The organism is Leptospira fluminis (genome assembly GCF_004771275.1).
GTDB classification, from domain to species: domain Bacteria; phylum Spirochaetota; class Leptospiria; order Leptospirales; family Leptospiraceae; genus Leptospira_B; species Leptospira_B fluminis.
Genome location: NZ_RQEV01000003.1, coordinates 1 through 230,686, shown reverse-complemented (window position 1 = coordinate 230,686; position 230,686 = coordinate 1). Strand labels below are relative to the sequence as shown.

Below are 230,686 nucleotides of genomic sequence, written 5' to 3'. Positions count from 1 at the left end.
GGGATCCGTTCACGACTTGACGAATCTCCAACTAGTTCCTTTGTCCGTTTTCCGAAAAAGGAAGAATGCGGATAAGCCGAACCAAAAAGCCGCGTTTACCGCTAGGCTGGAATAGAGAAAGCGTGTCTCCAGTTTCAAGGGGGCGGTGCTATCGTGGGATTGCGCCGGAATTCCTAGGAAGAAAGGAAAAGAGGCGATCAAAATTCCCGCTGCGAATGCGGGAAGTCGTTTCCAAAAAACGGTTCCGACTTTGGAAACTAGAAAGGAAGTTACGAAAATTCCGAGAAGAGAACAAAGAACGGACCCGGACCACCAAAAACGCCGTGCAGAAAACGTCTCTTCCGCGCCTGCGTTGCCGGGCAATTCCGGAGGAGTTCCGAGTGCGGGAATTCCGTGAAAAACGGCAAAGCCGAGAAAACCGAAAAGAAGAACGGATTTAAAAGAAAAGTCGGGGCGGATGTCGCCGGAATCTCCGCGTACGAGACTTAGGATTCCCAAAAAAAGAGCGCTTAAAATTCCGAAGCCCGATCCCAGCAACGCGCAACCTAGCACGGTCGGTACGAATTGGTGTATGAAATTTTTATTTATATCGGTTTCCGAAGCGCTTCGACTATGGATAGTCACGGCTCCGTGTGAATGACTATGCCCGTCCTCGTAAAGTTCCGCTTCCCAAATGAGCGGGCTAGTGATGAAAAGAAATAAAATTCCCCAAAGGACACCGGCTCCGATCCCCGCCCAAAACCCTCTTTTGCAAAGGGCTAGTAGGGACATTGAGTCGTTTAATGGCACGGAAATCCTGCTGCGTGACGGAGATCGTGGAAAGTATCGTGCACCGCCTGCATCGGTTCCAAAGCCACGATATAAATCGCTCCGAACGCAAAAAGAGAAATGCCGAGAAGCAGAAACAAAGAGTTCCAACGGGTTGCTATTCTTTGGAGTGAATTTTGAAGAAGGCTTATTGTGCGCATTTAAGTTCTCCCGAAGAGTGTTAAAATCGTTTTTTGCGAATTTATGATTCGTAAAAAGAATCGTTCAATGTCGTTTTTATTCTGAGTAATTTTTTCACGGAAAACAGCCTTAAAGCCGAAGCTGATTCTCGTTCAGGGTTTTTTTAGGGCGTCTTCTGACTCGAGTTCATCCTACTCGGAGCGTCTTCCCAGATTTCTCCAGTGACATATTGCTCCTTTTGTCCCTCTTACAGCGGCGGTACCGTGACGGAATTTCACCATCTTCCACAAACGCGAAGCATTTGCGTGCCTAAAACAAACTATCCAAGACTCTAGACTAATCCGAATCTTTGGATTTTGCATACAACTTTTTTTGCCTTCCTGCCAAAAAAGAAACGCTTTTCTCTTTGAATGGGCTCCGTGGTTAATATTTGATACTCAATGAAAATCTAATATTCCTAGGCATAACCGGATGGGTTAGAACGTCGTTATAACCCCCGTTGTCCGGGCCGGGAGCTTCGTTTTTCAATAATGTCGGATAATAATACTGGACCTGACTGGCGGGAGCATTCGTCAGGTTGAAGACATCCAGCTGGATCGAACAGAAATCGCCTATATGCTTTCCGATTTGCAGGTTCCAAAGAGTACTCGGAGTGGATCGTACCCAGTCGCTTTCGATCAGAGCCCTGGGCCCGAAATACCGTACACGAATTGATCCGAAATATTCCCACCGATCAAAGCTGATTCCGGCAGCGAATACCTTGCCTATGGCTTGAGGAACGTAATTTCCGATCGGATCGTATTTTCTGTATTTTGCTTTCGAGATTGAAATATCTACGTCCACCGTCAACCAAGAGGAGAGGGAATAGAGATTGGACCATTCGACACCTCTTCGCGTGCTCGGACGACTGGGGCTAGTAGTACCGTCATCTCCCGAATACACTAATTCTGAGTCCAAATCCAATCTCCAGAAAACCAAAGAGGATTGTAGTCCCGAAAGAATCATTGCCTTCATCCCGACTTCGCTTCCTCCCGTTTTTGCAATAGGACTTACTGTGGAATACGGAATTAAGAGACCTTTCGCATCGTTGCTGTGAAAGCCGTAGCCGCCGTTGAGATAAAAATCGAATCCTTTCCAAGGGCCGAGGTTCAAACCCGCTTTCGGATTGGTCGTTTGTGCCCGCCTGATAGTGCTTATATTCGTTAAATCGTCCGCGACGTTGAAAAAGAACGTATCGTTTCGTACTCCCGCAAAGGCCTTGATTTTTTCCGTAAAGGAAATCCTATTTTCATAATATACGGATGCAGTACTTTCGATGACTCGATCCAGTTTTAATCTTTCGAGTCTGGATCTTGCCTGAGTATGATAAAGTCCAGTGTGGATATAATCCCTTCTGAACTGCACTCCGAACGTGTTTTCGGACTTGAGAGTTCCTAGAAAGAGAGTCCGGCTGTAGGAAGCTTTTCCCCCTCCTATGGTTCTCCGATCTTTTTGTTCGACCTGGTCCCCGTTTACGGGATCGTTTAGAAAAAAAGTGAAATCGGAAAACAGGTCGAGGTCGTAATACGTGCTGTATAAAAGCGCTTTCACCTCGGAATTCGCGGTTTTTTTGTGGGCTTCGACGGTAATGCTCGCGCGCCGGGAATGTCCTCCATCGTTCGGATCTTCCGCATCGTACCGGTTCAATCCCCCGGCATCCGCGTTCAACCAGGATCTTCCTATTTTCAGGGCTCTTTGCGGAATCTGATTCGTAGCGTGCCAAGAACCTCTATATCCGAGAAATTGGACGGACATCCCTTCCGAAGCGTCCCCACGACTATAACCCAAAAAGGAGTTTAGTTTATTATAATGATCCGGAATGGTCCAAGGGCCGTCGTAATGGGAATATTCCGCCGCATACAGGAGATTTCCGGATCCGATCCTTTTGGATTCGGCAAAGACCGTACGCCGGAAGCCGAGACTCCCTCCCTCTATCTTGATCAGACTTTTGGGAAGAGACTTGAAATAATTCATCCGCATCGCGCCTGCCGAAGAAAAATCCCCTTCGTCGACGTGATAGACTCCTTTCTTGTACTCGATTTCCCGAATTAGCTCCGGGATAATGAAATTCAAATCCGTATAACCTTGTCCGTGTGCGTGGCTCGGATTATTGATCGGAACCCCGTCTATGCTCGACGCGAAATCAGTTCCGTGATCCAGATTGAAACCTCTTAAAAAAAACTGGTTGGCCTTTCCTCCTCCGCTGTGTTGTGTTACGATTACTCCGGGAATGGCTTCGGCCAATTCTCCCACATTTTGGATGGGTCTGGCCTTCAATCTTTGCGAGTCGATCTTTCCTTCGCTGGTTGATCTGGAGTCCGCTCTGCCTCGAACCGTAATTCCTTCGTTCTGTACGTTTATTTTTCGGGAGGAATCCCTTTTGGCTGGAGGTTTGGATTTTTCCTCCAGTCCCGATTCTGAAAAAGCGATTTGCAGAGGTAAGAAGAACGCCAGAGCGGCGGTAAACCGTTTGAAATGAACTTGCACCGATCGTATCCCCCTCGAAACGGGGATTCACAAGTTCATCATAATAATATGAACTATGTCTTCGATTTCGGAAAGGAAATTTCCTGCGGAACCGGCGACACGATAGAAACCCCGGAATCGCTTTTCGGGGGCCCTTCATAAAACGGATAGGAATGCGTTTACGAAATACGATTTACCCAGACCACGGAGCTATAAAAATCGCGGGGAAGATCTGGCTTACGCAATCCCGGACTTGGGCGGAACGAAGATTGCGATCACAGTTGCGGGTCAGCGAGGGAATTTCACCCTGCTTCCTCCCAGAAAGCTATAAGCATGGAACTCGTCTGTCCGTTTCGTCGCAAGCAAAAATCACGTATAAAGATAAGCCCAATAGATCAAAAGCAATTGTACGGGTAATCGTACCAGTAGTAAAACAGTAGGAGGATCCCGTTTTGTTCTCGATTGGAAATGATATACGTTTGCCGGAAATACGGCGATCAGCAAAAACACGATCCCCCACGCGCATAGGGATCTTGTAGGGGGGTAAAATAATCCTAAACCGAGTAGAATTTCCGCAACTCCACTAACTTGTACCATGAACTTATGATACGGGATCCAGGGCGGCATGATTCTCAGATAGAACTTAGGAATGACGAAATGTAGGATTCCGGCGATCGTATAAAGGACGGCCATGATCCAGAGGCTGATCGTTTTGACTTCCAATGTTTCCATGGGAAGCCATGTTACGATCTCTAGGGATTACCGGTCTGCCTTTTTTCTCTGTCTCTCCGCCTGAAGCGCTTTTGTCGGGCGCGGTTGTTTTTGATGTGGAATTTAGAGGAAGACGGGAATTTTTCCCGTTTCGGGAAGGAAAAATAAGTGGAAGGCTTGTATCCGGGGAACTTCAGCATTATGCTTCTGACTCCTTACCGTTCGGTTGCCCGTCATTATAGGAATCGGAAAGGAAGTACAAGCAAAAAAGGAAATTTTATATTCCTTTTTCGTGAAATTTCGATTAAGCCCTGCTTACGACAACCTTAAAGGAACTCGATTTGCGGCTCTTGGCTTTTTTCGTGAGTCGTTTTCCGAATTCCGCATATACGGTTTCGAGAGTATCTGCAACGTCTTCCCAAGAGCAGCCTTCTGCGGTCTTTCTGGCTTGGGTACCCAGTTTTTTGGCTAACTTTTTGTTTTCCGCAAGAAGGCAGGCAAGTTCCGCGAATTCCTCTTCCTTATCCAACGCGGGTAGGAGAGCCGATTTTCCGTGTCTTAGATATTCTTTTGCAGCTGCGTAATCGTACGCTACGATCGGAAGACCGGAAGCCATCGCTTCCAGCACCACGTTTCCGAACGTTTCCGTCACGCTCGGAAATAAGAATAAATCCCCGGTCGCGTAATGTTTGGCTAGCTCTTGGCCTTTTTGCATTCCCGCGAATATGAAATCCGGATGCTCGCTTTTCAACTTTTCTTTTGCAGGACCGTCCCCGACCAAAATCAGTTTCGCTTCCGGGACTTTCGCTTGGAGGCTACGAAACGCCCGAACTAAAAGGCCCAGGTTCTTTTCCGGAGCAATTCGTCCGACGTACAATACGGCGAAGTCGGAAGGCGTTAAACCCCAGCTTTTTCTCAATTTCGAATCCTTTTGCGCCGGATGGAATAGCGTAGTATCGATTCCTCTCGAAACCACTTTAAGGTTTTTATATCCGGAGGCCGCCAACTGATCCACGATCTGTGCGGTGGGGGCGAGCGTCGCGTGAGTGAGGTTGTGCAAGTTGCGAAGATAGGAATGGACCAGTTTACCGATAAAGCCCACCTTATAGTATCTAGCGTAAGAATGAAAATTCGTTCTAAAATCGCTGACTACGGGCAGCTTTAGGTGTCTCGCAGCGCGGACAGCCGATAAGCCGAGCGGGCCTTCGGTGACCACATGCACCAGGTCCGGCTTTTCGAATTGCATCAATCTTCTCAAGAGTCGCTTTTCCGGAAAGCCGAAGCGAAGGTCCTCGTAAAACGGAATTTTGGCGCCCCGTACCAATACTTCCCTGTAATTCCCGTTGGCCGTAGCCATATCGTTCGAGGATTGGCGAGGGCGGACTAGTATGATTTCGTGTCCCCTTTGTAGAAGGTCGCTTAACATGCGATAGAGCGTTTTGGAAACCCCGTTGATTTCCGGAGGGAAGGTCTCCGTCACGACCATGACGCGCAACGGGTTGGGGTTCGGATAAATTTTCGTATTTGCCTCGGAAAACATCTCTCCGATCGTACGGAAATCCTGTATCTATTCGGTGAATAGGCGATTACTTTTTGGTTACAATGGTTCTAAGGGTGTTGTTTCTCTCCGCTTCGCCGGTCCTGATTCTTCTTTTTTTTGATTTTCTCCTCCTGTGTCCTCAGCCATTTTTCGGATTCGATCTCTTTTCCGTCCGGAAAACGGATTTTGTAAGGGATGCCCGTGATCGAGGATTTGCTGGCCAGCCCTTTTATGAATTCGTCTATGGTTCCGATCCTTCCCTTGGTAGCTTCATATTTTCGTAATAAATGGGATTTTGCCTCTTTTACGGAATGCTCCGAGCCATTACGGATGAAAACGCATCCGTTGCAGGAATCGAGAGTCGAAAGTAGCGCATTGATTTCCGATTCGAGTTCCGATTCTGCGGAGACAGGACGTAACGTTAAGAACAGAAGAGGAATCAGGACGTAAAAGAGGGCTCGAAATAAAAAAGGGGGCATTTGATTTTATCTCCGTGAACTATCGATCGTTTCGACTAAGGATTTTTCGCACTTGGTCGGGCGCAGTGTTCCGGTGGAACTGGAACTGCTCCTTCCGGGTCGCTCAAGAGAGGATCGGTCAAAAAGCAATCGTCCGTTAAGGAACGCAGGAACTCCAGTAAGTCGGATTTTTGCGATTCCGTCAAACCGAGCGGGCGAATCCTAGGGTCTTTGTTCGGATTTTTTCTCCCATCCCCGAAAAAGACCCCGTGCCGGATATTTCTTCCTCCCGAGTCGAATAAATCCACGACTTCTCTTAACGTCGCAACGCTCCCGTCGTGCATATACGGAGCGGAAACGGCAACGTTTCGAAGAGAAGGGGTCTTGAATTTTCCTCGATCGGACGACTTGGTGGTGATCGTATAAATTCCTTGGGTTTGGAGCGCCGCAGTCGCCCCGTGCAGATTGCGGTCCGGATAATCTCCCTTGTTCCCCACATTATAAAGTCCGATATTCGCAAACGGAATATCTCCTTTCTCGTCCGAATTGAAGTAGGGACCTCCGTGACAATGATAGCAGCCCGCCGTATCGGACTCGAAAATTTTCTTTCCTCTTTCCGCGGCTGCTGATAGGACCTTTCTATCAAAAGGCGAACGGAGGGAGATCATGGTAATCTCGAAGGCGGCGATGGCTCTCGCGATATGAATGACGTCTATCGCTTCTTCCCCGAAAGCCGCTCGGAACATTCCGGGATATTTCGGATTTTCTCGTAAGCGGGCCGCGACCACATGTTCCCTTCCGGTAATCGCAAGTTCTTCGATGGTAGTCAGAGTATTCTCCGAAAAGAACGGGATTAGAGTTTGGTTGTCCAATCGATTCAGAGCCGGATTTGCCCAAGTATAAGGAGAAAAATATCCGGGGTTCGCGATCGAAAGGGAATTTCTAGGATGCACTTTTCCCGTAGAACCGATCGAGCGGGGAAGCCCGTCGGAAAATCCTAAACTTTGTTTGTGGCAGGAAGCGCAGGATTGATTCCTATTTCTGGAAAGATCTTTCTCGTAAAATAGGTGCCTTCCCAAGGTAACCGTTTCTTTCGTCACACAAACGTCGGGAGGATGTTTCGGAGCGGCAACTGTTTCCGCAAAGCCGTAATCGTAGTTTCCGCAAAAGCCTCCGGCTTCCGCGAGATACTTCAATTTAGAACAGAAGCCCAGGACGGTTGCGAGCAGGACTAGACCCGCAAGCGAAAGTCCTCGGAAAGTTTCCGGCATCAGATACGTGTCAGAACGGAACGGATTCGCCGGAGGGATGGAGGCTGATGGAACTTCCCATTCCGGTATCGATCGTAGTCTTTTGAGTATCGTCGTACGAGCCTGTTCCGTTCGGAGCCGTTCCTAATTTATTAAAGAGTGCTTGAACTCCGGGATATCCTCCTCCGCTGGCAGGTTCCGGAAAACCGGCGGGTATGGCAGTAGAAGTGAAGTTATCCGAGATGAATCCTCCACCGTTAAAAATACCGAACTTCAAAATGTCGAAGCCGCAGATGGTGCCGCTCGTACTCATGCTAGTGGTGGAGACTCCGGAAAGAGCCGTGGTTTCGAAATTACTTACCGTTTTTTGACCGTAGGCGAGTGCGTAATAATGGTTTACCGCGGTCCCGCTACAAGCACTGGTCATCGCTACGGTTCTCGCCGCGATCCGAACGCAAATCCCGGTGGCCATTCCTCCGCCTTGTAGGCCCAAGGTCATTTCTTCCAGGATTACCCTTCCTCTATCGGAAGTAGTGGAAGCGTTCGCGCCCGAGAGCCAGAATGCGCCTACCCAAGAGTAGGTCTGTCTGCGGCTCGGAGCCGCTCCGTAGATATAACTTTCCACCAACAAATTCGGGTTATCCGAAAGTGTGGAACTTAAGACTCCGATCCTATAAGTAAGAAGCACTCCGTTTGTGGTGTTGGGAGTATTTACATCATCGAACAACAATTCTAAAGCGTCGAGTCCGTCGCTAGCTCTCCATACCTTGAAACGATTCGTAAAATTCTTCGTCCCGGTATAAGCGGAAGAGGAGATGCTTTGGCAAGAGGTGCCGCAAGCGGCGCCCGTCGTTAATTTGATCTTGTATGGGACGCCGTTCAAGTTCGTGGTGGTTTGGAAACTTCCGGTATTGTTGAGAAGCCTCGAATTTTTCAAGCCCATGATGATCTGATCGGCCAAAGAGGAATTGTTGTTTGCCCAAGTCGCGGATTGACGTACCGCCCCCCAATCGGCTGCAGTAGTCGCGTCCAGTTTTTGGGGTCCGTCCAGAACGATCTTCCATGGAGAAGAACCCGAGGAAAAATAGGTCTGGCCTGTGGCCATCGTTTTCAATACGGCCTCTATGGATTTCAACTCGGGAAGAGTGACCGTCACTGCCGCCGTTGGATGATCGCTTTGCCTAGTCATACGCACGGAAAATCCAAGAACAAGGAAGAAAACGGTCAGAAGGAGCGCTAGTTTCGTTTTCATCGGGAGCCCCAAGGCTAAAGTCTCACTCCGGGTGGGATGCAGATCACCAATCCGGACTGGTTTTGACAGGGATTGCTGCTCAACCATGCCGCTACAAGAAGCAGCATCGAATCCTGATTATTATTGTGTTTGTGCATCAGGTTACATGCCGAAAGAAATAAGAAAATTCCGATAGATAAATAAAGCAGTCTGCGGCGCATCACGTTTAACCTCTGGGAAAACTGTATGATTTAAAATTCGCCTAAATGAAATTCCGGAAACTTAGGCAAACAATCCAAATTCCCGAATATTTCTACGGATTGTCAAACCGATCTTTCGGTTTTTGTTTTTGAAGAACGTTCCGTTCGAAAAACGAATCTGTCTTCCTGCTAGCAAAACAAAATAGAGATCCGTTTTTCCGGAGAATTCCTTTTTTTAGAAAAAAATTTCCAAGGATTGCTTCCTGGCATTTTTTGGGGCCTTATTTTGCCGAATTTTTTCCCTTTAGGAAAACCCATTTCGTTATATTGGAATTATTTTTATTAAGACGGAAGAATTTCTCCCAGTGTTTTGCGGAAAAATCCGGTACATAACTCCTTGCAGAATTCTACCTTTCACCCCAAGTTAGATCGCGTGATCCTACATATCGATACTGAAACCGGTTGGCGGGGAGGAGAAAGGCAACTTTTTCTCCTAGTGGAAGGACTGAAAAAGCGGAAGATTTCCCAATTGATCCTTTGCCGTCCCGGCTCCGCTCTGGAGACAAGGGCAAAAGAAGCCGGGTTTCCTACTGCCACCCTTCCGTTGAAAGGGGAATGGGACTTCGCGTCCGTTGCCGCTCTTCGAGAATTGATTCGTGCCAAAGGAGTACGGATCGTTCATGCACATACGGCCAAAGCGCATTCCATCGCCTGGATGGCCAAGGCGAAACTCCCGCAAGTTCGTCTCATCGTATCTCGCCGGGTGGACTTTCGGATCCGAAGGAATTGGTTCAGTAAGAGAAAATACGTATCTCCTCGTGTGGATCTTTTTTTGGCCGTCTCGAATACCATCAGAGAAGTTCTGGTTCGCGGCGGCGTCGATCCGGCCAAGGTGGTCACGGTATATAGCGGGATAGATCTCACTCCTCCGAAAAAAACACCGAATCCGAATCATCTGAAAAAGGAATTCGAATTACAAAAAGATGAATTAGTGATCGGTAATGTGGCGGCATTAGTGGATCATAAGGACCAAAAGACTCTTTTAAACGCGCTTTCCTTGGTTCGATCGGACCAAAAATTCAAAACCTTCATCGTAGGGGAAGGGCCGCTTCGAAAGGAATTAGAGGAGTTGGCTCGGCAAAAGGGGTTACTGAATAAGGTGATCTTTACGGGGTTTCGAGAGGACATACGGGAATTTCTCTCGCTTTTCGACATATTCACATTGACCTCCAAGGAGGAAGGACTGGGGACTTCCGTATTGGATGCGATGTCGGCGGGATTGCCGATCGTAGCGACGAACGGAGGGGGAATCGCCGAAATGTTGGTTCAGGAAAAGGGAGCCTTTATCTCTTCCGTAGGTGACGCGGACTCTCTCGCTAAGTCGTTTAAAATTCTTTTAGAAGACGCCAAATTGCGGAAGACGTTCGGCGGCATGAACAAAGAATTCGTCAGAAAATTCTCCATTAAGAATACGTTAAAGAAAACGGAGCTGGCATATTACAGCCTTATCGGAGAGGACCTATATATCGTTTCGAAAAAAGGGAAATCGGGGGAAGCCGCGTGAAAAGATTACTGATCATAGACGGACATGCGTTTGCCTTTCGCGCCTATTATGCGTTTGCCGCGGCTCATTTGACGAATTCGAAAACCGGAAAGCCGAGCGGAGCCGTCTTCGGCTTTTTTCGGATGTTGTTCAAACTTTTCGAGGATTATACTCCGACTCATGTCGCAATGACCTTCGATCCCGGCGGTCCTCTGGAAAGGGGAACTACGTTTGCGGATTATAAGGCCAATCGAAAGCCCATGCCGGAAGATCTGCGCCCTCAATTGCATGAAATCATGGAAACCCTCGAAAAACTGGGTTTTCGGGTTTTAAGAGTGACCGGTCACGAGGCGGATGACGTTATCGGAACCTTAACGGAGACGTATAAGGGAAAAGCGAAAGAGATTTTGATTTTTTCGGGCGATAAGGACCTTTATCAATTATTAGAAAAAAAGAATATTAAAATGCTCCGCGGAAAGAAAGGAGTCACGGAATTCGTGGAGATAGATTCTTCCTGGGTCAAGGAGGAATTGGGGGTGGACGTCAAGCAGATCACGGATTATATGGGGATTGTAGGCGACACATCCGACAATATTCCCGGAGTAAAAGGGATCGGAGACAAAGGCGCATCCAAACTTCTCCAAGAATACAAAAACCTGGAAGGAATCTATAAGAACATAGAGGAGATCCGGAACGCTTCCGTAAAGAATAAGCTTCTGGAACATAAGGAAAACGCGTTTCTTTCCCGCAATCTCGCGACGATCAAGAGAGATTTGGATCTGGGGATCGGCGAAAGCGAACTCAAGATTCCGGAATACAATTCGGATGATGCTATCCGTTATCTGAAATCCCAAGGTTATAACGTGTTGTCCCGGGATTTGGCTAAGTCGGCGGGAAAGGAGCCTCCGCCCGACGAACCGGAGGTCGAAGAAAAAGGGAAACCTTCCGTCGCGGCCAAAGGAATCTACAAAAGAATCGAAAGCCTGGAAGAATTATCCAAGCTTGCCCGCGCTTGGAAAAAATCCCCCATCTTGGCGGTGGATACGGAGACCACTTCCCAAAACCCCGTAGATGCGGAATTGTTGGGAATTTCCCTATCAAACCAGGAAGGAACGGGGTCCTACATCCCGGTAACGCATTCCCAAGGACTCTTTAACGACCAACTTCTGCCTCTGGACAAGGTGCGGGAAATTTTGGATCCGGTGCTTTCCGATCCGTTCATTCCCAAAGTCGGGCAGAATATCAAATACGATCTGATCGTACTGGAAAACCACGGCTTTAAGTTGGAGAATATCGTCTTCGACACCATGTTGGCCTCTTACATTCTGCAACCCGAGTCCCGTCGCCACAATATGGACGACCTGGCCAAGGAACTTCTCAACTATCAGACAATACATTATTCGGATCTAGTGGGAACAGGGAGAAATAAAAAGAATCTCTGGGAAGTGGAGCTGGATAAGGTTTCGGAGTACGCATCGGAAGACGCGGACGTCACTCTTCGCTTATACAATTCCCTGAGAAAACCTTTAAAGGATTCCGGATTGGATCCGGTTTTGAAGGAGATCGATCTTCCTTTGATCCGAGTCTTAGCGGATATGGAAAAAGCCGGGATCGCCGTAAATGCGGAATATTTCGCGGAACTTTCCAAGGATTTTCAAAGAGAAGTAAAGGATCTAGTACGGCAAATCCATAAGTATGCCGGAAAGGAATTCAATATAGCCAGTACTAAAGAGCTTCAGAAAATACTTTTCGAAGATCTGAAATTGAAGGTCGTAAAAAAGACCCAGACAGGCTATTCTACCGATCACGAGGTTCTGGAGGAACTCTTAGGGGAACATCCGATCGTGGAAAAGCTGTTGGATTACAGAAAATATACGAAACTACTCTCCACATACGTGGATACTCTACCCTCGATGGCTTCTGCTAAAGACGGAAGGATCCATACCAGCTATAATATGACCATCGCGGCCACGGGTCGCTTGTCTTCTACGGATCCGAACCTCCAAAACATACCGATTCGGGAAAAGGAAGGTCGCCTGATCCGAAAAGGATTCATTAGCGGGCACAAGGACTTCGAACTTTTGAGTCTGGATTATTCCCAAATAGAATTGAGGATAATGGCTCATATCTCGGGGGATCCTGCAATGGTCGAGGCCTACGAAAAAGGAATAGATATACACAAACGGACCGCTTCCGCTTTGTACGGGGTGCCGGAATCCGACGTGACTCCGGAGATGCGCGATAAAGCCAAGGTGGTTAATTTTTCCGTAATATACGGAGTCACTCCGTACGGATTGAGCAGGAATCTTCGCATTTCCAGGGAGGAAGCGAAAGAATTTATAGAAAGATACCTTGCCCAATATCCGGGAGTGAAGAAATATATGGACGATACCATTGCTTTCTGCGAGGAAAAGGGCTATGTCGAAACGCTGAAGGGAAGGCGCCGTCCCGTTCCGGACATCAATTCGAGTCATAGAATGCACAAGGAAGCTGCCCGGCGCGTGGCGATCAATACGCCGATACAGGGAACCTGCGCGGATATGATTAAGATCGCGATGCTTCATATCCACGAAAAGATCACGAAGCACAAGTGGAAGTCACAACTTCTCCTGCAAGTGCACGACGAATTGGTCTTCGAAGTTCACAAAAGTGAAAAGGACGAGTTTCTAAAAGTCGCCAAAGACCTTATGGAGAAAGCGATGCCTCTAAAGGTTCCCGTCAAGGTAGCCGGAAAATTCGGGGCCAACTGGGACGAAGCCCACTGAGGTTTCCTTTAGGCGTTTGCACAAAGTTTCGGATCCGGTCCCTCATTCCGAGAGGAGTGAATATGAATTTCCTCTTTGGAACGCAATTGCAGATGCGAAGGTTTGGGACCTATCGCGCTCGCCTTCAGATATTTTCCTTTTTCCAAAATTAGGAAGCTCGGAAGGTCCCGGAAAATCCGATTCTTGGGACCGGAAGCCTGTAAAAGACAACCGCCTTCCGGAATCAGATTTTTCAATCGTAAGGGACCTCCAGTAACGAAGTAGTTTTGCGAACCCGGACGAAGTCTGATTTCATTTGCGGACAAAAAGTGTTCGGAAGAAAGACGAAAGCGACCTTCCCCGCCCGCCAGAGTCAAGGTTCCCGTGACGGAAGTCAGAAGATGGTCACCGGAAAGTTCTCCGGCAATGATATCTCCTCCGGCTGTGGAAGCGGAGACGGAACCTTGGACGTTGGAAAGAACGATGTCTCCTTTTGCGGATGCTAGCCGGAAATTACCGCTGGCGGTTTCCAGACGGATGTCGCCCTCCGAGCAAGCCGCGTCCACATCTCTGAATTTTCCTCTGAGACGGATCGGAGTCGAGTTTCCGGCGATCTTCACGCTTTGGTTTTCGGGAAGACTCAGTTGAAATCGAATTTCTCCCGACGAAACGAAATGGGGAGCTACCGCCGTGATTTTCAGTTTTTCCCCTTTCTTTTCGATACGGTACTTTATGTTTCCGATTTTTTCCACCATACATTCGGGAGAGGCATTCCCGCTGGATACGAAGACTTCTCCTCCGTGGCCGAAAATTTCCACGCAGGTAACCCCGCTCATATCCAAGGGATGGATTTGTAAGGTTTTCTCTTTCATACTTTTTTCTCCTAGGAAAAAAACGGGTTTCTTTCGTTCCGACTCTGTTTTTACCCTGTGCTGTCCCCTTAGGGATTATAAATCTTACTTGAAAAAAATCTTAGCATCTAAGAGTTTTATTGTCTAAAGTATATGTCCGATCCAGCAAGTAAAAAAAAGTCCCGGAAGGAAATTTTAAATTTGGTCATGACGGCGATCCGCGAAATGAGCGCGCTCTCCGTTATTATTAGTCAGATTGTAGCGGAAAAAGTTGGTATGAATCCTTCCGATATGGAATGCGGCGATTTTTTGCAGCTCTATGGGCCGATGACTGCGGGGAGACTGGCGGAATTGAGCGGATTGACCTCGGGTGCCGTTACGGGAGTGATCGATCGGTTGGAAAAAGCCAAAGTGGCACGGCGAGAGCCGGATCCGAGTGACCGGCGAAAAGTTCTCGTAGTCCCGTGTACGGAAAGGGCAGAGGAATTCGGATCCTATTACGCGTCCTTGGCCAAGGCCGCCGGAGAGGCGTTGGAGAGATATAACACGGAGGAATTGGGGACATTTTTGGCAATTAGCCGAGATATGATTGCCGTTACCCAGCAGGAAGTCCAAAAATTGAAGGAAATAAAATAGCCCTGGCCTGTCGGAGTTTTTCGAGTTTTTTTGAAAAAAGTAGTTCAATGTTAAAGTTATTGGGTCTAACCAATAATTATGAGCACACATCCACTGTTTACACCGTACCTCTTAAGCAGGATCGAATTGAAAAATAGGGTCGTCATGAGCCCGATGACCCGGTCCCGCGCGATCGGAAACGTACCGAACGATCTAATGGCCGAATACTATGCGCAAAGAGCAGGAGCCGGATTGATTGTCACCGAAGGAACTTCTCCCTCCCCAAATGGTTTAGGATATTCCCGGATTCCGGGGATTTTTTCCGAAGAGCAAACCCAGGGTTGGGGAAAAGTCGCTGACGCCGTTCATCACAAAGGGGGCAGAATCTTTGTCCAGATCATGCACACCGGTAGAGTAGGTCATCCGATCAATCTACCGGCGGGCGCGGAGGTAATCGCTCCTTCCGCCGTAGGACTGAGCGGGAACATTTGGACGGATTCGGAAGGCAACCAGAAATATCCGGTTCCAAGAGAGATGAATTCCGAGGACATCCAAAAGACGATCCGAGAATTCGTTCACAGTGCCGAGAATGCGATTCGCGCCGGCTTGGATGGAGTGGAATTGCACGGGGCAAACGGTTATCTTATCGACCAATTTCTGAATCCCGCCGCCAACCAAAGAACGGACCAGTACGGCGGAAGTCCTGCAAATCGGAATCGTTTCGCGATCGAAGTGGCGGCCGCCGTTTCCAAAGCGATCGGGCCGGAACGGGTAGGGATCCGAATTTCTCCGTACGGAGTCTTTAACGATCTGGGAAGTTTCGAAGGACTGGAAGAACAATATGAGGAATTGGCCAAAGAGTTGGGGAAATTGAAATTGGCCTACGTTCATATCGTGGATCACTCTTCCATGGGAGCTCCGAAGCCGAACGCATCCACCGTCCAAAAGATCCGGACGGCGTACAAATCCGGTAATCCAGCAGGAGCGTATATTTTATCCGGCGGGTACGATGTGACTCGGGCGGATGCGGACTTGGAAGCGCACGCCGGAGATTTGATCGGATTCGGAAGACACTTTATCGCGAATCCCGACCTAGTCGATCGATTGAAAAACGGTCTGCCTCTAACTTCTCCGGACGAAGGTACGTTCTATACACCTGGAGAAAAAGGATACACCGACTACGCGTACGCGGCTCGCTAGGAAAATATTTCGGGGGCGCCTGCAAATCTTCTAGCAGGCGTCTCCTCCTCCTCGTAAAAGTAAGCGTAATGTTCCGTTCCGCAATTCGTACAAACTTCGAATAGAGGAATCGTAACCTATGTCGGTAAAGATCAGAATGGGAGCAGGATCATCCTCGCGGTATACGGATCCGATCAAGTGGAAAGAACCTCCGTAGACTCCGATTTCCGGTGAAAGGGTATCCGATTTTTCGAATGCGATCAAAGCACGATCCGTTCCGGATTTTCTAGCGAGTAGATAGAAATACCTTCTTTCCGCATTTCCTTCCGAGAATGCGATCCTACCTGAAATGAAGGTTTCTTTTTTCGGAGTCTTGAACTCGTACACTTCCTGGAGCTTGGATCTCAACCATTCGGTTTCTTTAAATCCTCTCGCCTTCCAAGTAGTCTCCGCCAAGGATTTGAAAAGTTCGTACTCGGACTCGGAGGGAGCCAATTCCCTTAAGGTAAGGGAATGTAATCCGAGTTCGGGAGAATGCACTAGATAAGAAAATTTAGAATCCAATTCGGCGCTCGGTTTTACTTTCAACGCGGGAAATTCCTGGCAGCCGTACGTACCGGAGGAAACTGCGGAAAACATCGGCCCCTTGTTTCCTTGCAACAAGGTGACCGAAGGAAGTCCTTTTTCCACACCGCTTCTGAATTTGTAATCGAATTCGAATTCGTCCTTGGCTTCCTGCCATCCGTTTTTACCGAAAAACGCGAGAGGAACCATAACGGGGAGTTCCTTAGGATCGTACCCCGACCATACTAAACCGATCAATTTATAAGCGTCCAAGGTTTCCGGCGGTGTCGATCCGAGATATCGTCTGGACACGAAACCGTTCCGTCCGTCTTCCAATTTGATTTTTACCCAGTCTCCTCCGTCATCCTTTGCCAAACGTACTCTGGCACCTTTGTTTAACGTAAAAAGAACTTTGCCGGTATCGGGGGTTTCTCGAACGTTTAGGACTCCGGAAGTGATCAGGACATAACGGATTCCGTCGGTTCCTTGGCTCCATAGAGGGGGAAAGATACAGATGAAAAAAAACAAACCGAGCCGCTGGAAAACCGACTTCATACGATACAAAGAATCGATTTCGGAAGCATCGACCGCAAATCTTTTTCTGAAAAGAAGTCAGTCTTTGCGGAGAAAAGGGAAAATAATAGGATTCGTTAGGCGACGAAACGTTCTTCCCTCTTTAGGGAAAAGAAATTCTGCCCGGCTAGGCCGGGCGTAATCGATCGGTTCGGCTGGCCGCCGATCCCTATTGGATCAGTCGTTCGATCGTTTTTTCGGAAAGTTGTCTCATCGGAACATCTTTCGCGGAAAGTTCCTCGATCGATTTCCGGAAATTTTCGGGGCTTTTCAGCATGCCCACAGAAAGCACGTTCTCGGATTCCACCTCGAACTTGCGGATCATATCCGTAAGCTCGTCCTTGTTTGTCTGGACTTTATCCTTCAACTCTTTCAGATCGAGCTCGGGGTTTTCCGAGAGCTCTCTAAAAAGAGGGGTTTCTCCGAACAGAATGTGAATCAAATCCTCTTTCGGAGTGGTTCCTTCGTTTAGGATTCCGAGTTTCATCTGTTCCTTTGAAAGTTCTTGCTGGAGTCCGGTCAAGGTCTCCTGAACTTTCAAATAACGGGAAGTCAGGTTACTGGAAAACTCGGTCTTATCCGTGGTATTTTGGGCATCCGAGGGCGGTTCGGTCTTTCCGGAAACGGCGGATCTCTTGTCTCGGAGAAGTTTTTCGGCCGAAGAGACCAGTTTCGTCAGTTGAACGTCCATGTTCTTTACCCTCCTTTAGGTTCCGCCGGAATGCAAGCGAGGGAGAGGGGAATTATCTTTGAATTCTTCTCTCCTGCAGGCTTTTATGTCTCATCAATCCGGTTTCCCCACAGGTTTATCTGTACTCAGTATCGGTAAAACCTTTTCCCACCAATGAATTTTTTTTCCAAGTTCCGACTTTTTAGAAAAAAAATTCCGAAAAAGAAAGATTTCCGATCGGGGAGGGAAAGGAATCGTTTGCGAGTTAAATCCTCATTCTTCTATAGATTCCGTACAGCACGCCCAAAAAAATCGCGGGAGTGATCCATACCGCAAACCAAGCGGGAATGACTCCGTTTTCCCCTACGGAAGTAAACGCCGAACTCATCACGAAATAGACCAGGATGACGACCAGTGTCACTCCTAGGGAGGCCACTCCCGCCACTCTTTTGGTAAAGAATCCGGCCACGCAACCGACCAGCGTTACGATTACCGCGAGAAAAGGACCTGCGAATAGGGAATGTTCCTCTATGTTCACGTCTCCGAATCCGATTCCCTTCTTGAGACGATTGTCTTTTTCTTCGGCCAGTTCGAAGATATTCATCTCTTTCACGGAGCCCTTAGGAACTTTGAAATACTCGGGCTTCTCCGGTAGGTAATATTCCTTTTCCGGGAATTTTTGGAAGGACGAGACTTTTAGGTCGTCGTCGAATCTTGTTTCTTCCACTTCCGTCAGTTTCCAGATATCCCCCTTGGAGTCGTACTTGGCTTTCAGAGAAGAAAGCACGTATTCCGGAGTTTGGTCGTGGGTGAGTTTGACATAGTTGAATCCACCCTTGATTTCGTCCTTCACCGGATCGTAAAAATAAATATAGTAGAACCCTTCCTTTCCTTTGAAATGGAACTGGTAAACCATATTGGTCATGGTTCCCGTCCCTTCCGTGATCATTTTCTGTTCCTCTTTGGCCAACTTATTCATGGGTCTGACCAGAAATTGGGTTCCGAGAAAGACCACGAACCAGAGTAAAAAGCCGAAAGCGACGATCGGAGCTACGATTCTATGAAAGGAAATCCCCGCGGACATCATGGCCACGATTTCCTTATTCGCGGAAAATTGCCCGATGGTAAAGGAGACGGCAAAAAGCACGGACATGTTGATGGAATAGCTAGCGATGATTTCCGGAAGGCTGTACAGAAGATAGAGCCAGATATGGAATTTTGGAGCCTTGGTTCCGGAAAAATCCTTTAGATTGGTGTTGATCATATTCAAAAAGATCAACGCGGTGATCATGATACAAGTGCCCGCAAAGGTCTTAAAAAATTCGGAAAATACGTATTTGTCCAGAATACGCGGAGGAAAGAATTCTTCCTTCCATTTGGATAGAAATTCTTTCGGTCGAATTTTCGGAATTCCGAGTTCCATGCTTTGGTTCCATCTTTCGGTAAGGGAGAGATTCCTTCGACCCTTTTGCGAAATTCCTAAAGAGGGAAAAGGGGCGGGAAGAGAGAGCGGCGCGGATTAATTTCGGTTGACGAACGACCGGAGCGCAGAAAGATTTTCGGGAGCCAGGAGGAATCCATGAAAATCCGTGTTCTTGCCCTTACCGCCGTTTTTAGTTTCGCTTTTGCATCCTCTCTTTTTGCCGAAAAATCGACCGAAGAACATATCAAAACCTTATCTACGGGATCCGATCAGGAAAAAATCGAATCCGCCCTGTATCTGGGAAGTAAAAAGGAAAAATCCGCGGTTTCCGAACTGATCAATCTTCTAAATCGTACCAACGACGCTAAAGTGGCCGTTCCTGCCGCCATCGCTCTGGGAGAAATTGCGGAACCGGGTGATAGCACGATCGCCTTGAAAAACAAGATCATTAGTTCCGAAAACGGCGACATCGTTTATACCGCTCTGGCCGGCTTGCTGAATATCACTGCAAAAAACGAAAAGGCCGAAGACGCCACGAAAGAGGCTTTGGAATTTGCGGACAAGAACCGTAGATCGGACGAATTCGTAGCGGACATACTGAACGTTATCAATAAGAAGTTAAAGAAATAAGAATTCTTTCCGAGTGTTGAGCCCGGAAGAACTTAGCCGCTATTCCCGCAATATCCTGCTCGACGAGGTCCGCCGGGCGGGACAAGAAAAACTTAAGTCTTCCAAAATTTGCATCATAGGTGCCGGCGGTTTAGGATCTCCGGCGTTGTTTTATTTGTCCGCAGCCGGGGTCGGAAATATTACCATCATCGATTCCGACGAAGTCGATACGACCAATCTTCAAAGACAGATCTTGTTCCGTCATTCGGACATAGGGGCAAAAAAAGCGGAGATTGCCTCCCGCAATTCCCGCGAATTGAATCCTTTCGTTCAAATCACTAGCCATGCCGTTCGCCTCTCGTCCGGAAATGCGGACTCCTTACTCCAAGACTTCGATCTGGTCTTGGAAGGATCCGACAACTTCGGGACCAAATTTTTGGTGAACGATTCCTGCGTTCGGTCGAAGATTCCTTTCCTTACTGCGGGAGTCTTACGGTTCGAAGGAATGGTCATGGGCGTAAGGCCGGGAGTGGACGCGTGTTTTCGCTGCGTATACGAATCCGAACCTCCTCCCGAATCTGTTCCTTCCTGTTCCGAAGCCGGAGTGATCGGAAGCGTCGCGGGATTGATAGGATGCGTCCAAGCTACGGAAGCGATAAAATTTCTATTAGAATTTCCGAATGGTCCGGATTCCGGATTATTCGGAAATATGATCCAAGTGGAAACCAAGAGTATGGATTTTAGAAAGATCCGTCTGGAACGCCGCTCGGACTGTCCGTGTTGCAGCTGAAAGATTGCGGATCATTTTTTAAAGTCGAAGGCGGTTCCTACTCCAAGGAAAATAGCGGACGTGGATGTGGCGCCGGCATAGGATTGGGCTATGGAATTGATGACGATTTGCTGAAGGAGCAATTGGTCCGGCGGATCTGGATTCGCCGTTCCGATTTCCGCTCGAGTGCTCTGCAAAGTGTATTGGATTTTTGTGGATTGGAATCCGACCCAGAACCGGAGTCCGTACTTCCATTGGTAGATCAGTTTTGCCGATAGAAAGGAACCTTTTGCGTTCCAGTGGTTCAGAATCCTAGTAGTCTCGTTTCCTCCCGGATTTCCGCCGATGCCCATGGCATACGTGTCCAAATTCGCCTGAGAATCTCCTTTTAGAGAATACGATTGCACTTCGAACCTGGCTTCTAACTTTTCGTTGATCTTCATATCAAAAGCCGCTCCGAAGGACGGCCCGTGCAAATAATCTGCGACCGCTCTGTCTTCTTTGCGAACGACGCTGAAACCTCCGGGAACGGCGGGAGACAAGTCCAGAAGAAAGGAGTTATCCGCTTTCTGCCAGATGCGCTGGTATCCTAAAATGGGACGGACATCGTATTTCGGGTGGGGGTATACGCTGAAAGAAACCTGAGCATACAACTGTTTGTAGGTTTCCGGAAAGGAGCTAATGGCTAAGGAAGGTTGGTTCGCTACGAGAGCTCCGCTAGTATTCATGGTCCCCGGTACCACCATGGATGCATTGTTCCGGAAGTTCGAGCCTCCCGCTTCTAACACGAGTCGATTCCAGGAATAACGAGCAGAAACGGTGAGAGGAAGTTTTGCCTTGGTTTGCGGGCTCGAAAAAAATTGGCCTCCACTATTGCTACCCTTGGTCAAGTTGACGAAGTTAAGAAATTTCTCGTAATAATCCTCGGTTTGGTACTGAAAGGATCCCATACCGGTTCCGGCGTAGAGCTCCAAGGAGTTTCGTTTGGCCTCGTCGATTTCCTTTTGCCGTTTGGCCTGTCTCGCTTTCTTTTCCTCGGATAGAGCGTCCTTCTTTGTCTGTTCCGCCAGAAGCTTTGCGGCTTTCTCCTCCTCCAATTTTTTGGCGGCTTCCAATTCTTCCGGAGTCGGTTCCGTCTTTTTCAGTTCCTTTTCCTGTTTCGGTGGAGGGGCGTCCTTAAAACTGATTCTCAAAATGGAAGTCTTCAGGAGTTCCAATACTTTCCCGTCGGGCAATTTCAGTTGTATGGATGTGGCGGTCTGGTCGACGACTTCGCCCTTTAAAACTCTTCCGTCACGAAGAAATACGGATTGCAATTGTTGTGCGGATAAAAACGAAACTGGTAAAAGAAGAAACACCAGCATCGCCGCTTTCAGTACAAGAGGCTTCATATGGATGTCGCAATCAGTATAGATCATGATTTCTAATTTTTACAATCGTTTTCCGGGGTTATCCGCATCAAGATTTCCCTTTCTCTATGGATCAATTTTGGAAAAATCTTTCCATAATTGGAAAAAATAAGTTGAGCGATGTGGAATAAGAATGTAGCGATCGCTACGATCCGAAGGCCGCAATTTCCCGTATTTTAAGGAATATTACGTTTTACGAATTCATCGATTCTGTCCAAGAGAACGGATTCGTTTTGAAGGGAGGTTTTTATTTCTAGATACGCCCAGCGGTGGTCGGAGGATCCCTCGAGAAGAGGGGATAATTTGACCCAGTCTTTTTCCGTGCATACTATAAATTCTTTTCCTTCCGCCGCATGCGAGAGTTCTTGCAGATCCGACCGGGTGTAGGAATGATGATCCGGAAAACGTAGGAGGGTACATTGCGCACCCGCCTCCTTTAGGGAAAGATAGAAAGGCTCCGGATTTCCGATCCCGGAAAAGGCGAGAATCTTTTTTCCGTTTAATGCTTCTACCGGAATTTTGACGGTTTCTAGATGGGTTCCGGTCAGACAAATATCCGTCGGTACAAAACGGAATTCTAATACCGTTTTCGGCCGGAAACTTTTTTTCCATTTTTCCAATTCCTTCCCGAAACGATCCTCGTATTTCGACGCGATGAGAAAATCCGCTCTGCTTACGGAGGTGTAGGGTTCTCTCAGTCTTCCGGCTGGAATTTGAAATCTATCTTTTCCGATTCTGGTGCAATCCAATAGGACGATTTCCAGGTTTCGACTTAAAGAGTGGTGTTGAAAACCGTCGTCCAAAATCGCGAATACGATTTGCGTCTCTGAGATTCGCGAATCGCGACGGAATCTGGAATAGGATTCATACCGATCCTTACCGACGTAAACTTCGGCGAAGGGAAGGTTTTTTTTCAATAGTAAGGGTTCGTCTCCTACTTCTTTTGCCGGCGAATCGATTCGTACTCTGGCCGTTCCTTCGGGGACGGAGCCGCCGTAACCCCGACTCAGGATTACGATCGGGATCTTCGGAAATTTTCCGTGCAGTAATTCGGCGAGGTGAAGCGTAAAAGGAGTCTTGCCTGTTCCGCCTACGCTGAAATTTCCGACGCTAATGACGAACGCGTGAGGAAGTTTTCTCGGGGCCTTTCTTGCCTTATCGCATAAAAACAGAATCCGATAAAGAAGACTTAAAAGATAAAGCAGCGGAAAGAAAAGGATCCTGACGAAACGTAGGAGCATAGGACTCTTAAGCGGGGGATTCCGCGAATTGCATCTCGTATAATTTTTTGTATTTTCCGTCCAACTGCATCAATTGGGAATGACTGCCTTCCTCCACGATGCGTCCCCCTTCCATCGCGAAAATCTTGTCCGCGACCTGGATCGTAGAAAGTCTGTGAGCGATAATGATCACGGTTCTGTTCTTATAGAGAGGTTCCAGAGCTTGTTGGACCAATCTTTCCGATTCTGTGTCCAACGCGGAAGTCGCTTCGTCTAGAATCAGTATTTCCGGGTCGTGCAATAAGGATCTTGCGATGGAAATTCTCTGTCTCTGTCCGCCGGAGAGCATCACTCCTCGTTCTCCCACGACCGTATCGAATCCGTCCTCGAAGGAAAGAATGAACTCCGTCGCGAATGCCAGATCAGCCGCTTCTCTCAATCGATCTTCCGAAACGTTTTCGTTTCCGTAGCAGATATTGTCCCGAATCGTTCCGTTGAATAGAAAAACCTGCTGATTGACGATGGATACTTTTTTTCTTAACGAAGCAAGATCCAAATTCCTGAGATCGATGCCGTCCCAGGTGATGATTCCTTCCGTCGGATCTATCAATCTCGGAACTAAGTCCACTACCGTGGATTTACCCGCGCCGGAAGCTCCGACTAAGGCCACCGTGGATCCTTTTGCAATAGTCAAATTCAAATTTTCTAATGCTGGTCCTTTGGTTCCCGGATACGAATAACTTACGTTTTCGAAACGGAATTCTTCCGCAAGGCGCTTCGGTACGATAGGATTCTTGGGTTGTTTGATATCCGTATCGCTGTCCAACAATTCGAATACTCTTTCTCCCGCGGCTACGGCGCTTTGGATGGAGTTGGAAAGCATTCCCATCTGCTTGAACGGCCTAGTCAAAAAAACCAGAGTAAGAAAGAAAACCATGAATTTTCCGAGAGAGAAGTCTTCGGCATCCATTAAGTAGGCTCCGAAACTCAAGAAAATGACGGCGACAAGGGAACTGGAAAGTTCCACCAGGGAAGGACCGATTTGGTGGTAGAAATGTCCCTTAAAGGTTTTGTCGGAAAGATCCTTGTTGATTTCCCAAAAACGGGCCGCTTCCGCTTTTTCCATGGAGAAAGCGCGTATGACGCGGATTCCGGAAATGACTTCCTGTAAATGTCCGTTCAGGGAGGAAAGTCTTTCCTGTTGGTTTCTGGTCGCGCGTCTGATCCGATCCGCGAACGCCGAAACGGGGCCCATCACCAACGGAACGACTACGATTACCGCTAAAAACATCTTCCAGCTCAGGAAGAGCAAAAAGGAAAGGTGGGTTACGATATAAAAGAAATCCGTAATGGCGTCTTTCAGGTCCGAGCTGATCAGCTTCGCGAGAACTTCCACATCGTTTATGATCCGGCTCATGAAAATTCCGGTTTTTTCCTGAACAAACTGGTTAAGAGGCAGTTCTTGGGCCTTGGAATAGAGCTGCGCTCTTAGATCCCGAACGGCCAAATATCCGGCGGAGTTGATACAATAGACGGCTCCGGCCAAAAACAATAGCTTCGCAAGATAAACCGGAAAAACGATCCAGCAGAAGAGCAAAACCAAGCGATCTTTCGGCAAAGAGGCGAGGAAACGGTTGGTATCCGTCTTCTTTTCCGCCAAATAGACCTCTATTTTGTCCAAACCTGCGAGCGTTTCCCCGCCGGTTTTTCGTTCCAATAGGGCGCGATCTTTCTTGGTGAGGGAAATTTCGAATTCCGCTTTTCCTCCTTTGCCGATCGCGTCGAAGATCGGAATGATGCTGGTCAGGGAGGCTCCGTTGAGAATCGAAACGAGGAAAGAGAGGACGATGCCGGTCAGTAGTCTGTATTTGTACTTGAAGGAATACCCCAAGAGGCGTCTATAGACGTTCATAGGTCCGGAATGTTTTTCCCTCCTCAACCCTTTTCCCTAGCTTTCCTTGTTTTGTCCCTCCTTTTTTACGGCTGTGGAAAGCAAGAGCGTACTCCGGATGAGCTGATCTTTTCCCTGTCTTCCGATCCGATTTCTTTGGATCCGATCCAATCCACGGATTTATCTTCCAGAATCGCTCTGAAATACCTTTATCCGAATCTTTTCCTCTTGGACGACAACGGAAGGATCTTGCCTGCGCTGGCAAAAAGTTTCCGGGTGATCGGAAACTCCGGAGACCGGAATCGGATTTTGGAGATCCGATTGGAGGTTCGAAAAGACTCCCAAGGAAATCCGATCGACGCCGGGGTCGTCCTTTCTTCGTTGGATCGTCTTCGAAATTCCTCCGGCCCGAAGCGTAGCTCGTACTCCTTTTTGAAAGGAGGGACCGCTCCGGATCCGATGACGATTCGACTTGTATTCGAAGGAGGTTTGCGGGAGGCCCTGGAAAAATTATCCCTTCCCCAAGCATCCATCTATTGTGGCCCTCCCGAAAAAGGATGCGGTTCTTACGCGCTAGTCGAATGGAAACGGAATAATTTTATCCGTCTCCGTGCGAACGAAAATCAGAGCGGGGCAGTGTCTCCGTTTCTTTTGTTCCGGATCCTTCCCCAGGCTACCACGGGTATTTTTCTCTATGCAAAAGGACAACTCGATCAGATGAGGCTGCCGAATTTCCTATTGCGGAATAAAAACGTAAAGGAAGAGTCCGTGCTTGTTAGAAAGGGAGGAGGAGTCCAATATGTGGCGATCAACGCAAAGCAGCCCTGCTTCGATAAGAATTTTAGAAAAGCGTTAAATTATGCGGTGGACAAACGGAAAATTCTGAACGTCTTGCTGGAAGGCAAAGCGGAAGTGGCGGTCGGGCCCTTCCCTCAAAGTGTTGCGGAAGGTTTTGCGGAAAAAGGGATCGTCGAACCCTATCCGTACGACCCGAATCTAGCGACGGAATTTTTGAAGAAGTCCTCTTGTTATCCGGAGATTTTATCCAAGGAGTTGGACTTCCGGATGCGCGGCGACGAGGAAAATCAGGCAAACGGAGCGGCTATCGTACGTTATCTGAGGGATTTGGGATTGAAGGTGAGGATTCACCCGATGGAAAAGGTCTCCTTGTACAAGGAAAACGGGGAAGGAAGAGGTGATCTTACTTTGCTTTTTTGGTATGCGGATTTTCCCGGGGCTTGGAATTTCGTGGACCCTTTATTTGCAGGAGACCGATTCGGAAACGCCGGAAACCGGTCTTTTTACAAAAGCGAAGCGATGGAATCCCTATTGCGTCGGTCTAGAACCACGGATTCTTTGGACGGCCGCGGACTGGAGAAGGAATCCCTCGGTATTTTAAGTGAGGACGCACCGTGGATCTTTCTTTGGTCTCCTTACGAATTGCATCTGGTTGCGGAACGCTTAAAATCCGGATCTATTCTTCCTCATTCATTTTAGGAAGTTCCAATTCCACGGAATCCTCCTCCGACAATGCTTCGCCGGTGGACTCGGACTTGGCTCCCTCTTTTAACGGAGCTACAACGGAGGATGCCGGTTGGTCTCCTATATGAAAATATTGGCCGTAAAGGGGATGCTGGCAACCGGATTCTCCGGAAAGCAATCCGCCCGTGTCGCCGCAAATATCCACCTTCACATAATCGCCGTTAAACGGAGGGATCAGACTATCTCCGAATCCGATCGTCCTTGCAACGTAAGAAACGTACTTGAACCAGACCGAACCGCTGATCCCTGAGCCGGATCCCGGAAAAGGAGCTCCTGCGTCGTTGCCGATCCAAACCGCTGTGACTAGATTCGGATTCACTCCCGCAAACCATGCGTCCCTCACACCTTTTCGATTTCCCCATCTTTTTCTGGCTTCTTTCGGGGATTGGACCGTCCCGGTCTTTCCTCCCATCGGAAATCGATCTTCTCCTTTTAAACCGACCTTCATCGTGCCTTCCTCGGAGACCACCGCCTCCAGGAGATTCAGCACCATGGCGCAGGCGACAGGATCCAAAATCTGTTCAACGTCTCCCGGCTGGGTCGGCGGTAGGGAAAAAAGTTCGGATCCTTCAAAATCGGCAATCCTGAGAATCTCGATCGGTTTCACTTTCTTACCTAGATTTGCTATGGTTGCGTAAATCGTGGCGAGTTCCTTGGGTGAAAGTTCTCCGGAACCTAACGCAAGAGAAAGATTCGGCTGGAATCTTTCGTTCAGTTCCGCTCGATCCAAATCCAGAATTTTTCCCAATGCATCAAGGAAGGTTCCGACTCCGACTTCGTTTAACAGTTTGACGGCGACCGTATTTACGGATTGGGCAAACGCGATCCTGGCCTGCATGTCACCTCTGTATCCTTTGTACCAATTCTTGGGGGAATAACCTCTGATCTTGATTTCTTCGTCGGTGACGATCGAGATCGGAGTGATGATTCTTTTTTCGAACGCTAGAAGATATACCAAGGCTTTGATGACAGATCCGGGTTGTCTAACTGCTGAAACCGCGCGGTTGAATCTGAATATATTGGAGATTTTATAACTTCCTACCAACGCTTCCACATGACCGTTGGAAGGATTGATTGAAATCAGACTTCCGTTCATGTTTTCGATGATTTTTTTCTGAATTGCGACTTCCTCGTTTTTCCCCGATTTCAAATACGCCGCTTTTTCCTCAGAAAGTTTTTTTCTAACCCCTTCGATTCCTTCTCTTAGGGCCCTTTCCGCGGATTCTTGTTTGTCGAAGTCCAGAGTGGTATAGACGTTCATTCCCCTGGTTTCTAAATCGATTTCGGAGAAATTCTCTATTACGAATTGCCGGATCTGAAAATTGAAGTCGGGAGCCAAATTCACGTTAAAGTCCTTATCGAAGCCGTACTTGCCGATTTCGGATGTGACGGATATTTTGTCCTCCTCGTCCTTATTTTCCTCCACCTTATATAAGGTTCTGAACTTGCGGACATTGGAGTCTATCTTCCGTTCGAATTCCTTTTCGATGGAATTAGGTTTAGGATGGAGTTGCTTGTTTTCCGCCATCAGAAAGAGGACCATTCTCTGCCGCTTTAAGGCGACTTTCGGATTTCTCACCGCATTGTAATTGGAAGGAGCCGGGATGGTTCCGACGAGGAGCGCAGCCTCGGCAGGGGTTAACTCGAAGGCGGGTTTGTTGAAATAATACCGGGACGCTTCCTCGACTCCCGTGTTTCCTTCCCCCAAGAAAATCCGATTCAAGTACATCGCCAATATGGTGTTCTTATCGAAGCGACTCTCTAAATAAAAAGTACAATAAAATTCGGTCAGTTTGTTGAAAATATTTCTCGCGCCGAGATCGAGCGTAAGTTTGGCCAACTGCTGGGTGATCGTCGAGCCCCCCTGTTTACGAAACGTGGTCAAATTTACGATCGCGGCTCGGGCTAAGGAGGCGTAATTGACTCCGCCGTGTCTGTAAAAATCCTGGTCTTCGGAGCTCAACAAAGCCCATATTATGTTTCCATGATTTATCAGATTATCCGTCCGGATCGGCCGGAATTTCCTACGGGAAAATTCTCCGATCAGTTTTCCGTTCTTATCAAGAATCCGGATCGGTTTACTTCTGTCGGGATCGTAAGAGTTCGAGATTTCCTTTTGAAACGTTTCTAGGTTGCGTATCACTTCGTCCTGTTTGGTTAGCCAGACCACGTAAGAACCGCCGACCAAAAACGCGGATACGACCAATCCCGCTACGAAACAATATTTTAGGACGAACTTCCAATTTTTCTTTAGATATCCGAGTACGGAAGATAGGATTTCGAAAATGCGGTCTTTATTCATAACGAACCTGTGTCGGTAGTTTCCGCTTGAACGCGAAGACTGGAAAGCGCTTTTTTGAGCGAAAGGAAAGGGGTTTAAAAAAGGTTGTAGGAACTCTTCTCCGGAGTAGGATTTTGTCCGAATGGATCCTTTCGGCTGGAGAAAGAGAAAAGAAGCGCCCGACACTCTCGCTCATCTCTATCTGAACATAGGAAGCGCATCTTCTTGGGCGAATTTCGGATACTGGAAGAATACGAAAGAGTATCCGACTGCGGCGAGAAATTTGGCTCTCTTATTAGGGGAAGCCGCGACTCTTTCCGCCGATGATCGGGTTTTGGATTTGGGCTGCGGATGCGGAGACCAACTCTCGGTTTGGAGTGAAACTTTCGGAATACCTTCGAATCGGATCGTTGCGATCAACTCTTCTCAGGAACAGGTTTCCTATGCGGAAAAGAAGTGGAGAGGTCTACTTCCGTCCTTAGATCTAAGATTCGCGGACGCGGATAGTCTTACGGAATTTCCGGACGATTCTTACGACAAAATCCTTTGTTTGGACAGCGCATATTTTTTTCGGGATCGAAGGAAGTTCATTAAAGAAACGTTTCGGATTCTGAAACCGGGCGGGAAGTTTTGCTCCGCAGAATTGGTGTTTGCCGCCGTGAAGTTGTCTTGGAAGGAAAGACTCGAGCGGAATATCCTTTCGTTCCTCGCAGGAATTCCCTCATCGAATCGATTTTCCTACGAGGAACTCGCCGGACTCCACGCAGCGGAGGGATTCGAACAGACTTCCTTCGAAATCTTGGACGAATACGTTTTTGACGGATTCGCGGAATTCCTACAAAAAGTTCTGCCGAGCATGGAAGGAGTTCCTTCTGGATTGGCTCTTCGATACCTCCGTTTCGGAGAATTCTTAGCTAGCGAAAAAAGAAGAAAATTCTTCCGTTATGTGCTATATACTCTCCAAAAGTAGGCTGGAGTTTTTATTTCAACCCGGATGCAGCTACCCAGTTCTTGACGTCTAAGGCGGTAGAGACCCCCGCTTCCAGTAAGGGAATTCCGTATCTTGCATACGAACCGCAGACCCATACTTTTCTGTCCGGTCCTTGTTGGAGTTCCTTTAATCGCCGAATGATCTCTTTGGAAGAAAGGTCTATCACCGGTCTTTCGAATTTGGAGCGGCTGAGCACGAATTTCGGATCCGGCTCCGTGAGCGGGTTCCAAGTTTGGAATACCGGTTTCTCCCCCATATCTGGAAGAACCTTGTTCAATAAAATGGTAGCCGTAGCGCTCTTTCCGTCTTCGGACAAAGCGAAACACATAGGCGCCCAGTGTTTTTTTTGCTTCGGCATGAATTGCGGATCGGAATGGACCACCACTTCGGACGTCTCGTAACGAAAGGAGGAAAGCAGTTTGCGTTCTTCGGAATATTCTTCCGGAAGCATGGGAGCCGCCCTGTCGGCCGGAGCGGCTACGACTACGCGATCGTAGCTCTCTTCACCATTTCGGAATTTGACATACACTTTATTTTTATTTAAAGCGATTTTCGTCGGTTCGGAATTAAGCAGTACTCTTGCGGCTCGGGAAGCCAGTCGTTCCGTAATATCTCTCGTACCTTTTTTTGCGGTCAGAAATCTCAGGAATTTGAGTCCCTTGGAATGGTAACGGATTACCGCTTCCGCCGGATAGTTTTTCGCGCTCTCCGAGGTACATGTGTTGATCGTGGAGAACATAGGAATCAGATACCTATCTTCAAATTCCTCGGAATATCCGAACCGGCGCAAAAAGGAGGAAATCGTCAATTGCTCATCGGACAATCGATCCAATTGGGATTCGGATTCCTCGTAAAATCGCATCGCGTCGGATAATATTTTTCGCGAGATGGAATTCGAAAAACAAGCGAAGTACGGGATCGGAAAGAAATTTCCTCCAAGAGCCATGGTGGAAAAACCGAAATAAGTGGTTCCGTCCTTGTAGTTTAAGGAAAAGGAATAATCCACGGGCCTGACCTCGATTTCCGCCTCTTCGAACAGTTCCAATAGACAAGGATAATAATTCTTTTTGAATGCTCGAAAAGGTACGTCGACTCTAAGAGATCTTCCGTTCCAATCCAAATCCGTTCCATGAGCGTCCATTCCTACCAGAGGATGTCTTTCTATCAGCGTAACTTCGTGCTCTTTTCCTAAATACCAACAGGCGCTTAAACCGGCGATTCCGCTTCCGATCACTGCTATTTTCATTCGTCGCTTAATATCTGCGCAAAATCGGGAAATTCAAGGTAAAACCGAAAAAAAGGGAAGAAAGACTACAAAAACCGGAACGAAACGAACCCTTCTCCGTTTTTCTTCCTCTCGCTTAAAAAACAAGGTAAGATCATCCGAGTTCCAAAGAGCATGAAGTCGTATTCCGGCGGTTTTAGTTGGCAAATAAGCGAGGTTTTGGGACTCTGGCGGTATTCCCTTTCTCCTATGAAAGTCGCCTAAACGGATAGGTAGGTTATTATGATTAGCGTCTCAGGTCTTTCCCTTAATTTCGGCAAAAAGATCCTATTTGAAAACGTAACCTTGAAGTTTAAGGAAGGTTGTCGTTACGGCTTGATCGGAGCGAACGGCTCCGGAAAATCCACGTTCATGAAGATATTGGCGGGCATGGAACAGCCTGCTGCAGGATCAATCGCGATCGATGCGGGTATCAAAGTCGGTTATCTGAAGCAGGACCATTACGAGTACGAAAACGAAAAGGTGCTCGATACCGTAATGATGGGGAACAAGGAATTGTGGGAGATCGCCAAAGAAAGGGACTCGATCTACTCCAAGCCGGAAATGTCCGACGAAGACGGTATTCGTGTTTCCGAATTGGAGGAGACGTTCGGAGAAATGGGCGGGTATGAGGCGGAGAGTATCGCCGGAGAACTTCTGGAAGGTCTCGGGATTCCGACAAACATACATGCTCAAACTCTTTCCTTTCTTACGGGCGGATTCAAGCTGAGGGTTCTTCTTGCGCAGGTGCTCTTCCAAAAACCGGACGTCCTATTGTTGGACGAGCCTACCAACCACTTGGATATCAAAACGATCCATTGGCTGGAATCGTTTCTCTTGAACTACAAAGGCGTCGTAGTAGTGATTTCCCACGACCGTCACTTCATCAATTCCATCGCTACTCATATCGCCGACTTGGATTACCAGGCGATGACCGTGTATCCCGGAAATTACGACGAATACATGGAAGCCGCTCAAGCGTCCCGGGAGCGCAGTGTGGCGGACAATAAACGAGCCAAGGAAAAAATCGCCGAGCTTCAGGAATTCGTAAGCCGTTTCAGCGCGAACGCCGCAAAGTCCAAGCAGGCGACTTCCCGTCAGAAGATGATCGAAAAGATCAAAGACAATATGATAGATATCCGGCCGTCTTCCCGACAATTTCCGTACATCGTCTTTAAAATGAAGAGACCTTTAGGAAAGGATGTCATTATCGCCGAATCGATTTCCAAATCCTACGAGGATAGAAGTATCTTCAAGGATTTTACCATCAATATTACGAAGGGGGAAAAGATCGCGATTATCGGTACGAACGGCGTAGGTAAGACCACTCTTCTCAAAACCCTGATGAAACAGATGGAACCGGATTTAGGATCCGTACTGTTCGGAGAATCCGTCGAGGCATCGGTCTTTCCCCAGGACCATAGGGAAGGGATCGAAAAAGATGCGGATACGATCGTGGAATGGTTGTACCGTTATGCGCCACCGGGAACCGAGATGGAAGAGATCCGCGCGATTTTGGGAAGGATGCTCTTCAGCGGAGAGATGGCGAAGAAGCCTACCCAAGTTCTTTCCGGAGGGGAAAAATCCAGAATCATTTTAGGCAGGATGATTCTGGCCCAAGACAATCTTCTCGCTTTGGACGAACCTACGAACCACTTGGATTTGGAATCCATCGAATCCTTGAACTACGCTTTGACGAAATTCGAAGGAACGGTCTTGTTCGTATCCCACGACCGGGAGTTCGTTTCTTCCATAGCGACCCGCGTTTTAGAGGTTACGACCGAAGGGATTCGGGATTTCAAAGGAACCTACGAGGAATTTTTGGAAAGGGAAGGAGCCGAATTCTACAAACGGCTCGCTGGTGGTCCCGTACTCGCGGAAGCGAAATAGCCTCTCGTACTATTCTACCCGTTTGTTCGTTGGAGATGGGCCGTTAAAAGATTCAAAGCCTCTCTTCTGTGAGAGACTGAGTTCTTTTTTTCCTCATCCACCTGCGAAAACCGGGCCCCGAACGCGGGAAAATAAAAGATCGGATCGTACCCGAATCCTTTGCCTGTCGTATCGTAATCCTCCGCGATTCGACCGTGACATTCTCCTCGAAAAGTGAATTCGGATGTTCCGTCTACGAGCGCGATCACGCAGACATACTTTGCGCTTCGGTTTTCCTTCCCCTTCATTTTTTCCAGAAGAAGTCTAGTTCTTCCTTCGTCATCCAAACTAGGATCTCCGAATCTGGCGGAATGGATTCCCGGAGCTCCGTCGAGAGCTTCCACGGAAATTCCGGAATCGTCCGCTAACGACGGTATTTTGCAGAGGGCAAATAACTCCCTGGCCTTGATCAAAGCGTTTTCTTCGAAAGTGGAGCCTGTCTCTTCGGGGTTCGATTCCAACCCCAGCTCTTTGGGGGTCTTCAATTCAATCCCCAAGGAGGCAAGGATGGCTCTTATTTCGCGGACTTTATGCGGATTATTGGAGGCTAAGACTAGGGATTTCAATTTCCCAGTTTGAATTCGTCGAAGGCATCGTCGATGGTGGGAACGACTTTGAAGACCTTGTCCAGCATGGTGATTTCGAACAACTGTAGAAGGTCCTCGTCGTTTACCACGATGATGATATCGCCTTCCGCAGAATTGAATTTTTTCTTATAGGATACTAGGATTCCTAGTGCGGTGGAACAGATATGACTCACCTCCGTAAGGTCGATGATGACTTTCGGAGAAGGGTCGAAATTATGATCGCTGAGGTTACGGTCCAGTTCCTCGCTGTCCGATTGGAGGATGGATCCGGAGATCTTGATGATATGAATGTCGTCTTGAACCGTAATTTCCATGTGAGTACCGAAACCTTGTGTGCCGATTTGAAATTTTTATAGCAAGCAAAAAATCGCATTTTTCCGGGATTCTCCCGCTTTCCCTTCGCGAAATGAAGCAAAAAACGCAATTTGTACGGCGCAGAAAAAAATCCTAGCGTATACTTCCGCGCATTTCCTTCGAATCCGACATAAAATGAGAATCATTCAAGAGAAGGATGCTTCCGTTTCGAATCCAAAAAACGGAATACCGTCGGTAAAACGAATTCCTTAAATTCCGAATTTAGTCTTGCTTCGCCGCGGCAATCGAAATGGATTTGATCGACGAACATTTCTTTCGGATAACGAAAATCGGGAAAAGAAAAGAAAGCCGCATTCTTTCTGCCGTCGATCAGTTTTTTTACCGCAGAACGCACGGCCACGGAATTTGCGGTGTTTTCTAATTCCATGATTCCCGGCATGTACAAAAACCCGAAAAGGATTCCTTCCTTTTCGCAGAAATCGATCAAGTCAATCAAAGGGGCAAAATCCTGGGAAAGAACCCGATTCTGGGATTCTATCGATTTTTCTAATATTTGCTTCACGTATTCGCGGGACTGGTACGTCTGGAGAGGATTCATTCGATTCGAGATATTGTATTTTCCCAGGTTTAAATCCAGCCATTCTTTGATCAGAATATTGTCCTGTAGCCGGGATCCGGAAGGCAGGCAGAGGCCTGCCTCCACCGCCCGGCAGGAGGAACAGTTTCGGATCCAAACGGAATTTTCCTTTTCGGTTTCCCAGTTGGATAGGCTAAGGGAGTTCTCGACGGATCTTCTATATTTATAAGTAGAATATAATAAAGGAGCGGCTTTGGACAGGATAAAGATCCGTTCCACACCCTGGAACTGACCCGCCAGTTCCGAAAAGGAAAATTGGTGCAGATACCTTTGTCCGAAAAAATCCCAGAGAAAGGAATCCTCCCGCCTCGGGTCCAGAGGATCCAAGTCAGATTGGGTCTGTTGTCTGAAAAAGGTGTTTTTCCAACCTTCCTTCCAGCGCCTTTCGGAATATTCCCCCAAACCCTCGTTTTTCATGGTCCTCAGACCGGAAGGGTCGTACAAAGGAGGACCGTAGCCCTGGGAATACAGCACGCTGCTTGCGGCAAAAAGCAATAGCTTCGGTTTCTTGTTTCCGAATTTTAAATATTTCTCTAATAGAAATTTATAATATCTTGGCCCCATTGCGGGAAGGCTGTGGTTATAGACTTCGTAGCCGTCTTTTTCCCCTTTTACTCCGGCAAGAGCCATGCTTCGGGAATCTCCGAGTATTACGATATCGGCCTTTCCTTTTCCGGATTCGATCGTTTCCCGTTTGTAGTTCACAAAAAAGGTTTCAGGTTCCTCCATAAAATAGCTCGGCAGGAAACGTACGATCGCTTCTAAAAGTGCGAAAAAAAATACTGCGATCAGAAGTCCGGAAAGTTTAGAACGCAAAATAAATGACCTCCTTACCGAAGATCCCTTTCAATACGACGGTTCCGAATAAAAGGATAAATACGGCGGCTTGCAGCCAGGGCCCTTTCTTCAGGAGAAAATACCTGTCTTTTCTCGTATAAACGAAATAATCGATAATTAGTAGCGGGAGCGCGATCCGAAGCATTTCGCCGAGATAATGACCTACGGAAAGGACGCCGTTGACTTGTTCCGTCAGGTTCCAAGGGGAAAAAATCTGGGAATACAGCAGTAGCATATGGTGCGTATCGTACGCTCGAAAGGCCACCGCGCTGAGCGCGAAGAGTAGGAACGTAAGGAACCTGCTTCCAACGGCTATGGGAATCCGGATCCACGCCGGAGAGGGAATCTGAGAATTCGGCGGCGGGAAATTCCAGAGAATGACCATATAAACGACCGTAAAAATTCCGTTCAAGAGTCCCCAGGTGACAAAGGTCCAGTTCGCACCGTGCCACAAGCCGGAAAGTCCGAATACGATCAATATATTACGGATTTGTTTTGTTCTAGTCGTTCTACTTCCGCCTAACGGAAAGTATACGTATTCCCGGAACCATCGATTCAAGGTGACGTGCCATCGTGTCCAAAGCTCTATGGGAGTGGCGGAATATTCGGGAGTTTCGAAATTTACTGTCAATTGGACTCCCAAAAACCGGGAGATTCCGAGCGCGATAAAGGAGTAACCCGCAAAATCACAATAAATCTGGATCAAAAAGCCGAGAGTAGCGACTAAGACCTGCCCCCCTCCCATTCCTAAGGCATGGTCGGAGTGGGTAAGATACGCTTCCTTATTCGGAAAATAGATTTGATCCACTAAAGGGCCAAGATTATCCGCTACGTATACCTTTAGAAAATATCCTAAGAGCACGTCCCATACCCCTTCCAAAAGGATTCCCGTGTCAGGAAATTTAGGTTTTTTTAATTGAGGAAGGAGATCTCCCGCTCTTTCTATGGGACCGGCGACTAATTGGGGAAAATAAGTCACGAAAAGAGCAAAATCGAAGAAATCCTTTTCCGCTCGAATTTGTCCTTTGTACACGTCTATCGTATAGGACATAGTTTGGAACGTGTAGAAGCTGATTCCGACGGGAAGGACCACCGATTTCAAAAGGAAGGAACCGCTTCCGCCGATCGTTTCCCAGCCCAGAAAACCTGCCAAAGAGTTCCATTGGTGGACTAGGCTGTCTGCGAAGAAATTGAAGTATTTCATCGCGAATAGGATGCCTAAATTGGATAGGATCGAAAAGAAGAGGAAGATCCTTTTTCTTTTTCTATCCCCGCTTCCATCGATTCCGAGGGCCGCAATATAATCCACGAGCGTGCTCAAAACGATTAGAATGAGGAAAATCCAATCCCACCATCCGTAAAAGAAATAAGAGGCAGCCAAAAGCCAAAGATTCTGCCCCCGAGCCGCCCACGAATGCCGTTTAGCCCAGAGGCCTAAACCCAAAAAAATCGTATAAACAAGGATAAAAAATAGGAGGAATACGAATGTGTTGAAAAGCATCGGGTCGAAAACGGATCTTCGACAGTTTTACGAACGAAGTGGACAGGTCAACTTGAATGGATGGGCAACCTGAGTCAAATCTATGTCGCATTTCCGGTGTCGGAAAGTTCCGTTTCGCAGAGTCCGAGTATACAAGCGTACTTTCCTGTCTTTTTTTTCCGAATTAAGAAGTCCTATAGGATAGCTTAAAAATAAATTGCTTTTTTGTGTCAATTTTAAATGAAAAAGTCGTAATATTCACTGTTTTGATGGATTGTAGTTGCACTCGGATTTCCGCTGTGTACGATCTTTCGGTGCCGCTTTGTTTATGTTTACCTTAAGTTATTCCCAAAAATTGACGGTCGGCTTTCTCCTTGCCGTATCGATGGTAGCGGCGATAGGCGGAGCTTTCTTCTGGAATCATCTTACATTGGCCAAAGCTAAGTCTTCGGAGGAAAATACCCGGGAGATTATGCTGAAACTGGAATCAATTTCTTCTAATATTAAGGATTCTGAAATATTGGCGATCCGTTATGCGGGCACGGTCGGCGGATCTTTCCGTGAAGTTTTCGGGAAGTCCTTATATACGACGGAGATCAAGATCGTAGAACTGAGAATTCTAACCAGGGAAAATCCGAAACAACAGGAGCGTGTCCGAAAACTCGAATCTTTGGTTCATCTTCTGGGCGACTCCGCTCTTACGGTAGTTCCGGTCAATTCGCCCTTTTGGGAAAAGATACTCGGGATCTTGGAGGAGATGAAGGTTGCCGAGAAAGCCCTGTTCCAGGAAAGGGCCGCAATATTCCAAACTAGGATAGATATCGGGCAGATCATCATTTTGATCTTTTCGATCTTCAATCTTTTTCTTCTGACGGCACTGTTTCGGATCTTAAAAAAGGAGTCCGAGAGAAGGTTGAACGCGGAGAAAAGTTTATCCGACCAGAACAATCTTTTGGAATCGATCCTGAACAATATGGCGGACGGGGTCTTTGCGATCGATAAGGAGGAACGGATCTTTCTTTGTAACGCTAGGATTCTGGAATTGGTAGGAAGCATTCCGGTTCTTCAAGAGGATTGGCGGATCTGGATTCGGAAGTGCGGATTTACGATTGCAAAAGTCGATTCTTCCGATGGTACGAATCTCGAAGATTCTTTGGTCGTCATTCAAGAGTTTTTCAAAAGGGAATCCAGCAGGTTTTCCATGCATGCCGTCAAACCGGGTCCGGAAGAATCCATTCTGGAAGTGAACGTAAGGTTGTTGAAGGACCGTCTCGGCGATCCTATCGGTCGAGTGGTTCTTGTGACGGAAGTCACGGATCGTTTTTTGAAGGAAAGGCAGATCAAGGAATTGAATCTACGACTGGAAAAAAATCTAAAAAAGGCCGAAAATGCGAATCGAGAATTGGAGGCTTTTAGCTATTCCGTTTCCCACGATTTACGCTCCCCGATCCGCGGGATAGACGGGTTTACGAAAATCCTAGTGGAGGATTATTCCGAAGTTTTGGACGCAGAAGGCAATCGTCTCTTGGGTGTGATCATGAAAAACACAAAGGTCATGGGGCAACTGATCGACGATCTTCTCGAGTTTTATAGAATTTCGAAGAACGACCCTAAATTGGATCCGGTCGATATGAATCGACTCGTCCGAGACTGTATCGTTTCATTGGAGCTTAATAGACCCGCCTTTGCGCATGACGTACATATCGCGGAATTATCCCCGGCTTACGGAGATTCGCCCATGATCAAACAGGTTTTGATGAACCTGATTTCCAACGCTTTCAAATACTCCTCCAAAAAGAACGACGCTATGGTGGAGATCGGGGGCTCGGTCGGAGACGGGGAGAATACGTATTACGTGCGGGATAACGGGGCCGGGTTCGACCATCAATATGCGCATAAGTTATTTAAAATATTCCAAAGGCTGCATTCTCCCGATGAATTTGAAGGAACCGGGATCGGGCTCGCGATAGTGGAAAAGATCGTGAGTCGTCACGGGGGAAGAGTTTGGGCCGAAGGAGAAAAAAATAAAGGGGCGACGTTCTATTTTACGTTGCCTTCGGAGGTTTAAATTATGAATAACTCGCGGAATTTCGAGATTCTATATGCGGAAGATAATCCGAGCGATGCCGAGTTGACAATGAGAGGATTTAAAAAGAGAAATCTGTTCAATCGTATCGCACATGTTCGGGATGGGGAGGAGGCTCTCGATTTCCTGTTTTGTCGCGGGAGATTCGCGGATCGGGACGTAAACGAAGTTCCGTTATTCGTCCTTCTCGACTTAAAAATGCCTAAGGTGGACGGGTTGGAAGTTTTGAAAGCGATGAAGGCGGACAACAAACTCAAATTGGTTCCGGTCATTATGCTGACTTCCTCCTCCGAGGAGAAGGACATAGTGGAAAGTTACGAATTAGGAGTGAACAGCTATATAGTCAAACCCGTGGAATTCGAGAAACTCATAACTACCGTCACCGAAATCGGGCAATATTGGTGTATCGTGAATAAATCGGTGATTTAAAATGAAGCGTCTTAAATTTCTTTTTTTAGAGGATTCACCTACGGACTTGGAACTGATCCAGCGAGAACTTAAAAGAGGAGGTGTGGAATACGTTTCCCTACATGTACAGGACCGCGAAGCTTATCTAAAAGCTATCGTGGAGGAAAAACCGGATTTCATTTTTTCGGACTTTTCTCTACCGAATTTCGACGGTTTGTCCGCACTGACTCTTGCTAAGGAAGCTTGTCCGTCCACGCCTTTCATTTTCGTTTCGGGAACATACGGAGAAGACGCCGCAATCCAGACATTAACCAGAGGCGCTACGGACTACGTATTGAAAGATCGTTTAGTGAAATTGGTTCCCGCGCTTAAAAGAGCCTTAAGAGAGAGCGAAGAAACCGAAGCCAGAAGAAAAGCCGAACGAGACAAATTCGAGATAGAAGAACAGCTCAGGCAGAGTCAGAAACTGGAGGCGATGGGCTTCTTAGCGGGAGCGATGGCGCACGAAATCAACAATCCGATTATGGCTATCATAGATTATGCCAGAATGATAGAAAAAGGCGAATCCGATGTTGAGAAGGTGAAACGCATGGCGATTAAAATCCAGACGGAAGGGGAGAGGATCTCCGTGATGGTTAAGGATCTTCTCCGATTCGCGCGTCAGGAAAAGGGGCAGTTCGAAAAAGTAACGCTTACGCATAGCTTGATCAAGATGAAATCCATCTCGGAGCAAAGAGCTAAGATGAGCAAAATTTTCCTGCAAGTCGACACTACGGAAGATGTGTGTCCGGTTTTATGCAAAGAAGGACAGATCCTACAAGTTCTTTTGAATTTGGTGAACAATTCCATAGATTCCTTGAACCAAAAAAACGAAGGTTATTACGACGATAAGCGGGTGAGCGTTTTCGCCAAAATGGTGGACATGGGAAATAAACCTTGGGTCAGAATCACGGTCGAAGATACTGGGGTGGGAATTCCTCCCGAAATCGGTAGATCCATTTTTAATACGTTTTTTACCACTAAGGAAGCGGACAAGGGGACCGGCTTGGGCTTATCCGTAAGCCTGAGTATCGTAAAGGAGCACGGAGGTTATCTTTCGTTCGAGAGCGTGCCGATGGAGTATACGCGGTTTTTCTTGGATCTTCCCTGCGCGGTTTAAAGATAAAATTCGATGGACCTTTTCGCGGATCCGTCGTTTATTATCGGATCGTAAGAGATTATGCCTTCCGACGAATTATACAAACCTACCGATCCTAGCTTTAAACTAAGTAAGGGTGCAGTCCGTCTCGCTTCCGATGTCTCTTTGGGAACTCTGGAAGGAGTACGGTCCCTTTTGACTTCTTCTTTCGAATGGATGTCCCAAAAGTTAACGGAATTGTCGGATGCCCCCGTGTTGGAAAGAACGGAATTAGCTTCCCTTTTTCGGGAAACCGGCTCTTCCTTACAACGGGCTTCGGAAAAAACGAATTCGGGATTGATTCGGGCTCTCGAGTCCACTGCGGCCGCCATGCAAACCGCATTGGGTTCCCTGGATCAGGCGGATTCGTTCGTTAAAAAAAAGCTCTTCGAGAATATCCCCGTGTCCAGCATAGTAGGGGAATCCTTTGCGGACTTCGTGGCCACGTCCACCATTCGACCTTCCTTTCGATTGAACGGAAGAGATGCGAACGCAAGGGAGGTGCTGCAAGATTGGCAACGTTCCGGTTTGACAAGAACAGTGATATGTGTACCGGGTTTGTTTTGTGACGAAGGACTTTGGAGCGCCGAGGGTGCGTTTAGTCCGGTTGCGACTATGGTTCGGGAAGGTTATTATCCGATATACCTACGTTTTAATCCGGGGGCCCATATTTCTAAAAACGGCGAGGCGTTATACTCTCTCCTCAAGGATCTGCTTACCTCGCCGGAATTTCAAAACGAGAAAACGGATTTTTTATCCTACAGCCAAGGCGGCTTGATTTTAAGGAGCGCTTTTTATCTGGCTGGGAAAGAAGGATTTCGGTTTTCGGAAAGGATACGTCATGCGCTATTTGTGAGCTCCCCCGACGGAGGATCCTATATAGAAAAGATCGGATTTTGGCTGGGGTTAGGCGCGGAATCCTTGCCGGTGTTTCCGGTAAATCTGATCGGATACATCGGTAACCAAAGAAGCGACGCGATGAAGGATTTGTCCCACGGATTGATCCGAGAGGAAGATTGGCAAAAAAAAGATCCGATCGGAAGATACGGACAGGAATTCTATTTCGGAGAGCTGGACGAAGTGAATGCGACCCAGGTCTATAGCCTTGTTTCGGAAAAACCGGGCGACTGGTCGAGCTGGATCGGAGATGGCATCGTGGAGAAATCCAGTCTCGAAGCTCTTTCCGAACGAGTGTATCGAAAGAAGTCAAATCCCGAAAAAAGAGTCCGAGTACTATTCGGTTTGTCTCACTATCAAATTCTGACTTCTCCCAAATTCCAAGAAGTGTTGACAGATTGTTTGAAGACAAACGAATAAAAATTATATCGATTGTTTTAAATAAAAAATCCGGAATATAAGTAATATATAAGTACGGCTTGTGTCTTCCGTCAGGCAAGGAGGTAGGATAATAACAAAAACTTAGGTGAAAATTGATGAAGAGAACGTATCCTTTTTTGGTCCTTGCCCTGCTTTTGTCGGCCGGCAACGGCCTAATGGCGAGTCGGGGAGCCGTTGTCCCGAATCCGATCGATTTATTCGAGCAATCTCCTGAAGCGAAAGCAATCGGTATCCAAAGGCAAATTCAAAGAGAAGTAAATCTGCCCGTTCATAAAGCGCTCTTTTACGGGACTCACAATTCTTATAACAGTAGGGCATACGCCGGTCCTTTCTTTTCCTATTCGTTTCCCAACCAACAATATTCGATCACTGACCAGCTTCGTCTAGGGGCCCGATTCATCGAACTCGACGTGCATTACGTTTTGGGAGCGCATTTCGCCAAAGATTTTCTACTTTGTCATGCGCAGGCCAACGGAGTAGGATGCAACGTCTTTGACCGCCCTGTAGGAAACGGACTCTCCGAAATCCAAAATTGGATCTCCGCTCCGCAAAACCAGAACGAGATCATCATTCTGTACATAGAGGATTATATAGACAATCGAGCGGATCAATTTTTGAATATCGTCAAAAGTTATCTAGGCCCTTATCTTTACGAATATTCCACCGGAGCTTGCGGCGACGTTCCGAGTCCCGATACTATGCCTAAGCTAAAGGACATGCTTTCTTCCGGCAAAAGGATCCTTCTCATGAGCGACTTCTGCTATCCGGGCGCATGGAACTCCTATTTTAAACAGATGTTCTTCGGGAATTTCTCCATCCATCCCAAGGATTTTCGAGGGTACCCGGATTGTAACTGGAGTAGAAGTACTTACGATTCTTCCATGACCAGAGTATATAACGACAGTACCAATTACTTCGGAATTTACGACGGAGTAAAAGAAACCGGAACATTTACGAATTCTAATATTCCGCAAATGTTGTCCTGCGGTATAAGCGTTTTCGGAATCGACCAATTCAATCCGGATTTCGCAAAATTAGGACTCTGGTCTTGGGGGGCCGGGGAACCGAACAACTACAATAACAACGAGCATTGCGCCCAGATCCGGAGCGACGGTCGCTGGAACGATAATAATTGCTCCGTAAATTTCCGTTACGCCTGCAAAGACGGTTTAGGCAATTGGGCGATTACGGATTCCTCAGGCAATTGGAGTAACGGCCGAAGCGCCTGCGCGGCGTACGGTTGGCAATTCTCCGCTCCACTCACCCCGTACGAAACCACGAAACTGCAGGAAACCAAAACTTCCAAAGGAGCCTCCGATGTTTGGGTCGATCTGACCGACCAATACAGGGAAGGCTATTGGGAAAAGGGTAGATAACCCTTTCGTTCCCGAACGGAATCCATCCTCATTACGCAACCGGTCCGGGGTCATTAGCCGCTTCCCCCCGACCGGTTTTTTTTTATCGACGAGAAGTATAAGGAGGTTCAATCTCAACCGAGTGGGATTTTTAACGAGTTCCCGATCATTCTCCCGGTAAAAGGGCACAAAAAGGCATTCAGGCCATGTCGTATCGATCCTATAAAGTTCTCCTGGCGGAAGACGACGAAACCTCCGCAGATCTTTTGATCCATTTTCTGGAAAGATATAATTTCGAAGTAGATCACGTCGTAGACGGTGTTGCCGCGGAATTGAAACTTAAAAAAGACGTCTACGATCTGATTCTTTTGGACAATCAAATGCCGCTTTTGTCCGGTCTTAGATTGGTCGAAAGGATTCCCGATAAGAACAAGAACAGACCCATCATTTTTTTAACTGTAAGTAACGAAAGGGAAAACATCCTGCAGGCGGCAGCTAGCGGTCAATTGGCGGCTTACTTGTTGAAGCCCTTCGAACCGAATTCGCTACTCGCGAAAATTAAATCGGCGTTGAGAATCGAGCAAACTTCTTTGATTGATAAGAAGGAGTTCCCTTTTTCCATTCAGAAAATTTCCAAAGAAGGTTACGGAGCGGGAGTGAGGTTGGTCGGTTGTCCTTACGGGAAAACTCCCGAAAGAATCGTTCAGGAAATCAGTTTTGTCTTAAAAGAATTATCGCAGGCAAGACGTTTCTTTTTGGAGATAGAGGAAGCGTTTCACTTTCACAAGAATTACTTCGAACTGTTGAATGCCGTCGTCTCTAAACTTGCGACTAAGTACGAGATCCCACAGGAAAATATTTTAGTCATTGATACCGTTTAATTTTTTTGGAACCGTTGATTGCTCGTTCGGTCAGAGGATCAGTAACGAGGAGATAAAGAGATGTTTCGTAAAGTTGCAAAAATGACCGCTATCCTTGCCGTGATTAGTTCGGCTATCGTCTTCGCACAAGGTTGCGGTCATCATAAATGGCTTTCCCCTGAAAAAAGGGCGGAAATGGTCGTGCAAAAATTGAAATCCGAATTGGAGTTAAACGAGTCCCAAGCCGCGACCTTAGAAAAGATCAAAGGTGAAGTTCTTGCAAAACGAAAAGAATTGAATCTGCCAGAAGGACATTTTCTTCCTAAAGAGGCTGTGGATGAAATTCGCGGCGAAAAACTGAATGTTGATAAATGGAACAAGTACGGTCAGGAAAGAGAAAAGAAAAAAGGGGAACTCCGGACTTTTATTCTGAAAAAAGCGGTCGAGTTTCACGCAATTCTGACCCCGGCACAACGAAATAAGCTGGCGGATCTGATTACGAAGTTCCAAGATAAATTCCGGAAAGAGAAGGAAGAAGGCTGATCCTTTTTCGTCGGAGGGTTTATGGGAGAGGAGGAATTTTCCCGCTTCGTCGATAATACTCGGGAGATCGTCCTAGCGGCGATCTCCCGCTATTTGTATGAACGCTTTTCCTACGCAATCGACGACGTCGCTCAGGAAACTTATTTGCGGGCTTACAAAGCCTTATTGAAGGGTCAGTTTCGTGGAGATTCCAAACTGACCACTTGGCTTTATACGATCGCAAGAAACGAATCCATTCGTATGAACGAAGTATTGGGACGAGAAGAAAACAAGGCGGAAAAAGCCGGTAAAAGATTCGAAGAGGAAGGTAAGTTGGAACCTGCCGTCTCCGATTCGGAGGAATTGGAAGATCTCCCTACTTGGGAGAAGGCAAAGATTTGGGTGATGCAACTTCCCGAATCTTATAGAAGCGTTCTTCAATACTATTTTTCCGGCTATTCCGAAAAACAAATCGCCGAAGCTTTAGGTGTTCCCGCAGGTACTGTAAAGTCCCGGGCGGCTCGGGGCAAGGAAATGCTTAGAAGGATGCATAATTCTGATAGAAGAGAAGGAGGGGTAAGATGGGAAGAATGAACGAACAACGCCCCGATATGTACAAGGAAATCAGCTCTCGGAAATCCGATCCTGATTGGCCAAGAGAAATCGCGTCTAACGTGATTGCTCGGTTTCATCAGGAGTCCGAGAAGAATAAATCGATCCTTTATTTGGATAGAAAATGGTTGGCGGCGGCCGCCGTTTTTTTGGTCGGTATTTCGATCGGATGGTTTACTTGGAACAACATACGTCACGAAGAGGATTCGATCCGAGAGGTTTCATGGATATGGGAAGGGGATTCTTACATCTCCGTCCTCGAATCGAATTTTTAATCGAGATGTTTCCTTTTCCGAGTTGGATTTCGATTCGGAAAAGGAAACGACCTTTCGTTTCTCCGTTTGCCCGAATCGGAATCGCGGGTTCTATCTAGATAAAAGAGTCTCCGTAGAAGTTCGGTCGATTTTCAGGGACCAGAACACGGGGATTTTTATTCTTTGGTGACCGGTGCATTGGACGCCTCCCCTGACATCGTTCGCATAAGACATACAATCCGACGCCTCAAATTCGTCCGGAAGAAAGGCTACGGCCGAGTCTACCTCATTGAAATACTTGATTTTGATTCCGGGCATTCCTTGGAGAAGAGCGATAAAATACGCCAAAGGTTCCTCCGAAAATCGCGGTCGGACAATATATTCTTCCGGAAGTTTACCTTGATCGTTGGAATGAAGGCGATAAAACTCCCATGCTCGAACGGCTGCCGCTTCCCAGAACGCTCGAGGGTAAACGCCGTTCGGGAATTCTTCCTTAGTCGCCATGCTGAACCGGTCCGTGAATATTCTTCCGTCGCGTAATTTGCATACGATCAGAATTTCCGCAAAGGCGCTCAACCCGTCCGAGATCAGTAAATTCACCGGTATGACAGTAACGGTTGTTTGTGACGATTGTTCCGAGTTTTGCAATCTAATTCCGGACCGAAGGAAGAAGATCTGAGCGAAAGATTTTTGCAGGGCAGCGGAGGTCGGAATCGGAGCTTCTCTTAACAACGCCCATTGGGGCTGCTTGACGCTTTCGAAGATATTCGTACCGAACGGATAAAAAATCTGAGGCAGATAGGAAGGAGGAAAAATGACGTCGATTCGGACGGTATTTTCCTCGGAGAGAGCTATTTTGGTCGTAGTTATCGCACAGGCGCTCAGCAGGAAGAAAAGGGCGAGTATCCACCGGGTGAATCGGGTTTTTTGAATGCACTTTGTGCGAATCATTCCGATCTGTAAGAACTCCTTTCCGGAAATAAATAGAAACGAACCGATCGGAAAAGTAAAGAACAACCGGGAATTTTCGAAATGCGGGATTGGTGTTGTACGATCGGCAAGATTTGACGGGCCCCTGTCAGGTTGATATGTTTCAATTCCAACCTTGCAGGACCTCCTGCAATAGATTTTCAAAAAAAGATTTTACTCTTTAGCAAATATATGTTATGCGCCCGGAGGGGTACCACCGCACCGGCCCCCGCCCAAAGAGGGCGGGGCCCCCTCAAAAAAAACGCTCCCGTCCTTCCCTTTTCCTTACACGTAGCTCATGAATTCTTTGAGGAAAAAAATATCTATGAAAAATTTATCCATCGCAGTCGTTGACGGCTTCCTGACGGGAGATCCCGAGCTGAAAAAGATTTCCAGTGGTAAGTCCGTAGCTAATTTCACACTCGCTGTGAATCACAACTTTAAAAAGATCGAAGGAGAGGAACCTGAGGTTTCCTATCTCGAGGTAGAGGTCTGGGATCGCTCCGCCGAGAATTGCGCCGAATACTTAAAAAAAGGAAAAAAGGCTACTGTGATCGGTTATATAAAGCAGGATCGTTGGAAAAATCAGGAAGGGCAAAACCGGTCCAAGCTCAAGATCGTCGCGGAAGAAGTGCGATTCGATAGTTACGGGGATCGTAAGGAGCGGGAGGCGGCATAAGAGAAATCCCGGATTTGCCGAAAGGCAAATCCGGCGTGCGCGTTTTCCAAGATCGTTTCGCTTGTCCCCGAGAATCTATCTTGCTCCGATGAACCGTTTGTAATTCTTCGCACTACGCCTCGCGCGAATCTGTTCAAAAATTAAATTGCCCATTAAAGAAAAAGGAACCTTCGGATCCTTTCCTTCCGCCATTCTTTTAAACTGGACTCTAATAGCGGACATTCTGGACAAAGAATTCAACACGGGATTCGCAAGATTTGGAATATTCACGTTTGTTTTTTCGATCTTTCCTGAAATCAACCTAGAGGCGCAATCAGGCTCGAATGCGAACGGAGTCCCGATACCGATCATGTCGACCGCGCCGCTGAGAAGCGCGTCCTCCATAATCGATCTCGAACGAAATCCCCCGGTTGCCATTAAAGGCATTTTTGCCGTATCGCGTGCCTTTTTGGCGAAGTTCAAAAAGTAAGCCTCTCTTTGTTTCGTCCCCGTATTTTCCGTTCCTTGCATCGCCGGTGATTCGTAATTACCTCCGGAAATTTCAAGTAGATCGATGCGGGTTTCGTTTAACATTTCAATCACTTTTATCGCGTCTGCTTCTTCAAAACCGCCTTTCTGAAAATCTGCGGAATTCAATTTAACACCTACGCAAAACTCTCGTTTGGTGGAAGATCTGACTCCCTTAACGATTTCTAGTAGGATCCTCGCCCTGTTTTGAAGAGACCCGCCCCATTCGTCCTCTCGAAGATTGGTTAAAGGAGATAAAAACTGGCTAAGCAAATACCCGTGAGCGGAATGTACTTCCACCCCGTTAAAACCCGCCTTTTCCGCAAGCTTCGCTCCCATGATGAATCGATCTATAATGCGTTTGATTTCATCGGAGGTCAAGGCCCTTGGAGTTCCGAAAACCTTAGCCAGCATTCTTCCCGGAATCTGAACCTTAACCGCCGAGGGGGCGACCGGAACTTCGGAAATATAACCGAATACCTGTCGTCCCGGATGATTGATCTGCATCCAAAGTTTCGATCCTCCCGTCTGTGCAATCTCCGCTAGTTTTTGGAATCGATCTAGATTTCCGTCTTCTCTCAAAATGACGTTACCCGGACCGGTCAAAGCTCCTGGGTCCACCATCATATTGCCGGTAAGCAGTAAACCGGCCCCTCCACGGGACCAGCGCTCGTACAAACGAAACATGTTTTTGCCCGGGAGAAAATCTTTATCCGCTAACCCTTCTTCCATTGCAGCCTTTGCGATTCGATTCAGAAGGATTGTGCCGTTTGGGAGGATAAGGGGTTTCGCTAGGTTAGAAACAGAGTTCATTGCGTTCTCCGATTAGGAAAAAGATTTCCTACCCATCGGTATTTATCGAAGAAAAAGTGTCAAACTGAAATTCCTACCGGTCGGTATTTATTTTTTAGAAAAGATTCGATTCGGTTTGACTTGCCCGGTGTGATCTTTTAAAAAGAAGGCAGATCTTATGTCCAAAAGCCTCGGCTGGAAAAAACTCTCCGAAGATGTGCGTAGGGAATCCATATTAGTCGGAGCCATGCGTTGCTTCTTCAATAAGGGTTTCGAAAAGACCTCCGTTCAGGACATAGCCGACGCGGCAGGACTCACCAAGGGCGGAATTTACTTTCATTTCGATAGCAAAGAAGAAATCCGAGATACGCTGATCCGAGATTTCCTAAATCTGGATCGTTTCGGGTTCCAAGATCCCGAGGTGTTAAGACTCCCCGCCCATCTTCGTTTAGGCGAATATCTGGAACGTCTTGCGAATCGCCTTACCATAGAAGGAAATTGTTCTCCCCGATTGTTCGCGGAAGCGACCGCAAATGGCGGAACCATGGAAGATGAAATCATCGCCTTTTATGATTCTTTGGAAGCCATCTTCTCGTCCACGATAGAGGAGGGGCAAAAAAACGGACTTTTGGTCGCAACGCTTTCCCCTTCGATTCTTGCCAAAACGATTTTAGCCGTATTTGATGGGTTGCAAATTCAGTCCGATATCTCCCCGACTCGCCGAGAATTACAAAGTCAAGGAAGAGATGTTTTACGTTCTTTCTTTAAGAATTTGCTTTTTGTCCATAGACCGGATTGCCAATCCTAACAATATTGCGGGCCGCTTCCCCGGAGGTTTGCGGATTCGGAAAGGACCCATGCAGCTCGGAATGAAGACTTGACTTCTTATTTTCTAGTAGGTTTTCCTTTTAGGAATTGTTCCAATTTGTCTTTGGGTGGAGTCATTTGCAGCATCTCTTCCTTGCTTGGAATCATCCGTTTATCTGCTTCCCCCGTTAGAATTCCGGAACACGGGTCATCTTGGTTCTTCTTTTCTCCTTTGATCGCTCGGATCCAGGAGCACGCGATTTTTCGATACCCAAACATGTTCGGATGGATCCCGTCTCCGAAATAGTCCTCAACCGGAATCAGGGTATGATGCATATCTACAAGCGTCATTCTGGCCCTACTTTCCGGGGGAAAATTGTACCAGTTATTGGCAATGTAATTATTGTATTTAAAGATCACTTTATTAACCGTCTCATAATCGAAAGAATTATAACCCTTTTGCGGAGCGCTTACTTTGATGATTTGTGCGACGAACAGGTAGGTCTTCGGATTGCTTTGAAGTAATGCATTCAACAAAGTGAATAAACTAGCCCCTGCGGAAGTTGCCACTTGATCTATCATTGCATCCGTAGGATTCGAGTTTTTCAAAATTTGCCACATATCGTTGGTTCCCGAATGCACTAAGGTGATGTTAGAGAAACTCGCTAACTTTGCCTTTGGCAATAATTGTTCGTTCGTCCAACTCGGATATCCGTCGTGGGTTTGGGTATCGAATATCCATTGTGATGCGTTGGATCCACCGCTTTGGTAACCTTCGGTAGTGAACGCGATTCCGTCCTGCATAAACGAGTAAATCGTCATCCAGCCGCGGTATCCTCCTCCGGTCCTTGCAGGCGGCATACAAAGATATTGACCGATTTCATATACCGGGCATTGCCAATCTTTCGTAAAGCCGATCCCGTAGGTGATGGAATCGCCGAAAGGCCGGATGAGGACGGGACCTTTTAACTTGTACGGGCTTTGGGCTTGCGTCTTCGTTTGGAAGGATAGGAAGACGATCAAAATCTGAAAAAGAACGATTACCTTCTTGCTTTTCACGCTATGTTTTAACCTCAGCCGAAGGATAAAGGGATCATTCCTGCGTTCAAGTAATAAATGATTTTCTAACATTCCGGATCCGGTATGCTCTCGGTCTGAGCGAATGTTAGATCTATTTTTTAGGTTCTCCGAAAATTTTTCTTAATCGATAATGTCTGTAGGCGAAGACAAGTTTGTATATAGGTGTAAATAGGAATCCGATACCGGAAATCCGCGGTACAAATTCCAATTCGTCCCGTACTAGGGAACCGTTTTGGGATTTCGATACGACTCGTTTGTGTCTCCAGATTTTGTTAGAGAGCATTTCCGAGGATTCCAAAAATCCGTGCGAATAAATTTCAACGATTTTGATATCGTCATAATCTACCGGAAGAATCCCGAAAAGCAGGATCCAGCTGCGAAATAAGGTGCGGTCGAGCGGAGCATTCTCTAAGGAAAGATTTTCAGCTTCTTTGGGATACGTCATCCGTAGGAAGGGGAGAATTTCTCGGTTTACTCCTTTCATGGTTTTTACCGAATTCCAAACGACGTCCGGAGATTCGGAAAGATCGGATTGTATTTGAAACTGAAACATAGTGTTCTCGGATTATAGTTCGATTTTTTGATTGCGATCTAATGCGCTTCGACCCAAGCACATCCTTTTATTCGAATTGGCGGTTTCGTAAAGTTTAATATATAGAATTACCAATATTTTTATTAGCATCGACGATCTCGCACGTTTCATTCTTGACCTGGGCACATTTCGGCGCTTTTTCGCTCAAAACTCCGATTGCCCGAAGAGCCCGTCCTGTAAAGGTGTGGCCGATTCCGACCTTTGCTCCTACGGAAAATACTGCAGCCTCCTAAAAAATCACCTTCCTTGACAGCAGCGGCGGCGTCCAAGTTCATGTACGATAGCAGTATGCTCACAGTCGTCTACGCCACCTCCCAGCCGGGATCTATCTCCGATTTGAAAAGAATGCCCGAAACGGAACTGGAGGCCGCCAGAAAGAATCTGCCGCCGGGAACCGAGGAACTGGTGGACTGCGATGAGGATACCATCCTTTTCCTCCACCCTACCTTTTCGAAGTCGGAGCTTTTCCCACTTACCGACCAAGCCATTTTGCATTTTCAGGACGAACTAATCCCAGTGATCACTTTGGACCGGAGCGGGAACGTTTTGATGCAGGCTTTTACTAACCGGGAGAGCCTGGCTTTGACACTTGAAAGCGGTTTCGGCACATATTACAGCCGTTCCAGAAAGAGTCTTTGGAAGAAAGGGGATACTTCCGGTCATGTCCAGAATGTGAAGGAAGTCCTGACTCCGTCGGACGGCAAGTTTTTGGTGTACGTAGTGGAGCAATCGGGTGCAGCATGTCACGAAGGCTATTATTCCTGTTTTTTTCGCGAAAGGAAAGGGGGAAGCCTGCGAGTTTTGAATGTTCCATTTTTAGGGAAGGAATAGGCGGGGGCGGATAAGGGTATTTCGAATGATCGTATATTTGTCGATAGAAATCTTGGGAACCGTATGATATGAAATCCAAAAACAAAATTCTTCTAGGACTCGGTGGAATCCTACTCGGGTTGGCCCTCTTGGCGCTGCTTGCTTTCTTCGTGACGGACGAACTCAAGGGAGGTGCCGTAGGTTCGGGGCAGGTCAAACTGGATCTGAGCATAGAACCGGGAGATTCCCCGGTCGAAGTCACGGAATCCCTTTCCAAAAACGGCCTTCTCAAGTCCTCGAAATATTTCCTATTCTTAATCAAAGCCACCCGCTCCGCGAACAAGATCAAGGCCGGCCTTTACGAACTCAACGACGGAATGGATGCCAGAAAGATCCTGCAAGTCATTACCGAAGGCAAGGTGAAGCTGGTTACCTTTACCGTTCCGGAAGGATACAACGATCGTCAGATCGGAGATCTACTAGTTAAAAAAAATCTAATGAAATCTCGCGCCGATTTCCTGCAAGCGGCGTCCAGAACCGAGCTATTGAGAGAATTCAAAATTCCTGCGACCACTGCCGAAGGATATCTGTTCCCGGAGACGTATAGTGTCCCCGTAAATTATCCTGCGGACAAGATCGTAAGAATGATGATCAAACGGTTCTTTGCCAAATTGGATAAGATTCCGAAGGCTAAGGAATTGAATCCGGACAAACTTCATGAAATCGTAGTGCTCGCGTCCGTAGTGGAACGTGAGGCCAAAAAAAAGGAAGAGAGGCCTTTGATGGCGGGAGTCTTTTTGAACCGTTTGAAAAAAGACATTCCTCTCGAATCCTGCGCTACCATACAATATCTATTCGACAAACCTCATCCTAGGATCTTCGAAAAGGACCTAAAGATCGTTTCTCCGTACAATACCTACTTAAACAAAGGGTATCCCCCCGGGCCGATTTCCAACCCCGGACTTCCTGCACTGGAAGCTGCGCTTATGCCGACGGAAACGGATTATCTTTTCTTTTTGCTGAAGCCGGACGGTTACCATTATTTTTCCAAGAACTTCAAGGAACACGCCGAAGCTAAGAAGAAATACATAGACGTTCTGTACGATTGAAGAGGAAAGAATGAGCGCGAAATTACAGGAAATCGATACGGTAACTGAGCAATTGAAATCCGTTCAAAGGGCTCTGGATTTTTTTAAAGAAAAGCAATCCAAACGGGAGTCCGTCAGCGAAGCGGCGGTGGAATTCGTGGAAAAGGCCTCCCTTGTTTTGGATCGTGCGGAGCGTTCGGAAATCGAACTTACGGACGACCAGAAAAGAAGGATCCGAAACAATCTTTTAAAGATCCGGAATTCATTGGTGAAAAATCAGTTAAAGTGATCCGTATTTGCCGCGAAGGTTTGCGGATTCTGTCTCATTCTCAAATCGTCCTTTGCCTTGGAGCAGGGTCCGAAAAACTTAAATGACAGTGCAAAACTTTTTCAATTTATAGTAAATACAGCTCTAATTTCCATTTGGCAGGTTGAAAAAGATGATTGCTACGAATTCTCCGACGGATTCCTCAACGGCTAAACAAGCTCTTTCCCGTTCCGCATCCGTCCTCGAGCAGGCTACTAAGGCACTCGCCGCAAAATGCAGTTCCGGCGGAAAAGTTTCCGTTTCGAAAATGGACGAAAATCAGCTCGTCCAGTATCAGATCGCTTGGTTGACGTCCGAACAAAAGATTGCGGAAAATTTCATCAATTATGCTTGGAACGAGTCTCTAGGCACGGGGGACTTGGAACGTCTGATGGCCCTTGCCTTCGCCGCGGAAACCGTGACTCATATCCGTTCCGAACTCAGCGCCCGTCCCCATGAATACGGCATCTCCGTCCAGGATTTACTTTCCAAATTATTCGACGATAGTACGAATCAATTTTTGCAGGAAGCCACAGCCATCGCCAACTACGACCGTATCGCGGACCTCATCGTTTCCCTCGGACATTTCGGAGCCTACGGATTAAGCGAAGACCACGAAATGTTCAGGCAGACTTTCAAACAGTTCGCTGAGGAAATGGTAGCTCCTAAAGCGGAACACGTCCACAGACACGACGATATCGTTCCGGAGGAAATCATACAGGGATTGCGGGACATGGGATGTTTCGGTCTTTGCATTCCGGAAAACTACGGCGGTCTACAACCGAACGATCATCCGGACAATATTTCCATGTTGGTCGTAACGGAGGAGTTGTCCAGAGGATCCCTCGGAATCGCGGGTTCCTTGATTACTCGTCCGGAGATCCTTTCCAAAGCTCTTCTGAAAGGCGGAACGGACGCACAAAAAGAGAAGTGGTTACCCTTGATCGCAGCCGGAGAAAAAATGGGTGGGATCATGGTTACGGAACCGAATTACGGATCCGACGTGGCCGGGGTTTCCGTCACCGCCAAAAAGGTGGACGGAGGTTGGCTCGTCAATGGAGTCAAGACCTGGTGCACCTTTGCCGGTTATGCGAACCTTCTTTTGATTCTCGTGAGAACGGAAACGGATCCCGAGCTCAAGCACAAAGGACTTTCCATTTTATTGGCGGAGAAGCCGAGTTTTACCGGCCACGAGTTCGACTACAAGCAGGACGGGGGCGGAAGAATCAGCGGCAAAGCGATCGGCACAATCGGTTACCGTGGAATGCACTCTTTCGAAGTTTCCTTTGAGGATTATTTCGTTCCGGAAGAAAACCTGATCGGCGGCGATGCCGGTCGTGGAAAAGGTTTTTATTTCCAGATGGAAGGGTTTGCCGGCGGAAGGATCCAAACCGCAGCCCGGGCGAACGGGGTCATGCAAGCGGCTCTGGAAGCGGGACTACGCTACGCCCAAGAAAGACAGGTTTTCCAAAAGCCGATCTTCAATTACAATCTTACGAAATACAAAATTGCGCGTATGGCGATGATCGTACAGGCTTCCCGCCAATATACGAACGCGGTGGCCAAACTGTTGGATAACCACCAAGGCCAGATGGAAGCGACGCTGATAAAATTCTACGCTTCAAAAGTGGCGGAGTGGGTGACTCGCGAAGCGATGCAGATCCACGGCGGAATGGGTTACGCGGAAGAATATGCCGTTTCCCGTTATTTCGTGGATGCTCGAGTGTTTTCCATCTTCGAAGGTGCGGAAGAAGTCATGGCTCTCAGAGTGATCGCAAAATCGCTGATGGACCAACACGCTTCCTGAAAGTACAATTCGAATCCGAAGTTTCGGGAAAAGGCGGCGCCGATCGGCTCCGCCTTTTTTATTTTAAGAAAGCGCTATGCCTTCCACAAAAGAAAGCAGGTTCGAATCGGGGGACTCCAACAGTTCGAGAGTCCGTTCTACGGTATCGTCCAGGAAGTATCGATCGTTCTTGTAGGATTTCAGGAAAAGTTTCGTTTCTTCCATTTTTTCGTCGGGAAGACGGTTTTCCAACACGAGCTGGGATAAGGCCAAAACACCGAACGCGGATTTTAAAGGATCGGGATTCGCAGCGATGGAGAGGACTTCGTCTATATCGATCTCGCGGAACGTGGGAACTAAATCACTGATCAGTTCCAATGCGCCGATCGGAATCGTTCTGTCCAAGGATTTTACGTAATTGATCAATAATCGATAAGCCTGACTATCTCCGATCCTGGCTAGAATATGAAAAATTCCGGAAAGAAATTTTTTGTGAAATCCCCAGGAAAGTCTACCCGAGTCTGCGTCACGAACCGCCTGGTACAAAAAACTCCAAACGGCCTTGTCGTTTCCGGAAATCGCCTTTTCAGCGATTTGATCCAACCAATGATCGAAATTCTGATTTTCCGATTCTTTTTTTAGAAGTTCTATAAATTCCGTAGGAGTGCCTACGGACGAGAATGGAAATCCTTTCGACATTACAGTCGAATGAGAGAGGAAGGTCCGTCGATTTCCAGCCTTTTTTGCGATTTCGGAGGCCGTTCTTCTCTCTTATTTACTCTTTCTAAAATGTGAAAGATAACTCTCTTTTTACCGAAGAGTTTCCGCGGCTTGTCTTTCGGTCTTTACGGAAGTTTTTCCTTCCACTTGGCTCACATCGCGAACGGCTCCCGTGTGTGCGGATGTCGTTAAAGCGGCATAGGCTCTCAAGGCGGGAGAAACTTGTCTTTTCCGAGATTTGGGTTTCCAAGCATCTTTTCCCTTAGCTTCCATTGCCTCTCTGCGAGACGAAAGTTCTTTTTCATCTATATCCAATCGGATGATTCGGCTCGGGATATCGATTTGTATCACGTCACCTTCTTCCACCAGACCGATCACTCCGCCTTCCGCAGCTTCCGGAGAAACGTGTCCGATGGACAAGCCGGAAGTTCCTCCGGAAAAACGACCGTCCGTAAGTAGAGCACAAGATTTTCCTAATCCTTTGGATTTCAGATAAGAAGTCGGATACAACATTTCCTGCATACCGGGACCGCCTTTAGGACCTTCGTACCGGATGACCACTACGTCGCCTTCCTTGATCTCGTTGCCGAGGATTTTTGCCACAGCTTCTTCCTGGCTTTCCATGACCCGAGCTCTACCGGTGAATCTCCAAATGGACTCGTCGACGCCCGCCGTTTTTACGATGCATCCTTCCGGCGCCAGATTTCCGTAAAGTACCGCCAAACCTCCGTCTTTGGAATAGGCATGCTCCACGTCCCGTATGCATCCGTTTTGTCTGTCCAGATCCAGGCTCGGCCATCTTCTGGATTGGGAAAAAGCCTCAGTTGTGGGAACTCCCCCCGGTGCCGCACTGAATAGATTGGCGGCTTTCGAATTCGGATCTTGCCGGGTGATGTCCCAAGCATCCAGAGCTTCGCCTAACGTTTTACTGTGAACGGTCGGAGTATTTCTATGGATGAGACCTGCGCGATCCAATTCGGCAAGAATTCCGATCACCCCGCCTGCACGGTGGACGTCCTCCATGTGATATTTTTGGGTAGCGGGCGCGACTTTGCAGATGCAGGGAACTTTTCTGGAAATCGCGTCTATGTCCTTCATCGTAAAATCGATTTCGGCCTCGTGCGCGGCCGCTAAGATATGAAGGACGGTATTCGTGGAACCTCCCATCGCCACGTCCAAGCTCATCGCGTTTTGGAAAGCTTGGTAATTCGCGATGCTTCGAGGAAGTACGGACTCGTCTCCCGATTCGTAATAGCGCTTGGCCATTTCCACCGCGATTCTTCCCGCTTGTAAAAACAATTCTTTGCGATCCGAATGCGTTGCCAAAGTGGATCCGTTTCCGGGCAAGGAAAGTCCCAAGGCTTCGGTCAAACAATTCATGGAATTTGCAGTGAACATTCCGGAGCAGGAACCGCAGGTAGGGCAAGCGGATCTTTCGACGGCGGCCACCAACTCGTCGGATACTTTCGGGTTCGCGGCTTCGACCATGGCGTCCACGAGGTCTAGTTTTCTGATTTCTCCTTCCCAATTCACTTTGCCGGCTTCCATAGGACCGCCGGACACGAATATTGTCGGGATATTCAAACGGAGTGCAGCCATCAGCATACCGGGAGTGATTTTGTCGCAATTCGAAATGCAGACAAGTGCATCGGCTGTATGCGCGTTTACCATGTATTCCACGGAGTCGGCGATCAGATCCCTGCTCGGCAATGAATAGAGCATACCCCCGTGACCCATGGCGATTCCGTCGTCCACCGCGATCGTATTGAACTCTTTGGCCACTCCTCCCGCTTTTTCGATTTCTCGAGCGACCATTTGTCCCAGATCTTTCAGGTGCACGTGACCGGGAACGAATTGGGTGAAGGAATTCGCGATCGCAATGATCGGTTTTCCGAAATCGTTTTCTTTCATTCCTGTGGCTCGCCAGAGAGCTCTGGCGCCTGCCATATTTCGTCCGTGGGTGGAGGTGCGGGATCTGTATTGGGGCATATATGTACGGCTACCTGATATTCCTTTAGACGTCGAGTTTTAAATCCGGGTTGATTCGGCAAAAACGGGCATGCTTTTTGCTACAAAAGGGAAGAATGAAAACGAAAGAAACGTTGGAAAAGGGTTTGGGTCCTTGGTTGCTCTGGGGATTAGGGGTCGGTTATGTCATCTCAGGAATGTACTTCGGTTGGAATCTAGGATTACCCGTCGGGGGAACCTTGGGTCTCGGAATCGCCGTCTGTATCGTCATCGTTCTATATGCGACCTTTACTTTTAGTTATGCGGAGCTGGCCTGCATGATTCCGAAAGCCGGCGGGGCCTTCGATTACGCTAAGGAGGCGTACGGAAATCGCTGGGGGTACTTGATCGGGATGGGACAGTGGATCGAATTTTTATTCGCTCCTCCGGCGATCGCTTCCGCGATCGGAGCTTATTTCTCGTTTTTCTTTCCTTGGATGTCCCCCGTTTGGATGGCGGTCTTGGCGTATCTTCTTTTTACCGCTTTGAACATCCTGGGCGTCAAGGCCGCTGCCGGTTTCGAATTCGCAATCACCGTATGCGCTGTGGGGGAATTGCTTCTTTTTTGCTTTCTTACTTTGCCTCATTTCTCCTGGCCTAAGTTTTCGCAAGATCCTCTTCCGAACGGATGGACCGGGGTTTTTGCTTCTTTACCCTTCGCGATTTGGTTCTTTTTAGCGATAGAAGGAGTGGCAAACGTGGCGGAAGAAGCTAGGAATCCTCAGAGAAATATATTGATCGGTTTCGGCTCCGCTTTAGCAACATTAGTTTTTCTTTGTATTCTTACCTATTTTTCCTCGATCGGAGTGGACGGCTGGAAGGCTGTCGTATATGCCGATGCAAGCGGTACGACTTCGGACTCTCCTTTGCCTCTTGCTTTAAGAAAAGTATACGGCGAAGAAAGTTGGTTCTTTCATCTGCTTGTCACGATCGGTTTGTTCGGACTTGTGGCTTCCTTTCATGGAATCATCTTGGCGGGAGGCAGGGCGACTTTAGAGTTCGGAAGAGCGGGTTTTTTGCCGGAGATCCTTTCCGGAATCCATCCTAAATTTAAGACGCCTGCCTATGCGTTGGTGGGAAATTCCTGTTTGGGAATCCTTGCCTTGTTCACCGGAAGAACTTCCGATTTGATCGTTATCTCCGCGTTCGGAGCCGTGGTTTTGTATGCGGGTTCTATGATCAGCTTTTTGCTTTTGAGAAAATTCCGTCCTGCAGCCAAGCGTCCCTTTTCGGTTCCGGGAGGAGTGTTGCTGCCGGTAACGGCTCTGCTTCTTTCGGTTTTGATTTTGGCCGTAATGATTTGGCAGCACCCTAAAATCTTCGGAGTTTTTCTTCTAATTCTACTTAGCGGCGGGTTTTGGGCGCGAAAAGTTCTGTTCCCTTCCTCCATTTCGCATTAGGATCGGTCCATGGCTTACAAAACCGTATTAGGAACTAGGACGTATCTATTTTCCGATCTCAAGGATCTTCTCGCCAAGGCCAGTCCTTTACGTTCCGGAGACGATCTGGCCGGAGTCTCCGCCCGTAGCCAGGAGGAAAGAGTCGCCGCTCAGATGGCCTTATCCGAATTGTATCTCTCGGAATTCATAAATACGGAATTGATTCCGGCCGAGATCGACGAAGTAAGTCGACTGATTCTGGAAAGACACGACAAGGAAGCCTTCGGTAAAATCTCTCATCTGACTGTCGGCGGATTTCGGGACTATCTTTTGAAGGAGTCCACGGACACTCGGACGCTTTCGGATCTTATTTGGGGGATCACTCCGGAAATGGCCGCCGCTGTATCCAAGCTGATGTCCAACCAGGATCTGATCCTGGTCGCAAAAAAATGCAACGTAATATCAAAATTTCGGAATACTCTTGGAATGCCCGGAAGACTTTCCGTGAGACTTCAACCCAATCATCCGACGGATGATCCGAGAGGCGTGGCGGCGAGTATTTTGGACGGATTATTGTTGGGAAGCGGGGACGCCGTAATCGGAATCAATCCGGCGACCGACAACGTTCCTACCGTGATCGCCTTGCTGGAAATGTTGGATTCTATTATCCGTAGGGCTTCCATCCCGACTCAATCCTGCGTGCTTTGCCATATTACCACTTCTATGGAAGTCATGAAAAGAAAGGCTCCTTTAGATCTGGTCTTCCAATCCATAGGTGGGACGGAGGCTCTGAATAAAAGTTTCGGGGTGGATCTCTCTCTGATTCGGGAAGCGTACGAAATGGCATCGGAACTGCGACGCGGTACTGTGGGAGAAAATCTCATGTATTTCGAGACGGGCCAAGGAAGCGCTTTGTCCGCGGGGGCCCATCATGGAGCGGACCAGCAAACACTAGAAGTACGTGCCTATGCGGTCGCAAGAGAATTTTCTCCTTTGCTCGTCAATACGGTAGTCGGGTTTATCGGGCCCGAATACCTGTTCAACGGAAAGCAGATTTTAAGAGCAGGTCTGGAAGATCATTTTTGCGGAAAACTTCTAGGGTTGCCTATGGGCGTGGATATTTGCTATACGAACCACGCGGACGCCGACCAAGACGATATGGATACTCTTCTTACTTTATTGGGTGTGGCCGGTTGCAATTATATCATGGGTGTTCCCGGTGCCGACGATATCATGCTTTCCTACCAAAGCACTTCGTTTCATGACGCGTTGTATTTGCGGCAGGTTCTCGGATTGAGGCCGGCCCCGGAGTTCGAATCTTGGTTGCTTTCCCACGGAATCTTTTCCCCGGAGACGGGGCTTGTTCCGAAAGCGGAAAACGGATTTCGCTTATTGGAAGGAATTTTGAACGGAAAGGACTGACGTATGGCTTCTTTGGAAGAATGGAAAAAAATGACTTCCGCGCGAATCGGACTGAATCGGGTAGGCGGTTCCCTTTCCACTGCGGATTTACTTAGGTTTAGATTGGATCACGCGAGGGCCAGAGACGCGGTTTTACTGGAGCCGAAATTCGGTGAGTTGCTGACGGATTTGGACAAATTGGGAAAACGCTATGGAATCGAAGCGGTTCCCGCGGAAAGTCTGGCTCAGAACCGTCTGGAATATCTCCTTAGACCGGATTTGGGCCGCCGTTTGTCGGAAGCCTCGCGCGGAGAGTTAGCGGCGAGGATCGGGGAATACGATTTAGCGATCGTAGGAATCGACGGACTTTCCGCTAAGGCGTTGGATTCGAATTTGATTCCTTTTCTGAATATTCTCCTTTCCGAACTGGAATCTCTTCGTCTGAAATTGGCGCCCCTCGTATTGGCCCGTTTCGGAAGAGTGGCCCTGGGAGACGAAATCGCTAGGACCTTAGGAGCGGGAACGGTGATCGTGTTGATCGGAGAGAGACCCGGGCTTTCTTCCGCCGACAGTATAGGCATGTACCTGACTTACGATCCGAAAATCGGTACCACGGACGAAGCGCGGAATTGCGTCTCTAATATCCGTCCGCTCGGACTCGATTTGGAGTCCGCCGCTGCGAAGACGACGTATCTTTTAAAGGAATCCTTAAGTCGTAAACTTTCGGGAGTGCGGTTGAAGGACGAGATGGACCCGAGTTTTTTACAAAAACCTAAATCGGAAACATTGGAATAAAGGCGAAGGGAAAGGCTGCCTTTCGAGTCGCTTATCGGGATCGGATCGGTTTATTTTCGGTCTAAAGAAATATGCCCGGATTTAGGATTTTCTTCCTCCTTCTTTTTCCTTTGATTACCGGGTTATTTTTGACGCCGGGAATTGCCTTTGCTCGATCCGTGTCGGAGTATCAGGGAAGGCATTCCCGTATAGAATTACAGGTAGTTTCTCTTCCCTCCGAATCCGTTCGATTTACGGCATATCTGGCTCCGGAGAAAGGTTGGCATGTCTATTGGAAAAATCCGGGAGATTCCGGAACCAGTCTGCGAACGAATTGGAAAACGGAATCGCCGATGACGATCGAAGATTGGGAGTGGCCCGTACCGAAACGTATACAATACGGAGATCTGACGAATTTCGGTTACGATTTTCCGGTTTATCTTTTTGCTGTAGCAAAGCCGGTAGAAGCGAAGACGGCATCCTCGGCATTTCCGGTCCGCGCCGAATTCCGCTGGCTGGTTTGCAAAGAGGAATGTCTTCCCGAATCCGCCGTTTTGGTGGTGGATTCGATCGGAGAAAAACCCGTCTTTACGAACCGATCACAGGAACGAGGGTATGCTTCGAGTCTTACCGGTTTGCCTCTTCCCGAAAATCCGAACATAGCGGTTTCTTTTCGTAAAAAAGGAGAGAATTCCTTTTTGTTCCGAATCGAAGGAGAAAATCTTCCGCAGGAGTTCGATTTTTTTCCGGAGGATATGTCCGTTCTTTCCCATACAAAGCCTTTTCTTTTGGAATCTTCGAGCGAAAAAATCGAATTCGAAATTCCGAAATCCGAATATTCCTCCACGAACCCGGATTCGATTCGAGGGGTGTTGAAACTCGGAAATTCGAATCACCGGGTTCTTGTCCATTCCGGGGGAGGCGGCTTTTTTCTACAGGCTTTGTTCTTCGCTTTCTTAGGAGGTCTCCTTCTCAATTTGATGCCTTGTGTGTTTCCGGTGCTTTTTTTAAAGGCATTCGAACTTTCTAAAATCCCCGATCGAAGAACCGTGTTCTTGCAATCTTTCCTCTATTTTGCCGGGGTCCTCGTCTTTTTTTGGATCCTGTATTTCGTTTTTCTATTTCTAAAAGCGGGTGGGGAAAGTTTGGGTTGGGGATACCAACTGCAAAATCCGTCCTTCGTTTTTCTTTTGATCGCGATTTTCTTTTACCTCGGATTGCAGATGTTAGGTGCAATCGAATTCGGAGTTTCCGTTTCCGGATCGGCGGTGCGATTGGCAGACAGAAGCGGAATCGCGGGCTCTTTTTTTTCGGGAGCTTTGACCGTATTCGTTGCCACTCCCTGCACTGCTCCGTTTATGGGCTCGGCCCTCGCTTATGCGCTTTCGGAAGGTGTTGCAAGCGGGATGGCGGTGTTTGCCTTCTTGGCTTTGGGGACGGTCCTTCCAGTTCTTACGATCAGGAACGTTCCGGGTTTGGCCGGGATTCTTCCTAGACCCGGACCTTGGATGCGGACATTTCGGGAATTTCTTTCGTTTCCTTTGTTTCTTACCTCGATCTGGCTCTTTTGGGTATTCGGAGCATTAGCAGATCGTAATTCGTCTTCGATCGTATTGGTTTGGATCCTTCTTTCCCTTTTTTTACTTTGGGTCCGCAAAAGAACGGAATCTGTCCTGCTACATAAAGCGATCCTGTTGTTGGCGCTCGTCTCCTTGCTCGGCACGGCGTACGCTTTGAGAAAATCTCCTCCCCGTTCTACCGTTCCCGTTGCGTCGGAACATTTTCCCTGGCAGGAATTTTCAAAGCAAAGATTGGATTCCGATTTAAGGCAAGGGTCGGGAGTCTTTTTGTATTTTACCGCAGACTGGTGCATCACCTGTAAATTCAACGAGAGGACGGTTTTGCATTCGGATGAAGTTTCGGTTTTTTTTAAATCCAAAAACATCAGAGTTTTAAAGGCGGATTGGACCAACGAGGATCCCGAAATCACGAAGGCATTGGATTCTTACGGAAGGAACAGCGTTCCTTTTTACGTTTATTACCCGCCGGGAAAACCCGATCGTCCTAAATTTCTTCCGACTTTACTCAACAAGGAATTATTGTTGAAAACTTTGGAGGAGTAGGACGTCTTATCTTTCTCGACCTCTCCTAAGCGGTCTTTCCCATTCGGAGGGCGGAGCAAAAGATGCAAAGTAAATTCACGAACAAAACGATCGCGATCACTGCGATTGCCGGAGCCTTATTCCTATTTTTGGGAACCTATTTACATCCGATGCACGCGGATCCGAATAATGCGTTGGCCGCATTTACGGAATACGCGGAGGATCACCATTGGGTGGCGAGTCATTTTATCCAACTTTTAGGGGCGGCCTTAATGGTCATCGCTCTCGTTCTCGTGAATTCGGTATTGTCGGAACCTGCCGCGAGAGTGTTCGGTCAGATCGGTTCCATCGGATCGATCTCAGTGCTCGCTTTAACGGGGGCATTGCAAGCCGTAGACGGAGTCGCTTTGAAGTCCATGGTCAACGCCTGGGCCGCAGCATCCGAACCGGATAAGAGCGTCTTATTCTATTCGGCGTTCGGAGTTCGACAAATCGAGATAGGTTTGGCCAGCGTATCCAGTCTCATAACCGGAGTTACCGTATTTATGATGGGGTTCGCCTTGTTATTGGACTCCTCCTACCCGAGGTGGTCCGGGGTCCTCGGGATTTTAGCCGGGATTCCCACGACGGTCGCCGGAGTCATCATCGGTTATACCGGATTTTCGGAGTTGTCCATGATGGTGAATATGCCGGCGAGCGTACTGTTGTTGGTCTGGATGATTAGTCTAGGCGTATTTAGCTGGAGAAGATCTTAAACACGCCTAATGTTTTTCTTTTAGGGTGAGGCCTTGGTTTCCTTCACTTCTCGCGCAGGCTTTGTCCTGACGGAATCCTCGATTCCGGATAATTTCTGGGAGATTCCGACCATTTCCTTATCGATGACCGCTCGGCAATTCCGGAGATCACCGCCCCTTACGTTCGCTAGAGAGACCGCTTCGGCCAAGGACTTCGTCTTTTCGGAAAGAAGCGCCTTTAATTCCGTCGTTTGGGTGGAACAACCCGCGTAATCCGCGGTTTTGGCGTTGAATGCGGCGGTGACATCTATTAGGTTTTTCTTAAGTTCGGCCGTCGATTTAGCGGATTCCTGGATTCTCCCCTCGCAGGCGCCCAATTCCGTCGCTTTCGCTTGGATTTGCGAACTCAACTCCGTGTGACTTTTTCTGGAACTCGCCAAATCTACGCCGCAAGAATTTGCTTTCGTAGTCCAGGAGGCCAGCTCCGCCGTTCTGGATTGCAGATCCGTGCTTAGAGAGGCGGCGGTTTTTTGTCTGTCTTCCAGTTTTTGAGTCGTGTCGCTTAACTTCGTGGAACATTCGGAGAGACTATGGGTTCTCGCCAACAATTCGGAGTTCAGATCTCCGTACTCCTTCTTTCTATCCTGGGTTTCCTGGACGGACTGTGCCAGTTTCCCTTGTGTTTCCTTAAGCGAGGCTGTTAAGACCGCGGATTCGTTCCTCAATTTTTCGATTTCGGATTCCAATTCCCCGACTTTTTTATGGGAGAGCTCGATGTATTGTTGGTAGTTCGTAAGAAGCAGGGCCGTATCTCCCCGGATTTCCCCGGTTTGGGTTAGATACTCGTCCTCCAGAATCTTGATCTTGGAGTCTAGGTTGTTCTTATCTAGATTGGCTAGCGCTTGGTTCACGTAATCGGTGCTCATGGAAAGTAGGATGTTCACGGTCAGTACCATCACGCCTATCTTCCCTACCTTGGTGACTACGCGCTTTCCTGTAGAATCGTCCTTTTCATGGAAATCATGGATGGTGGCAAAAACTCCGTAGATAAAAGCGAACAGAGTGGTGAGTTCTCGGAAAATGGTGAGAATATCGTCAACGGAAAGATAAGCGGATAAAACGATAAGAATGAAGCCGCAACCTAACAGAATGTAGGAGGTAACCGCGGGCCAAGTGATGAAAAACCTCTTGGTTTTCCTTTCCTTATAGCCGGTATAAAGATAAAAGGCGATGGGAATCGAAAATAGAATAAAGAAAAGATGCGGTAATCTTCTTACGAATAACTCTATGTTGTCCTGCATGTTCCGTCCTTTGGGATTCCGCCGGAGATATCCTTAAATACGATTTTGTTTTGCTCCGAGGATTTAGGCCAGAATGAAGTCTTTTTAAAAACCCTGCAATGAATATTGATTTCCCGCGAGACGAACCGGGGAAAATGTTTCGGCTAGGGAACAGAACCCGTTTCGCCTCGGTCTAATTTCGAGCGTTTAGTTGATTGAAAAGGTGGACCGAAAATGAAACGCGTACTTTCGCTTTTTTCGATACTTGCGATTTTGGTTGCTTCCTTGTGGGCGATGAAACCGGGAGATCCTGCTCCGGATTTTTCAAAGAAAGATATAGACGGTAAGTTGCGGAGTTTAACCGAATTCAAAGGAAAATTCGTAGTTCTGGAATGGCATAACCAGGGATGTCCTTTCGTTCGCAAACATTACAATTCCGGAAATATGCAAAAATTACAGAAAGAGGTCACGTCCAAAGGAGTGGTTTGGTTGAGCGTGATTTCTTCCGCACCGGGGAAACAAGGCTACGTTACTGCGGAGGAAGAAAAGGAATATCTGAAAAAATCCCGAGCCTTCCCCACTTCCGTTCTTTTGGATCCGGATGGAACCATGGGAAGAGCCTACGGCGCCAAGACCACTCCCCAGATGGTGCTGATTTCCCCTCAGGGAAAGATCCTTTATAGCGGCGCGATTGACGATAAACCTACGACGGAAGCCGAGGACATTCCGGGAGCTAAAAATTACGTTTTTGATGCCGTCAACGAAGCGCTCGCCGGTAGAGCGGTTTCGGTTCCGGTGTCCCAACCGTACGGTTGTTCCGTTAAGTACGAGTAGTTCGCTCCGATTTCGTTTAGCATCGAGGGGATTCTCCGCTAAACGAAATCCTCACGGTTAGGATATCCGGATCATTTACGAAGGAGAAGCCATCCTAAAAATACGCCTACTACTTCGGTAAACATACTCACGTATATGTATTCGTTGCCCGGGCCGTCGAATATGATCGTAACTAACCTGCCTAGAAATAAACCGGCTGCGGTCAAAAGGGAAAGTCGAATCGCGAGGATCCTGGTCGCAGGTCGTAGAATTCCGGATAAGATCAGGATTCCTATGCTTAAACAAAGTCCTCCGTACATGGCTCGGAAGTCCGCCAACGCTGCGGTCGATCGGAAAGAGATTCCGATCATCTCGGCTAGGGGTTTGGGTTGAACGAAAAATCCGATCGCAAAACCGAAATACACCGTTAAATTCATAAGTAGATAGGCGTTGCATAAGATATCTAAGTACTTGGATTTCGATTTTGTCTTTTCCGATTCAAGAATGTGCGTCTGCATTTTTATACCCTTCCTTCAGGATTGATAAGAGGAATTTTATCGGTTTGGAAAGGAGAAGTCGCCGGAGGTTATAACGGCTTTTCTTTTTTTTGATCGGAGTTTATAATCTCTTATATTTGTATTTTTTTCTATAACTCACCGGAGTTTCGTCGACGAATTTCAGAAAAGATTCGTTAAACGAAGATCGGTTGTTAAATCCCACCTCGTAGGCTATTTCTAGAACCGTCTTATCCGTTTCCGTTAAGAGGATCTTCGCTTCTTCTATTCTCCGGCCGTTGATCAGGGAAAAGAATCCCTGATTTAATTTTTGGTTGATCAACTCGGAAAGCTGATGAGGCGTGATGGAAAGATCTTTCGCGATTCCGGTCAGGGATATTCCCTCGTTCCGGTAGATTTTTTCGCTATCGAGTAGAAAGTTCAACCTTTCCAGGACGGAATCCGAATTTAATCCGGCAAGTCTCGTTCTTGCATACTTCGTTTTGCCGAATTCCGAGCGGATATTGTCCGCGAGATCCGGATATCTTTTTCCGAGTACGAAAAGCAAACAGACGACTAACGTGACGATCAGGAGAGCGGTTTTGAAAAAAAGAACGTCGACGATGGCGCCGAGGATTATAAGAACTGAAACGATACAGGTGTCGAACGTGAAGATCACAAGTAATGTCCGGACTCGGAAGTTCCGGATCGGAACCGATATCCGAAGGATACGATACGCGAAGACGAGAGAAAAAACGGCCGCGATGCAATACAAGTAACGAAACATGCCGCACTCGAGGAATTTGCAGGTCCCCGGAACGTATTCGGCGAAGAATAGATCGGAAAACTGCGCGTATAGAAAAGCGGATAAAAAAGGCAGTCCGACCAACAAGGTCACGTCCCGAAGATCCGACGCGGGATCCGCTTCGTGCGAAAGCGATTTTACGCACAAAAAAGCCAAAGGAGCGGGTAAAAACAGAAAGGCGGTATGGAAGCTCACGTAAAAGTTCGGAAGAGCATTCCCTTTTTCTAAAAGGAATTCGCTCGATAATTGTAAGACGCCGATCGAAAGAAGTGCGGATGAGAAAAGGAATTTGGAACGCTTAAAAGGAGAGGAGAAAAATTCCGTCACGGCGAGCAATACCGCCAAAAACCCGCCGAAGAGAACGAAACCGTTTTGCAGCCAATCCGCGGAATCCAAGCGGGATCATTCCTTACGCAAAAACATGCGGATCCCTTTCGCGATGGTCTGCAATGTCCGGGCCATCAGGCTTTCCAGCTTGGTTTGCAAAAAAAGTTCCATAATCAATTTTCTTAATGCGATGTCGAAGGGAAGATTGAATTCCTTCCAGTCCGCTCCGAAACGGAACGGATAACTTTCGGAATCCTCCTCCGAGTTTTGGGGGGTATGGACCAAGGTTCCTTCGAAGTCGGTATGATCCTCGTCGATATGTCTGAATTCCACGGAAAGATGGACTTTCTTTTTGAATAGAGGGATCGGAATGATCTCCAAGCCCGCTAATTCTCCCCATGTGATTCCGGAAAGATTCAAGTATCCTCTTTCTCCGCTTCGCAACGTTCCTATTCTGAGAATTCCCTCCCGCCCTAGGCGACACGTACCCGTCCTGCTACGAAATAGGATCTCCAAAGGAGAGCCTACGTCTAATAATCCGTTTTCTATTTTAATATCCCGTATCTGTATATTGAAGATAGGGGTGAGAGTTCTATCCTCGATGTCTATGCTGGAATGGATCACCTTGTCGAATCCGATTTGAATCCTGCCCCGACGAGGTAAATACGGAGTTTTTTTCCGCGAGTCGATTCTGTTCGTATAATCCATATGGAAGGAACGCAGATTGACTCCTTTTAGGATCAACTTTCCTTTAAATAGCTTCGCGATGGAAACTCGGAACTTTAGGAAACTTCCTTTCGCATAGACGATGTCCGTCCCCAATTCTCCCGGAAAATGAACGGTAAAAGTCCGGGCCCAGACCCAGAGCCCCGGAAGTAGAATCCCGGGACTTAACCATCTGAATCTGAAAAGACGAAAAGAAACGATATTTACTAGGACCTGAAGAATCGGTCCGGAAAGAAAGATCTGGGCTCCTAGATAGAAAAAGAACGGAAGAACGAAATAAGAAGACATGAAAGGCGGGCAAGGACTTCGATTTTAGTCTTTGCCGCTCGCATCCGTATATTTGTTATCGATATTTTTCTTATCCATCTGCGATATCTCGAGCTCCGCGGCGAGGTCGTTCAGGAATTCTTTTTCCTTATCGCTAAAGGATCCGTCGGTTGCGATGATGCAGACTGCGTCTTCGTAAAAATTCATCGCTAAGACGGGATTTCCCTCCGCGAAATCGCGGATCATTTTGACGGGAAGCGGGGATTCGAAAATTTCGGAGAGCTCCTCCACGATCTCTTCCTTGCTATCCTGGTGGGAATCGAAAATACAATCTTTGTCGAACATGGCTTTTACCATTTGTCCCACTAGGTTGCCTTCTCTTTTGTGAAAGTTTCCGTCTGCGTGGCAAGCGTAAGACCAAAGGCTGACCAAAACTTTGGCATAGTTCATTTTCAATTGAAAAATTTCAGATTCCGGATCCAGCCCCTTTTGAAATTTTTCGTAAAATTCATGGCCAGGCAGTACCTTACTCGCCAAGGATGAAACCCTCTCCATTGTTTTCCTTCCTTCTCCGAAAGACGTAGCGTATTTCCGAAGTATTTTACCCTGCATGGACGTTTTGCAATGAAAATCCATGTTGCTTTTGGGGGAATTTTTCCCATCCTGACTACGTGAGAACAGATAGGAAACGCCGAATCCTAGTGACTTCGGCTTTACCGTACGCGAACGGACCCATTCATTTAGGACACGTGCTGGAAGCGATCCAGACGGACGTTTATGTCCGTTTCCAAAAGGCCGCAGGAAACGAATGTTACTTTTTTTGCGCGGATGATACCCACGGAACTCCCATCATGTTGGCCGCGAGAAAAGAAGGAATCGAACCGGAAGCATTGATCGATCGGGTGCGACAGGAGCACCACCGGGATCTAACCGGTTTTTTGGTCGAATACGATAATTATTATACTACGAACTCCGAAGAAAATCGCATTCTTTCCGAGGAAATTTATCTTTCTTTAAAGGAAAAAGGACACATTGCGGAGAGGGAAATCGAGCAGGCCTATTGCGAACACGATAAGATGTTCCTACCGGATCGCTTTATTAAAGGAACTTGCCCGAACTGCGGTTCTCCGGACCAATACGGGGATAGTTGTGAAGTTTGCGGCGCCACGTATTCCCCAAAGGATCTGAAGAATTCCCATTGCGCTCTCTGCGGGACTCCTCCCGTTTCCAAGCGTTCCAAACATATCTTCTTTAAATTGGGGGATTTTGGGAAATTTCTTTCCTCGTGGGTCGACGACGAAACGCACGTTGCGGAAGGTGTGCGAAAAAAACTTCAAGAGTGGTTCGGTGCGGGTTTGCAGGATTGGGATATCTCCCGAGACGGACCCTATTTCGGTTTCGAAATTCCGGGGGAAACCGGGAAATATTTTTACGTTTGGTTGGACGCTCCCATCGGATACATGGCATCCAGTTTAAATTTCTTTAAAGGAGATCGGATAAAATTCGATTCTTTTTGGAAGGACGAAAGCGCGGAGATCGCGCATTTCATCGGAAAAGATATCCTTTATTTTCATACGCTATTTTGGCCGGCAACGTTGAACGGGGGAGGGTATCGATCTCCCTCCTTGGTGCACGTGCACGGGTTCATTACGGTAAACGGCGAAAAGATGTCCAAGTCCAGAGGGACTTTTATCCGTGCTGAGGATTATCTGAAACATTTGGACCCGGAGCATCTTCGCTTTTATCTTTCCGGAAAATTAGGTTCCGGCATGGACGATTTGGATCTTTCCTTCGAGGATTATACGGCAAAGGTTAATTCGGATCTGGTCGGAAACTTCGTGAACCTGGTATCCCGCGTGTCGACTTCTATTTTAGACAAATTGAATAGAACATTGGGGGAACTTCCTTCGGAGGGACGGGTCGTTCTGCAGGAACTACGCGCGTCTGAGGAAAAAATCCGGGAATGGTACGAATCCCGGAATTACGCGCGCGTCATGCGGGAATGCTCCCGCTTGGGCGACGTGGCGAACAAATACGTGAACGATCTTGCTCCTTGGAGTCAAATCAAGGAGGATCCGGAAAAGGCCAGGGGGACAGTAACCGTCGCGTTGAACGCGGCGCGTATCTTGGCGATTTATCTTTTTCCGGTGGTGCCGAAAATTTCCTCCAAAGTGTACGCACTTTTGGGATTGAAGGGACTCCCTTCCTTTTCGGATCTATCCTCCGATCTGGAAAGATCGAAAGTAGCTCCGTACGAAATGATCACGAAACGGGTGGAAGAAAAGGCGATTCAGATTATGATAGAAGAAAACAAAACTCCGACGGCCCAAACACAAACCGCAGCACCGACTCCGAATTCCAAAGCGGAGGGAGTGGCTACTCTGGGGGAGATTTCCATCGAGGACTTGGGAAAGGTGGAACTACGGGTCGGTCGGATCGACGAAGCCGGTCCTGTGGAAGGTGCGGATAAGCTGGTCCAGGTAAAATTGAATCTAGGATCCTTAGGGAACAAAAACGTCTTTGCCGGAATTAAGGCGGCGTATGATCCGGAATCCTTGGTAGGTCTAAAAGTAGTGGCGGTCACAAATCTCAAACCTCGAAAAATGAAATTCGGACTCTCCGAGGCTATGTTACTCGCGGCGGGAGAAGGGGAAAGTCTAACCTTGTTCGTCCCGCATCGCGACGCCCAGCCGGGGGATCGACTGAAGTAATCGTACATCCATGCCTTTAGAACTGGATATCAGTTACAGCTTTCAGAGACTCTTGGAAAAGAGTCGTTCCGTTTCGGGTAGGCTCGTCTCCAGACAACTTACGTTCATCCTCGATTCCTTTCTGAAAAACCGATTTGAAAAGGCGGCTTCGATACTGGGACGAGGGGAAAAAATCGCTCTCATCGCACTTGGCGGATACGGGAGAATGGAGATTTCCCCGCACTCCGACGTGGACATATTATATCTTCATAATGGAATTCCGGAGACGAAACTTTCCGAGATCATTTCCTCCACGAACACCTATCTTTACGATTCCGGAAAAGAGGTGGGCCATATCTGTCGGACGATTAAGGAATCCTTTCATTATCTGGATGATATGTCCAGTTTTCATGCCGTTTTGGATAGTCGATTCCTTGCCGGATCCAGGGAGATGTTCGAGAAATACAAAACCGATTTCCTAGGAAAACTCCCCTTCAAATACGTGGAGAGGTACAACCGTTCCAAGGAACTCCAGCTTTCCGAGAGGTTCCTAAGAGAAGACAAACCCATCCTATTGTCGGAACCTCATTTGAAATCCGACATCTGCGGCTTGAGAGACGTACAATACGTATATTGGCACGAAAAAGCCCTGAACCCGATTCCTTCTCTCGGAGCCTTGGCTCTACTCCCTGTTTTTCAAAGGGGAGAAGCCCAACTTCTGGAAGAAGCCTACGATTTTTTGCTTAGGACCAGGATCGCACTTCATGTCGCGACCGGAAGAAAGCACGATCGTTTGGATTTGAATCTTCAGCCCGAAGTTGCCGCGTACTTGGGCTTCGGGGATAAGGATGCTCTCCAAACCGTGGAGAAATTCATGAACCAACTCTACGGGCACCAAAAAAACGTTTTCTTCGTGATGAGAAGCTATCTGGATTTTGCGATCGAGCGGAATAAGCCGGGCAAAGCGGAAACGTTTTCCTATTCCGGATTGGCCTTTTCCAAAGTACGCGACGCAATCTATCCTCCTCCCGAGGAGAATCTTTTTGCGGATCCTCACACTTTATACAGGGACGTAATGCTCACGTTCCGGATGATCCAGGAAACCGGTTTTCACGTTTCGGGAACTTTGTTAAACGAAATTAGATTCGCTTCTCCGTTTTTGGACGACGACTTCCGTTATTCCGCGGAAGTAAACGGCGAGTTCTTGAATATCCTACGATTACTGAAAGATAGGGGAAGAGTCCTGAAATTGATGCACGAATGCCAGGTCCTGGGCGCTCTGTTGCCCGAGTTCGGCGCTTGCACGAATTTCGCGCTTTTTAGCTATCATCATGAATTTACCGTGGACGAACACACTCTTCTGATCCTTCACGAGTTGGATCGTTTGGATTCCGGAGACTTCGAAGATCCGGACATTCTGGAAGTCTATAAGGAATGTGTTAAAACTGAGATTCTCTCCCTCGCAATCCTACTGCACGACGCCGGAAAAGTGAAGGAGGGGGATCACTCGGAGTACGGAGCCGAATTGGCGGTGTCCGTCGGGGATAGGCTCGGTCTTTCGGAGGAAGACACAGACCTTTGCAGGTTTCTCGTGGAAAAACATATCCTCATGTCCGAACTTTCCTCCAAACGCGACATCTCGGATCCGGGTTTGATCCGAAGCTTTGCCAGAACAGTTTCTTCTGCCGAGCGATTGAGATTACTTTACATTTTGACGATCATCGACACGAAGTCCGTTGGTAGTAACGTACTGACCAACTGGAAGAAGAGTATCCTTAGCGACCTATACAGGAATACTATGGAATTCCTGAGGGAAAAACCGCTTCCGGAAGAGGAACTCCTGGACGAGGTGGAACGTATCTCTCATGCGAAGGACTTGGTCTCCTATCTGATCGAAAAGGAAGGGCGGGAAAAGAACATCGCCGAAAGCGTCGCTTCGTTCGCATATTCGGTTATTCCGCATAGTTATTTGAAAACGGTTTCCAACCGCAAGATTCTCAAGCACTTCAAATCCATCGTTACCTTAAGTCAGGATTCAAATAACCAACTTCTATTCGAATCGGAGCGGGATCCCGCATTCGTTACCGCTGACGTGGTCAGTCAGGACCTTCCCGAGATTTTGCTGGATTTGTGTTGCTCCGTTTCCTCCGAGGGACTTAGTCTTGTCGGAATGCAGAGTTATGCTTCGGGAAAATTTCAGATCAATATCCTGCAAGTGACCGACTCGCAAGGAAGCGGAAATATATCCCCCGAAAAAATTTCAAAACTGGAGGACAAGCTTCGTTTGATGGCCTCCGGAAAACTCCAGAGGGATAGTATCGCGTTCGAACCAACGGAATGGAATCCGAGAAAGCCCATCCCGGAAAGCATGATCAACCGATCCGTTCGCTTTTCCAACGAGGATCTTTCCGACATGACCATTATGGAAGTGAGAATGCCGGATATGGTGGGTTTGGTATATAGAATATTACGAAAAGTATTCGAGTTCGGTTTGAAGGTATCATACTTACGCGTCTCCACTTCGGCGGATTACGCCTACGATTCTTTTTATTTACAGGATAAGGATGGAGGGCAGGTTAAGGACAAGAAATTACTTTCCTCCCTAGAGTCTCGGATCCTCGGAATCCAGGCTATGGAAAGAGTGACAGGGGAACTCACGTTTTAAAAATGGCTCCTATGAACTCGGCGCGCAGTTCCTCCACGGTTTCTATTAGAAAAGCGGCAAACCGAAAACCCGCAAAAACCGGCAAAAAAACTTCCAGGACCAGAAAGTCCTCTCCCGATTGGTGGAAAAATGCGGTCATCTATCAGATTTATCCTCGGAGCTTTCGCGATGCTAACGGGGACGGAATCGGAGATTTGGAAGGAATCATCCGTAAGCTGGACTATCTGAACGATGGAACGCCCAATTCTCTAGGCGTAGACGCGATCTGGCTTTCTCCTATCTACCCTTCCCCCATGTACGATTTCGGATACGATATTTCCGATTACGAAAATATAGATCCGATTTTCGGAGACCTGGACACCTTCAAACGTCTATTAAAAGAAGCGCATAAACGAAATATCCGGATCATAATGGATCTGGTCGCCAATCATACTTCTCATCTTCATCCATGGTTTATCGAATCCAGATCCTCCAAGGACAATCCGAAAAGGAATTGGTACATCTGGAAAGCTCCGGAAAAAGGAGGGCCGCCAAACAATTGGATGGGAACCTTCGGAGGAAGGGCCTGGACTCTCGATCTGACCACGGGAGAATATTATTATCACTCTTTCCTCGCGGAACAACCGGACCTGAATTGGCGGAATCCCGAGGTCAAAAAGGCCATCTTCGGAATGGTCAAAAACTGGCTGGATATGGGTGTGGACGGTTTCCGATTGGATGTAGTGAATCTTTTCATGAAGGATGAACACTTCCGCAGCAATCCGAGAAAGCGGTGGATCGCAAGACCCTTCGACCAACAGGACCACATTTTCGACAGGGATAGACCGGAGATGCACGGCATCCTAAAGGATCTCCGAAAACTTCTGGATTCGTACGGAGATCGTATGTCCGTCGGCGAGGTTATGATGGAACCTCCGGGTACGAGTATTCTTCCCGCCTCTTATTACGGCGACGACGGCGACGAACTTCACATGGCGTTTAACTTCGCCTTTTTTCACACTCCGTGGAAGGCCGAAAGATTTCGCGAGGTCATCAAGGAATGGGAAAAATGTCTTCGGGAAAAAGGCTGGCCTAATTATACTCTAAGCAACCACGATTTTAGACGTCATATCACCAGATACTCCAAGGGCGCGGAAACGATTCCTAGGGCCAAGATCGCCGCTCTCATGCTTCTTACGTTACGCGGAACACCTTTCTTGTATTACGGAGAGGAATTGGGAATGCTTGACGAAAGAGTGCCTAAAAATCGGATCCAGGATCCGGTGGGAAAACGCTATTGGCCTTTCTATCCCAGTCGCGACAATTGCAGGCTTCCTATGTGTTGGTCCGCGGATAAGAACGGAGGTTTCGGATCCGCAGACCCTTGGCTTCCCGTTTTTTCCCAATACGAAACCGTAAACGTAGAGACCCAATCCAGAAACATGGACAGCCTTCTGAACTTTTATAGGAAGCTGATTTGGCTGAGAAAAGGAAACGAGGTTTTACAAAAAGGAAGCCTTGCCTTGGATTACGATTCTCCGCCCGGAGTTCTGAAATATACGAGAGAACATGAAAAGAAGAAATGCCTCGTGATTTTGAATTTCGAAAACGAATCCAAGAAGATCGTAGCGAACGCAAATCGCACGGCTAAGGTGTTGGTTTCCACGCATCGAAAACCCGAAAAAATGGAAATCCCCGTCGTTTTCCAGATCGCTCCTTACGAAGGTTTGGTTTTGGAATATTGATCGTTCGGATTTTTTCCGGCGCTTTCTTATCGAACGTCGTTCGCAATTCCCCGACTCGGATCTGCCTTTAAAAAAAGCGTGCAGATACCGGTTCTTGTCGTAAGATAGGAACGGTAAACATCTCAACCGGTCGGAAAACAATAATATGAATCATCCTCTTCGTCTTGCCGAAAATCCAGGATTGGCTCCTTATGACGTCTCTTCTTATCGCGGAAATCGGGGTAAGAATTTCTATGATCTCGATAAGGTTTTACAGAGAACGGTGGAAAGATACTCCGCCGATTACGAACCGGCTCATAAAAGGGCTCTCACGTTGCACTTACAGGGTTACGGTCATATCGTCGGCGGTATCTTGGACGAACTCACCGAAGCCTCGCACAAGGAAGGAAAATACGGAGAAATCGTGAAATACGATCGCGCGGGCAATCGCATCGATCTGATCGTCTATTCCCCGGAGCAGAAGTTATCCCGAAAGATTTCCTACGAATACGGGATCGTAAATTTAGATTTTCATGATGAATGGAAGTTTCCTTTTACGGACCTTCACAGATATTCTCTCGCCTATTTGGCCAATCAAAACGGCGAGGGGGGAATGACCTGTCCTTTGGCCATGACGGAAGGAATGATCAACGTACTCAAGGCGATCGGAACCGAAGAGCAGAAGAGAAAGTATCTTCCTTTGGTCGCAGGAAAGAATTCCACCTCGCATTTTATGGCCGGTCAATACGTGACCGAGCGGGTGGGGGGAAGTAACGTAGGGGCCAACCGAACTATCGCGACAAAGGGCGAAAACGGTAAATGGATCCTCAACGGAGAAAAATGGTTCTGTTCGAATCCGGGAGACCTTTGGGTTACGACCGCAAAAATAGAAGGGACGGATACCGTGGGACTTTTTCTCGTCCCCCGCATCAAGGATAACGGGGACTTGAACGGTCACCATATCCTTCGAAAAAAGGACATCATAGGTTCTAAGGGCAAATTGACCGTAGAGGTGGTTTACGAGGATGTGGAAGCGGAAGCCCTCGGAAGACCTGCCCACGGAATTGCTAATTTAATACGCTACGTTATCCGAACTTCCCGGGTTCACGTGGCCGTAGCCGCGGCCGGTATGTCCCGGAGAGCTTTTATGGAGGCCCTCGAATACTCCCGCTTTAGAATGGCTTACGGCAAGAAAATCAAGGAATTTCCCGCCTACTCCAGGGAACTGGCCGAATTGAGGATCCTGTACGCGATTCAGGTGCTTCTGATTTTCCGCGGACTCGATTGGAGTGGAAAGGGAGTCCTAGCGGAGCAATTGACCACCCCTTTGATGAAATACAAAACCTCTTCTTTATCCTCCCAAATCACTCACCGGGCGATCATGGCCCTGGGCGGCTCTGGAATTATCGGAGATTATACGTGTTTGCCTAGACTTCACAACGATTGTATCATCAACGAAACCTGGGAAGGGACCCATTTGATCATCACCGATCATGCGTTAGGCGCAATGAACCGAGCTAAGATCCGCGATTCTTTCATCCAGGAAGTAGGAAAGAATTTCGAAGAAGCGGGAAAATACGGGGAATTAGAACCGCTTGCAAAACTCGGAAAAACTCTGCTTTCCCGTTGGGCCAAGGATTTGGAAGAAAAGCCTAGAGAATGGAAAGAAACCTATCGCGTGGATCTGTCCGACTTGGCCTTCGGTGCTCTGGGATTGTCGGAATTTCTGGAACAGGCCGTCCATGATCGCAAAGCGGGGAATCAATCCTCCCTATTCGATTCGTTCGCAAAAGGATTTGCAGGCTATCTGTACCGGACTCTTCCCGAAGCGAAAGGCGATTACGAAGCGATGAAACTGGAACAGGAAGAGATCACGAAAATCGTAGAGTGGTAAGCCCCGAAACGAAAAGGCTCCGCGTTCTTTCGAACGATTCGGAGCCGTAAATCGTTTTCGTTTTGAAATTCCTTTTCGACTCTTATACAAAAAGCTCTTAGGCGAGTTTAGGCCCGAAGACTTTTTCCATCTGAGCCTGCGGAATGGCACCGATCACTTTTTCCGCAATTTGACCCGATTTAAAAAGCATCAGGGTCGGTACCGAGAGAATACCGTATTTTTGAGCGATCTCCGGCTTTTCGTCAATATCCACTTTTACGACGGTCAACTGTCCTTTGTGGGCTTGGGCGAATTTTTCCAATTCGGGAGCCACCATTTTACAAGGGCCGCACCAAGTAGCCCAAAAATCCACAAGAACGGGTTTGTCGTGAGTGTTGATCAGTTCGTCAAAAGAACCAGGCAATGTTGTGTTTTCCATACTGGTTAGACTTAGAATGTTTCTAAATAGAAGGACTCAAATTCCGATTTTCTGGGAAAAAATCGATCGAAAACCAAAACCCGCTTATTAGCCGAGTAAGCTGCGGAGAGCCCCTTCCAAGTTCGGATACCGAAACTTGTATCCAAGATCGGAAAGTCGTTTCGGAACCACTCTTTGGCCGTGGGTGGCGACTAGAGCGCCGTCTCCGAACGCTAGTTTCAAAGCGAAAGACGGGACCCGGGTAAAGGAAGGTCGGTTCAAAACCTGTCCGAGAGTCTTGCTGAATTGTTCGTTGGAAACCGGTTCCGGAGAAACCAAATTGAATGCGCCCTTGGCTTCTTCCCGTCGCAAAAGAAATAGGATCGCCGCGAGTTGGTCTTCGATATGAATCCAGGAAAGAATTTGGTGACCGGATCCTATCGGGCCGCCGGCAAACAGACGGAAGGCAGGGAGCATGGTCGCCAAAGCGCCCCCCTCCGTGGAAAGAACCACTCCGGTTCTCAGCAAAACGGTTCGAATTCCGAAGGACTCCGCTCGAAGCGCTTCTGCTTCCCAGTCCGCACATAACCTTCCCAACTCGTCGTCGGCGGCAGGTGTATTTTCCGTAAAGGGCGGGGTAGGAGATTCGTACGAACCGTAGATTCCGACTGCGGAAGCGTTGAATAGGGTTTTGGGGCCGGAATCGCCCAAGTCGGAGATCCGATCCACGATTGTTCTCGTGCTTTCTATCCTGGAGCTTCGGATTTTTTGCCGGACTTCGTCCGTCCATCTGACTCCTGCGATAGGTTCTCCCGCAAAATTGATCAGAACGTCGAGACCCGATAGGTCCGCCGGACTCGGACCGTTTCCGATCCGGACATCCCATTCGGAAGATCTTTGCAGGCGATAGGGAAGTTTGCCGCTCCGACTAAAAATCCGAACCTTATGGCCTTCCGCTTTGAGACGCAGCGCTAACAAGGATCCGATCAGTCCGGTTCCTCCGGAAATTCCGATTAGCATAGATTTGATTCCGCCCACTTTGCGATTTTCGGAAAATCTAAAAAACTTTTTTCCGAACCGTTTCGGAGCATAATATGACACCGCATTTCGGGAGACAAGAAGAAAGGAAATCCTGGTTGCTCGGAATCGGAAACTTCCCGAAGATGAACGGGAGAACTGGGAATGAAATTCGCCATCGGACCGAAAATTTTTGCGATCGCTTTTCCCGCCGCTTTGCTGGCGGCGAATTATTATTTGTATTCCATCACTCAGCCCAAAATCGACGAGTACAAATCGGAACCGCCTTTTTTACGTTTCGATTTCACGGACTCTTATTTGGATGACCGATCTTCCCAAGTGTTTTATTTGGTAGATGGAAAAAATTCGACGGAATGGAAGAAATTACGCCCTTCTTCCCGAGCCATGGATTTCGATGCGGAACTCCGACTCACTCATAGATTGAAGAACGGAACATACATTCCTTCCGGCTGGAAGGAAATTAGAATCTTAGCGTGTTCTAAGAAGGCCCCGAAACTGGATTTTAAAATCTTATTGCGGGAAGCGATTAATGTGGATAAGGAATCCCGGTTGCCCGACGATATCGTCATCCTTTCCAAAACTCTGGATTTTAGTGAATCGGAAGAGTTTCGGTTTCCTCTTTCTCGAAAATTCGAACCGGTCAAAGCCGACCAATATCCGAAAGGGATCTTTATCTGGTCTGTAGAAGGAACATTTCACGGAATGGGCCCGGAAGCATGCATCCGAGAGATCGAAGTATCGGATCACGAAGTCGGGGCTTTTTTTCCGAGGTGATGCGAGAAAATCGACTGCTTGTTTTTTCCGTTTTTTTCGACTAATACTGAGAGTGAATGACATTTTCAGCAGTAGGAAGATTTCGTTTTTTTCTTCGGCTCTTATTTTTCTCTCTGTCCTGCTCGGATGCACGCAAAACGATCGGGACCAAATCCAGGGCAAAAAGAAAGGGAATGAATACGATCCGGTGAGCAGTTATTTTTTCTGCGTAACACAAACCAAATCCTGCATGCATACCTACGGAAACGATTGTTTTGCCGTAAAGAATCACTCGGACTATTTTGCGGCCGGGGGCAACGCGGAAGGATACTGCCTCGGCCAAGTGGCATCCACAAAGGTGGAGAAGGACAATCCGAAGCATTAGTTTTTGAAAAGTAAGAAATTGGGGTGAACGACGGGGCTCGCCGTTACGCAGTTTGTCTTCGTGACAAACTTAGCTCCACGGCGTCTCGAGCCTGCCTCGGCACTCCTGTGCCTCGGTCGCATTTCTCTGCCCTTCCTATGGGGCGGGCAAAATGCTCTCAAGCTCTCGCTTCGAGCCTCATAGATGTGGAGTTAAAAAGAAATTGGGGTGAACGACGGGGCTCGAACCCGCGACAGCCAGAACCACAATCTGGAGCTCTACCAACTGAGCTACGCTCACCGTGTGAGTGACCCGAGAGGGATTCGAACCCCCGACCGACTGCTTAGAAGGCAGTTGCTCTATCCAGCTGAGCTATCGAGTCAAAATCCCAAAATTCGGGATGACTGGATTTGAACCAGCGACCCTCTGTTCCCAAAACAGATGCGCTACCACTGCGCTACATCCCGGATCGACGTCCATGATTTCGCGCAAAGCCGCAGTGTCAAGTCCCTTGTTCGGAGCTTTGAGTCAGTTTTTTGAGATGTTCCAAAATCGTGTCTTGGGTAGGTGCCTTGCGCAAGGCCTTTTCGAACGCCGTTCTTGCCTCTTTTTCTTTTCCCAATTTGGAAAGAAGCACTCCTAACGAATCCAGATAAGCCGGGTTGTCCGGATCCAATTGAACGGCGCGTTTTATATTTTCGGTCGCAGTTCGCAGTTCCTCCGGGTTCGGATCCCTTCCTTCCACAAGCAAGTAGGCCGCCGAATTTAAGCTGTTCCGATGATCCGGCCGGAGACGAAGGATTCTGAGGTGAGTCTCTATCGCCGATTTGACGTCTCCGGATTTTTCCTGAGCCGCCGCCTTGAGAGAAAGCAACATGATATCGTCCACGGCCAGTTTCAACCGTTCGTCCGTCTTTTGGATCGCTTCCCCGTACTTTCCGACATTGATTAGGGAAAAGATGATCAATCGAAAGGCGTTGTCCCTTTCGGAAAACCGGGGGAACTCCTCCAAAAGTTCCTCCAAAACCGATATACATTTTTTGTGATTCGCGGTTCGGGAACAGCAGATGGCGAAATTATAAAGCAGTTCCGGATCCTTTCCGTGTTCCGCCAATTCCCGGTCGATCAAGGTAAGAGCAAAGGTATAGTTCTCCTTTAAGATCTCGGAGTAGATCCTTCGCTTTGTGGGAATCTGTCTTGCGGGGTTCTTCTTTTCCAAGGGAGAATCCGTTATTGGGAATGGAGTCCGATACTACGCTTGAATTCGGCCAGCCGATCCGAATCCGTCTGATCCAGACTCAAGGGTGTAAGAGTCACTTTACCTTTATAAAACGCTTCGAAATCGGTATCCGGTTCCGGTATAAAACCCAGATCCGAACCGCCTAAATAGAATTCGGCGATGTCCCCGATAATCGGAGTGGAATGATAGGTATCCACATAAGTCCTCTTGCCCAAGCGGACGATCTCCACATCCTCTGTAGAATGCCGGAATTCGGTAGGAATGTTGACGTTGTAAACGGTTCCCGGCTTCATACCGTCCTTCCAAAGGCGGATCATGTCCCGTACGAGTTCGGCTTCGGACATATAATCATAGTGCTTATCCGAATTTCCCGAGCTGACGGCCATGCCTCGAATATTATGGATGGCCGCGTGTCTTGCGGCACCGACAGTCCCGGAATAGTGCACGTCGTATCCCATGTTCACACCGCGATTGATTCCGGAAATCACCAGATCTATCTTGGGAAAAATATTTCCATGGATTCCGATATTCACGCAATCCACCGGGTATCCGTCGACGATATAGTGGTTGGAGTTGATCTTTTCCACCCGCAGAGAATCATATATGCTCAGCGCCATGGATTTTGCGGATTTTTCCTTTAATGGAGCGATCAAAAACGTATCGTGCTCCTTGCCTAGGATCTTTTCGAGCGCCAATATGCCCTGCGAAGAGATTCCGTCGTCGTTCGTGATTAGGATATTCATTATAAAAATTGAAAATGATCTGGTTTCATTGCAAAGCGGGCCCGAAAGAGGAAGCTAGGGCGAAATACATGGCCAGCGGAAAGAAAAGAGAGATCAAAAACGTGCTTAGATTAAAGGAAAGCGCGTCCTTGAACTTTAAATCGTAAAGATACATCGTTCCTCGGATGGAAACTAGGATAAAAAGGCCGTAATGGATCAGATAGAGGACGGCGATTCCCAGGATTCCGGAGAGGCCGAATTGGGTAAAAAGGATCGCCCATGCTCCGGCGGAAAGAAATACCACCATCGAGATCTTTACGAGTAGGAACATCACCTTAGAGTTGCTTTTTCTATCCTTTCTTTGGGCAAGGCCGTCCAGCATGAACGCTAAAGGATACGGCAGGAGAGAAAAAAAAGCGAGATGTCCCAGAAACCCGGTTCCTAACAAGCCTATACTTCGTTTCGTGTAAGGAGGACAGACGATTACAAATGCCACGGATGCGCTCAATGCGGCCAAAAAAAGAAGAACACTCGTAATCAATTTCAAGAATCTGGGCTCAGATTCCGATAGAGCGCTCTCCAGGCGGAACGGTTCGAATAAAACCGCATCCAGTAGGTCTATAAATTTAGAATAATATACTTTGAGCATTCGATTCTACCACGCCATCGCCTGAGGATATAGTACGAGAACGGGGGAGCGTTTCAGCTCCTGTAAGAGTATTTTCTCGCCTGAAAATACTCCCGCTTTTGCCTGTAACAGATGAAAGAATCTGTCCCAAGGATTGGGTTCTTCCTCGTACAAGGGTAGGGTTCCGTCGTAGTTGCAAAGTTTGGAAAGTTCGGAAAGGGCTTCTCTTCGACCGCCGATATCGTCCACTAATTTATTTCGGAACGCGTCCTGTCCGGAATAAACTCTTCCTTCCGCGAGAGAGGACACGAATTTTACCGTTTGGTTTCTTCCCTTGGAAACGTCCTCGATGAACTCCTCATAGGTATCCGCCAACATTTTTTGAATGATTGCGTCCTCTTCCGCGGTACTGTCCCGAAACAGGGAAAGCGAGTCCTTGTATTTTCCCTCTTTGTACGTTTTTACCTTTACTCCGTATCGATCCAGCAGCCCTTTTATATTCGGTGCGACGGCGATCACTCCTATGGATCCCGTCAGGGTTCCGCCTAACGCGAATATTTTGTCGGCTGCGGCGGCGATATAATACCCTCCGGAAGCTGCGATATCCTTCATCGAAACGACGATCTTCTTATTTTTCTCTTTTCGAAGATACATTAACTCTCTGTAGATCTCTTGGGACGCCCCCACGCTTCCTCCGGGAGAATTGACTTCCAAAAGAATCCCGACGATATTCGGGTCGTTTTCTACGGAACGTAATTGCTCTAGGATAGTTTGCGCTCCGGCGCTATCGTAACCGGATTGTCCGGAGTGGATTTCTCCTTCGATTTTGATCAGAGCGGCTCCGATCCGTTCCGTGCCGAAACCCGAACTTCCTTCGATTCGAGAGAGCTTGGAAGGGCTGATGCTGGAGAGTAGATTGATGAGTCCTACGAATACGGCGAGGACGGTTATTACAAATGTTACGGCTAAGGCGAGACGATTTCGATCCACGAATAAATGGAAACTCAGTACCCGAGTATTGTCAATGAATTAGCGGACGGAAAGCTCCGTTACGGAAAACGATATTCGTTGACCTCTTCTGATCGAAAGTTATTTTTCGAGCATGGAATCTTTTTCCCGTAAATCCTTTTTAAAGCGCGCAATCGGTGTCGGAGCCGTACTGACGGTTTCCGAATTCTTAGAGGCTTGTTCGACCGTTACGGATAGAAATTTCGGACCGAAAGGAAACGATCCCTATGCCAATTCGGAATCTATGAAATACGATCGGCCGATTTTCAAAGCGTTGAACGTGGGAATTACCGCCCCGAATCCCCACAATGTCCAGCCCTGGAAATTCGAAATTCTGGATGACCACTCGGCCAATCTGTACGTGGATGAAAACCGACTACTCTTGGACACGGATCCTCCGACCAGACAGGTCCATATCGGACAGGGAACCTTTTTGGAAACGCTCGCGATCGGTTCCACCCGGCTAGGGTATAAAGCGGAGATCGAAATGTTTCCCAAGGGAAAATACGAGACGAAGGATATCGGAAAGAAACCGGTCGCAAAGATCCGTTTGCTTCCGGACGCCGGCATTTCGGCGGATCCTTTGGCCGAGTTCATTCCGCTAAGAGCCACGGTTCGGGGAGAGTATCACGGTAGTGTTTTGAACGAAACGGAATTTTCGACTCTTCTGAAGGACGCGAAACCGAATTTTTCCCGCGCTGTAATGATGGGGATATCCGACTTTCCGAAAGTAAAAAAGGCCGTCTATTCCGCGATGGAAGTCGAAACGAATACCTACCAAACGTACGAAGAGTCCCGGATCTGGTTTCGATACAACGACGAAGAGATCAATCGGGAAAGGGACGGGCTTTCCCTTCGGGGTTCTGGAGTCTCCGGTTTGAAGTATTTTTTCGTCCGAAATTTCTTTTTGTCTCCGGGAAAAGAAAGTTGGCATTCCGAAGGGAATCGGTCCGCAGGCTTGGGCATGTTTGCGGACCAGGTGGAAAGCTCCAAGGGATTTGTCTATTTAGTCACGAAGCAGAATCGGTTCTTGGACTGGGTTCTTGCGGGAAGAGACTATGCCAGGTTACAACTCGCCGCGACCAAGAACGGCTATGTAGTACATCCTTTAAGCCAGATCCTACAGGAATACCATCAGATGGATTCTCTTCGGAAGGAATTCGAAACGATTGCAGGTTTAAAGCCGGGAGAAAAGGTCCAGATGCTCGTCCGTATCGGCAAAAGCGATTATAAATTTTTCAGCCCGAGAAGGGAATTGGAAAAAATGATTCTTCCTGCGGGAAAGAAAACGATTTAAATAATAAGCGAAATCGGATCGATGAAAAGATTTCCGTAGTTCGGAGTTAGATGAAAAAAATCCTATTTTGGTTCGGGGTACTTCTTTCCCTTTTGATTCCCATGACTTTACCCCTGGCAGAGTCGGGTCCCTGTCTGGACGGGGATTATTCCCTGTTTTTGCTCGGCACCGAAATATCCTATCTAATAGCTCTGTTCTATCTTTTGGCTATGGTTTTAGGAACTCCCACCGTAGGAAGAACGAGTTTCGTCCTTGCTTGCGTTCCTGCTTTGCTCGGACTCTATTTCTACGTCGCTCACATTCCCGTTTACCTCTATTACTCCAGTTTTTCCAATTACGGACTTTGCGATATCGTTCGATTCGATCTTTATATAGGAAAACCGGATTCCGGTCCGACCCCGGAGACTTTCAACGGGGGATTTGCAAGGTCTTTCGCATTCCTGGTTCTGATTCCCTTGGGGATTTTGATGATCGCCCCCTTGAAGATTTTTCGTTCCATGAGATCGGATTGATCGGACGAATTTCGGACATTCTATTTTTATATTTAACGAAATTTGAATGGATCGCAGATTGGATTCGATGCAAAAAGGGTTTTTTCCGTTTCTTTTGATTTTACTGGCCGGTCTCGGCGCCTATTTCATGTTTTCTCCCCGCTGTATAGATGGAAACTGTCGGGATGGAAAGGGAACGAAATATCTTCCCGGTCGGTACCGTTACGAAGGAAATTTCAAGGAAGGATTGGCGGACGGGAAAGGAAAGCTCGTCTTGGAATCGGGCGAATCCTACGAAGGGAGCTGGGTGCGAGGGCATAAGGAAGGGCAAGGGACGTACCTGTACATGGACGGCTCTAAATATGCAGGATCTTGGAAGGCAAATAAGCGCGATGGGGAAGGGACCCTAACCGATTCGGACGGAACGGTTTTGCGCAAAGGGACTTGGAAGGTGGGGGAATTCGAATCCAAGTAAACGGAAAAATTCTCGAAATTACCGGGGGGTAGGATATGCTTCGCTCATGCAGGATTGGATTACCTCTATACTAGTGGCTATTTTCGTGTTTTTAGGAAGTATGCATTTTTATTGGAGCTTCGGAGGGAATTGGGGTTCGGATTCTGCCATCCCTCAGTTGGAGTTGGAAGGACGTCCTGCGTTTCTTCCGGGAGTATTTTCCACGTTCATCATCGGTTTGGCCTTTTGGTTCACGGCGGCGTGGGTATTGGGTTTCTCCCAAATTTATCCTTCTCCGATCGGACATCGAGCCCATCGTATAGGTCTGATTCTGGTCGGAGCGGTCTTCGTATTAAGATCGATCGGAGAGTTCCGATACGTCGGTTTCTTTAAGAAAGTGAAGGGTACGAAGTTCGCATACTGGGATTCGAGAATTTATTCCCCTCTTTGCCTTTTGATAGGATTCCTGGCTTTCTATCTTTCGTTTTCCTATTGAGAAGTTTCGTCTTTTCGGCGATATTTAACGGAAAACGCAGATCGGTCTATCCCGAATTTCGAATGTTCCATATCTCTTGACCTCCTTTTCGGATCGGGCTATACTACGGTATGTCCTTGTTCGACTCGCATTTCCATATCATAGACCCTCGGTTTCCTCTGGTGCCGAATCACGGGTTTTTACCGGAGCCGTTCACGGTCGCCGATTATAAGACCAGAGTAGAACCCCTCGGAATAGGCGGAGGCGCCGTCGTATCCGGCTCTTTTCAAGCCTTCGACCAATCGTATCTGCTGGAGGCGTTGTCGATCTTAGGGAAAACGTTCGTTGGAGTTACGCAGCTTCCCGCCTCCGCTTCCGACGAGGAAATTCTCGCCCTATCGGACGCAGGTGTGAGGGGGATCCGCTTTAACGTTAGACGCGGTGGCTCGGAGGAATTGTCCAGAATAAAGGAACTTGCCGCGAGAGTATATGATTTAGCCTCTTGGCATGTGGAACTGCATATCGACGCAAAGGAGATCGACGATTTTCTTGCTGAAGTGCTTTTTTCTCTACCGAAAGTTTCCATCGATCACGTCGGACTCTCCAAGGAAGGATTGCCGGTCGTCCTTCGATTGGCGGAAAAAGGAGTCCGGATCAAAGCCACCGGTTTCGGAAGGTTGGATTTCGAAGTGCAACCAGTGTTATCGAAGATCGCGGGAGTAAATCCGGACAGTCTCCTTTTCGGAACCGACCTTCCTTGCACTCGCGCTCCGGTTCCGTTTTCCGCCAGCGACCTGAATCTGATCCGGGAAACTTTCGAAGGGGACATGTTAGCTAAGGTACTTTCCAAGAACGCGCGCAAGTTCTACGGAATATCCGTATAGATTTCCGACTCTCCGAGATTTCGCGTTCGACGGATCGGATCGTTCGCTCTTCCGGGTAAAACTAGCTTGCAACCGCGGAAAAAGAACCTAGACTCTCCACGCATGTCCCCATTATTTCCCACTCTGCGCACTTTTTTTGACAAAAGAAAGGAGGAATTCGATTCCATTTCTTCCGAAAGAAAGGACGCACTAAATTCGCTGGCAGAAGGGGTTTTAGATTCTTTTGATAAACGAAGTCGTTCCAATCTTTTGTTCGTATGCACGCAAAATTCCAGGAGGAGCCAGTTCTCACAGGTCTTCGGTGCCTCCATTCCCCAGTATTTGGGAATTCCCGGGATCAAATCTTTTTCGGGAGGGACGGAGATTTCGGCCGTTCATCCGAGTGTGTTAGAAACCTTAGAAAAGATCGGATTCAGATTGGACAACGAGGGGCCTCCCAAAAATCCGAAATACTCCGTTCGATGGGCGGACGGAACCTCGTCGATGTCGGTATTTTCCAAAAAATATTCGGATCCCCCGAATCCTCACGGAGAGTTGATCGCGATTATGGTCTGCTCCACCGCGGACGCCGCCTGTCCGTACATCTCGGGAGCCGAGGTTCGCATCAGTCTTCCGTACGAGGATCCGAAATCTTCGGACGGTACGGAAGGTTCCTCCGCGAAGTATCTCAAGACGGCGGAAGATATTTCCCGGGAATTGCTTTTTGCTTTTCAATCCGTTAAGAACGGAATTTAATTCTTTTAGAAGGAAGTAAATGAATCCCTATTCGATCGCAGTAGCTTCGATTCCGTTCGGAATCTTTATCGTCGTTTTTTTGTTTTCGATCCGTGAGAGAAAGAGAAAGGAAGGTTTCGGGTTTTCGGAAAACCGAAATTATTTTCCGTCCATTATGAGGGGAAATTTTTCTCCGGAGATAGATCTGGAAGCGGCCGTCCGTAAATTGGAAGCCGGCGGATATCGGATCAAGAAAGCCGGCCAAAAAATCCTGTTTCAAAACGCTTCAAGCCTTCAGAAATTACGCAGTTGGTTTTGGTCTTACGGTAGATTGGAACGGGAAGGAAACACGGTCCGTTTCCGCGTCTTTTCGAATATCGGATCTCTGCTTACCGTCCCCGCCGCTTTGGCCGTAGTCGTTTCTTTCGGACTTTTGGTTCAGAATAACGTTTCGAGGGAACGATCTTCGATACTACCTTTCTTCTTCCTCGGATTCGCCTTCTTTTTCGCGATAGCTACGTTCATATCCCAAGTGGGGAAAGAGAGAAAGGAGTTCCGAAAGATTCTGGAAAAATAATATGCGGACGGCGATTTGTCGAACCGTGCCGAGAAGATGAAGAATAGAACCGCATTTTTTCTGATCGGCCTAACGACGTGGCTATCCTGTCAAAGGCTGGAAGTCGAGTATCCCTCGTATCCGAAGACTCCCGAGGGAAAGGAACTCCGCCATTTCCTGAAAGGGGTGCGTGTGGTCGGGTTGTCCGTGGAAAAACCTACGGAAGAGATTTGGGGTTCTGATATAGACGCGAGTCAGGCCTTTATTCGGATCGTTCCCGCCAAGATTTTCGAGGCGTTTTCGGAAGATTCCTATTTTAAGATGATCGATTTAAGCAAACAGCCGGATTTGCTAAACGAAATGAGCCTGTCATTAATAGGTATTACGGAAAACCGGGCGAAATTCGGGGAACTTTCCGGAGCGGAGGCCCTTCTTTATATCAACGTGGCTAAGCCGGTCTCCGAATGTTCCGAGGAATTGCGTCCCGATTATTGGGCGATCGGAATTTTAGTCCTGCAAGCTGCCGCCTCGGCCAATTCCAAATCGAAGCATGGAGGAAGATATCGATCCCATACGCCGTCTCCGCAGCGGGTTCAGAATAGCGATCCTATCATGAAGATGACGGGAGTGCGTAAAATCACTTTGCCGATAGAGGCGACTTTGGTGAGAATCGATACGGGAGAGTCCAAGAGTGTGACGATTTCCAAAGCGTCGACGATATATAACAGTCCGGGAGCGGTTTCCTGTCCGGCAATGTTGGACTCCCTCTCCCAAGCACTCACCGAATCCATTCCCGAATTGGAAGCGAGGCTATCGCCGAAAATTGCGACCGAAAAAATCCGGATCTTTACGGAAGATGAAGACCCCGAGGTGGCCTCTTATTTGGAGGAAGGTTATCTGGAAATCAAAGGAGAAACCCCTAGTTTTCACAGGGCGAAGTCCGCTTGGGAAAAAGCGGATGCAAAGGCCTCGGGCAAGTGTTGGGCGGCAAAGGCAAACCTTGCTACGTATTATTTTTCCCGAGGCGATTTCGAAAAGGCTTCCGAGTTGTACGAATCCGCGGCGAAGTTGAACGCGAAAAAAGAGAAGTATCTCAGAGACCTCGGTAAGACTGCCGCTTCCGCGGCCGACTCGGACGGGGAATAATCCGTCGTTATTGTTTGTTCCTGTCGCTTCTTCTTAAAAAGGCCGGAATATCGTAGTCTTCCCGCGGAGAAGATTGTCCGGACCTGGCTTTTAGGGAACGGTAGGTTTCCGGGTCCATGACGACTCGCTCCGGTTCCGAACGATGAGAAGGACGGGGTTCTTCCTGAGAGGACTGCTCCATTCCTACCGCTTTGCGTAGGGGAGGGTTGGCCGGTTGTCGCATCGAGGAACCTAGGTTATGGTTCGCAGGGCGTCTGTTGAAGCCGGTAGCGATCACTGTCACTCGGATCCGATTCTCCAATTCCGGATCCTCCGTAAGTCCGACTATGATATTCGCGTTCGGATCGACTTGGGAAGTGATGATCTGAGACACTTCGTTCCAGTCGGAGATCGTAAGATCCGATCCCCCCGTTACGTTGATCAATAAGGAGGTCGCTCCCGCGATGGAACGAGAATCCAACAAGGTATTGTCGATCGCGTAATTGACGGCTTCGGAGACTTTGTTTTCTCCGCTACCTTCTCCCACTCCCATGATCGCATCGCCGGTGTCCTTCATAATGACTTTCACGTCGGCAAAATCCACATTGATGATTCCAGGATTGTTTACGATATCGCTGATTCCTCGGACGGCATTCAGAAGTATGTCGTCGATCACTCGAAAGGCTTGGTCGATGGGGGTTGCGCGATCCACCACTTGGAAAATCGATTCGTTGTTTACGAGGATAAGAGTGTCGACGTAGTTACGAAGGTGTTCGATCCCGTTTTTGGCGAACTCCATCCGTCGTCTTCCTTCGAAGGAAAACGGAATTGTCACGACTCCTACCACTAGACATTTCATCTCTTTCGCGATTTTTGCGACGATCGGAGCGGCTCCCGTGCCGGTTCCTCCTCCCATACCCGCGGTCACGAAAACCATGTCGGCTCCCTGGATTGCGGCTTGGATCTTTTCCTTGTCCTCTTCCGCCGCTTTGGCGCCCAATTCCGGATCTCCTCCGGCTCCCATTCCTCGCGTCACTCTGGATCCTAAGGCGATCTTATTCTCCAATTCGGAACGTCTTAGGACCTGTTCGTCAGTGTTCATAATGACGTATTCCACCCCGCGCAGGCTGGAGTGAAGCATCCGGGAGACCGCGTTCATACCGCCGCCGCCTATACCCAACACTTTGATGATCGCAGGGCTTGTCTTTTCTGCTTCTTCTTCGAAACGCAACATATCACACCTTCCTTAGGACCGAACTGAGCTCGGTAAGAACACTAAGTTATAAATTCTCTTCGATCCATCTTCGGATCTTTTTTCCCCAGGATTCCGCTCGATCCTGGGACTTCTGTTCCATCTCGCCGAGGCGGGACGCGTATTTGATCAGACCGACAGCCGTGGAAAATTCGGGGGAAGAAACTCTTTCGGCGATTCCGGTCAATCCTGCCGGCCGAGCGCGCGTAACGGTCAGGTGAAAAACGTCTTCGGCCAAGGACTCTATCCCTTCCAAAAGACTTCCGCCTCCCGTGAGAATGACTCCTCCCGCGAGGAAGGACTTCTTGCCGGATTTGACCAGCTCCGCATCCACCATCTCGAAGATTTCGCGCATTCTAGGTTCGATGATGTTCACCAGTTCCTCCCGTAGTACGGACCTTGCGGGTCTGCCGCTGATCGGGGGAATTTCCACCGTTTCCGTCGGGTCCATTTCCTGGAGAGCGCAATGACCATAACGTTTTTTTAATATTTCAGCGGTTTCGAGCGTGGTTTTCAGACCTATGGAAAGGTCCGAAGTTACGCTGGACCCGCCGAAAGGAATGATCGCGGAATAGGCGATTCCCCCGTCCATGTAAACGATCAGATCGCAGATCCCGGCACCTATGTCCAGCACAGCCGTGCCCAAATCCTTTTCTCCCGAAGTCAGCACGGCTTCGGAGGAGGCTAGACTGGACAATACACGGGCTTCTTCGACCAAGCCGGCGGCTTCCACACATTTATCCAGGTTATGAAGCGCGGTGATTCCGGCCGTTACGATATGGACTTCGGCTTCGAGGCGGACTCCGGTCATTCCGATCGGATCTTTGATGGAGGTCTGATCGTCCACAGAGAATTCTTTCGAGAGTACGTGTATGATTTCCTGGTCCGCGGGAACCCGGATCGCTTGTGCGGCTTCTATGACCCGAACCACATCCGGCTCCGCCACCGCCCGATCCCGGTTGGTAATCGCCACCACTCCCTTGGAATTGTCCGCCCGTAAGGATTTTCCGGTCACGTTTACGACTATAGCTGAGATTTCCTGTCCGCACATCAATTCCGCTTCGCTGACAGCTTCGACAATGGAACGGGTCGTCGCTTCTATATTCACGATCGATCCGTTTTTGATGCCGGAGGAAGGGAAGGCGCCGGTACCCACGATTTCGGTTTCATATTCCGATATGGGTCGGCCTACCACCACTTTGGTAAGCGAAGTCCCGAGATCCAGAGCGACGATTGTTCTTTCTGAGCCTTCCATTCGCTTAATGATAGACCGCGTCCTCTCCGCGGATGTCCACTAGTTTGGGTTTGATCTTTTCCTTTTCAAGATAAGCGAGAACCGCATACAACTTGCGGACCTGTTCGATTTGGAACAAGGTACCTACCTGTACACGGACCGGAATCGGGGAATCCGTATAAACGAAAATTTCTCCGTCTTCGTGCAGGGAAATCTCGGACACCCGAGTTCGCAGTGCCGGGTAAGCGCGGAACGCGTTTTCGACGGACGTGTACAAATCCCGAAACGCGGCCCCGCTCATGGATCCAGCTTCTCTAGGAAACGTACCCGAGATGATCGTTAGACCGGGAGTCCTTACGTCGTCTTTGGAAAGCACTTTCAACTCGGAATCGATTTCGAATAAATGGCCGTCGGAGTTGACGAGATAGGCCGGTTTTCTTTCCGTAATTTCCACCAGCAATTGGTCTTCGGACTTTTTTTGGAGTCTGGCTTTTTTGATTCTAGGATGGGACGTTAAGCGGGTTTCCATCAGGCCCAAGTCGTAGTTTTCGAAAGAAGTTCCAGGTTGGATTCCCATGATTTGAACGATTTCTTCCGTTTTTAACGTTTCGTGTCCGGTCAGGATCAGTTTGTTCAGCTCTTGGGGGAGGGAACCCTTCCGCCAGCCCCACCCTAAAAATACGGCAAGAAAGCCTAAGAAAGCCAAGAGCCACCAACTTATTCTTTTCTGGAGGGATTCTTTCAGAAAGTCAATTAGATTATGTCTCATAGTGCTTTCTTCGAACCTTTTTCTTTCCTCTAGATCGTATATCGGGAAGAAAGATCAGATTCCCGCCGATTTTCACCGAGGCAAAGCGGGTTTTAGTTGTGCGATTCGAAAGACCGATAGAGTCTAGAGAGGAAAAATCCCGAACCGATGAAATTTCCGACTCCTTCCCCCGTTCATCTGGGCCTCGCCTTTTTTCTCTCTTTTTTCCTGCTTTTGTACCAATCCGTTTTGGAACGTGCGGGAACGAAAGATTTGTACCCTTATACTCTTAAGATTTATTATCCGAAATCCCAGGGAATCCGGCCGGGGACTTCCGTCAGTGTCCTAGGCGTGGAGAAGGGACTCGTCCGGGATGTTGACGTAGTGCCTATCGAAGACGTACCTGACAGACGCTTCTTGGATCCTCTGCGAAAAAAAGCGGTGGAGATCACGATTCGTTTAGCGGATCCGATCACTCTGTACGCGAATTATAATATCAGCTTTCGTACGAAAACCGTCTTATCCGGAAGGACTATCGATATAGATCCGGGCAGCGCGGAGTTGGATCAGAAAATGGGATTTTTCAATCCGACCTATAAGGAGGGAGAAGAACGCGCCCCCGACTTTGCTCCTTCCGCGAAATATTACGACGATTTTTTTGCGGCTTCCACGGGAATCATAAGAGAGAACGAAAAGGACATTAACCTCACTTTCAAAAACCTTTTCGAAGTCTCGGAAAAACTCAAAGGCAATCGGGGAAGCATTCCCAGAATTTTAAACGACGACGACATTCATGATAATATCGCCGAAACCATGCTGGATATGCGTCTGTTCGGAGACGATGCCAGAAGGTATACGGAAGGTTACCGCAAATTGGAACGTTCCGCTCCGGTTCCATTTTCGATCAACCTCTACCGAAGAACCACCTTGATCGGAAGCATCTCCGACAATCTCTATTTCAACCGTCTCTGATCCGAAAAAGCCGGGTAGGACGGCGTTTCCTGCCGATGGAAAATCTATGAAAGTCGCAGTGATCCACGATTGGCTAAACGGAATGCGTGGCGGAGAAGTCGTCCTGGATTCCCTTCTGAAAATCTACCCGGAAGCCGATCTGTTTACGTTATTTTACGAACCCGGAAAACTGAACGAAAGGATAGAAAATAGAAGAATTATCACCGCGTTTACCGACCGGCTTCCCTTTAAATCCAAATACAGGTGGTATCTTCCGTTATTTCCCACGGCCATCGAATCTTTGGATCTCCGGGGTTACGACCTGGTGCTTTCCTCCTCTCATTGCGTGGCCAAAGGAGTGATTTGCGATCCGGATGCGATTCATGTGAGTTACGTACATTCTCCTATGCGCTACGTTTGGGATCTGTATTACGATTATTTTCCGGCGAGAAAAGGACCTAAGTTTTTTCTCTTTCAGGCGGTCTCCAATTATTTAAGGACCTGGGATGCCGTCTCCGCCGCAAGGGTGGATAGTTTTCTGGCGAACTCAGCGTTCGTAGCACGCCGCATCTTGAAATTTTATAGAAGAGAAGCGAAGGTGGTTCCACCCCCTTGTCTACCGAAAGGCTTTAAAGTGAAACAGACGCAAAAGGAGGATTTCGATCTGATCGTATCCGCTTTTGCGCCTTACAAAAGGATCGATTTGGCCATCGAGGCGTATCGTAAAAACGGTCGGACCTTAAAGATCCTGGGGAGCGGACAGGAATACAAAAATCTGGCAAAGATACTTCCTCCGAACGTGGAAATTCTCCCCCATCGCCCTAGACAGGAAGTTTTGGAGTACATGGCCAAAGCCCAGGTCTTTGTGTTTCCGGGTATGGAGGATTTCGGAATCGCTCCCGTCGAAGCCCAAGGAAGCTGCACTCCCGTCGTTGCCTTCGGCAAGGGAGGAGCGCTAGAAACCGTCGTAAACGGAAAAACGGGGGTGTTTTTCGGGGAACAGACGGTAGAATCTTTGAATTCGGCCCTTTTGAAGGCGATCTCCTCGGTATGGAAGCCGCGGGATTTTCAAACCTCTGTGGACCGTTTTACGGAGGAAAAATTCATTATCCAAATCTCCAGGATGGTCGATTCTATGAACAAGAACTCCCGTGCGAGGAAGGGAAATTGATAACCCTGCACCGTTTAAAAGGGACGGAATTCGTCCTGAACGCGTCTCATATCGAATGTATCGAAGCCAATCCCGATACTACGATCACGCTTTTCAACGATAGGAAATACGTGGTCCAAGAGAGCGTTCCGCAGGTGATCGAAAAGATCATCGAGTTCAAAAAGAGGATATTAGTCTTTCCGGTAGGCTCTTCTCCCGACCAATTTAAGAAGGTAGATTAAGCGATCATGGATATAGCATCGATCATAGGTCTCGGTTCCGCATTAGTCGTTGTTGCCTTCGGAATTCTTTCCGCGGGGTTAAACCCGATAGATATCGTGGACATACCCTCCGTTTTGATTACGTTCGGAGGTGCGACAGCCTGTACGATCATGGCTGTTCCCTGGCAATCGACCTTGGACGTGGGAAAAATCACCCGTAAAGCGTTTCGAGAGGAAAAAAGCGACCTGGTGGAATTGATCAAAACGTTGGTATCTTTTTCCGAAAAGGCGAGGAGAGAAGGCCTTCTCGCTCTGGAAGACGACGTGAACGAACTTCCGGAGGAATTCCTTAGGAAAGGGATCACTTTGGTAGTGGACGGGACGGACCCGGAACTTGTCCGAAATATTATGGAAACGGAAATGGGAAACATCGCCTCCCGTCATTCGCAAGGAAAAGCATGGTGGGAAAACTGGGGCGCTTTGGCTCCGGCTTTCGGGATGATCGGAACCTTGATCGGATTGGTGCAGATGCTCAAGAACCTTGGATCCGGGGATCCGAGCGCGATCGGAACTGGTATGGCAGCCGCCTTGATCACGACTCTTTACGGATCGATGGGAGCCAACATGTTCGCGATTCCCATTATGAAAAAATTGATCCGCAAATCGGAAGACGAATTGTTAATTAAGCAAATCATGATCGAAGGAACTCTTTCCATTCAGTCGGGAGATAACCCCAGGATCGTAAAGGACAAACTGGCTAGCTTCCTGCCTCCATCGGAAAGGGGAGTATTGAAAGACGAAGGGGATTGATCCTCTCGGTAAATCTTTTCTCAGGTTGGAAATCCTATGGCACAGCAAAAATGTCCGGAATGCATTCAGAACATCCCCGAATACATGCTTACCTACGGGGACATGGTGACTCTGCTATTATGCTTTTTCATTATGTTGTATAAAACCGGTAAGACGAACGCGATCGAAATGCAGATCATTCTTTCCGCGTTCAAGACGACGACGGGTTTTTTTGACGGAGGTCAGACTCTTTCCAAGGGCAAGTTGGAAGAGATGGGGATGAATATAGAAAGTCTCCCTTCCATGACTACGGGAAAAGCGCTTTCCAAGTCCAAGAAGACCGCGACCGAATTGTTTAAGCCGGAAATCGAAGCCGGAAAAGTACGTGTGACGGAAGACGAGAGAGGATTGGTGATCAGTTTGGTGGGAGCGGATTATTTCGGTCCGGGTTCCGCGATCCTAAACGAACCTATCAAATCCACGTTAAAAAAGGCCAGCGGTCTGATCAAGAATCTGGAACGCTTCGTACGAGTGGAAGGACACTGTGATGCGGATGCCGTCGTCCCCGGCGCGAATCCGAACCGTGAAGAAAGAGCCTACCTGAACAATTGGGATTTGGCGGGAGCGAGGGCGATCAATTCCACCGACTATATGGTCGGAGTCGGTAGATTGGATCCGAGTTGGTTGCAGGCGGTCAGTTTCGGATCCTATCGTCCTTTGGCGTTGGAATACGAAGGGACTCCGGAAGCGAAAGCCTTTAATAGAAGGATAGACATCGTAATTTTAACGGAAAAATCCACAAAACGTGGACCGCACGAATCCAATTACGGATTGCCGAAGAGTCGGGTACCGGGCTCCGAGACTTCCACGGAAAGCGGATTTTAAAAGAGAAAAAGGAGAGGTGACCCATGGGTGATCCCGAAATAGACGAAGAAGAAGGCGGCGTCCCTGCCGCGGACGCCGGAGCCGGTTCTTCTCCGCTTATAAAATGGCTGATTTACATCGCCGGAGCTGTGTTCGGTATTATCATCGTCGTGCTCGTATCCATGTTCGTGGCAAAACAGGCCGCTACTAGTACGTTCCGCGAAATGAAGAACGTTTCGTTGGTCAAACCTCCTCCTCCTTTGGTAACCTTCGCCTTTCAGGAGGAATTCAGGATCAACACCGCCGATAAGGGAGAAACCCACTTCGTAAAAATGAAACTTTCTTTCGGCGTCGCGAAGGATGATACGAAGATCACTAACGAGTTGGCGGAACGGATCGCTCAGATGCGGGATTTGGTCAATCTTATCGTGGGAAGGAAGACCAAAGACGATCTGATAGATGTGGAGGACCAGCTCGATTTGCGGGAAGAAATCAAGGCGCAGATCAACCACATACTCTCGGAGGGTAAGATCCAGGAAGTATATTTCACGGAATTTATCGTCAACTGATGTCTTCCCCCAAGGTTTTAGGAGTCATACCTGCAAGGTTCGGGAGTTCTAGGTTTCCCGGAAAACCTTTGGCTCTCATCGGAGATATCCCGATGATCCTTTGGACGTATAAGAATTCCTTAAAGTCATCCCTTATAGACGAGCTTGTTGTTGCCACCGACGACGAGAGGATTCTCATGACCGTTTTGGATAACGGAGGAAACGCGGTAATGACCGCGACCGATCATCCTTCCGGCACGGATCGGATCCGCGAGGTGGCGGGCAGATTTCCGGATTTCGGAGTCGTCGTCAATATCCAGGGAGACGAGCCGGGAATCGAATCGGAACTGATCGACGGAGTTGCGAAACTCAAAATAGAAAGAAAAAGTTGGGAAATGACGACTGCTGCGGTCCCTTTGGAGGATTCCGAGATAGGAGATCCGAACCGAGTAAAAGTAGTGATGGAACGATCCGGTCGCGCGCTTTATTTTTCCCGCTCCGCGATTCCCAGCCAATTTAAGAAGACGGTTCCCGCATATCGTCATTTGGGGATTTACGCGTATGATCGGGATTTTTTAACGGGATATCCTGATCTCCCCGCGAGCCCTCTGGAGGAATCCGAATCCCTGGAACAGTTGAGGGCTTTGGAAGCGGGATATTCCATCGGAGTCTATGTCGCAAAACGAGCCGCGTTAAGCGTTGATACCCCTAAGGATCTGGAGTCGGTGATCGCCGATTTTAGGGCCAAGGGATTGATTTAGAATTTAAGAAAAAGTGAATACTTTGTTCGACGGATGATTTTCCGCCGGATTTATCGCGAACGTTATCCTAAAGCTTCCTGCAAGGTGTTATGGATGAGCACGAAATCGGTCAATCCTACGATATCCATGACTTTACGAAAATGATCGTTTAACCCCGCAAATTCGATCTTAGCGGAGGATTCCGAGGCTTTTGTGATCAAGCTGATCAACGTTGCCAACCCGGCGGAATTGATATAAGAAGTGCCATGGAAATTCAGGATCACTCTAGTTCTGCGTATTTCCGGAATCGAATGATATTTGGTGAGAATATCTTCGTCCGCTTCGGAAGTGATTTCGCCGGAGATATGCAAAACCGGTACGGACGGCTCTAAGTCCACGGTTATTTTGAATTCGTCAGACATACGCCTTATTTATCACAAAGACCTTCTCCACAAGCGAGAGTCAACCCCGTTTCATCCGCTTTTGGAAGTTCGGGCTGCCATTTTGCCGTCTCGGAATCAGGTATAGTGTTCTAACTCCTGAGGAGACAGTTGGTCAAAAATTTCACCGCATTTGGAACATTGAAAGCGGACCTCTTTCGGCTTGGAGGAAATACCGAAAAGGATGAGGAACCAGGCCGAATTAGAATAGGTTTTGATTACTTTTGTCAGGGAGGAATTTCTGTCCGTTCCGCAAGACTGACAATGGGGAGTTTGCAATCCGTTCACCGTTCCAGAATCGATCGGGGGCGGAAAAGTTCCAGAAGAAAAGCCTTCCTGAGAAAAGAAAAGGGCGGGGTTGCCCGCCCTTTCGGAGATCAGTTTTGATTGAGATAGATTACGTATTTTGCGACTAATTTGAGTTTTTCGTCGCCGAGATATTTGAACGCAACCATAGTACCGCCCGGGATTCCGTTATTTAACGTTTTTAGAATGCCCGCTTCGGTAGGACCGTTTTTCCATTCTTTGGCAGGAGCTTTATAATTGCGAGGCTTCGGATTCAGGTTTGCCGCAGCAAGGCCGTCTCCAGCTCCCTTTTCTCCATGACAGGATGCGCAATTCGCGGCAAAGATTTCCTTTCCTTGTTCCAATTCCGGAGTTAAAGCCGGAGCAGCGCTTGCGGTAGTCGGAGCGGCCGCTTCTTTTTTGGATTCATTCTTATCACCACAGTTCAAAACCAGAGCCAAGGCAAAGATGGAGGCCGAGGCGGAAATTAATAGAGCCCTTTTTTTCATGGATCTCTCCTTTTTCAGGATTCCATCTTTCCTCGTTCGGATTCGGAAGCAAAGGAATTTTTTGTCACAGAAACGTCCGGCTTAAAGACAGGCCCGGTTTTTTCCTCGAACCTGTCGAATTGCACGGGTAAATCGATACGCACGGATTCCGTTATCGGCCTGCCTTCGAATTCCCCTTCCAGGATTCCCAGAGTCTTGGCTCCTTCCTTCAGATCTACAACGACAAGAACGTAAGGCGCTTTGGATGCAAGATGGCCGAAACCGACTTGCACCACCGTATAGGTATAAATTTTTCCCTTTCCGCTAAAAATCGATTCTTCCCAGGTATCAGACCCGCAAAGCATACAAGTTGAGACGGATTCTGCGGTTTCAAATCCGCAGGATCCGCATTTTTTACCTTTGAGAACGTTCGACTTTGCGGTTTCCATCGACGATCGGTTCGGATTACATTCCTATTCCGGCGCCGCCGTCTACGCGTAGATACGTTCCCGTAATATAGGAAGCTTTGTCGGATAGAAAGAATTCGACGGCGTTGGCGATCTCTTGTTGGGTTCCGGGTCTTTTCAAAGGAATGAACATAGGATCCGTCAATTTTTTTTGCACGTCTTCCGGTAGGGAAGCGGTCATGTCCGTCTGAACATAACCGGGACATACTGCGTTGACTAGGACTCCGCGACCTGAGAATTCTCTCGCAGCCACTTTCGTCAGTGCGATGACTGCCGCTTTGGAAGCGGAGTAATTCGCTTGTCCAGGTTGTCCGGTCAGCCCCGAGAGGGAAGAAATGTTCACGATCCTTCCGGAAGAGGATTTTAAGAGCAATTTGGAAGCGGACTTAGTCATCAGGAACACACCTTTCGCGTTCACGTCCATAACGAAGTCGAATTCCTGCTCGCTCATCCGGATAAAGAGATTGTCCTTAAGTACGCCTGCGTTATTCACCAGAAAGTCCAGCTTACCGAACTTATCTTTCACGCCCGAAATCACCGCGTCGCAGTCTTCCGGCTTGGTCACGTTTGCCGAAAGACCCAGAGCTTGGACTCCGAATTCTTTCGCGATCTCGGCCGCCGCCTGTACGATATGTTCCTGATTTAGATCCACTACGACGATATCGCCGCCTTCTTTCGCGATCGTATTCGCGATCGCCCGTCCTAATCCTCTAGGGGAAGCGGCTCCGGTTACTAATGCGACTTTGCCTTGGAATTGTTTTGACATCGGAATCCTCTTGATAACTTGGAATTATTTCCGCCTTCGGAAACGTTTCTTTTAGATTGTTTTTACGAAAGTAGAACGATTGTTCTGGTTTAACTTCGCTTAAACCTGTTCTCTCGACAAGGAAAATTCATTCGTTTATTCCTAGGATAAAACGGTGTTCGGTCGTATTGAACGTTTGTTCTTCTTTCCTGCCGATCTTACTATATTATACTATTGCTAATTTATCGCCCCCTTCTAAAAAGGAATCATGTCTGATCAGATTCCTCTGGTCCAAATCGGGCCTGTCCAAGCCGCCTGGATAAAAGGCGATCCGGAAGCTCCGTATGTGATCTTATTTCACGGGTACGGTGCGAACGCGTACGATCTTCTTCCCCTTTATTCTTATCTGGATGTTCCCGAGGGAACGAATTTCCTTTTTCCGAACGGTATTCTGGAGATACCGATTATGCCCGGTTATTACGGGAGAGCCTGGTTTCCGATCGATATGGAAGCGTTACAGAGGGCGATGGTGGCCGGAGGAACCAGGGATCTTTCCGATCGTTCTCCGGACGGTTTGATCGAAGCGCGCACAAAGGTCGAGGAAATGATAGAACGACTGGGAGTTCCGATGGATCGCATCGTTTTGGGAGGCTTCAGCCAAGGGGCCATGCTCGCTACCGAACTTTTCCTTTGTTCCGAAAAGAAACCGAAAGGGCTGCTGATCCTGTCCGGAACCTTATTGGATAAGGACCGGTGGTCCGGGCTGGCCGCGACGACTCCCGGATTTTCCTTTTTTCAAAGCCACGGAAGAAACGATCCTGTTCTGGGCTATCCTGCCGCAAAGAGGTTGGAAACTTTGTTAAAAGAAGCGGGCTGGAAGGGGGATTTATTGGCGTTTCCTGGTGGACACGAAATCCCGGAAGTGGTACTCCTCGGTATGAACCGCTACCTGAAAGAACTCTTCCAATGACGTATCTGATCGAAAAATATATCGCGTTAAAGAATAAATATCGCAACTACGATACGAAGGAAGCCCTAAAGAGAATGCAGGCGTTCCGAATCGCGTTGAAGGAATTGGAAGACAAAGGATTTCGGACCGGAGTGGAAATTTTGGGTTCCATCAATTTCGGAATCGTGGAGCCTTCCTCGGATATCGATTGTATCCTTCTGCATTACTGCGATCTGCACAAGGACGAATGTCCGGAGTATTGTCCGAATTTTCTGTACGAATCCGAGGAGATCAAGACCAGTCTCAGAAAACGTCTGAAAGACGAGCACCTGAAGGTGGAATTCCTGGATTGCATCAATCTCAGGATGGTGGAAAAGGCGTTGGAATCCGGGCATTTGAAGGAGCACGAGGTTCTGCGAAGACTCCTGTTTTACAGGACGATCGGTCGACCTGTAAACCGCCCCTTGTTCATTCCTTATTGCGAAAAATTGGAGGAAAATGAGGAATACATCAAGGAAATTCTAGAATGGGGATCCGAAGCCTTGCGTTCCTACCTCGGAACTTCCAGGCATAGATTTTCGTTTAACAAATATAACGAAAGGATAGAAAGTTCCGGATTGCAGTTGCCTCACGGATTAAAGGAGGAACTCGCGAGTTATCTGGAGCAAGGGGAAACGATTCCCTAGATTCAAAAATCGCCTCCCATCGGTCGAAGATTCAGCACTTTGTCAATGGGAAGAGGTCTTGGCGCTTTCCGTGATCTGGACCGGGTCGGCGAGGTGTCGTATATCCATACCGGTATTTAGACGCACCAATTCTTCGGCGATATTGACCGCGTAATCTCCGGTACGTTCTATCCCTAAAATGATCCTGTATAAATCCGCGAATTGGTTTTTGTCCAATCGGGGATCCATTACGAATTTTAAAAAGGCTCCGTTGCAAAGATTATTCAATTCCTCTTCCACAGTATGCACGGAACCGTAAAAACGATTCTTTTCCTCCACTAAGGATTCCACAGCCATTCCAACCAAGGTCACGACCCGGGACATCATTTTGTCCAGGATCTCCTCTTGGCGAAAAAACCCCTTGGGTAAGAGCCCTCTCCGATAACAGGTGGCGCAGTTTACGATCTGGTCACCCATCCGTTCCAGGTTTCGGTTGATCCGGATCGCGGAAAGAGCGAAGCGTAGCGGATCTTTTTTTAGAACGACTTCGATATCCACTTGGTCCATTCCTAGAAGGTTCCGATTCGCAATCGCTTCTAGGATCGCATTTTGGGAAAGGTTATCGTTCTGTTTTTCCAGGTTATCGATCAGGTCGTCCCGCTCTATGATCTGTTTGGCTAAGTCCGGATTTTCCTTTTCGATTACGTCGTCGAAGATCAAAATCTGCTCCAGGCAAAGCTCCGCCATTGCATATAGATTCCGTCTGAGATAATCGAACTTGGAAGAAGCCATGGGAAAAAATGTTTATCAGAAGATTCACATAAATTGGGGAACGGTCAAGTGGATTTTTTCAGTTGCACCGGACGCCCTCTTCCGGCGTCCTTTTTTCCGTCATAGAAAGGAAATAATGCTACAATGAGTCGCAGACCGTTCTGTAATCCTATAAATATATAGTTTTTGTAATATTAAGGAAGACTCTTCAGCAAAAGCAGGAGCATGGATCCGAAAGAGACATACTGGAGAAAAAAACCGGTAAATCTTACATTTACCGGCCACACGCCTCCGCCGCTGAGATGGGCACAACTCTGCAGAACCCTGGCAGCAAAAACGATCCAGGCAAGTAGATCGAATATCGCTTGGTCCGGATCCAAAATCGCTCCGGCAAAAACCAAAACGGCAAAGATAGGGAGATTTTCCAGACAATTCAAATGCGCCCGGTTTAGTCTCCAATAAAAGTCGCTACCGTGTTGTATCCAGGCCGGGAATTCGTTCGATTTCTTTTTTCCTGTCAAGACTTGGGAGACTCGGAAGAGAATGACTCCGAGGCCTAGTAAAAGAGTCCAACCGGTGAAAGATAAAAGAGCGTGTAAAGAATCGTACATGGTCCCATACTGAATCTCTACTTGTCGGAGCTGGCAAGAAGAATTTCAAATGTCGGCATTGAAGCGCCTCCGAACGCTTTACGATCGCATCTTTTGAGCGAATCCGATTTTTAGTCCCCGTCAGCGTTGGAAGGCAATGCCGGAACCCCTAAAATGGGTAGCAAATCCGTTGTGAACAACGCTTTTAGATTTTTCAGTTTCGTCCAAAGAGGACTAACCTGGTTGGAAATCGTCGAACTCCCAGCGGTGATGTCCGCGTAGAGGTCCGAATTTCCGGTGACCTTGGTCTGCAAAGTGCTCTTTAAATCCGAAATCGAACTCCTGATGCTCGCGTCTAAAGTCGGATTTAGTGCCGATACTATGGAAGAAAGCGTCTTTGCCTGAGAATCCCCGGAATTTCCGGAATAGGCGAGGTCCATTCCGGAGAGATTGTCCAGCAGGTCTTGGTACGCATTTCTGGAAAAGATGGCCTCCGTCTGGTACGAGCGGGCCACTCCTGCGGAACTTACGCTCAGTCCGGCGGGGGTCGCGGTTTTTTGGTCTCGCATTACTTCCGTTAGGTTGGCCATCTTTGTCAAATACGTATTAAAAGAGTCGCGCTGGGAAAGAAAATAACCGGTTCCGGCGACGTAATTCCCAAGAAAATTCCCTCCGTACGGCTGCCATTGGGTGTTTAACGCCGTTGCATCGTCGGAAATGACCAAGGCCAATGCTTGCAGATAATCTAATCTTCTTTGGTATCCCGAATTGGAACTGTTCGCCGCTATGATATTCGCGTTACTGGAAACGGTTGCATCGTTTCCGTCGGAACTGAAAATCAACATTTCCAAGGCTTCGAATCCCCGGCGAATCGAGCTATAGTTTAACACGTTGGTTTCGTTGATGGTCGGAAAACTCGTCGTATTGGATAGAACTGCGGAGATATTGCTCCATTTCGGTCTCTGGGCCTTTTCGAATCCGTCCAGATTCGTGTAATAGTACCCGGGTGGGTTCTCCGCAGGACCGAAATAAAAGACTTCCGCTTTCTTTAAGGAGGTTCTTGCGGTTTTCCAAGCCTGCTGTAGGATTACGAGCTTGGTCGTATTCGTCGGATCCGCATAATACGCCTGTGCGGCCGTCTTCAAGGCCGAGGTCGTGGTCTGTAGATTTTGGAATGCTGGGAGGACGAGGCTGTTTCCGGAATAGGTCAGAAATTCGGTGTAAGAAGGCTGGAGAGCCAACAAGGCCGCAATCGTGGAAGAGTCCGATCCGGAATGAGGAGTGCAGGCGATATCCAAGGTCATGCTTCCCAATACCAAAGCCGAGCCGAACGCCTTTCGTGTGATTAATTCAAAAATTTTCATATTCATGCCGCCGTTAAAGGGAATTTAGGAACTTAATGAGGTTGCTTCTGTCTGAAGCCGAGAGTAGCTGGAATTTGTTTCTGGCTCCTGCTCCTTCGCCCGCGTGCCAGAGGATCGCTTCTTCCAATCCGTTTGCCCGTCCGTCGTGCAGAAACCTTTGGTGACCGTTGGTTACCGAGACGAGCCCGATTCCCCAGAGAGGAGGAGTCCTCCATTCACTACCGGTCGCGTCGAAGTCGGATCTTCCGTCGGCCAATCCCGATCCCATATCGTGTAAAAGTAGATCCGTATAAGGTTTGATGAACTGGGAAGAATTCTCCTGAAAATCGGAGACGGTTCCCGTGAGCACCAACGGTTTGTGACAGGACGCACAACCTATGGAAACGAAGGTCTGTTTGCCAAGGACCACTTGCGGATCGTTTACGGACCTTCTTCCTGGGATTCCCAATACTCGATTCCAAAAAATGACCCCGCTCGTGACTCCCGTTCCGATTTCCGGATCTCCGGTTCCATTAGCCGAGTCTAGACAGATTGTCTGAATGGCGGGACAATTGTCCGTGGAATTCAAAGGGCTTGTGATTCCGATATCTCCGAGAAAGGCATCCTGGTTTTGCTGGGCGACGCTAGGCTCGTTGGCCTTCCATCCGAATCTCCCTAACAATTTTTGGCCGCCGGCGGTATCCCAAACATAATTCGGTTTTCCTGATATACCATCTCCATCCAAATCGTTGGGGTCGGCCCAGGAAAGGATGGTGCTCTCCGGAATCGCTTCCAGCAATCCCAGACCCGCAATCTGAGAAGCTATTCTGGGGGAGAAATGAAATCCTCCGGAGGCGGAAGTCGGATCGCTGAAATTCCAACCCGAAAAACTGTACGTAGGTTGGGAGAGATAGACGACGGTTCCGTCCGGATAAGTGGTTCCTGAACATGTGGAACAAACCGGGGCGGCCACCGAAGAGTAGCTCACGGAAGCGTGTCCTTCGGCAGGCGTCGCCGCAACCGTATGAGAACTAGGATGAAGATTCGTAAAGCCTCCGATCCCTTGGTGGTTGAGCTGGAGCCCGTAATTGTCCGTCGGAATCGGTCCCCCGGTAACGGAGTTCGCTCCGTCCTTGGAAAGTCGGACCAATAGGGCGACGGCTCCGTCCAAGGAGCCGCCATAGACTGCGGGTGTGGCTCCGTTGTTAGGCGGTGCTCCTCTTCCTGATCTTTGATGGCAGGCTTGACAGGAGCTGGCATTGAAAGTGGGTCCTTTTCCGCTTAAGGCACTGTTTCCTTCTTGGGTCCAGTTCGTGTTGAAGAAGGTGTTCCCAACGTTGAATTGTGTGGACCCTCCGTCCCGCAGGTTCGCAACCGGAAACGTAAATGCATTGCTTGTGGTGTCGAAAACGGTGGTCCAACCTCCGGAGTATGCTTCTCCCGGATCCTGGTTGATCATGGCCAAAAGAAGAACCAATTCGTTTCCGTCGGACTTATTGTTGCGGTTACAATTCGAAAGAAGAAGTCCGAATAAGACAAAGAAACTAACAAGAATCAGTCGATGTTTCCGACGATTCGGCCTATTTTCTTTTTTCTTTTGGAAGAGGAGGGAAATTCGATTACAGTTCATATTTTTTCGTTTTCCGACCGAACGGATCGATTCGGTCGGGTTGTTTTTCCTATCAGTTATTGCTAAAGTCGGTGATCGTAATTCCGAGAGATGAGGCGGCTGCCACGATACTTTTTTTGAGTCGGTCTCCGACTAAGACCTGTACATTTTGGAGAGTCGGATAGTCGGCACTCTGCGAGCCCGGAAATCCGTTGAATCCATCCATAATGATCTGATCGTAGCGTCCTACGATGGATCCGCTCTGACAGGAGGAGGCGAAGTTCGGGTCGGCGGATTGTTCCCCATTGTTGATGCAGAACGCGTCCCTTGCTTGAGTGATCTGGGATTGAGCGACTCCCTGATTTAAACTACCTAAAAGTGCGGATAGTCCCGGTCCGGTGCTTGTGGGCGAATTCTTTACCAAAGTATAACTTCCCGTCCAGAGGTTGAGGACTCCTTGGGCATCGTAGTAAAAGTCGGCTTTGGTGGTGTCGCTGAAGCAGGAATGCTCGTGTTCCTGATCGTGAGAGTAAATCCCTTGGAGCCTATCGCCTCCCCATTCTCCGGCGATGAATTTTCCCAAACCTCGAAATACTTTGCTAAGCGAAGTGTTGGAATCCGCGGTAAACGTTTGCCTGTATGCTCCGGGAGCGGAGGACGTTCCCCAGGAATCGCGCACTAATTTTAAATGGCCGACTAAAGCATCAGTCACCGTTTTCATAAAGGCCGCCCGGTTTGTCCCGGTTCCTCCGTTCGTTCCTCCTTGTCCGTTGCTATTACAGGTAGTGGGAGAGGCGGTAAAGCAAGTGGAATCCGCCAATCCCGCCACTTGGTTATAAGCCTGCGGGCTTCCGGACTTGTCCTGGCCCCAAAGCAGATATTCTATCGCATGCCAACCGGTTAAAACAATGGTCGTACTGTCCGTGTTCCCAGAAGAGGCTAGGGTTAAACTTCCGTTCTTGGCGAGAATGGCGGCAAAGCTCGTGGAGTCGTTTCCGTTCTGGACATAATTGTCTATCGCAATTTCGTCTAACGGCCAAGAATTGAGTAGAGTTTGACAATCGTACGTGGTATCTCCGACGTAGTTCGTTCCCGCTCCGCAGCCCTGCCATCCGATGCTGGAAAGGTTGGCCTGGTCTATAGGACCTCCGGAAAAACGAAATGCTTCGGTGACTAGATAAGAAGCTCGGGCAACGATCCACGCGTTTTTGGCCGCACTTAGGTTGGCGGCATTCGGCGTCGTTTTTAGGGTATTTACCGCCGTCTGAAGTGCGATAGCATCCTGATAACTCTTATTATAGGATTCGTAGGCTAAGTCCGCGTATCGAACCACTACCTGGTCTCGGGAGGCGGAGGGGAGGCTCCCCAGAACCATGGCCGTCGACAGATTCGAATCGTTTTTCTTTTCGTGCGTACAGGAGAAAAAAATTCCGCCTAATAGAACGGAAATACGGATCGCTCGGATCCAGATCTGTGCATTTGCATTACGCATCTTTTAGCTCCTAAATTGCCCGATCGATTTGCAGGAAAAATCCCCGACAGGGAGTCCTGTCGGGTCCAGAGAGATGAACTGTGGGGATGACTCCCTCCGACTTCCTTCTCGGAGAATCGGCTTGATAATGCAGATGAGAATCATTCTCATAAAAAGCAAGCAATTTTTCCCTCTCTTTCTCAAAGCCACCAGGCGATTTTTATTTTTGATATTGAGGATGATTCTCAGTTATTTTAGCTCCGGTTTCTGTCAACAGGTTTCCCCAAAAATTTTTGCCGGAAATTTGATTCCAAGATCGGTGGGAGGGACTTGGAATTCCGGCTCGACGGGCGGACGGAAATACATAGTTTTGCGTATTATGGAAATTCCTCCTTATTCCCCAGGTGCTTGGCAGGCTGCGGTGGCCGGTTATGCCGGAGAAATCCGACGCATCGGTCATGAAAGATCCCCTTTTTGGCTTTTGGTACGCACTTTTGCATCTGCGGCGTGCGAGGCGGACGATCCTGAATCGTTTTACGACGTACTGGATACGGGATTTGCCAGGGAACTGACCGAACAGGATGAAGTACGTTTCGACGAGGTTTTATCGAACTATCTGGACCAAGCGACTGCTATCTTGGTCGCGATCTCGGAAGCGTACAACGAAGAGGACGAGGAGAAGGCGGAGGCGGTTACGGACGAAGCCATTTCCGGGATCTTGGCCGGATTAAAGGATGCCGGCATTCATACGATGGCCGATTCGGATCTGATCGAAGTCGCGGTTAATATCCTGAATACCCGCCTTGCGTTATACGAGGTTCCGGTGGACGAAAATTTCGGCCTCGATAGTCTGAACGGGATTTCCGACGAGGAAGAGCGGAATATCCTGGAACCTTTCGTTTCCTTTATATTAGAAGATTATAAAACGATTGAGGATCAGGAGGAAAGGTTCGCTCTTCTGATGCAGATCCTATTCGACACTCTTTGGGCCCTATTCTATCTGGGTTTGGAAGAGGACGAAGAGGAGTCGGAGTAGAATCCGCATTTCCGGAGTTCTAACTCTCCGCAGGATTTCCATCCGAAATCGTCTCTTTCGAAGACATCCGTTTCGTTTCCTCGCGGAAACAAACGATGCAGATGATCCCGCTGAAAAATGCGAGAAGAGAACTCGTGATAAAGGGAGCGCCCGGAAAATACGGGGATGCTCCCGTTCTTGTGAAATAAGAGAATAGGTTCGTCATCAATACCGGGCCGATGATGGACGTTATTCCCATAATGCTTCCCATCATTCCCTGCAACTCCCCTTGTTCGTTTGCCGGAACGTGGTTAGAAACGTATCCTTGTATGGCAGGGGTCGCCAAAAAAGCTATGGAAAACGGAATGAGCAGAACGTACATCATCCAGCCTTCCGAAGCGATTGCGAATAGGACGCTAACCACGATCACCGCGGAAATTCCCAGATACGTCGTGTTTTTTTGACCGAACTTCGGTATGACGATCCTGAGTAGGAAGCCCTGAACGAAAGCGATCGTGATCCCTACTACTCCCAGGGAATATCCCACCTGCTCCGCATCCCATGCGAATTTTTGCATCGTATAATACGTCCAAGTCGATTCGCAGGAATGGTTCGCGATGAACAGAAGAGCTACCGAAAGAAGAAGTCCGGAATTGGCCCCCGGAAGTCGATTCAATTGGACCAAAGAACCTACCGGATTCGCTCGTTTCCATTCGAATTTTCTACGATTCGATTCGGCCAAGGATTCCGGAAGTACCAAATAGCCGTAGATCCAATTGATAAAGGAAAGTCCTGCGGCGACCATAAAGGGCGCTCTCGGTCCGAATTGGCTGAAGATCCCTCCGATCACGGGACCGACGATGAATCCTACTCCGAACGCGGCTCCGATTAGTCCGAAGTTTTGGGATCTTTTTTCCGGCGGACTGATATCCGCGATGTATGCGCCGGCAGCGCTGTAGCTCGCGCCGGTCAGTCCGGAAACGATTCTTCCTAAAAATAACCACCAAATGTTCGGGGCAAACGCAAGAAAAACGTAATCTACACCCAATCCGAACAGGGAGGAAAGCAGAACCGGTCTACGTCCGAAACGATCACTCAATCCGCCCAGAATCGGAGCGAAAATGAATTGGGTGAATGCGTAGGCGAAAGTCAGCCATCCTCCGTACAAGGAAGCCTGACTCAGATCTCCGCCTATCAGTTGTTCGATGAGTTGCGGAATGACGGGCACGATGATCCCGAAACCGGTAAAGTCGATCAAGAGGGTGATCAATACGAATCTTAGGGCGTTCTTAGGAGCTACTGTCATTGGGATGCATACGTCCTTAAAAGTATTCCGGCAAGAGCGGCTCCGCAAAACGGAGCTAAGATCGGAATCCAAGCGTATTCCCAGCGGGAAGATCCTTTTCCAGGAATCGGCAGCAGGAAATGCGCTAGTCTAGGTCCGAAATCGCGCGCGGGGTTAATGGCGTATCCGGTGGTTCCTCCCATGGAAAGTCCTATACTCCAAACCAATAGCCCGACCAAAAATGCGCCGAGGTGGGAAGTCAGACCCTTGATTTGAGGAGAAAAGATCGCATACACTCCTAAGATTAAAACGAAGGTTCCGAGGAATTCGCTGAAGAAGTTGGAGAACTTATGCCGGATCGCAGGCTCCGTGGAAAAAATCGCTAAAATTCTCAGCGGATCCTTCGTTTCTTTCCAGTGGGGAAGGTAGTGTAGAGTCACAAAGACGGAACCGAGAAAAGCTCCGAGTATCTGGGCAGTCGTGTAGGGGGCGAGTTTGGAAAAATCGCCGGATTGGATCGAAAATGCGAGCGTGACCGCCGGGTTTAAATGCGCGTCTGGGCTTCCGAACGCATTCGCCGTCAGGATGCCGATCAAAACGGCAAATGCCCAACCTGCCGTAATTACGATCCATCCGCTGTCTTTCGCTTTGGAATGCTCCAAAAGAGCTCCGGCGACGACTCCGTTGCCTAATAGAATCAAAACAAACGTTCCTAAAAATTCGCCCAGAAAAGGGGAAGACATATGATCCTCCGAGAGGACACAAAGATCTTCCGCCGGAGCGATTCCGCAACCCGTTTCTTGTCTTAGCTTTTCGGATCGGATCCACCCACCGCTCTCGAAGCGGAGCTTCGAATCAATGATTCATTTTATCCAAACGGAATTCCCTGCTGGGAGTAAGGTGGCAGATCCTATGCCCCGAAAAATAATCGGCCGCCATGAACTCCTGGAAGTCGCAGTTCGTAATGGACGCGCCTAAGATAGCGCCCTCGCAATCGTGCAAGGCGCTAGTCTTGAAATACTGATCTCCTTCGTCGGACGGGGCCAACGTGGGGTTTTGGGAAATCACTTCGGAGACAAGAGAGGATACGTTTCCGTAATTGCTTGGTTGTCCCCCCGATGCGAGGCATTTCAACATTCCTGTTTCGAATAGAAGTTTTTTTGCGTCCTTTTGGCTGGTATAATGAGTATCTCCTTTCATGCATCCGCTCGATGCCGAGGCGAGAATAATAAGAATGAATAAGGTTGAGTTTATACGAATATGATACATGAATATATCCTTATATTTTTCCGTTTACCAGATCTCGAACCTTGGTGTAAGTGAGATATTCGGTATAGGCGTCTATGAGTTCCCCTTGGGTCCGTAGAAGGTTTCGGAACGCCTCCCTAAAATCCAAGAGGTTTCCCTGGTAATTCGCATAACGGCTTCTCGCCACTTCATAGCCGGTCTTGGCCAGTTCCACTTCGTTCCTAAGATGCTTGATTCTTAATATCGCGGAATCGATCGTCTTGCTCAGCCCCACGTTCAGCTCCGCTACCTTCTTACGAGCGGCCTCCAATTCCTTTCGCTTAGCGGAAAGTTCGTGTTCGGCTGCCTTCACTTCCCGAACCGTTTTGAGTCCTTCGAAAACCGGAACCACGAAGGAAAGGTTGGCGGAATAATTCGAATAGGGAACCAACCTGGCTTCCTTGAAAGTACCTACGGAGTAGGACGATTTCAATTCGGGCATAAAGTCCGCCTTGGAGCGATCCAGTTTGGCTTCTGCGGCTATGACTTCCATTTTAACGCGGCTTACGATCGGCGACGAATCGTACTGGTCACCGATTCCTAGGGAAGGTTCCATCCGGTTCGATCCGGACGATTCTTCGGTCTCCGATAATTTTCCCAAATGGATGGAAGTGATGGACGGACAGGAGATGGAGGTCCAATCCTCCTGGATCAAGAGACCTAGTTCCTCTCTTCCTTTTTTCAATCTGAGTTCGTAGTCGTCCGTCTGGGTTTTGATCTGTTCCACCTGAGCCTCGACTAGGTATTTGTCCACGATGGACTTTTGTCCGTTACGTACGAATCTGAGAGCCTCTCTCCGGATCATATCCAGATCGTCCGTCAATCCGGACCAAAGCTCCATCATGCTCCGATTTCGGGAGCAGGAGTAATAACTTCTGATGGAGGTGTCCAAGACCTCGAGTCGGGTAAGCCTGATCTCTTCCCTTTTTCCTTTCGCTTGGCTTTCGGCGTACTTCAGATCGTTGGACCTTCTGCCCCAATCGTAAAGAGTGTATTGTCCCCAAATACCTGCGGAAGGTCCGGCGTGAAAGGGGGAGACCATCACGCCTCGAGGAACCATGACGCCCGGCTCGCCGAACGAACCCGGTAGCCCGGAGGTGATCATTCCGGACGCGTAAGCCGTAGGCATGTAGGCGGCCTTTGCCACTCCTATCCCTTCTTCGGCCTGCTTTGCCAGGAAAATTTTTGCGGCCACGTCCGGGCTCGTTTTTTCCGCCTTGAGCATGAAGTCTTCCACGGTAAGGATCGTTTCCGAATCCGAATAGAGGGTGGTGGAGCCAACGAGCGAAAGTATTATAAAAATCTTAATTGTAGATCCGAGTCTGCGTTTCATTTTATTACTCCCGAAAAATTTTATCGGAATCAATTCTCCTTTAGATAGAACTTGCGGTAGAGATATCTGAATACGGTTGGTAATACGAACAAGGTCAGCAACGTGGCTAGAAATTGACCGCCTATCACCGCTCTTCCCAAAGGGATATTCGCTTCCGATCCCTTTCCGAATCCGATCGCCATCGGAGTCAGTCCGAGCATGGAGGCGAAAGAAGTCATCAGGATCGGTCTCAATCTTGCCTTGGCTCCCTCGATGATCCCTCTATCGAGTTCCATTTTTTCGTGCTCCAACATGTGTAGAATGAACTCTATGAGAAGCACTCCGTTGGAAACCGCGATCCCGATCAGAAAGATGGTTCCGATACCCGCTTGAAGGCTGTAATAGGTTCCGGTCAATGCGAACATCAGCGCGATGCCCACCATGCCCAGAGGCACGGTCATCATCATGATTCCGGGAAGCATAAAGGAACGGAATTGCACTACCAGAATCATGTAGACCAAAAAGGCGGAGAGAAAGAATCCTCCTCCCAATTGACCCAGTGCGTCCTTCATCTTTTCTATTTCTCCGGTGATAACGACCTTGTATCCTTCCGGAACCTTGAATTTTTTGATGACGTTCTCGATATCGCCGGACACGCTTCCCACGTCCCTGTCCTGGGAATCCAACATGATGTTGACGGTCCGTTTCATATTAACGCGGCTTAATATAGTCGGACCCTTGGTCTGCTCGATGTCGGAAAGTTGGTTGAGAGGAATCGCTCTTTCCTGGAATTTTCCCGTAACGGGAATATTCTCGAAATCCTTCATGGTTTGGAATTTCTCTTCCGGAAAGCGAACTCCCAACGCATAGTCGATTCCGCTTTTCGGATCCACCCATATCGTAGGTTTGTATACGATGCTTCCCGCCAAAGCGCTTACGATATTCTGGACGATCTCGTCAGTGTAGACTCCTTGCGAATCCGCCTTCTTGCGGTTGATGTTTACTTCGATGGCCGGGGTATCGAAACTTTCCAGGATACGGACGTCCGTGGCTCCTTTGATCTTTTTGATTTCCGGCAGAAGGTTCAGCGCCACATCGTGAGCTTTTAAGGCGTTAGAACCGCGGACCTGCACGTTGATCGGGGCTTGAGCGCCTCCGTTAAGCGAAGAGGAAAGTAATCCCCCCAACTCGATTCCGATTTCGACGCCGGGAAATTCCTTAGGAAATTTTTCACGGATGATTCTGGCATATTCCTGAGAGGTTTTCTTGCGGTGTTCCTTCAGCTCCACTACCATGGAAACGTCCTGGGTTCCGCCGTTCTGAGAGAAGGCCGCGGGAAATCCTTGGTAGAGGCCGGAATCGGCGAGTACCATTTCCAGATCTCCCCTGATCCATTCCTTCAACTTTCCTTCCACCAACTTCGCTTGCTCGCTGGTCTGCTCGATCCTGAGCCCGGAAGGAAATCTCATGTGAAGAACGAAACTTCCAGCGTCCGCTCTGGGGAACAATTCCGTTCCTATAAACGGAAGGCAGAGTCCGCCGATCGCGAAGAGTATCAGGATTCCGACGACCACAGCTTTGGTTTTGGTCATGACTTTTTCCAAAGCGGTTCCGTAGATTTCGGTCAAAGCCGAAATCATGTTTTGGATCGCCTGAAAAAATCTCGGAAGTTTTGGAGGTTCTCCCGTAAGGAATCTACTTGCAAAAAGAGGAATGATCGCGGTTTCGGATAACAAGGAACCTGTGATAGCCAGGATTACCGTCTTAGCGATGGCCCCGAACAGCACGTTAACCACGCCTTTAGTAAGAAGAATGGGGAATAGTACGACTACGTTACAAAGAGTAACCGCGATGATAGGAGGCGTTACTTCTTGGGCGGCGCGTACGACGACTCTTACTCGGTTCGGATCCTTGTCCTCCGACAGATGTCGCATAATGTTTTCGATCGCGACGATGGAATTATCCACAAGTAGGCCGATCGATAGCGCCATCCCGCCTAGAGTCATGATATTGATCGTAGAGCCCGTGGCTTTCAGGCCCATGAGGACGAATAGGGTAGAAAAGGGAAGAGAAAGAAGGGTGGCAAAGGTCGCTCTCGGGTTTCCGAGAAAGAGAAACACCATCAACGCGGCCAAACCGCCGCCGAACATGGCTTCTTCCCCCACCGTCTCCACGGCCTTGCGGATAAAGACGGTCGTGTCCGCGACTATATTCAGCTTTAAGCCTTTGACCTCTTTTTCCAAAGCTTTCATCGCTTCTCTGGCGGCGTCTACGACGGCCAATGTGTTGGCGCCCTGTTGCCTCAGAACGGGAACATAAACGATTTCCTTACCGTTCAGAGTGACCATCTCCGTCTGAACGATACTCGCTTCTCGGGCAGCACCGACATCGCGTACGAATACGGAAACGCCTTCGCGGCTGCGCAGAGGAAAGTCGTCGAAAGCCTTGACCGTGTCCGCGACCCCGTTGGTATAAATCGGATAATCGAAATCTCCGATCTTAACGTCTCCTGCCGGAATGAAGGTGTTCAACCTTCCGATTTTCTCCATCGCTTCCGCGGCGGACATATCGAATCTCTTCAGCTTGAGCGGATCCAGCTCGATAATGATCTGCTTTTCCGCTCCGCCCATGACCGTCGGTGCGATGGTCCCCGGGCTTCCCTGCAAGGCTCGTCGTACGTCGTACTGTCCTAAGTCGTACAATTCGTTGACCTTGAAATCGCCGCTCACCGCCACGAGACAGACTGGAGTGGAACCCATCGGGTCGAAGGGAAGTACTATCGGAGGCATCGCTCCCGGAGGAAGCCTTCGCAGAACCGACATGATATAACCGACCGTTGCACCCATGGCTTCGGGTCGGGACGTGGAATCTTCGTCAAAGAAGTTGTTCACCACGCTTACTCCCGGATAGGATTTGGATTCCTGGTGGATCAAACCCGGCGCTTGCCCAGTATAACGTTCGAACTTCCAGGTGAGGATGGTTTCCGTGCTCGAGGTAGGCATTCCCCAATAAACGTCCAGGATCTGGACCGCAGGTTGTTTGGAAGGGGGAAGAAGGTCCCGAGGCATTTGAAACAACGCCAGCACTCCCAAAACTAAAACCACGATACAGCCTGCGATCATCAAGTGAGGATTTTTGACCGAAAACGCGGCGATCCCGGCCTGAGTGACCTGTTTTACCGCTGCGACGTAGGAAGTCGGCGGAAGGTCCGTGCCGGAAGGGGTTTGAATATTCTTATTCTTTTGACTCATTGGGTACCTCGTACCTTCGTTTTGAATTTTCCTGATCTCTCTGTAATTTACCGGAATCGTTCCGTCCGAGATCAAAATAGTATTCCTTTTTAGAATATGATATTTCCGTGATTCATCGGAAATGGCGAAATAGGCGATTTGCTTAGGTTAGGGGAGGAGGGATGTTGAGCAAAGACGGAGCAAGAAGGAAAATGTATGCCTTGTGAGGACCGCCGCCTGCGATGTAGGAACGGGCTGAGAGAATGATAGGAAGGTTGACGAATTCGGAGGGGGCAAAGAAGGAGATGGGAAGGGAGGAAAAATCGTCTTCGTGGTGATCTTCCCTTACCTCTACGGCATCTTCACTTTCTATTTCGGCTCTAAACTTTTCTTTTTGGATAAAGGGTTTGGATAGAGCGGAATTGAAGGACATGACAAGGCATAGAACGATCGGGATCGCTATGGAAACTCTGCCTTTGTTTTTTTCCGAATACATGTCGGGCCTTCGGTACCTTCGTTTTATCTGATACCGGCAATGTCAAGAAGGTTACCGTTTTTAGCCGCAAACCTAGTTAAAAAGTCGTCCACATTTAAAAAGTTGGACGTATCATATTATTAAGTTATCATATTGTTCTCCCAGACCGATTTTTTTCGGAATTGTCTGTGGTGATGCTGTCCTTGGATGCGATTTCCGCGGCATCGGATCCGAGAAGTGAATTTTCTCGCAGGTTCATACGGTTAATAAAGCGTGGACGGCAGATAAAACTTGCGTTTTTGTTTGACGGTTTGCCCGCGTTGGATATCAAGATATTGGTTTTTTCGAACGTTTGAACCCCGAAAGAGATCGTACGGGAATTTTCAGAAACGACCCGATCGAATATGACAATCAGGAAATTATACCGGAGCGCTTTTTGTCTTCTCCCGCAGTTTCTTTTCTTTTTTTCTTTGCCGTATTTTGCGGAGACGGTGCCTATCCGTCAGGACGATCCTGAAATCACGAACATAAGTTCCTTTACGGAATACAGATATCGGAAACATATCATCGTCGGTTGTTCGCGATCCGGATTGGACGAGATCCGAAAACTGGAATGGCATACGAATCCCATACCGGACGCTTTGCGGGTAAGGCGCATGGATCGAGGAAATTGGATCAGATATGCGTTAAAAAACGAATCCGATGAAATTCAGGAAAGGGAGCTGACTTTCTTTTCCACGAACATTTCACGGATCGAATTCTGCTCGGTGGATGCGGAAGGAAAATACGAAAATTCGGAATATATCGGAGCGGAAAGTAGCGATTTTCAATCCGTTTTTCGTCCTAGCTTCCCGCGTTTTTCTATCCGATTGCAGCCGAGAGAGAGCAGGACTTTTTATTATTTTTTCTCGTCCATGGAGGACATCACTTACGCGAATTTTCCCGTCAAATTGCTGACGAGAAGCGCGACACAGCGCTTGGCCGAATTCTGGTTTACGACCCAAATCTACATTTTAACGGGGTCTTTGATCGCGACTCTGCTTTCCTTGGTCTATTGGTATAAAAGAAAAAATCCGGTATTTCTGGTGCTCGTTCTACAGGTATTTCTTTCTTTCGCTTCTTTTTATTTCCTACAAGTGAAACCTTTTTCCTTCTTTATCGGAGGAAGCGGTCGACTGCTCGGATTTCCGTACTTCCTTTTTCAGGCGACGACGTATGCGGCGTTTTTCCTTTTCTTAAATTTTGTGGAAAGGATTTGGGATAGCGATCGGGAACCGAAGATTTCCTTTTTGGGAGCTTCTTTGGTGGGGCTTCCTTATCTTTTGATCCCGCTTTCTCAACCGGTTTTTGATTACAGAATTCTGATTTTAGTGGCGACCACTAGTTTAGCGATTTATTATTTTTTGAAGTCCCATCGGACTCTGTTCGGCTCGAGCCGAATTCCCATCCTAGTCTACTGGATTTCCTGGGCTATTTTTTTGGTCTTCAATCTCGGCAAAGCGCTTTACCATTTCGACTTTTATCCTTACAACGAATTTTCCGTATTCGCATCGGTTCTATACGCTCCGTTTCATTTCGTTCTGATCGGCGGTTGTCTGTTTCGGATGTCCTCGACGGAATTCTTTTCCAAAGATTTGCCCAAGCCTTCGAGTAGAAAGAGTACCGTTTCTTCCCTCGAGGTGGACCGGCTGGTTTCCCGGATACGCGCTCTGATAGAGGAAGAGCGGATTTTTCTTAAGAATTCCCTCAAGGAAGAACACTTAGCGAAGGAATTGGGTATAGGCGTTCACCAACTTTCCGAAATCATTAACGTGGAATTCAAAACCAGTTTTCCTTCTCTCCTTAATTATTACCGGATCGAAGAAGCGAAGAAACTCTTAGGACTATCCCCAAAGCTGACGGTTACGGAAGTGCGGGTTAAATCCGGTTTTAGCTCCAAATCCGCTTTTAATCTGGAATTCAAAAAATTGACCGGATTGAGTCCGAACGGCTATCGTCGGGCGCATATTGCGGAAAGGTTACGGGATCCGTCTTAATCCTTGCTTCCGGTGGATACCACCCTGTTTTTTCCGGAACGTTTCGCCACGTACAGGGCAGAATTTGCGGAACGCATCAGGCTATCTTCCGAGGACCCGTCCGCCGGGAACATGGCTACGCCGACGGAAAGCGTGGATTGGATGGATCCTTTCGGACTTTGAAGTCGAAGTAGGGAATACTGGTCTCGGATCCTTTCCGCTCTTTCCAATACGGTTTGTCTATCCGCTCCCGGAAGGATCAGTAGGAACTCCTCTCCGCCGATTCTGGCCGCAATGTCCGTTTTTCTGGAATTTTGCAAAAGGATTTTGCCGACGTTGGCGATGAGCTCGTCTCCTTGACCGGTTCCGAACGCGTCGTTGATCACTTTCAATCTATCGATATCGATCGCGATTACACCGATCCGGCTTTCGGTTCTTTTAGCGCGGGATAATTCGGAGGAAAAAACGTTGGAGGTATAACTCCGATTGAAAAGACCCGTAAGCGAGTCTTGCATTTCCAGATTCCTGATTTTGGCTCGGCTTCTTAAATTCAGAAATTCTAATCTTTTCAGTCTTACTTGCAGGAATCTACTATCGGTGGTGTCTTTGAAGAAATACATCGTCAGCGGTCGTCCACCGTACTCGTTCGGAACTTTCTCCGAGCGGATTTCGAACCTTCTTTTTCCGAACGGAGTCCTTAAAGAGACGACCATGGATTTGGGCGGAGGAAATTCTTGGAAGAGGCGCCGCCAGCGATCTTGCTGCAAAGGATCGGAAGCGATTTCCCATTCCGCGGCTCTGCGATTTTGTTCGATCGACTTTCCCGTCGGATCCAAAATCACGATTCCTTCGTCGAGGGCGTCCAGGATCGGGCCTAGTTTCGTAAAAATGCTTTCCGAATCCAAAGTCATAAACAAACCATCTGGGCAATTTATTAGAAGGATGAAGGGGCGAAAATCTACAATGTTCGAGCGGGAAACGTTCTAACCTTTTCGATATAGAATCAGGATTTCCTCCGCTTTTGACAGTATGGATTCCTTTAGCTCTTCCGGTTGCAGCACTTCCACGGCGGAACCGAAACGCATTAAGGATCCGATCGCCCATTCCCGGGTTTCCAGATCCAATTCCATTTCGCTCCATCCTTTTTTTGGCGGAGACACCTTTAGAATTTTCAAAAACGGATTTCGTTGGATTTTGAGCTCTAGAGGACTCTTGATGCGTATTTTAACGCGGTACTGGGGAATTCTGGTTTTGAAATCCTCCAACCAGGATTCCCAATATTTGGAGAGGTCGAATTTTTTCGGCCTTTCGAATCTTTCGGTCGTGAGTTTCGCCTCTCGGATTCTGGAAATTCTGTAAATCCGGATTTCCCGACTCCTCCTCGCGACCAGATACCAGGTCGTGTCTTTGGCGACGAGGCCTAACGGTTCCAAATTTCTGGGAGAAACAGTTCCTTCCTTTTCGTATAAAATCTCCACCTTTCTATCTTCCCAAACGGCATCCTGCAACAGAGGGAGGACCGGGAGGTCTCGAATCGCCTGGTTCCATCCGGCTCCGTCTATGTGAATCCGTTGCCTTGCCGTTTCCGCGTCTTTTTTGTAAGCGGGAGGTAACGCGGCCAGTAACTTTAGAAAAGCGGAATCTAGATCCTTTTTTCTTCCCAAATCCTCCAAAATCCGCGAAGATTGAAGGAGAAGAAGGGAGAGCACTTCTTCTCGCCTCATTCCTGTTAGGTTGGTTCTATATCCTTCGCTGAGGCTCCATCCGCCGCCGATCCCTCTTTCTGCGTAAATCGGAATTCCGGCCGAACTGAGAGCTTCCATATCCCGGTGAAGAGTCCGCTCCGAAACTTCCAATTTTTCCGCGAGTTCCCTAGCGGTAGTTTTGCCTTTGGCTTGGAGGTGCAATAGGATATTTAAAAGTCTGTCCGCCCGCATGATCGAATTCTATCGTACAATACATGACATTTAATGTCATGTATTCAAGACTTAATCGGAATTTCCCTAAAAAGCGTCGGAGTTAAAATATGACAGATTATGACATGTAATGTGAGGTATCATGGAAACATGCGGGAAAAGACCGTTTAAGGAAAATGGATATGATGATGATCGCGTGTTCGGTGTTAAGCGTAATATTTTGCGGAGGGAGTTCCGCTTCGATCAAGGATCTCTCGGATAAAAACGCGTCTCCGGAAGGAGGAAAGGAAGTCGTACCGTCGATTTTTAGGGATTCGTTCGCCGGAGAGGCCGGTTTTTTGGTCGGGGAGGTGCCGGAAATTCTCCCGAAATAAATCCGAGGAATTAGGAGAGTCGGGATCCGTCTCAGCGGATCTTCTTTCCCTGTTCCAGCATCTCTATGAATTCCCGGATTTTTCTGGTTCTCGTTTCGGCCTTTTTTACGTTATGAATCCGAAAAAGAATCGCGTACCGGTTCGTCTTGTCCAGGGTTTCGAAAAATTTCTCAGCTTTCTTGTTTTGCTCCAACGCTTTTTGGAAATCTTCCGGAACTACGATCTTACTCGAAGACGCATATGCCTTATCCCAGGCTCCGTTTCGTTTGGCCTCTTCTATAGCTTTTAATCCTGCCGGTTTTATTTTTCCCGTGGAGAATAATTCTTCCGCTTTTTCCCTATTTTTAAGGGACCAAATACTTTTCGGTTTTCTTAATGTAAATTTCTGGAGCCAATACTCGGAATCGAAAGGTTTCTTTTGTCCGTCGATCCAACCGTAACAGAGAGCGACTTCCAAAGCTTCCTCGTAGGATACGGAAGGTATGCCGGATTGCTTTTTACTCAACTTCACCCAGATTCCCGGAGAAGAGCCGTGATTTTGTTTCAACCATTTTTCCCATTCTTTCCGGGAAGAGAAGTGGAGTTCGAGTTGTTCGTCCTGCTTAGGCAAATTTTTCCCACTCCGCTATGAATTTTCTATGTTTGAGAGAAGGTATTTTCCTCCTCGCTTCCTGTATTAGGTCCAGATCGATTTCCGCTAGTAAGGCCCCTTCTCCTTCCTTTTTCTCAGCTATGATTTCTCCCCAAGGGCTCACGATCAGGGAGTGACCGTAGGTTTCCCTTCCGTTATCGTGCCGTCCGGTTTGAGCCGGGGCGAGCACATAGCAGAAATTTTCGATCGCTCTCGCTCTTAAGAGAGGTTCCCAATGCGCCTCGCCCGTCAGTTTCGTGAATGCGGAAGGTACGAACAGGATTTCCGCCCCGCGATAGGAAAGCGCCCGAAACAATTCTGGAAAACGGAGGTCGTAGCAGATTACGGTGGAGATATTCCCGAATTGCGCCGAGGAAAAAATAGTAGGAAGTTCCGTCCCGGAAGAAACGGATCTCGATTCCTTATATTGGAAGCCGTCCCCGGGATCGGTATCGAAAAGATGAATTTTATAATATTTGAATATTACTTCTCCGTCGGGTCCGAATAAAGCCGATGTATTCAGAATTTTTCCGTCTTTTGCAGCGGTAGGATAGCCTCCGCCTAAAAGATGGATTCGAAATTTTCGGGAGGTTTCGCTCAAGAATTTGGACGTAAGGACTTCTATCTCCTTTGCGCGTTCCAATTTTTCCGTTTCGGAACCTAAAAAGGAAAAATTCTCCGGCAGCCCGATCAGTCGTGCGTTTTTAGACGAAGCATCTCCGATCCATTCCTCCGATTTGGCTAGGTTCGCGTTTATATCCGAACCGCTATTGAGTTGGAGTACCGCCGCAAAATATTTCCTCATTGTAAGGCTGATTTTACCGGATCGAGAGAAATTGAAAAGCGATTTGCGTCGGCAATCTGCTTGCGCCGAATCTATAGGAACGGATTCTTAGGAACTGATGCCTTTTCCGCTCAAAGAATTCCAAACATTCCAAAAATTCGGATCCGCAAACCACCACCCTGAAAATTCCTGGGCTCTAGTATATCTACTTCTGGATTTTTTGAGCAGCGGAGACGGTGCCTTGAACGCGGTTCAGGAATCCTGGATGAAAGGCTTCCCTCGATCCTTGTCGGAGGAAAAGAAAAGGGAAGCCGCCGACAAGATGTTGGTTTTAGCGGATGGACTTTTGGATTGCCTGCGCGAATGGAAGGAAACTGCGGAGGAAGAAGGCAGTGAAGCCGTTATGGAGGAAGTCCTGGAGTTAGGAGAGGCCGTCCTCCTGGAAACGCAGGATATGGGGGAGTTCTCTCGGATCGTTCGGGAAGAAGCGGTGGAGATTTTATCCGATCTTTGCGGAGCTTGCGGCGTCCCGATTCCCAAAAACGGATACAGGAAGATAGACCTTTCCCTTTTTGAGGATTCAGAAATCGCAGAAGAAGTCGAGGAATGGATCGTTGCTTTGACTTCTTTCGATAACGCTAAAGAGGCTTCGGATCTGGAAGCGGGAATTCTGGTCCTCTTCGTTAAGATCTTTTTGTTTTATATTTTCTTTAACTGATTTCTCCGCGATCCTTTTCTGCGCGACGAGCTCTAACGAATCTTTAGAGCCCGGAAAAGACGTCTCGTACCGCAGCAACCACGTCCTCGATATCTCCGTCTGCCATTCCGGGAAAAAGAGGTAACGAAAGCGTCCTTTGGAACATCGCGTCCGCATTCGGATAATTATTTTTATCGTAACCGAATCTTTGGTAAAACGGATGTTCGTACAGGGGAATGAAGTGGAGGCTGCATCCGATATTCCTTTTTTTTAATTCTGAGCACAGGATGTCGCGATCGATTTTTCCACGCACACGATCCACCTCTACCCGGAACAGGTGCCAGGAGTGATCTCCTTCGTTGGAGGGTAAGGGGAGATGTAGGAAGGGCAGGTCCGAAAATTCGGAACGGTAAATCTCCGAAATTAGGATCCTACGTTTCCAAAGTTCGTCGGCCTCCGAAAGTTGCACCACTCCGATCGCAGCCGCTATATCGCTCATGTTATATTTGAATCCCGGAGAAACGACTTCATAATACCAACCGGGTCTGTCGAAGGTTTCCCGATTGATTCCGTGCAATCTCATCAGTTTGATTCTCTCCGCAAAATGGGGGTGCCTTGTCGTCACCATTCCGCCTTCGCCCGTAGTGATCCCTTTCGTCGCATAAAAGCTGAAGACCGTAAAATCCCCGAGGGTGCCTACCTTTTTTCCCCTATAAATCGCCGGAAATGCGTGAGCGGAATCTTCTATTACATAAAGATGATATTCTTTCGCGATGGAATTCAACGCGTCCATTTCGCAAATGGCGCCTGCAAGATGCACAGGCATGATTGCACGTACCGTTTTTCCGGTCTTTTTGTGGACAAGATTCCCTTTAGAAAGGACGCATTCCCGTCGGATCGCTTCTCTTAACGTGGTTTCCGTCATTAGGTTGAAGATCGGATCGACGTCCGTCAGAATGGGTTCCGCTCCGAAGTAGCAGACCGTCTCTGCGGTTGCGGTAAAAGTCACGGCGGGAACGAAGACCGCGTCTTCCGAGCATAGCCCGATCGCTTCTAACGCCAGGTGGAGTCCCGCGGTCGCCGAGTTCAGGGCCAATGCGTATTCTGCTCCCGTGTATCTCGCGAATTCTTCCTCGAATTCCCTTACCTTGGGTCCGGAGGTCACCCAACCGGAACGGAGGACTGCGGCCACTTCCTCGACGGCTCTTTCCGAAATTAGGGGTAGGGCGAAAGGTAAGAACGTTTTTCTCGCGGTGATCATGCGACAAAATCCTCCGAGGCTTTTTTAAACATCGGCTGCTTTTCGAAAAAGATAAGGGGAAAACCGCCGGAATCTTTTTCGGAATTGAAATCGGAACGGCCCTTCCTTATTCTGCACCAGTGGGTGTCCCCTTTGCGGAAATTTTCGAACGAATCCGAATCCTAGATCGGGATGTCTCGGAATTAAACCGACTCAAGAGTCGTCTTCCTGCGGACAGACCCTATTCCTCCTCTCTTCAGATTTCCTTCGATAAGCAGATCAACAATCTACTAAACGAGAGAATCCGGCTTTTGGAACTGGAGATAGACAGTCCTCCGGCCTGGCTTCTTGGCGATTCCGAGAGTAGGGAAGCCGGTAAAAAAACCGCTTCTGCTCTTCTGGAACCCGCCGACCTTTCCGGTCAAAAACTCCAGGACCAGGACGTAATCAATTTCATCCGGGAACTCCCTAAGACGGAGATCCATCTGCATTTGGAGGCCTGCGTAAATAAAGAAACGATGAAGAAGTTGATGGCCAAGAACGGGATCTCCCTCAGCGACGAGGAGTTCGAAGCCAAATTCAATTTTAAGGATCTGAACGGATTCATTCAGGTCTTTTTCTTCATCCAAAGTCTGGTTAAGGAAGCCGCCGACTTATACTACTTTGTGGGAAGCTTGGCCGAGTACATGCGTGCCAATAATATTCTGTACTCGGAGGTTTTCTTTGCCCCCTCCAAATTCATTCAGAACGGTTTGGATTTCGAGGAGATGGTCGAACGACTTGTGGAAGGAATCCGCGAGGAAAAAGCCAAAGACGGAATCGAGATCCGTATTTTAGTCGACGTGTCCCGTTCCTTCGGTCCCGAGAACGCCATGAATAATCTCAATCGGGTCCTGAAATTAAAACATAAGGAAGTGATCGGGATCGGTTTAGGCGGGGCGGAGTTGATGGGACCCGCAAGAGATTATGCTGAAGTTTTTAAAAAAGCCCGGGAGGCCGGCCTACGAGTGGTCGCGCATTCCGGAGAGGACGACGGTCCTTGGGCGATCTGGGAAGCGGTGGAACTTTGCAAGGCGGAACGGATCGGACACGGCACTTCCGCGATCCAGGACCCGGAACTCGTAAACTATCTGCGTGAGAACAAAATTCCGATCGAGATATGTGTGACGTCTAACGTGTTTACGGGAAAATACGTCAGAAAAGAACAGAATCACCCCGTTCGTTACTATTACGATCAGGGCCTTCCTCTTTGTATCAATACGGACGATCCCGAAATCTTCAACGTAAATCTTACGTACGAATACTTCAAGCTCTGGAGGTTTTTGGATTTCTCTCTGGACGAAATCGTGGACTTGATCAGGCAAGGAGTGTACGCCACCTTCCATCCGCAAAAGGAAACTCTCTGGAAAGAGATGGAAGCCCGGATCCGGCGGACCAAGGAGATATACGGAATCGGAAACCGCGCGGAAAAAGGGGCGGCCTTAAAGAGTCTTTAAGGAAGCCATGATAAACGGCTCGATTTCTCCGTCCATGACGGCCTGTACGTTTCCCGTCTCGTAGTCCGTACGGTGATCTTTGACCATATTATAAGGATGGAATACGTAAGACCGAATCTGGTTCCCCCAAGCGATATCCTTCTTTTCTCCCGATTTTTTTTCGAGATCTTCCTTTAGTCTTTCCTGTTCCAGCTCATACAGCCGTGCTTTGAGCATTTTCATCGCAGTATCGCGGTTTTTGATTTGCGAGCGTTCGTTTTGACAAGCGACTACGATCCCCGTAGGAATATGGGTCATGCGCACGGCCGAGTCGGTGGTGTTTACGTGTTGTCCGCCCGCTCCGGAGGACCTGTAAACGTCCACTCTGACGTCTTTTTCCTCTATCTTGATGTCTATATCGTCGTCCAATTCCGGACTCACGTGTACCGAAACGAAGGAGGTATGCCTTCTTTTATTCGCGTCAAAAGGGGAAATCCGGACCAGACGATGCACTCCGTTTTCGCATTTCAAAAATCCATAAGCGAAGTCACCCACCACATGGATCGTGGCGTTTTTGATTCCGGCCCCGTCCCCTTCCTGAAAATCGACCACGCTGTACTGATAACCTTTCTTGTCGAAATACTTCAGATACATCCGAAAAAGCATCTCAGCCCAATCCTGGCTCTCCGTTCCACCCGCTCCCGGATGGATATTCAAAAAGGCAGGTTTCATATCTTCCGGCTCGTTCAAAGCTCCTAGAAGTTCCAGTCTCTCGAATTCTTCTTTTAATCTGGAATACTCGGAACTGAGTTCTTCCACTCCTTCCTCGCCTTTTTCTTCCAGAGTCAATTCAACCAGATCGGGCAAATCGAGCACGTCCTGACGAATGGCATACCAGGGGGCCAATTTTCGTTCCAGCTCCGTCTTTTTTTGGCTGATCGATTTTGCCTGGTCCGGATTATCCCAGAAGCCTGGATCGGAGATTCGTTCTTCGAAGGATCTTAGTTGGTCCTGGTCTTTGTCCAGATTCAAAAGTTTCCAGCGATTTAGGAAATTTTCCTGGAGTTCTCTGGAAAGGCGTTTTAGTTCCTTGGCGTTCTTAACTTCCATGCGGATCGATTGCGATTCTTTTTATTCGGATAGGGGAAGAAGGAGGGACGAGCCGGATTCAGCGAAAAAGAAAATCTTCCCGCTCTTCCCGCTGCACTTCCCAGCTAAAAACCGTATCTCTAAGTTGGGGGGTATTTCCTTCGACAGTGGAGACTAGATCGAATTGTTCCCTTTTGCCAAATTCCTCCGGGATACGTTTTAGGACAAGTTTTCCCGAACGGATCAGGTCCAAAACGTGCAAAAGAAAAGGATCCCTTTCCGCTCGTTGGAGCTCCTTCATTGCGGAGTAAAACGGACTGATTCCCTTGTAGAACCAATCCGCGATCTCGTTTTTACCGGGAGCCCAGAGCTGATCGATCCGGATCCGTTCTTCCTGAACTAGACTTTTTCCTTGGAACGGTTTCTGCAAATGCCTGCACTGAAAATACAATTCGTGGTTGATCTCTCTGGGGAAGGCTTTTTCGTACCCTGCCCCGATCCATTCGATCCACGCCTTTTTTTCCCGAGCCGGTAGTGCAGGAATGAGAGCAAAGAGGTAATTCTGGTTTCGGAACACTCTGGAGTGTGCCAAGAAGTCCAAGACTTCGTAGGGAATCATGAAATGGCCTTTTTGCCATTCCAAAACAACCGGTATTTCCGCGACGTCCAGATATTCTTGAGGAGTTTCTCCCTGGACCACGTCTCCGAATTGTGTCAGGATATAAATAAAAGAAAGTAGTTCCCTACGGCTCATCTTGCGGATTAGATTTTCGGAATCCAATTTCGTACGTAAGGAATTCCGGATCAAATTGTACTGTTCGATCGGATATTGGTGGGGGGAAAGAATGATCCCGAGATGTTTTTCTAGCTTGCGAAGGCTGGAACGATCCACTAAGTCGATATTTCCGGATACTAAGAACGGCATAAGTTTATAGAGCTTTACCGGCTATGTCTTTTCTATAGAAAGTATCGGGTACATTCAGCTTACTTAAATAGGCGTATGCTTTCGATACGGAATCTTTGAGATCCGATCCCCGAGCCGAGATTCCTAAGATTCTGCCACCTGTAGAGATCAGGTTTCCATCCTTTTTTGAGGTTCCGGCATGAAAAACGACGACGTCTTTACTATCCGTTTGCGGAAGTTCCAAAGGAATATTCTTTGCATAGGATTCGGGATATCCTTTTGCGGCCAAAACGACGACGGTAGAAGCTCCTTTTCCGACGGAAGCCTGAGTCTCGGATAATCGGCCTTTTGCGGAAGCCGTGAATATCTCCACTAGATCGCCTTCGAGCATGGGTAGTACGCACTGCGTTTCGGGATCGCCGAATCTACAATTGAATTCTACTACCTTAGGTTCTCCTTGACTATCGATCATCAAACCCGCGTAGAGAAGTCCTTTATAAGGATGCCCTTGCCGACGGAAGATCTCGAACATAGGATCGAAAATCGAACGTTTTACTTTTTCCAGGACTTTCTCGGTCACGATAGGAGCGGGACAGTATGCTCCCATTCCTCCTGTGTTCGGTCCCAGATCGCCGTCGAACGCGCGTTTGTGGTCTTGAGCGGCCGGTAGAGTGAAGTAATCCGTTCCGTCGCTGATCGCGAAGACGGACGCTTCCTGTCCCGCCATGAATTCTTCGATCACTACTTTGCTTCCGCTCTCGCCGAATTTCTTATCCAAGAAGATCTCTTTCAACGCGACTTCAGCATCGGAGAGGTGGAAGCAAACCGTGACGCCTTTGCCCGCAGCCAATCCGTCCGCCTTGATCACGATAGGTACGCCTTCTTTGCGGACGTAGTCCAGCGCCTTTGTGTGATCGGAAAAAGATTCGTATTTTGCAGTCGGAACTTTTGCCTGCTTCATTAAGGATTTTGCAAATTCTTTGGAGCCTTCCACTTGCGCGCAATATGCGGAAGGTCCGAACGTAGGGACACCGATCTCGGACAGCCAGTCGCAGATTCCGTCCACAAGAGGATCCTCCGGGCCCACCACAACGAGATCGTAACCGTTTCTTTTTACGAATTCCTGCACGGAGGATTTCTTCTTCAGATCGAATGCTCCCGCCGGTAGGAGTTCCGACTCGGGAAATCCTCCGTTTCCGGGAAATACGTGGAGAGAGGAGAGTTTCGGAGACTGACGTAATTTGTACGCGATCGCGCTTTCCCGACCTCCCGAGCCGATTAAAAGAATACGAGACATAAAATATTAAATCCTACCGAAAGTCTTTTCATTTGCACACTGATCTTTTTCTCTTCGGTAAAGGGCCGAAGAACATGACGTTTTTGGGTCGGGCCTCTAGGAAAGTTTTTCCATGGCTTTCCGGATACTGTCCGTTTTTTCCTTCAATAAGCGGAGCTTTTCTTTTTCCTTTTCCACTACATCAGGATTGGCCTTCGCTAAAAAGTTCGGGTTTTCCAACTTCGAGCTGAGTTTTTCCTCTTCTTGTTTCGCCTTTTGCAGGTCCTTTTCCAATCGGGCTTTTTCCTTTTCGAAATCGATCATTCCGGCCAAAGGCAGGATGACTTCTCCGAAGCGGAAGGCGCCAACGGAGTCGGTCTTTTCCGCGGAATAATTCTCCTCGACCTGGATACTCTCGAGTCGTGCGAGCTGTAGAATAGAAACTTCGAAATCCTTAACGGAAGCGGCAACGAGCGGATTTCCCGATTTCAAAACGGCTTTGCATTTCTTATCCAGAGGCACTCCGTTTTCCGTCCTTTGGACGCGGATCTGCTTTACGGCTTCCTGTAGGATGTTCGTTTTGATTACACCTTCGTTTTCCGCAGATACGTTATACGATTTTGGAAAAGGAGTTCGTGTCAGGAATTCTCCGTCGCCGAACGCCTCGTAAATCTCTTCCGTTAAAAAAGGCATAAACGGATGCAATAAGCCGAGAGCACGAACGAGCACATCGGATAAAACCTGTTGGGCGATCTCACGGGAACGAGGACCCAATTTACCGTAGATTCTCGGCTTCACGAGTTCTATGTACCAGTCGCAGAAATCTCCCCATACGAATTCGTAGATTTCGGAGGCCATTTCGAAGAACAGAAATTTGGAATATGCCTTTTCGTATTTGGAAAGCGTCTCGTCGAATTTGTGGAGGATCCACTGGTCCATAGGTTCCAAATCGGAAGCGTTCAGAGTTTCCGGATCCTCCTTCCGGAATTCCTCGTCCAGATTCATCAGTATGAATCGGCTGGAGTTCCAGATTTTATTGCAAAAGGATCTGTATCCGTCCAGCCTGCTTTCGTCAAAAAGAACGTCTCTGGCTTCGGGCAAAGTAGCAGCGAGGAAGAAGCGGAAGGAATCGGTTCCGTACTTCGTCATCATATCCAGCGGATCCACGACGTTCCCGACGGATTTGGAGAATTTTTTTCCTTCCTTGTCGCGGACCAGACCGTGAATGATCACTTTTGCAAACGGGGATTTTCCGGTGAATTTTTTCCCCATCATGATCATTCGAGCGACCCAGAAGAAGATGATATCGAATCCGGTCACCAGTACTTGCGTGGGATAGAATTTTTCGAAATCCGGCGTCTTTTCCGGCCACCCCAAAGTGGAGAAAGGCCAGAGCTGGGAGGAGAACCAAGTGTCCAGAACGTCCGGGTCCTGTTCCACCTTTTCCGAGCCGCATCGGGGACAGGCGCTAACGGAGGATTCGGAGACTTCCGTATGACCGCAATTTTTACAATGGTATGCCGGAATCCGATGTCCCCACCATAGTTGTCGGGAAACGCACCAGTCGCGGATATTGTTCATCCATTCGAAGAACGTCTTTTCCCAGAGCTTCGGTACGAATTCCGTTTCGCCGGATCGAACCGCTTCCATAGCCAGCTCGGCCAAGGATGTCATTTTACAAAACCATTGTAGGGAAAGATACGGTTCGATGATTTCTCCGCCCCTCGAATTGTGTCCGACGGAATGCACGTGGTCCTCTATCTTTTCGATGAGTCCCGCCGCCTCGAGATCTTCTACGATTTTCTTCCTTGCTACGAACCGGCCAAGTCCGGCGTATTTTCCGGCATGTTCGTTGAGAGTCGCATCCGGATTCATGACGAGAAGGGGTTTGAGTCCTAGTCTTTGCCCAGCTTCGAAGTCGTTCGCGTCGTGAGCGGGAGTGATCTTTACCAAACCGGAACCGAATTCCTTGTCCACGAAGGAATCGAACAGGATGGGGATCGTCCGATCCGTCAAGGGAAGAATTGCTTGCGCGCCCTGGAATTTTTTATATCGTTCGTCGTCCGGATGGGCTGCGATCGCCACGTCTCCGAAAAGCGTTTCCGGTCGGGTGGTGGCTACGATCGCATACTCGCCCGGTTTTCCGACGATAGGATAACGTAAATGATATAGCTTGCCTTTCGTTTCCCGGTATTCCACTTCCAGATCTGAGATAGCGGTGAGCGTTTTCGGACACCAATTGATGATTCTTTCCCCGCGATAAATCAGCCCTTCGTCATACAAAGATCGAAAGACTTTGACGACCGCTTTGGAAAGTCCTTCGTCCATCGTGAATCTTTGGCGACTCCAATCTACGGATTCTCCCAATAGACGCTGTTGGTTTTGGATCATTCCTCCCGAATGTTCTTTCCATTCCCAAATCTTGCGTTCGAATTCCTCTCTCGTAAAATCCGAGCGTTTTTTTCCTTCCTTGGCTAATTCCCGTTCCACGACCATCTGAGTCGCAATTCCGGCATGGTCCATGCCGGGAATCCAGAGAGTGGCTTTTCCTTTTTTTCTTTCGATTCGGGTGATAATGTCTTGGACGGTATGATTTAACGCATGTCCGATATGAAGGCTGCCCGTGACGTTCGGAGGAGGAAGAGAAATCGTGAAGGAGGGGGACGCGTTGGAATCCGGGAGGAAGCTCTTTCGTTCTTCCCAGCGGGAAATCCATTTCGGTTCTACGCTAGTCGGTTCGTAACGATCGCTGATTTGCTTCTTCATGGCCTTCGTTCGGATAGAATTTTCTTTGGAAGGCAGAGGTCAAGTGAATCGAAGCTTCTCGGTTCGGATCTCCTTGTAGTTCCGAATCCTGGAAATTATGTGACATAATTGAGAAGTGCCGGGAGAACCCGCCGTTTCGAATCCGAGCCTCCCTTTTCGGGAAAAGGATCCGTTTTCCGATTCGGCGGGGGAGTCGATCAGGCTTTTCCGGTCCTGTCCGACAGGGCTTTCTTAATTAAGGATTTTAGATATACCATCGGGATCTTATCCTTATCCCTAAGATTGATCCTGGTTTTCCCGCAGGTAATATTCGGAGCCTTGATCTTGAAAGCGCGGACAAAGGATTCCTGTCGGAATTGAACCGTAAGATAACTCTTTTGGTTCGCAAAAGAGAGGCTCTTGCCGTTCCGTTCCAAGGTGGGCATATTGTTTTTTAACGTTTCGCGAAGATCCGGAAATTCGGAGCGTACGAATTCCAAAAGCTCTTGCATCCTTTCCTTCCGAATTTCGGAGGCTCTTTGAACGTACGAATCTATTGGAGATTCGATCTGATGGTCCAGATCGAATCTAGGTAGAGTAGGGACCAATGCGTAAAGAAGCATAATCAAACCTCGATTCTTTCAAGGCAGGTTGAACATCAACCGGCGTTCGCCACTAAAGGAGCGGAATCCACGAAATTTTCCGAAGGTAATTCGGATTTCTTAAATAGTTTCGTAAGTTCCGTCCATTCCGTACGATCGAAATAATCCAAGCCGCCTTCCGGGCAACCCAACAATTCTTCGATCGTCTTATGATAAGAAAGCATTAACTCGTAGATTTCATCCTCGCTTTCCTTGCTCTTGCCTAGTAGGAAAAAGGCGACTTTTTCGCCCAGCGCGTCGGAAAGGTCGAAGATAATCGATGTTAGGTGATCCGCCCTTAGTCTGCTAGTGAGGGATCCGTCTTTTTGACCTTCTACGGTTAAGGATACGAAGAGAGGAAAGCTGAGATCCACGGACTTTCTATGGATCTTGTCCCGAAGTTGTAGGTTGCCTGCGGAGAATAAGGACTCTAACAGAAAGCGAATCTCTTCCGCTTTTCCCTTTTTCCAGTTATGGGTCACGATCAAAGCCCTTCTGATCTTATCCAAACCGGTACCTTCGTCCCCCAAATTGCCTATTTCGGCCTGCATTGCTGCATGCGCCTCCTGAGCAAATTTCACCGCAATCTCTTCCAGCAACTCCTCTTTGGATTGGAAATGGTGGTAGAACGTTCCTTTAGCGATGTCCAACGCGGAGAGGATGTCCTGTATCGAAGTCGTTTCGTACCCTTTTGCGAAAAAGAGCTTTCGGGATTCATTCAGAATTCTTTCTCTTGTGGAAACTTTTGGTGCGATCATGCGGCCCCTCCATTCAAACCGACCGTCGGTCTATACCGACGGTCGGTTTGAATATGCCTCTAAGACAATTTTTGGTCAAACTTTTTTCGAAACCTGAGAGAAAAAACGGACAACGGAAACAAAGATTATGTTTATTGTTTCCTGCCTTTCTGGCGGCAAACACGTTCTATTTTTGGATATCCTAAGAAATCGTGGTCTAAAACAGAATATCAATATATTCTAATATTCTATCATATCCTTTCGAGCCGGGTTTGCGGGTTCCGACGGAAAAAGAAGGAAGGCAATCCGTATCTCCGTACGGAATCTCCGCTTCTTTCCATAAGTATTCCGAAAGCGTTTTGTGCACCGGTGAAATCGGGAATGTCGCCGACGGAATCCCTAGATACATCGCTTCGAAAAGGCTTTGTCCGAAATATCCGTAAAAATTTCCGGATTTTTTCAGAGTTTCCAAATATTCCATGCTGGAGAGACGGCGCGAATAACCGATTTTTGTCGAGTGTCTGTCTTTCGGAGGAGTTCCTCCCACGCGGAATACGGAACTCGAACGCTGCGCCAACGAATCGTCCAGTTTGTCGCAGGTATCGCCATCCAAAGCGCCCGCATAGCAAAAGATCTCCCAGCACTTCTCGCTTTCTTTTTCCTGTCCGATTCCGTCTTGGGTAAGGTAGGGAGAAATAAGAATGTTTTCCCAATCGAAAGAACTGCCGCTCAGAGGATGGGGAAGTAGATCCCAATGCGGATATTGCATTCTTTCCGGTCCGAAATGGTCCAAGAGGAGCACTTTAGTTTTTTTGTATGAACGGATCATCTTCAGGTCCCGGTAGTCCACGATCAATCCGGCGAATTCTCCATCCTCCGGGAGTTCCTGCAAAAGACTCGTTTCCCAATCGCGTTGCGGCAGTAAGGAGTAGAGAAGATGGGATCTTGCCTCATGTCCGCTGCCGAACTCTTTTGCGCCCGCTATGAGAAGCCCGATCCTTCCCTTCGATTTCAGGACGGGGCTAGGTAGAGGAAATCGAATTTGAGGTACATCCCGGTTGATCTGAAAGATTTCCGGAAACTCCGCCTGCCAGGATAGAAGTTCTTCCGCTCCGAAACGAAAGACGGCATCCGCGGAAGTTCCGATTCGTTTTGCCGGCCCGTTTAAGAGTTTCTCTAGGGCCGTATAATCCTCTTTCGTGTCGATCGTCATTCTCAGCTGCGAAACGATTTCCGAGGATCCGGGAGGAAGAATCGCGGTGATAGGACGGATCCTGAATTTTTCCGGAGTTTCTTTGATGTGTAGACTAACGTGTTCCCTATGCCGTTCCTTGATGCCTTCCGGCGGTTCCCAAAGCAGCGCCTGCGTACGGAAGATTTCTCCTCCGGTACCGAGGGGAAGACCGCTGAAATAGGAAAGATCCGCGCCGCCTTCCAGAAAGGAAAAAACCAAAAGAGAAAGGTGTTTGACGTCGTAAAACGGATTGTCCCCCGTTAACCGAAGAATTGCGTCCGCTCCGAAGGTTTTAGCCGCGGAGATATATCTGGCCCTTACGTCCTCCAAGGATCCGCTAAAAAAGCGCCTGCCTCTTGCGGAAAGAAAATCCTCCAGCGCGGAATCTCCTTCCGGAATCAGATACACTATCCTGGATTCCGGCAAGACTTGATCGAGTCTATGATGTACGTGATCCAGTAAAACCGTACCCGAATCCGAGGGAAGTTCCGTCAGTACCTTGTTCGGAAAGCGGGACGAACCGGTCCTCGCCTGTACGAAAGCATACAGGGAGCGGACCGGACTACGCGTTAAAGGTGTACCATTCATCGCAGGAAAGGCAGGGCGCCGGGATATTTTCGTGCTTTCCGTTTATCGAAGAGGAAAAGAACGCGTGTCCTTTTTCCCAGATCTCGTTCAGAGATTGGTGCTTGAGATTTCCGACCGATTTGCTCGGATTTCCCGGGAGCTGCTTGCAGATCGAAACGGATCCGTCCGAATTCACATACAGGTCTCGGGCAAGGTGCCAACAAAATTCCTTTTCCAAAGGAGTTAAGTCTGCTGCTCGCCTTTCCGGTAACTTTCCCGCGTACGAATTGTATTTTTGCAGAATGATTCCGTAGCCCGCTTTTTCGGTCGTATCATACCAGGAATCCACTTCGGAATCGATTTCCTTCAATTTCAGGAATTGGAGATAGATACGGTGCTTTGGCAGAATCTCGGACACGAGCTCCAGGTTTTTTACGACCGTATCGAAACCGTCGTATCCGTACAGACTTTGGAAGGTTTTTTTGCTCCAAGTGCTTAGGTTTACGATGAGGCTGATCTTTTCCAGATCCTCTTCGGATCTTCCTTTTAAGCTGTCGATCAGGTTCGCGGGATCGTCGGCCAGATCGGTTTCAATAAAGAGTTCCTTTACGGAAGGAGAGCGTAACGTGCGATCCACGAATGCGGGTAGGGAAGGATGGAGAATCGGTTCTCCCAGGCCTCCGAAGCAAACGCTGTATTCCGTTCCGAATCCGCTTTCGTGCTGGGAAAGTATGGAATCCAATAGGGATTCCTCCCAAACCGCCTCCGATTTCGATTCTTTTAATTTCGAACCTGGATAGATCGTCGATTCCCTGGTTCTAGTTCCGACGATCTCCAATTCCAGATAACTCGGTCCGGTCCGAAACGTCTCCGGATGGGAAAGTAGAAACGGCAGAAGTTCGTCGTAACTCCATCCGTTTTTTCGCTTTAGGAAAGCGCGAACGAATAGTAGGGAGCGCAGGTCCGACGCGGAAAAGTCCATTCTCCATTGGCGAAGATCCGGGGATTGGTAAAAAATTTCCGTATCGTAATGGTTGATGTTTTTTGCGAGAAAATCCTGGGTACTTCCCGGTAAATCCTTAGGCAGACTTTGCACGAATTCCCGGGATAAAATCCGAGGAACGATTCCGACCGGAAGATTTTCCGAATAGGAATATTGTGCCAGATACGTATCGTGCCTTTCCGCGATTTTACGGCTTAGGTTCGGGTCCAACAAAGGAGAAAGTCCGTCGATCACGACGAAACTCGCTTCGTCCCAGTCCGGGTCTCCAGTACGGGAAGCGGGCAGCTTTTCCGATACGGAGAGAAAAAAAGCGGCCTCGGTATCGGAAGGAAGGACCGTGAAATCGGAAAAACCGAATTCCCTAGCCAAGGACTTTCCGTCCAAAGAATCGTTCCAAATCGTATTGGAGTAAATCGGAAGATTCGGAAATACCTGAGTCAGATTCAGGAGGGTTGCCCGAACCAGGGATTCGATTTCCGCCACGGGACGTTTTTTTAGGAATTCGTTTTTGGTGTGCGGGATATAAAACGCGATCGCTTGAGGAGGAAATTTCATCTTCTTTTTCTAGGAGTGTACTTCGGACAAAAAGGGATCAATCCAGGTGGATGGATTCCTTATGATCCGGAATTTTGTTTTCCTTTTTATAAGAATCGTCGAAAATCTGAATCGTCACAGTGCTTCTTTGCTCCCGGACCCATTTTTGGAAGTTTTCTTCCTCTTTTTCCCGGGCCAGGATGTTCATAATCCCGCCTTTGACGGTTTCGAAGGGAGTCGCTCTTTTTCCTTCCACCTTGATGATGCAGTACCTTTTGTACTCGTCCCGAAACACTTCGGAGACTCCGCCTGCCTGTAAAGTGGACGTAGCGATCGCGGAGGACTTGCTGATTTTAAAGAGTTCGAAGGAGGAAATCCAGTCCACAAGCCCCTTTCTTGCCCTGAGCTTCGTATCGCCGTTTCGGGGAGACCCTGCGATTAAAGTGAAGGAATTGGGATCCGCTTGCAATGTTTTTCGGAGTTCCGTCGCCTCCTTATGGATCCTGGCTTCTTCCGCAATACTATCATTATTCGGTGCGATGGCGATTAGCCTGTATTGGATTTCGAATCCTACTTTGTCCTTATTCAGGGCGTACCAATTTCGTACGTCCTTTTCTGCGGGAGGCGGCATGGGGACCTTGTATTGGAGAAGTTGGCCTCTTTTGATTTGGTATGGGAGTTCCGTGATCCAGAGATCGTAAGGCATCCCTGAAGACGTTTCTATAGCGCGCTCGAACTGCTTTCTAGAAGTGAGCCCCATCAATTCCATTCGCTTTTCGATTTCTCCTTCCAGCCTCTTTTCGTTTACCTGGATGGATTCTTCGTCGGCGATCGTGTCCACAATGGCCCGGTCGATCAAAAAGTCTATGACTCGGGTTCTCTGGGATTTGCGCATGTCTTCGTTTTTCAAAAACCGGGAAAGTTTTTGGTACTTGTCCAACGCGTCGTCGTAATCCAGTTCCGAAATAGAATGACTTCCCACCGTCGCGATGATCCGGTTGATGGACTCCGCAGAATGTGCCGGATCCGTAACGATGGCCGATGCGAAAAAGGCAAGCGCGAGAAAAGGACGCGAATCCCCCGACCGGAGAATGGTTACAAACAATTTACGGAAACTAGGCACAGGGAAAACTTGCCCGTTCGAGGGGCCAAGGTTCAACCGTTTTTCGATAATCCGAACGTATCGTGGATCCGATTGACTGCAATTTCGGCTTTTTCCCGCGGGATGACGCAGGAGATTTTGATCTCGGAAGTGGAGATCATTTCTATATTCACCCCGTCCTCCGCCAAAGCCCGGAACATCTGCGCCGCGACCCCTACGTGGGATTTCATTCCGATCCCGACGGCGGATACGATGGAGATGTTTTCGTTGATCTCGGGTTTTTGGGTTCCGTGGGTTCCGGCGAATGTTTCCAGGATAGGCAGTGCTTCGCCTATGTCTTTTTTCGGAATGGTAAAAGAAATCGTGTTCCGGCCGTCGTAGGGGGAGGATTGGACGATCACATCCACGAGGATGTCCTTTCCGCTCAGTTTTCCGAAAAGATCGGCAGCCAGACCGGGATTGTCCGGGACATTCGCGATGGTGATTCTCGCCTGATCGTTTTTAGCCGTGACTCCGCTGACTTTCAATTTTTCCATGATCTTATCCTCGCTCACTACCAGAGTCCCGGGGTTTTGGTTAAAACTGGACCGGACATGAATCACCACGTCGTAATTCATTCCGAGTTCCACGCTGCGGGAGTGCAATACCCCCGCGCCCAAACTGGCAAGCTCAAGCATTTCGTCGTACGTAATTTGTGCGTGTTTGGTGGCCTGTTTGACTACCCGCGGGTCCGCCGTATACACTCCGTCCACGTCCGTATAGATCTCGCATTCCTTCGCGCCCAAAACGGCGGCAAGCGCCACTGCGGAAGTGTCGGATCCTCCACGACCGAGGGTGGTGATATCTTCGTTTTTATCGATCCCTTGGAATCCCGCCACGATCACCACCTTACCTTCGGATAAGGCCGAGTCGATCCGGGACCGGTCTATGGTTTGGATCTTTGCGTTGGAGAAATTTCCGTCGGTGATCATTCTCACTTGGGAGCCGGTGAACGATTTTGCCGGAACTCCGATTTCCCAAAGAGCCATTGCCAGCATGGCGATAGAAACCTGCTCTCCCGTGGACAACAGCATGTCCATTTCCCGTTTGTGCGGATTCGTAGTAATCTGCCGCGCCAAATCCACGAGTTCATCCGTAGTGTGGCCCATCGCGGAAACGACCACTACGACATGATCTCCTTTGTCATGATATCCTTTGATACGTCTAGCGACGTTTAAAATTCTCTCCGGAGTTCCGACGGAAGTGCCTCCGAATTTCTGGACGATAATATTTGGCATAGCCTCGGAGCCATGTTTCCGCGCCTCATAGCCCGATCAAGAGAAATCGATCTAGACCCGCCGAAAGAATCCTTGTTTTCCTGAGTTTCGGGCCGATCTTAATGGAAAAAACGACTCTCTCCCGAGAGAAAGGAAGGCCGCTATTTTTTCGACTATCGATTGGATCCTAATCGGAACATATATTGCGTTCGCATTCGGAGCGGGGGTTCTTCTTTCCTCCAAAGCGGGGGAAAGTTTGAGTTCCTATTTCGTAGCCGACAGAAAACTCCCTTGGTGGTGGCTCGGTACCTCTATGGTAGCGACCACGTTCGCCGCCGATACCCCCTTGGTGATTACGGGAGTGGTTGCGAACGACGGAGTCAGCGGAAATTGGCTCTGGTGGAGTTGGGCCTTGGGATACATGGCAATGACCGTGTTTTTCGCCTCGATTTGGAGAAGGGTGGAAGTGTTAACGGACATCGAAATCGTGGAAATCCGTTACTCCGGAACCGGAGCCGCGATTTTACGCGCGAGCAAGGCCTTCTTTCTGAGCATATTGATCAATTCCATCATTCTGGGATGGGTCTTTAAGGCGATGTCCAAAATCACAAGACCCTTTTTGGACTGGAAGATTCTTTTGGGTGCGGATTCGTTTTCGGCGTTGGAATCGATCTGGCCGGGCTTCCTCGTTTTCGACGATCTAAACAATACTCTTACGGTTTTGGTTCTGTTTTCCGTGGTCGTCTTTTACAGCAGTATGGGCGGGATCCAAGGGGTGATTCTGACCGATCTGTTCCAATTCGCTTTGGGGATCGGAGGCGCCGTAGTCTTTGCCGTCTATGCGGTCGGATATGTGGGAGGTTTGGACGGTCTGTATACCAAGCTCGAAGCGATTTATCCGGGCAAGGCCGACGGCATTCTTTCGGTCTGGCCCTCTTTCGGAGAAGGGCAGGGGCAATTACCACTTACGATTTTTCTAATATTCATCGGAGTACAGTGGTGGATCCAGTATTATTCCGACGGCTCTGGATACTTGGCGCAGCGTTTGCATACCGCAAAGACTCCGGCGGACGCGGAATTGGGATCCCTTTGGTTTAACGTAGCGAATTTTATTCTCCGTACTTGGCCTTGGGTATTGACCGCACTCGTATGCCTGGTCGTATTTCCTTTGGATAAGGCGGACCTACTTGTGTCGGAGGGAACATCCGTCCAAGTGGATCGGGAGATGGCCTATCCGATTTTGATGAAGGTCATCCTCCCCTCCGGAATTCTAGGATTGGTTTTCGTAAGTCTGATGGCGGCATTCATGTCCACGGCGGATACTCATATCAATTGGGGGGCCAGTTATCTGGTCAACGATCTGTATCTTCGATTTTTTAAGCCTTCCGCAAATAATAAACAGATGGTGCTGGCTAGTAGGATTGCGGTGCTTTTGATGGCGGGAATATCCGTATTGGTAGCGACCCAAATGGGATCCATACAATCCGCTTGGAAATTTTTTCTAGCCGTGGCTTCCGGATTGGGACTTCCTCAAATTCTTCGTTGGATTTGGTGGAGAACGAATGCCTGGACGGAGTTGGCCGGGATGAGTACGGCTTTGGTTCTTTCCCTCCTTTTGTATCCGGCGTTTCCGGAGGTAAGATCGGAATATTTGTTATTCTGGACCGCGTTAGGAAGTGTTTTTTCCTCCATCCTAGTCACGTATCTGACGCCTCCTTCTCCCGATTCCACGTTACAATCTTTCGTAAAAAGAACGAAGCCTTTCGGATTTTGGGGGAAGTGGGGGGGAGCGGATGCGAGAAGAGAGTTCTATTCCCGCTGCGGAGTTTGGGCGCTTGCGAGCGTTTCCTTGTATTCCGGCCTGTTCGGAACCGGTGCCATTCTCATGGAAGATTTAACATCCTCCACGATTTATCTTTCCCTCTCCGCGTTTACGGGATGGCTTGCGTTTCGGTTCTGGAAGCGTCGGTTGGGGAATGGATCGACCAGAAAGGAATAAAAATGAGAATTACGCATTACCCAGAAACTGATTCCATCTACATTGACTTATCTGATCGCCGATCAGTAGAAACGAAGGAAGTTAATGCAGACTTAAACGTAGATTTGGATGAGAACGGAAAGCCAGTCGGAATCGATATTCATGGTAACGCGTCCAAGTATGTGGATCTTTCCACGTTTCTTTTTGAGACAGCGAAACCTTAGTTACGGATTTTGTTTGTAAACACACCTTCGTCTGCTGGCTACGCGTCGATCCCTTGCGGATTTAAAAATACGCGTTCAATTCGAGTAATAAAGCGTAAGGATTGAATGTTCCGTCTTTTGGATTCGCAATTTGGTATCCGACGGAAATAAAATAAGATCTGTTGAACTCATAAGAAAAATACCGCGAGAATAAAAACAGAATTCCAACTTCGGAATATATCGTTATTCTTGCGTAGTTATCAAAAGCCGCGTTTCATCCGAAAGAAATTGACTCGTTCTCGAACCCTTTAGCCCGGTTTCTTCCGTTCGGGCTTCTTGCTTTCCGTTGGGACCAAGCCAATCTAAGTCGATTTGTTTTTGTCAATGTTTTGACATATTTTGCGATCTTATTTTTTCTTTCGTCAAAATCGGTAAATTTTTATCCGACCGTCAAAAATCGGTTGTGCGACCTTGGTTGAAACGGACGATTTGAACCGTTTATGTTTTGGTTAGGGATTTCGACGGGCGTCTTCTTTCTGTTCGTACTCGCGGTAGTATGTATCGGATTCGGACTTCCGAAAGAACACGAAGCGGAGGGGGAAAGAGAAATTCCCGCCTCGATAGAGGAAGTGTTCGCCGTTATCCGCAATCCGGAAGAATACCCTCGCTGGAGATCGGGAGTACGCTCCGTGCTGAAGGAAAGCGAAACCGTTTGGTTGGAAAAGGATTCTCACGGACACCATATCCGTTATTGCTTCGAATCGGAAGACCGACCTTCTTCGCTGGTCGTAAAAATCCTGAGCGAAGGGCTTCCCTATGAAGGGGTTTGGGATTACCATTTTCTGAAATTGGGTCCGCATCTCACCCGAGTCCGGATTCGGGAAAGGGGAAAGATTTGGAATCCGATCTTCCGATTTTTGGCCCGCTTTTTTTTCGGATACACGGGCACCATTCACCAGATCCTAAAGGAATTGTCCCAATCTTTGGAAAAAAGATAAGCGAAGCGGCAATCGCATTCTATTTTTCATTTTAGTTTTATTCCAAATGAAAGGATCCGGCGCTCGATTTTCCTCCGACACACAATTGTTATTCGCCATCGGAGTTTTATTCTCGACCGACATGAAGGACTGAGAAACCGTATTGATTCCATGCCACAAGTTAAATAACCGAAGCGATCCCCGTTTAGTTTCGAAAATACTCGAGAAGGATGTTCGGGATGAAATTCCCACTTAGGTTCGCTTGGTTCTGCTTTCTTATCATCGTTCTTCCTTTGGCTGCGAAGGACGGAACCGATTTCGAAATCGACGATCTTTCCGTGGTCCGTTCCTTGGACGGATCCGACTGGAAGGTGACGTCCGAAGATTTGGATCCCGAAAAAATCTACCAATCGGTTAGAAACGGGGAAAATCCTTTCTCCGACTGGGAGGGATATTCCGTTCCGGGAAATTATTTGAAAAATAGATCGGACTCAAACTCGAAAGTTTCCCGAATCTGGATCGCGAAAACGATCCGAATCGGAAAGAAGGAAAAAGCGGATCAGATTTCGATCCGTCTCGGGATAATCTCGGACCGCGACGAGGCGTATTGGGACGGACACAGGATCGGAAAGTCGGGAGATTTCGGCTCGGAAAAGCCGCAGGTCTACGATAAGGTCCGAATCTACGAGATCCCGGAGAATCTTACCGAATCGGGATCCACCCACGTACTGCTGGTGAAAGTAGAGAAGTATTTTCCGAACGACATAGGGATCACAGGGGATCGGGTCGAAATCGGTCCTAGCGATTTGATCCGAGCCGGATTTGATCGCGAGGAATATTTAAAGTTACTTCTCTTAACGATTTACTTCACCGTCGGAGTGTATTTCACTTTTTTGTTCATCAGGAGGAGAAAGGAATCGGAGAACCTATATTTTTCCGCTTTTACGCTCCTGCTTGTAATCTATCAATTTTTACGAAATCAGACCAAGTATGATCTGGGAATATCCTTCTTCGTCCTGAAAAAGACGGAATATCTCGTGCTGATTTTTACGGTCCCGCTTTTCTGTCATTTTTTACGGACGTATTTTCGCGCACCTCGAACGAAGATCCTGCATGTTCTAGACGCTTTGTGTTTCCTGTCGGCGATCTTTATTCTTTCGACTGGAGACGTGAAGCATTACATGTTTGTAAATCAGAATATCGTGCAGCCGATCTGGATCGGGTACGTCGCGTTCGCGTTCTTCTGGCTGTACCGGGAAATTCGGAAACAGAATCGGGACGCAATACTCGTCCTTTCCGGAATGGGCTTGGTTCTCGCGGCCACCGTCGTGGATATACTTACGGATAGGGGAGTCTTTGTCTTTCCGCGGCTCGTCGGATATTCCTTCGTATTCTTCGTCTTGAGTCTGGCGACCATCCTCGCCAATAAGTTCGTACGACTGAACGAAGAAGTGGAAGAGCTCAACGGTTCCCTCGAAAAGAAGATAGAAGAACGCACCCTCGAACTGAACCAAACCTTGGACCAGATGCGTAAACTGAAGGTCCAACAGGACGGAGATTATTTTCTCACCGCTCTTCTCATCAATCCCTTGGCCGTAAACGAAAACAAAAGTCCTAAGGTCCGGACGGATTTTTATATAAAGCAGAAGAAAACCTTCGAGTTCAGATCGAAGAATTACGAGATCGGAGGGGATATCTGCGTCTCCGGAAATCTGGAGTTGCGGGGTAGACAATATACCGTTTTTTTAAACGGAGACGCCATGGGAAAATCCATCCAAGGCGCGGGCGGCGCTTTGGTTTTAGGATCCGTATTCCGAGCGATTTTGACCCGGTCCAAAACGGCTAGGGAAAAGGAAGCTTCTCCGGAGCAATGGCTCAAACAGGTTTTTACGGAACTACAGCAAGTATACGAATCTTTTGACGGATCCATGTACGTTTCCGCCGTGATCGGCTTGTTGGACGACGAAACGGGGTTTTTGTATTATATCAACGCCGAGCATCCTTGGACGATCCTGTACCGGGACGGCCGAGCTTCTTTTATCGAGGATTCCCTGACTTGTCGCAAGTTCGGGACGCCGGATAACGAAAAAAATCTACTCGTTCAGACCTTCGAACTCTTTCCGAAGGACGTGATCTTTATCGGATCCGACGGAAAAGACGATCTGAAAATGTTGGGAAGATCCGGAGACTGGTTCATCAACGAGGATACGGAGCAGATTTTATCCGTAGTGGAGGACGGAGAAGGTCATCCCGAGAAAATCTTCCAATTCCTGATTTCCAAAGGGGAATTGTACGACGATTTTACTCTGCTCAGACTGGAATATACCGGCGAAAAGGACGGTTCCCGGCCCAAGGTTTCCAGAGAATATTATGAATTATTTATGAACGGAAAAAGTCTTCTGAAATCGGGGAACAGAAAGGAAGGCCTATCTCTTTTGGAAAAGGCGTTCGAATCCTTTCCTTACGACGGAAATTTACTGAGACTCCTGGGGGAACAATTCCTAAAGGAAAGGGCTTTTTTAAAAGCCGCTTCCTATCTGGAATCCTATATTTCCCGTTTCCCTTCTTCTCTCGAACATTTCTATTATGCCGCGTACGGATATAAGATGTCGGGAGAAATCCAAAAGGCGACGGAATTATGCGAAAGATTGACCCTAAGAAATCGGGAGCATGTAAAAGCTCAGGCTCTGCTTGCGGAGATGCGTTAGGTGCAATCGAATCCGTATGCGGGAACTAGAATCGCTTCCAAGTAGCGGAGAATGCGCCTCTTAGGTCTCCCATCTTATAATTCACCGCCGCATCGTTAGGATACGATTCGCGGATCTTAGCCAGCGTCTTACCGTCGATTTTTTCCGTCGGACCGTGGCATTTGAGACAGGTTTCGTCCGAGATCGAAATCGGTCGCATCGCACGAAGTTCGTTCTGAGTGCTTTCGAAGAAGGAATACGGAGGCCTGCCGGTTTCCGCGAATTTTTTCCAGTCGGCGAACACCTGCTTCTCCCAATCGTCGGGAGAATGTTGCGGGTTGCGGTTTTTTTCCGAGACTCTTCGGATCCGTAAGCCCGGGTAGCGATCGCCGATCTCCTTTTCTTTGGAAGGAGAAAGGGTTTTGCAAATGGAAATCGAATCGGCCAACCCTCGGGTCCGGATCGAAGATCGGAGTTCTTTTGATAACTCCGCTTGCAACTCATCGAATAACTTGGATAGGATTTCCTTTTTGTCGCCGTCTTGGTTTCTATCGCAAACCGCAAAAAATTGGACCAAAATGAGGAGGGAAATTCCCCGTAGAAAAAGTTTCCGGAACAAGGCGGATTTGTTTTGTTTCACAAAAACGATTCTCTCTTATACGAATATAGTTCGCCAACCTTTTCCTCCGGAAAGATCCGAGCCCAAAAAAGATGGACAAGGTTGAAAAACGGAGATTTGTTGAAAAAAAGGTTTTGAAACTAGGTTTTCATCGAATCATTTAACGAACCGATTCTCAATCCAAAAAAGGGGAACTAGCCGATGTCCGGTCATAGTAAGTGGGCTACGATCAAACGTAAAAAGGACGCAATCGACTCCAAAAGAGGTGCCGTCTTTACCAAAATAGTGAAGGAGATCACGGTCGCCGCCAGAATGGGCGGATCGGACCAGGAAGGGAATCCCCGTCTGCGTCTTGCCGTCCTAAAGGCGAAGTCGGCCAATATGCCGAAGGACAATATCGAAAGAGCGATCAAAAAGGGAACCGGGGAATTGGAAGGGATCGTATACGAGGAATGTTTATACGAATGCTTCGGCCCCGGAGGGATCGCGATCATGGTGGAAGCGGTTACGGATAAAAAATCCCGCACGACTCCGGAAATCAAAAGTATCCTGACCAAGTTGGGCGGTTCCCTCGCCACAACCGGCAGTGTCAGTAGACTCTTCGAGAGAAAGGGAATCATCATCGTGCCTTCCGAACAGGTTTCCGAGGAGGAACTGGTGGATTTGGCCGTAGGAGCCGGAGCGGAGGACGTTCAGAACGAAGGGGAGGTCTTTCGCGTAGTCACGGCTCCGGAAGAGTACGAAGCGGTGCAGACTGCGCTTAACAACAAAGGAATCAAGACGGACGAATCCGAGATCAAATTCGTTCCCCTCGTTACCACCGAAGTTTCCGATAAGGATCTCGCGGATAAAACGATGAAATTGATCGATAACTTGGAAACCCACGACGACGTGCAAAGCGTCAACTCCAACTTCGAACTGTCGGCCGAGTTGGAGAAGGAGTATGAATAGAACGTTTCCGATGCGGATTTTTCCTTTCCGCTTCTTAAAATGAAAGTGCTCGGAATCGATCCCGGTTCCCATCGCATGGGTTATGCCGTGTTGGAGAAGGAATCGTCCAGAATTCATGTCCGCACGTACGGAACGATAGAAGTCCCCCCGGGGACCAAAAGTCCAATAAATCTGATCGCGATCCGCCGCCAGCTCGAAGCTATCCTGGACGAATTTCATCCGGATCTGGCCTGCGTGGAGGATCTTTTCTTTGCAAAGAACCGGACCACGGCTGCGAAAGTGTACGAATCCAGAGGGGTCGTTCTTCTTACATTAGGAGAACATAATATACCTTTCGTGGAGCCTACGGCTTCTCAGATCAAAAAAGGAACCACAGGCAGCGGAGTCGCCGATAAGAAGGAAATCAAGACTGCTCTGAAATTGCTTCTCGGACTAGCGGAACTGACCGGCCACGACGATTCCTGGGATGCCATGGCCTCGGCTTATGTCGGTTTTGCGATGTCTAGTTCCGTCGGTCTCTGAGAGATCGACATCCTTCGCAAGGGAAAGAGGCTGGGGCTTTAACGGACACCTTCGTAGACCCCTTCCATATCTTTGGAAAACACGAACTGCCAAAGTTGTAATTTCCTGGCACGAAATGCGCCGGCGCAGGCTAAGAGATAGAATTTCCACATTCTATAAAATCTTTCTCCGTATTTACTACCGAGCTTTTTCCAGGATTTTTCGAAATTATTGTACCAAGCCATCAAGGTCTGATCGTAATAGCTTCCGAAATTCTGAAGGTCTTCCAGCACGAATAATTTCTCCGCCGCTTTAGTTAGTTGTGCGGACGAAGGGAGTAGGGAATTCGGAAAGATGTACTTTTCGATCCATGCGTCGCCGACTCTGGAAGTGTCGTTGGAACCGATGGTATGCAATAGAAATAATCCGCCTTCTTTCAAGCATCGGTAGGCAATTTTCATATAGGTGGCATAATTCTTGAAACCCACGTGTTCCATCTGTCCTATGGAAACGATCCGATCGAAGGATTCGTTTACCGCGCGGTAATCCTGGAGCCGGTATTCGATGTTCAGTCCTTTGGATAGGTCCGTGGCCAAGGACAATTGTTCCTTCGACACGCTGATCCCTACGACGTTTGCTCCGTATCGTTTTGCGGCATAGCGGGCAAATCCTCCCCAACCGCAGCCGATATCCAGGATCTTCATTCCCGGTTTTAACTTAATTTTTCTGCAGATCAGATCTAATTTGTTGATTTGGGCTTCCGCGAGATTCTTGGCTTTTTTCCAATAAGCGCAGGAATACACGAGCTCGGGATCCAGCATTTCTTGGAAAAGATCGTTTCCGATATCGTAATGCCTTTCTCCGACTTCGAAGGCTCTGCTTCTGTCCTGCTGGTTGATCAAGCGGGAAAGAACGAAGAGAAGCAGATCCCTCCAGGATTTTCCCCCCTTTCGTTCCAAGCCGGCTTTTACGACTTTGTAAATCGTCTGGTCCAACTTTTCGCTCTCGAACCATCCGTCCATGTAGGCTTCTCCGAAGCCCAGGGATCCTTTTGCGGCCACCCTTTCATAAAACGAGTCGTTTTTGATTTTCAAGTCCCAAGGGGAATTCCCTACGAAAGAGACTCCTGCCGAGGAAAAAAGGGTTTCTACTTTCTTACGGATCGCGTTTCGCATAGATACCCGCCTTAAGGAAGGAATTTCCGTTAAGTGTAGTTGTTTTAAGGGGGACTGGCAATCCAAAAAGGATTATACTTTCATAAATAGATCCCGTTTGAAATTTCGCCTAACGAAGAAAATATGCTACTTTTGGAGTTTCGATCGACCCGCTTGCTCTTTTAATAAGCGACATAGAATTCGATCGCGTTTAAGCCGCCACGGTTTCGTTAGGAGCGATTCAGGTCGTAAAGAATCTGCAATCCCCGAAGAGTGAGCAACGGTTCTATTTTGTCGAAGAGACCGGGATGCGCGGAATGAATGGTCGTCACTAATCCTCCGGTACCGATCACTTTGTATTCTTTTCCGTAGGCCTTTTTGATTTCCTGAATGATCCCGTCCAGTAACCCTATCCAGCCGAAGAAAAATCCTGCCTGTATGGATTCGATGGTGGAATCCCCCAAAATCTTCTGCGGAGGCTGGAAAACGATCGGGGGAAGCTGAGCCGCATTTCTGGTCAAAGCGTCCATGGATCCTTTCAAACCCGGAGCGATCACCCCACCCAAGTAATTCGGAACATCGTCCACCACGCAAAACGTGGTCGCGGTTCCCAGATCGATGATGATGCTTTTGCCCGGATGATCCTGTACGACTGCAGCAGCGTTCACCAATCTGTCCGCTCCGATTTCGAAGGGTCGAGGATAAAGAATTCCGAATGGAAGTTTCATTCTGTAATTCACTCCGATCGGATCGATTTTAAACCAATCCTGGATCATTCTTTCCAAAATCGGATTGAGCTGAGGTACTACGGAGGAATAAATTCCGCCTTTGATATGCGAACTATCTATCTCGAATTCCCGTAAAAAGCCGCGGAGAAAAAGCCCCATCTCGTCGGAGGTGCGATCCCTACGAGTCACGGTTCTTCTATGAAAGATCGGTTCTTTGGAACCGTCCCGATAAATACCGAAGACGGTATTCGTATTACCGACGTCTATAACAAGAATCATTTTAAGCCAAGGACCTGAAATCTTCGGGGGTGTCAATGAATTCGAGAATTCTTCCGGAGTCCACTTTCACTAGTAGGCGACCGGAGGCGTCCACTTCCAATAACATTCCCGTTTGCTCCGTTCCGTCTTGTCTAAAAGAGATTGTCTGTCCTTTCCAAAGTAGTCTATCGTTTACGAAAGAAAGATATTCTTTTCCGTCGGAAAGAGACAGAACCGCATCGTTGACTAAGGGTAAGAGAGTTTCCAGAAAACGATTTCGTCGACCGGATTCCGAATCTAGGGAAGTTACGAAGCCCGCCTCGGGGAGTTCCTCCGGGGAACGATTGCCGAAGAGATTGGCCCCGATCCCTATGATCCAATCCCATTCTTCACCTTCTTTTTCCGTTTCGATCAAAATGCCGCATACCTTCTTGTCGTTTACGAAGATATCGTTGGGCCATTTGATTTTCAGTTTTCCGGAAGAGTGTAGGGATGGATAGGTGGACAAGAGAGCCTTGGATACGGAGGCCCCTACGAACAGAGAAACCAAGTTGGGAGAAGGGAGTTCTCCGCTATACCTGAGTTTTCCCGAAAATAGAAAGGGTTCGTCGCCGATCACGGACCAAGTCCGATTCTTTCTCCCGCGACCACGGGATTGAAAATCCGCGAGGATCCAGGTTCCTGGGGGGAATTCCTTCCCTTTCAAAAGCGAATTGGTGGAGGAAGTCTCCGTGAGGAAAATTCCTTTGTCGGGTTCTAAAAGTCGAAAAGACACGGGATTTTTCTTATAGGAAGACCCTTGAGCGAACAAGAAAAAATCAGGCACCGTCGATAAAAAGAGAGGTCTTAATTCTTGAATCGAGACCTAATTTTCCGAGGTCGTCACCGGTAGGTTCCCTTGCAATTATCAGAAGTTTCCATACGCAATCCGATCTTCGCCTGGATGATGATGATCGGAATCATCCTGTTGGGATCCATCGGTTTCTCCCGGATGGGACTTTCCCAAATGCCGGACGTGGATTTTCCCGTCGTCAACGTTACTTTGAATCTGGAAGGCGCCAACGCCTCTGTGATGGAGACGGACGTAGTCGATCCGATCGAGGAAGTACTGCTGACTGTCCAAGGCGTGGTCGAAGTACGGTCCGTTTCCACCGATAACTCCGCGACCATTACCGTGGAGTTGGAACTCAAACGGGATGTGGACGTTGCCATCCAGGAGATCCAGACGAAGATCGCCCAGGTCCAGAACAAGTTGCCCGACGCATTGGATCCGCCCATTCTGATGAAATCGAATCCGGACGATACTCCGATCATTTGGGTCTCCCTCACCGCCAAGGGAAAGACGGAACAGGAGAAGATGATCTTCGTAAAAACCCGTCTCAAGGATAAGTTCCAGGAGATTCCGGGTGTCGGAGAAATCATCCTAGGCGGGTATGTGGACCGTACGATCAACGTCTTTCTGGATCCGATCCGCCTGACCCGCTCGGAATTGACGGTCAACGATATTACGAATACTTTATCCGAACAGAATATAGAAGTTCCCTCGGGAAGAGTGGAGAATAAGAGTTCCGAGATATCCTTACGGGCTGTAGGAGACGTTCCCACCGTAGAACAATTTTCGAATATATTTATAAACTCAAGAAGCGGAGCGGCCATGTTCCGCCCGGTCAGACTCCGGGAAGTCGCGAAAATCGAGGACGGCCTGGACGAAATCCGCAGAATTTCCCGGTTTAACGGAATTTCCGCCGTTGGGTTGGGAATCAAGAAATTGAAGGGAGCCAATGCCGTCCAGGTCGGCGACCTCGTTAAGAAAAAGATGCAGGAGCTAAAACCTTCCTTGCCGGAAGGATACGATTTGTCCGTAGCCGCGGACAACACCACATTTATCCGCGATTCGGTCGAGGAGCTGATCTTTACGCTCGTTCTTTCCGCGCTTCTTACGGGATTCGTATGTAGACTTTTTCTCGGAAGTTGGAGCAGTACTTGGAACGTACTACTCGCCATACCGACTTCCGTGATGGGAACTTTCCTCATCCTGTATTTCGCCGGCTTTACGTTGAATACGTTCACCTTGTTGGGATTGTCTCTCGCCGTGGGAATCGTGGTGGACGATGCGATCATGGTTCTGGAGAACATTAGCCGGCATCGTGAAATGGGAAAAAGTTGGTTCCAAGCCGCTTTGGACGGAGCCTCGGAAATTCGGTTCGCCGCTCTGGCCGCGACCCTCGCGATTATCGCCATCTTTCTGCCTGTGGCTTTCATGTCCGGAATCATCGGAAGGTATTTTCTAGAGTTCGGCGTAACGGTCGCCGTTGCGGTCGCTCTCTCGCTCTTTGAAGCGCTAAGCTTCACTCCTATGCGTGCCTCACGCTATCGGGAGAGAAACGTCGCGACTCTTGCGGCATTCGACGGGATCGCTAAACAGGGAAAAAAGAAGACCAAAAACCTCGATTCCGATTTCCGAACCAAGCAGGAATCCGGCCGATGGGAAAGAAGGATCGCCAAAGCAAAGGAGATTCTCGCTCCGATTTCTTTCTTTAAAAAAATGGATCCGGTGATCGAGCGGTTTTTGCAATTCTGCGAGAGAATTTACGGAAAAGCTTTGGATTACGTGATCGCTTTTCCGAAAACGGTCCTGTTGGTTTCGACGATCTTATTTCTACTTTCTCTAGGCTTTATGGCCCTGCTCAAGAAAGAATTCATTCCTCCTCAGGATATGGGTCGCTTTGTGATCCGTGCAAAGATGCCGATCGGTTCCTCGATTTTTCGGACAAACGAGGCCATGAGGAAGGTGGAGGAGTATCTGATTTCCCGTCCCGAAATCACGAAATACATGTCCAATATCGGAGGGATGGGAGGAACGGAATCCAACGGAGCCATGTTCTTTGTTTCGGTAAAGGACATGGGAAAAAGACCGAAGAGTAAAAAGACCGGAAGGGAGGTCACTCAGAACGAGATTTTCGCGGAGCTGAGAAAGGATTTGAAATCCCTCGTTCCCGAATGCAAGTTCTCCGTGCAGGACCTTTCGCAAAGAGGATTCAGCGCCGGAAGGGGATATCCTGTCGAACTGGTTCTTACCGGTCCGGATTGGGCCAACCTTGCCAAGGTTTCCGAAGAGATCCGGAACAGATTGGACGAGAAAGGGATTTTATTGGACATAGATACCGACTATGTGGCCGGACAGCCGGAAGTCCGTATTCTTCCGAATCGCGAAGCAGCGGCGATTCGCGGAGTCAGCATGGCGAATATCGGAAATACGATCGGCCCTCTCATGGGTGGAAAAAAAGTAAGTAGGTTCACCGAAAACGGACGCAGTTTCGATGTTCGTGTAAAGATTAATAAGGAGCAGGGCGAAAAGGCGGATATCATTCCGAATATTTCCGTGCGCAATACGTACGGAGAATTCATCCGTTTAAAGGACGTTTTGGTATTACAAGCCACGAATACTTTAAAGAACATCACTCGAGTCAACCGGGACCGAACGATTAAGATTTTCGGAAATCCGCCGGTGGCCGTGGGACAAAATAAAGCGACGGAGAATGCGATCACCGTTGCCAAGGAAATTCTCCCCGAAGGCTATTCGGTGGACGTAACGGGTTCGGCAAAAACTGCCGGAGAATCCGCGGGGAGTCTTCAGTTCGCCCTCGTTCTCGGAATTATCATGTCGTACATGATTCTGGCCAGCCAGTTCAACAGTCTGAAGCAGCCGCTTTACATCTTGCTGGCCATGCCTTTCAGTTTTTCCGGTGCGCTGATCGCACTGTATTTCACTAAGCAATCCTTTAATATGTACAGTTTCATAGGCTTGATTATGCTGCTCGGATTGGTGAAAAAGAATTCCATCCTATTGGTGGAGTTCGTAAATCACGTACGATCCACGGGAAAGGGAATCGCGGAATCGATACGCGAAGGATGTCCGGTCCGTTTGCGTCCGGTTTTGATGACTTCCTTCTCTTCAATCGCGGCGGCGATTCCTCCCGCTTTGGCCTTGGGTCCGGGTGCGGAAACTCGCGTACCTATGGCGATCACGATTTTGGGGGGATTGATTCTTTCCACGCTCATCACCTTTATCGTGGTTCCTGCGGCCTACATGCTTATGGAAAAGGAATCGAATGATCATCTTGCCCGCAGATAAAAATACATCAGGATCCGAATATCTACTCGTTTTGTCGATCGCGTTTTTGGCGCTTTCTTGCTCTTCCACTCCGGAAGTAAAGGTGAACGACGGAGTCGTCGAGGAAACGTTAAAGGAAGTTACTGGAGTAACGACGCAGGATGTGGAGCGAGTCTCTTCTAAGGAAGCGCTGACATTGGACGACCTCTACGTGCTCGCAGTGGAAAGAACTGAAAGAATCGCGCTTAAAAACGAATCTACGGAGCAAGCCGGCGCTCAAAAGGACAAGGCGTTTGCGGGATTCTTGCCAACGCTTTCCTACGTATTCAATAAATTTTATGCGGTACCCGGCCACAGAGTCGACCAAAGTTACCAGAACCTTCAGACGTACAACGCGATCAATAACGGAAACTATTCCTCCTTATTGCCGAACGGTTCGAGCAGTGCTCTTCCCCCTACTGTCGGTGCCGGTTCCCGTTTGCTTTTGAGTATCCCTCTCTCCGCAGGGATTGCCTCTTATCAGGATTATCGATCCGCCAAGAACCTAATCGAACAAAGGAGGATGGAGGCGAAATTCGAAGCGGGAAGGATGTACCTCGAGCTCGCGCAAGGATACTTCAACTTTTTACAGTTGGAAGAAAATACGAAATATTCCCAGGAATCGTACGATTTGAACCGGGAAGCTCTGGATGAAAGAAGGAGATTGTATTCCTTAGGAAGGATCATGAGATCCGAGCTATTGAATTCGGAAACGGCCCTGTCCAATGCGGAGGCAGTTCTTGCGGACGCGAAATTCCAGTTGGAACAGGTGAGAATCACGTTAGGAACCATGGTAGGTTCGACTGCGGGGGTGAAGGTGGCCGCTTTTACTACGAATTTTTCTCCACCGGATACCGGAGATCCCCGGGAATTCGTCGCAAAAAGGTACGACGTTCGAGCTACGGATAAGAGTATCCAAGTAGCGGATGCAAACAAGGATAAGGCATGGGCGGGATTTATCCCTAGTGTCGCCTTGAACAACTACTTCTCCTTTCCCGTCCATGGCCAAACCACTCCGAAAGACATCACCGCGCAGTTGGCCATTACGGTTCCATTGACTCCTCTTTCGCAGATGGCGGACCTGAAAACGGCGGAATCTATGCGGAAGCAGGCCAAGTTGACTGCTTCGCAAACGAAAAGAACCGCTTCTCAAGAGATTCGAACCGCGATCGAGAGCTACCAAAATTCGGAACGAATCCTGAAGATCTACGAGAAGGCGTACCAATATGCGAGGGAAACGGCGCAAAGCCAGATCGCGGGGTATCGAACCGGAAGAAACAGCAGGATAGAGGCGATTACGGCGCGATTGAGCACCATCACCGCGGAGATGACTTATAGGCGAATGATCCACCAACACGCATTGAATCGAATCGCGTTAGGAGTCGCGATCGGGGAAATGCCCAAAATACCGGACGAAAAGAAAAAGGACTAAACCTAGGAGAAGGTTTCCTTCTCGAAAAAACTTCCCCTAGGTTCCCTTTTTTAGACTGCGACCGCTTGGCGGGAAGCCCTTTCCAATTTGAAAAGGTTTGCTTCGGCGATGGCCAACGAATCCACGTTATACGCTTTAGAGGCTGCTTCTCTTTCTTTCCTAGCATCTCCGTTCAATCTGGAGAGGGACTTTTCGAGAAGGATTCCGCATACCAGTCGGGTTGCGGTCTCTACGGTTTCGAAAGCCAGAGAATCTTTGGTGTTTCCGTCGCCAATCGCCTTGAATTTCTGGACCGTCTGTTCCAAATCCTCCCAGAGTTTTTTCAAATCTGCCGAGGCGGAAAAAGAAGCGAATTCGGATTCTATGTACTGCCGCAAATGTCCGCTCGGAGCCATTCCGGAAACCACTCCTCCGATAGCTGCAACGATCTGTAGCTGGGTAGTGCCTTCGTAAATCGTGGTGATCCGACTATCTCGATAAATCCTTGCCACGTCGTAATCCTCGGTATAACCGCTTCCTCCGTGGATTTGGAGAGCGTCCGAGGCAATGGAAACGCAACCTTCCGAAGCGTAATATTTACTCATCGGAGTGAAGAGGTCGGCGAGTTTTTCCCAGCGACGAAGAGACTCGTCTTGGCTGACTTCTTTTTCGCTCTTCCCTTCTTCCTTGAGCATACGCTCCTTGCGCCAATGGTATAGTTCTATCGCGCGACCGGTTTCCGAGACCAAGCAGCGGGTGGCGAGAATTTCGCGTTCCATGCGGTCCAACATTCTCTTTACAGCGGGAATTTGTCGGATCGCTCTACCGAACTGGATCCTTTCGGTCGCGTACTTGTCGGCTTCGAAATACGCCGCGGTTGCGATTCCGAGGGATTGGGTTGCGATCGTCAATCGAGCCGCGTTCATCATTCCCATAGAGTATTTTACCAAACCGTAACCCGTTTTTCCGATTAGTTCTCCGGGAGAATTCTCGAAGACCACTTCGCAGGTGGGGGAACAGTGGAGTCCCATCTTATGCTCTACTCCCGCTATATGAACGTCTTTTCCTTGCACAAGAAAAAAGGAAAGTCCTCTCGCTCCGCTTTCCGGAGAACCCGTTCTTGCGAGAGTCAGTATGACGGAAGGAGAATCCACATAACCGCAAGCGTGAGTGATGAATCGTTTCGCACCTGTGATTTTCCAGGTTCCGTCGGGACCTTGCACGGCTCTAGTCTGAACGTTAGGAAGGTCCGAACCGTAATTCGGTTCCGTCAAGGCCATGGCGGCGCTAAACTCGCCGGCGGAGATTCTGGGGAGCCATTCTTGGCACATTTCTTCGGAAGCGTATCTTTCCATGATTTCCACGATATTTATGTTACCGTAAGCTAGGCAGAAGGCCGCATCGGCTCTGGCCGCGATTTCGCACATCATCGATTGGACGGTGGCGGGTAACCCGAGTCCGCCGTATTTACGGCTGATCGAAATCGGCATGAGTCCGGAATCTTTTAGGGTTTTATAACATTCTTCCTGAGCTTTCGGAAAGGTCACTTTTCCGTTTTCGTACTTAAGACCTATCTGATCCATTTCCTTACTGCGCGGAGCAACGAAATCTCCCATGATCTCTCCGAGAGAGTCCAATATGGAACGATAATATTCCTTAGCCTCCGCAACGCTGGAAGGGGCATAGGCGTATTTTTCGTTTCCGGTTTCCTTATATTTGGCTGCGTCTCCGAAATTTCCTTCGTAGGCGCGGACTATCTCTTCCCATTCGATCAAAGTATCAAAATGTAATAATAGATCTTCGTTATCTTGGAAATAGTTTCCTTGAATCATCGGGTTTCCTCCGCTAGACTTTAAGGTTTAGATTTACTCTTTTCCGAAGGTATTGTCAAGCCGTACGCATTTTTAACTGTCCGGATCCAAACGAATTACCGAACAGGTGTTTTTTATCGACCGACGAGAGAATGACGAAAGAGAATACTTTGATCCTCGAACTTTCCCGTTTTTTATCGAAGGGCGTAACTTTCGGGATTTTTATCGGAATATAGGGTCGGGGAGAAAAATCCATGAAATCACGTTTATTTCTTCTTTGCACATTCTTCGTCTTTGCTGCCATATTGAGCGGAACATGCTCTCCGAATTACGGAAAACCCAAAGAAGATAAGAAGGGAAAGCAAATGAATTACGAAGTCCAAAAGTCCGAAGAGGAATGGAAAAAAGTCCTGAATCCGGACCAATACAGAGTGTTAAGAGAAAAGGGAACCGAACGGGCGTTTACCGGAGAATATTATTATAATAAGGAAAAAGGAAAGTACCTATGCGCCGCCTGTGGTGCGGAATTATTTTCCTCCGATACCAAGTACGAATCCGGAAGCGGCTGGCCTTCCTTTTACAAACCTGCGAACGACAAGATCGTGGTTTCGGAAACGGACAATAGTCACGGGATGACCCGGACTGAAGTCCATTGTGCCCGTTGCGGCGGACATCTAGGCCACGTTTTTCCCGATGGTCCCGCTCCGACAGGGTTGCGCTATTGTATCAATTCCGTATCGTTGAAGTTTAAAAAAGATTAGGCTCGGAAACCGATCGGGTCGGGCGTCCAACAGGACGTATCGAACTCCGTTTTTTGGAAAGCGGTTCCGGTCTTTGGGCCGCGAGTTTGCGGCGAGTCGGAGTGCCGCGTCTTTCCTAAAACACTTGCCTAAAAAGGGTACCTGCGGAACCTTCTTATCGGAGCATCCGATCGATTCGGATCCGATTGCATGAAGAAAGACCACCTGACTTATTTGCCAGAAAACCGTTCGATTCGCCCGGTCCTCGTTCAGCATCTTGTGGAGTTCTATTTTAATTTTTATTACCTGATTTCCAATATCATCGGGATTTTTGTGACTCTTCCGGATCATACCGAAGGCCACAAGCGTCCGGTGGTTTTGGTAACCGGCTTCTTGGGGAGAAACATCACTTGGAAAGCCATGAAGGAACGTCTCGTTTCTTTAGGGCATCCCGTATATGCGGTTCCCTTAGGTTTTCAGGTCGGAGATATCCGCAAGAAAAGCAAACTTTTGGAAGAATTCATCTTGGAAAAGGACATTAAGGATTGTTATCTTGTCTGTCATTCCATGGGAGGATTGATCGCGGCAGGGTTGACTTATAAAGGGAGAGATCGGGTGCGAAAAATCTTTACGCTCGGATCTCCGCTACACGGGACCTACGTGGCCTATGCGGCTCCATTTTTCCCCTGTACTTGGCAAATGTTTCCCGGTTCCAAACTGGTTCAGGAAGTAGTCGAAACTTATTCAAAATTTCATAATGTTCAATCCATTTTCACGAAAGGGGATTCTATCGTTCGCCCGTACGAGAGTGCGAGGCTGGGCCATTTCGACGACGTGGAAATACCAGAGTACGGTCATTTGAATTTGTATCTGGGATCGTTAGGAATCGAGTGCCTCTCCTCTTTGATCACTGCAGAAGAGAAGAAGGATCCTCTGTCCGTGAAACAGAAACCGGTCAAAGCCGAGTCGCAAAAATCGACAAAAAGCTCCGCAGCAAAGAAAAAGACCGCCGGTAAAAAGAAGGCAAAGGCCAAAACTCCGAAAAAGAAATCAGGGGCGAGAAAATAAGACAAGGCGTCGTCCCGACGTCAGGGCATTCCGCTTCCTGCGAACGATTAAAACGTATACTCTTCGAAAATTTCCCGGAGAGAATCTTCCATTTCCCGAATATAGCGAAGATCTTTGGTCATTCGCCAGAGGGTAATGGAACCATGGTAGGCCATGAGAACCCGTCTTGCAACGTAGTGGATATCCATGTTTCGCGACAATTGACCCGACGCCACCGCTCGACTGAGGTATTCCCGTATCATCCGAATCCACTTGTCGGCGATTCCCTTTAGAAATTCCGTATATTCCGGGTCGGAATCCATGACTTGGTTCGCAAATCCCGCAAAAGGGTCCCCGTGAAATTCCGAATGGCGAATTTGTCTTTCTTTCAGGATTACCCAGGCACGTAGGAATTCTTGGACCTCGGGGTACCGTTCCATTAAGGCGGAGAGGTCGGACAAGGTTTTTTCTTCCTGCCGAGCGAGGTAGGCGATTCCCAATTCCTTTTTGGAAGGGAAATGATCGTACAAACTAGCCGCGACCGAGCCGGATTCCTGGATAATCTGTCTCATTCCCGTATTGGAGAATCCTTGTGTATAAAAAAGTTCTGTGGCAGTGTCCAGGATCCTTTCCCGAACGCTAGCCCCGGAATCTCGCTTTTTTCTCTGCGCAGTCATCGGCCGATTCTTTAATAATTTCATTATTTCACCAAAATCCCCTTCTCGTCAATAGAATTTGGGTTTACCCGTTAAAAAACCAGAACGAACGTTCTGTATTTTTTGTTGCCCCGATTTTGCCGGGGTCTAACCTAGGGTCAGGAAATTTTTCCCATGCAAAGAACCGTGATTCATACGATCAGCACAAGATTTTCCGATCTCGATACCCAGAGACATGCGACAAGCAGGACTTATGAAGACGCCTGCTTGGGGGATCGCTATAGGGTTTTGGAAGATGCGGGTTACGGTTGGAAGCGGATGATAGACGAATCCGTAAGAATGACTGCTCTCGCCTCCGATATCCGGTTTTTGGCACAGCAGATGGAGAACACCGTTTTGTCGGTTCGTACGGAAGTGCGACCCGGAACTGACGGAAAACTCCTCTTTCACCAAGAGGTATTGGGGTCTGATGGAAAGACTGCTGCCGAAATTCGAACGTTGGTTCAGACGGAAAAAGACGGGGTCCCTACCAACTTGCTGGCTTCGGAGGAAAGTGCTGAATCTTTGGTCTCTTCCTTTGAGTCGGTGCTTCCCTTTTCCGGGACGTGTGAACGGGCCGCTACGGAAAGAGACCTTTTTTATTGCGAAAGAAATCCGTTCGGAGATTACAACCCTTCCCATTATTGGAGAATATTAGAGGAAGGCAGATGGCATTTTACCGCCGATTCCGGACTTTCGTTGGAAGACCTTGTGGCTTTGGACACTACGCTTTTTTATATGGGTGGGAAGATTCGATATCATCGCCCTTTAGTAGCCGGAAGGAAGGCGAGAGTACGGACTTGGATCCGTAATTTCGAAAAGATTTGGGGACACATGAGGCAGGAAATCACCGATTCCGTTACCGGAGAAGTTCTTGCGGAATCCTTGGACAATCTCCTGGTCGTGTCGGTGAGCAAATCGAGACCGAAAAGAACGCCGGAACGATTGATTTCCAGCGCTGCGAGAGTGACGGAGTTTCCGGATTCCGAGGAGGTCGGGTGACATTTATTATGTATTTAGAAAGGAAAGAAAGACTAACGTCTGGAGAAAGACTATGAAACTCGAAAAGAAATTGGCGCTCTGCACGCCGCGTAGAACTCCCTTCGCACAAATCGCGAAGGCTTTGGGACCTTATCCCGGCCACCACCTAGGTCGTCTTGTAGCGGAAGATATTCTTGCTAAAAGCGGACTCAAAAAGGAACAAGTGGACGGGGTCGTAGTCGGAGAAGGATTTTCCAATGCTCCGAATTCCGCTCGCGTGATCGCGAATCTGATCGGACTTAAGGATGAAATTCCTTGCATTACCGTCGCCAACAACTGCGTATCCGGAATGGAAGCCGTGGCGGAAGCCGCCCGTAGAATCGTTTTAGGTGAGGGGGAAGTTTTTTTGGCGATAGGAGAAGAGTCCCAGACCTCCATGCCTTTTATCGTTAAGAACGCCCGTCTGAACAAGAAAGCAGGATCCTTGGACAAACTGAAGAAATTATTACCGGACAATTTGCCTGAGGGAGTCGAGTTACGCGATACCCTCGAAGACGGGTTGGGTGACGGAGAAACTTCCTACGGAATGCAGGTCACGGCCGAGATCGTTGCCCAAAATTACAATCTGTCCCGCGAAATCTGCGATAAATTGGCGTTCGAATCCTTTAAACGTGCATTAGAAGCTTCTAAAGCAGGAAAATACGCTCCTTATATCATTCCCGTGAAAGACGAAGACGGATCCGAACTCGCAATCGACGAAGCCGTATCCCTGCGCGAGGGTTTGGTGGAAAATCCGAGCCGTATGGGACGTGCGATGTTGTTATTCGACAATCCCCAGATGAAATTCGACGAGTTCAAAACCAAGTATTCCAAGGATCTAAAAAAGAGCCACGGACCTACGGTTTCCATCTTTAATGCTAGCCCGCGTTCCGACGGTGCGGCAGGTGTGATCGTTACGACCGTAGAAAAAGCGAAAGCTCTCGGACTCCAGATCGAGGCTGTCGTTTCCGGTTGGAAAATGAAAGGGGTTCATCCTAATAATATGGGAATCGGACAAGCATATGCGACGGAAGGACTGTTGCAGGATGCCGGTCTGAAAATCCAGGATATCGACTATGTGGAAATCCACGAAGCGTTCGCCGCTACCGCTGTCGGAGCTCTGGAACAGATTAAAATCGATACCGGTTGGGATTGGGAAAAGAGTTTCGACGAGAAAAAAATCAATCCTAACGGAGGATCCATCGCAATCGGACACCCGTTCGGAGCGACCGGAATCCGACTCATAGCAAATGCGATCATGGATTTGAAAGAAGACAAGTCCGCTAAGAAAGTGCTGATCACCGCCTGTGCCCACGGCGGGATCGCGGGTTCCATGCTCATCGAAAGATACGAAGGTTGATTCATCCTTAAACTTTGAAACTGTATCGCCCCGGGGAAACCCGGGGTTTTTTGTTTTTGGCGGTTTTTACCGAATATTTTCCTCCCTATAAAAATTAAATAATACTGTCGATTTAGATATAATAAATAAGAACGATCGTTCTGTTTTTTATGGAAAAAATCCACAGCTTACGTCTAACCTAGTGAAAGACATGCTGTCGATCGGTAAAAAAGGCCGTGCAGCATCCGGAGGACGGTTATGAAGCTCGAAAGAAAGTTGGCGATTTGCACTTCGAGAAGAACTCCCTTTGCTCAGATTGCGAAGGCTCTGGGGCAATATCCTGCGCACCACTTAGGGCGCATCGTTGCAGAGGATATCGTAGCGAAGAGCGGTCTGAAGAAGGAACAATTCGACGGTATTGTGGTCGGTGAAGGCTTTCCGAGCGCTCCAAATGCGGCCCGAGTGATCGCGAATCTGATCGGATTGAGGGATGAGGTCCCTTCGATTACGGTATCGAATAATTGCGTATCCGGTTTGGAAGCGATAGCCGAGGCGGCTCGTAGAATCGTTTTGGGAGAAGGGGAATTGTTCTTGGTGATCGGCGAAGAATCCCAGACGGATTTGCCTTTTATCGTAAAAGGAGCGAGGCAAAACAAGAAGGCGGGATCCTTAGAGAAACTGAAGAAATTATTACCCGATAATCTACCTGAAGGAGTGGAGCTACGCGATACCCTTGAAGACGGCTTGGGCGACGGAGAAAATTCCTACGGGATGCAGGTGACTGCGGAGATTCTCGCGCAGAATTACGATCTTTCGCGTGAGATCACGGACAAGGTAGCTTTCGAATCTTTTAAAAGGGCGCTCGAAGCTTCGGAAGCAGGTAAGTACTCCCCTTATATGATTCCGGTAAAGGACGAAGAGGGAGAGTTGCATACCGTTGATGAAGCCGTGGAACTCCGTAGAGGTCTTGTGGAAAATCCGAGTCGCATGGGCCGTGCGATGTTGTTATTCGACAATCCTCAGATGAAATTCGAGGATTTCAAAAAGAAGTACGCGAAGGATTTAAAAAGGACCCACGGACCCACCGTTTCTATTTTTAACGCAAGTCCCCGTTCCGACGGCGCGGCCGGGCTGATTTTGACGACTGTGGAAAATGCAAAAGCCTTGGGATTGAAAATCGAAGCGGTGATGTCCGGTTGGAAAATGAAAGGAGTTCATCCGAATCTGATGGGCCTCGGTCAGGCTTACGCTACGGAAAGTTTATTAAGCGAATTGAATCTTAGGATCCAGGATCTGGATTACGTGGAAATCCATGAAGCTTATGCAGCTACCGCAGTGGGCGCGCTGGAACAGATTAAAATCGATACCGGCTGGGATTGGGAAAAGAGTTTCGACGAGAAAAAAATCAATCCTAACGGAGGTTCCGTCGCGATCGGACACCCGTTCGGAGCCACAGGAGTTCGTTTAATGATCAATGCTCTCATGGATTTTGCGGAGGATGAAAAAGCGAAGAAGGTGCTTTTGACTGCTTGCGCCCACGGCGGAATCGCGGCGTCTATGGTGGTAGAAAGATTCGAAGCTTGAACTCGCATACCTGGGCCCGGGGAGGAAGTCCCCCGGTTTTTGCCTTCTCGAACCGGAAACCTTGTAGGAGTTCCTACAGAATTTCATCGCAAAAAAAGGGTTCCAGAAATGAAAAGAATCCGATATCTGGCGCTATGCCGCGGGACGGTGGGTTACCGAGATACACTGGGCTGCGCCCCGCGGGCGTATCCGGGGTACCACCACACCGGCCCCCACCCAGAGTAGGGCGGGGACCCTATCCCAGCGGTTTTGTACCCGGATTCTACAAAGAGTCCGGTTGCCTTTATCCTAAAATCGATCCAAACGTACCGCACTTTGGCATTACAATTCGCGATTTTGAATGGTAAGTCCGGCAAATCGATTTTGCCAGCCAAGCGCACGACCGGGATTCTTTCTAAATGTTCGGAAAAATGAGGTCTTTGGTTTCCATCGTCTCCCTTTCGTTATTCGGCTGCGCCGCCGCAAGAGAATCACTTCCGAATAAGCCGCTCTGTACGACTTCCCTGAATCGGCCGAAAATCACGATCGAAATAGACCGGCTATCTCTGATAAAGACGATCCCGGAAGGCGAAGATCCCGTAGGTTCCGAAGCTCTAATTCGTTCCTCTCTTTACGAATATGAAAGTTACTTCGAAGCTTCCTTTGTAGAACAAGCGAAAAAGGAAGGAATCCTCTTCGGAGACGAATCTTCCGATTTGGTATTAACATTTCGCATTAAGGACTTTGGAAGAGTCCGGCCTTCATCCTTGTACGCGGGAATAGGAGGGAGTGTTCTGCTCGGCTTAGGTGTGGCGGGCATTTTTTCCAATCCGGCCTTGGGCGCGGAGGTTCTGGTAGTAAGAGCTCTTCGTTTCTTGACGGCGCCTTATGTATATGCGAGATACGTTTCGACCGTTACAGTGGAGCTCAGGGTAGATGCGATCCACGGCGCTAAAAACGTTTATAAAACTTCGGAAAACGTAATCCGGTGGCAGAAAAAATCGAGAGAAGAAAGTCTCCGAAAGGATTTGGAAGAACTTTCCCTGGAGTTGGCAAAGACTCTGAGAAAAAATTGGAACAAGGTATGCGATAAGAGAATGTAAGAAGCTTCTTCTTGAGAAGAGGATCCGTACGGTTCTCTTATTTTACACATTTCCTTCTTACATTCTAATTATATTATCTATCGAGAATCGGTTTGGAATCAAATGAAACCGAGAAACGGAAATCCATGCGTGGATAATTCTCTATAAAATCTCTTTTACGGGCTTTTTTCGAAAAACAATTGACTAGGAATCAAAAATCGAATAAGCCCGGTTCCGTTTCCGAGGGATGTCATGAGAAAAAATAAATTTGAACTGATAACGATACTTCTTTCCACTCTCGCTCTTTTTGCAGGGTGTAACGACAAAGGTAAAAGCGAACAGGCTTCCGTCCTTTCCGCCATAGGAGGGTCCCCAAAGTTGGATTCGACATCGGCGTCTAACCAAAGAATGGCTTTAACTTCCGCAACGTATGCCCCGGATATTTTTCTAGTAGGAGCCGCAAAATCCGATATCACCGGACCTTTCGTCCAATCGAGCACCGGTTACAATAACCCGGGTTCGGAAATGCACGGTTTGGCAATGCGTCTTTACTCTAGGGCTTTCGTGATCGAAAAAGCCGGCGGAGATAGGGTGGCGATCGTCACGGCTGATATGCTTCACATGTACCAAAGCGTCAAAATCGGAGTGATCAAAAAGCTTCAGGCGGACGGATACGGATCCGTGTTTAAGACGGAGAACGTGCTGATTGCGGCTACTCACGATCATTCTGCTCCCTCGAATATTTCCTGGTATACGTTATTTAATGCGTTTAACGGTGTGATGGGTTTCGATAAGGTGCATTACGCTATCGTAGTAAACGGCATCACGGAATCGATTAAGAACGCTTATAATAACGAAAAGCCCGCAAAGATCAGGGTTTCTGCCGGAACTCTGGCCAATACGATCGCGAATCGTTCTTCGGGAGCGTACAATTGGAACTTGGACAAAGCTAATTTCTCCAAAAATGTGGACGATACCATGACTTTGCTCCGATTCGACGGTTTGGACGGTTCCGAAATCGGGTTATTGAATTGGTTCGGTGTACACGGTACTTCTCTCGGCATCACGAACTCCAGAGTGCATGGCGATAATAAAGGTTTTGCAGCATACGAAATAGAACGCTTAAAAGGGGGAAATTTCGTCGCGGCATTCGCCCAAGGAACCGTAGGCGACATCAGTCCGAATACTCCGGATCCTACCGATATAACGAAACCCTTTCTTCGCCCCAACGATTTGGATCCTACTCTCGACACGATGGAAAATCCCATCGTCCACGGTCGCTTGCAGGCGGATAAGGCGTTGGAATTGTACGGTGCAGGAGGTACGACGCTTTCCGGAAATATAATATATAGACATTCCCATGTTTTATGGAATAATAAAATTCCCGTAAATTCCGCCTATATCGGCCAATACTCCATGCCCTGGGATCAAACCGCGAACGCGACCACTTGCGTCGCGACTATCGGTGGAGGATTTTTGGCGGGGGATGTGGAAGGGGCCCCTGTGGCTTTTGCAAAACAGGGAGATATACGTAACAATTACGTTTTTCAGAACGGGCAATGGGTCCGACAAAATTACAACTTAACGAATCTTAGCGGAACGGCGGCTTTTCTGGGAGTTCTTTGGCCGTTGGCGCAGACCGTACTCGGAACGAACCAATACCAGGATTGTGATCAGGAGAAATTCACTCTTCTCCCTGTAGGAGAAGTGGATCGATTTTGGTTTCCGAATCCGCAAGTGCCCTTTGTTCCGGTAGTTTTACCTTTGCAAGTGGTCGCCATAGGCGGCGTAGGAATCCTGGCCGCTCCCTTCGAGTTGAGCACTATGGTGGGTAGAAGATTGAGGGATCGAGTGAGCGCGACCTTGGCTTCCGTGGGCGTCTCCACTGTTCTGGTCGCCAGTATGGCCAATACATATGCGCAATATCTCGTCACTCGCGAAGAGTATTCCGCTCAGCATTTCGAGGGAGGCTTTACGGTCTACGGACCTTGGGCCTCCGCGGCTCTCCAACAGGAGTTCGATAGGATCACTAAAAATCTGGTTTCGGGAAGCACGGGAGATCCGGGACCCAACCCGCCCGATCTTTCCAACCAGCAGTTTATCCAAACCTGGCTATCTCAAAACGGAGTCGTGAACGACGGAGGCAATTTCGGATCCGTGCTTACGGATGCTTTAGCGAATTATAATAGAGCTAAGGATAAGGTTTCCGTCCGTTTTCAAGGTGCTCATCCTCGTGTGGTGCAGGATAAGAAATTGGACGGGACTCTCGGCTCCTATTACGATCCGGATAAATACACGTATTTGGAAGTCCAGCAAAAGGATCCTTCGGGTCAATGGACCAGAATCGCGGACGACGGAGATCCCTACACTTCTTTGGATTGGCTCAGAACCGGCGGCGATTTATCTCCCACTTCGGAGGTTACGATTACATGGTTGATTCGAAACGCCGTACCGGGCACGTACAGGATCGTTTATAACGGACTTGCAAAGCAGTTTTGGGGAATATTTTGGACGTACCAAAAATTTACGGGAATTTCCCGGGAATTCCAAGTGCAATGATCGGGGAAAATTTAGGATAGATTTTGCGTTAACGCTACGAAAGGTGAGCATATGGCCCTTAGGTTTTTATGCTCCCTTTTCGTGGGAGTTCTCTTTTTACACTGCGTGAAAAAGGACGATAAACTGAGTAATACGGAATTATTACAGGACGTTCTTTTGGTCCTTTCTTATCCGTATTTGATCAATAATTGCGCGATTACCGGAATCAATCCGCAGGGGCCCGTCCCGGTAATTTCCGCAGGATACGGAGCTAGAGGGTCCCGCCAGGTTTCGGTAAGTGCATTGCAGAACCCGATCGCGGATCGAAGGGTCTGCGTTTACTATCCTTCCGATCAGACCAATCCCGCTCCCGTCTTGTTTCTATTTCACGGATTCAGCTCCCCTTCCGCGGAGCCGTATTACCCCTTGATCGACTTTTACGTTTCTAAAGGGTATGTCGTGGTATTCCCCATTTACTTTTCCGACAATAGACCGCCTCAACAGAATTACGACATTATGTGGGCGGGACTGACATACGCGGTGAATACGTACCCGAACCGGATCGATACGAAAAAAGTAGGATTCATGGGACATTCGTACGGAGGAGGAGCTACTCCTTATATGGCTCATAAAGGTCTTTTCGAACAATCTTGGGGAAGTTCCGGGTCTTTCATGTATCTCGCCGCTCCGTGGTATTCGTTTAATACCACGAATTCGAATCTCGCGGACTTTACCACGGCGACTAAATTGATCGTCCAGGTCCATCAGGAAGACGACACTAACGATCATCGTATGGCGATCGATATTTTTAATAACGTTACTTCCATACCATCCACGGAACGGTCTTACCAGATCATCTATACCGATTCGTTCGGGGGATACACCTTAAAAGCGGACCATTACGTTCCGATCAAAGACACCATCATCGGCATCGGAGCGTTGAATGGTCTGGACTTTTACGGCGTATGGAGGCAACTGGACGCCCTCACGGATTATGCGTTTAACGGAGCAGGTTCTGCGACTGCATTAGGAACCGGCAGCGGGAGTTTCTCCATGGGGAGTTATCCAGACGGATCCCAGGTGAAAAAAATGGATTTTACCCGTTCACCTAGCCCTCTTCAGGCGGAGAGTTACTATTCCCAACAATGGAGCAACCCTTTGAATCCGAGATAGATCCCGTTCGCAATAGGACGATTCCTTCCTCTGGATTTTTTACGATTTGGATCGGAGATTTCATTGCAAAAACGCGTACGAACGGAGGATCCTTTCCGAATCAGATCTTTGGTTTTCGGTATGTCATTTCGCAAAGCTTCGGTTCTTTTTTTTCTTCCGCTCGCCTTAGGCGCTCAACCAAACGAAACTTCCCGGATTCGGATCTTCGATTCGGTTTCCCAAAAGGAGATTTCTCAGGAAATCCTGGAGTCCAAAGTGCGCGATGCGGATGCGGTGTTGATCGGGGAAGAGCACGACGATACGGTCGGCCATGTTTGGCAGTTGGAAACCTTAAAGAGGCTATCCGAAAAATTTCCTTTCGCGCTTTCTCTCGAAATGTTGGAACGGGACCAGCAGAGAATATTGAACGAATTTCTAAGAGGGGAGCTGACGGAAAAAGGGTATCTGAACGGAACCGTATTTTGGTCGAATTATCTGTCGGACTACCACCCTTTGGTGGAATATGCCAAGAGCAAGAAATTGCCTGTGATCGCATCCAATGTGCCGAGGAGATACGCGAATCTGGTTTCGCAAAAAGGACTTTCTTCTTTGCTTCGATTGCGTAGTCCTTTTTTACCTCCTAGATATCTGATCGGACTCCATCGACAGGAACAGTACGAGTCCAAATTGAAAGCCGTTTTGGGACATCACGGTTCTACCGCAAATCTAGGCAACTTTATGGATGCCCAGTATCTATGGGACGCAAGTATGGCGGACGCGATCGCGGATGCCTTTTATGCTACGGGAAGAAAAATATTTCATATTAACGGCAGGTTTCACAGCGATCAAGGGATGGGTGTTCCGTTTCGGCTTAGACAGATGGGCTTGAAGGTATTGGTAATCAGCGTTTTTCCCGTAAACCAAAGCTTCGGACCCGGGGAGGAGGACTTTCTACAGGCTGAAGTCCTTGTGTTGACTCCGCGAAAGGTTGTTCCCTAGTCCGAGCCCCGAATTTCGTGCTTGTAGGCGGACGCATTTTCTCCGAAAGTACTACTGATGCTGGAGACAGGAATTCGTACTCTTTTCGAATCTAAATTCGAGTGCCCCGCTTGCGGTACGTTATCCCGTCTACCGGAAAGCGTTCCTACCGAGATGGTTTTTCGGCTGACCTGTTATCGATGCGGGCACAAGTCCTTGGTCCGTTTGGCTCGCAAGTCGGTCTCCGAAAATCCGACGGTAAGACCCGAATCCGATATTTCTCCCGAGCGCCAACCCTCCGTTCGTGAACCGAATCCGGAACCTTTTATCGTTAAGAAGACTGCAACCGATGCGGATACGATAAGAGAGAAGGACCAGCTTTCCCTTGCGGATAAATTCCGTAAGAAAATCGATTCCTGGAAATCCCCAAAGTCCGATTTACGAGGAGATCGACCCTGGTTCCAAAAAATCAGAATGCGGGAAGGGGAAGCTCCCGGGAGCGGACATCCTGTCCGAACTTTGGCGGAAAGACTTTTTGATCGGGGAAGAAAATTCCGGCTCCCCCGCTTTCGCGCGAATTTCTGGCTTTTAGCTTTTCCGGTTCCGGTATTTCTTGCTTTTCTAATATTCTTTTGGATAGGGGTCGTCCAGAGGGAATCGGAAGTGGAAGGGCTCTTGAGCGTATTTTATATCCACCAGCCGACGGTGATCTACGACCGGGACGGAAAGAAAGTGTCCGAAATTTTCGGCAAGAAGACCAGCAATCTGGAATGGGATGCTTATCCGGAAAACCTAAAGCGGATGGTACTGCTGGTGGAGGATCGCAATTTTTACTCCCACGGCGGAATACATTATTCCTCCGTCCTTCGAGCGTTTTTCGTAAACTTGACGAGTCTTAGATTCAAGCAGGGCGCGTCCACCATCACCCAGCAGCTCTCACGGATCTTATTGAACGATCGCGAAAAGAGTTTGGGAAGAAAATTAAAGGAAGCACAGCTCGCATACGCTCTCGAATCGCAATTGGACAAACAGAGAATCCTTTTGCATTATATGAACAACGTATATCTGGGACACGGGGCCTTCGGCTTCGATAGCGCTTCGCAATTCTATTTCGGTAAGAAACCGAAGGATTTGAGTCTCTCCGAAATGATCGTTCTCGCCTCGTTGGCCTCCGCGCCGAACCGGTATTCTCCTTTGAAGAATCCGGATTTGTCCTTAGGCAGGGTGGAAGCGATTTTGAAATCCTTGGAAAACGACGGCGCTTTGAGAGAGGATCTTCGTCCGATCATGCGGGAACTATACGTTTCCTTCCACACTCGTTCTCCCGGAGAAACGGTTTACGGAAATCGAAAGGACGATTCTCCCTATGTCACGGAGCATGTACGTAAATTTCTACAAGGTTTATACCCGGATGCGAACATTTATGAAACGGGAGGTTTTTCCGTTCACACGACCATCTCCCAACCCGTACAAACCGAATTACAGAGAATCGTAAAGTCTCATGTGGATTCTCTTGTTCGCTCCGGTGCGGTGAGAAAGCAAAGATTGACCGTCCAAGGGAAGGATGGTGAAGCCGCTCCGTTTCGAAATCTCGTGGCGGATCTTTCTCCCGCTCTCGAATTGTTTTTGGACACGGATCGGTTCCGTGCCGGTGGAGATAGCGGATTGCAGGCCGCGGTGGTCGCGGTAGATCCGCAAACGGGAGACGTGCTTCTGTTGCACGGGGGAACGGAGTTCAAGTCGGACAACCAGTTTCCTAGGGCGACAGGCATGGTCCGTCAGACAGGTTCGACGATAAAACCCGTATTGTATGCGGAAGCGATCGATAAAGGATTCGTGACGCCTGCGACCCATATTTTGGATGCGCCTCTGATCTACCGGAATGCGACATCCAACTGGATGCCGGAAAATATCGGCAGCCAATACGACGGAGATATTTCCGTGCGTGTTGCCTTAGCGAAATCGAAAAATACGGCCGCCGTACAGATCGCCGAAAAATTGGGTCTTTCCGAAATTTCGGAAACATTCGGAAGATTCTTTTTCCCGGAAGAGAAGGTGCTGAAAAACCGATTTAGAAGGGACTTATCCCTGGCTTTGGGTTCCCTCGAACTTTCTCCGTTGGAAATGGCCTCGGCATATTCCTCCTTTGCGAACGACGGAAACATCGTCCGACCGCACCTCATCGAAAAAATCACCGATCGTTCCGGTAATGTCGTTTATCAAAGAAAAGAACAGGACGAATTCAACCTTCGTTGGCCGAAAGAACGCAAGGCGATTTCGCCTCCTACAGCGGAGATCATGGTGGATCTATTGCACGGAAGCGCGAATCATGCCGGAGTTCGAAACACGGGATATAGGGGAGAAGTCGCCGGCAAAACCGGAACCACGAACGAATACCGCGATGCTTGGTTCGTCGGAATACGTCCGGGACTTTCCATGGCCGTTTGGATCGGTTACGACTCTCCTATTTACGGCATGGGCTCTTCCGCATTAGGCGGAACGGTAGCCGCGCCTCTCTGGGGAACGATCGCGAAGGTATTCGATACCGCCGAATCGGCGGACCGGGACGAAAGAAGAAGGTATTCCTTTTCCCAAAGGGCGGTTTCCTTGTCGATTTGCGCTGAGTCGGGAAAATTGCCGGGTCCCGATTGTCCTAAAAAAACGGGAGAATTGTTTCATCCGTCCCATGTGCCTACGGAAATCTGCCCCTTGACTCATAAGGCCGACGCCAAGAAGGAGATCCTGAAAAATGTATTTTAGATTTTCTAAATATACTATTTTTATGATATTTTTCTCCGTATCCGTTCCGACTTTTCTTTCGGCCGTAAACTATGAGGACGCTTATTCTTTGGAGAAGCAATCTCCCGTTTTTGCGATACCTCTGTATGAGGAGGTCTCCCGAACGGGGTCGAGTTCCGATGTTAGAAGAACGGCAGCCACGAGACTCTATTTTCTCTACGAAAAATTCAACAAATACGTTCCCGCTTTGCAGTACCAGATCCGGGCCGGGACGACCAAGAACAAAAAAGGGGAATGGTCCTCGTTCGTAAAGAACCTATCCCAGGGATTGGGAATCAGTCCGTATTCGCTTATTGCGGTTACGCAGGCCTGCTCCAAGAGCACTTCGGCATTTTCCGTGCCGGAAACCAAGACGGATTCCACCGTTTCTTCGGAAGCGGCTTCACCCGAGATTTCCGAACCGTATCGTTCGCTATCCAAAAAGGAAAATCTGGCTTTAATTCGGCTCTGTTATTCGGTAAAGATGAAAACGAAGGACTACGAGGGCTGGGATCATATCTTCGCCTATTTGACGGAAAAGGAACTTTTGTCCAAGGATGTCGCTCTGCCTCTCTGGGTGGGATCCGCTCTACAGTCCGGACGGGGAACTCCTTATCGGAGGATTTTTTTGGCGGGAAAATCCAAATCACTGAGTGCGGATTCCAAGTCGGATATCCTCTACTTATATGCGAAGTTTCTCCGGAATAGGGGTCGTTTCGAAGCTAGCGCGCGTTATTTTCTAATGAGTTCCACGTATTCCAACGCCAAGAGAGGACGCTTCGAAGCCGCTAAGAATCTTTTGCTGATGGATAGAAGGAAAGAGGCATGTTCTTTTCCTTCGGAAACATACAACGGAGACGAAGAGACGGAAGTTCTTTTCCGCAAACTTTGTCAAACGAACGATTGGGATTGGGCGATGCCGTACCTTCCCGCCTTACGAATCCTAATGCGTGAAAACCCGGATCCGGTATTTTCCTTCGTAGCCCAAGGTGGAGGAAGGGAAGCCGCGGAAAATTTTTTATCCAGAACGAGTGCGGGAAATCCGGATAAAGACGACGACGGGGCAGAGGAAGAAACCGAATCCGCCGGGATTCTGGCAAAACTGTTTCCTCCGGAGGATAAGACTCGATTTCCTTTTTGGGACGTGCGGGATCGAGACGCGAATTTGGTCTTACCCGAAAAAACGAAATATATCTGTAAAGTGATTCGGAGACCCTTTTTCGGTTCTCCGAATATCCAGCCCCAGTTCTGTAAGGAGACTCTTCCCGGTACTTTGGAACAGATCCTGTCCGCAGTCAACGAGGAGGAAGACGATGCCAGTTATGCTTTTGCGGATTCGTCTTATCTGCCCGTAAACGCAAAATGGATGTGGAAGGAAATTCCGCCACCCCAAGGAATCGATCCGTCCTTGGCTGCGGCCGATTCCCCACCCGTGTTCGGACCGATCGGCGTTTTGGGGCCTTGGAATCTGGATTTTGTCGTTTTTAGGAAAGTCTTGAATAGGACTTACATCGAAATCAGAAAAGGGAAAGAATATTATAATGTTTCCATAAAGCCTTCGAACGTCCTATGGGAAAAGGGATAGATTAGAGGACCGACTTCGCGGATGTGCGAAAAGCAAAGGAGGTGTTCGTGCTCACATACAGGTTTCTCGCTTTCTGCCTTTTATTTTCCCAAATGCTATACGTCTCCGACTGTCGTACTTCGGAGGAATCAAAGAGAGAAATCGTCGGCGCGCGGAAGGAAGTCGACCGGGAATTCGAAAAAAGAATCCACCAAGTCTCTCCCGGTGTCTATTCCGCGGTAGGATACGGGATCGCGAATTCGATATTTATAATGGGAAAGGACGGTGTCATCGTAGTGGATACGATGGAAGACCTCGAATCCGCGGAGGAGGTTTTTAAAGAATTCCGTAAGATATCTAACTTGCCCGTCAAAGCTATCATCTATACTCACGGTCATCCGGACCATATTTTCGGTTCCTCCGTTTTTGCGGCAGGATCCTCGCCTATAATATATGCACATAAGGACTTGCAAGCGAATGTGGAAAGATTCGCGAGCGAAACTGCGATCGTAGTGGGAAGCAGAAGCGCCCGTATGTTCGGAAATTATTTACGTAAAGAGGAAGTGGAAAACGTAGGGATCGGCCCTTCCCAAGGTTATACCGCCTCCACAAAAATAGATTACCTTCCTCCTACGAAAACGTTCGAGAATAGACTTTCCGTAAAGGCAGCGGGAATCGAAATGGAATTGATTCACGCTCCCGGAGAAACCGACGACCAGATCTACGTATGGCTCCCGGAACAAAAAGCACTTTTGACCGGGGATAATTTTTACAAATCCTTTCCGAGCTTATATACGATCCGCGGAACCTGGTTTCGAAGTTTAAAAAATTGGTATCGGTCCATCGATCTAGCGAGATCGCTTAAACCCGAATTTGTGGTTCCTAGTCACGGTAGACCCATACGGGGAGCCAAGGAGATTTACGGAATTCTAACGGATTATCGGGACGCGATCCAGTACGTTCACGACCAATCTTTGCGCGGGATCAACCTAGGTCTGCATCCCGACGATCTTGTGGAATTCGTAAAGTTGCCTAAACACCTGGCATCTTCCCCCTATCTACAAGAGGTGTATGGAAAAGTTTCCTGGTCGGTGAGATCCATGTTTGTCGGAAATCTAGGTTGGTTTTCCGGGGATTCTTCCGAACTGGAGCCCTTGACGAGAAAGGAACAGGCGGAACTTTTTTCGGAACTCGCCGGGGGAAAGGATCGCTTGGTCTTGATTGCGAGGGAAAAACTGGAAAAAGGCGAATACCAAGCCGCGCTTCAATTAAGCGGATATATTCTGCGAATCGATCCGGAAAATCGGAACGGGAAAGAGATCAGGATTCGATCCTTACGATCCTTGGGAGAAGGAGCCGAAAACGCGAACGCGCGTCATTATTACCTGACGGAAGCGCTTGAAATTCACGACGATTTCGTGGCGAGGCTACGGATAAAACCCAGTGCAATATTATTGAAACGTTATCCTCTTTCCGTATTCTTCTCGAATTTATCCGCTCGTTTGGATCCGGTCAAGAGCGCCGATTTACAAGGAAAAGTTTCGATCAAATTTACGGATACCGGCGAGGAGTTTACCGTCCACTTGCGGAGAGGTGTGGCCGAAATCGAAGAGCGTATTTCTGAGAATCCGAATATACTCGTATATGCGAATTCTCAGGTTTGGAAAGAGATGCTGGTTCGTCTCATTAATCCGGCTCTTGCGCTGCGAAGTTTCGAATATAGGAAAGGAAGTCTTGTGGAGTTCGCTAAATTTCTAGGAAATTTCTCCCTACAACAGGAACCCAGGCTTCCGTACTCGGTGGGGAAATAAATTGGGCAGGGAAGGATTCGCCTCCCCGTCGCTCGGCACTCCTGCCTCGCTCGCGTAGGCTCGCCGTCTTACTTACTCGACATCGTGTCTCGCACCGCTTCCTAAGGGTCGCGGACGTAAGACTCTATTCGAATCCTTCTTACTTTGTTTTATTAAGGGAAATATTATTGGGCAGGGAAGGATTCGAACCTTCGAAGGCTTGGCCAGCAGATTTACAGTCTGCCCTCGTTGACCGCTTGAGTACCTACCCGAGATTTTTGGAAAAGGTGAATCCGCCCGATCAGCTGCCTAGAGGAATCGAACCCCCAACCTGCTGATTACAAGTCAGCTGCTCTACCAATTGAGCTAAGGCAGCGTTTGGACTCGTAACCAGTATTTCGAGCGGATTTCCGGGGTCAACCGATTAAAAAGGATTTTCTCCTGGCACTAGAACGGGGGATTTGTATTGCATGCCTCTTTTCCTCGTAAATCTAGGGATGACGATTTCCATTCTCGCTTTCTATGTCGGATTCTGGTTCCGCTTTCGGAACAATCGTCTTCACAGAATTTTTAATACGATCGGCATCCTCTTTAATCTCTGCGCTGCGATCTATCTTCTGTCCTTAAAATACTTGTTCGGGGGCTTGGACTCCGCCGGCTTTGTGCCGGTCTTCGACAGAACGATCATCGACATCCACCGCGCCTTTGCCGCTCTGGCCCTGGTTTTGATGCTCCTAACCGGTTGGTCCGGCTTTGCGGGAAAAAAAGGATTCCATCGAAAACTCAACTTTGTTTTTCTACCATTATATACCCTCGTATATCTCTCCGGATTATTTCTATTCCGTTCCGGGAATTAAGTCGGGGCAATTTTAGAAGGTCGACATGAGCGAGATTAAGGAACTCAAAGAATTCGCGAATAACATTCGTAAAAACGTGATCAAGATGGTGACCGCGGCAAAATCGGGTCACCCGGGCGGACCCTTGGGGCTCGCGGATATTTATGCCGTTCTTTATAAAAAAATTCTAAATCATAAACCTGCGGATCCGGACTGGGAAGATAGGGATCGTCTGATCCTTTCCAACGGGCATGTTTGCGCCGTCCGCTACGCCGCGATGGCACAGTCCGGTTTTTTTCCCGAGTCGGAACTTCTTACGTTTCGAAACATCAATTCCAAATTACAGGGGCATCCTTCCACCAGATATCTAAAAGGAATCGAAAGTTCTTCCGGTTCGCTAGGACAAGGCTTGTCGGTTTCCGTCGGAATCGCACTCGGAGCGCGATTGGCAAAAAAAGATTATAAGATTTATGTCTGCATTTCGGACGGAGAATGCGGCGAAGGAATGACTTGGGAAGCGGCGCAATCCGCTGCTCATTATAAAACGGACAACCTGATCGCGTTTATGGACAAAAACGGAATCCAGATCGACGGCTTCACAAAAGACGTGATGAACCTGGAACCTCTGGATAAAAAATTCGCTTCCTTCGGTTGGAACGTTTTGCAAGCGGACGGTCATGATATTCCTGCGATAATTTCCGCTTTCGAAAAGGCAAAGACTCACAAAGGATCTCCGACGATCATTTTGTTCGATACGGTTTTGGGAAAAGGGGTTTCCTTTATGGAGAACAATCCCGGCTGGCACGGAACTCCGCCGAACGCGGAGCAGGAAAAGAAAGCTCTCGAGGAATTGGAAGCTCTCAAAGTATAAGATCTTCTCCCCCGCGTATTTCCGAAGTTCGAAAAAAGGAAGAACATTCCATCGATTCGAAGTTTTCTACTTTCGTTCGGAAATACGCTCCGAATGCAGAAAAACACGTTTCGATTTCGTTTTTTATCTTTGCGGGCGCTTGACTTCGTTTCGGCCTTACTCTCCGTCGGAAAGAGAACATAAACGAACGACATAGTTAATTTATGAATCACATCCTTTTTTAATTGTTCGAAAAACTTCCGAATTGACTAAGCTCTTCCCGGTATCACGTTATTGTACTTATGCAATCCTCCGACTTCCCTTTCGGAACAGTTCCCTTCCCGCCCGATAAGATAGAGGATAAATTTTACCAATTGGAATTTGCCTCCAGCGAGGATAAATCCGGGATCATAACGGAAATCGCCGCTATGATCCCTTGGCAGGTTCGCGTCCGGGAAGTAGCGGACGAATTGAAGGATCCCACTCTGCGCGTTTTTGCGAGAGGAGTCGCACCCGTCATTCATTCGGAAAGAATCAGCCTGCGTTATGCGGCATTGGCCGAAAAAGGAAACTCGAATCATTACGAGGATTTGGAGGAAGGTGCCTTTTTACTTTCCTCGGTCACGGAGCCGGAACTTTCTTATCTCGAATTCCGGACCTATCTGGATCGGATCGCGTTGCGAGTGGAGGAGCTCGTGGATCTAAACGAAGATCTCGCCTCCGACGATGTGAAGGTTCATTTTTTAACCCGTGTGCTGTCCCAAGAAGAAGGTTTTTCCGGTAATCACGAGGAATACGAGGATCCGGACAATTCCTACTTACATCGGGTGTTCGTCACAAAAAGAGGCATTCCCATTTCTTTGTCGGTGATCTACCTTTTAGTCGCGCATAGGCTGAACCTTCCGCTGTACGGCGTCAATATGCCTCTGCATTTTCTCCTTCATTTCGAATCCAACGACTATGAAACCTATATAGATCCATACCACGGCGGAGTGATGCTGGATCGTTCCACCTGCATCCGTTTTTTAAAGGCAAACGGATTTCAGGCGCATGATCGTTATTTTACCCACGCCAGCAGTATGACGATCCTGAAAAGGATGTTTCGCAACCTGATCCATATCTATCGGAAAAAGGAGAATCGCGAAATGGAAAAAGTACTGTCCAAACATCTGCTCGCCTTGGACAGCAAGTGGAAATCCTGACTTTTTCGCCCCCTTTCTTTTCGTTTCGTTCGGATTTCCTACCCTTTCCTGCTTGAGCGATACATTCCTTCGGAAATAGTGTCGAAACAAGGAAACTCCGTGAAAGCCAAGGGATTGAAGGACCTTCTCGTCCGAAAGTTCGACAAAAAACTGTACGAGATCATAGACGAGGATCTTCGTTTACTCGCCGAGATTAAGGATTATACTATCCGTTCCGGGGGAAAAAGAATTCGTCCGGTCCTCCATTATTGTATGTGCCGTATCCTCGGATACAAGGGGGAAAAATACGCGGACGTCGGGGCCATCGCGGAATTGATTCATGCCGCGAGTCTTTTGCACGACGACGTTGTGGACGAAGCGCAGACCAGAAGAGGGGTGCCTAGCGTAGGTTCCCGTTTCGGAAATAAAACCGCTATTCTCGCCGGGGATTACCTTCTCGCATGCGGAATCTATCATTTGAACCGATTGAATTCTCCGGAATTGATGGATATTTTCACCCAAGTGATCAAGGATCTTTCGGTAAGCGAACTCGTCCAGATGGAATGGGAAAGAAACCCCAAGATCGATTCGGACGTATACGATCGAGTGGTCTACGGTAAGACCGCGTCTCTGTTCGGTGCGGTATGTCAGGCTGCGGGAATTCTGGCGGAAGTTCCTAAAAAGAATCTGAAAAAATTGCACGAGTTCGGAATCCGATTAGGATCCTTATTCCAAAAACAGGACGACGCCATCGATTATTTCCAAGCCGGGGACCAGACGGGCAAAGTTCCTCTTAAGGATTTTAAAAACGGATTGTACACGTATCCGGTTCTCCGGCTTTTGGAAAAGGCGGATAAGAACGATAAAAAACTGACTCATTCCTTGTTTGCTAAGGAAGAAAGGAATGAACACGACGAAGTAGTAATCCTTTCCCTACTCAATCGGTACAATATTCGAAAAATGTTGAGTGAAGAATTTCGGTCGGATGTGGAAGAACTTTTGCGATTTTTAAAAGGTTTTCCGGAAACCGAGGAGGGAGCCCTTGTCCGGGATCAATTCAGAAAATTGACCGAAGTGTAAAGAACCCCTCTCCGAAGGACAGAGCCTTCGGCGGGTATTATCCGCCTTTTCTCCGTTAATTCCGGAGAATTCGATCTAATCCGGAATCAATGAACCGCGTTTTTCAAAAGGTGGAAAACGGATCCGGAATGTTGTCGAAGATAGAAAAAATAAGCGTTTGCTGCAAGGCTAATTACCAAAGGCAAAAACTTAAAGAATCGAGTCTTCGCGAAAGAAAATACGATAAAAGCCAGCAGAACCCCGATGACCGGCAATAAGGACCCGACGGTCATCAGAGTATAGAAGATCCAGAAATTAGGAATCTGGTCCTCCGTTTGCACTTTTCTATGCGAAACCGGTTTTGGGTGGCTTTGCAAAGGCATGTGTCTGGGCTCAACGCGTACAACTTTCACTTTTTCCCTAGACTTCTGGTCGTTGTTCAGCGCTTTTTCCATACCTTTAGTTTAAGATTTTTAGGGACAGTTGCAAGTCTCATCCGGAAATTCCGGGATTTTGAGAGAGAGAATTAGGCGGAGTAGCGGGGTTAAATAAAAAGTAATTTTATCCGATTTAGGGAGAAAAAGAGTCTAATATAAGCAAAATCGCGGATTTCAAAAAATCGTTTTTTATAGCATATTATCTCTGTTAAACGTTTCCCGAGTTCCTCTTTTCGGTTTTTACTGGAACGGAGTAGGGATCGGTAAGGAGTGATTTTCGGGGAAGAAGAACGGGACAGAGTTTCCCAAGCACGGCAAGATACATAGAATCCGGCGAGTATGAGGGCTGCCTGAAAGAGAGAGGGCAGCCCTTTTTTTTCTTATGGGGTCGTGGTAGTGGAAGTTCCTGCAGGAACGGAATTACTCGTGCAATTTACGTCGCCCTTAATGGACACGCCTACTCCGGCCACCGATTGCGTGTTAAAGCATTGTTGTCCGTTTTGGGTATAACACATACTCGAAGAAGTGGCGGAAGTACAATTAATGAAATCAACCGTATAACATTGAGTCAACGAAAGTCCCGCACTTCCTGTCGAGACCACATTCCCCACCAAATCCAGAGTGACGGTTAGATATGATAGTGCTTGGCTTCCGGAAACGGAAGTATCGATCGGGACTCCGCTTCCTCCCCAAGTAATTTTTCCGTAATTCGCGACCAAAGGTTTTGCCGTTAAACTTCCGGAGTAGGAAAAGCCTTGCTGTGAATCGATTTGCCCTTGGTTTTGGGTGCTATCGTACAGAAACTTCAAATAGATATAGTCTCCGGTGGTATAATAGAGTCGGCTAATGACCGTAAATTGGGTATTCGTTCCCGAGCCCGAACTAGAGGTCGTAGTCGTGGTCGTTGTAGTGGTTCCCGTCGAGGAACTTGCGGAATACGGGGAGCCGGTTCCACAGTTCGGAGTTTTGCTTTTGTCCAAGCTCCCGTGAATGTTAAACGTAACGGAGCCGTCCGAGGCAGTGACCGTAAGATCGGTTTTTGTGGATTGGTGGTGTTCGCAGGCTTGGGTAAAGAAAAGTAGGGCTGCAAATAGGAATGCGGCTAAGACGGACTGTCTGCCAGCCCGGAGATTCGTCGGAAAGGATCCCATAGTTCTAGTGTCAATCATCGGTAAAGTAGGGTCAAGAATGAAATCGCAGTAAATAATCCCGACTGAAATTCTTAAATCGGACCCGAACGAAGGGAGTACGGTTCCTTTTTGCAAAAGATTTTTCGGAATAAAAATCGGGAGTTCGATGGATTATGTCCGAATTTTACGGTTAGGATCGATCGTATTGCATTGTCGATTTAGAAGCTTGTCTCGGGAAGGGGAATCTGCTTTCTTGAGAATAATCAGGACGGTTCCCATGAAAATACACAAATACGATTCGATTCCGGACGTGGTGGAAATCGGCGACGGAATATTCAAAACCGAAATTCCGCAACCCTTCTATTCTCCCAATAATATCTATATTCTCCCGGACGGGGAACCCACTTTGATCGACTCAGGTTATCTCGCGCATTTGGGGATGTTACAAAGGGCGTTGAAAAAAATCGGGTTAAGCCTGAATAAGATAAAACATATATTTTATACGCACAATCATTTGGATCATATGAGCGCCGTTCTTACGATCCGTTATTATACCGAGGCGAAATTGTATGCAATGAAAGGAATGGCGGCAGGGATCGGAAATTATCTGGAATATGTGGAAGTATTTAACCGAGCGACCAAAAGGCTCGTGTATAAGGGCCATCGTTCTCCGGACGATAGAAAGATGGAACTCGCAAGAGTCGAAGCCGGCAACGAAAACCTCAAAAATACTCTGATGCGGGGAGATAGAATCGATCCGATTCTGAAATTCGACGTGGAATTGGTGGAGGGAGATGTGATACATGCGGGTGGGAAAGAAATCGGATTTCTGCAAACTCCCGGGCATAACCTGTGGCACCTGACACCGTATATATTGGAGGAGAATATCTTTTTTACCGGCGATCTGGTGTTACAGAATATTTCCTCCATCTACGCCGAGATAGACGGAAATCTGGAGGACTATTACAAATCTTTGGATCGTATTTCCAAGATGTCCATCCGTCGCCTTCTTCCCGCTCACGGTCCCGAACCCGAGGATCCTAAGAAAGCGATCAAGTTGTTGTACAAAACCCTGCAAATCCTGGAGAGAGGAATCATACGCAGATTAAAGGAAAAGGAATACGATCTTTCCAGTCTGACTCTGGAAGCGATGGGGGAAAAGGTCGCTAATTCAGGTTATTATAATACTGCAATGGCGATTTTGCATTCCATGGTACGAAAATTCGTCGAAAGAGGCTGGGTGGAAGTGGTCGAAACGGAACCTCCGTACGAAACCTACAAATGGATCGGAGATTCTAATATATGATTGCGGAACGAAAAAGAGGACTCATTCTTTTTCCGGCACTACTTCTCCGTAAAAAGGAGTCTGCTTCAATTTCATGTTGTATGCTTTTATGAACAGAAGTTCGAGATGCGTCACGTCCTCACGATTGTATCTTAAAAGCAGATCCAAGGCCTCCATATCGTCGTATTGCACGTACTGCCACCATAATCTCACCGCGTCTGCTCCATTGACTTCGAAGGGAAGATCCCTTGTGATCCCTAACGCCTTTTCGCAACCTTTCAGCCCTCCTCGATAGCCGAGACTTCGCAATAGATACATCAGATCGAAGTGACGGTTTCTGAATCTTTTGCCGAATTCCTTTTCTAAAAAGGGGACGTCGAACGCCACTCCGTTGTAACTCACGAAAATATGGGAAGATAGGACCTTGTCAGGAAAGTCGTCCATGTCCCGGCCGCGCAAAAAGTCCTGAAAGTGATTGCCGTCGTAGGTTCCTACTACGGTGATGAAATCCTCTTTGGATAAACCGCTGGTCTCTATGTCTATATAGAGAAGTCGGGATCGGACCGAAGGAAAGAGCCTCCATTTTTGCTCGTTAGGTAAAGCGAAGAAAAAATAATCCCAGTTTCCTCTCGCGAATTCCTTTTTGGAAAACTCGAGAGAATCCAATACCAATCTGGAATATGTGTCCTCCTGGTTCTTGGAACGAACCAGGAATTCTTCCTTAAGGGAATCCCAATCTAGGATCCCTTTCTCCCAATACTTCCGTTCCTCCAGGATATCGATGCCGGGGAGATGGCAAAAAGTATGTTTTAACAAACGGATTCCTCTATGATTTCAGACGTTCCGAGCGGAGTCCGTATCCATACTCTTTCGCCCGCTTTTTCGAAAAAAATCCGCTAAAGGAAAGGAAAAAAGGATAAGAAAGGAATATAAGTAAAACGGGATATTCCCCCAGCGTGAATAAAACGTGTTGCCTTCCTCCGAAAGACGAGTGACCGGCAATAAGATCGCTCGATTCCCGATTTCGCCCGATTCGATCGGAATAGAAAGATTGCGTCCGTACGGATCGATCGCGAAAGAGATTCCGCTGACCGCAGGGCGGACCAAGCTCAGACCGAACTCGATGGCGCGAAATTTCGCGGTCCCCGCATGTTGCCAAGCTTCCGTTTTGGAGGAAAACCAAGCGTCGTTCGTAGGATTTGCCAGAAGCGTAAAGACGTCCTTTTTAGCCTCTCGGACAGAGTCTCGAACCAAAGATGGGAACATTGCCTCGTAACATACTAACGGAAGGATCTGGTACGCGACACCTTCTTCCTTGGAAGGAAATCCGAGGAAATCGCTAAAGCGCTCGGGGGTTTGGATTTGGGCGATTTCTTCCTGAGTAGGGGGAGAAGGGCGAACGCTTCTTTGAAACGACCGGAACCCTAATAGCGGAACGGATTTTTCGCCGGGAATATATCTGGATGTTTCGCGGAAAAGGGAACGTAGAAAAGGGAAAGAGGATTCGAAGGGAAGGTATTCTCCGAAGGCTAAGAGACGTCGCTTATCATAACGCGTAATTTGTCCCGTCTCGGAGGACAGTAATGTCACTTGGTTTTTTAGGCCGTTTCGGAATTGATTCAACTCGTTGTACAGTAGATCGGCTCCCGTTTTTCGGGTAAGATACAGAGTCAATCCGTGGAAAGTGGGCGAATAGGATTCGTTAGGCGTTCCCGCTTCGCCCTTGTCCGTCCCGTGAAACGGAACGGCGGATTCCGGTAGAAAAATGATGTCCGGAGGCGGATGATTCTCTAGGGAACCCCTGAGCGCCATCTCCAGATTTCTACTCATCGCATGGCCTAGGTATTCCGGGTTTTCCGCGTATTCCCGTTTGGCGGGAGCGGTATTCGGTTGGACCAACAAAGCGGACAGTTTCAGATATCCGTCTTCGGTATTCGGTGTGCTCGACGGAACCTTGTATTCCGGGGCGGTCAAGAGTCTGTATGCGCCCAGAATCCACACGAAACTTAGGATCGACGCGGCAACGGTTCCCGCTTTTTTTCCGCTTTTATCTCGGAACAGAGCTAAGCCGGAACTCCCGAAGAGCAGGAAAAAGCCCGTGCCGTATATTCCCGTGACCGCGGCTGCCTGCGAAAATGCAAGACTTCCTTCCGCTAAATTCCCCCAGTACCAGGGGAACAACTGGGGAGTGATCATGTCCGCAGCCACGGCGCATACGGGAAAGAGAAGCCAGCGGATAAGAATAGAATCGTCGCTATATATTCTATATTTAGAATATACTTTGAGGCAGATTTTCCAACCGTAAAAAGCGATCGGTAATTTGATATGCGAGAAGATTCCGTACACGAAGAAAAGGAGCCAAGAAATAAAGGTGCCCGCCCCTGAAATCGCGGATATCGAGGAGGGGATCCAAAAGAATACGGTAAGGTTGACGAGTTGGGAAAGGAAAAGAAACCAATAGATTTGAAAGCGGAGCGGCCAATCTTTCAATTCCGTAAAAAGAAGGAAAGCGCATAGGCCTCCCCCGATTCCGGCGGGAAAGAACGCGAACGGTTCCATCCCGAAGAGGAGCCCGAGGGAGAGTCCGAGAGAGTATAGAAAAGGACGAACAGGATTTTTCGGAAGAAAAATCATTTCGAGTTCAGTCGTTTCTGTTCCGCTTCGTACGCTTTTCTACGACCGTATTCCTCCGCTTCCTGCGATCCCAGTATTTTGGTCCTTATAGCGGAAATTGCCTTATCTCGATCCGCAGGTTTTGCGTTCGGATTGGCTCTGAGCCAGGCTTGCTCCTCTCGATCGGTTTCGGTTTCCTTACTTTTTTGGGCCTCGATATCCTTATAAACCTTTTCTATCCTATCCGCTCCGTCTTTGCCGAAGTATTTTTCCCTGATCGAGCGGAGTTGAGGATCCTTCTGAACCGCCGAAAGCTTGTTCATATCGTTTTCCCGAAGAAAAAGTTCCGTTTCGTACTTATTGAATTTGGGCTCCCGCTTTACCACCGCGTCGTAGTAATTTCCGTATACCGCTTTTCGATAATCCTCGTAACGGCTCAACCGTTTGTCTCCGGACAAATTCTTGGTCTCGCTCATAAAATCGGAGAGTCCGAATTGGTACTGTCTTTCCGATTCCTCTAATCCGAAAATCAGCTTGGCTTCCTGGTCGGAAAAAACCTCTCTCCTTTTCTTTTTGATGAGTTCGTAAGCTTCGTCCTGTTTGATGTCCCGCGGTAATTCGTAGGATCGCAGCACCTGTTCATATGTGAGATACTTTCTGAACATGGCCATCAGCTTTTCTCCCGCCGCTCCAGGGTAATGGTCCAGTAGGAAAGCCTTTACCACTTCGTTGCATTGATCGATGGTGTAGCCCGTCGGGCAACGTCTTCGCAACGCCCATAATTCCGAGACTAAATCCAGTTCTCCGTTCGAGGCGAATTTCATGATATCGTCGTAAGATAGCCATTCGCCGTCCTTATAAATGCTGCGTGAAGTATCCATTACCTCGGGATTGAGGATCAATTCTCCCGATTCATTGCGGGAGACGGTAAAACCGTCGGAGTCTTCCGCGTTGGAGCCGTGATTTCCCCGTTTGGAGGAAGGTTCCCAAACGATAAAAATAACGAGCATTATTAAAAAAGCGCCGACTAGGATCAGCCGAACTTTAGGGGGGATTTGTTTGAGTCGTTCTAACATGTTTTGATTCCCGTTCGAAGCAATGAAAGTATCTGCGAGCCCTACGCTGGCAAGAGGTTTTTGAAAGAAAAAACAATGGAAGGGAGACTCCTGTTCCCGAAACTATCCATGTGCCCCGTCCGATTTTATATTACCCGAAAGGAACTGCAGGCGCAGATGCGATTTTTTCGCGGTTTAGAAAACTTGAAGTTCGTCCGTATTCCAAGGAGAATTTGGAAGAAATCGCTTTTTTTGGTCCCGAAATTCTAGTGGCAAACACAAGGCTCGAGGTAAATTCCGAAACGTTTCGCAGGTTTCCTAGCGTTAAAATCTTTGCGACCGTCAGTTCCGGAAACGATCACGTGAATTTTTCCGATCTTAAGAATGAAGGCAGGGTATTTCTGAATTCTCCCGGTTGCAATGCCGGCTCGGTCGCCGAATACTGTTGGGCGGCCGTATCCTATTTTCTTCCCATCGAAGAGATAGGAAAGAGATCCGTAGGAATCGTAGGGTATGGAAATACCGGCAAGGCGTTCGCATCCATACTTAAATCCGAAGGCATAGAATACGCATACCATGATCCGTATGTAAAAGAAAACTCGGTTTCGTTAAGCGAAATCTATTCGCGGGGGATCGTCAGTTTTCATGTGCCCTTGACTGTAGACGGACCTTATCCGACGAAAGGGATGTTCGATGCGGAAGACGTAAGGAAGTTGGCGCCGAAGACTTTGGTTTTAAATACGAGTCGTGGCGAAATTTGGGGAAGAGGAGCGCTGGAAGAATCGCTCCAAAGGGAAGACCTGTTAAAAGTGATAGACGTATTTTATCCTGAGCCTCCGCGCGGAGAACTTCTGCAAAGATTGGTATCTAGTAAAAATAGCGTTTTTACTCCGCATATCGCAGGTTACAGCCAGAAGGGGCGGCTCACAGGTACGTATCGACTAGCTGAAAAATTATGCATTCTTTACAAAGACGACCCGCTCCCCCCCATGGAAGAATTTTTGATTTCCGATAGCGAGTGGAAGACGAAAACCTTTTTAGAAAAGGAAGACACGCTCCTTCGAGAAGCGTGGAAGAACGGCGACTGGGAATATTTCGAAAGAAGAAGAAACCATTATCCGGTGCGGATGGACGGGGTCTAGGGAAGAGAGGCTATTCGGGGTGAAGGCCCCACCCTGCTCTGGGTGGGGGCCGGTGCGGTGGTACCCGCCCCTTCGCGCGCCCTTCGATCGCATATCAGAAATTTCTCAATTCGACAAGAAAGTTTTTGGGCAAATTCTTGTAGGAGGTCCCCACAAGAAAGAATGGAAAAAAGAAGTTGTAGAAAGGAGCTTTTTATGATAGAGCAACGGACGACAATTGGCCCACGAGCCCACCGCCTCCACCCGAACCTGGGTGGGGGCCGCCAAAAGAAAATCCTAGTACAGTTCTAGTCCGGCACTATGCCTATTTCACTAGGGTTTTCTCCGTCGGAAAGAGCAGGTATTTCGGTCTCACGTTGACTAAGATATCGTCCAAAACGAAAATTTCTCTACTTCCCCTTTTTCGTTCGAAAGGCGCTTCATACAAAAAACCTAAAACTTGGAATTCGGAACGGACATATGCTACAAGATCGTCCTGGCGGACCTTCCGACTTACGTCAAGATCGATCACCTTCCAGCCGGAAAATAGAAAATGAGTAATTAATAATTTCTTTATATCTAATGTGGAATCCCGAACTAAAAGGAAAAGGGATCCTCCTCCTTCGTTTGCATAAATATGAAAACGAAAATCCTTGACAAAGTCGGTCGTTTTCCAAGGTTTTTGGAATCGTATCTCGAAGGATTGGTTTTTTTCGGCGGTTACTTCCACAAAGAGGGACTTGGTGGAGTTCCTTTCCGGAGTTCTTAGAACGGAGGAAATCCGTATTTCCGGTAAAAATTCCTGCCCGAGTTTCGATTTTATATTTTCGGGTCCGAATTCTTCCGTTTCGAAATCCTGAACGAGTATTTCGTTATAGATACGCGGATTTTCAGTTGCGGAATTTTGGGAAAATACGGGAAAAGCGACCGCCAGCAAAAGGACCGTCAATATTTTCGTTCGTCGAACTCTTTTCAAGATACGCGTCCCTATTCAGAGTATCGACTTTCTTTCGGATTTCCGATTCGAATTCGCCGGACTATAGATAAAAACAGTACGCGGCAGAGGCGTAAATTCGAGGAAACACCTTCGCTGAAGTGTTTTGTTATTCGAAGAGAGCGAAACGGTACGGAACCGATTTTACCTTGATGGATTTTTTTCGTTCCGAAATCTTACCCTATGATGAACCCGGAAGAAGATCCTTTTATGCGGATTAAAACGGAGTTTTCGGATGCGTTTCGAACCGTGTTTCGGGAATTTTTCGGGGATGAAAAGGATCACCAATACGAGTTGTACGAATTAAAATCGGAGGAATCGGGCCCGAAAGGTGATTGGGCTACCTTTACCGTCCGAAACGCTTTGGGTGGAAGGGCCGTCGTTTTTCGTTTCGATCCCAAATCGGAGGAATTCTATGCTATGCTGAAAGTGCAGGTTTTTCCCGGGGAAGAAGATTGGAATTTGGATTCTTTTTTCGAAAAAAACGGTTTCGTAAAAGCAGATTTTTGGGATGTTAAGAACTCGGCCGGAGAATGGCTCTTTCACTCTCTCGCCAGACATTATCTGGGTACTATATTCGTCTTTTGTCCTCGAATCTTAGAACCGGATTATATATTGGAATAGGGATTTGCCCGGAGGAACGTTGGGGTCGGAAATAGGTGTCATCGTCTTACTAGGATTGTTTGTCGGCGTTCTTTACGGTCTTTGGGTAAAGAAGCGCACGGCAAAATGAGGAAACCTTCTGATCGAGTGAAGTCCGAGGGTTAAAACGCGCGCGTTCGTCTTGGATTCGGAACCGACGGACCGATGATCGAGAAAATTCTTTATAAATCTCTAAATTACTTTTTCCCGATTCTTTGCGGAATGTGCGGTAGGGAGGATTTTCGTTCCGTCCGAAGCGGTCTATGCGGGATTTGCTCCAGGCAGACGTCCGGAATCTGGAGAAAAAAAGGGTGTCCGACCTGCTCCGGAAAAACGATGGATGGCGTTTGCGATTATTGTACCTCAAGAAACGTTTTCTTTACCGAAGCACGGTATCTCCGGGAAAGGACGGATCTTCTAGCCGAAGTCCTAAATAAGATCAAAAGCAGGTACGAATATCCTCTTTCCCTGTTTCTATCCATCGGAGCCAAGACAGCGTTGCAAAGTTGGGGAAATCGAGGGATCGACGCTTGCCTTCTTCTTCCGAATTCTTCTCCGGGACGGTTCGGTTCGTTTTCTTTGCGGCCTTTTTCTCCAATTCGAGAGCTGCTTTCTATAGCGGAAAAAACCCTCGGACTTCCTCGGATAGATCCGTTGTTCAAAAAAAGCCGATCTAGACAGGCTGGAAAGAGCTATGCGGATCGATTTTTCCACGCAAGGTCTGCCTGGGAAATTCGCCCTTCCTGGCAAGGACGCTGTCCATCCAAGTTGCTCTTATTGGACGACGTTTTTACGACCGGGGCAAGCGTAAACGAGGCCAGCAGGATCCTTCTGGAAAACGGAACGAAAGAAGTGTATATTTTAACGTATCTCAGGACGATAGAATGATCTTGACGTAACTATTTATCCGTTTAGTATGGAGTGCTCCAAGTGGTTCGGAAGATTTTACACATCGATATGGACGCATTTTACGCGTCGGTAGAGCAACGGGATTTTCCGCAATACCGGGGTAAGCCTCTCGTAGTGGGCGGTCCTCCGAATTCGAGAGGAGTGGTATGCGCCGCGAGTTACGAGGCTCGAAAATTCGGAGTACGTTCCGCAATGCCTTGTTCCCAAGCGTCTAGACTTTGTCCGGAAGCGATTTTCGTGACTCCTAGATTTTCGGTGTATCGCGAAATCTCGAACGTAATTCGGAATATTTTTTTAGAATATACCGACTACGTGGAAATGCTTTCTTTGGACGAGGCTTTTCTTGACGTAACGGAAAATAAATTGGAAATCCCCTATGCTACGGAAGTCGCCAAGTCGATTCGAGCCAGGATCCGCCAAGAGACGGAACTAACCGCTTCCGCAGGAGTAGGAATAAATAAATTCACCGCAAAGGTGGCGACGGATCTTAAAAAACCCGACGGATTGACCGTGATCCGACCCGAAGATACGGAGACTTTCGTAGCTTCCCTGGATGTGGGACTTTTTCCGGGGATCGGTAAGGTTACATTAAAAAAAATGCATGCTCTGGGAATTTATACGGGAGCGGATTTAAGGAATCGAAGCGCCGAGTTTCTCGTCCGAAATTTCGGAAAGGCGGGGCGATGGTATTACTCGATTTCCAGAGGTATCGATACTCGTCCCGTAATACCCCATAGAATCCGTAAATCGCTGGGAGCGGAATCCACGTTCGAATCGGATCTGAGCCGTGAGGAAGATTTGTTATCCGAATTGAGGGAGATCGCCGAAGAATTAGAAAGACGTCTATCGGCTAAATCCTTTCCGGCTAGAACCTTAACCTTAAAGATTAAATTCTCGGATTTCACGCTCAAGACGAGAAGTAGGACTTTATCGATTCCTCCTTCTCGTTCCAAGGAATTTTTCGATCTAGGAAAGGAGCTATTGGAAGAGTTCTTGATCGGAGACGGAGCAGTCGTTTCTCCGATCCGGTTGCTGGGCCTGAGCCTATCCCACCCCGAATCGGACTCGCAAAACGAGGAAGAGTTCGCGGGTTCCTTGTTTCCGGAAACGGGCTAGTCCGCAAACCTTTCCAAAATTTCCAGAATCTCCTTACCGTACTGCTTCACTTTCGCTTCCCCCATTCCCTTAATCAACATGAGATCTTCGAGGTTCGCTGGCTTTTGCGTTGCGATTCGGATAAGTACGGGATTTTGCAGAACCATGAATTTCTTCCATTTCTTTCGGCGGGCCGTTCGGTCCCGGAAGTTTTTCAGTTCTTGGACGATCAGCTTGTCTCCTGTCGGCGGCTTCTTTCGGGGTTTGTCGGAAGAGCCTTCCGTTTTTCGGAGAGTAAGTACGGGCTTTCCGTGAATCGCCGGAGTAAGTTTCGGATATTTCTCCCCTTTTACCAGAATCTTTTTGGCGGATAACCAATCCTCCAGTAGTTTGAAAATGGATTCTTCAGCGACGTGGGCCAGGCTCCCGTAAAATTTCGATCTATCCAAACGCCTACGTAGCACATCTTTCGATTTGGAACCTCTCAATGCGCCTGCGATGATTTTTTTTCCGAATTTTCCGGGATATTCGTTTAACAAACCTTCTACCGCGAGCGTTTCATTCTGGTCGAAGGCGTGGGATTCCCGGGCCTTTCTTTTTTCGGATTTCGCCTTTTCCCTTTCCAGAAAGTTCGTTCTTCCGGTATCGTCCCCGTCTAGACAGGAATCGCAGACTCCGCAAGGATCGATCTCTTCTCCGAAATAGCCGCAGAGAATTTGTTGTCTGCATCGGGAGGAGGAAACGTATTCTTTGACGTGTGAAAGAAGGGTTTCTCCTCCTTTGTAGTTCGCTTCTTTGGAGAGCAGAAAATTCTGCACACTCACGTCTCCGGTATGGAAGAAGAGCACGCAATCCGATTCTTTTCCGTCCCGTCCCGCTCTTCCCGCTTCCTGGTAATAACTCTCGAGGGAGGACGGAACTTGATAGTGCAGGACTAGGCGTACATTCGGACTGTCCAGCCCCATTCCGAAAGCGTTCGTAGCGACAAGAACGTTCGTTTTCCCTGAGGAGTATCCGTTCTGTGCCTTTTCACGACTACTATCCGTCCTGCCTGCATGATATTTGCCGACCTTGTAACCGGATTTTTTCAGAAGCTCGTAAATTTCGTCGACCTTGGATCTGGTCGCGCAATAGATGATCGCTTTTTCCGAATTTATTTTTGAAAAATTATTATTTTCTAAAATACTAATTAATTCTTTTTCTTTTTCCCGATCAGATTCCGGGTAATGAATGCGGAATCTTAAATTCGGTCTGGCATAGGTTCCCTGGACGTGGACTGGTCGTTCAAGGCCTAGGCTATCGCAAATGTCCTTCTTTACCCTGTCCGTCGCCGTCGCCGTCAAGGCGATCCACGGGATCCGATTCTTGCAGGCCGATCTAAGAACATGCAATTTTCTGTATTCGGGACGGAAATCGTGACCCCACTGCGAAACGCAATGGGCCTCGTCGACCGCCACCAATCCCAGCGGAAGTTTCGGCAGGAGTTCCAGAAAAGATTTCGAAGTGGCTCTCTCCGGGGATACGTACAAAATTCGGATCTTGCCGGTAGCGGCTCCGGAGAGTATACGGATCTGCTCCAGATCGTCCTGGGTGGAATTGCAGTAAGCGGCTTCCAGTCCTCTCCCTTTCAGGGCATCGACCTGGTCCTTCATCAAAGCGATCAGAGGGGAAATCACCAAAGTCAGTCCCTTTGTCTGAGCGAAAGAAGGGAGTTGGTAGATCATAGATTTTCCGCCTCCCGTGGGAAGGACCGCTAACACATCGTTACCGTTCAGATTCGATTCGATCGCTTCCCATTGTCCCGGTCGAAACTCCGAAAATCCGAACGAGGAACTCAGAACTTTTTTCCAACGTTCCCGAATTGGAGAAGAAACCGTTATTTTAGAATCGGGCATGGCTTTTACTCTTTCTCCTTTCCGACGTCCTTTTTACGGATCTCCCTATAGAGGAATCTGGAAGGATGCAACGCCAAGTACAAGCTATTTTCTATAGGTAAGGGCTCGCCCAAAACGAGGGAGACCAAGGTTTCCCCTCCGATTAAGGAGGAAATGACTCCTCTAGATCCGAGACCTCCGAATACGTATAGCCCTCGTAGCGGTTCGATAGGAGGGATCGTCTTGTTTCTATTTTTCGGAAGAGCCGAACCGGTATATGATCTTCTGAATTCCTTCGGTTCCAGAATCTCACCTAGCACTGGAAATCTATCCTTGGTCTGGGAACGGAAACCGACGAATTGGCGTACGACTTCGTATTTTCTCGCTTTCCACGCGCCTTCCCTAAAAAGTTTTTCCGCGTAGTCCAAGAGTTTGTCCCTGTCCTTTTCTCTCGGTTCCGGATCCGCATCGAATTCGTCGAAAGTGGATCCTAAGACTCGGATTCCTTTTTTGGAAGGCGTAAGATAATGCTCCCCGATCATAATAGGACCCGAGCCGTCCGGTATTTCGGAGGATAATTCCAGGAGTTGTCCGCGTACTTTGGATAAAGGAAAAAGACATTCTTCCAAAAGATTTTCCAGCAATGGTTGTATACCTGAGGAATTCGCCAAAATCACGCAATCCGCATCCTCGGGCTTTCCGTCTTCGCGGAATACTTTCCAGGAATTTTCCGACCGTTCCAAACGGGAGACCTTGGCGTTCATCCGAAACACATTCGGATGTTCTAATATACGGGAGACGAATTCCGGAGTTTCCGTCCAAAATCCCTTGCGATAAAAAACCCCTCTCGTTTCTTTTCCAAGATCCGGATATTTTGCATTCGCATTTTCCTCCGGTTCGACGATTTCTTCCGAGAGGCGATGGGAGCGGATCCCTTCTACCATTCTTTCCCAGCTCATTTCCATTCCCGGAAATTGAAGGGTTCCCGCAATCTCGTAGGCTTTTTTGGATAATAAATCTGGATATCTTCGAAGTGAATGGGAAAATCCGCGGAGAGTCCAAAGGCTCGCCGGGCTAGGAAATTTGGTCAAGTTCGGATGGGAGATCGCTTTCGGAATGGAAGAGGCGCGTGAAGGAGGGGCGTCGTCCCATACGGAAACCTGTACGCCTCGTAAGGCAAACGCTCGGGCGATTCCCGCTCCGGCAAGCCCGGCTCCGACGATAATCACTTTTTCCGGCGGCTTCCCTCTCGGATAATTCCGACGAAACGGAAATCCTTCCTGCTCCTTCGGCTCCCGCGAAAAAGTGCCCGCCAACATCTCCTTTTTTTTACCGTAGCCGGGTACTTTACGAATTTCGAATCCTGCGGATTCCATCGAGTCCTTGACAGTTCTAGCTACGGTAAAAGTGGCAAAGGTAGAATCCTTAAGCGCCAAGGTCGAAAAGTGTTTCGTAATGTCCGGACCCCAGAGCTCCGGATTTTTGGAAGGAGCAAAACCGTCCAAGAAGAATGCGTCGAACCTACCCGAACTTTCGGGAAGACATTCTCTAGCGTCTCCGATCCAGAGATCGAGAGCCACGCCCTCCGTTTCGAAAAGAAAATGATTGCAACCCGGAACCAGTGCCGAGTATTGCTTCAGGAAAATTTCGAGATACGGAGTCAGCTCGGGAAAATTCGAGATCGCGGTTCCGATCTCGCCGGAGGTCAAAGGAAACAGTTCGTAGCTTACGAACCGAAGTAAGGAATAAGGATTTCTTCCTTTCGTTTGTTTCCAGAGTTGCCAGGTCGCAAGGAAATTCAGACCGGTTCCGAAACCTATTTCCAAAATGCAGAAACTTTTTTTCTCCGAAAAGGGACCTTCCGTCCATCGCTCGTACAACCTGTTCCCGGATAAGAATACGTGCTTGGTTTCCTCCAAACCGTTTTGGGGAGAAAAATAAATATCGTCAAAGTCGGTCGAGACCGGTGTTCCGTTATCTTTCCATTCGATCACGCCGGTCTTTCTCCTCCGACTTTTGTCGCCTTATGGACAAAGATCTTTCGGCTTCCGTTCAAACCAAGCCGATTTCTAGGGACTTGACTTTCAGATCGAATTCGGAAAATCGTATTTTAGAAGGAGGTCCTGATTCGATGAGCAAACGACCCAAACCGTACGCAATTTCCGTTGCGCCGATGATGGATTGGACGGATCGGCATTTTAGATACTTCCTACGGCTGATCACGAAGAGGACTCTTCTCTACACCGAAATGGTTACGACCGGTGCCATCCTGCGAGGAGATAAGCATCGCCATCTTGCTTTCCATCAGACCGAAAGCCCGATCGCTCTGCAACTAGGAGGGGATCATCCGGAGCACTTGTCCGAATGCGCTCGGATCGGAGAAGAATACGGTTACTCCGAAATCAATCTGAATGTCGGATGTCCTAGCGATAAGGTTCAGGAAGGAAATTTCGGAGCCTGCTTGATGGGGACTCCGGAAAGAGTCGCGGAATGTGTTGCAGCGATGGATTCTGCGACTCGAATTCCGATTACGGTGAAATGCAGGATCGGTATTCCCGGTAAAGATCGTTTGGAGGATTTGTCGGATTTCATCCGTATCGTTTCCGACGCGGGGGCAAAGAGAATTACCGTTCACGCTAGAATCGCCATATTGGAAGGGTTGAGTCCTGCACAGAATCGAACCGTTCCTCCTTTACGCTACGAGGACGTGTACGAAATAAAAAGGTCTTATCCTGATTTGTTAATCGAACTGAACGGAGGGATTAAGACCTTGGATTCCGCATCGGACCATTTGTCCAGGGTCGACGGGGTAATGATAGGGAGAGCGGCTTACGAGAATCCGTTTCTGTTCGCGAACGCGGATCGGATCTTTTTCGGAGAAACGGATTCGCCTAAGACGAGGAGAGAGGTATTCGACTCTATGGCCGAGTACGTTACTAAGCGAACGGAAGAAGGGGAAAAGCCGAGTCGTATTCTGAGGCATCTTCTCGGAGCTTTTCACGAAGTACGTGGCGCCAGGCTTTACCGGCGCTTGCTTACCGAAAAGATGCATCGAAATCCGGAGCCTCGACTCTTACAGGACGCTCTCCGTTTTATTCCTTCCGAATACTTGGACCAAAGACTTGAAAAGGAAATCTCTCGGATAGGATCCGTCTTATAGAACCGGATCTAGACAGGAAAAAGCCTTGCAATCGGTCGTATATTGATTAGCCTTCGCAGCCGAATTGCCATGTTAAAAGTGATCGGGGTCTATCTCTTCTTCGTCCTCTCCCTTTACGCGGAGGCTTCCGTTGCAAAACGCACGCTCTCCGAAGGGTGGACTTTCGAGTCGGCAGAGACGGGTTCCGTGCTTCCGGTTCGGGTCGGAGAAAACCTCGTATCCCAAGGATACAAAACTCCGATCCAAGGGACATATAGGATAGAAATCGAGTACCCGGAAGCAGTTCCGGGTTATACCCAAGGAGTATACTTAGACCGTATCCAATCCGTGGATCAAGTATACTGGAACGGCGTGTGGATCGGAGAAACCGGGAGTCTGGACCCGTACCGACCGGACTGGTTTCGACCCAGGCTATACCCGATTCCGACGGACCTGATCCGGGCGGGCAAAAACATTCTAGAAGTCCGAGTCGCTTGCCGGGAAACTAGGCTTCTCTGTGGAATGTTCCGCAGTGTTCCCAAGATCGGAGATTACGATTCCATTAAGGAAGACCTGATCTATGAGGATCTATTTCAAGTCGTGATCGCCGTTCTGTTCTTAGGAATCTTCGTCCAACAAGCGATCGCTTACCTATTGAATCGATATTCGGACGCCAGCCTGTTCCTGGCTCTATCCGCGATCATCTTCGTAGGTTGGCGGGGAGCCTTGCTGAACAAGATCCATTACATGGGATTTTCCTTCGAATTGGTGGAAAGGGTATTTTATGTCTGTCAAACCCTCTTTCCCTCGTTTCTTTTCCTGTTCGTATACTCCATGTTCGAAAGAAGGCTTGGAATTGTCGCCAAATCGATATTAGGCGGTGATTTTATATTAAGCATATTGCAAATGTTGGGATTCGACCCGGATACTCGGATTTTATTGGTCTATGGATGGGAGATTCTTCTCGGTCTTAAGATTCCCGTGCTGATCGGTGTTCTTGCCTCCCAGTTCCGAAAAAGCGCAGAGGCCACCTTGGTCTTGTTAGGTGCATTGTTCGCGGCAGTTCTCGGGCTGACGGACATAGCGATCGATTTATTGACCGGAAAGAACGAATTCTTTTCCCAATACGGTCTTTTGGTTTTTTTGTTTTCGGGAATTATGGGGATTTCGGTTCAGAATGCCCGGGCGAGATCCGATCTAAAAAGACTTAACGACTCTCTAGAAACTCTGGTTCAAAGCAGGACCCAGGAACTAGAGAAGCAGTACAAGATTTTGAACGAGGAATTTCTGGTCGCGGGAGGTTTACAGTCTAGATTGATTCCCGGACTGGACGGTCAGATCGGAGGACTAAGTGTGAATTCGGTCTATGTTCCTATGGAAAAGATCGGAGGGGATTATTTCGACTTCCATGATTACGGGGACGGCCAGGTGCAATTTTTGTTATGCGACGTGGCGGGACATGGGATCTCGGCTGCGCTGATCGCCTCGATGTTAAAGATCAGTTTTTTGGAATTGGCGCCGAAACACCCGGAGCCCGCGGAGCTTCTAGCTTCTCTGAATTCCCGTATGGTGCCGGTCGTCGAAAAGAATTTCATCACGGCGGTCGCGGCTCTTTTCGATACCAAGACCGGTCAGATCAGTTACTCCTTGGCGGGGCACCCCGCTCCGATACTCATGCGTGATCCTCTTTCCGTTCCTGTTTTTTTAGAGGGAAGAGGACCTATCTTGGGCTGGAGAAAGGAGATTCGCTTAGGAACCTGGAGGCAGGAATTGCGTAAGGGGGACAGGTTCTTCTTTTACACGGACGGCATCACCGAAGCTCTGAATTCCGGGCGGGAAATGTTCGGAGAAGGTCGGCTTCTTGATCTGCTTCGCGACTCTTTCGATCGAAGCCCCCGGAATCTGAACGAAATGATCCTATCCTCTCTCCGCGAGTTTGCAGGTATTCGTTTGCCCGACGACGTGACCTATTTTGCGGTGGACGTTATTTAGATTCCGTGCCATAAAAACGGGACGGTATCTTTTATGCTCGAAACGGTTCAGGTGATCGATTGCGGATATATCGAGGAAGGTTTGGCCTGCGCGTATTTGGTGCGCGAAGGCGATCGGGCCGCCTTTGTGGAGAATAATACTGCGCATGCTGTGCCCAGACTTTTGGAGGCCTTGGATCGACAAGGTTTGAAAAGGGAGGCCGTGGATTATATCATCATCACTCACGTTCACCTGGACCATGCGGGAGGAACGGGGGAATTACTGAGGCACTGTCCGAACGCAAAGGTGATAGCCCATCCGAAGGCGGCCCCTCATCTCATCCAGCCGGATCGGTTGATCAAAAGTTCCATCCAAGTATACGGAGAAGAGGCCTTTTATAAGTTATACGGGAAAATCGTTCCAGTACCGGAAGCATCGGTCATAACTATGAGCGACGGAGAGGAATTGTCCTGGGGAAGTCGCACCTTAAAATTCATCCATACGAGAGGACATGCAAATCATCATTTTTGCATATACGATTCCTTGACGGAAGGGATTTTCAGCGGAGATACGTTCGGAATAGGCTACGGAATTTTCCGGACCGGAAAGGAACCTCTGCTATATCCTTCCACGACTCCTACGGATTTCGACCCGGAGGAAGCCGTTTCCTCGATAGATAAGATTCTGAATACTAAAGCAAAGAAAGCGTATCTAACGCATTTCGGAGTTTGGCCGGACATGAATGCGGGCGCCGCGCAAATGAAGGAAGGCTTGGCCGTTATGAATCATATTCTAATTTCTGCCGGAAAAACGGATCTGGAAGGTGAGTCTTTAATCGGATTTTGTGAAACTAGAGTGCTTTCTTATTTGGAAGATCGAGTGCGCCAATGCGGAATTTCCTACGGAAACAAGGAGCGGATGTTTCTTTCCTTTGACGCAAAAATCAACGCTCAAGGAATCGCGTTTAAGGTGGAGAGAGCTCGGAAGAAAAGCGGTATAGCCCCCTAGATTGGGATTTCTTTTCAGGGAATTTATGCCATCCGGTACAAATTCCGAAATTCATGTTTTTCTTCCCGTTCCAAGATTCCCGTCGGATTTTAAAAAAGGAAATTTTAATTTGCCTTCTCCGATTTTTAGCATGGACTAGGTCCGTGAGTTCATTTTCTTTTCGGCGGAAAAACGAACCTTTACGAAAAATCTTCCTCTTATTGTTGCTCTTCACTTGCTATCTGTCTTGTGCGGACTCCGGAGGAGACGGTTCGAAAGTGAAGGCTCAAAAAGGGGAAATGGACCTTAGCCATGCCAACCTTTGGGGGAATGTGATTCCTTTGAACGGAGAGTGGGAATTCAAATGGGGGGAATTATATTCCCCGGAAAAGGGATGGACTACCTCTTCAGAATACGTTCCGGTACCCGGCGTTTGGCGGGATTATCCGAAGCATTATCCTTTGCTCGGCCATGCTTCCTACAGACTTCATCTAAAGCTGAACGGAGACCAACGTAGTCTCGTACTGAAGATTCCCCGTCTCCAGGGAGTGTATTCCGTCTATCTGGGAAATAGAAAGATTTTCGCGAACGGAATCAACGGAACGGATCCTGCCAGCACTGTTTTTATCGCGCAGCCCGTGATCCGGAACATTCCTATTCTGGAGCGGGAAGTGGACTTGATCGTAAACATTTCCAATTACAGGGGAAATTACCGGAAGGGAGGGATACGTAGCGAATTTCTGGTCGGAGGGGCTAACACACTATTTAGATCGTCCCTCCACGAAGGATTTCGCGAGACGATTCTGGTTTGCGTCATTTTTGCGATCGCGCTCTATCATTTCGTGTTTTTCGCCTCCTATAAAAAGGATCTCGTTCCTGCGTACTTTTCCGGACTCTGCTTTTTGGTTTCCTTTTATTCTTTCATAACTTCGAATATTCAATATTCATTAATTTCAGAGCTTTCTCCGGACCTTCGCGTTCGGATGGAATTTTTTTGCGTGGTTTCCTTCTTTCCCATTCTGTACTTCACGTTAAGGGAAACCTTCCCGAAGCAATTCGGGCAAAAGTGGATGCTATTCTCCATAGCGACGTCCGGAATCTTTATCGCTTGCATTCCGGTTTTAAGCGAAGTGGACGTGATCTCCCTTTATTCGTATTTCATGTATTTCCCTCCGATTTACAGCGCGATCCTGTTTTTCGGAATGGTGGGCGCTTGGAGAGCGGGAGAAAAGAGGGCCAAGAAAGTCTGTCTTTCCTCCCTGATTCTCGCCGCCGCGATGATCAACGACGTATCTTATGGATTGTTCGAAGTTTACGTCCTTTTCCCTTATAGCTTTCCTATCGCATTGGTCGCCTTCATCGTCTTCAATTCCTATCTAATCTCCGCTCGGTTTACGGAGGACCTGGAGGGTTCCAAGGACTTTGCGGATCTCCAGGTGAAATATAACGAACAACTAAAGCATTCGGCGGACGAAAAAGCCGAAGCCGTCCTGGAAATCGATCGTGGCATGGATTCGGATTGGAATTCCCTTCTTTCCGAATTAGAGAGTCGGGAAAAAAGCGATCGTTCTTTTAGTCGTTTGAAAAACGAAATGAGCGAGGCCAGGACCAGCGTACGAGACATCGTGTTCCTGATGAATTATCAGGGAAGCAAGGCCGATTTGATCGAACAGGAATTCCGGAATTTTTCCCGGAACAACTCGGAGTTTCCTTCCATCGATTCGGAGATCCGGGACGTGTCCGAGGCGATGCGCATAGACCAATGCCTCCACGTCCATCGGATCTTTTCCGTGGTAGTCAGAGAGATTCTTAGGAAAGGCTCTTCCGATACCGTTCATGTATTTTGGGGAAAAGAAAAAAAATCGGCCCTGCTCCGGATTTCCCAAGGAGGATTTGAAATCATGGGAGAAGATCCTTTCGGATCGGCCATTTCGGAGATACGAATGAGAACCGAAAAATTACAGGGACGTTATGTTCTCTTGAATGAAAAAGGAAGATTGGAGTTCGAACTTCGGGTTCCTTTGGAAAAATCCGAATTTGCTCCCGATTAAAACTCGCTTTTCCGTAGGCCTACTATAATTTTCCGAGTTTGGATCTGGATGTTTCGATGCGAAAAAGACTTGCCGGAAAGGGAATATTGTAGAGAGTCTATAATATTAGAATCATTCTAAACTTGGGATAATAAGATGGAACGAAATAAATTGATCGCGATGGCAGTGTTTTTCCTGGTTGCCGTCGTTTCTTGTGGACCGTCGGAAAAGACTAAATTGTTGGTAGAAGACGCAAAACGGAATTTTGGTACGATTCCTGCCAAAATGCCTGGATCTTCTAATGATACGCCGGAACTGATTGCCTTGGGGGAAAAACTCTACTTTGAAAAAAGGCTTTCCGTAAATGATTCCCAGGCTTGTAGTTCTTGCCACAATGTTAGCGGGAAAGGGGCAGGGGTGGACAATCTGCCCACTTCTCCCGGCGCCCACGGCAAAAACGGGGATCGAAATTCTCCCACTTCCTTGAATGCGGGATTCCATGTGGCCCAATTCTGGGATGGAAGGGCCGCGGACCTCAAAGCGCAGGCGAAAGGTCCCATTTTAAATCCCGTAGAAATGGCCATGCCTTCGGAAGCGGCTGTGGAAAAGAAACTCTCCGAGATTCCGGAATACGTGGAACTGTTCGCAAAGGCCTTTCCGAAAGAGGAAAGGAAAATCACCTATGACAACCTAGCGGCTGCCATTGCAGCCTTCGAAAGAACTTTGATTACAAAAGACCGTTTTGACGAATTCCAAAACGGAAACTACCGGGCCCTCAATTCCGACGAGCAAAAGGGATTGGAGACCTTCATCTCTACAGGTTGTATCCAATGCCATAACGGTCCGCTTTTGGGAGGAAATTCCTTCCGTAAACTGGGACAAGTCCATCCGTATGAAAATACTACGGATAAGGGCAGACATTCCGTTACGAAAAACCAAGCCGATTTGTACGTATTCAAAGTGCCTTCCCTGAGAAACGTTGCCTTGACCGCGCCTTATTTTCATGACGGAAAAGTGGCGACTTTGCAGGACGCCGTTAAGAAAATGGCACACATCCAGTTAGGAAAAGAGCTTTCTGTACAGGAAATCGACTCGATCGTACATTTCCTGAAAGCTTTGTCCGATAAAAATCGGTCTAACTAGAACGGACTTACAGAATTGAAACCTATTCAAGCCGGCCCTGGAGACAGGACCGGTTTTTTTTATCTTTCCAGAATCTGTTTGTACTTTCTGGGAGTTTGGCCCGTATAGATTTGCCGTGGACGTACTTTCCAATGGTTTCCGGCGAGGCGTTGCTCTCTCCAGTGCGCCATCCAGCCCGGAAGTTTTCCGATCACCTGCATTGCGGTAAACAGTTCTTTCGGAATTCCTAAACTATGGAATAGCACTGCGCTATAGAATTCCAAATTCGGATACAGATTCTTTTCCAGAAAATAGGAATCCTTGCTAAGATATTCGTCCACTTGCAGGGCGACTTCCGCGATGGGGTCCAATTTTTTTTGCTTATAAAAATCGGAGAACAGTTTCTGCGCCACGATGGACCGTTTGCTCTTTGCCTTGTATGCGTCATGACCGAACGCAGTGGAATGGAAGTGGCCTTTTCCGGTCTTGTATTTTTCCAGATAATCCGCAGCAGACATTTTGGATTTGATGATGTCTTCTATCAACTCCACGGCGGCGACTTGTCGTCCTCCTTCCCTGGACCCCCAGAGCGCGTTGATGGCCGAGGATACGGAAGCGAATATATTGGCCTGGGTGGATCCGATCAGTTGCACGGTCGTATTGGATACGTTCTGCTCGTGATCGGCGTACAGGATCCAGAGTTGGTTTAGGATTCTGTCGTGGTCTTCCGTCGGTTGGTATTTTACGGATGGTAAGGAAAAGAGCATGTACAGAAAATTTGTGCAATACGGGTGTCTATCCACCGGATACACGAAGGGCTGACCGATCATCTTCTTGTAGGAGAAAGCCGCGATGGTACGGATCTTCGCCAAAAGCCTCGCCGCTTGATCGATTCCTTTGTCCAGATATTCCTCGTACTCGTTTTGGTAGTAGCTGGAAAGGGAGGACACCATGACGGATAAGATCGCCAAAGGATGTCCTTTTCCCGGAAATCCGTCGAAGAGATTGATCATATCCTCATGGATCAAACTGTGCTTGGAAAGTTTCGTGGAAAATTCCTTCAATTGTTTTTCATCCGGAAGTTCCCCGTAGATCAGGAGGTAACTGGTTTCTACGAAAGTGGAGTAATGCACGAGTTCGGCGACGTCGTATCCTCTGTAGTGCAGGTCTCCCGTGTCCGGATCCCGGCGGGAAATCTTACTCTGTGCATAGGCCGTATTGAAAAATCCGGGGTCAAAGGAGGTCAGTCCGGTTTTATCGTGCAATTCACGAATATCTATCCCTTTCTTTCCGTCGGTACCGATTACTAAGGGAAGTCGGTGGACTTGGTCCCCGACTTTCAATTCTACGAAGTCGCTCATACCGATAGGAAAAGCCGACTCGTCGGACGAGTCAACCTTCCTTCGGAGACCCTGCGTGAATTTTGCCTTTCGCTCGACAAAACGCATAGGGAAGTTTCTTGTTTCCTAGCCGAGGGGCTGCTCTTATTGATGATCGGTTCGTCCTTCTTTTTACAATTTTGGATCCAATTCGGAACCGCTCTTTCCTTGCTTCTGGCGTTTATGGAGGGGGTGAAAAAACGGGAGTCCTTCCTGCCGGGAGGGATGTTTTTTTTAGCTCTGCTACTCGCTTCCGTAGAGAGTCGATTGGGGCTGACTTTAATTCCGGAGTCTTTGGAAAAAACCTGGGCTTGGATCTTTTTTTTCCCTTCGGTTTGGGCCATCGGACCGGCCCTCCTTCTCGTATCCCGCAATATGGTCCAATTTGCACTCGATCGGGAGATCTCCATTGGGCCTCATTTTCTCCCGGCTCTAATCGTACTCTTGGGAGAATGTCTGACCATCCTCTTCCTCCCGACGGAATTCCGCAGGGAGGCGGTCTCCAACGCCATAGAGGGAAGCAAGGTGGATTTTCTTACCTTCGTTTCCGTTTTAGGATTCGTCCACCAGACCGTGTATTCCGTATTGCTGTGGATCCTTTTCTTAAAAGTTTCCAAGGAAACCGAGATACCGTTATCCTCCTTTGTATACAGCATTTTAGCGGTGATTTTTGCGACGATCGAACTCTGTTGGCTCGGTTATTTTTTGAAGAGCAAAGAGCTTCTAGCCACCGGGGCCAGTTTCCAAACCCTCGGAATCGTGCTCATTTTTCTGTTTTCTTCCCGATACCCCAATTTCTTCGTCTCTTTAAAATCCGAGATCCAGCAAAAAAGATACGAGAGGACCCAGCTAGGAGGCGTCGATTTGGACGCCGTAAAAGCAAGGTTATTGGAATTGATGGAAAAGGAAAAAGCCTATCGAGAAGAGGCTTTGAAGATTCAGGATCTGGCCCAAAGATTACTCCTCACTCCGCACCAGCTTTCGCGGATTCTAAACGAGACCTACGGAAAAAATTTCAACGAATTCGTGAACGGTTTTCGAATCGAAGAGGCTAAGGTTCTCCTCTTGGAGGACGAGGAAAGGACCGTTCTCTCCATCGGTTACGAAGTCGGGTTCAATTCCAAATCCACCTTTAACGCACAGTTTCTGAAAATCTCGGGAAAGACGCCGCAAGAATGGAGAAAAAAGGGTCTCAATTCATAAGATCGGACGATTCTTTTTTACATACCGGTTAGAATAAAACCTCCCCATTGAAAATGAGAGGAGGAATCCATGTCACGGGAAACATATTCCGCGTCCGAACTGGCAGCGTATCGCCAGGTCCAGGCGCTCGCTTATAGGGCGGTGGAATCCGTTCGCAAAACTCTAAGTCCCGGGATCACGGAAAAGGAAGCCGCAAAAAGAATCGATGCTGCGATCCGTGAAGAGGGAGGATCCTCTTTTTTCCATTACGGATTCGCATGGTTCGGAGATAGGACCGCCTTTCGCGGGTTCAAACGTCCTCTTTCCTTCCGGCATCTCGGAAAAGGAGAAGGAGTCCTTCCCCATTTCGGCGGAGATTTTCAACCGTCCCGACGAAGATTGGAAGAAGGGATGGCCGTGATTTTGGATGTGGCCCCTTCGTTCGAAGGTAGGTCGGCGGACATCGGATATTCCTTTTGTTTCGGTAGAAACGAAGAGCATGAAAAGGCGATGGCATCCCTGGAAATATACCGGGAATCGATTCTGAAAGGAGTTCTCGCCGAACGAACATTAGGTGAGATTTATCGGGAAGTGGACGATAGGATCCGTGATGCCGGGTACGTAAACTGTCATGCGGTTTATCCTGAAGGAGTGCTCGGACATAAGGTGGGGAAACTTCCCGCTTACAATCTTCCTGGCGGAAGGTTTTATGGTTTTCCCCTCCAAACCTTCGTCTATCTACTCCCGCAGATGGCGGCCGCCAGGCTTCCCTGGAATTCCAAGCATTCTCCTCTTTGGGGAGAAAGATCCGAATTCCGAGCCGAACCCGGCCTTTGGGCGGTAGAACCGCATATCGGAAAGATCTATTCCGGACGAAACGCTGCCTCCTCCTTCGGCGTAAAATGGGAGGAAATTTTGGTGGTTACGGATTCCACGGCGTACTGGTTGGACGAGGACTTACCGCATGTTCGAGGCTGGAAGAAGGACCATCCGAGTAAAAAGGAATCGAAGACGCAAAAGTCTAAGTCCGGAAAAAAGATCAAGGTCCCGGCTTAAAAAGGGGAGAAAGGGAAACATGCGGGAAAAAACCGAAACAGGCGGTAAACTTATGAATCACAATCCGGTATTACAAAGCAAGGACTTCAATTTTTATCCGGTCCGAAAACCGAAGTTCGAATTTTCGAAAGACAGAACCAGCAAACATTGGCTAGACGGTTCCGCGTATAAAACCCATATTATGAACACCTGGACCTTATTCTTTCCGGACGGGGAACGGTTCTTTATCCGGAGCATTCAGAAATTTCTGCCGGTCATCAAAGATCCTAGGGTGTTAAGGAACGCGAATGCGTTCCTCGGACAAGAAGCCCAGCACGCGGGAGAACACAAAAAAACCTGGAAAATTCTGGAGGATCAGGGTTATAAAATCAGAGGATTCGTGAATTTCTTCAACGCGCTTTGTTTCAAATTCATGGAAAAGGTGGGTTCCGCGAAAATGTGTCTTTCCGCTACCGCGGGAGCGGAGCATTATACTTCCTTGATTGCCACCATCGGTTTAAAGACGAAGGTATTGGATCGCGCAGAGCCCGAAATGAAACGACTTTGGGAATGGCATGCTGCCGAGGAAATCGAGCACAAATCGGCGGCATTCGACGTGTTATTGGATGTCGGAGGAAATTATTTTCGGAGGATTTTCGGCTTTTTGGCGGCGACGATCGTATTCTGGCCTCTCACGTTTATCGGAGCTGAAATTCTCTTATGGCAAGACGGGTTGACGTTTCGATGGAAAACGAGATTGGACGCGTTCCGTTTCATTTTCGTGGATGAAAAGGTGTTCTTCCATTGGCTCGCCGCTTTCTTTCGGTACCTCAAGCCGGGCTTTCATCCGGACCAGGAGGATAATATGGAGTTGAGCAGAGCGATTTTTGAAGCGCCGGAACATAGATATAAGGAAACTGCATGAGCAATTTACGCGAAAAACACATATTGATCACCGGAGCCAACGGAGGTTTCGGCAAAGAACTGACCAAGCAACTTCTGGAAAAAGGGGCCTATCTCATCTTGACGGACATGAAGGCTCCGGATACGAAACCGGAAACCTATCTGGGCGGCAAGGCGGCCAAGGGTAAGATTTTGGGAAGTTTTGCCGCGGACCTGAGTTCGGAAGCCGGTTGCAATAAGGCCTACAAGGACGCGACCAAAATCGATCCAAAGATAGACATACTCGTCAACAATGCCGGGCTGGCTTTTATGGGCCGCCTTTTGGATGTGCCTATGGAAAAATGGAAGCTGATCCTGGACGTGAATCTATACGCGCCCATTTATCTCTCCCGCCTTTTTTTGCCTGCCATGTTGGAAAGAAAATACGGACATATCGTGAATCTCTCTTCCGTCGCCGGAATCACTTCGCCGGGAGAGTTGGTCTATTATTCCGTTTCGAAATTCGGAATCCGAGCCTTGGGAGAAGCTTTGGATTCGGGGTATCGCCAAAAGGGAGTGTATACTACGAATGTTTATCCTTTCTTTGCGGATACGAACATTCTGAAATCCGAACAATTCGGCGGGAAGGACCGAAAAGAGGTGCCTAAAGCGATTGTAGACAGTCCTTCCATGGTGGTGCGAGCGATCGTGCGAGGAATGGAAAAGAAAAAACTGCACGTATTCCCTGGGTTTACCGCCAAGATGATCCGCTTTTTGACCCGTTTGTCTCCCGGATTTCTGAGAGCAATGGAGCGTCTCGGGCAAAAGGTATCGTGATATGAATCGTACAGGAACCAAGCCTAGATTGAAAAAAAGTTCCGCCTTTCTTACTCCTGGGGGTGAGTCCTTCCGGGAGACTCGGATCGCAAACGGAGAAGTTTCGCTTTTTTTAAAGTACAACGGAACCTCGGCGGAACGAAAAAATCGACCCACAGTCTTGTTCGTTCACGGATATCCGGACGATCACAGAACATGGTCCTATCAGTTGGATGCGTTATGCAAAGAATATAATGTCGCCGCCTTGGATTTACGAGGCGCCGGGCTATCCTCCAAGCCTACAAAGCAAAAAGCGTATAATGTAAGACGGATTTTCGAGGACCTCAAGGAAGTGATCCTTTTTTTAGGAGGAGGCAAACCGGTTCATTTGGTCGCACACGATTGGGGGGCTTTGATTTGTTGGGCGTTTGCGGGCAGCGAGGAATATTCCCATCTGATCAAATCTTATACGGCCATGGGAGGACCTCATCCCGTCTTGGCACAACGAGGAATGTTCCGGCTTTTCTTTTCCCTGAATCCGGTTTCGATGTTTAAGGCGTTATCTCAGGCTCGCAGATCCTGGTACGTCCTTTTCTTTCAGATTCCTTTTTTGCCGGAATGGTGCTGGAGATTTTTCCCTAAGTTTCTCTGGAAGATGGCTATGAATTTGGGCGGGGTTCCCAAAGAGGATTCGCTCCGTTCCAAAACCGAAGAGGAGATTCTGGCTTCGGCAGTTTGGCCGATCAATCTGTACCGGCAAATGTTGCGGGGAGAAAGATACCCCGTTCCGAAACGAATCCATCCTCCGGTCCAGGTATTAATTCCGGTCAAAGACTTTGCGATCCGTCCCGAGTGTTATAAAACTCACAAGGAAGTCTGCGACTCCTACCGGGAGTTCCGCTTGGACGCCAACCATTGGGTCCAGAGGATCCTTCCGGATTCCGTTACGGAAAAGATCAAAGAATTCGTCTGGGAAAACGGCTGATCCGGACGATTTTCGGAGGATTGGTTGGCTTTTCCCGACCGGTCCTCGATTCTGTCCCGGATGAAGCATCCGGAGATGTTCCGCAATCGATTGGGAAGGATGTCCAAGCATTGGAAAAAATGGGCAAAAAGAAGAAATATCTTCTGCTTCCGGGTATATGACCGGGACATTCCTCAAGTTCCGATCTCTGTGGACCTTTACGAGGATTTTTGCCTCGTATCCGAATATACCAACGAATACCCTCTTACGGAAGAACAAAGGGAAGAGGAAAGGGCCCAATTCAGATCCATTCTTCTAGAGGTCCTCTCCGTCGCAGAGGAAAAACTCTTTTGGAAAAAAAGGGAACCTAAGAAAGGAATCTCCCAATACGAAAAGTTGGAGGAGAGGGCTGTTTCCGCGACCGTTCGGGAAGGAGGCCTGCGCTTCCGGGTCAACCTGAGCGATTATTTAGATACCGGTCTTTTTTTGGACCATCGATTTACTCGGGAACTAGTGAGGAAGGAGAGCGCGGGAAAAAACGTGCTGAATCTTTACTCTTATACTGGATCCTTTTCCGTTTATGCAGCATCCGGCGGCGCGGCAAAAGTAACCAGTGTGGATCTTTCCAGAACCTATTTGGATTGGTCCGAAGAGAATTTCCGGTTAAACGGATTGGATTCCGACAAACATTCCTTTTTACGTGAAGACGTAAGCGAATGGTTGAAGCGGGAACGAGCGAATCCGAACCGGGAGAAGTTCGATCTGATCGTGGCGGATCCCCCTACGTTCTCTAATAGTAAAAAGATGAGGGACGTTTTCGACGTTCAAAGGGATTATTCTTTCCTGTTGAATTCGATCTTTAAGGACTTCGCCTCCGATCGAGCGGTGCTTTATTTCTCCACGAATTTTCGAAAATTCAAAATGGAGCCGGATTCGATCTTGTGGGAAAATCAGAGAGACTTGACCAAAGAAACGCATCCCGAGGACTTTAGGAACGAAAAGGTTCGGCAGGTCTGGAGAATGGAAAAGAATTCCTGAAAGAATTCCGAAAAAGTATGAAGATTCCTGCAATCGTTTTTCCGTTTCTTGTTGCTGTGTTCTTATCCGGCCCCTTATTCGGAAAGTCCACGGATGCGGATGACGTATCAAGGTCCCTTCGCACCTTGGATCCGGCTTCTCTTCCCGTACATTCGGCTCAGGACGAAAGAAGGGCGGCGAATCGGTTTTTTATCGGAGGAATCGGTGCCGACGGCTTCGTTTGGGGAGGCATAGGGGTTCAGATCTCCGGAAGATTCGCGCTTTCCTTACAAATGCAGGAGCAGAGTTCTCTCCAAAGATTCGATTTGAAGATGAATCTGGTTCCCGCCAATCTCAGCGGAACTTTTACGTTGACCCAGCACGAACGGATCCAGAGGCAGACAAGCCTACAATTCGAATGGTTTCCGTTTTCAAACCCGTATTTTTTTGCGCTCGGTGCCGGTTTAGAGTCGTTTTCGGAAAAGCAGAGAAAAAGGGAAATTTGGTTTCCCTACGTGTCCCTCCAGGAACACGACTGGAATCTGTATCAGAAAAGACCTTTCCTGTCTGCGGGATCCGGATTTAGATATCTCTTCGGATCCTCCTTTTTCGTACACTTCGGCGGAAACATATTACTATATTTGAAACAGGATTACCATGCGAATCGGGGCGCATATTATGCTAATACGATATGGGATCCGACTCAATTCCAACAGTTATGGATGGAACCGGATAAGGAAGGAAAAAGTAGACAGAGCGGGTACGGAGCTCAAATACAGATCCTATTAGGCTTTTATTTCTAATACTCGATTCGCATATTATTATTTAAAAAAATACGATTCTTGCAAGAAAAAAATTGTCAAAATTATAGCATTTCGTCGTATATTGTGGTCTATGCGAAGGCTTGATTTCGGCAATTTCGAAGAGTCTAGGGAAGAGGCGGAATTTCACAAACTTCTGAACGAAGCGGTTCTAAATCTTTGCTACGAACTTCCTCCGGCGATCCGATCCGAGACATTGCATTTCCTATACAAATATTCCGACAGTGCAACGGATAGCAGTTTCGATTATTTCAAAAAGTATTATAGTCCTTGCTATACGATCCTATATTGGATCAACGAAAACGCCCAATCCCTGGACTGGGACGATCCTTGGTTGGAACTTTTAATACAATCCCATTCATCGGCTCTTCTCCTATATTCTTTGGATGACCATCTGGTGGAACGAACCTTAAAGACTACGCATTCTTTGTTGCAACTGCGTACTCAAACTTGGGAACGCTATTCGCAAGCGGGGAGGTTATTCGCCAAAGAGATTCACGGAGGAAGTTCGGTGCGAGAGAGCTTCGTGGACCGTTATTTCAATTCCGTGCGCGACGATTCTTATATGGAGACTCTTGAGGCCTATCTGGACAGGTTCCGTCTCCGAATGGCCACTTGCAGCCTGCAACCGTATCTATTGGCACGTTCGTTCATGACTCGGGAGCAAGCCGAAGCGGTGTTAAAAATGTACGAAGCCTTCGGTATCGCATGGAGGCTGCTGAACGATTATCAGGACTTGGAAAAAGATCTGGCAAACGGTACTTTTTCTTCCATGATCTATTTTTTATCCAATGCGGATGCGATGGATTGGGGAAGTCGAGGGCGTTCCAGAATCCTTTCCCGTTTCGAGGATTTCGGATTGGAATTAAAGATCTCGGATATGATCAACTCCTATCTCAAGGAGGCGGCTCGAATCGCCTCCGAACTTTTTCTGAATCATTATGCGAACTGCCTTTTGTCCATGCTAATTTCGATCGAGCCGATTCCGCTTTCCGGCGCGAGGGATCTGAGCGAAATTTAAAATCCGATCATCATTCCTCCGTCTACGCGTAGGGTTGCGCCCGTGATCCAGTCCGCTTCATCGGACGCTAAAAAACGCACGGCCGAGGCCACAGCTTCCTCGGGGTTCCGGTCGATTTTCAGAGGAATGGAATCCAGAATGGATCGACGGACCTCTTCCGTCAGCTTAGCCGCAAATCCGTTGTCGATAAATCCCGACGCCACGCAATTGACCGTGATGTTTCGGGAAGCCAATTCCCTAGCGGAAGATTTCGTAAGAGCGAATAACGCAGCCTTTGCGGAAGAGTAGTTGCTTTGCCCTCCATTCCCGTAAAAGCCGGAGACGGAACCTATATTGACGATCCTCCCTTTTTTGGCCTTTAGCATCGCTTTTGCGGCGATTTGGGTCCCGAAGAAAGCGCCTTTTAAGCAGACATCCTGCACTAGATCCCATTTTTCTTCGCTCATCCGTATGAGAAGGTCGTCCTCCACCGCGCCTGCGTTATTGATCCATATATCCAATCCTCCCGTACGCGCTAGGGCGAACTCCGCCAAGCCCACGATTTCCTCTCTGGAGCGGACGTCGCAGGTTTGCCAAAGAATATCCCCGCCCGTTTCCTGCCGAAGTCCCTCTGCGGCTTCCTCGCAATCCTTTTCGTTTAGGTCGGAAATGAAAACGATACATCCTTCCTTTGCGAATCTTTTCCCGATTTCCCTTCCTATTCCTCTCGCCGAGCCCGTGATTACTACGGTTTTATTTCGGAACGACATATATTCCCTCCTACGTATTTATTTAGACATCTAAATATTTGTTATTTTTACCGCTTTGATTCTCTTCCCGATCTTAAGTTTGAAAATTTCCGTAAATTTTAGTTAGGATGCGGAGGAATTCCTTTTTTTCCGATTCTTCCAAGCCACCGTACAATTTGTCTAAAGTATTACGAGAAGCTGATATTACTTTACGGACGCTTTTTTTGCCCTTCCCCGTCAGTTCCGCCGTGGTAACCCTTCCGTCCTCGTCTAATTTCGTTCGGGTCACGTAATCGAATTCCTCCAGCTTGTCTAGGAGAGCCGTTATAGTCGCATTCGTTCTGTCCAAAGTCGACGCCAAATCGCTCATTCCAGCTACCCCTTTGCGGCTCAAAACGTATATCACTCCCGCGTGAGCCGGAGCCAGATCCTTGATTCCTTGTCTCTCCAATTCCTTTGCCAGGAATTTTTGGATCCTGTCCCTGGTTCGGGAAAGAAGATGGATGACGTAATCGGGTTCCATATATTTAGACATCTAAATATATCCCGAGAAGCGTTCGCAAGCAAAAAAAGCGATTTTTATCCTTCGTATTCGGCGACTAGTAAGGCCATATCATCCTGGTATTGGTGGGAAAAATTCTCTCCCTGATAGGACTGGACCCCTTTCATGACTGCGTCGCAGAGATCTTCGGGGGAAAGATGGGCGTTTCTTTTCAGGAGTTCGGCCAGGTTTTCCTCGCCGAGTAGGACTCCGTCAGCATTTCTGGCATCCGGTATTCCGTCGGTGTACAATACGATCTTGTCGCCGGGTCTCAAGGGGACGCTTTCCGTTTCATAGAGGGTAGGGATGGATTCGTAGATCGCCATTCCTTTAGGTCTGTAGAATTCGATTTTTCCGTCTTTGCGTAAGACTAGGCATTCCGGATGACCCGCGTTGGCGATCAGCGAATGTCCCGTATTCAGATCCACGATGACGAAGGTTGCGGTCAAAAAATGTCCGTCCAATTTTCCTTCGAGTTGTTCCCGTATATGGAGAAGTAGCGCGGACGGCTCCTGTAGATACTTGGCCCAACTTCCCAAAGTCATCTTTACCATCGAAGCTAGGAGAGCTGCGGAAACCCCATGGCCGGTCACGTCCCCTATGAACATTCCTAAGGTGCCCGACTTGGAGTCGTACAATACGTCCAAAAGGTCGCCTCCGATCTCCATCATGGGACGGTATCGATAGGCCATAGAAGCGTGAGGAATCACTGGCATTTCTCTAGGGAGTAGCGCGGACTGGATCTTTCCCGCGATGGAAAGGTCTTTCGCGAGAATCTTTCCCTTCTGTTCCAGTTCCGTTTTTTGTAATTCTATGATCCGTGTCCTTTCCTCGACTTTACTTTCCAGAGATTCGTTTAACAATTTCAGATTCACCTGGGAATTTTCCAATGCGCGGAACACTTCCGCATAACGTTTCGCTAACGCTAGACTGAATAGCAACGTGAGTCCCAGGAAACTTTCGTTTACCCAAATCCCGGATCGACCGATTCCCGCAAAGGAGAGCACGGTGTAAAAAGAGGAAGAGGCCACGAGAACGAGTCCGGAGACCACCCATCGGAAGGATAGGATACTGGTTTTTCGGAATTGGACGAAAAGATAGATCGTATATGCGAAAAAGACGACCAATACCACGATGAAACTGTGGAAGGCGTATTTTCCGAAGTTGGACAAGCCTCCCGTCCATCCGAACTCCAAAGAAGGCCATAAGGTATGGATAAAAAAGAGAAATTCCAGAGAGGTTCCGATCTTGTCTCGCGGAGTTTGGAACACTCCTCTCGTAAATTCATGGAAAAGGATGGGAAGAAAGGCGCCGATGGAATAACCGAATAAAACGTACATCCAGGGAGAATCCACGAGATACGTCCCCCAACCTTCGTATGACGGATACCAAAGTGCCAGAGATAAATTCAACAAGGCGAAGGACAGATTGAATTTATCCTGCCTTCTCCGGATATAAATGAATATGAAAAAGACGAAGGAAAACAATTCCAGAGAGGTGAAGAATAGTACTCTCGTCGCTTTGAGCAGGAATACGGATTGGATCTCCTCGAACGTTCCGAAAATCGGATCCTCTCTGAGTCCTCTCGGGCCGTCAAACGGGGAGAGAATCAGCGCTAGACGTTCCTCCTCGCCGAATCTTTCCAAAGGAACAACCCGCGGTTTTGCGTCCCTCTTTTGTGCGCTTAAGGGAGAGGAGTCCGAGTCGGAGATTTTCCCTTTCCGGAGGAGCAAGCATCCGGCCGGGCAGAAAGGCAGATAAACCGCCGTTGCTGACGGACAATCCTTGCGTCCATCCGAACCGGCGCACTTCAGGGTATGCGAATATACCGAAAAATATTTTCCCCAAGGATCGGACCCGGTGATGCGGGTCATGGAAACGGGCTCCGGATTGGGGTGTTGATCGGCTATCGGGCGATCGACCAAAGGGTCCTTTATAGAGTGAATAACGGACCATCTTTGCAAATCCACCGGGGAGGCAGACGGAGACCAGAACGTTATCGGAGCGGGCTGAGAATTTAGATTATTTTGAAATACTAATATTCCTATAAAAACGGATAGGATTCGGAAGCACGGTTTTAGGGTGAATTTTTCTATTTCGCTTTTCATATTTACGCATCTGGTGGGAAAGACTCCCTATATTATTATTCGCACGGCAGGAGCCGCATTTGCAAGATTTTAATCGTACGCGTCTTTCGCGCATCGGAAGCCGAAATGATGGTATTCCGGGAAATTCTGCGGTATGTGCGCCCTTCGTTTGGATCCTCTGGCGTATTCGGCCGACCACCACCAGGACCCTCCTTTCAGAACCTTCTTATCGTATCCGGGGCAGGACTCCTGCCCTTGGCAGGGACCTTGCGGGTCGACTCCCCGACATTCTTCTCCGCAGGCAGCATAATCCGGGGCATACCAATCCTGTACCCATTCCCAGGAATTTCCGGCCATATCGTACAGTCCGTAAATGCCGGGGGGACGGCTCCCTACATCTTTGGTGGTCATGAGATTCGGAGGGTACAATACTCTTCTGGAACAACCTTTGCGGTTTCTTTCCATGATGATTGAATTCTTACAGGTCGCGGTCTCGTTGCCCCAGGGATACAAATTCCCGTTCGGTCCTCGAGCGGCTTTTTCCCATTCGGCCTCGGTCGGAAGGCGCTTCCCCTGCCATTCACAATATTCTTTTGCTGTAAACCAACTTACTCCGACCACGGGTTGCTTCGGTCGTAAATAGGGTTCTCCGTATCTCGGTCCGATATAATCGCAGGTTCCTTTTTGCAGGCAGTCCTTGCATTTACCAGCTTCCAGGCATTTGTTGAAGTCTGCGTTCGTAACCTCGTAAATATCGATAAAGAAATCGCTGATATAGACGATTCCTTCGGGTTTCTCGTCCGGCTCGAATTCCTCGCTTCCGCGGATGAAATCTCCTCCCGGAATGCATTGCATATTCTGAATCTTTTTTCCTTGGCAAGGAAGTTTAACGGGTACGGGAAGGCTCGACGTCGGATTTCCGGAGACTTTCTCGACGGAGGGTAGGGATAGAAAGAGAAGGATTAGAAGAAAATGAACTGGACGAAAGGAACTCATCACGCGACTGGATCTCGAATTTCGCTCGGTGTACGTGATCATTCGAATGTACCGCTTATTGGCAAGAGAAAAAACTGTTTCGAAGGGAGGGGGAGAAATCTGGGCGGACCTTCCAGGAACGGAAGCTCGCGTTTTAAGGGCGAACTCTCGGAAAATAAATCAAATCCGTGATTCCGGGATCCACTCCTCCCTGGAATAGTAAGGTCGTGATTTGACCTCTATGGTGGGTTTGGTGATTGAAAAAATGCGTTAAAACTTCGTGTACCGGTGTTATACAAGGAATTCCTTTCGTGTTACGGAGGGTGCGAAACAGTCACAGCGCTCTGAACGTAAGGAATTACCAAAGAAGGAATCGTTAGCTGGGACCGAAGCGGACGCGCAGCCCAAAGAGGCGCGGTCCCGCTATCGCGGGAGTCGTCGGTCGTCTACATTATAAATATATGCGTATTTTATAATATTCTTTTTGGGATTCCATGATTTCGATTCCGTATTTCCTCTTTCGTTATTGGATCTGTTCCTTTAGTGATAGATCGCTTTTGGCTTGGAGGTGTGAGATTTTTCCCGTTCTCTGCGTAGCGATTCGCAATTTCCGGATTGTTTTTATTTTTCGTTTGCGTTCCTTCGATAGAATAAGCATCTGGACGAATTGTAAGTGAAATTATTGCAATTGGAATGGAAGTTTCGTTTGTATTTTAGAACGCGAAATATATGCAAATCTTAATGGACCCAACGCCGAAGCTTCGCGAGTCCTGCTATTTATGCGGAACAAAAAGCAGTAAGATCGTTTTTGTGGAGAATTCGATTCCGATCGTGGAATGTCTCGCTTGCGGTCATGTTTACTCCACTTTCCTACAGGACGAGCACTACGACGGTTATTGGCCGGAGGGAGCGGAGCATTACGATCTGCACTGGTGGGATATCGCTCATCGGGACATCTATAAGGATTTTTGCAATACATTCCTGAAAAGTCCGAAAGGAAGGATCCTTGACGTAGGTTGCGGACTCGGTTTTTTTATCCGTACGATCAACGAAATAAAGCCCGGATGGAAAACTGTCGGCTATGAAATTTCGGAAGATGCCGTCCGTTTTGCCCGGGAAAAAAATCTACTATCGGACGTTCACTCCGGGATTGTTCAAAATAGCGATTTGCCTTCGGAAAGTTTCGATGTCATTACTCTTTGGGATGTTATAGAGCATATTCCGAATCCGCATAGTTTACTGCAATATCTGCATACTCTTTTGAAGCCAGGAGGAATTCTATTCGTAGAAACCCCGAATTTTCCGATGCAACTCCTGAAGGCGAAGTTGAAAAAGGCGTTTTTGGGAGGGGATCCTAACGCGCATTACTTGGAAGCGAAGGATCATATCAATCATTATAAGAAAAAGACTTTGTCTTTTCTCGCAGGTCAATGCGGGTTTTCAGATGTTACGTTTACGATTCTGAAACCTATTTCCTCCGTTTCGGGGAGTAGATCTCTCGCGCGTGTATTTGCAAAGAAATGTCTGTACTATTTTGCGGGTTTCGTTCGATTTATTTCGCGAGAAAACTTGAATGTAGCTCTGACTCTCTTTGCCGTTCTTCATAAGAATCCTCCGGTAGCTGCGTCGAATCAGGATAAGGATCGTTAGAAGATGTGTTTATTTTAAAACATTTGTTCCAAAAAGAGGAATTGAATTGAGGAAATGTTTCGGTTCCATCGCATGGGGACAACAGCGGTTCTGGCTCGTCAGAGGTCGGTTTTCCTAGGAAAAAAACTCGCTCTTACGAATAGTTTGCTTGATCGTCCGATCTCCGCCCCAATTATTACTTTTTCCAGAAACACGTTAAGGAGTTCATCGACCATGAAAAAATTAATCGCTCTTTCCGTTGTGTTGGCCGCATTCCTTGTTTCCGACTCGCTGTTTGCTCAGCCCGCTCCCGTAGTCGGAAAATGGAAGACCATTGATGACGAGGACGGTGCCGAAAAATCGGTAGTCGAGGTTTACGAACAAGGCGGAAAAATTTACGGCAAGATCGTCAGCTTGCGGGATCCGAACGATAAGGACGGGAAGCCGAAAGTTTGTACGAAATGCGAAGGCGCCGACAAGGACAAACCTGTCGTCGGTTTGGTAATCATCAAAGGTCTTTCCGTGGACGGAGACGAGTTTACCGGCGGAACCATCATGGATCCGAATAACGGCAAAATATACAAATGTAAGTTAAAGTCCGTAGACGGCGGTAAAAAATTGAACGTGCGCGGATTCATCGGATTTTCTTTGATCGGTAGAACCCAAACCTGGCTCAAAAAATAAGTTAGAGATGTGCATTTCTCCGGAGGAATTCCTCCGGAGTAGCGACATTTCGGGAATTCACAATGAAACAGATTTTGAAGGGAATGCTTTTATCCTGCTTGTTTCTTTTTACCGCTTCCATGTTTGCCGATCCTTTACCGATCGTAGGCTCGTGGAAAACGATCAACGAACAAGGTAAGGAAGAATCCGTAGTGGATATCTACGAACAAGGCGGGAAAGTTTACGGTAAAATATCCAGTCTCACCGAGCCGAACGACAAGGACGGCAAACCTGCTCGTTGTACCGAATGCGACGGACCGGAAAAAGATAAGCCGGTTCTCGGAATGGTGATCATTAAGGGACTTTCTCCGGATGGAGACAAATGGGCGGGTGGTCGCATCCTGGATCCGAACGACGGAGTTTGGTACAAATGCTTTCTTCGCTCCGTGGAAGGCGGTAAGAAACTAGAAGTCCGCGGATACGTGGGTTTTTCCCTGATCGGTAGGACGCAATACTGGATTAAAAAATAGGGTTTGCCGGAGGATTCTTTCCTCGAATCCGTATTTTCTTGGTTTGCAAAGCGAAGGCGGAACAATACCGTTTCTTTTGGTGTCGTTCAGGTTTCGCTTTTTTCTCTTTTGCAATCTGGTTCTTTTTTATGTCCCTGCGAACTGGTCCTGTGTTTATCGCGCTACCATTCCGTCCCGGCCTCTGAACGATCCGGGTAAAATGACCCTCCTGAAAGTGGATCGGAATTTCAAAGAGGAATTCCTTCGGGTCACGGATTATCGGGTGCCCTTTACGTTCGAAGAAAAGGATTCCTTTTACGCGACCGTTCCTCGGTCCGATCTGAAGTCTTACGGTTTTCCGAAGCAGGGAATTTCCCAGGTATTCAAGTATCCTTTCAAATATTACGCCGGCAATTATCAGGAGTTGGTAAACGAAACCATATTCGCATTAGGCGACGTCACAAAAGGCTACAAGGATAATTCCCTAAATTTCAGATATCTGTATTGGATCTCGAAGCTTTTTCCCAGGCAGGCGTCGTTTCAGGTTATCGGAAAATCCAGCAGGGGAGCCGACATCTTCGCGATCCTTCTTACGGATCATAGGACGGCGGACGCGGGAAAAGTCTCCGTTCTTTTTAATTGCGCCCACCATTCCAACGAAGTGATCTCAGTGGAACACTGTTACGACGTCATTTACGGAGTCTTATCCTCCAAAAAGGAATATTCCGACGCATTGTCCAAGCTGAAGATCTGGATCGTTCCCATCGTGAATCCGGACGGCGCCAACGTTTTTTGGAACGAAACGATCGCAATGGGGCGGAAGAACGGCTATCCCGGATACGGATCCATATTAGAAAAAGATAATCCCGGCGTGGATATCAACAGGAATTATCCTTTTTTTTGGGGAAAGACCAGATCGAACCAGACCTCTCCTCTGCCTTCAAGCGTCTTTTATAGGGGGCCTCGTCCTGGATCCGAGCCGGAGACCGTCGCTATGATGACTTTGGCGGAAAAGGAGAGGTTTGTCGGATCCATCAGTTATCATGCGTACGCGAATTGCATCCTCGTGCCCTACACGATAGACGATACCCGCAATCCTGACCCCGATCTTGCTTGGAGTTTGGGAAATAAGATCGCCGCCGAAATAAGAAGCTACAATCCGGACAAGGCCTTCCGTGCTAGAAAGAATATCTACGGGGTCGACGGGGTGGACCAGGATTATTTTTTCTTTAAATACGGAACTTTGGCTTATCTTCTCGAAACATCCCATTCGAATCCTCCTTACTCCGATGTTTCGAAAATCGTGGAATCCATGCGTCCCGCCTGGAAACTTCTCCTTCGGGAATTGTTGGAAGGAGATAAGATTTTTTTCCGGATCTCGGATGAGAACGGTCACCCTTTGGATGCGAACGTCGTTTTCGAGAACCAGACATACTATCACGGAGAAACCAGAACCGCCAGACCTTCCGACGGAATCTATTTCCAGTCTTTTCCATTTTTAAGGAAGCTCAAACTTCGGGTGGAAAAGCCCGGCTATACTCCGTTGCATTGGGAAGGTACTACATGGAAATCCTGGAAAGCCGTGGATTTGGTATTGAAGAAGGAGTGAAGACGAGGTTGATTGGCCCGAAACGGAAATTTTACGGAGACGCCTTAGAGTCGGTATGAAATCTAAATTTCGCATGTATCGGTTTAAAAACGAGGCTGCTTTAGTCTTGTGCACACTTGTTTGGGGGGGTACATTCACGGCTACGAAAATGAGCCTCGTTTCCGTTTCCCCTTCTCTTTTTTTGGGGATCCGCTTCGCGATCGCCTCCCTGGTTTTTTTAGCCTTCGCTTTGTTAAGCGAAAAAGGTCCGGGCGAAAAAGAGGATGCCCCCCATATTAAAGCTTCCTTTCTTTTAGGTCTCTGGATGTTTTTAGGATTTGCCTGCCAAACCATAGGATTGAAATTCACTACGGCGACGAAATCCGGCTTTTTAACCGGAACCCTCGTCGTGATTACTCCTATCCTGCAGACGATATTTTTTAGACGACTCCCGAATACGGGGAATCTGCTCGGGGTCGCCGTAGTGATGGGAGGTCTTGTTTTTCTTTCGGCGGATACCGGTCCGGCGGACACCCAGTTTCTCTTTCGTTTCGATTGGGGCGATTTGATCACCGTTGCGGGGGCATTCTTCTTTTCATTTTACATTCTTTTAATGGATAAAGCAAGTCGGGAAGTGTCCATCCGGACTCTTCTGCTTTCGCAAACTCTCCTCACTAGCCTGCTTTCTTTCCTTCTCGCGTTCCTGTTGGACGCGCTAAATTGGGAAACGTTGATGTGGCATTGGGAATCCGGGGTTTTACCCGCTTTGATTTACAACGGCTTGATTTCCTCGGTAGGAACCACTTTTCTCCAGACGAAGTACCAGAAAACGGTCACTCCTACCCGAGCCGGATTGATTTTTTCCTTGGAGCCGGTATTTTCCGCCATGATCGCATTTTACGTATTGGACGAGAGATTGGGAAAATTCGGTCTGATCGGTTGCGGCTTGGTGATGACCGGAGTGTTCTTGGCCGAACTCGCCGGAAAACCGAAGGAAATGTACGCTAACCTGGAAAAATAGGAATTCTCTTCTTCCACCTGACCTTCATTTCTCTTCGGTCGGCGGAGGAGGCGGACTTTCCGGCCGGGTAGAAGTCTTCGTTTCTTCGGGCTTGGTTTCGGAGACGGGTTTTTTGTCCTCCCATTCGGAAGGTCGCAGGCTGTCTTCGAAAGAGAAGTTCCGATGAATGTTGAAGCCGAGGGAATACTGACGCTTTCCGAAATCGTATTCTCCTCCGTTCAGCAATTTCGTCTGGGCCAGCGCGGCTATATCCGTTACGAAAAGTTGAAATACGTGCCCTCCCGTTTCGAAGTCCAGGCCGAAACTGAATGGTACCGAATAATGGGGGGCATGCTTGTGCAAAGTCACGTTCTGAAGATAGACGGAAGGTAAATCCCTGGGAAGAGAATACAGAGTATTTATGTCGTTGGGCGTAAGAGTTTGTAGTCCGGCTATCTTGCTTTGTCTATCCGCGGATGCGTAATCCGTACCTATATAATCCCTCTGCTTTGTGAGAATCGTTTCGAACGTAAAATCCACCCGTCGGAACAGTTTGATCCTGCCTCCTATATCCACTCCGAAACGGTCGTTTTGGAGCGTGGACTTTACGAAATTCCTATGGACGAATGTCGGGGAAATCTGCAGGGAAAATACGTCGTTGAATCTCCGCGAGATCAGGAACGAGGTCATATAACTTCTCTTATCGTTATCCGATAAGGTGTAATGATTTAGGTTCTGCGAAATTTGTGCGTCCAGCGCCGAATTTCCGCTCGAGGGAACTTGGATCGTGGGGCTCAGGGGAATTACCTGTTTGTCCGTATCTTGGGAAGCGACTCCCCAAAAGCTTATGGTAAACGGGAAACCCTCGGTTTGGGTCAGCAAGCGGACCTTGGACCTCAATTCGTAGGTTTTATTCGCCGAAATCCTGGCCGCTCCGACGGAAATCCGATCCGTTACTCCGTAGTCGCCTCCGATCAGTATGTTCGCGCCGGAATCCAATCCGAATAAGTTCGAAAATCCGGATTGTGCGTCTCCGAACCTATGATTGAATCTCAGATCCAGATTTTTATAACCGACGTCTTCGGTGGAAGGAAGGTTGATCATTGTCGGGCTCATGAATGTGGAGCCTTTCGAGAATGACGGAAGTATGGGAAAAAGGAGCAGAAAGAGCAGGTATTTCTTGTTCATTTTGATCTGAGTACGGGTTCGAGCTGAAAGATCGTTTTGATTTCGATTTTTTCGTTCAATTTCAACGAGAGCAGGGTCGGAATCTCGATTGAGAAATCGTTCAGGTAGATTGGGAAGTCGGCGGTGTACGAGAATCCTTCAGGATTTTTGGACAATATTCCTTCTATTAGAAAATCATTTTTTTCTTTTCCATGAAGAAGTAATCTTCCGACGGTTTTTACCTTTCCGGAGTCGGGATCGAAATCGAGAATTCTTCCGTCGTATCTCGCTGTCGGAAATTCCTCGGTCTCCAGATAGTTATCATGAAGATGGGAATCTCTCAAACGATTTGCAGTCCGAAAGTCCCGAAGGTCTATGCTGATCGATACCGTCTTATTCGAAGGATCGACTTCTCCCGACGCGATCCGACCGGAACCGTAAATCGTCTCTTGGGGAGCGACGCTACGGAAATAAATCCTGGCGGAAGAAAGCCTTAACTTGGATTCGGGAAATTCCAACCCTTTTGCGGAATGAGCAAATAGCAACAAGGCACAAAGAGGAAGAAAGGTCCGAAGCGAGATCGCCTTCCGTCGATTCGAGCTCATGGATTTGCGCCTCCTTTAATCCAACAATAGATGGCCTGATTGAGAGTGTCTGCCGTATAAGCGGACATCAATCCTCCGGGAATCACCACTCGAAAAAGAATACTCGCATTCGGATTGCCGGGCACCACCACAGACGAAACGGAATTGTAGCTTGTGATATCGACCCCGCCGTTGATATTACTTCCGCTATGACAACTACCGCAATGGTAGGTCGTTCCCTGTCCTTGGCTGAGGCTGGCGAAAGTCGGTCTAGCGACGGAACATTGGTAGCTGATCTGTTGCCCGCTGAGCAAAAGCGCCTCTAATTCTCCTCCACGAATCTTATCCGCACCGGAATTTTCGCAGGAAAAAAACGCGAACACGGATAAGACCGAAAGAATATTGAGAAACCGAACTTCCCGGAGACCCATCTAGAATATCGCCTGCGCCGAAACGTTAAACGCGGACTTCAATCCTAATTGAGGTCCGTTCAAGTGTTGGTATACGGGGACTCCGTATTCTAAGTTAAGCCTGGTTTCCACCTCCGAACTAAAAGGAAGCCTGATATTCGTTCCTGCATAAACCACGGATCTCCTTCCTCCTTGTCTCTCAGGGTCGTTTTGCGGATCCATCAAAATGCTCAAGGTCGGATCCGCTCCGCTGATATTTTCCCATTTTTGGAATTGAAATCTTCCCAATAACGAGATCCAATCCGCGATCTTGTATCCGATCCATACGGAAGCTTCATAGCGGTTTCCGAATTTGTAGGCGTTCGCATTCTTTCCGTTTCTTAAATTGGCGAAAGCTTGGCTTCCCCAAAAAACTTTTTCCCATTTTCCCGTATAAGTGAGTCCGGGAGAAGGGTTGTAGGTTCCCGTTCCCGGCTGCATGTTATATGGTACTTTGCTTCGCACGGTTCCGGGCCCCATATAATCTTTTTCATCTATAGAGCCTGTCGGAAAACTGAAGCCGAAGTTCACAAGGAGGTTATGGTTTTCCTTATGAACGAATCGATAAGATAGTTGTCCTTGGATGTCTCCCGCTCCTTTAGCGCTCATATACGAGTTCAGGTAGGAGCCCGCGTTCAACATTTCCATCGTATTCCTGACGTAGGGAATCATCGCCATTGCGGTCAAATTCTCGGTAATCGCGAACATTGCCGTAGCCATGTGCATTTCCATGTTCATTTTGACCGGTGTCATCATATATGTGGAGCTCGTGGTTGTGCTGGAGGGCATCGCCATTCCGGCCATCGGATTCATGGTCGTTACGGTATTGTGGGGCAGGATGAGAGGCAAGGTCGGATCCATTTTACCTCCTCCTTGGTATAGACCCGACATATTCATCAGCATATAACGATATTCTACCGTAATTGTTCCCGGAGTATGCGTGTGCGTTCCCATCAATCCGGCGGGAGCTTCGAGAAGGTGATCTTTCCCGTGTTCGTGCGTTTTCCTCTCCCCGTCCTTTGTTTTCTCTTTCGGAACGGCCGGAATCTCCTGCTCTAACGGAGTCGGAGCGGGATCCGATTCCTGAGCGGAGATCGAAACTCGAGAAATCGTGAAAATCGCGACGAAGATTCCAACGCTAACGAATTTTCTACATTCCATTCATTCCACCCATGTTCATCGAGGAAGTCGCGCCCCCCGGTTGAAAGATCGTCGTGAGAGAAGGATTTCCCCCTACGGTAAAGGAATTCGTAACGGTATAACTTTTTCCGTCGATCACGGAAATCGTTCCATCGCTGAAGTTCGGAACGAAGATGTTCTGTACCGAATTTCCTATCGAATTCAGTGCGAAGGTTCTGTAAGTAGTCGCGGCTTTTCCTACGGGAATCGTACTCAAAAGATTCAGATTGGGAAGATTGGAACTATCGTAAACGTACATCAGATTCGCGGAAGTGGAAGCATCCGTCGAAGCCGTCGACACGAACAACCGTTTCCCGTCTGGAGATTGCTGTATGTCCGAAAATCCCACGTTGCCCACCGTGATCGGGGTTTTTACACCGGTACTAACGTTGATGACCTGCAGATTCCCTTTATTCGGGGAGGTAGAGGTGTCCGTTCCCGCGAGAATCAGGAACTGTCCCGTGGTATCCAATTTTAAAGTAGAATACGTCGTGCCTACGCTCGCGATCGGAGTTCCCAACGCACCCGTGTTTCCGTTTCCGGTCGGATCTATCACCGCTATGCTTCCGGGAGTTGCGGGGAGGTAAGTATAAAATAGATTCGTAAGGGAAGAATAGACCATTCCTTTCGGCTTGGAGGCTAACGTAATCGTATTCAGGATCCCTCCGGTTTGGCTTAGGAAAGTGGGGGAGTCTTCGCTATTGTCGATGACGGAAACCGTATTATCCCCTTGGTTCGTGACCATGGCAAGTTTCGGATCCTGGGTTTGGGAGGCGGCGTCGTGTGGCCCTTTTCCTACGCATAGATTTGCGTGGGTGTGAGATAGAAGGACGGGATCGGAGGTATCATGGATGACCGTAAAGGATCCCTGGGTGGAGGAGCATAGAATCGGATCCGCCCCGGTCGAATTTCCGTCGTTTAACAACCAGCTATGGTCGGTATTCGCGGGATCCACATAGATCGTATTCGGATTCGTGCCTACCGAGAGCATCCTTAACGGAGAGGATCCTTGTCTTGCATCCAAAATTGCGACTTGATTTGCGCCCTTAACCGTGCTCAGGACATGGCCGGAACCGATTCCTGTGGCCGTCAAACCGCCGGGAATCGCACCGAAAGAAGTTCCGGGAAGTAAGGATACCGCTCCAGTCATGGAAACCTGAAGAACGTTTACTCCGAAATTTCCGCTTCCTTGGTTCGCAATATAAACCAAAGCCTGAGGCTGACTCATGACGATGAGGTCCATGGCTAAGATCCCACGATTGCGACTTCCATCTTTGGGAACCGCACAGTTTGCGAATGCAAATCCGAATAGTACCGTGAAAAATACGGAACATATTGTTTTCATATTATAAATACCTAATGTTATTTCTCTATCCCGGCGGTTTCTTCCAGAGTTTCGTAGCGCCTCGCTCGAACCGATTTCGTTTCCGTTCGTTCTTCGAAAGACGTAATTCGATCGTTTTTAAGACCCTATTAGATTAGGGAAAAGATTGCGGAAATGGGAGAATTGCCTTTCCGCACCGCCTGAATGTTCGGGAAGTTTAAAGGTGAGAAGGGGGCCGGAGAATATCGTGCGGGTGTCCGACTGTCAAAAAGGAATCCGAATCTGGCCAGGATTCGAAGGCATAAAATTCCGGACGAATCCGGAAGGCAGGTTTTCCCTTTAAAAAAGGACCGGCAAGGGTTAAAGTTCGAGAGGATTTTTCGTGCTTTTTACAGGAACATTTGTGGGGAGCCGATTCTTGGGCCTCTTTGGAATGGCAATTCCGTGCATTGTTTGCCGAAGAAATTCCCTTTGTTCCGGATTCTAGGATTTTCTTTGCGAACAATTGGTCTTCTTCGTGAGAACTGTGGGTTTCGGAAGCGGAACCGTGGTTACAGGTACAAACGGAAAAATCGTAAGAATAGCGCTGGAATGCGGCATGCATGGCTTGGCCCGCAAAAAGAAAGGCGATAAAAGCGATGAAAAAGCGGTGCACCATACGGGTCCGGTACCAGGCTGGGGTCGTTTTAAGTCGGGTCAAGAAGAATCCATATACCGTTTGGGCATGATTTTTTGCGGAAAAAACCGAGAAATAGAACGATTCAAAACTAAAAGGACCGAAAAAAAACCGCGCTCCGAGTTCGGTTAACGGAATCGGCTAAATTCAAATCTCGAATGGGAAAAAATCCAAATATCGAATGGGAAAAAATCTTTTTTACTTTTAAAAAATTTCGGTCTATGAATCCTTTTTCTTCGCTATGAGTATTCGCATAAGAGTTTCCATCTATGTCTCTTTGGTTCTGCTCGCCGGTTTTGTTCTTTTGGCGACGTTAAATTCCATTTCCTCCTACAGAAATCTAAAGAACGAAGTTGAAAGTAATTCGGAAGTCACCGCTGACCGCTGGTCCTTGGAAGTCAAGGATATGCTGGATATCGGATTGGGAATGATCCGTGGTTTCCGCTGGCCCTTGATTTATGCAACTCACGAAAGAGCTCCGGTTCAAAAGGCCATGCAAGGGATGTTGTCCAGGAACAAAAAATGGTTCGGTTTCTGGTTGATCTACGAGCCGAACGCATTCGACGGTCGCGACAACCAATTCGTGAACACTCCGGGGCACGATGCGACGGGTAGGTTCATTCCTTATTACAATAGGGGAAAGAGTGAGGAAGAACTGTTGTTGGAGCCGTGCGTCAATTTCGACCGGGAGGACGAAAAAGGGGAATTTTATAATATTCCAAAAAAGACGAACGAAATGGCCGTTATCGACCCATACTTATATCCGGTAAACGGAAAGGACGTATGGATGATTTCCCTTACTGCCCCCATCAGCGTCGACGAAAAATTCTACGGAGTCGCAGGGATAGACATCTCTCTGGACCAACTGCAGGCCTTTTTTAAGGGAATCAAACCGTTTCGCGGCCAAGGATACATCTCCTTGGTATCGCCGAAAGGATTGGTCGCAGCGCACAGCACGGATGTGGAAGTGGTCGGCAAAATGATCGGCGACAAGGATGAGCTGGATTATGTATTAAAGAAAAAAGACGAAGGAAAGAGATTCGATCGTCGTTCCGAAGGGCATATCCACTATTACACTCCCTTTCGTATCGGAAGGGAAGCTAGATATTGGGTCGTAAAGGTCAGCATTCCCGAGTCGATCTTCTGGCAGGAGTTGAGGAACGTGATTTTGGAAAGCGCTATCACTTCGATATTGATCCTGGTGGCAGTCTTGATCGTTTTGAATCTGATCTTTAAAAAATTGATCAGCACGGGATTACTCCAAGCCATAGGTTTCTCGGAGGAGATCGCGAAAGGAAACCTGACGGTTCACACCGATTACGAAAATGACGACGAAATCGGTAAGGTGTTGAACTCGATGTCCCAGATGAGGGACAGTCTGCGTAAGATCGTTCTGGAAATCGGTTCTACCGCGGACAAGATGTCCAAGACTTCCGACGAGATGAACTCTTCTTCCGGCAATTTTTCCGAAGTGGCTCAGACCCAGGCTTCCGCAGCGGAACAATCTTCCGCAGCCGTGGAAGAGTTAGCGTCCTCCGCTGCAAACGTAGGTACTTCTATGGAAAAAGCGGTATCGAACATGAAGGAGATTGACGGTAACGTGATTCTGTTACGTGAACAGATCACGAATATCAATCGGGAAATGCAAGGCTTGGCGACGCTTGCCACCGAATCCATGGCGGAAGCGGCCAGCGGAGAGAGTGCGATGAGTTCCTCTACGAGGGCAATGGCCGGGATACGGGATTCCGCCTCTCGGATTTCCGAAATTCTTTCCATCATCACCGATATATCTGAAAAAACGAATCTACTTGCTTTGAATGCGGCGATAGAGGCGGCAAGAGCGGGAGAAGCGGGAAAAGGCTTTGCGGTCGTCGCGGAAGAGATCGGAAAATTAGCCGCGCAGACAGCCGCCTCTGTCCAAGAAATCGGCGATCTGGTGAATTCCACGAACGAGGCGGTCACGAACGGAAACGCGAAAGTGGAAGAGGCATCGGACGTGCTCAAACGTTTGAAAACGAGGGTGGAAGAGTTCGATCGTACGGCCAAGAGCGTTCTCGTATCCGTCAAAACTCAGGAAAATAATACGGTGGAAATCGGCCATAGCTCCACGAGTCTGATGAATTTCAGTCTACAGATAGAGGAGGCGGTTCTGGAGCAGAAGCGAGCCACGGAAGAAATCACGAAAACGATCCTAAGCATTTCGGAAGGAACGCAAGAGATTGCCGCCGGAGCCGATCAGGTTACGAGTTACTCCGGCCAAATGAGAGGTCAGGCGACGCAACTGACAGGTTTGGTCGGTCGTTTTCAAACGAACTGATTTTTCGGAAAAGGAATTCGTTTCTGCGAGCCGGGATCGAATTCCTTTCCTCTAAATCATCAACGCTTGCATTCCCGTCGAAATCGCAATCCTGTTCCAGGAATTGATCGTATTGATCAGAACGACCAGTGCGACGAATTCGCGCTCGTCGAAATACGCTCTCGCGTTTTCATAAACCTCTTCGGGAACTCCCTTTTCGGAGATTCGGGTAACATATTCCGTTATTTCCAGAGCGGCTCTTTCCTTTTCGGAATAACACGGTGCGTCTCTCCAAGTATTCAGTAGATAGATCCTTCTTTCCTTTTCTCCGAAAGCTCTCGCATCCTTCGTATGCGTTTCGATACAATACGCACATCCGTTGATCTGCGAGGCCCGTATTTTGACTAGTTCGTATAATTGCGGTTCTATTCCTCCTGATTTCGCGAATTTCTCCATTTTCAACATCGATTCCAAGGCTTCAGGATAAGCTTTTGCATAATTCAATCTTAGGCCCATTTTTCCCTCTTTTTCAATGAAGACGCCGGGGAAGGGAGGCCCGTGACAACTCCAGGTTCATTTTTTGAATAGCCGTCGGTGAGATTTCCGTTTTTCCTCGGAATCGAAGGCATCGAAGAACAGGTCCGAAAATGGCGAGTCAAACCGGAGAAAGTATCGTATAGTGTCGTCGATGTTGGACGCGAATATTTGTTACCAAGCGATTTTGACCCATGACTCTAGATTCGACGGAGTATTTTTTATCGCTGTCAAAACCACTAAGATTTATTGCCGTCCGATTTGTAGGGTGAGAGCCGCGCATTTCAAGAATTGTGCGTTTTATCCGAGCGCAGCGGCAGCGGAGGTCGCCGGTTACAGGCCTTGTTTAAAATGCAGACCTGAACTTGCGCCCGGTTACTCATCGATGGAGGCAACGAGTCGTCTCGCAAATCAGGCGATGCAGATGATAGAGGAAGGTGCGTTAAGCGAAGGCTCCGTGGAGGACCTGGCGGAGGAATTCGGAGTAACTTCGCGCCATTTGAGGCGGGTAATCAAAAGCGAATTCGGAGTTTCTCCGATCGAGCTGGCTCAAACCCAGAAGTTGCTTCTGGCAAAGCGTTTGCTGACGGATACGGATCTTCGTGTGACGGACATCGCGTTTGCGAGCGGTTTTTCCAGCCTAAGGAGATTCAACGCGCTCTTTAAGGGTAGGTATCGGATGGTTCCGAGTCAATTCCGTAGGACTCGGGTCGCGGCTCGCGACACGGATTACGTGAATTGCGACCTGAGTTTTAGACCTCCTTTCGATTGGGGGACTTTATTAGGTTTTTTGAATCAAAGACTTCTTTTCGGAGTGGAATTCATCCGGGGCGAAACGTATAGCCGGACCGCATCTATCGGAGGTTTTCAAGGAACGGTTTCCGTTTCTCCGATTTCCGGAAAGGATATGCTCCAGGCGAAGATCGGCATTTCCTTGCTTCCCGTTTTGGTTCCCGTGCTATCCCGTTTACGGAAGTTATTCGATCTGAATGCCGAACCCACTTTGATTTCGAAACGTCTCGGCAAATTGTCCGCAAAAAACCCCGGACTCCGGGTTCCCGGCGCTTTCGATACGTTCGAAGTCGGAATCCGCGCGATCTTGGGCCAGCAGATCAGCGTAAAGGCCGCGACAACGCTTGCGGGAAGATTCGCGGACAAATTCGGAACTAGAGTGGAAACGGAAGTAGCCGGTCTGACCCATCTTATGCCGAATGCGGAACGGATCGCTAAAACCGATGTGAAGAAAATCGCTTCTCTTGGAATGCCTCTCGGTCGCGCGGAAACTATTCTGAATTTCTCAAAAGCGATAGCGGAAGAGAAGTTGGATCTCAGGCCCGACGGAAACTTCGACATGCAGCTGAACGAGCTCATGAAAATCAAAGGTATCGGAAAGTGGACGGCGGAATACATCGCGATGCGGGGATTGAGTTGGCCGGACGCGTTTCCGCATACTGATTTAGGAATACGTAAAGCGTTGGGGGAGGACAATCCTCGTAAAGTGCTGGAAAGAGCGGAATCTTGGAGGCCGTGGCGTTCGTACGCGACCATGCATCTGTGGAAATCATTGGAGGAATGAATATGTATTATTACGGAAAGACCCAGAGCCCGATCGGAGAGATTCTAATTCTCTCAGACGGAAAAGACATCGTAAGAGTGAATATGAGTAAGCAGAAATATGCCGCCGAACTCGATTCGAAGTGGCTGGAAAATCCGGATCTGAAACCGATCTCCCTCGCGATCCGACAGTTTGCAGAGTATTTTGCGGGTTCCAGGAAAGAATTCGATCTTCCGATTTCTTTTTCCGTCGGCTCTCCGTTTCAAAGGCAGGTTTGGAAGGAACTCACTCGGATTCCGTTCGGGACTCTCATTTCCTACGGTGAATTAGCTCGTAGAATTGGAAATCCGAGCGCTTCCAGAGCCGTAGGTCTTGCGAACGGAAAAAATCCGATCGCGATCATCGTGCCCTGTCATCGAGTGATCGGTTCCAACGGGAGCTTAACGGGATACGGCGGAGGATTGGATAGGAAGAAATTTCTATTGGAGTTGGAATTGAGACAAGGAAAAGCTTCCGAGCCATCCGATCCGGATTTGCTTCGGGGAATCCGGAAGTGGATTCATTTGGAACAAGACGCCGATCTATTCGAAGCCGGTTGTTCTTAGAAGAGGTCATAACTTGCGGGAGAAAGGATTGGGCGACGGGACTAGGTGGTGCTAGTGGGGAAATTTGGCGGCCCCCACCCAGGTTCGGGTGGAGGCGGTGGGCTCGTGGGCCAATTGTCGTCCGTTGCTCTATCATAAAAAGCTCCTTTCTACAACTTCTTTTTTCCACTCCTTCTCGTGGGGACCTCCTACAAGAATTTGCCCGAAAACTTTCTTGTCGAATTGAGAAATTTCTGATATGCGATGAAGCGCGCGCAAAGGTGCGAAGGGGTACCACCGCACCGGCCCCCACCCAGAGCAGGGTGGGGCCTTCCTCACAAAGCTCTCCGAAATAAAAAATCGAAAGAATTCCGTACGTTTTTCCTTGACGGGCCACCTCGATTCTCTACATTGGTTTTTACGGCCTTTTTCGTATGGAAGATCGCCGGCAAAGCTGAACTGGTTTTGAAAAACGGAGTTTCTCTCTTTTTAAAAACTTTGCAGAGGCAAAACAAAGTTCCTTAACAACAATTATAACTGCGAATGAGAAATTAAAAAGCTGAGATTAAGATCGGGGATTTAGAGTTC

General features: G+C 48.2%; 208 protein-coding genes, 5 tRNA genes, 1 pseudogene and 1 riboswitch (1 of these 215 cut by a window edge). Of the genes and pseudogenes, 108 read left to right on the top strand and 106 right to left on the bottom strand.

Annotated elements, in window-relative coordinates:
- The 10 genes from EHO61_RS03020 to EHO61_RS02975 all read right to left on the bottom strand — a co-directional run.
- Positions 1 to 13 carry the 5' end (the start) of a CbiX/SirB N-terminal domain-containing protein gene (locus tag EHO61_RS03020; protein ID WP_210415299.1) on the bottom strand. Its footprint begins 1,190 nt before the window's first position, so only the first 13 of its 1,203 coding nucleotides appear in the window; the start codon lies at positions 11 to 13; the stop codon falls past the left edge of the window.
- Positions 10 to 771: a CbtA family protein gene (locus EHO61_RS03015; protein ID WP_135812149.1), complete on the bottom strand. Its 762-nt coding sequence runs from the start codon at positions 769 to 771 to the stop codon at positions 10 to 12. The genes EHO61_RS03020 and EHO61_RS03015 overlap by 4 nt, the downstream gene beginning before the upstream one ends.
- A gap of 8 nt (positions 772 to 779) precedes the next feature.
- Positions 780 to 968, bottom strand: coding sequence for a CbtB domain-containing protein (locus EHO61_RS03010; RefSeq protein ID WP_135812148.1), 189 nt, complete (start codon positions 966 to 968; stop codon positions 780 to 782).
- Positions 969 to 1,098: 130 nt separating this feature from the next.
- A riboswitch (cobalamin riboswitch) is annotated at positions 1,099 to 1,276 on the bottom strand.
- Positions 1,277 to 1,371: 95 nt separating this feature from the next.
- A complete protein-coding gene (locus EHO61_RS03005) occupies positions 1,372 to 3,474 on the bottom strand; it encodes a TonB-dependent receptor (RefSeq protein WP_246031983.1) in 2,103 nt (700 codons plus the stop codon).
- A 348-nt stretch (positions 3,475 to 3,822) separates the two neighbouring features.
- Positions 3,823 to 4,185 (bottom strand): DoxX family protein, encoded by a 363-nt coding sequence (locus EHO61_RS03000; RefSeq protein ID WP_135812146.1) that lies wholly within the window; start codon positions 4,183 to 4,185, stop codon positions 3,823 to 3,825.
- 283 nt (positions 4,186 to 4,468) lie between these two features.
- Positions 4,469 to 5,704, bottom strand: coding sequence for a glycosyltransferase family 4 protein (locus tag EHO61_RS02995; RefSeq protein WP_135812145.1), 1,236 nt, complete (start codon positions 5,702 to 5,704; stop codon positions 4,469 to 4,471).
- 68 nt (positions 5,705 to 5,772) lie between these two features.
- The gene (locus EHO61_RS02990; protein ID WP_167884791.1) at positions 5,773 to 6,183 is read right to left on the bottom strand and encodes a DUF5329 family protein; all 411 of its coding nucleotides are present in this window, start codon (positions 6,181 to 6,183) and stop codon (positions 5,773 to 5,775) included.
- A 35-nt stretch (positions 6,184 to 6,218) separates the two neighbouring features.
- Positions 6,219 to 7,433, bottom strand: a complete 1,215-nt coding sequence (locus tag EHO61_RS02985) for a cytochrome c peroxidase (RefSeq protein ID WP_135812144.1) — start codon at positions 7,431 to 7,433, stop codon at positions 6,219 to 6,221.
- A gap of 10 nt (positions 7,434 to 7,443) precedes the next feature.
- Positions 7,444 to 8,664 (bottom strand): LIC_12337 family protein, encoded by a 1,221-nt coding sequence (locus tag EHO61_RS02980; RefSeq protein ID WP_135812143.1) that lies wholly within the window; start codon positions 8,662 to 8,664, stop codon positions 7,444 to 7,446.
- A gap of 14 nt (positions 8,665 to 8,678) precedes the next feature.
- Entirely contained in the window at positions 8,679 to 8,864 is a 186-nt protein-coding gene (locus EHO61_RS02975; protein ID WP_135767416.1) for a hypothetical protein, read from the bottom strand.
- Between the two features lie 412 nt (positions 8,865 to 9,276).
- Between EHO61_RS02975 and EHO61_RS02970 the strand changes: the two genes are divergently transcribed.
- Both EHO61_RS02970 and polA read left to right on the top strand, forming a co-directional pair.
- On the top strand, positions 9,277 to 10,407 hold the full coding sequence (locus tag EHO61_RS02970) for a glycosyltransferase (RefSeq protein WP_135812557.1): 1,131 nt from the start codon (positions 9,277 to 9,279) through the stop codon (positions 10,405 to 10,407).
- Positions 10,404 to 13,151: a DNA polymerase I gene (polA, locus tag EHO61_RS02965; RefSeq protein WP_135812142.1), complete on the top strand. Its 2,748-nt coding sequence runs from the start codon at positions 10,404 to 10,406 to the stop codon at positions 13,149 to 13,151. Before EHO61_RS02970 ends, polA begins: the two co-directional genes overlap by 4 nt.
- Positions 13,152 to 13,159: 8 nt before the next feature.
- On the opposite strand, the gene EHO61_RS02960 is transcribed toward polA, so the two are convergent.
- Positions 13,160 to 14,002 carry a DUF4097 family beta strand repeat-containing protein gene (locus tag EHO61_RS02960; protein ID WP_135812141.1) on the bottom strand — a complete coding sequence of 281 codons (843 nt, stop codon included), beginning with the start codon at positions 14,000 to 14,002 and terminating at the stop codon, positions 13,160 to 13,162.
- Positions 14,003 to 14,188: 186 nt separating this feature from the next.
- On the opposite strand from EHO61_RS02960, the gene EHO61_RS02955 reads away from it, so the two are divergent.
- The gene (locus tag EHO61_RS02955) at positions 14,189 to 14,617 is read left to right on the top strand and encodes a MarR family winged helix-turn-helix transcriptional regulator (RefSeq protein ID WP_281276624.1); all 429 of its coding nucleotides are present in this window, start codon (positions 14,189 to 14,191) and stop codon (positions 14,615 to 14,617) included.
- Positions 14,618 to 14,695: 78 nt separating this feature from the next.
- Positions 14,696 to 15,796, top strand: a complete 1,101-nt coding sequence (locus EHO61_RS02950; RefSeq protein ID WP_135812139.1) for an alkene reductase — start codon at positions 14,696 to 14,698, stop codon at positions 15,794 to 15,796.
- Positions 15,797 to 15,826: 30 nt separating this feature from the next.
- On the opposite strand, the gene EHO61_RS02945 is transcribed toward EHO61_RS02950, so the two are convergent.
- The 3 genes from EHO61_RS02945 to EHO61_RS02935 all read right to left on the bottom strand — a co-directional run bounded on the left by EHO61_RS02945 (position 15,827) and on the right by EHO61_RS02935 (position 19,005).
- On the bottom strand, positions 15,827 to 16,894 hold the full coding sequence (locus EHO61_RS02945) for an SH3 domain-containing protein (RefSeq protein WP_135812138.1): 1,068 nt from the start codon (positions 16,892 to 16,894) through the stop codon (positions 15,827 to 15,829).
- 187 nt (positions 16,895 to 17,081) lie between these two features.
- Entirely contained in the window at positions 17,082 to 17,603 is a 522-nt protein-coding gene (locus EHO61_RS02940) for an LIC10415 family protein (protein ID WP_135812137.1), read from the bottom strand.
- Positions 17,604 to 17,847: 244 nt separating this feature from the next.
- Positions 17,848 to 19,005 carry an LptF/LptG family permease gene (locus EHO61_RS02935; protein WP_135812136.1) on the bottom strand — a complete coding sequence of 386 codons (1,158 nt, stop codon included), beginning with the start codon at positions 19,003 to 19,005 and terminating at the stop codon, positions 17,848 to 17,850.
- Positions 19,006 to 19,161: 156 nt separating this feature from the next.
- Between EHO61_RS02935 and EHO61_RS02930 the strand changes: the two genes are divergently transcribed.
- Both EHO61_RS02930 and EHO61_RS02925 read left to right on the top strand, forming a co-directional pair.
- A complete protein-coding gene (locus EHO61_RS02930) occupies positions 19,162 to 19,635 on the top strand; it encodes a HEAT repeat domain-containing protein (protein WP_135812135.1) in 474 nt (157 codons plus the stop codon).
- A 13-nt stretch (positions 19,636 to 19,648) separates the two neighbouring features.
- A complete protein-coding gene (locus EHO61_RS02925; RefSeq protein WP_135812134.1) occupies positions 19,649 to 20,404 on the top strand; it encodes a HesA/MoeB/ThiF family protein in 756 nt (251 codons plus the stop codon).
- A gap of 11 nt (positions 20,405 to 20,415) precedes the next feature.
- Here the strand turns inward: EHO61_RS02925 and EHO61_RS02920 are convergent, their stop codons facing one another.
- The 3 genes from EHO61_RS02920 to EHO61_RS02910 all read right to left on the bottom strand — a co-directional run bounded on the left by EHO61_RS02920 (position 20,416) and on the right by EHO61_RS02910 (position 24,924).
- Positions 20,416 to 21,801 (bottom strand): LA_0442/LA_0875 N-terminal domain-containing protein, encoded by a 1,386-nt coding sequence (locus EHO61_RS02920; protein WP_246031982.1) that lies wholly within the window; start codon positions 21,799 to 21,801, stop codon positions 20,416 to 20,418.
- Positions 21,802 to 21,968: 167 nt separating this feature from the next.
- The gene (gene lpxK, locus EHO61_RS02915) at positions 21,969 to 23,033 is read right to left on the bottom strand and encodes a tetraacyldisaccharide 4'-kinase (protein WP_135812133.1); all 1,065 of its coding nucleotides are present in this window, start codon (positions 23,031 to 23,033) and stop codon (positions 21,969 to 21,971) included.
- Positions 23,034 to 23,040: 7 nt separating this feature from the next.
- On the bottom strand, positions 23,041 to 24,924 hold the full coding sequence (locus EHO61_RS02910) for an ABC transporter ATP-binding protein (RefSeq protein WP_135812132.1): 1,884 nt from the start codon (positions 24,922 to 24,924) through the stop codon (positions 23,041 to 23,043).
- A gap of 9 nt (positions 24,925 to 24,933) precedes the next feature.
- On the opposite strand from EHO61_RS02910, the gene EHO61_RS02905 reads away from it, so the two are divergent.
- The gene (locus tag EHO61_RS02905) at positions 24,934 to 26,400 is read left to right on the top strand and encodes an ABC transporter substrate-binding protein (RefSeq protein ID WP_135812131.1); all 1,467 of its coding nucleotides are present in this window, start codon (positions 24,934 to 24,936) and stop codon (positions 26,398 to 26,400) included.
- Here EHO61_RS02905 and EHO61_RS02900 read toward each other — a convergent pair.
- Entirely contained in the window at positions 26,378 to 28,747 is a 2,370-nt protein-coding gene (locus tag EHO61_RS02900) for a transglycosylase domain-containing protein (RefSeq protein WP_135812130.1), read from the bottom strand. The genes EHO61_RS02905 and EHO61_RS02900 overlap by 23 nt on opposite strands.
- A gap of 121 nt (positions 28,748 to 28,868) precedes the next feature.
- Between EHO61_RS02900 and EHO61_RS02895 the strand changes: the two genes are divergently transcribed.
- The gene (locus EHO61_RS02895) at positions 28,869 to 29,696 is read left to right on the top strand and encodes a class I SAM-dependent methyltransferase (protein ID WP_135812129.1); all 828 of its coding nucleotides are present in this window, start codon (positions 28,869 to 28,871) and stop codon (positions 29,694 to 29,696) included.
- A gap of 10 nt (positions 29,697 to 29,706) precedes the next feature.
- Here the strand turns inward: EHO61_RS02895 and EHO61_RS02890 are convergent, their stop codons facing one another.
- Positions 29,707 to 30,963, bottom strand: coding sequence for an FAD-dependent oxidoreductase (locus EHO61_RS02890; protein WP_135812128.1), 1,257 nt, complete (start codon positions 30,961 to 30,963; stop codon positions 29,707 to 29,709).
- Between the two features lie 261 nt (positions 30,964 to 31,224).
- Between EHO61_RS02890 and EHO61_RS02885 the strand changes: the two genes are divergently transcribed.
- A complete protein-coding gene (locus tag EHO61_RS02885) occupies positions 31,225 to 32,871 on the top strand; it encodes an ATP-binding cassette domain-containing protein (RefSeq protein ID WP_135812127.1) in 1,647 nt (548 codons plus the stop codon).
- 14 nt (positions 32,872 to 32,885) lie between these two features.
- Here the strand turns inward: EHO61_RS02885 and rdgB are convergent, their stop codons facing one another.
- From rdgB to EHO61_RS02865, 4 genes are all read right to left on the bottom strand, one after another.
- The gene (gene rdgB, locus EHO61_RS02880) at positions 32,886 to 33,476 is read right to left on the bottom strand and encodes an RdgB/HAM1 family non-canonical purine NTP pyrophosphatase (RefSeq protein WP_135812126.1); all 591 of its coding nucleotides are present in this window, start codon (positions 33,474 to 33,476) and stop codon (positions 32,886 to 32,888) included.
- A complete protein-coding gene (locus EHO61_RS02875; protein WP_010417441.1) occupies positions 33,473 to 33,811 on the bottom strand; it encodes an STAS domain-containing protein in 339 nt (112 codons plus the stop codon). Before EHO61_RS02875 ends, rdgB begins: the two co-directional genes overlap by 4 nt.
- A 182-nt stretch (positions 33,812 to 33,993) precedes the next feature.
- On the bottom strand, positions 33,994 to 35,265 hold the full coding sequence (locus EHO61_RS02870; protein WP_135812125.1) for a DUF1574 domain-containing protein: 1,272 nt from the start codon (positions 35,263 to 35,265) through the stop codon (positions 33,994 to 33,996).
- A complete protein-coding gene (locus EHO61_RS02865; RefSeq protein WP_135812124.1) occupies positions 35,255 to 36,787 on the bottom strand; it encodes an MBOAT family O-acyltransferase in 1,533 nt (510 codons plus the stop codon). Before EHO61_RS02865 ends, EHO61_RS02870 begins: the two co-directional genes overlap by 11 nt.
- Positions 36,788 to 37,094: 307 nt before the next feature.
- Between EHO61_RS02865 and EHO61_RS02860 the strand changes: the two genes are divergently transcribed.
- From EHO61_RS02860 to EHO61_RS02820, 9 genes are all read left to right on the top strand, one after another.
- Positions 37,095 to 38,834: an ATP-binding protein gene (locus EHO61_RS02860; protein ID WP_135812123.1), complete on the top strand. Its 1,740-nt coding sequence runs from the start codon at positions 37,095 to 37,097 to the stop codon at positions 38,832 to 38,834.
- Positions 38,835 to 38,837: 3 nt separating this feature from the next.
- On the top strand, positions 38,838 to 39,281 hold the full coding sequence (locus EHO61_RS02855) for a response regulator (protein ID WP_135812122.1): 444 nt from the start codon (positions 38,838 to 38,840) through the stop codon (positions 39,279 to 39,281).
- Position 39,282: 1 nt separating this feature from the next.
- Positions 39,283 to 40,419, top strand: a complete 1,137-nt coding sequence (gene lvrB, locus EHO61_RS02850; RefSeq protein WP_135812121.1) for a hybrid histidine kinase/response regulator LvrB — start codon at positions 39,283 to 39,285, stop codon at positions 40,417 to 40,419.
- Between the two features lie 60 nt (positions 40,420 to 40,479).
- Complete coding sequence (locus tag EHO61_RS02845) at positions 40,480 to 41,754, top strand: esterase/lipase family protein (RefSeq protein WP_135812120.1); 1,275 nt, start codon at positions 40,480 to 40,482, stop codon at positions 41,752 to 41,754.
- A gap of 116 nt (positions 41,755 to 41,870) precedes the next feature.
- The gene (locus EHO61_RS02840; protein ID WP_135812119.1) at positions 41,871 to 43,151 is read left to right on the top strand and encodes a phosphoinositide-specific phospholipase C-related protein; all 1,281 of its coding nucleotides are present in this window, start codon (positions 41,871 to 41,873) and stop codon (positions 43,149 to 43,151) included.
- A 185-nt stretch (positions 43,152 to 43,336) separates the two neighbouring features.
- A complete protein-coding gene (locus EHO61_RS02835; protein ID WP_135812118.1) occupies positions 43,337 to 44,011 on the top strand; it encodes a response regulator transcription factor in 675 nt (224 codons plus the stop codon).
- A 60-nt stretch (positions 44,012 to 44,071) separates the two neighbouring features.
- Positions 44,072 to 44,533: a Spy/CpxP family protein refolding chaperone gene (locus EHO61_RS02830; protein ID WP_135767443.1), complete on the top strand. Its 462-nt coding sequence runs from the start codon at positions 44,072 to 44,074 to the stop codon at positions 44,531 to 44,533.
- Between the two features lie 21 nt (positions 44,534 to 44,554).
- Positions 44,555 to 45,106, top strand: a complete 552-nt coding sequence (locus tag EHO61_RS02825; RefSeq protein ID WP_135812117.1) for an RNA polymerase sigma factor — start codon at positions 44,555 to 44,557, stop codon at positions 45,104 to 45,106.
- Positions 45,103 to 45,399 (top strand): DUF3379 domain-containing protein, encoded by a 297-nt coding sequence (locus EHO61_RS02820; protein WP_246031981.1) that lies wholly within the window; start codon positions 45,103 to 45,105, stop codon positions 45,397 to 45,399. Before EHO61_RS02825 ends, EHO61_RS02820 begins: the two co-directional genes overlap by 4 nt.
- A gap of 90 nt (positions 45,400 to 45,489) precedes the next feature.
- Here EHO61_RS02820 and EHO61_RS02815 read toward each other — a convergent pair whose 3' ends face one another.
- Positions 45,490 to 46,329, bottom strand: coding sequence for a hypothetical protein (locus tag EHO61_RS02815; protein WP_135812116.1), 840 nt, complete (start codon positions 46,327 to 46,329; stop codon positions 45,490 to 45,492).
- 343 nt (positions 46,330 to 46,672) lie between these two features.
- Between EHO61_RS02815 and EHO61_RS02810 the strand changes: the two genes are divergently transcribed.
- Positions 46,673 to 47,026 (top strand): single-stranded DNA-binding protein, encoded by a 354-nt coding sequence (locus EHO61_RS02810; protein ID WP_135812115.1) that lies wholly within the window; start codon positions 46,673 to 46,675, stop codon positions 47,024 to 47,026.
- 75 nt (positions 47,027 to 47,101) lie between these two features.
- On the opposite strand, the gene EHO61_RS02805 is transcribed toward EHO61_RS02810, so the two are convergent.
- A complete protein-coding gene (locus EHO61_RS02805; RefSeq protein WP_135812114.1) occupies positions 47,102 to 48,346 on the bottom strand; it encodes an NADH:flavin oxidoreductase/NADH oxidase family protein in 1,245 nt (414 codons plus the stop codon).
- A 157-nt stretch (positions 48,347 to 48,503) separates the two neighbouring features.
- Between EHO61_RS02805 and EHO61_RS02800 the strand changes: the two genes are divergently transcribed.
- A complete protein-coding gene (locus EHO61_RS02800; RefSeq protein WP_135812113.1) occupies positions 48,504 to 49,133 on the top strand; it encodes a TetR/AcrR family transcriptional regulator in 630 nt (209 codons plus the stop codon).
- 77 nt (positions 49,134 to 49,210) lie between these two features.
- On the opposite strand, the gene EHO61_RS02795 is transcribed toward EHO61_RS02800, so the two are convergent.
- Together EHO61_RS02795 and EHO61_RS02790 are read right to left on the bottom strand one after the other, a co-directional pair.
- A complete protein-coding gene (locus EHO61_RS02795) occupies positions 49,211 to 50,191 on the bottom strand; it encodes an SGNH/GDSL hydrolase family protein (protein ID WP_246031980.1) in 981 nt (326 codons plus the stop codon).
- Between the two features lie 112 nt (positions 50,192 to 50,303).
- Positions 50,304 to 50,765: a hypothetical protein gene (locus EHO61_RS02790; protein WP_135812111.1), complete on the bottom strand. Its 462-nt coding sequence runs from the start codon at positions 50,763 to 50,765 to the stop codon at positions 50,304 to 50,306.
- A 327-nt stretch (positions 50,766 to 51,092) separates the two neighbouring features.
- Between EHO61_RS02790 and EHO61_RS02785 the strand changes: the two genes are divergently transcribed.
- The 4 genes from EHO61_RS02785 (at position 51,093) to EHO61_RS02770 (ending at position 54,816) form a co-directional block, all read left to right on the top strand.
- A complete protein-coding gene (locus tag EHO61_RS02785) occupies positions 51,093 to 51,635 on the top strand; it encodes a phosphoribosyl-AMP cyclohydrolase (protein ID WP_135812554.1) in 543 nt (180 codons plus the stop codon).
- Positions 51,636 to 51,703: 68 nt separating this feature from the next.
- A complete protein-coding gene (mltG, locus tag EHO61_RS02780) occupies positions 51,704 to 52,723 on the top strand; it encodes an endolytic transglycosylase MltG (protein WP_135812110.1) in 1,020 nt (339 codons plus the stop codon).
- 10 nt (positions 52,724 to 52,733) lie between these two features.
- The gene (locus EHO61_RS02775) at positions 52,734 to 52,991 is read left to right on the top strand and encodes a hypothetical protein (RefSeq protein WP_135812109.1); all 258 of its coding nucleotides are present in this window, start codon (positions 52,734 to 52,736) and stop codon (positions 52,989 to 52,991) included.
- 151 nt (positions 52,992 to 53,142) lie between these two features.
- Complete coding sequence (locus EHO61_RS02770; RefSeq protein ID WP_135812108.1) at positions 53,143 to 54,816, top strand: acyl-CoA dehydrogenase family protein; 1,674 nt, start codon at positions 53,143 to 53,145, stop codon at positions 54,814 to 54,816.
- 63 nt (positions 54,817 to 54,879) lie between these two features.
- Here EHO61_RS02770 and EHO61_RS02765 read toward each other — a convergent pair whose 3' ends face one another.
- Together EHO61_RS02765 and ilvD are read right to left on the bottom strand one after the other, a co-directional pair.
- Positions 54,880 to 55,494: a hypothetical protein gene (locus tag EHO61_RS02765; RefSeq protein WP_135812107.1), complete on the bottom strand. Its 615-nt coding sequence runs from the start codon at positions 55,492 to 55,494 to the stop codon at positions 54,880 to 54,882.
- Between the two features lie 111 nt (positions 55,495 to 55,605).
- Positions 55,606 to 57,504 (bottom strand): dihydroxy-acid dehydratase, encoded by a 1,899-nt coding sequence (ilvD, locus tag EHO61_RS02760; RefSeq protein WP_135812106.1) that lies wholly within the window; start codon positions 57,502 to 57,504, stop codon positions 55,606 to 55,608.
- A gap of 95 nt (positions 57,505 to 57,599) precedes the next feature.
- Here ilvD and eat point away from each other — a divergent pair, with 95 nt between their 5' ends.
- The 5 genes from eat (at position 57,600) to EHO61_RS02735 (ending at position 63,933) form a co-directional block, all read left to right on the top strand.
- On the top strand, positions 57,600 to 58,922 hold the full coding sequence (eat, locus tag EHO61_RS02755; RefSeq protein ID WP_135812105.1) for an ethanolamine permease: 1,323 nt from the start codon (positions 57,600 to 57,602) through the stop codon (positions 58,920 to 58,922).
- A gap of 9 nt (positions 58,923 to 58,931) precedes the next feature.
- A complete protein-coding gene (locus EHO61_RS02750) occupies positions 58,932 to 60,323 on the top strand; it encodes an ethanolamine ammonia-lyase subunit EutB (protein WP_135812104.1) in 1,392 nt (463 codons plus the stop codon).
- A 3-nt stretch (positions 60,324 to 60,326) separates the two neighbouring features.
- Positions 60,327 to 61,097: an ethanolamine ammonia-lyase subunit EutC gene (gene eutC, locus EHO61_RS02745; RefSeq protein WP_135812103.1), complete on the top strand. Its 771-nt coding sequence runs from the start codon at positions 60,327 to 60,329 to the stop codon at positions 61,095 to 61,097.
- Between the two features lie 158 nt (positions 61,098 to 61,255).
- A complete protein-coding gene (locus tag EHO61_RS02740) occupies positions 61,256 to 63,199 on the top strand; it encodes a protein-disulfide reductase DsbD family protein (protein ID WP_246031979.1) in 1,944 nt (647 codons plus the stop codon).
- Positions 63,200 to 63,261: 62 nt separating this feature from the next.
- A complete protein-coding gene (locus tag EHO61_RS02735) occupies positions 63,262 to 63,933 on the top strand; it encodes a DUF4386 family protein (protein WP_135812101.1) in 672 nt (223 codons plus the stop codon).
- Positions 63,934 to 63,953: 20 nt separating this feature from the next.
- Here the strand turns inward: EHO61_RS02735 and EHO61_RS02730 are convergent, their stop codons facing one another.
- Positions 63,954 to 65,213, bottom strand: a complete 1,260-nt coding sequence (locus EHO61_RS02730; RefSeq protein ID WP_135812100.1) for a family 2 glycosyl transferase — start codon at positions 65,211 to 65,213, stop codon at positions 63,954 to 63,956.
- Positions 65,214 to 65,426: 213 nt separating this feature from the next.
- Here EHO61_RS02730 and EHO61_RS02725 point away from each other — a divergent pair, with 213 nt between their 5' ends.
- Positions 65,427 to 66,026 carry a thioredoxin family protein gene (locus EHO61_RS02725; protein ID WP_135812099.1) on the top strand — a complete coding sequence of 200 codons (600 nt, stop codon included), beginning with the start codon at positions 65,427 to 65,429 and terminating at the stop codon, positions 66,024 to 66,026.
- A 71-nt stretch (positions 66,027 to 66,097) separates the two neighbouring features.
- Here EHO61_RS02725 and EHO61_RS02720 read toward each other — a convergent pair whose 3' ends face one another.
- The 4 genes from EHO61_RS02720 to EHO61_RS02705 form a co-directional block, all read right to left on the bottom strand.
- Positions 66,098 to 66,523, bottom strand: a complete 426-nt coding sequence (locus EHO61_RS02720; protein WP_135812098.1) for a DUF4345 domain-containing protein — start codon at positions 66,521 to 66,523, stop codon at positions 66,098 to 66,100.
- Between the two features lie 100 nt (positions 66,524 to 66,623).
- Complete coding sequence (locus tag EHO61_RS02715; RefSeq protein WP_135812097.1) at positions 66,624 to 67,700, bottom strand: helix-turn-helix domain-containing protein; 1,077 nt, start codon at positions 67,698 to 67,700, stop codon at positions 66,624 to 66,626.
- A 6-nt stretch (positions 67,701 to 67,706) separates the two neighbouring features.
- Complete coding sequence (locus EHO61_RS02710) at positions 67,707 to 68,645, bottom strand: hypothetical protein (protein ID WP_135812096.1); 939 nt, start codon at positions 68,643 to 68,645, stop codon at positions 67,707 to 67,709.
- Between the two features lie 24 nt (positions 68,646 to 68,669).
- On the bottom strand, positions 68,670 to 69,179 hold the full coding sequence (locus tag EHO61_RS02705) for a tellurite resistance TerB family protein (protein WP_135767470.1): 510 nt from the start codon (positions 69,177 to 69,179) through the stop codon (positions 68,670 to 68,672).
- Positions 69,180 to 69,295: 116 nt separating this feature from the next.
- On the opposite strand from EHO61_RS02705, the gene metG reads away from it, so the two are divergent.
- The 4 genes from metG (at position 69,296) to EHO61_RS02685 (ending at position 77,576) form a co-directional block, all read left to right on the top strand.
- Positions 69,296 to 71,335, top strand: a complete 2,040-nt coding sequence (gene metG / locus EHO61_RS02700; protein ID WP_135812095.1) for a methionine--tRNA ligase — start codon at positions 69,296 to 69,298, stop codon at positions 71,333 to 71,335.
- Positions 71,336 to 71,345: 10 nt separating this feature from the next.
- Positions 71,346 to 73,979, top strand: a complete 2,634-nt coding sequence (locus tag EHO61_RS02695; RefSeq protein WP_135812094.1) for a [protein-PII] uridylyltransferase family protein — start codon at positions 71,346 to 71,348, stop codon at positions 73,977 to 73,979.
- A gap of 2 nt (positions 73,980 to 73,981) precedes the next feature.
- Complete coding sequence (locus tag EHO61_RS02690) at positions 73,982 to 75,703, top strand: alpha-glucosidase (protein ID WP_135812093.1); 1,722 nt, start codon at positions 73,982 to 73,984, stop codon at positions 75,701 to 75,703.
- A gap of 145 nt (positions 75,704 to 75,848) precedes the next feature.
- On the top strand, positions 75,849 to 77,576 hold the full coding sequence (locus EHO61_RS02685) for an acyl-CoA dehydrogenase family protein (RefSeq protein ID WP_135812092.1): 1,728 nt from the start codon (positions 75,849 to 75,851) through the stop codon (positions 77,574 to 77,576).
- Positions 77,577 to 77,673: 97 nt separating this feature from the next.
- Here the strand turns inward: EHO61_RS02685 and trxA are convergent, their stop codons facing one another.
- Positions 77,674 to 77,994, bottom strand: coding sequence for a thioredoxin (trxA, locus tag EHO61_RS02680; RefSeq protein WP_246031978.1), 321 nt, complete (start codon positions 77,992 to 77,994; stop codon positions 77,674 to 77,676).
- 87 nt (positions 77,995 to 78,081) lie between these two features.
- Positions 78,082 to 78,993 (bottom strand): TIGR01777 family oxidoreductase, encoded by a 912-nt coding sequence (locus tag EHO61_RS02675; RefSeq protein WP_135812090.1) that lies wholly within the window; start codon positions 78,991 to 78,993, stop codon positions 78,082 to 78,084.
- 162 nt (positions 78,994 to 79,155) lie between these two features.
- Between EHO61_RS02675 and EHO61_RS02670 the strand changes: the two genes are divergently transcribed.
- Both EHO61_RS02670 and EHO61_RS17170 read left to right on the top strand, forming a co-directional pair.
- Complete coding sequence (locus tag EHO61_RS02670; RefSeq protein WP_135812089.1) at positions 79,156 to 79,785, top strand: hypothetical protein; 630 nt, start codon at positions 79,156 to 79,158, stop codon at positions 79,783 to 79,785.
- Between the two features lie 187 nt (positions 79,786 to 79,972).
- The gene (locus EHO61_RS17170; protein WP_167884788.1) at positions 79,973 to 80,149 is read left to right on the top strand and encodes a hypothetical protein; all 177 of its coding nucleotides are present in this window, start codon (positions 79,973 to 79,975) and stop codon (positions 80,147 to 80,149) included.
- A 203-nt stretch (positions 80,150 to 80,352) separates the two neighbouring features.
- On the opposite strand, the gene EHO61_RS02665 is transcribed toward EHO61_RS17170, so the two are convergent.
- The 7 genes from EHO61_RS02665 to sppA all read right to left on the bottom strand — a co-directional run bounded on the left by EHO61_RS02665 (position 80,353) and on the right by sppA (position 83,708).
- A tRNA-His gene (locus tag EHO61_RS02665) sits at positions 80,353 to 80,428 on the bottom strand.
- Positions 80,429 to 80,436: 8 nt separating this feature from the next.
- Positions 80,437 to 80,510 (bottom strand) — tRNA-Arg (locus tag EHO61_RS02660).
- A 13-nt stretch (positions 80,511 to 80,523) separates the two neighbouring features.
- Positions 80,524 to 80,595 (bottom strand) — tRNA-Pro (locus EHO61_RS02655).
- A gap of 35 nt (positions 80,596 to 80,630) precedes the next feature.
- Complete coding sequence (locus EHO61_RS02650) at positions 80,631 to 81,347, bottom strand: tetratricopeptide repeat protein (RefSeq protein ID WP_135812088.1); 717 nt, start codon at positions 81,345 to 81,347, stop codon at positions 80,631 to 80,633.
- Between the two features lie 11 nt (positions 81,348 to 81,358).
- Positions 81,359 to 82,111, bottom strand: a complete 753-nt coding sequence (gene surE / locus EHO61_RS02645; protein ID WP_135812087.1) for a 5'/3'-nucleotidase SurE — start codon at positions 82,109 to 82,111, stop codon at positions 81,359 to 81,361.
- Positions 82,112 to 82,136: 25 nt separating this feature from the next.
- Positions 82,137 to 82,739 (bottom strand): hypothetical protein, encoded by a 603-nt coding sequence (locus EHO61_RS02640; protein WP_135812086.1) that lies wholly within the window; start codon positions 82,737 to 82,739, stop codon positions 82,137 to 82,139.
- A 6-nt stretch (positions 82,740 to 82,745) separates the two neighbouring features.
- Complete coding sequence (gene sppA / locus EHO61_RS02635; protein ID WP_135812085.1) at positions 82,746 to 83,708, bottom strand: signal peptide peptidase SppA; 963 nt, start codon at positions 83,706 to 83,708, stop codon at positions 82,746 to 82,748.
- A 112-nt stretch (positions 83,709 to 83,820) separates the two neighbouring features.
- Here sppA and EHO61_RS02630 point away from each other — a divergent pair, with 112 nt between their 5' ends.
- The 8 genes from EHO61_RS02630 (at position 83,821) to EHO61_RS02595 (ending at position 89,743) form a co-directional block, all read left to right on the top strand.
- On the top strand, positions 83,821 to 85,023 hold the full coding sequence (locus tag EHO61_RS02630) for an Acg family FMN-binding oxidoreductase (protein WP_135812084.1): 1,203 nt from the start codon (positions 83,821 to 83,823) through the stop codon (positions 85,021 to 85,023).
- 50 nt (positions 85,024 to 85,073) lie between these two features.
- Positions 85,074 to 85,535 (top strand): hypothetical protein, encoded by a 462-nt coding sequence (locus tag EHO61_RS02625; RefSeq protein WP_135812083.1) that lies wholly within the window; start codon positions 85,074 to 85,076, stop codon positions 85,533 to 85,535.
- 46 nt (positions 85,536 to 85,581) lie between these two features.
- Complete coding sequence (locus tag EHO61_RS02620) at positions 85,582 to 85,989, top strand: MORN repeat-containing protein (RefSeq protein WP_246031977.1); 408 nt, start codon at positions 85,582 to 85,584, stop codon at positions 85,987 to 85,989.
- A gap of 46 nt (positions 85,990 to 86,035) precedes the next feature.
- Positions 86,036 to 86,464 (top strand): DUF3995 domain-containing protein, encoded by a 429-nt coding sequence (locus EHO61_RS02615; protein WP_135812082.1) that lies wholly within the window; start codon positions 86,036 to 86,038, stop codon positions 86,462 to 86,464.
- Positions 86,465 to 86,574: 110 nt separating this feature from the next.
- A complete protein-coding gene (locus EHO61_RS02610; RefSeq protein WP_135812081.1) occupies positions 86,575 to 87,327 on the top strand; it encodes an amidohydrolase family protein in 753 nt (250 codons plus the stop codon).
- Between the two features lie 102 nt (positions 87,328 to 87,429).
- Positions 87,430 to 88,062 (top strand): low molecular weight phosphatase family protein, encoded by a 633-nt coding sequence (locus EHO61_RS02605; protein ID WP_135812080.1) that lies wholly within the window; start codon positions 87,430 to 87,432, stop codon positions 88,060 to 88,062.
- A 19-nt stretch (positions 88,063 to 88,081) separates the two neighbouring features.
- On the top strand, positions 88,082 to 88,618 hold the full coding sequence (locus EHO61_RS02600; protein WP_135812079.1) for a hypothetical protein: 537 nt from the start codon (positions 88,082 to 88,084) through the stop codon (positions 88,616 to 88,618).
- A gap of 36 nt (positions 88,619 to 88,654) precedes the next feature.
- Positions 88,655 to 89,743 (top strand): lipoprotein LipL41, encoded by a 1,089-nt coding sequence (locus tag EHO61_RS02595; protein ID WP_135812078.1) that lies wholly within the window; start codon positions 88,655 to 88,657, stop codon positions 89,741 to 89,743.
- Between the two features lie 7 nt (positions 89,744 to 89,750).
- Here EHO61_RS02595 and ftsZ read toward each other — a convergent pair whose 3' ends face one another.
- Genes ftsZ through EHO61_RS02580 form a run of 3 tightly spaced genes read right to left on the bottom strand, consistent with a single transcriptional unit; the run spans position 89,751 to position 92,977 of the window.
- The gene (gene ftsZ, locus EHO61_RS02590) at positions 89,751 to 90,956 is read right to left on the bottom strand and encodes a cell division protein FtsZ (RefSeq protein WP_135812077.1); all 1,206 of its coding nucleotides are present in this window, start codon (positions 90,954 to 90,956) and stop codon (positions 89,751 to 89,753) included.
- A gap of 46 nt (positions 90,957 to 91,002) precedes the next feature.
- A complete protein-coding gene (ftsA, locus tag EHO61_RS02585) occupies positions 91,003 to 92,229 on the bottom strand; it encodes a cell division protein FtsA (protein ID WP_135812076.1) in 1,227 nt (408 codons plus the stop codon).
- 4 nt (positions 92,230 to 92,233) lie between these two features.
- Positions 92,234 to 92,977, bottom strand: a complete 744-nt coding sequence (locus tag EHO61_RS02580) for a cell division protein FtsQ/DivIB (protein WP_135812075.1) — start codon at positions 92,975 to 92,977, stop codon at positions 92,234 to 92,236.
- Positions 92,978 to 93,124: 147 nt separating this feature from the next.
- Between EHO61_RS02580 and EHO61_RS02575 the strand changes: the two genes are divergently transcribed.
- From EHO61_RS02575 to kdsB, 7 genes are read left to right on the top strand one after another with little or no spacing between them, the layout of a single operon-like run.
- Positions 93,125 to 93,928, top strand: coding sequence for an MlaD family protein (locus EHO61_RS02575; protein ID WP_135812074.1), 804 nt, complete (start codon positions 93,125 to 93,127; stop codon positions 93,926 to 93,928).
- A gap of 46 nt (positions 93,929 to 93,974) precedes the next feature.
- On the top strand, positions 93,975 to 95,078 hold the full coding sequence (locus tag EHO61_RS02570) for a glycosyltransferase (protein WP_135812073.1): 1,104 nt from the start codon (positions 93,975 to 93,977) through the stop codon (positions 95,076 to 95,078).
- Positions 95,075 to 95,299, top strand: coding sequence for a flagellar FlbD family protein (locus EHO61_RS17320; protein ID WP_135767496.1), 225 nt, complete (start codon positions 95,075 to 95,077; stop codon positions 95,297 to 95,299). The genes EHO61_RS02570 and EHO61_RS17320 overlap by 4 nt, the downstream gene beginning before the upstream one ends.
- A gap of 6 nt (positions 95,300 to 95,305) precedes the next feature.
- Positions 95,306 to 96,088, top strand: a complete 783-nt coding sequence (locus EHO61_RS02565; RefSeq protein WP_135767497.1) for a motility protein A — start codon at positions 95,306 to 95,308, stop codon at positions 96,086 to 96,088.
- A gap of 36 nt (positions 96,089 to 96,124) precedes the next feature.
- Positions 96,125 to 96,952, top strand: coding sequence for a flagellar motor protein MotB (gene motB / locus EHO61_RS02560; protein ID WP_135812072.1), 828 nt, complete (start codon positions 96,125 to 96,127; stop codon positions 96,950 to 96,952).
- A 23-nt stretch (positions 96,953 to 96,975) separates the two neighbouring features.
- Positions 96,976 to 97,500, top strand: coding sequence for a flagellar basal body-associated FliL family protein (locus EHO61_RS02555; protein WP_135767499.1), 525 nt, complete (start codon positions 96,976 to 96,978; stop codon positions 97,498 to 97,500).
- Positions 97,500 to 98,240 (top strand): 3-deoxy-manno-octulosonate cytidylyltransferase, encoded by a 741-nt coding sequence (gene kdsB / locus EHO61_RS02550; protein WP_135812071.1) that lies wholly within the window; start codon positions 97,500 to 97,502, stop codon positions 98,238 to 98,240. Before EHO61_RS02555 ends, kdsB begins: the two co-directional genes overlap by 1 nt.
- A gap of 62 nt (positions 98,241 to 98,302) precedes the next feature.
- Here the strand turns inward: kdsB and EHO61_RS02545 are convergent, their stop codons facing one another.
- The 5 genes from EHO61_RS02545 to EHO61_RS02525 form a co-directional block, all read right to left on the bottom strand.
- Complete coding sequence (locus EHO61_RS02545) at positions 98,303 to 98,641, bottom strand: STAS domain-containing protein (protein ID WP_135812070.1); 339 nt, start codon at positions 98,639 to 98,641, stop codon at positions 98,303 to 98,305.
- Between the two features lie 96 nt (positions 98,642 to 98,737).
- Positions 98,738 to 98,947: a hypothetical protein gene (locus tag EHO61_RS17315; RefSeq protein WP_135812069.1), complete on the bottom strand. Its 210-nt coding sequence runs from the start codon at positions 98,945 to 98,947 to the stop codon at positions 98,738 to 98,740.
- 89 nt (positions 98,948 to 99,036) lie between these two features.
- The gene (locus EHO61_RS02535) at positions 99,037 to 99,453 is read right to left on the bottom strand and encodes a c-type cytochrome (protein ID WP_135812068.1); all 417 of its coding nucleotides are present in this window, start codon (positions 99,451 to 99,453) and stop codon (positions 99,037 to 99,039) included.
- Between the two features lie 14 nt (positions 99,454 to 99,467).
- Complete coding sequence (locus EHO61_RS02530) at positions 99,468 to 99,881, bottom strand: Zn-ribbon domain-containing OB-fold protein (protein ID WP_135812067.1); 414 nt, start codon at positions 99,879 to 99,881, stop codon at positions 99,468 to 99,470.
- A gap of 16 nt (positions 99,882 to 99,897) precedes the next feature.
- Positions 99,898 to 100,665 carry a glucose 1-dehydrogenase gene (locus tag EHO61_RS02525; protein WP_135812066.1) on the bottom strand — a complete coding sequence of 256 codons (768 nt, stop codon included), beginning with the start codon at positions 100,663 to 100,665 and terminating at the stop codon, positions 99,898 to 99,900.
- Between the two features lie 247 nt (positions 100,666 to 100,912).
- On the opposite strand from EHO61_RS02525, the gene EHO61_RS02520 reads away from it, so the two are divergent.
- Positions 100,913 to 101,614 (top strand): alpha/beta hydrolase, encoded by a 702-nt coding sequence (locus EHO61_RS02520; protein ID WP_135812065.1) that lies wholly within the window; start codon positions 100,913 to 100,915, stop codon positions 101,612 to 101,614.
- On the top strand, positions 101,611 to 102,279 hold the full coding sequence (locus EHO61_RS02515; RefSeq protein WP_135812064.1) for a hypothetical protein: 669 nt from the start codon (positions 101,611 to 101,613) through the stop codon (positions 102,277 to 102,279). Before EHO61_RS02520 ends, EHO61_RS02515 begins: the two co-directional genes overlap by 4 nt.
- Before the next feature lie 42 nt (positions 102,280 to 102,321).
- On the opposite strand, the gene EHO61_RS02510 is transcribed toward EHO61_RS02515, so the two are convergent.
- The 5 genes from EHO61_RS02510 to EHO61_RS02490 form a co-directional block, all read right to left on the bottom strand.
- Positions 102,322 to 103,050 (bottom strand): phosphate signaling complex PhoU family protein, encoded by a 729-nt coding sequence (locus EHO61_RS02510; RefSeq protein WP_135812063.1) that lies wholly within the window; start codon positions 103,048 to 103,050, stop codon positions 102,322 to 102,324.
- A 173-nt stretch (positions 103,051 to 103,223) separates the two neighbouring features.
- A complete protein-coding gene (locus EHO61_RS02505; protein WP_135812062.1) occupies positions 103,224 to 103,640 on the bottom strand; it encodes an MAPEG family protein in 417 nt (138 codons plus the stop codon).
- Positions 103,641 to 103,750: 110 nt separating this feature from the next.
- Complete coding sequence (locus EHO61_RS02500) at positions 103,751 to 104,983, bottom strand: imelysin family protein (RefSeq protein WP_135812061.1); 1,233 nt, start codon at positions 104,981 to 104,983, stop codon at positions 103,751 to 103,753.
- A 13-nt stretch (positions 104,984 to 104,996) separates the two neighbouring features.
- A complete protein-coding gene (locus tag EHO61_RS02495; protein WP_135812060.1) occupies positions 104,997 to 106,592 on the bottom strand; it encodes a di-heme oxidoreductase family protein in 1,596 nt (531 codons plus the stop codon).
- 52 nt (positions 106,593 to 106,644) lie between these two features.
- Positions 106,645 to 108,063, bottom strand: coding sequence for an imelysin family protein (locus EHO61_RS02490; RefSeq protein ID WP_135812059.1), 1,419 nt, complete (start codon positions 108,061 to 108,063; stop codon positions 106,645 to 106,647).
- Between the two features lie 358 nt (positions 108,064 to 108,421).
- On the opposite strand from EHO61_RS02490, the gene EHO61_RS02485 reads away from it, so the two are divergent.
- Complete coding sequence (locus EHO61_RS02485; RefSeq protein ID WP_135812552.1) at positions 108,422 to 109,078, top strand: hypothetical protein; 657 nt, start codon at positions 108,422 to 108,424, stop codon at positions 109,076 to 109,078.
- A 19-nt stretch (positions 109,079 to 109,097) separates the two neighbouring features.
- Here EHO61_RS02485 and EHO61_RS02480 read toward each other — a convergent pair whose 3' ends face one another.
- From EHO61_RS02480 to EHO61_RS02455, 6 genes are all read right to left on the bottom strand, one after another.
- Positions 109,098 to 110,363, bottom strand: coding sequence for a TCR/Tet family MFS transporter (locus EHO61_RS02480; protein ID WP_135812058.1), 1,266 nt, complete (start codon positions 110,361 to 110,363; stop codon positions 109,098 to 109,100).
- On the bottom strand, positions 110,360 to 111,085 hold the full coding sequence (locus EHO61_RS02475) for an MIP/aquaporin family protein (protein WP_135812057.1): 726 nt from the start codon (positions 111,083 to 111,085) through the stop codon (positions 110,360 to 110,362). Before EHO61_RS02475 ends, EHO61_RS02480 begins: the two co-directional genes overlap by 4 nt.
- A gap of 112 nt (positions 111,086 to 111,197) precedes the next feature.
- Positions 111,198 to 111,542 (bottom strand): hypothetical protein, encoded by a 345-nt coding sequence (locus EHO61_RS02470; protein ID WP_135812056.1) that lies wholly within the window; start codon positions 111,540 to 111,542, stop codon positions 111,198 to 111,200.
- 79 nt (positions 111,543 to 111,621) lie between these two features.
- Positions 111,622 to 112,962, bottom strand: a complete 1,341-nt coding sequence (locus EHO61_RS02465; RefSeq protein WP_135812055.1) for a TolC family protein — start codon at positions 112,960 to 112,962, stop codon at positions 111,622 to 111,624.
- Positions 112,963 to 112,991: 29 nt separating this feature from the next.
- Entirely contained in the window at positions 112,992 to 116,192 is a 3,201-nt protein-coding gene (locus EHO61_RS02460; protein WP_135812054.1) for an efflux RND transporter permease subunit, read from the bottom strand.
- A 142-nt stretch (positions 116,193 to 116,334) separates the two neighbouring features.
- Entirely contained in the window at positions 116,335 to 116,667 is a 333-nt protein-coding gene (locus EHO61_RS02455) for a hypothetical protein (protein WP_135812053.1), read from the bottom strand.
- Positions 116,668 to 117,137: 470 nt separating this feature from the next.
- Here EHO61_RS02455 and EHO61_RS02450 point away from each other — a divergent pair, with 470 nt between their 5' ends.
- On the top strand, positions 117,138 to 118,682 hold the full coding sequence (locus EHO61_RS02450) for a helix-turn-helix domain-containing protein (protein ID WP_246031975.1): 1,545 nt from the start codon (positions 117,138 to 117,140) through the stop codon (positions 118,680 to 118,682).
- Here the strand turns inward: EHO61_RS02450 and EHO61_RS02445 are convergent.
- A complete protein-coding gene (locus tag EHO61_RS02445) occupies positions 118,679 to 119,572 on the bottom strand; it encodes a GGDEF domain-containing protein (RefSeq protein WP_135812052.1) in 894 nt (297 codons plus the stop codon). The two genes, EHO61_RS02450 and EHO61_RS02445, sit on opposite strands and share 4 nt — an antisense overlap.
- 72 nt (positions 119,573 to 119,644) lie before the next feature.
- Entirely contained in the window at positions 119,645 to 120,598 is a 954-nt protein-coding gene (locus EHO61_RS02440) for a helix-turn-helix transcriptional regulator (protein ID WP_135812051.1), read from the bottom strand.
- A gap of 161 nt (positions 120,599 to 120,759) precedes the next feature.
- Between EHO61_RS02440 and EHO61_RS02435 the strand changes: the two genes are divergently transcribed.
- The gene (locus EHO61_RS02435) at positions 120,760 to 120,951 is read left to right on the top strand and encodes a hypothetical protein (RefSeq protein WP_135812050.1); all 192 of its coding nucleotides are present in this window, start codon (positions 120,760 to 120,762) and stop codon (positions 120,949 to 120,951) included.
- A 31-nt stretch (positions 120,952 to 120,982) separates the two neighbouring features.
- On the opposite strand, the gene EHO61_RS02430 is transcribed toward EHO61_RS02435, so the two are convergent.
- Positions 120,983 to 121,561, bottom strand: coding sequence for a YdeI/OmpD-associated family protein (locus tag EHO61_RS02430; protein ID WP_135812049.1), 579 nt, complete (start codon positions 121,559 to 121,561; stop codon positions 120,983 to 120,985).
- A complete protein-coding gene (locus tag EHO61_RS02425; protein WP_135812048.1) occupies positions 121,554 to 122,387 on the bottom strand; it encodes a carbon-nitrogen hydrolase family protein in 834 nt (277 codons plus the stop codon). Before EHO61_RS02425 ends, EHO61_RS02430 begins: the two co-directional genes overlap by 8 nt.
- A 97-nt stretch (positions 122,388 to 122,484) precedes the next feature.
- Between EHO61_RS02425 and EHO61_RS02420 the strand changes: the two genes are divergently transcribed.
- Positions 122,485 to 123,084, top strand: a complete 600-nt coding sequence (locus tag EHO61_RS02420) for a hypothetical protein (protein ID WP_135812047.1) — start codon at positions 122,485 to 122,487, stop codon at positions 123,082 to 123,084.
- Positions 123,085 to 123,127: 43 nt separating this feature from the next.
- Here EHO61_RS02420 and EHO61_RS02415 read toward each other — a convergent pair whose 3' ends face one another.
- Positions 123,128 to 124,324 (bottom strand): DegT/DnrJ/EryC1/StrS family aminotransferase, encoded by a 1,197-nt coding sequence (locus EHO61_RS02415; protein ID WP_135812046.1) that lies wholly within the window; start codon positions 124,322 to 124,324, stop codon positions 123,128 to 123,130.
- Between the two features lie 119 nt (positions 124,325 to 124,443).
- Between EHO61_RS02415 and add the strand changes: the two genes are divergently transcribed.
- On the top strand, positions 124,444 to 125,799 hold the full coding sequence (gene add, locus EHO61_RS02410; protein WP_135812045.1) for an adenosine deaminase: 1,356 nt from the start codon (positions 124,444 to 124,446) through the stop codon (positions 125,797 to 125,799).
- Here add and prfB read toward each other — a convergent pair.
- The 10 genes from prfB to EHO61_RS02360 all read right to left on the bottom strand — a co-directional run bounded on the left by prfB (position 125,785) and on the right by EHO61_RS02360 (position 138,887).
- Positions 125,785 to 126,888, bottom strand: coding sequence for a peptide chain release factor 2 (gene prfB / locus EHO61_RS02405; RefSeq protein WP_135812044.1), 1,104 nt, complete (start codon positions 126,886 to 126,888; stop codon positions 125,785 to 125,787). The genes add and prfB overlap by 15 nt on opposite strands.
- 58 nt (positions 126,889 to 126,946) lie before the next feature.
- Entirely contained in the window at positions 126,947 to 127,792 is an 846-nt protein-coding gene (locus EHO61_RS02400; RefSeq protein ID WP_135812043.1) for a hypothetical protein, read from the bottom strand.
- A gap of 4 nt (positions 127,793 to 127,796) precedes the next feature.
- On the bottom strand, positions 127,797 to 129,068 hold the full coding sequence (gene purD, locus EHO61_RS02395) for a phosphoribosylamine--glycine ligase (RefSeq protein WP_135812042.1): 1,272 nt from the start codon (positions 129,066 to 129,068) through the stop codon (positions 127,797 to 127,799).
- Positions 129,069 to 129,164: 96 nt separating this feature from the next.
- Entirely contained in the window at positions 129,165 to 131,813 is a 2,649-nt protein-coding gene (locus EHO61_RS02390; protein WP_135812041.1) for a valine--tRNA ligase, read from the bottom strand.
- Positions 131,814 to 132,010: 197 nt separating this feature from the next.
- Positions 132,011 to 132,415, bottom strand: a complete 405-nt coding sequence (locus EHO61_RS02385) for a DUF1801 domain-containing protein (protein WP_135812040.1) — start codon at positions 132,413 to 132,415, stop codon at positions 132,011 to 132,013.
- Between the two features lie 35 nt (positions 132,416 to 132,450).
- Positions 132,451 to 133,191: a TetR/AcrR family transcriptional regulator gene (locus tag EHO61_RS02380; protein ID WP_135812039.1), complete on the bottom strand. Its 741-nt coding sequence runs from the start codon at positions 133,189 to 133,191 to the stop codon at positions 132,451 to 132,453.
- A 196-nt stretch (positions 133,192 to 133,387) separates the two neighbouring features.
- On the bottom strand, positions 133,388 to 134,992 hold the full coding sequence (locus EHO61_RS02375; protein WP_135812038.1) for a cytidylyltransferase domain-containing protein: 1,605 nt from the start codon (positions 134,990 to 134,992) through the stop codon (positions 133,388 to 133,390).
- A complete protein-coding gene (locus EHO61_RS02370; RefSeq protein ID WP_135812037.1) occupies positions 134,967 to 136,529 on the bottom strand; it encodes a spiro-SPASM protein in 1,563 nt (520 codons plus the stop codon). Before EHO61_RS02370 ends, EHO61_RS02375 begins: the two co-directional genes overlap by 26 nt.
- A gap of 37 nt (positions 136,530 to 136,566) precedes the next feature.
- Positions 136,567 to 137,544: a putative peptidyl-prolyl cis-trans isomerase gene (locus tag EHO61_RS02365; RefSeq protein ID WP_246032014.1), complete on the bottom strand. Its 978-nt coding sequence runs from the start codon at positions 137,542 to 137,544 to the stop codon at positions 136,567 to 136,569.
- A 119-nt stretch (positions 137,545 to 137,663) separates the two neighbouring features.
- On the bottom strand, positions 137,664 to 138,887 hold the full coding sequence (locus EHO61_RS02360) for an aspartate kinase (RefSeq protein ID WP_135812035.1): 1,224 nt from the start codon (positions 138,885 to 138,887) through the stop codon (positions 137,664 to 137,666).
- Positions 138,888 to 139,029: 142 nt separating this feature from the next.
- Here EHO61_RS02360 and EHO61_RS02355 point away from each other — a divergent pair, with 142 nt between their 5' ends.
- The 4 genes from EHO61_RS02355 to EHO61_RS02340 all read left to right on the top strand — a co-directional run bounded on the left by EHO61_RS02355 (position 139,030) and on the right by EHO61_RS02340 (position 144,732).
- Positions 139,030 to 140,865 carry a sodium:solute symporter family protein gene (locus tag EHO61_RS02355; RefSeq protein WP_135812034.1) on the top strand — a complete coding sequence of 612 codons (1,836 nt, stop codon included), beginning with the start codon at positions 139,030 to 139,032 and terminating at the stop codon, positions 140,863 to 140,865.
- A gap of 2 nt (positions 140,866 to 140,867) precedes the next feature.
- A complete protein-coding gene (locus EHO61_RS02350) occupies positions 140,868 to 141,068 on the top strand; it encodes a DUF2283 domain-containing protein (protein WP_135812033.1) in 201 nt (66 codons plus the stop codon).
- Between the two features lie 479 nt (positions 141,069 to 141,547).
- Positions 141,548 to 142,045: an LIC10604 family protein gene (locus EHO61_RS02345; RefSeq protein WP_135812032.1), complete on the top strand. Its 498-nt coding sequence runs from the start codon at positions 141,548 to 141,550 to the stop codon at positions 142,043 to 142,045.
- A 218-nt stretch (positions 142,046 to 142,263) separates the two neighbouring features.
- Positions 142,264 to 144,732, top strand: a complete 2,469-nt coding sequence (locus EHO61_RS02340) for a SpoIIE family protein phosphatase (RefSeq protein ID WP_135812031.1) — start codon at positions 142,264 to 142,266, stop codon at positions 144,730 to 144,732.
- A gap of 25 nt (positions 144,733 to 144,757) precedes the next feature.
- On the opposite strand, the gene EHO61_RS02335 is transcribed toward EHO61_RS02340, so the two are convergent.
- Entirely contained in the window at positions 144,758 to 145,351 is a 594-nt protein-coding gene (locus tag EHO61_RS02335; protein ID WP_135812030.1) for a Tll0287-like domain-containing protein, read from the bottom strand.
- A 180-nt stretch (positions 145,352 to 145,531) separates the two neighbouring features.
- Here EHO61_RS02335 and EHO61_RS02330 point away from each other — a divergent pair, with 180 nt between their 5' ends.
- Positions 145,532 to 146,281, top strand: a complete 750-nt coding sequence (locus EHO61_RS02330; RefSeq protein ID WP_135812029.1) for a YebC/PmpR family DNA-binding transcriptional regulator — start codon at positions 145,532 to 145,534, stop codon at positions 146,279 to 146,281.
- Positions 146,282 to 146,320: 39 nt separating this feature from the next.
- Complete coding sequence (locus EHO61_RS02325; protein ID WP_135812028.1) at positions 146,321 to 146,803, top strand: crossover junction endodeoxyribonuclease RuvC; 483 nt, start codon at positions 146,321 to 146,323, stop codon at positions 146,801 to 146,803.
- Between the two features lie 38 nt (positions 146,804 to 146,841).
- Here EHO61_RS02325 and cfa read toward each other — a convergent pair whose 3' ends face one another.
- The 3 genes from cfa to EHO61_RS02310 form a co-directional block, all read right to left on the bottom strand.
- Positions 146,842 to 147,957 carry a cyclopropane fatty acyl phospholipid synthase gene (gene cfa / locus EHO61_RS02320; protein WP_135812027.1) on the bottom strand — a complete coding sequence of 372 codons (1,116 nt, stop codon included), beginning with the start codon at positions 147,955 to 147,957 and terminating at the stop codon, positions 146,842 to 146,844.
- Between the two features lie 209 nt (positions 147,958 to 148,166).
- Positions 148,167 to 148,943, bottom strand: a complete 777-nt coding sequence (locus EHO61_RS02315; protein WP_135812026.1) for a type III pantothenate kinase — start codon at positions 148,941 to 148,943, stop codon at positions 148,167 to 148,169.
- Position 148,944: 1 nt separating this feature from the next.
- Entirely contained in the window at positions 148,945 to 149,697 is a 753-nt protein-coding gene (locus tag EHO61_RS02310) for a biotin--[acetyl-CoA-carboxylase] ligase (protein ID WP_135812025.1), read from the bottom strand.
- Positions 149,698 to 149,865: 168 nt separating this feature from the next.
- Between EHO61_RS02310 and EHO61_RS02305 the strand changes: the two genes are divergently transcribed.
- Both EHO61_RS02305 and EHO61_RS02300 read left to right on the top strand, forming a co-directional pair.
- On the top strand, positions 149,866 to 153,057 hold the full coding sequence (locus EHO61_RS02305; RefSeq protein ID WP_246032013.1) for an efflux RND transporter permease subunit: 3,192 nt from the start codon (positions 149,866 to 149,868) through the stop codon (positions 153,055 to 153,057).
- A complete protein-coding gene (locus tag EHO61_RS02300; protein WP_135812023.1) occupies positions 153,035 to 154,507 on the top strand; it encodes a TolC family protein in 1,473 nt (490 codons plus the stop codon). The genes EHO61_RS02305 and EHO61_RS02300 overlap by 23 nt, the downstream gene beginning before the upstream one ends.
- Before the next feature lie 50 nt (positions 154,508 to 154,557).
- Here EHO61_RS02300 and EHO61_RS02295 read toward each other — a convergent pair whose 3' ends face one another.
- A complete protein-coding gene (locus EHO61_RS02295; protein WP_135812022.1) occupies positions 154,558 to 156,318 on the bottom strand; it encodes an acyl-CoA dehydrogenase family protein in 1,761 nt (586 codons plus the stop codon).
- 344 nt (positions 156,319 to 156,662) lie between these two features.
- Between EHO61_RS02295 and msrB the strand changes: the two genes are divergently transcribed.
- Both msrB and EHO61_RS02285 read left to right on the top strand, forming a co-directional pair.
- A complete protein-coding gene (gene msrB / locus EHO61_RS02290; protein ID WP_210415298.1) occupies positions 156,663 to 157,058 on the top strand; it encodes a peptide-methionine (R)-S-oxide reductase MsrB in 396 nt (131 codons plus the stop codon).
- Between the two features lie 189 nt (positions 157,059 to 157,247).
- A complete protein-coding gene (locus tag EHO61_RS02285; protein WP_135812020.1) occupies positions 157,248 to 158,105 on the top strand; it encodes an esterase/lipase family protein in 858 nt (285 codons plus the stop codon).
- 47 nt (positions 158,106 to 158,152) lie between these two features.
- Here EHO61_RS02285 and EHO61_RS02280 read toward each other — a convergent pair whose 3' ends face one another.
- On the bottom strand, positions 158,153 to 158,761 hold the full coding sequence (locus EHO61_RS02280; protein ID WP_135812551.1) for a TetR/AcrR family transcriptional regulator: 609 nt from the start codon (positions 158,759 to 158,761) through the stop codon (positions 158,153 to 158,155).
- A 153-nt stretch (positions 158,762 to 158,914) separates the two neighbouring features.
- On the opposite strand from EHO61_RS02280, the gene EHO61_RS02275 reads away from it, so the two are divergent.
- The 10 genes from EHO61_RS02275 to EHO61_RS02230 all read left to right on the top strand — a co-directional run bounded on the left by EHO61_RS02275 (position 158,915) and on the right by EHO61_RS02230 (position 174,604).
- Complete coding sequence (locus EHO61_RS02275) at positions 158,915 to 159,781, top strand: thioesterase family protein (RefSeq protein WP_135812019.1); 867 nt, start codon at positions 158,915 to 158,917, stop codon at positions 159,779 to 159,781.
- A gap of 52 nt (positions 159,782 to 159,833) precedes the next feature.
- Positions 159,834 to 161,159, top strand: coding sequence for a thiolase family protein (locus tag EHO61_RS02270; protein WP_135812018.1), 1,326 nt, complete (start codon positions 159,834 to 159,836; stop codon positions 161,157 to 161,159).
- A 237-nt stretch (positions 161,160 to 161,396) separates the two neighbouring features.
- Positions 161,397 to 162,722 carry a thiolase family protein gene (locus EHO61_RS02265; RefSeq protein WP_135812017.1) on the top strand — a complete coding sequence of 442 codons (1,326 nt, stop codon included), beginning with the start codon at positions 161,397 to 161,399 and terminating at the stop codon, positions 162,720 to 162,722.
- Between the two features lie 410 nt (positions 162,723 to 163,132).
- On the top strand, positions 163,133 to 163,804 hold the full coding sequence (locus EHO61_RS02260; RefSeq protein ID WP_135812016.1) for a hypothetical protein: 672 nt from the start codon (positions 163,133 to 163,135) through the stop codon (positions 163,802 to 163,804).
- 231 nt (positions 163,805 to 164,035) lie between these two features.
- A complete protein-coding gene (locus EHO61_RS02255) occupies positions 164,036 to 166,342 on the top strand; it encodes a neutral/alkaline non-lysosomal ceramidase N-terminal domain-containing protein (RefSeq protein ID WP_135812015.1) in 2,307 nt (768 codons plus the stop codon).
- A 51-nt stretch (positions 166,343 to 166,393) separates the two neighbouring features.
- Positions 166,394 to 167,494, top strand: coding sequence for an alpha/beta hydrolase family protein (locus tag EHO61_RS02250; protein ID WP_135812014.1), 1,101 nt, complete (start codon positions 166,394 to 166,396; stop codon positions 167,492 to 167,494).
- A 120-nt stretch (positions 167,495 to 167,614) separates the two neighbouring features.
- Positions 167,615 to 168,472: a ChaN family lipoprotein gene (locus EHO61_RS02245; protein WP_135812013.1), complete on the top strand. Its 858-nt coding sequence runs from the start codon at positions 167,615 to 167,617 to the stop codon at positions 168,470 to 168,472.
- A gap of 57 nt (positions 168,473 to 168,529) precedes the next feature.
- On the top strand, positions 168,530 to 171,211 hold the full coding sequence (locus EHO61_RS02240; protein WP_135812012.1) for a transglycosylase domain-containing protein: 2,682 nt from the start codon (positions 168,530 to 168,532) through the stop codon (positions 171,209 to 171,211).
- The gene (locus EHO61_RS02235; protein WP_135812011.1) at positions 171,201 to 172,814 is read left to right on the top strand and encodes a hypothetical protein; all 1,614 of its coding nucleotides are present in this window, start codon (positions 171,201 to 171,203) and stop codon (positions 172,812 to 172,814) included. The genes EHO61_RS02240 and EHO61_RS02235 overlap by 11 nt, the downstream gene beginning before the upstream one ends.
- 47 nt (positions 172,815 to 172,861) lie before the next feature.
- The gene (locus EHO61_RS02230) at positions 172,862 to 174,604 is read left to right on the top strand and encodes an alkyl sulfatase dimerization domain-containing protein (RefSeq protein ID WP_246031973.1); all 1,743 of its coding nucleotides are present in this window, start codon (positions 172,862 to 172,864) and stop codon (positions 174,602 to 174,604) included.
- A gap of 168 nt (positions 174,605 to 174,772) precedes the next feature.
- On the opposite strand, the gene EHO61_RS02225 is transcribed toward EHO61_RS02230, so the two are convergent.
- Both EHO61_RS02225 and EHO61_RS02220 read right to left on the bottom strand, forming a co-directional pair.
- Positions 174,773 to 174,854: transfer RNA gene (locus tag EHO61_RS02225), tRNA-Tyr, on the bottom strand.
- A gap of 32 nt (positions 174,855 to 174,886) precedes the next feature.
- Positions 174,887 to 174,959, bottom strand: a tRNA-Thr gene (locus EHO61_RS02220).
- A 94-nt stretch (positions 174,960 to 175,053) separates the two neighbouring features.
- Between EHO61_RS02220 and EHO61_RS02215 the strand changes: the two genes are divergently transcribed.
- From EHO61_RS02215 to EHO61_RS02200, 4 genes are all read left to right on the top strand, one after another.
- The gene (locus tag EHO61_RS02215; RefSeq protein WP_135812010.1) at positions 175,054 to 175,440 is read left to right on the top strand and encodes a hypothetical protein; all 387 of its coding nucleotides are present in this window, start codon (positions 175,054 to 175,056) and stop codon (positions 175,438 to 175,440) included.
- A gap of 25 nt (positions 175,441 to 175,465) precedes the next feature.
- Entirely contained in the window at positions 175,466 to 176,290 is an 825-nt protein-coding gene (locus tag EHO61_RS02210) for a transketolase (protein WP_135812009.1), read from the top strand.
- 281 nt (positions 176,291 to 176,571) lie between these two features.
- Positions 176,572 to 177,471 carry a transglutaminase-like domain-containing protein gene (locus EHO61_RS02205; protein ID WP_135812008.1) on the top strand — a complete coding sequence of 300 codons (900 nt, stop codon included), beginning with the start codon at positions 176,572 to 176,574 and terminating at the stop codon, positions 177,469 to 177,471.
- Between the two features lie 99 nt (positions 177,472 to 177,570).
- Positions 177,571 to 178,530 (top strand): polyprenyl synthetase family protein, encoded by a 960-nt coding sequence (locus EHO61_RS02200; protein WP_135812549.1) that lies wholly within the window; start codon positions 177,571 to 177,573, stop codon positions 178,528 to 178,530.
- 86 nt (positions 178,531 to 178,616) lie between these two features.
- On the opposite strand, the gene EHO61_RS02195 is transcribed toward EHO61_RS02200, so the two are convergent.
- Both EHO61_RS02195 and EHO61_RS02190 read right to left on the bottom strand, forming a co-directional pair.
- Positions 178,617 to 178,964: a hypothetical protein gene (locus EHO61_RS02195; protein ID WP_135812007.1), complete on the bottom strand. Its 348-nt coding sequence runs from the start codon at positions 178,962 to 178,964 to the stop codon at positions 178,617 to 178,619.
- A gap of 362 nt (positions 178,965 to 179,326) precedes the next feature.
- The gene (locus tag EHO61_RS02190; protein WP_246031972.1) at positions 179,327 to 180,115 is read right to left on the bottom strand and encodes an LIC10920 family plasminogen-binding lipoprotein; all 789 of its coding nucleotides are present in this window, start codon (positions 180,113 to 180,115) and stop codon (positions 179,327 to 179,329) included.
- A 238-nt stretch (positions 180,116 to 180,353) separates the two neighbouring features.
- On the opposite strand from EHO61_RS02190, the gene EHO61_RS02185 reads away from it, so the two are divergent.
- Entirely contained in the window at positions 180,354 to 181,382 is a 1,029-nt protein-coding gene (locus EHO61_RS02185; RefSeq protein ID WP_135812006.1) for an MBL fold metallo-hydrolase, read from the top strand.
- Between the two features lie 21 nt (positions 181,383 to 181,403).
- Here EHO61_RS02185 and EHO61_RS02180 read toward each other — a convergent pair whose 3' ends face one another.
- Genes EHO61_RS02180 through EHO61_RS02170 form a run of 3 tightly spaced genes read right to left on the bottom strand, consistent with a single transcriptional unit; the run spans position 181,404 to position 185,050 of the window.
- Positions 181,404 to 182,177: a ribonuclease H-like domain-containing protein gene (locus EHO61_RS02180; protein ID WP_135812005.1), complete on the bottom strand. Its 774-nt coding sequence runs from the start codon at positions 182,175 to 182,177 to the stop codon at positions 181,404 to 181,406.
- A gap of 18 nt (positions 182,178 to 182,195) precedes the next feature.
- Positions 182,196 to 183,995, bottom strand: coding sequence for an apolipoprotein N-acyltransferase (locus EHO61_RS02175; RefSeq protein WP_135812004.1), 1,800 nt, complete (start codon positions 183,993 to 183,995; stop codon positions 182,196 to 182,198).
- Positions 183,992 to 185,050 (bottom strand): lipase secretion chaperone, encoded by a 1,059-nt coding sequence (locus tag EHO61_RS02170; RefSeq protein ID WP_135812003.1) that lies wholly within the window; start codon positions 185,048 to 185,050, stop codon positions 183,992 to 183,994. Before EHO61_RS02170 ends, EHO61_RS02175 begins: the two co-directional genes overlap by 4 nt.
- A 104-nt stretch (positions 185,051 to 185,154) precedes the next feature.
- Here EHO61_RS02170 and EHO61_RS02165 point away from each other — a divergent pair, with 104 nt between their 5' ends.
- Complete coding sequence (locus EHO61_RS02165) at positions 185,155 to 186,171, top strand: NAD(P)-dependent oxidoreductase (protein ID WP_167884801.1); 1,017 nt, start codon at positions 185,155 to 185,157, stop codon at positions 186,169 to 186,171.
- A 304-nt stretch (positions 186,172 to 186,475) separates the two neighbouring features.
- Here the strand turns inward: EHO61_RS02165 and EHO61_RS02160 are convergent, their stop codons facing one another.
- Positions 186,476 to 187,126 carry a hypothetical protein gene (locus EHO61_RS02160; RefSeq protein WP_246031971.1) on the bottom strand — a complete coding sequence of 217 codons (651 nt, stop codon included), beginning with the start codon at positions 187,124 to 187,126 and terminating at the stop codon, positions 186,476 to 186,478.
- Between the two features lie 204 nt (positions 187,127 to 187,330).
- On the opposite strand from EHO61_RS02160, the gene EHO61_RS02155 reads away from it, so the two are divergent.
- From EHO61_RS02155 to dinB, 3 genes are all read left to right on the top strand, one after another.
- On the top strand, positions 187,331 to 187,768 hold the full coding sequence (locus tag EHO61_RS02155) for a hypothetical protein (protein WP_135812546.1): 438 nt from the start codon (positions 187,331 to 187,333) through the stop codon (positions 187,766 to 187,768).
- Between the two features lie 354 nt (positions 187,769 to 188,122).
- Positions 188,123 to 188,674, top strand: a complete 552-nt coding sequence (locus EHO61_RS02150) for a ComF family protein (RefSeq protein ID WP_246031970.1) — start codon at positions 188,123 to 188,125, stop codon at positions 188,672 to 188,674.
- A 42-nt stretch (positions 188,675 to 188,716) separates the two neighbouring features.
- Positions 188,717 to 189,811, top strand: a complete 1,095-nt coding sequence (dinB, locus tag EHO61_RS02145) for a DNA polymerase IV (RefSeq protein ID WP_135812000.1) — start codon at positions 188,717 to 188,719, stop codon at positions 189,809 to 189,811.
- Here dinB and EHO61_RS02140 read toward each other — a convergent pair.
- A complete protein-coding gene (locus tag EHO61_RS02140) occupies positions 189,808 to 191,685 on the bottom strand; it encodes a RecQ family ATP-dependent DNA helicase (protein ID WP_135811999.1) in 1,878 nt (625 codons plus the stop codon). The two genes, dinB and EHO61_RS02140, sit on opposite strands and share 4 nt — an antisense overlap.
- A gap of 5 nt (positions 191,686 to 191,690) precedes the next feature.
- Positions 191,691 to 193,658 (bottom strand): bifunctional tRNA (5-methylaminomethyl-2-thiouridine)(34)-methyltransferase MnmC2/FAD-dependent 5-carboxymethylaminomethyl-2-thiouridine(34) oxidoreductase MnmC1, encoded by a 1,968-nt coding sequence (mnmC, locus tag EHO61_RS02135; RefSeq protein ID WP_135811998.1) that lies wholly within the window; start codon positions 193,656 to 193,658, stop codon positions 191,691 to 191,693.
- Positions 193,659 to 193,795: 137 nt separating this feature from the next.
- Between mnmC and dusA the strand changes: the two genes are divergently transcribed.
- The 5 genes from dusA (at position 193,796) to EHO61_RS02110 (ending at position 200,934) form a co-directional block, all read left to right on the top strand.
- Positions 193,796 to 194,824 carry a tRNA dihydrouridine(20/20a) synthase DusA gene (gene dusA / locus EHO61_RS02130; protein WP_135811997.1) on the top strand — a complete coding sequence of 343 codons (1,029 nt, stop codon included), beginning with the start codon at positions 193,796 to 193,798 and terminating at the stop codon, positions 194,822 to 194,824.
- Positions 194,825 to 194,893: 69 nt separating this feature from the next.
- The gene (locus tag EHO61_RS02125) at positions 194,894 to 196,795 is read left to right on the top strand and encodes a PP2C family protein-serine/threonine phosphatase (RefSeq protein WP_135811996.1); all 1,902 of its coding nucleotides are present in this window, start codon (positions 194,894 to 194,896) and stop codon (positions 196,793 to 196,795) included.
- Between the two features lie 33 nt (positions 196,796 to 196,828).
- On the top strand, positions 196,829 to 197,782 hold the full coding sequence (locus tag EHO61_RS02120) for an MBL fold metallo-hydrolase (RefSeq protein ID WP_135811995.1): 954 nt from the start codon (positions 196,829 to 196,831) through the stop codon (positions 197,780 to 197,782).
- Between the two features lie 257 nt (positions 197,783 to 198,039).
- Positions 198,040 to 199,812 carry a 7TM-DISM domain-containing protein gene (locus EHO61_RS02115; protein ID WP_246031969.1) on the top strand — a complete coding sequence of 591 codons (1,773 nt, stop codon included), beginning with the start codon at positions 198,040 to 198,042 and terminating at the stop codon, positions 199,810 to 199,812.
- Positions 199,813 to 199,947: 135 nt separating this feature from the next.
- Positions 199,948 to 200,934 (top strand): cytochrome-c peroxidase, encoded by a 987-nt coding sequence (locus EHO61_RS02110; protein WP_135811994.1) that lies wholly within the window; start codon positions 199,948 to 199,950, stop codon positions 200,932 to 200,934.
- Between the two features lie 59 nt (positions 200,935 to 200,993).
- On the opposite strand, the gene EHO61_RS02105 is transcribed toward EHO61_RS02110, so the two are convergent.
- Positions 200,994 to 202,274, bottom strand: a complete 1,281-nt coding sequence (locus tag EHO61_RS02105; RefSeq protein WP_135811993.1) for a citrate/2-methylcitrate synthase — start codon at positions 202,272 to 202,274, stop codon at positions 200,994 to 200,996.
- Positions 202,275 to 202,403: 129 nt separating this feature from the next.
- Between EHO61_RS02105 and EHO61_RS02100 the strand changes: the two genes are divergently transcribed.
- The 8 genes from EHO61_RS02100 (at position 202,404) to EHO61_RS02065 (ending at position 210,030) form a co-directional block, all read left to right on the top strand.
- Positions 202,404 to 203,495 carry a helix-turn-helix domain-containing protein gene (locus tag EHO61_RS02100; RefSeq protein WP_135811992.1) on the top strand — a complete coding sequence of 364 codons (1,092 nt, stop codon included), beginning with the start codon at positions 202,404 to 202,406 and terminating at the stop codon, positions 203,493 to 203,495.
- A gap of 69 nt (positions 203,496 to 203,564) precedes the next feature.
- Positions 203,565 to 204,530 (top strand): M24 family metallopeptidase, encoded by a 966-nt coding sequence (locus tag EHO61_RS02095; protein WP_135811991.1) that lies wholly within the window; start codon positions 203,565 to 203,567, stop codon positions 204,528 to 204,530.
- Positions 204,531 to 204,549: 19 nt separating this feature from the next.
- Entirely contained in the window at positions 204,550 to 205,434 is an 885-nt protein-coding gene (locus tag EHO61_RS02090; protein WP_246031968.1) for a metal-dependent hydrolase, read from the top strand.
- Positions 205,431 to 206,228, top strand: coding sequence for an SDR family NAD(P)-dependent oxidoreductase (locus EHO61_RS02085; protein WP_135811990.1), 798 nt, complete (start codon positions 205,431 to 205,433; stop codon positions 206,226 to 206,228). The genes EHO61_RS02090 and EHO61_RS02085 overlap by 4 nt, the downstream gene beginning before the upstream one ends.
- A 1-nt stretch (position 206,229) precedes the next feature.
- Positions 206,230 to 207,192: an alpha/beta fold hydrolase gene (locus EHO61_RS02080; protein ID WP_135811989.1), complete on the top strand. Its 963-nt coding sequence runs from the start codon at positions 206,230 to 206,232 to the stop codon at positions 207,190 to 207,192.
- Positions 207,193 to 207,252: 60 nt separating this feature from the next.
- Positions 207,253 to 208,209: a class I SAM-dependent methyltransferase gene (locus EHO61_RS02075; RefSeq protein ID WP_135812543.1), complete on the top strand. Its 957-nt coding sequence runs from the start codon at positions 207,253 to 207,255 to the stop codon at positions 208,207 to 208,209.
- A 17-nt stretch (positions 208,210 to 208,226) separates the two neighbouring features.
- Positions 208,227 to 208,991, top strand: a complete 765-nt coding sequence (locus tag EHO61_RS02070; RefSeq protein ID WP_135811988.1) for a hypothetical protein — start codon at positions 208,227 to 208,229, stop codon at positions 208,989 to 208,991.
- A gap of 91 nt (positions 208,992 to 209,082) precedes the next feature.
- On the top strand, positions 209,083 to 210,030 hold the full coding sequence (locus EHO61_RS02065; protein WP_135811987.1) for a terpene synthase family protein: 948 nt from the start codon (positions 209,083 to 209,085) through the stop codon (positions 210,028 to 210,030).
- On the opposite strand, the gene EHO61_RS02060 is transcribed toward EHO61_RS02065, so the two are convergent.
- From EHO61_RS02060 to EHO61_RS02040, 5 genes and pseudogenes are all read right to left on the bottom strand, one after another.
- Positions 210,027 to 210,779, bottom strand: coding sequence for an SDR family oxidoreductase (locus EHO61_RS02060; protein ID WP_135811986.1), 753 nt, complete (start codon positions 210,777 to 210,779; stop codon positions 210,027 to 210,029). The two genes, EHO61_RS02065 and EHO61_RS02060, sit on opposite strands and share 4 nt — an antisense overlap.
- Positions 210,780 to 210,852: 73 nt before the next feature.
- Positions 210,853 to 211,281 carry a MarR family winged helix-turn-helix transcriptional regulator gene (locus tag EHO61_RS02055; protein ID WP_135812542.1) on the bottom strand — a complete coding sequence of 143 codons (429 nt, stop codon included), beginning with the start codon at positions 211,279 to 211,281 and terminating at the stop codon, positions 210,853 to 210,855.
- Between the two features lie 56 nt (positions 211,282 to 211,337).
- On the bottom strand, positions 211,338 to 213,173 hold the full coding sequence (locus EHO61_RS02050) for a SpoIIE family protein phosphatase (protein WP_246031967.1): 1,836 nt from the start codon (positions 213,171 to 213,173) through the stop codon (positions 211,338 to 211,340).
- Between the two features lie 303 nt (positions 213,174 to 213,476).
- Positions 213,477 to 214,268, bottom strand: a pseudogene (locus EHO61_RS02045) (formylglycine-generating enzyme family protein); the annotation flags it as partial.
- Positions 214,269 to 214,515: 247 nt separating this feature from the next.
- A complete protein-coding gene (locus EHO61_RS02040; RefSeq protein WP_135812540.1) occupies positions 214,516 to 214,695 on the bottom strand; it encodes a DinB family protein in 180 nt (59 codons plus the stop codon).
- A 407-nt stretch (positions 214,696 to 215,102) separates the two neighbouring features.
- Here EHO61_RS02040 and EHO61_RS02035 point away from each other — a divergent pair, with 407 nt between their 5' ends.
- From EHO61_RS02035 to EHO61_RS02015, 5 genes are all read left to right on the top strand, one after another.
- Positions 215,103 to 216,011, top strand: coding sequence for a methyltransferase domain-containing protein (locus tag EHO61_RS02035; RefSeq protein WP_135811984.1), 909 nt, complete (start codon positions 215,103 to 215,105; stop codon positions 216,009 to 216,011).
- A 213-nt stretch (positions 216,012 to 216,224) separates the two neighbouring features.
- Positions 216,225 to 216,674, top strand: a complete 450-nt coding sequence (locus EHO61_RS02030; RefSeq protein ID WP_135811983.1) for a DUF2147 domain-containing protein — start codon at positions 216,225 to 216,227, stop codon at positions 216,672 to 216,674.
- Between the two features lie 62 nt (positions 216,675 to 216,736).
- Entirely contained in the window at positions 216,737 to 217,183 is a 447-nt protein-coding gene (locus EHO61_RS02025) for a DUF2147 domain-containing protein (RefSeq protein ID WP_135811982.1), read from the top strand.
- Positions 217,184 to 217,259: 76 nt separating this feature from the next.
- Positions 217,260 to 218,771, top strand: coding sequence for a M14 family zinc carboxypeptidase (locus tag EHO61_RS02020; protein ID WP_135811981.1), 1,512 nt, complete (start codon positions 217,260 to 217,262; stop codon positions 218,769 to 218,771).
- A gap of 55 nt (positions 218,772 to 218,826) precedes the next feature.
- Positions 218,827 to 219,771 carry a DMT family transporter gene (locus EHO61_RS02015; RefSeq protein ID WP_281276620.1) on the top strand — a complete coding sequence of 315 codons (945 nt, stop codon included), beginning with the start codon at positions 218,827 to 218,829 and terminating at the stop codon, positions 219,769 to 219,771.
- Positions 219,772 to 219,795: 24 nt separating this feature from the next.
- Here EHO61_RS02015 and EHO61_RS02010 read toward each other — a convergent pair whose 3' ends face one another.
- The 6 genes from EHO61_RS02010 to EHO61_RS01985 all read right to left on the bottom strand — a co-directional run bounded on the left by EHO61_RS02010 (position 219,796) and on the right by EHO61_RS01985 (position 225,111).
- Positions 219,796 to 220,938 carry a DUF5777 family beta-barrel protein gene (locus tag EHO61_RS02010; protein WP_246031965.1) on the bottom strand — a complete coding sequence of 381 codons (1,143 nt, stop codon included), beginning with the start codon at positions 220,936 to 220,938 and terminating at the stop codon, positions 219,796 to 219,798.
- Positions 220,935 to 221,522, bottom strand: a complete 588-nt coding sequence (locus tag EHO61_RS02005) for a YceI family protein (protein WP_135811980.1) — start codon at positions 221,520 to 221,522, stop codon at positions 220,935 to 220,937. Before EHO61_RS02005 ends, EHO61_RS02010 begins: the two co-directional genes overlap by 4 nt.
- Positions 221,519 to 221,932: an LIC11213 family lipoprotein gene (locus tag EHO61_RS02000; protein ID WP_135811979.1), complete on the bottom strand. Its 414-nt coding sequence runs from the start codon at positions 221,930 to 221,932 to the stop codon at positions 221,519 to 221,521. Before EHO61_RS02000 ends, EHO61_RS02005 begins: the two co-directional genes overlap by 4 nt.
- The gene (locus EHO61_RS01995) at positions 221,933 to 223,111 is read right to left on the bottom strand and encodes a transporter family protein (protein ID WP_246031964.1); all 1,179 of its coding nucleotides are present in this window, start codon (positions 223,109 to 223,111) and stop codon (positions 221,933 to 221,935) included.
- Complete coding sequence (locus tag EHO61_RS01990) at positions 223,101 to 224,474, bottom strand: YncE family protein (protein ID WP_246031963.1); 1,374 nt, start codon at positions 224,472 to 224,474, stop codon at positions 223,101 to 223,103. The genes EHO61_RS01995 and EHO61_RS01990 overlap by 11 nt, the downstream gene beginning before the upstream one ends.
- A gap of 196 nt (positions 224,475 to 224,670) precedes the next feature.
- On the bottom strand, positions 224,671 to 225,111 hold the full coding sequence (locus EHO61_RS01985; RefSeq protein ID WP_135811978.1) for an LIC_11090 family protein: 441 nt from the start codon (positions 225,109 to 225,111) through the stop codon (positions 224,671 to 224,673).
- A 259-nt stretch (positions 225,112 to 225,370) separates the two neighbouring features.
- Here EHO61_RS01985 and EHO61_RS01980 point away from each other — a divergent pair, with 259 nt between their 5' ends.
- Positions 225,371 to 227,446: a methyl-accepting chemotaxis protein gene (locus tag EHO61_RS01980; RefSeq protein ID WP_135811977.1), complete on the top strand. Its 2,076-nt coding sequence runs from the start codon at positions 225,371 to 225,373 to the stop codon at positions 227,444 to 227,446.
- A gap of 51 nt (positions 227,447 to 227,497) precedes the next feature.
- Here EHO61_RS01980 and EHO61_RS01975 read toward each other — a convergent pair whose 3' ends face one another.
- Positions 227,498 to 227,941, bottom strand: a complete 444-nt coding sequence (locus tag EHO61_RS01975; protein ID WP_135811976.1) for a carboxymuconolactone decarboxylase family protein — start codon at positions 227,939 to 227,941, stop codon at positions 227,498 to 227,500.
- Between the two features lie 172 nt (positions 227,942 to 228,113).
- Between EHO61_RS01975 and alkA the strand changes: the two genes are divergently transcribed.
- On the top strand, positions 228,114 to 229,535 hold the full coding sequence (gene alkA, locus EHO61_RS01970) for a DNA-3-methyladenine glycosylase 2 (protein WP_135812537.1): 1,422 nt from the start codon (positions 228,114 to 228,116) through the stop codon (positions 229,533 to 229,535).
- Complete coding sequence (locus EHO61_RS01965; protein WP_246031962.1) at positions 229,487 to 230,119, top strand: methylated-DNA--[protein]-cysteine S-methyltransferase; 633 nt, start codon at positions 229,487 to 229,489, stop codon at positions 230,117 to 230,119. The genes alkA and EHO61_RS01965 overlap by 49 nt, the downstream gene beginning before the upstream one ends.
- Positions 230,120 to 230,686: the final 567 nt, after the last annotated feature.

Excerpts from the sequence above, each read along its gene's own strand:
- EHO61_RS03015 (WP_135812149.1), bottom strand. The coding sequence starts at position 771 with ATGTCCCTACTAGCCCTTTGCAAAAGAGGGTTTTGGGCGGGGATCGGA.
- EHO61_RS03010 (WP_135812148.1), bottom strand. The coding sequence starts at position 968 with ATGCGCACAATAAGCCTTCTTCAAAATTCACTCCAAAGAATAGCAACC.
- EHO61_RS03000 (WP_135812146.1), bottom strand. The coding sequence starts at position 4,185 with ATGGAAACATTGGAAGTCAAAACGATCAGCCTCTGGATCATGGCCGTC.
- EHO61_RS02995 (WP_135812145.1), bottom strand. The coding sequence starts at position 5,704 with ATGTTTTCCGAGGCAAATACGAAAATTTATCCGAACCCCAACCCGTTG.
- EHO61_RS02990 (WP_167884791.1), bottom strand. The coding sequence starts at position 6,183 with ATGCCCCCTTTTTTATTTCGAGCCCTCTTTTACGTCCTGATTCCTCTT.
- EHO61_RS02985 (WP_135812144.1), bottom strand. The coding sequence starts at position 7,433 with ATGCCGGAAACTTTCCGAGGACTTTCGCTTGCGGGTCTAGTCCTGCTC.
- EHO61_RS02980 (WP_135812143.1), bottom strand. The coding sequence starts at position 8,664 with ATGAAAACGAAACTAGCGCTCCTTCTGACCGTTTTCTTCCTTGTTCTT.
- EHO61_RS02975 (WP_135767416.1), bottom strand. The coding sequence starts at position 8,864 with ATGCGCCGCAGACTGCTTTATTTATCTATCGGAATTTTCTTATTTCTT.
- EHO61_RS02960 (WP_135812141.1), bottom strand. The coding sequence starts at position 14,002 with ATGAAAGAGAAAACCTTACAAATCCATCCCTTGGATATGAGCGGGGTT.
- EHO61_RS02955 (WP_281276624.1), top strand. The coding sequence starts at position 14,189 with ATGACGGCGATCCGCGAAATGAGCGCGCTCTCCGTTATTATTAGTCAG.
- EHO61_RS02950 (WP_135812139.1), top strand. The coding sequence starts at position 14,696 with ATGAGCACACATCCACTGTTTACACCGTACCTCTTAAGCAGGATCGAA.
- EHO61_RS02945 (WP_135812138.1), bottom strand. The coding sequence starts at position 16,894 with ATGAAGTCGGTTTTCCAGCGGCTCGGTTTGTTTTTTTTCATCTGTATC.
- EHO61_RS02940 (WP_135812137.1), bottom strand. The coding sequence starts at position 17,603 with ATGGACGTTCAACTGACGAAACTGGTCTCTTCGGCCGAAAAACTTCTC.
- EHO61_RS02935 (WP_135812136.1), bottom strand. The coding sequence starts at position 19,005 with ATGGAACTCGGAATTCCGAAAATTCGACCGAAAGAATTTCTATCCAAA.
- EHO61_RS02930 (WP_135812135.1), top strand. The coding sequence starts at position 19,162 with ATGAAAATCCGTGTTCTTGCCCTTACCGCCGTTTTTAGTTTCGCTTTT.
- EHO61_RS02920 (WP_246031982.1), bottom strand. The coding sequence starts at position 21,801 with ATGATCTATACTGATTGCGACATCCATATGAAGCCTCTTGTACTGAAA.
- lpxK (WP_135812133.1), bottom strand. The coding sequence starts at position 23,033 with ATGCTCCTACGTTTCGTCAGGATCCTTTTCTTTCCGCTGCTTTATCTT.
- EHO61_RS02910 (WP_135812132.1), bottom strand. The coding sequence starts at position 24,924 with ATGAACGTCTATAGACGCCTCTTGGGGTATTCCTTCAAGTACAAATAC.
- EHO61_RS02905 (WP_135812131.1), top strand. The coding sequence starts at position 24,934 with ATGTTTTTCCCTCCTCAACCCTTTTCCCTAGCTTTCCTTGTTTTGTCC.
- EHO61_RS02900 (WP_135812130.1), bottom strand. The coding sequence starts at position 28,747 with ATGAATAAAGACCGCATTTTCGAAATCCTATCTTCCGTACTCGGATAT.
- EHO61_RS02895 (WP_135812129.1), top strand. The coding sequence starts at position 28,869 with ATGGATCCTTTCGGCTGGAGAAAGAGAAAAGAAGCGCCCGACACTCTC.
- EHO61_RS02890 (WP_135812128.1), bottom strand. The coding sequence starts at position 30,963 with ATGAAAATAGCAGTGATCGGAAGCGGAATCGCCGGTTTAAGCGCCTGT.
- EHO61_RS02885 (WP_135812127.1), top strand. The coding sequence starts at position 31,225 with ATGATTAGCGTCTCAGGTCTTTCCCTTAATTTCGGCAAAAAGATCCTA.
- EHO61_RS02875 (WP_010417441.1), bottom strand. The coding sequence starts at position 33,811 with ATGGAAATTACGGTTCAAGACGACATTCATATCATCAAGATCTCCGGA.
- EHO61_RS02865 (WP_135812124.1), bottom strand. The coding sequence starts at position 36,787 with ATGCTTTTCAACACATTCGTATTCCTCCTATTTTTTATCCTTGTTTAT.
- EHO61_RS02860 (WP_135812123.1), top strand. The coding sequence starts at position 37,095 with ATGTTTACCTTAAGTTATTCCCAAAAATTGACGGTCGGCTTTCTCCTT.
- EHO61_RS02855 (WP_135812122.1), top strand. The coding sequence starts at position 38,838 with ATGAATAACTCGCGGAATTTCGAGATTCTATATGCGGAAGATAATCCG.
- lvrB (WP_135812121.1), top strand. The coding sequence starts at position 39,283 with ATGAAGCGTCTTAAATTTCTTTTTTTAGAGGATTCACCTACGGACTTG.
- EHO61_RS02845 (WP_135812120.1), top strand. The coding sequence starts at position 40,480 with ATGCCTTCCGACGAATTATACAAACCTACCGATCCTAGCTTTAAACTA.
- EHO61_RS02840 (WP_135812119.1), top strand. The coding sequence starts at position 41,871 with ATGAAGAGAACGTATCCTTTTTTGGTCCTTGCCCTGCTTTTGTCGGCC.
- EHO61_RS02835 (WP_135812118.1), top strand. The coding sequence starts at position 43,337 with ATGTCGTATCGATCCTATAAAGTTCTCCTGGCGGAAGACGACGAAACC.
- EHO61_RS02830 (WP_135767443.1), top strand. The coding sequence starts at position 44,072 with ATGTTTCGTAAAGTTGCAAAAATGACCGCTATCCTTGCCGTGATTAGT.
- EHO61_RS02825 (WP_135812117.1), top strand. The coding sequence starts at position 44,555 with ATGGGAGAGGAGGAATTTTCCCGCTTCGTCGATAATACTCGGGAGATC.
- EHO61_RS02820 (WP_246031981.1), top strand. The coding sequence starts at position 45,103 with ATGAACGAACAACGCCCCGATATGTACAAGGAAATCAGCTCTCGGAAA.
- EHO61_RS02815 (WP_135812116.1), bottom strand. The coding sequence starts at position 46,329 with ATGATTCGCACAAAGTGCATTCAAAAAACCCGATTCACCCGGTGGATA.
- EHO61_RS02810 (WP_135812115.1), top strand. The coding sequence starts at position 46,673 with ATGAAAAATTTATCCATCGCAGTCGTTGACGGCTTCCTGACGGGAGAT.
- EHO61_RS02805 (WP_135812114.1), bottom strand. The coding sequence starts at position 48,346 with ATGAACTCTGTTTCTAACCTAGCGAAACCCCTTATCCTCCCAAACGGC.
- EHO61_RS02800 (WP_135812113.1), top strand. The coding sequence starts at position 48,504 with ATGTCCAAAAGCCTCGGCTGGAAAAAACTCTCCGAAGATGTGCGTAGG.
- EHO61_RS02790 (WP_135812111.1), bottom strand. The coding sequence starts at position 50,765 with ATGTTTCAGTTTCAAATACAATCCGATCTTTCCGAATCTCCGGACGTC.
- EHO61_RS02785 (WP_135812554.1), top strand. The coding sequence starts at position 51,093 with ATGCTCACAGTCGTCTACGCCACCTCCCAGCCGGGATCTATCTCCGAT.
- mltG (WP_135812110.1), top strand. The coding sequence starts at position 51,704 with ATGAAATCCAAAAACAAAATTCTTCTAGGACTCGGTGGAATCCTACTC.
- EHO61_RS02775 (WP_135812109.1), top strand. The coding sequence starts at position 52,734 with ATGAGCGCGAAATTACAGGAAATCGATACGGTAACTGAGCAATTGAAA.
- EHO61_RS02770 (WP_135812108.1), top strand. The coding sequence starts at position 53,143 with ATGATTGCTACGAATTCTCCGACGGATTCCTCAACGGCTAAACAAGCT.
- EHO61_RS02765 (WP_135812107.1), bottom strand. The coding sequence starts at position 55,494 with ATGTCGAAAGGATTTCCATTCTCGTCCGTAGGCACTCCTACGGAATTT.
- ilvD (WP_135812106.1), bottom strand. The coding sequence starts at position 57,504 with ATGCCCCAATACAGATCCCGCACCTCCACCCACGGACGAAATATGGCA.
- eat (WP_135812105.1), top strand. The coding sequence starts at position 57,600 with ATGAAAACGAAAGAAACGTTGGAAAAGGGTTTGGGTCCTTGGTTGCTC.
- EHO61_RS02750 (WP_135812104.1), top strand. The coding sequence starts at position 58,932 with ATGGCTTACAAAACCGTATTAGGAACTAGGACGTATCTATTTTCCGAT.
- eutC (WP_135812103.1), top strand. The coding sequence starts at position 60,327 with ATGGCTTCTTTGGAAGAATGGAAAAAAATGACTTCCGCGCGAATCGGA.
- EHO61_RS02735 (WP_135812101.1), top strand. The coding sequence starts at position 63,262 with ATGCAAAGTAAATTCACGAACAAAACGATCGCGATCACTGCGATTGCC.
- EHO61_RS02730 (WP_135812100.1), bottom strand. The coding sequence starts at position 65,213 with ATGCAGGACAACATAGAGTTATTCGTAAGAAGATTACCGCATCTTTTC.
- EHO61_RS02725 (WP_135812099.1), top strand. The coding sequence starts at position 65,427 with ATGAAACGCGTACTTTCGCTTTTTTCGATACTTGCGATTTTGGTTGCT.
- EHO61_RS02720 (WP_135812098.1), bottom strand. The coding sequence starts at position 66,523 with ATGCAGACGCACATTCTTGAATCGGAAAAGACAAAATCGAAATCCAAG.
- EHO61_RS02710 (WP_135812096.1), bottom strand. The coding sequence starts at position 68,645 with ATGTCTTCTTATTTCGTTCTTCCGTTCTTTTTCTATCTAGGAGCCCAG.
- EHO61_RS02705 (WP_135767470.1), bottom strand. The coding sequence starts at position 69,179 with ATGGAGAGGGTTTCATCCTTGGCGAGTAAGGTACTGCCTGGCCATGAA.
- EHO61_RS02695 (WP_135812094.1), top strand. The coding sequence starts at position 71,346 with ATGCCTTTAGAACTGGATATCAGTTACAGCTTTCAGAGACTCTTGGAA.
- EHO61_RS02690 (WP_135812093.1), top strand. The coding sequence starts at position 73,982 with ATGGCTCCTATGAACTCGGCGCGCAGTTCCTCCACGGTTTCTATTAGA.
- EHO61_RS02685 (WP_135812092.1), top strand. The coding sequence starts at position 75,849 with ATGAATCATCCTCTTCGTCTTGCCGAAAATCCAGGATTGGCTCCTTAT.
- trxA (WP_246031978.1), bottom strand. The coding sequence starts at position 77,994 with ATGGAAAACACAACATTGCCTGGTTCTTTTGACGAACTGATCAACACT.
- EHO61_RS02675 (WP_135812090.1), bottom strand. The coding sequence starts at position 78,993 with ATGCTAATCGGAATTTCCGGAGGAACCGGACTGATCGGATCCTTGTTA.
- EHO61_RS02670 (WP_135812089.1), top strand. The coding sequence starts at position 79,156 with ATGAAATTCGCCATCGGACCGAAAATTTTTGCGATCGCTTTTCCCGCC.
- surE (WP_135812087.1), bottom strand. The coding sequence starts at position 82,111 with ATGAATATCCTAATCACGAACGACGACGGAATCTCTTCGCAGGGCATA.
- EHO61_RS02640 (WP_135812086.1), bottom strand. The coding sequence starts at position 82,739 with ATGCTCAAAGTATATTATTCTAAATTTATAGACCTACTGGATGCGGTT.
- EHO61_RS02630 (WP_135812084.1), top strand. The coding sequence starts at position 83,821 with ATGGAATCTTTTTCCCGTAAATCCTTTTTAAAGCGCGCAATCGGTGTC.
- EHO61_RS02625 (WP_135812083.1), top strand. The coding sequence starts at position 85,074 with ATGAAAAAAATCCTATTTTGGTTCGGGGTACTTCTTTCCCTTTTGATT.
- EHO61_RS02620 (WP_246031977.1), top strand. The coding sequence starts at position 85,582 with ATGGATCGCAGATTGGATTCGATGCAAAAAGGGTTTTTTCCGTTTCTT.
- EHO61_RS02615 (WP_135812082.1), top strand. The coding sequence starts at position 86,036 with ATGCAGGATTGGATTACCTCTATACTAGTGGCTATTTTCGTGTTTTTA.
- EHO61_RS02610 (WP_135812081.1), top strand. The coding sequence starts at position 86,575 with ATGTCCTTGTTCGACTCGCATTTCCATATCATAGACCCTCGGTTTCCT.
- EHO61_RS02605 (WP_135812080.1), top strand. The coding sequence starts at position 87,430 with ATGTCCCCATTATTTCCCACTCTGCGCACTTTTTTTGACAAAAGAAAG.
- EHO61_RS02600 (WP_135812079.1), top strand. The coding sequence starts at position 88,082 with ATGAATCCCTATTCGATCGCAGTAGCTTCGATTCCGTTCGGAATCTTT.
- EHO61_RS02595 (WP_135812078.1), top strand. The coding sequence starts at position 88,655 with ATGAAGAATAGAACCGCATTTTTTCTGATCGGCCTAACGACGTGGCTA.
- ftsZ (WP_135812077.1), bottom strand. The coding sequence starts at position 90,956 with ATGTTGCGTTTCGAAGAAGAAGCAGAAAAGACAAGCCCTGCGATCATC.
- ftsA (WP_135812076.1), bottom strand. The coding sequence starts at position 92,229 with ATGGAAGGCTCAGAAAGAACAATCGTCGCTCTGGATCTCGGGACTTCG.
- EHO61_RS02580 (WP_135812075.1), bottom strand. The coding sequence starts at position 92,977 with ATGAGACATAATCTAATTGACTTTCTGAAAGAATCCCTCCAGAAAAGA.
- EHO61_RS02575 (WP_135812074.1), top strand. The coding sequence starts at position 93,125 with ATGAAATTTCCGACTCCTTCCCCCGTTCATCTGGGCCTCGCCTTTTTT.
- EHO61_RS02570 (WP_135812073.1), top strand. The coding sequence starts at position 93,975 with ATGAAAGTCGCAGTGATCCACGATTGGCTAAACGGAATGCGTGGCGGA.
- EHO61_RS02565 (WP_135767497.1), top strand. The coding sequence starts at position 95,306 with ATGGATATAGCATCGATCATAGGTCTCGGTTCCGCATTAGTCGTTGTT.
- motB (WP_135812072.1), top strand. The coding sequence starts at position 96,125 with ATGGCACAGCAAAAATGTCCGGAATGCATTCAGAACATCCCCGAATAC.
- EHO61_RS02555 (WP_135767499.1), top strand. The coding sequence starts at position 96,976 with ATGGGTGATCCCGAAATAGACGAAGAAGAAGGCGGCGTCCCTGCCGCG.
- kdsB (WP_135812071.1), top strand. The coding sequence starts at position 97,500 with ATGTCTTCCCCCAAGGTTTTAGGAGTCATACCTGCAAGGTTCGGGAGT.
- EHO61_RS02545 (WP_135812070.1), bottom strand. The coding sequence starts at position 98,641 with ATGTCTGACGAATTCAAAATAACCGTGGACTTAGAGCCGTCCGTACCG.
- EHO61_RS02535 (WP_135812068.1), bottom strand. The coding sequence starts at position 99,453 with ATGAAAAAAAGGGCTCTATTAATTTCCGCCTCGGCCTCCATCTTTGCC.
- EHO61_RS02530 (WP_135812067.1), bottom strand. The coding sequence starts at position 99,881 with ATGGAAACCGCAAAGTCGAACGTTCTCAAAGGTAAAAAATGCGGATCC.
- EHO61_RS02525 (WP_135812066.1), bottom strand. The coding sequence starts at position 100,665 with ATGTCAAAACAATTCCAAGGCAAAGTCGCATTAGTAACCGGAGCCGCT.
- EHO61_RS02520 (WP_135812065.1), top strand. The coding sequence starts at position 100,913 with ATGTCTGATCAGATTCCTCTGGTCCAAATCGGGCCTGTCCAAGCCGCC.
- EHO61_RS02515 (WP_135812064.1), top strand. The coding sequence starts at position 101,611 with ATGACGTATCTGATCGAAAAATATATCGCGTTAAAGAATAAATATCGC.
- EHO61_RS02510 (WP_135812063.1), bottom strand. The coding sequence starts at position 103,050 with ATGGCTTCTTCCAAGTTCGATTATCTCAGACGGAATCTATATGCAATG.
- EHO61_RS02505 (WP_135812062.1), bottom strand. The coding sequence starts at position 103,640 with ATGTACGATTCTTTACACGCTCTTTTATCTTTCACCGGTTGGACTCTT.
- EHO61_RS02500 (WP_135812061.1), bottom strand. The coding sequence starts at position 104,983 with ATGAAAATTTTTGAATTAATCACACGAAAGGCGTTCGGCTCGGCTTTG.
- EHO61_RS02495 (WP_135812060.1), bottom strand. The coding sequence starts at position 106,592 with ATGAACTGTAATCGAATTTCCCTCCTCTTCCAAAAGAAAAAAGAAAAT.
- EHO61_RS02490 (WP_135812059.1), bottom strand. The coding sequence starts at position 108,063 with ATGCGTAATGCAAATGCACAGATCTGGATCCGAGCGATCCGTATTTCC.
- EHO61_RS02485 (WP_135812552.1), top strand. The coding sequence starts at position 108,422 with ATGGAAATTCCTCCTTATTCCCCAGGTGCTTGGCAGGCTGCGGTGGCC.
- EHO61_RS02480 (WP_135812058.1), bottom strand. The coding sequence starts at position 110,363 with ATGACAGTAGCTCCTAAGAACGCCCTAAGATTCGTATTGATCACCCTC.
- EHO61_RS02475 (WP_135812057.1), bottom strand. The coding sequence starts at position 111,085 with ATGTCTTCCCCTTTTCTGGGCGAATTTTTAGGAACGTTTGTTTTGATT.
- EHO61_RS02470 (WP_135812056.1), bottom strand. The coding sequence starts at position 111,542 with ATGAAAGGAGATACTCATTATACCAGCCAAAAGGACGCAAAAAAACTT.
- EHO61_RS02465 (WP_135812055.1), bottom strand. The coding sequence starts at position 112,962 with ATGAAACGCAGACTCGGATCTACAATTAAGATTTTTATAATACTTTCG.
- EHO61_RS02460 (WP_135812054.1), bottom strand. The coding sequence starts at position 116,192 with ATGAGTCAAAAGAATAAGAATATTCAAACCCCTTCCGGCACGGACCTT.
- EHO61_RS02455 (WP_135812053.1), bottom strand. The coding sequence starts at position 116,667 with ATGTATTCGGAAAAAAACAAAGGCAGAGTTTCCATAGCGATCCCGATC.
- EHO61_RS02445 (WP_135812052.1), bottom strand. The coding sequence starts at position 119,572 with ATGACTTTGGATTCGGAAAGCATTTTTACGAAACTAGGCCCGATCCTG.
- EHO61_RS02440 (WP_135812051.1), bottom strand. The coding sequence starts at position 120,598 with ATGCGGGCGGACAGACTTTTAAATATCCTATTGCACCTCCAAGCCAAA.
- EHO61_RS02435 (WP_135812050.1), top strand. The coding sequence starts at position 120,760 with ATGATGATGATCGCGTGTTCGGTGTTAAGCGTAATATTTTGCGGAGGG.
- EHO61_RS02425 (WP_135812048.1), bottom strand. The coding sequence starts at position 122,387 with ATGAGGAAATATTTTGCGGCGGTACTCCAACTCAATAGCGGTTCGGAT.
- EHO61_RS02420 (WP_135812047.1), top strand. The coding sequence starts at position 122,485 with ATGCCTTTTCCGCTCAAAGAATTCCAAACATTCCAAAAATTCGGATCC.
- EHO61_RS02415 (WP_135812046.1), bottom strand. The coding sequence starts at position 124,324 with ATGATCACCGCGAGAAAAACGTTCTTACCTTTCGCCCTACCCCTAATT.
- prfB (WP_135812044.1), bottom strand. The coding sequence starts at position 126,888 with ATGGAAGTTAAGAACGCCAAGGAACTAAAACGCCTTTCCAGAGAACTC.
- EHO61_RS02400 (WP_135812043.1), bottom strand. The coding sequence starts at position 127,792 with ATGCCGTTCTTAGTATCCGGAAATATCGACTTAGTGGATCGTTCCAGC.
- purD (WP_135812042.1), bottom strand. The coding sequence starts at position 129,068 with ATGTCTCGTATTCTTTTAATCGGCTCGGGAGGTCGGGAAAGCGCGATC.
- EHO61_RS02390 (WP_135812041.1), bottom strand. The coding sequence starts at position 131,813 with ATGAAGAAGCAAATCAGCGATCGTTACGAACCGACTAGCGTAGAACCG.
- EHO61_RS02385 (WP_135812040.1), bottom strand. The coding sequence starts at position 132,415 with ATGCTTCTTTACGCATTGGTCCCTACTCTACCTAGATTCGATCTGGAC.
- EHO61_RS02380 (WP_135812039.1), bottom strand. The coding sequence starts at position 133,191 with ATGATCGCACCAAAAGTTTCCACAAGAGAAAGAATTCTGAATGAATCC.
- EHO61_RS02375 (WP_135812038.1), bottom strand. The coding sequence starts at position 134,992 with ATGAATGGTACACCTTTAACGCGTAGTCCGGTCCGCTCCCTGTATGCT.
- EHO61_RS02370 (WP_135812037.1), bottom strand. The coding sequence starts at position 136,529 with ATGAAATTTCCTCCTCAAGCGATCGCGTTTTATATCCCGCACACCAAA.
- EHO61_RS02360 (WP_135812035.1), bottom strand. The coding sequence starts at position 138,887 with ATGCCAAATATTATCGTCCAGAAATTCGGAGGCACTTCCGTCGGAACT.
- EHO61_RS02350 (WP_135812033.1), top strand. The coding sequence starts at position 140,868 with ATGAGAATTACGCATTACCCAGAAACTGATTCCATCTACATTGACTTA.
- EHO61_RS02345 (WP_135812032.1), top strand. The coding sequence starts at position 141,548 with ATGTTTTGGTTAGGGATTTCGACGGGCGTCTTCTTTCTGTTCGTACTC.
- EHO61_RS02340 (WP_135812031.1), top strand. The coding sequence starts at position 142,264 with ATGAAATTCCCACTTAGGTTCGCTTGGTTCTGCTTTCTTATCATCGTT.
- EHO61_RS02330 (WP_135812029.1), top strand. The coding sequence starts at position 145,532 with ATGTCCGGTCATAGTAAGTGGGCTACGATCAAACGTAAAAAGGACGCA.
- EHO61_RS02325 (WP_135812028.1), top strand. The coding sequence starts at position 146,321 with ATGAAAGTGCTCGGAATCGATCCCGGTTCCCATCGCATGGGTTATGCC.
- cfa (WP_135812027.1), bottom strand. The coding sequence starts at position 147,957 with ATGCGAAACGCGATCCGTAAGAAAGTAGAAACCCTTTTTTCCTCGGCA.
- EHO61_RS02315 (WP_135812026.1), bottom strand. The coding sequence starts at position 148,943 with ATGATTCTTGTTATAGACGTCGGTAATACGAATACCGTCTTCGGTATT.
- EHO61_RS02305 (WP_246032013.1), top strand. The coding sequence starts at position 149,866 with ATGATGATGATCGGAATCATCCTGTTGGGATCCATCGGTTTCTCCCGG.
- EHO61_RS02300 (WP_135812023.1), top strand. The coding sequence starts at position 153,035 with ATGATCATCTTGCCCGCAGATAAAAATACATCAGGATCCGAATATCTA.
- EHO61_RS02295 (WP_135812022.1), bottom strand. The coding sequence starts at position 156,318 with ATGATTCAAGGAAACTATTTCCAAGATAACGAAGATCTATTATTACAT.
- msrB (WP_210415298.1), top strand. The coding sequence starts at position 156,663 with ATGAATTACGAAGTCCAAAAGTCCGAAGAGGAATGGAAAAAAGTCCTG.
- EHO61_RS02285 (WP_135812020.1), top strand. The coding sequence starts at position 157,248 with ATGAAGAAAGACCACCTGACTTATTTGCCAGAAAACCGTTCGATTCGC.
- EHO61_RS02280 (WP_135812551.1), bottom strand. The coding sequence starts at position 158,761 with ATGACTGCGCAGAGAAAAAAGCGAGATTCCGGGGCTAGCGTTCGGGAA.
- EHO61_RS02275 (WP_135812019.1), top strand. The coding sequence starts at position 158,915 with ATGCAAAGAACCGTGATTCATACGATCAGCACAAGATTTTCCGATCTC.
- EHO61_RS02270 (WP_135812018.1), top strand. The coding sequence starts at position 159,834 with ATGAAACTCGAAAAGAAATTGGCGCTCTGCACGCCGCGTAGAACTCCC.
- EHO61_RS02265 (WP_135812017.1), top strand. The coding sequence starts at position 161,397 with ATGAAGCTCGAAAGAAAGTTGGCGATTTGCACTTCGAGAAGAACTCCC.
- EHO61_RS02260 (WP_135812016.1), top strand. The coding sequence starts at position 163,133 with ATGAGGTCTTTGGTTTCCATCGTCTCCCTTTCGTTATTCGGCTGCGCC.
- EHO61_RS02255 (WP_135812015.1), top strand. The coding sequence starts at position 164,036 with ATGAGAAAAAATAAATTTGAACTGATAACGATACTTCTTTCCACTCTC.
- EHO61_RS02250 (WP_135812014.1), top strand. The coding sequence starts at position 166,394 with ATGGCCCTTAGGTTTTTATGCTCCCTTTTCGTGGGAGTTCTCTTTTTA.
- EHO61_RS02245 (WP_135812013.1), top strand. The coding sequence starts at position 167,615 with ATGTCATTTCGCAAAGCTTCGGTTCTTTTTTTTCTTCCGCTCGCCTTA.
- EHO61_RS02240 (WP_135812012.1), top strand. The coding sequence starts at position 168,530 with ATGCTGGAGACAGGAATTCGTACTCTTTTCGAATCTAAATTCGAGTGC.
- EHO61_RS02235 (WP_135812011.1), top strand. The coding sequence starts at position 171,201 with ATGTATTTTAGATTTTCTAAATATACTATTTTTATGATATTTTTCTCC.
- EHO61_RS02215 (WP_135812010.1), top strand. The coding sequence starts at position 175,054 with ATGCCTCTTTTCCTCGTAAATCTAGGGATGACGATTTCCATTCTCGCT.
- EHO61_RS02210 (WP_135812009.1), top strand. The coding sequence starts at position 175,466 with ATGAGCGAGATTAAGGAACTCAAAGAATTCGCGAATAACATTCGTAAA.
- EHO61_RS02205 (WP_135812008.1), top strand. The coding sequence starts at position 176,572 with ATGCAATCCTCCGACTTCCCTTTCGGAACAGTTCCCTTCCCGCCCGAT.
- EHO61_RS02195 (WP_135812007.1), bottom strand. The coding sequence starts at position 178,964 with ATGGAAAAAGCGCTGAACAACGACCAGAAGTCTAGGGAAAAAGTGAAA.
- EHO61_RS02190 (WP_246031972.1), bottom strand. The coding sequence starts at position 180,115 with ATGATTGACACTAGAACTATGGGATCCTTTCCGACGAATCTCCGGGCT.
- EHO61_RS02185 (WP_135812006.1), top strand. The coding sequence starts at position 180,354 with ATGAAAATACACAAATACGATTCGATTCCGGACGTGGTGGAAATCGGC.
- EHO61_RS02175 (WP_135812004.1), bottom strand. The coding sequence starts at position 183,995 with ATGATTTTTCTTCCGAAAAATCCTGTTCGTCCTTTTCTATACTCTCTC.
- EHO61_RS02170 (WP_135812003.1), bottom strand. The coding sequence starts at position 185,050 with ATGTTAGAACGACTCAAACAAATCCCCCCTAAAGTTCGGCTGATCCTA.
- EHO61_RS02155 (WP_135812546.1), top strand. The coding sequence starts at position 187,331 with ATGAACCCGGAAGAAGATCCTTTTATGCGGATTAAAACGGAGTTTTCG.
- EHO61_RS02150 (WP_246031970.1), top strand. The coding sequence starts at position 188,123 with ATGGATGGCGTTTGCGATTATTGTACCTCAAGAAACGTTTTCTTTACC.
- EHO61_RS02140 (WP_135811999.1), bottom strand. The coding sequence starts at position 191,685 with ATGCCCGATTCTAAAATAACGGTTTCTTCTCCAATTCGGGAACGTTGG.
- dusA (WP_135811997.1), top strand. The coding sequence starts at position 193,796 with ATGAGCAAACGACCCAAACCGTACGCAATTTCCGTTGCGCCGATGATG.
- EHO61_RS02125 (WP_135811996.1), top strand. The coding sequence starts at position 194,894 with ATGTTAAAAGTGATCGGGGTCTATCTCTTCTTCGTCCTCTCCCTTTAC.
- EHO61_RS02120 (WP_135811995.1), top strand. The coding sequence starts at position 196,829 with ATGCTCGAAACGGTTCAGGTGATCGATTGCGGATATATCGAGGAAGGT.
- EHO61_RS02110 (WP_135811994.1), top strand. The coding sequence starts at position 199,948 with ATGGAACGAAATAAATTGATCGCGATGGCAGTGTTTTTCCTGGTTGCC.
- EHO61_RS02105 (WP_135811993.1), bottom strand. The coding sequence starts at position 202,274 with ATGAGCGACTTCGTAGAATTGAAAGTCGGGGACCAAGTCCACCGACTT.
- EHO61_RS02100 (WP_135811992.1), top strand. The coding sequence starts at position 202,404 with ATGATCGGTTCGTCCTTCTTTTTACAATTTTGGATCCAATTCGGAACC.
- EHO61_RS02095 (WP_135811991.1), top strand. The coding sequence starts at position 203,565 with ATGTCACGGGAAACATATTCCGCGTCCGAACTGGCAGCGTATCGCCAG.
- EHO61_RS02090 (WP_246031968.1), top strand. The coding sequence starts at position 204,550 with ATGCGGGAAAAAACCGAAACAGGCGGTAAACTTATGAATCACAATCCG.
- EHO61_RS02085 (WP_135811990.1), top strand. The coding sequence starts at position 205,431 with ATGAGCAATTTACGCGAAAAACACATATTGATCACCGGAGCCAACGGA.
- EHO61_RS02080 (WP_135811989.1), top strand. The coding sequence starts at position 206,230 with ATGAATCGTACAGGAACCAAGCCTAGATTGAAAAAAAGTTCCGCCTTT.
- EHO61_RS02075 (WP_135812543.1), top strand. The coding sequence starts at position 207,253 with ATGAAGCATCCGGAGATGTTCCGCAATCGATTGGGAAGGATGTCCAAG.
- EHO61_RS02070 (WP_135811988.1), top strand. The coding sequence starts at position 208,227 with ATGAAGATTCCTGCAATCGTTTTTCCGTTTCTTGTTGCTGTGTTCTTA.
- EHO61_RS02065 (WP_135811987.1), top strand. The coding sequence starts at position 209,083 with ATGCGAAGGCTTGATTTCGGCAATTTCGAAGAGTCTAGGGAAGAGGCG.
- EHO61_RS02060 (WP_135811986.1), bottom strand. The coding sequence starts at position 210,779 with ATGTCGTTCCGAAATAAAACCGTAGTAATCACGGGCTCGGCGAGAGGA.
- EHO61_RS02055 (WP_135812542.1), bottom strand. The coding sequence starts at position 211,281 with ATGGAACCCGATTACGTCATCCATCTTCTTTCCCGAACCAGGGACAGG.
- EHO61_RS02050 (WP_246031967.1), bottom strand. The coding sequence starts at position 213,173 with ATGACCCGCATCACCGGGTCCGATCCTTGGGGAAAATATTTTTCGGTA.
- EHO61_RS02035 (WP_135811984.1), top strand. The coding sequence starts at position 215,103 with ATGGACCCAACGCCGAAGCTTCGCGAGTCCTGCTATTTATGCGGAACA.
- EHO61_RS02030 (WP_135811983.1), top strand. The coding sequence starts at position 216,225 with ATGAAAAAATTAATCGCTCTTTCCGTTGTGTTGGCCGCATTCCTTGTT.
- EHO61_RS02025 (WP_135811982.1), top strand. The coding sequence starts at position 216,737 with ATGAAACAGATTTTGAAGGGAATGCTTTTATCCTGCTTGTTTCTTTTT.
- EHO61_RS02015 (WP_281276620.1), top strand. The coding sequence starts at position 218,827 with ATGAAATCTAAATTTCGCATGTATCGGTTTAAAAACGAGGCTGCTTTA.
- EHO61_RS02010 (WP_246031965.1), bottom strand. The coding sequence starts at position 220,938 with ATGAACAAGAAATACCTGCTCTTTCTGCTCCTTTTTCCCATACTTCCG.
- EHO61_RS02005 (WP_135811980.1), bottom strand. The coding sequence starts at position 221,522 with ATGAGCTCGAATCGACGGAAGGCGATCTCGCTTCGGACCTTTCTTCCT.
- EHO61_RS02000 (WP_135811979.1), bottom strand. The coding sequence starts at position 221,932 with ATGGGTCTCCGGGAAGTTCGGTTTCTCAATATTCTTTCGGTCTTATCC.
- EHO61_RS01995 (WP_246031964.1), bottom strand. The coding sequence starts at position 223,111 with ATGGAATGTAGAAAATTCGTTAGCGTTGGAATCTTCGTCGCGATTTTC.
- EHO61_RS01990 (WP_246031963.1), bottom strand. The coding sequence starts at position 224,474 with ATGAAAACAATATGTTCCGTATTTTTCACGGTACTATTCGGATTTGCA.
- EHO61_RS01985 (WP_135811978.1), bottom strand. The coding sequence starts at position 225,111 with ATGGTGCACCGCTTTTTCATCGCTTTTATCGCCTTTCTTTTTGCGGGC.
- EHO61_RS01980 (WP_135811977.1), top strand. The coding sequence starts at position 225,371 with ATGAGTATTCGCATAAGAGTTTCCATCTATGTCTCTTTGGTTCTGCTC.
- EHO61_RS01975 (WP_135811976.1), bottom strand. The coding sequence starts at position 227,941 with ATGGGCCTAAGATTGAATTATGCAAAAGCTTATCCTGAAGCCTTGGAA.
- alkA (WP_135812537.1), top strand. The coding sequence starts at position 228,114 with ATGTTGGACGCGAATATTTGTTACCAAGCGATTTTGACCCATGACTCT.